The sequence below is a fragment of the Micromonospora sp. NPDC049081 genome (assembly GCF_040648835.1).
GTDB lineage: Bacteria > Actinomycetota > Actinomycetes > Mycobacteriales > Micromonosporaceae > Micromonospora > Micromonospora antibiotica.
In genome coordinates this window covers 1-199,966 of record NZ_JBEZEK010000012.1, presented here as the reverse complement: position 1 = coordinate 199,966, position 199,966 = coordinate 1, and the positions used below count along the sequence as shown (strand labels likewise).

199 protein-coding genes, 4 pseudogenes and 1 riboswitch are annotated in these 199,966 nt (G+C 72.5%); of the genes and pseudogenes, 101 read left to right on the top strand and 102 right to left on the bottom strand.

Annotation, left to right across the window (positions count from 1 at the left end; translation table 11 throughout):
* Positions 1-189: 189 nt before the first annotated feature.
* The 4 genes from dapF to AB0B63_RS19405 all read right to left on the bottom strand — a co-directional run bounded on the left by dapF (position 190) and on the right by AB0B63_RS19405 (position 3,416).
* Positions 190-1,023 carry a diaminopimelate epimerase gene (dapF, locus tag AB0B63_RS19420; RefSeq protein ID WP_357020428.1) on the bottom strand — a complete coding sequence of 278 codons (834 nt, stop codon included), beginning with the start codon at positions 1,021-1,023 and terminating at the stop codon, positions 190-192.
* 7 nt (positions 1,024-1,030) lie between these two features.
* Entirely contained in the window at positions 1,031-1,942 is a 912-nt protein-coding gene (miaA, locus tag AB0B63_RS19415) for a tRNA (adenosine(37)-N6)-dimethylallyltransferase MiaA (RefSeq protein WP_357020425.1), read from the bottom strand.
* Positions 1,939-2,712, bottom strand: a complete 774-nt coding sequence (locus tag AB0B63_RS19410; protein WP_357020422.1) for a class III extradiol dioxygenase subunit B-like domain-containing protein — start codon at positions 2,710-2,712, stop codon at positions 1,939-1,941. Before AB0B63_RS19410 ends, miaA begins: the two co-directional genes overlap by 4 nt.
* A 254-nt stretch (positions 2,713-2,966) precedes the next feature.
* Positions 2,967-3,416, bottom strand: a complete 450-nt coding sequence (locus tag AB0B63_RS19405) for a hypothetical protein (RefSeq protein WP_357020419.1) — start codon at positions 3,414-3,416, stop codon at positions 2,967-2,969.
* Positions 3,417-3,669: 253 nt separating this feature from the next.
* Between AB0B63_RS19405 and AB0B63_RS19400 the strand changes: the two genes are divergently transcribed.
* The 3 genes from AB0B63_RS19400 (at position 3,670) to AB0B63_RS19390 (ending at position 8,879) form a co-directional block, all read left to right on the top strand.
* A complete protein-coding gene (locus AB0B63_RS19400; RefSeq protein ID WP_219468615.1) occupies positions 3,670-4,878 on the top strand; it encodes a DUF349 domain-containing protein in 1,209 nt (402 codons plus the stop codon).
* A gap of 672 nt (positions 4,879-5,550) precedes the next feature.
* Positions 5,551-7,224 (top strand): cellulase family glycosylhydrolase, encoded by a 1,674-nt coding sequence (locus tag AB0B63_RS19395; protein ID WP_357020416.1) that lies wholly within the window; start codon positions 5,551-5,553, stop codon positions 7,222-7,224.
* 293 nt (positions 7,225-7,517) lie between these two features.
* Positions 7,518-8,879 (top strand): cellulose binding domain-containing protein, encoded by a 1,362-nt coding sequence (locus AB0B63_RS19390; protein WP_357020413.1) that lies wholly within the window; start codon positions 7,518-7,520, stop codon positions 8,877-8,879.
* A 46-nt stretch (positions 8,880-8,925) separates the two neighbouring features.
* On the opposite strand, the gene miaB is transcribed toward AB0B63_RS19390, so the two are convergent.
* Entirely contained in the window at positions 8,926-10,440 is a 1,515-nt protein-coding gene (gene miaB, locus AB0B63_RS19385; protein WP_208569571.1) for a tRNA (N6-isopentenyl adenosine(37)-C2)-methylthiotransferase MiaB, read from the bottom strand.
* 66 nt (positions 10,441-10,506) lie between these two features.
* On the opposite strand from miaB, the gene AB0B63_RS19380 reads away from it, so the two are divergent.
* Positions 10,507-10,734, top strand: coding sequence for a DUF2277 family protein (locus tag AB0B63_RS19380; protein ID WP_208569572.1), 228 nt, complete (start codon positions 10,507-10,509; stop codon positions 10,732-10,734).
* 164 nt (positions 10,735-10,898) lie between these two features.
* Here the strand turns inward: AB0B63_RS19380 and AB0B63_RS19375 are convergent, their stop codons facing one another.
* Together AB0B63_RS19375 and selD are read right to left on the bottom strand one after the other, a co-directional pair.
* Positions 10,899-11,378 (bottom strand): hypothetical protein, encoded by a 480-nt coding sequence (locus AB0B63_RS19375; protein ID WP_145918479.1) that lies wholly within the window; start codon positions 11,376-11,378, stop codon positions 10,899-10,901.
* Positions 11,379-11,695: 317 nt separating this feature from the next.
* Positions 11,696-12,685, bottom strand: coding sequence for a selenide, water dikinase SelD (gene selD, locus AB0B63_RS19370; protein ID WP_357020408.1), 990 nt, complete (start codon positions 12,683-12,685; stop codon positions 11,696-11,698).
* 197 nt (positions 12,686-12,882) lie between these two features.
* Between selD and AB0B63_RS19365 the strand changes: the two genes are divergently transcribed.
* Genes AB0B63_RS19365 through AB0B63_RS19350 form a run of 4 tightly spaced genes read left to right on the top strand, consistent with a single transcriptional unit; the run spans position 12,883 to position 16,298 of the window.
* Positions 12,883-13,638: an amino acid ABC transporter ATP-binding protein gene (locus AB0B63_RS19365; RefSeq protein WP_281899615.1), complete on the top strand. Its 756-nt coding sequence runs from the start codon at positions 12,883-12,885 to the stop codon at positions 13,636-13,638.
* Positions 13,639-13,695: 57 nt separating this feature from the next.
* Positions 13,696-14,574, top strand: coding sequence for a glutamate ABC transporter substrate-binding protein (locus AB0B63_RS19360; RefSeq protein WP_357020403.1), 879 nt, complete (start codon positions 13,696-13,698; stop codon positions 14,572-14,574).
* 39 nt (positions 14,575-14,613) lie between these two features.
* Entirely contained in the window at positions 14,614-15,321 is a 708-nt protein-coding gene (locus AB0B63_RS19355) for an amino acid ABC transporter permease (protein ID WP_208569575.1), read from the top strand.
* Complete coding sequence (locus AB0B63_RS19350; RefSeq protein ID WP_357020400.1) at positions 15,318-16,298, top strand: amino acid ABC transporter permease; 981 nt, start codon at positions 15,318-15,320, stop codon at positions 16,296-16,298. Before AB0B63_RS19355 ends, AB0B63_RS19350 begins: the two co-directional genes overlap by 4 nt.
* Positions 16,299-16,401: 103 nt before the next feature.
* On the opposite strand, the gene rny is transcribed toward AB0B63_RS19350, so the two are convergent.
* From rny to AB0B63_RS19310, 8 genes are all read right to left on the bottom strand, one after another.
* Positions 16,402-18,168, bottom strand: coding sequence for a ribonuclease Y (gene rny / locus AB0B63_RS19345; protein WP_357020397.1), 1,767 nt, complete (start codon positions 18,166-18,168; stop codon positions 16,402-16,404).
* 1,010 nt (positions 18,169-19,178) lie between these two features.
* Positions 19,179-19,856 carry a regulatory protein RecX gene (locus AB0B63_RS19340; protein ID WP_357020394.1) on the bottom strand — a complete coding sequence of 226 codons (678 nt, stop codon included), beginning with the start codon at positions 19,854-19,856 and terminating at the stop codon, positions 19,179-19,181.
* 14 nt (positions 19,857-19,870) lie between these two features.
* Positions 19,871-20,917 carry a recombinase RecA gene (gene recA, locus AB0B63_RS19335; RefSeq protein ID WP_208569362.1) on the bottom strand — a complete coding sequence of 349 codons (1,047 nt, stop codon included), beginning with the start codon at positions 20,915-20,917 and terminating at the stop codon, positions 19,871-19,873.
* 184 nt (positions 20,918-21,101) lie between these two features.
* Positions 21,102-21,302, bottom strand: a complete 201-nt coding sequence (locus AB0B63_RS19330) for a DUF3046 domain-containing protein (RefSeq protein WP_091249479.1) — start codon at positions 21,300-21,302, stop codon at positions 21,102-21,104.
* 4 nt (positions 21,303-21,306) lie between these two features.
* Positions 21,307-22,623 (bottom strand): MFS transporter, encoded by a 1,317-nt coding sequence (locus AB0B63_RS19325; RefSeq protein ID WP_208569361.1) that lies wholly within the window; start codon positions 22,621-22,623, stop codon positions 21,307-21,309.
* 60 nt (positions 22,624-22,683) lie between these two features.
* Positions 22,684-23,214: a hypothetical protein gene (locus AB0B63_RS19320; protein ID WP_357020389.1), complete on the bottom strand. Its 531-nt coding sequence runs from the start codon at positions 23,212-23,214 to the stop codon at positions 22,684-22,686.
* Between the two features lie 38 nt (positions 23,215-23,252).
* The gene (locus AB0B63_RS19315) at positions 23,253-23,960 is read right to left on the bottom strand and encodes a UdgX family uracil-DNA binding protein (protein ID WP_357020386.1); all 708 of its coding nucleotides are present in this window, start codon (positions 23,958-23,960) and stop codon (positions 23,253-23,255) included.
* A gap of 84 nt (positions 23,961-24,044) precedes the next feature.
* Entirely contained in the window at positions 24,045-24,266 is a 222-nt protein-coding gene (locus tag AB0B63_RS19310) for a DNA-binding protein (RefSeq protein ID WP_208569358.1), read from the bottom strand.
* A gap of 317 nt (positions 24,267-24,583) precedes the next feature.
* On the opposite strand from AB0B63_RS19310, the gene AB0B63_RS19305 reads away from it, so the two are divergent.
* Together AB0B63_RS19305 and AB0B63_RS19300 are read left to right on the top strand one after the other, a co-directional pair.
* Positions 24,584-24,787, top strand: a complete 204-nt coding sequence (locus AB0B63_RS19305) for a hypothetical protein (RefSeq protein ID WP_357020382.1) — start codon at positions 24,584-24,586, stop codon at positions 24,785-24,787.
* A pseudogene (locus tag AB0B63_RS19300) lies at positions 24,784-24,963 on the top strand (hypothetical protein); the annotation flags it as partial. The gene AB0B63_RS19305 and the pseudogene AB0B63_RS19300, both read left to right, overlap by 4 nt.
* A gap of 81 nt (positions 24,964-25,044) precedes the next feature.
* On the opposite strand, the gene AB0B63_RS19295 reads toward AB0B63_RS19300, so the two are convergent.
* Positions 25,045-26,385 (bottom strand): aminotransferase class I/II-fold pyridoxal phosphate-dependent enzyme, encoded by a 1,341-nt coding sequence (locus tag AB0B63_RS19295; protein WP_357020379.1) that lies wholly within the window; start codon positions 26,383-26,385, stop codon positions 25,045-25,047.
* A gap of 38 nt (positions 26,386-26,423) precedes the next feature.
* On the opposite strand from AB0B63_RS19295, the gene AB0B63_RS19290 reads away from it, so the two are divergent.
* Both AB0B63_RS19290 and leuE read left to right on the top strand, forming a co-directional pair.
* Positions 26,424-27,743: a GNAT family N-acetyltransferase gene (locus AB0B63_RS19290; protein WP_357020376.1), complete on the top strand. Its 1,320-nt coding sequence runs from the start codon at positions 26,424-26,426 to the stop codon at positions 27,741-27,743.
* On the top strand, positions 27,740-28,405 hold the full coding sequence (leuE, locus tag AB0B63_RS19285) for a leucine efflux protein LeuE (RefSeq protein ID WP_357020373.1): 666 nt from the start codon (positions 27,740-27,742) through the stop codon (positions 28,403-28,405). Before AB0B63_RS19290 ends, leuE begins: the two co-directional genes overlap by 4 nt.
* 174 nt (positions 28,406-28,579) lie before the next feature.
* Here leuE and AB0B63_RS19280 read toward each other — a convergent pair whose 3' ends face one another.
* From AB0B63_RS19280 to AB0B63_RS19235, 10 genes and pseudogenes are all read right to left on the bottom strand, one after another.
* Entirely contained in the window at positions 28,580-29,509 is a 930-nt protein-coding gene (locus tag AB0B63_RS19280; protein WP_208569379.1) for a sporulation protein, read from the bottom strand.
* 304 nt (positions 29,510-29,813) lie between these two features.
* Positions 29,814-30,878 (bottom strand): hemolysin family protein, encoded by a 1,065-nt coding sequence (locus tag AB0B63_RS19275; protein ID WP_208569352.1) that lies wholly within the window; start codon positions 30,876-30,878, stop codon positions 29,814-29,816.
* Positions 30,879-31,054: 176 nt separating this feature from the next.
* Positions 31,055-32,377: pseudogene (locus tag AB0B63_RS19270) on the bottom strand (hemolysin family protein); the annotation flags it as partial.
* Between the two features lie 174 nt (positions 32,378-32,551).
* The gene (gene mnhG / locus AB0B63_RS19265; protein ID WP_357020369.1) at positions 32,552-33,019 is read right to left on the bottom strand and encodes a monovalent cation/H(+) antiporter subunit G; all 468 of its coding nucleotides are present in this window, start codon (positions 33,017-33,019) and stop codon (positions 32,552-32,554) included.
* Entirely contained in the window at positions 33,016-33,279 is a 264-nt protein-coding gene (locus AB0B63_RS19260; protein WP_208569351.1) for a monovalent cation/H+ antiporter complex subunit F, read from the bottom strand. Before AB0B63_RS19260 ends, mnhG begins: the two co-directional genes overlap by 4 nt.
* The gene (locus AB0B63_RS19255) at positions 33,276-33,839 is read right to left on the bottom strand and encodes a Na+/H+ antiporter subunit E (protein WP_208569350.1); all 564 of its coding nucleotides are present in this window, start codon (positions 33,837-33,839) and stop codon (positions 33,276-33,278) included. Before AB0B63_RS19255 ends, AB0B63_RS19260 begins: the two co-directional genes overlap by 4 nt.
* On the bottom strand, positions 33,836-35,341 hold the full coding sequence (locus tag AB0B63_RS19250; protein ID WP_208569349.1) for a Na+/H+ antiporter subunit D: 1,506 nt from the start codon (positions 35,339-35,341) through the stop codon (positions 33,836-33,838). Before AB0B63_RS19250 ends, AB0B63_RS19255 begins: the two co-directional genes overlap by 4 nt.
* Complete coding sequence (locus AB0B63_RS19245; protein ID WP_244253076.1) at positions 35,338-35,787, bottom strand: Na(+)/H(+) antiporter subunit C; 450 nt, start codon at positions 35,785-35,787, stop codon at positions 35,338-35,340. Before AB0B63_RS19245 ends, AB0B63_RS19250 begins: the two co-directional genes overlap by 4 nt.
* Before the next feature lie 29 nt (positions 35,788-35,816).
* A complete protein-coding gene (locus tag AB0B63_RS19240) occupies positions 35,817-38,651 on the bottom strand; it encodes a Na+/H+ antiporter subunit A (protein ID WP_357020364.1) in 2,835 nt (944 codons plus the stop codon).
* A 105-nt stretch (positions 38,652-38,756) separates the two neighbouring features.
* Positions 38,757-39,134 (bottom strand): hypothetical protein, encoded by a 378-nt coding sequence (locus AB0B63_RS19235; RefSeq protein WP_208569346.1) that lies wholly within the window; start codon positions 39,132-39,134, stop codon positions 38,757-38,759.
* A 291-nt stretch (positions 39,135-39,425) separates the two neighbouring features.
* Here AB0B63_RS19235 and AB0B63_RS19230 point away from each other — a divergent pair, with 291 nt between their 5' ends.
* The gene (locus tag AB0B63_RS19230; protein ID WP_357020451.1) at positions 39,426-43,994 is read left to right on the top strand and encodes an ATP-dependent helicase; all 4,569 of its coding nucleotides are present in this window, start codon (positions 39,426-39,428) and stop codon (positions 43,992-43,994) included.
* Positions 43,995-44,091: 97 nt separating this feature from the next.
* Here the strand turns inward: AB0B63_RS19230 and AB0B63_RS19225 are convergent, their stop codons facing one another.
* A complete protein-coding gene (locus AB0B63_RS19225; RefSeq protein ID WP_357020361.1) occupies positions 44,092-44,637 on the bottom strand; it encodes a hypothetical protein in 546 nt (181 codons plus the stop codon).
* 101 nt (positions 44,638-44,738) lie between these two features.
* Between AB0B63_RS19225 and AB0B63_RS19220 the strand changes: the two genes are divergently transcribed.
* Positions 44,739-45,533 (top strand): SAM-dependent chlorinase/fluorinase, encoded by a 795-nt coding sequence (locus tag AB0B63_RS19220; protein ID WP_208569344.1) that lies wholly within the window; start codon positions 44,739-44,741, stop codon positions 45,531-45,533.
* Positions 45,534-45,557: 24 nt separating this feature from the next.
* Positions 45,558-45,818, top strand: a complete 261-nt coding sequence (locus tag AB0B63_RS19215) for a CPCC family cysteine-rich protein (RefSeq protein WP_307799628.1) — start codon at positions 45,558-45,560, stop codon at positions 45,816-45,818.
* A gap of 56 nt (positions 45,819-45,874) precedes the next feature.
* Here the strand turns inward: AB0B63_RS19215 and AB0B63_RS19210 are convergent, their stop codons facing one another.
* Entirely contained in the window at positions 45,875-47,233 is a 1,359-nt protein-coding gene (locus AB0B63_RS19210; protein ID WP_357020356.1) for a hypothetical protein, read from the bottom strand.
* A 109-nt stretch (positions 47,234-47,342) separates the two neighbouring features.
* On the opposite strand from AB0B63_RS19210, the gene AB0B63_RS19205 reads away from it, so the two are divergent.
* Both AB0B63_RS19205 and AB0B63_RS19200 read left to right on the top strand, forming a co-directional pair.
* A complete protein-coding gene (locus AB0B63_RS19205) occupies positions 47,343-48,164 on the top strand; it encodes a zinc finger domain-containing protein (protein ID WP_357020353.1) in 822 nt (273 codons plus the stop codon).
* A gap of 189 nt (positions 48,165-48,353) precedes the next feature.
* On the top strand, positions 48,354-51,950 hold the full coding sequence (locus AB0B63_RS19200) for a hypothetical protein (RefSeq protein ID WP_357020349.1): 3,597 nt from the start codon (positions 48,354-48,356) through the stop codon (positions 51,948-51,950).
* A 231-nt stretch (positions 51,951-52,181) separates the two neighbouring features.
* On the opposite strand, the gene AB0B63_RS19195 is transcribed toward AB0B63_RS19200, so the two are convergent.
* From AB0B63_RS19195 to AB0B63_RS19180, 4 genes are all read right to left on the bottom strand, one after another.
* Complete coding sequence (locus tag AB0B63_RS19195; protein WP_357020346.1) at positions 52,182-52,970, bottom strand: hypothetical protein; 789 nt, start codon at positions 52,968-52,970, stop codon at positions 52,182-52,184.
* 23 nt (positions 52,971-52,993) lie between these two features.
* On the bottom strand, positions 52,994-53,866 hold the full coding sequence (locus AB0B63_RS19190; protein ID WP_208569340.1) for a PspA/IM30 family protein: 873 nt from the start codon (positions 53,864-53,866) through the stop codon (positions 52,994-52,996).
* Positions 53,867-54,050: 184 nt separating this feature from the next.
* Entirely contained in the window at positions 54,051-54,485 is a 435-nt protein-coding gene (locus AB0B63_RS19185) for a helix-turn-helix transcriptional regulator (protein ID WP_208569339.1), read from the bottom strand.
* Positions 54,486-54,650: 165 nt separating this feature from the next.
* The gene (locus tag AB0B63_RS19180) at positions 54,651-55,226 is read right to left on the bottom strand and encodes a CinA family protein (protein WP_208569338.1); all 576 of its coding nucleotides are present in this window, start codon (positions 55,224-55,226) and stop codon (positions 54,651-54,653) included.
* Here AB0B63_RS19180 and AB0B63_RS19175 point away from each other — a divergent pair.
* Positions 55,225-55,524 carry a hypothetical protein gene (locus AB0B63_RS19175; protein WP_357020340.1) on the top strand — a complete coding sequence of 100 codons (300 nt, stop codon included), beginning with the start codon at positions 55,225-55,227 and terminating at the stop codon, positions 55,522-55,524. The genes AB0B63_RS19180 and AB0B63_RS19175 overlap by 2 nt on opposite strands.
* A gap of 30 nt (positions 55,525-55,554) precedes the next feature.
* Here the strand turns inward: AB0B63_RS19175 and AB0B63_RS19170 are convergent, their stop codons facing one another.
* From AB0B63_RS19170 to AB0B63_RS19140, 7 genes are all read right to left on the bottom strand, one after another.
* Positions 55,555-56,220, bottom strand: a complete 666-nt coding sequence (locus AB0B63_RS19170) for a response regulator transcription factor (protein WP_208569336.1) — start codon at positions 56,218-56,220, stop codon at positions 55,555-55,557.
* A gap of 82 nt (positions 56,221-56,302) precedes the next feature.
* Positions 56,303-58,387, bottom strand: a complete 2,085-nt coding sequence (locus AB0B63_RS19165; protein ID WP_357020336.1) for a histidine kinase — start codon at positions 58,385-58,387, stop codon at positions 56,303-56,305.
* 45 nt (positions 58,388-58,432) lie between these two features.
* A complete protein-coding gene (locus tag AB0B63_RS19160) occupies positions 58,433-58,894 on the bottom strand; it encodes a hypothetical protein (RefSeq protein ID WP_219468526.1) in 462 nt (153 codons plus the stop codon).
* Positions 58,895-59,124: 230 nt separating this feature from the next.
* Positions 59,125-62,316 (bottom strand): hypothetical protein, encoded by a 3,192-nt coding sequence (locus AB0B63_RS19155; protein WP_357020332.1) that lies wholly within the window; start codon positions 62,314-62,316, stop codon positions 59,125-59,127.
* Positions 62,317-62,573: 257 nt separating this feature from the next.
* On the bottom strand, positions 62,574-63,161 hold the full coding sequence (gene pgsA / locus AB0B63_RS19150) for a CDP-diacylglycerol--glycerol-3-phosphate 3-phosphatidyltransferase (protein WP_208569374.1): 588 nt from the start codon (positions 63,159-63,161) through the stop codon (positions 62,574-62,576).
* 77 nt (positions 63,162-63,238) lie between these two features.
* Entirely contained in the window at positions 63,239-64,780 is a 1,542-nt protein-coding gene (gene rimO / locus AB0B63_RS19145) for a 30S ribosomal protein S12 methylthiotransferase RimO (RefSeq protein WP_244253048.1), read from the bottom strand.
* A gap of 182 nt (positions 64,781-64,962) precedes the next feature.
* Complete coding sequence (locus AB0B63_RS19140; protein WP_357020448.1) at positions 64,963-65,886, bottom strand: ornithine cyclodeaminase family protein; 924 nt, start codon at positions 65,884-65,886, stop codon at positions 64,963-64,965.
* 127 nt (positions 65,887-66,013) lie between these two features.
* A riboswitch (guanidine-III (ykkC-III) riboswitch) is annotated at positions 66,014-66,077 on the top strand.
* A gap of 54 nt (positions 66,078-66,131) precedes the next feature.
* On the opposite strand from AB0B63_RS19140, the gene AB0B63_RS19135 reads away from it, so the two are divergent.
* Positions 66,132-66,446 (top strand): SMR family transporter, encoded by a 315-nt coding sequence (locus AB0B63_RS19135; protein ID WP_357020328.1) that lies wholly within the window; start codon positions 66,132-66,134, stop codon positions 66,444-66,446.
* Positions 66,447-66,577: 131 nt separating this feature from the next.
* Here AB0B63_RS19135 and AB0B63_RS19130 read toward each other — a convergent pair whose 3' ends face one another.
* The gene (locus tag AB0B63_RS19130; protein ID WP_357020325.1) at positions 66,578-67,105 is read right to left on the bottom strand and encodes a DinB family protein; all 528 of its coding nucleotides are present in this window, start codon (positions 67,103-67,105) and stop codon (positions 66,578-66,580) included.
* A gap of 159 nt (positions 67,106-67,264) precedes the next feature.
* On the opposite strand from AB0B63_RS19130, the gene AB0B63_RS19125 reads away from it, so the two are divergent.
* Positions 67,265-67,510: a hypothetical protein gene (locus AB0B63_RS19125; protein WP_208569332.1), complete on the top strand. Its 246-nt coding sequence runs from the start codon at positions 67,265-67,267 to the stop codon at positions 67,508-67,510.
* A 208-nt stretch (positions 67,511-67,718) separates the two neighbouring features.
* Here the strand turns inward: AB0B63_RS19125 and AB0B63_RS19120 are convergent, their stop codons facing one another.
* On the bottom strand, positions 67,719-70,190 hold the full coding sequence (locus AB0B63_RS19120; RefSeq protein ID WP_357020321.1) for a DNA translocase FtsK 4TM domain-containing protein: 2,472 nt from the start codon (positions 70,188-70,190) through the stop codon (positions 67,719-67,721).
* Between the two features lie 113 nt (positions 70,191-70,303).
* Between AB0B63_RS19120 and AB0B63_RS19115 the strand changes: the two genes are divergently transcribed.
* Positions 70,304-70,780, top strand: a complete 477-nt coding sequence (locus AB0B63_RS19115; RefSeq protein ID WP_357020318.1) for a YbjN domain-containing protein — start codon at positions 70,304-70,306, stop codon at positions 70,778-70,780.
* Entirely contained in the window at positions 70,777-72,381 is a 1,605-nt protein-coding gene (locus tag AB0B63_RS19110) for a YbjN domain-containing protein (protein WP_357020315.1), read from the top strand. The genes AB0B63_RS19115 and AB0B63_RS19110 overlap by 4 nt, the downstream gene beginning before the upstream one ends.
* A 180-nt stretch (positions 72,382-72,561) precedes the next feature.
* On the opposite strand, the gene AB0B63_RS19105 is transcribed toward AB0B63_RS19110, so the two are convergent.
* Positions 72,562-73,797: a S1 family peptidase gene (locus AB0B63_RS19105; protein ID WP_357020312.1), complete on the bottom strand. Its 1,236-nt coding sequence runs from the start codon at positions 73,795-73,797 to the stop codon at positions 72,562-72,564.
* 185 nt (positions 73,798-73,982) lie between these two features.
* Between AB0B63_RS19105 and AB0B63_RS19100 the strand changes: the two genes are divergently transcribed.
* Both AB0B63_RS19100 and AB0B63_RS19095 read left to right on the top strand, forming a co-directional pair.
* Complete coding sequence (locus tag AB0B63_RS19100) at positions 73,983-74,867, top strand: helix-turn-helix transcriptional regulator (RefSeq protein WP_357020309.1); 885 nt, start codon at positions 73,983-73,985, stop codon at positions 74,865-74,867.
* 179 nt (positions 74,868-75,046) lie between these two features.
* Positions 75,047-76,027, top strand: coding sequence for a hypothetical protein (locus AB0B63_RS19095; RefSeq protein WP_357020306.1), 981 nt, complete (start codon positions 75,047-75,049; stop codon positions 76,025-76,027).
* Positions 76,028-76,101: 74 nt separating this feature from the next.
* Here AB0B63_RS19095 and AB0B63_RS19090 read toward each other — a convergent pair whose 3' ends face one another.
* From AB0B63_RS19090 to AB0B63_RS19070, 5 genes are all read right to left on the bottom strand, one after another.
* Entirely contained in the window at positions 76,102-77,790 is a 1,689-nt protein-coding gene (locus tag AB0B63_RS19090) for a ribonuclease J (protein WP_145918435.1), read from the bottom strand.
* Positions 77,791-77,842: 52 nt separating this feature from the next.
* Positions 77,843-78,769, bottom strand: coding sequence for a 4-hydroxy-tetrahydrodipicolinate synthase (gene dapA / locus AB0B63_RS19085; protein ID WP_208569325.1), 927 nt, complete (start codon positions 78,767-78,769; stop codon positions 77,843-77,845).
* A 46-nt stretch (positions 78,770-78,815) separates the two neighbouring features.
* Positions 78,816-79,559, bottom strand: coding sequence for an FAD-dependent thymidylate synthase (thyX, locus tag AB0B63_RS19080; protein WP_357020445.1), 744 nt, complete (start codon positions 79,557-79,559; stop codon positions 78,816-78,818).
* Positions 79,560-79,774: 215 nt separating this feature from the next.
* Positions 79,775-80,488 carry a DUF2752 domain-containing protein gene (locus AB0B63_RS19075; protein ID WP_357020302.1) on the bottom strand — a complete coding sequence of 238 codons (714 nt, stop codon included), beginning with the start codon at positions 80,486-80,488 and terminating at the stop codon, positions 79,775-79,777.
* A gap of 4 nt (positions 80,489-80,492) precedes the next feature.
* Positions 80,493-81,722, bottom strand: a complete 1,230-nt coding sequence (locus tag AB0B63_RS19070; RefSeq protein WP_357020299.1) for a crosslink repair DNA glycosylase YcaQ family protein — start codon at positions 81,720-81,722, stop codon at positions 80,493-80,495.
* A gap of 78 nt (positions 81,723-81,800) precedes the next feature.
* On the opposite strand from AB0B63_RS19070, the gene AB0B63_RS19065 reads away from it, so the two are divergent.
* Positions 81,801-82,352: a GNAT family N-acetyltransferase gene (locus tag AB0B63_RS19065; RefSeq protein ID WP_219468488.1), complete on the top strand. Its 552-nt coding sequence runs from the start codon at positions 81,801-81,803 to the stop codon at positions 82,350-82,352.
* On the opposite strand, the gene AB0B63_RS19060 is transcribed toward AB0B63_RS19065, so the two are convergent.
* Positions 82,251-83,618, bottom strand: coding sequence for a glycosyltransferase 87 family protein (locus AB0B63_RS19060; RefSeq protein ID WP_357020295.1), 1,368 nt, complete (start codon positions 83,616-83,618; stop codon positions 82,251-82,253). The two genes, AB0B63_RS19065 and AB0B63_RS19060, sit on opposite strands and share 102 nt — an antisense overlap.
* A gap of 36 nt (positions 83,619-83,654) precedes the next feature.
* Between AB0B63_RS19060 and AB0B63_RS19055 the strand changes: the two genes are divergently transcribed.
* Complete coding sequence (locus tag AB0B63_RS19055; RefSeq protein ID WP_208569320.1) at positions 83,655-84,260, top strand: GNAT family N-acetyltransferase; 606 nt, start codon at positions 83,655-83,657, stop codon at positions 84,258-84,260.
* A gap of 73 nt (positions 84,261-84,333) precedes the next feature.
* Positions 84,334-84,714 (top strand): VOC family protein, encoded by a 381-nt coding sequence (locus tag AB0B63_RS19050; RefSeq protein WP_219468478.1) that lies wholly within the window; start codon positions 84,334-84,336, stop codon positions 84,712-84,714.
* A gap of 11 nt (positions 84,715-84,725) precedes the next feature.
* Here AB0B63_RS19050 and AB0B63_RS19045 read toward each other — a convergent pair whose 3' ends face one another.
* From AB0B63_RS19045 to rimP, 17 genes are all read right to left on the bottom strand, one after another.
* A complete protein-coding gene (locus AB0B63_RS19045; protein ID WP_357020291.1) occupies positions 84,726-85,196 on the bottom strand; it encodes a GNAT family N-acetyltransferase in 471 nt (156 codons plus the stop codon).
* 222 nt (positions 85,197-85,418) lie between these two features.
* Positions 85,419-86,186: a 4-hydroxy-tetrahydrodipicolinate reductase gene (gene dapB / locus AB0B63_RS19040; RefSeq protein WP_208569317.1), complete on the bottom strand. Its 768-nt coding sequence runs from the start codon at positions 86,184-86,186 to the stop codon at positions 85,419-85,421.
* Between the two features lie 183 nt (positions 86,187-86,369).
* The gene (locus AB0B63_RS19035; RefSeq protein ID WP_357020443.1) at positions 86,370-87,656 is read right to left on the bottom strand and encodes a pitrilysin family protein; all 1,287 of its coding nucleotides are present in this window, start codon (positions 87,654-87,656) and stop codon (positions 86,370-86,372) included.
* Between the two features lie 206 nt (positions 87,657-87,862).
* The gene (locus tag AB0B63_RS19030; protein ID WP_357020287.1) at positions 87,863-90,247 is read right to left on the bottom strand and encodes a polyribonucleotide nucleotidyltransferase; all 2,385 of its coding nucleotides are present in this window, start codon (positions 90,245-90,247) and stop codon (positions 87,863-87,865) included.
* A 221-nt stretch (positions 90,248-90,468) separates the two neighbouring features.
* Positions 90,469-90,738 (bottom strand): 30S ribosomal protein S15, encoded by a 270-nt coding sequence (gene rpsO, locus AB0B63_RS19025; protein ID WP_208569315.1) that lies wholly within the window; start codon positions 90,736-90,738, stop codon positions 90,469-90,471.
* 217 nt (positions 90,739-90,955) lie between these two features.
* Positions 90,956-91,882 (bottom strand): bifunctional riboflavin kinase/FAD synthetase, encoded by a 927-nt coding sequence (locus AB0B63_RS19020; RefSeq protein WP_357020283.1) that lies wholly within the window; start codon positions 91,880-91,882, stop codon positions 90,956-90,958.
* A gap of 122 nt (positions 91,883-92,004) precedes the next feature.
* A complete protein-coding gene (truB, locus tag AB0B63_RS19015; protein ID WP_357020280.1) occupies positions 92,005-92,889 on the bottom strand; it encodes a tRNA pseudouridine(55) synthase TruB in 885 nt (294 codons plus the stop codon).
* Positions 92,890-92,969: 80 nt separating this feature from the next.
* Positions 92,970-94,295, bottom strand: a complete 1,326-nt coding sequence (locus tag AB0B63_RS19010) for an MATE family efflux transporter (RefSeq protein ID WP_208569312.1) — start codon at positions 94,293-94,295, stop codon at positions 92,970-92,972.
* 726 nt (positions 94,296-95,021) lie between these two features.
* Positions 95,022-95,231 carry a DUF6186 family protein gene (locus AB0B63_RS19005; RefSeq protein ID WP_208569311.1) on the bottom strand — a complete coding sequence of 70 codons (210 nt, stop codon included), beginning with the start codon at positions 95,229-95,231 and terminating at the stop codon, positions 95,022-95,024.
* Positions 95,231-95,638 (bottom strand): hypothetical protein, encoded by a 408-nt coding sequence (locus AB0B63_RS19000; RefSeq protein WP_219468461.1) that lies wholly within the window; start codon positions 95,636-95,638, stop codon positions 95,231-95,233. The genes AB0B63_RS19005 and AB0B63_RS19000 overlap by 1 nt, the downstream gene beginning before the upstream one ends.
* Before the next feature lie 19 nt (positions 95,639-95,657).
* On the bottom strand, positions 95,658-96,758 hold the full coding sequence (locus tag AB0B63_RS18995; RefSeq protein WP_357020275.1) for a bifunctional oligoribonuclease/PAP phosphatase NrnA: 1,101 nt from the start codon (positions 96,756-96,758) through the stop codon (positions 95,658-95,660).
* Entirely contained in the window at positions 96,755-97,234 is a 480-nt protein-coding gene (rbfA, locus tag AB0B63_RS18990; RefSeq protein ID WP_208569308.1) for a 30S ribosome-binding factor RbfA, read from the bottom strand. Before rbfA ends, AB0B63_RS18995 begins: the two co-directional genes overlap by 4 nt.
* Before the next feature lie 313 nt (positions 97,235-97,547).
* On the bottom strand, positions 97,548-97,841 hold the full coding sequence (locus AB0B63_RS18985) for a DUF503 domain-containing protein (protein WP_208569307.1): 294 nt from the start codon (positions 97,839-97,841) through the stop codon (positions 97,548-97,550).
* A 90-nt stretch (positions 97,842-97,931) separates the two neighbouring features.
* Entirely contained in the window at positions 97,932-100,934 is a 3,003-nt protein-coding gene (gene infB, locus AB0B63_RS18980) for a translation initiation factor IF-2 (protein WP_208569306.1), read from the bottom strand.
* 93 nt (positions 100,935-101,027) lie between these two features.
* Positions 101,028-101,360, bottom strand: coding sequence for a YlxR family protein (locus AB0B63_RS18975; RefSeq protein ID WP_208569305.1), 333 nt, complete (start codon positions 101,358-101,360; stop codon positions 101,028-101,030).
* Positions 101,361-101,376: 16 nt separating this feature from the next.
* Positions 101,377-102,420, bottom strand: coding sequence for a transcription termination factor NusA (gene nusA, locus AB0B63_RS18970; RefSeq protein ID WP_208569304.1), 1,044 nt, complete (start codon positions 102,418-102,420; stop codon positions 101,377-101,379).
* Positions 102,417-103,127, bottom strand: a complete 711-nt coding sequence (rimP, locus tag AB0B63_RS18965; protein WP_208569303.1) for a ribosome maturation factor RimP — start codon at positions 103,125-103,127, stop codon at positions 102,417-102,419. The genes nusA and rimP overlap by 4 nt, the downstream gene beginning before the upstream one ends.
* 229 nt (positions 103,128-103,356) lie before the next feature.
* Here rimP and AB0B63_RS18960 point away from each other — a divergent pair, with 229 nt between their 5' ends.
* The 7 genes from AB0B63_RS18960 to AB0B63_RS18930 all read left to right on the top strand — a co-directional run bounded on the left by AB0B63_RS18960 (position 103,357) and on the right by AB0B63_RS18930 (position 109,868).
* Positions 103,357-103,806 (top strand): hypothetical protein, encoded by a 450-nt coding sequence (locus AB0B63_RS18960; RefSeq protein WP_208569302.1) that lies wholly within the window; start codon positions 103,357-103,359, stop codon positions 103,804-103,806.
* Positions 103,803-104,252: a ferritin-like domain-containing protein gene (locus tag AB0B63_RS18955; RefSeq protein WP_208569301.1), complete on the top strand. Its 450-nt coding sequence runs from the start codon at positions 103,803-103,805 to the stop codon at positions 104,250-104,252. Before AB0B63_RS18960 ends, AB0B63_RS18955 begins: the two co-directional genes overlap by 4 nt.
* Positions 104,253-104,309: 57 nt before the next feature.
* Positions 104,310-104,897, top strand: a complete 588-nt coding sequence (locus AB0B63_RS18950; protein WP_357020268.1) for a PadR family transcriptional regulator — start codon at positions 104,310-104,312, stop codon at positions 104,895-104,897.
* On the top strand, positions 104,894-105,631 hold the full coding sequence (locus AB0B63_RS18945) for an ABC transporter ATP-binding protein (RefSeq protein WP_208569300.1): 738 nt from the start codon (positions 104,894-104,896) through the stop codon (positions 105,629-105,631). The genes AB0B63_RS18950 and AB0B63_RS18945 overlap by 4 nt, the downstream gene beginning before the upstream one ends.
* On the top strand, positions 105,628-108,591 hold the full coding sequence (locus AB0B63_RS18940; RefSeq protein WP_357020265.1) for an FtsX-like permease family protein: 2,964 nt from the start codon (positions 105,628-105,630) through the stop codon (positions 108,589-108,591). The genes AB0B63_RS18945 and AB0B63_RS18940 overlap by 4 nt, the downstream gene beginning before the upstream one ends.
* 69 nt (positions 108,592-108,660) lie before the next feature.
* Complete coding sequence (locus tag AB0B63_RS18935; protein ID WP_208569299.1) at positions 108,661-109,140, top strand: nitroreductase family deazaflavin-dependent oxidoreductase; 480 nt, start codon at positions 108,661-108,663, stop codon at positions 109,138-109,140.
* Positions 109,137-109,868: a nucleotidyltransferase domain-containing protein gene (locus AB0B63_RS18930; protein WP_357020261.1), complete on the top strand. Its 732-nt coding sequence runs from the start codon at positions 109,137-109,139 to the stop codon at positions 109,866-109,868. The genes AB0B63_RS18935 and AB0B63_RS18930 overlap by 4 nt, the downstream gene beginning before the upstream one ends.
* Positions 109,869-109,968: 100 nt before the next feature.
* Here the strand turns inward: AB0B63_RS18930 and AB0B63_RS18925 are convergent, their stop codons facing one another.
* Together AB0B63_RS18925 and map are read right to left on the bottom strand one after the other, a co-directional pair.
* Positions 109,969-110,685, bottom strand: a complete 717-nt coding sequence (locus tag AB0B63_RS18925) for a VIT1/CCC1 transporter family protein (RefSeq protein WP_357020258.1) — start codon at positions 110,683-110,685, stop codon at positions 109,969-109,971.
* On the bottom strand, positions 110,682-111,539 hold the full coding sequence (map, locus tag AB0B63_RS18920) for a type I methionyl aminopeptidase (protein WP_208569297.1): 858 nt from the start codon (positions 111,537-111,539) through the stop codon (positions 110,682-110,684). Before map ends, AB0B63_RS18925 begins: the two co-directional genes overlap by 4 nt.
* A 92-nt stretch (positions 111,540-111,631) precedes the next feature.
* On the opposite strand from map, the gene AB0B63_RS18915 reads away from it, so the two are divergent.
* A complete protein-coding gene (locus tag AB0B63_RS18915) occupies positions 111,632-111,946 on the top strand; it encodes an STAS domain-containing protein (RefSeq protein WP_357020255.1) in 315 nt (104 codons plus the stop codon).
* Between the two features lie 22 nt (positions 111,947-111,968).
* On the opposite strand, the gene AB0B63_RS18910 is transcribed toward AB0B63_RS18915, so the two are convergent.
* The 6 genes from AB0B63_RS18910 to AB0B63_RS18885 all read right to left on the bottom strand — a co-directional run bounded on the left by AB0B63_RS18910 (position 111,969) and on the right by AB0B63_RS18885 (position 120,809).
* A complete protein-coding gene (locus AB0B63_RS18910) occupies positions 111,969-115,643 on the bottom strand; it encodes a SpoIIE family protein phosphatase (protein ID WP_357020252.1) in 3,675 nt (1,224 codons plus the stop codon).
* Between the two features lie 174 nt (positions 115,644-115,817).
* Complete coding sequence (locus AB0B63_RS18905; RefSeq protein WP_357020249.1) at positions 115,818-116,369, bottom strand: pyridoxamine 5'-phosphate oxidase family protein; 552 nt, start codon at positions 116,367-116,369, stop codon at positions 115,818-115,820.
* A 60-nt stretch (positions 116,370-116,429) separates the two neighbouring features.
* Complete coding sequence (locus tag AB0B63_RS18900; RefSeq protein WP_357020440.1) at positions 116,430-117,110, bottom strand: gamma-glutamyl-gamma-aminobutyrate hydrolase family protein; 681 nt, start codon at positions 117,108-117,110, stop codon at positions 116,430-116,432.
* A gap of 95 nt (positions 117,111-117,205) precedes the next feature.
* On the bottom strand, positions 117,206-117,973 hold the full coding sequence (locus AB0B63_RS18895; protein ID WP_204923873.1) for a 3-oxoacyl-ACP reductase: 768 nt from the start codon (positions 117,971-117,973) through the stop codon (positions 117,206-117,208).
* Positions 117,974-117,978: 5 nt separating this feature from the next.
* On the bottom strand, positions 117,979-119,325 hold the full coding sequence (locus tag AB0B63_RS18890) for an aldehyde dehydrogenase family protein (RefSeq protein WP_357020437.1): 1,347 nt from the start codon (positions 119,323-119,325) through the stop codon (positions 117,979-117,981).
* Between the two features lie 119 nt (positions 119,326-119,444).
* On the bottom strand, positions 119,445-120,809 hold the full coding sequence (locus AB0B63_RS18885) for a glutamine synthetase family protein (RefSeq protein ID WP_208569292.1): 1,365 nt from the start codon (positions 120,807-120,809) through the stop codon (positions 119,445-119,447).
* Between the two features lie 568 nt (positions 120,810-121,377).
* Between AB0B63_RS18885 and AB0B63_RS18880 the strand changes: the two genes are divergently transcribed.
* Complete coding sequence (locus AB0B63_RS18880; protein ID WP_357020244.1) at positions 121,378-121,926, top strand: hypothetical protein; 549 nt, start codon at positions 121,378-121,380, stop codon at positions 121,924-121,926.
* A 112-nt stretch (positions 121,927-122,038) separates the two neighbouring features.
* On the opposite strand, the gene AB0B63_RS18875 is transcribed toward AB0B63_RS18880, so the two are convergent.
* Both AB0B63_RS18875 and AB0B63_RS18870 read right to left on the bottom strand, forming a co-directional pair.
* Positions 122,039-123,682, bottom strand: coding sequence for an amino acid permease (locus tag AB0B63_RS18875; protein WP_357020241.1), 1,644 nt, complete (start codon positions 123,680-123,682; stop codon positions 122,039-122,041).
* Between the two features lie 452 nt (positions 123,683-124,134).
* Entirely contained in the window at positions 124,135-124,392 is a 258-nt protein-coding gene (locus AB0B63_RS18870) for a flavin reductase (protein ID WP_357020238.1), read from the bottom strand.
* A 325-nt stretch (positions 124,393-124,717) separates the two neighbouring features.
* On the opposite strand from AB0B63_RS18870, the gene AB0B63_RS18865 reads away from it, so the two are divergent.
* Complete coding sequence (locus tag AB0B63_RS18865) at positions 124,718-125,485, top strand: DUF5753 domain-containing protein (protein ID WP_357020235.1); 768 nt, start codon at positions 124,718-124,720, stop codon at positions 125,483-125,485.
* Entirely contained in the window at positions 125,476-125,676 is a 201-nt protein-coding gene (locus tag AB0B63_RS18860) for a DUF397 domain-containing protein (protein WP_357020232.1), read from the top strand. Before AB0B63_RS18865 ends, AB0B63_RS18860 begins: the two co-directional genes overlap by 10 nt.
* Before the next feature lie 168 nt (positions 125,677-125,844).
* On the opposite strand, the gene AB0B63_RS18855 is transcribed toward AB0B63_RS18860, so the two are convergent.
* From AB0B63_RS18855 to pcaF, 4 genes are all read right to left on the bottom strand, one after another.
* A complete protein-coding gene (locus AB0B63_RS18855; protein WP_357020230.1) occupies positions 125,845-126,345 on the bottom strand; it encodes a DUF456 domain-containing protein in 501 nt (166 codons plus the stop codon).
* A 201-nt stretch (positions 126,346-126,546) separates the two neighbouring features.
* Positions 126,547-128,706 carry an EAL domain-containing protein gene (locus AB0B63_RS18850; RefSeq protein WP_357020227.1) on the bottom strand — a complete coding sequence of 720 codons (2,160 nt, stop codon included), beginning with the start codon at positions 128,704-128,706 and terminating at the stop codon, positions 126,547-126,549.
* A 7-nt stretch (positions 128,707-128,713) separates the two neighbouring features.
* On the bottom strand, positions 128,714-129,532 hold the full coding sequence (locus tag AB0B63_RS18845) for an SAM-dependent methyltransferase (protein ID WP_208569286.1): 819 nt from the start codon (positions 129,530-129,532) through the stop codon (positions 128,714-128,716).
* Between the two features lie 423 nt (positions 129,533-129,955).
* Positions 129,956-131,161 carry a 3-oxoadipyl-CoA thiolase gene (gene pcaF, locus AB0B63_RS18840; RefSeq protein ID WP_357020222.1) on the bottom strand — a complete coding sequence of 402 codons (1,206 nt, stop codon included), beginning with the start codon at positions 131,159-131,161 and terminating at the stop codon, positions 129,956-129,958.
* A 198-nt stretch (positions 131,162-131,359) separates the two neighbouring features.
* On the opposite strand from pcaF, the gene AB0B63_RS18835 reads away from it, so the two are divergent.
* The 4 genes from AB0B63_RS18835 to AB0B63_RS18820 all read left to right on the top strand — a co-directional run bounded on the left by AB0B63_RS18835 (position 131,360) and on the right by AB0B63_RS18820 (position 135,674).
* Positions 131,360-132,325 (top strand): glutathione S-transferase C-terminal domain-containing protein, encoded by a 966-nt coding sequence (locus tag AB0B63_RS18835; RefSeq protein ID WP_357020219.1) that lies wholly within the window; start codon positions 131,360-131,362, stop codon positions 132,323-132,325.
* Positions 132,318-133,019 carry a DUF998 domain-containing protein gene (locus AB0B63_RS18830; protein WP_357020216.1) on the top strand — a complete coding sequence of 234 codons (702 nt, stop codon included), beginning with the start codon at positions 132,318-132,320 and terminating at the stop codon, positions 133,017-133,019. The genes AB0B63_RS18835 and AB0B63_RS18830 overlap by 8 nt, the downstream gene beginning before the upstream one ends.
* A 205-nt stretch (positions 133,020-133,224) precedes the next feature.
* Entirely contained in the window at positions 133,225-134,541 is a 1,317-nt protein-coding gene (locus tag AB0B63_RS18825; RefSeq protein ID WP_357020434.1) for a dicarboxylate/amino acid:cation symporter, read from the top strand.
* A gap of 65 nt (positions 134,542-134,606) precedes the next feature.
* Positions 134,607-135,674, top strand: a complete 1,068-nt coding sequence (locus AB0B63_RS18820; protein ID WP_357020213.1) for an NADH:flavin oxidoreductase/NADH oxidase — start codon at positions 134,607-134,609, stop codon at positions 135,672-135,674.
* A 126-nt stretch (positions 135,675-135,800) separates the two neighbouring features.
* Here AB0B63_RS18820 and AB0B63_RS18815 read toward each other — a convergent pair whose 3' ends face one another.
* Both AB0B63_RS18815 and AB0B63_RS18810 read right to left on the bottom strand, forming a co-directional pair.
* On the bottom strand, positions 135,801-139,580 hold the full coding sequence (locus tag AB0B63_RS18815; protein WP_357020210.1) for an ATP-binding cassette domain-containing protein: 3,780 nt from the start codon (positions 139,578-139,580) through the stop codon (positions 135,801-135,803).
* Positions 139,581-139,910: 330 nt separating this feature from the next.
* Positions 139,911-140,750 carry a GNAT family N-acetyltransferase gene (locus tag AB0B63_RS18810; protein WP_357020207.1) on the bottom strand — a complete coding sequence of 280 codons (840 nt, stop codon included), beginning with the start codon at positions 140,748-140,750 and terminating at the stop codon, positions 139,911-139,913.
* Between the two features lie 159 nt (positions 140,751-140,909).
* On the opposite strand from AB0B63_RS18810, the gene AB0B63_RS18805 reads away from it, so the two are divergent.
* Complete coding sequence (locus tag AB0B63_RS18805; RefSeq protein WP_208569280.1) at positions 140,910-141,488, top strand: helix-turn-helix transcriptional regulator; 579 nt, start codon at positions 140,910-140,912, stop codon at positions 141,486-141,488.
* Between the two features lie 428 nt (positions 141,489-141,916).
* Here the strand turns inward: AB0B63_RS18805 and ispG are convergent, their stop codons facing one another.
* The 6 genes from ispG to AB0B63_RS18775 all read right to left on the bottom strand — a co-directional run bounded on the left by ispG (position 141,917) and on the right by AB0B63_RS18775 (position 149,776).
* The gene (gene ispG / locus AB0B63_RS18800) at positions 141,917-143,089 is read right to left on the bottom strand and encodes a flavodoxin-dependent (E)-4-hydroxy-3-methylbut-2-enyl-diphosphate synthase (RefSeq protein ID WP_208569279.1); all 1,173 of its coding nucleotides are present in this window, start codon (positions 143,087-143,089) and stop codon (positions 141,917-141,919) included.
* An 8-nt stretch (positions 143,090-143,097) separates the two neighbouring features.
* The gene (locus tag AB0B63_RS18795) at positions 143,098-144,339 is read right to left on the bottom strand and encodes a site-2 protease family protein (RefSeq protein ID WP_357020203.1); all 1,242 of its coding nucleotides are present in this window, start codon (positions 144,337-144,339) and stop codon (positions 143,098-143,100) included.
* Complete coding sequence (gene dxr, locus AB0B63_RS18790) at positions 144,339-145,550, bottom strand: 1-deoxy-D-xylulose-5-phosphate reductoisomerase (RefSeq protein ID WP_208569277.1); 1,212 nt, start codon at positions 145,548-145,550, stop codon at positions 144,339-144,341. The genes AB0B63_RS18795 and dxr overlap by 1 nt, the downstream gene beginning before the upstream one ends.
* Before the next feature lie 43 nt (positions 145,551-145,593).
* On the bottom strand, positions 145,594-146,319 hold the full coding sequence (locus AB0B63_RS18785; RefSeq protein ID WP_357020198.1) for a Uma2 family endonuclease: 726 nt from the start codon (positions 146,317-146,319) through the stop codon (positions 145,594-145,596).
* 947 nt (positions 146,320-147,266) lie between these two features.
* Positions 147,267-148,841, bottom strand: coding sequence for a pectate lyase (locus AB0B63_RS18780; protein WP_357020195.1), 1,575 nt, complete (start codon positions 148,839-148,841; stop codon positions 147,267-147,269).
* A 368-nt stretch (positions 148,842-149,209) separates the two neighbouring features.
* Positions 149,210-149,776 (bottom strand): GNAT family N-acetyltransferase, encoded by a 567-nt coding sequence (locus AB0B63_RS18775; RefSeq protein WP_208569274.1) that lies wholly within the window; start codon positions 149,774-149,776, stop codon positions 149,210-149,212.
* A 51-nt stretch (positions 149,777-149,827) separates the two neighbouring features.
* Here AB0B63_RS18775 and AB0B63_RS18770 point away from each other — a divergent pair.
* A pseudogene (locus tag AB0B63_RS18770) lies at positions 149,828-150,643 on the top strand (YhjD/YihY/BrkB family envelope integrity protein); the annotation flags it as partial.
* Here the strand turns inward: AB0B63_RS18770 and AB0B63_RS18765 are convergent.
* Entirely contained in the window at positions 150,610-153,027 is a 2,418-nt protein-coding gene (locus tag AB0B63_RS18765; protein ID WP_357020192.1) for an MMPL family transporter, read from the bottom strand. The pseudogene AB0B63_RS18770 and the gene AB0B63_RS18765 overlap by 34 nt on opposite strands.
* A 492-nt stretch (positions 153,028-153,519) precedes the next feature.
* Between AB0B63_RS18765 and AB0B63_RS18760 the strand changes: the two genes are divergently transcribed.
* Positions 153,520-155,121 (top strand): NAD(P)/FAD-dependent oxidoreductase, encoded by a 1,602-nt coding sequence (locus AB0B63_RS18760; protein WP_357020189.1) that lies wholly within the window; start codon positions 153,520-153,522, stop codon positions 155,119-155,121.
* A 77-nt stretch (positions 155,122-155,198) separates the two neighbouring features.
* On the opposite strand, the gene AB0B63_RS18755 is transcribed toward AB0B63_RS18760, so the two are convergent.
* Positions 155,199-155,870: a TMEM175 family protein gene (locus AB0B63_RS18755; RefSeq protein WP_208567170.1), complete on the bottom strand. Its 672-nt coding sequence runs from the start codon at positions 155,868-155,870 to the stop codon at positions 155,199-155,201.
* A gap of 208 nt (positions 155,871-156,078) precedes the next feature.
* Complete coding sequence (locus tag AB0B63_RS18750) at positions 156,079-157,659, bottom strand: Rieske 2Fe-2S domain-containing protein (RefSeq protein WP_357020185.1); 1,581 nt, start codon at positions 157,657-157,659, stop codon at positions 156,079-156,081.
* A gap of 341 nt (positions 157,660-158,000) precedes the next feature.
* Here AB0B63_RS18750 and AB0B63_RS18745 point away from each other — a divergent pair, with 341 nt between their 5' ends.
* A complete protein-coding gene (locus AB0B63_RS18745) occupies positions 158,001-158,222 on the top strand; it encodes a DUF2631 domain-containing protein (protein ID WP_208567172.1) in 222 nt (73 codons plus the stop codon).
* A 67-nt stretch (positions 158,223-158,289) separates the two neighbouring features.
* Here AB0B63_RS18745 and AB0B63_RS18740 read toward each other — a convergent pair whose 3' ends face one another.
* The 8 genes from AB0B63_RS18740 to AB0B63_RS18705 form a co-directional block, all read right to left on the bottom strand.
* Positions 158,290-159,534, bottom strand: coding sequence for a DivIVA domain-containing protein (locus tag AB0B63_RS18740; protein WP_357020180.1), 1,245 nt, complete (start codon positions 159,532-159,534; stop codon positions 158,290-158,292).
* A gap of 22 nt (positions 159,535-159,556) precedes the next feature.
* Positions 159,557-160,708: a 23S rRNA (adenine(2503)-C(2))-methyltransferase RlmN gene (gene rlmN, locus AB0B63_RS18735; RefSeq protein WP_208567174.1), complete on the bottom strand. Its 1,152-nt coding sequence runs from the start codon at positions 160,706-160,708 to the stop codon at positions 159,557-159,559.
* A 104-nt stretch (positions 160,709-160,812) separates the two neighbouring features.
* On the bottom strand, positions 160,813-162,126 hold the full coding sequence (locus tag AB0B63_RS18730) for a phosphatidate cytidylyltransferase (protein WP_357020177.1): 1,314 nt from the start codon (positions 162,124-162,126) through the stop codon (positions 160,813-160,815).
* 276 nt (positions 162,127-162,402) lie between these two features.
* Positions 162,403-162,960, bottom strand: coding sequence for a ribosome recycling factor (gene frr, locus AB0B63_RS18725; protein ID WP_208567176.1), 558 nt, complete (start codon positions 162,958-162,960; stop codon positions 162,403-162,405).
* Between the two features lie 84 nt (positions 162,961-163,044).
* On the bottom strand, positions 163,045-163,812 hold the full coding sequence (gene pyrH, locus AB0B63_RS18720) for a UMP kinase (protein WP_219468356.1): 768 nt from the start codon (positions 163,810-163,812) through the stop codon (positions 163,045-163,047).
* 170 nt (positions 163,813-163,982) lie between these two features.
* Positions 163,983-164,810, bottom strand: a complete 828-nt coding sequence (gene tsf, locus AB0B63_RS18715) for a translation elongation factor Ts (protein WP_208567177.1) — start codon at positions 164,808-164,810, stop codon at positions 163,983-163,985.
* A gap of 132 nt (positions 164,811-164,942) precedes the next feature.
* The gene (gene rpsB / locus AB0B63_RS18710; protein ID WP_357020171.1) at positions 164,943-165,845 is read right to left on the bottom strand and encodes a 30S ribosomal protein S2; all 903 of its coding nucleotides are present in this window, start codon (positions 165,843-165,845) and stop codon (positions 164,943-164,945) included.
* 457 nt (positions 165,846-166,302) lie between these two features.
* Positions 166,303-167,463, bottom strand: a complete 1,161-nt coding sequence (locus tag AB0B63_RS18705; RefSeq protein ID WP_357020168.1) for a hypothetical protein — start codon at positions 167,461-167,463, stop codon at positions 166,303-166,305.
* Positions 167,464-167,696: 233 nt separating this feature from the next.
* Between AB0B63_RS18705 and AB0B63_RS18700 the strand changes: the two genes are divergently transcribed.
* The 3 genes and pseudogenes from AB0B63_RS18700 to AB0B63_RS18690 all read left to right on the top strand — a co-directional run bounded on the left by AB0B63_RS18700 (position 167,697) and on the right by AB0B63_RS18690 (position 169,982).
* Positions 167,697-168,056 carry a YraN family protein gene (locus AB0B63_RS18700; protein ID WP_357020165.1) on the top strand — a complete coding sequence of 120 codons (360 nt, stop codon included), beginning with the start codon at positions 167,697-167,699 and terminating at the stop codon, positions 168,054-168,056.
* Positions 168,057-168,210: 154 nt separating this feature from the next.
* Positions 168,211-168,462 (top strand): annotated as a pseudogene (locus tag AB0B63_RS18695) (magnesium chelatase domain-containing protein); the annotation flags it as partial.
* Positions 168,463-168,494: 32 nt separating this feature from the next.
* Positions 168,495-169,982: a recombinase family protein gene (locus tag AB0B63_RS18690; RefSeq protein WP_357020162.1), complete on the top strand. Its 1,488-nt coding sequence runs from the start codon at positions 168,495-168,497 to the stop codon at positions 169,980-169,982.
* On the opposite strand, the gene AB0B63_RS18685 is transcribed toward AB0B63_RS18690, so the two are convergent.
* Positions 169,979-170,395, bottom strand: coding sequence for a helix-turn-helix transcriptional regulator (locus AB0B63_RS18685; RefSeq protein ID WP_357020160.1), 417 nt, complete (start codon positions 170,393-170,395; stop codon positions 169,979-169,981). The two genes, AB0B63_RS18690 and AB0B63_RS18685, sit on opposite strands and share 4 nt — an antisense overlap.
* Positions 170,396-170,600: 205 nt before the next feature.
* Between AB0B63_RS18685 and AB0B63_RS18680 the strand changes: the two genes are divergently transcribed.
* From AB0B63_RS18680 to AB0B63_RS18605, 16 genes are all read left to right on the top strand, one after another.
* Entirely contained in the window at positions 170,601-170,891 is a 291-nt protein-coding gene (locus AB0B63_RS18680; protein WP_357020157.1) for a helix-turn-helix transcriptional regulator, read from the top strand.
* A complete protein-coding gene (locus AB0B63_RS18675; protein WP_357020154.1) occupies positions 170,888-171,091 on the top strand; it encodes a hypothetical protein in 204 nt (67 codons plus the stop codon). Before AB0B63_RS18680 ends, AB0B63_RS18675 begins: the two co-directional genes overlap by 4 nt.
* Entirely contained in the window at positions 171,088-171,249 is a 162-nt protein-coding gene (locus tag AB0B63_RS18670) for a hypothetical protein (RefSeq protein ID WP_357020151.1), read from the top strand. The genes AB0B63_RS18675 and AB0B63_RS18670 overlap by 4 nt, the downstream gene beginning before the upstream one ends.
* On the top strand, positions 171,246-172,064 hold the full coding sequence (locus AB0B63_RS18665) for a phage antirepressor KilAC domain-containing protein (RefSeq protein WP_357020148.1): 819 nt from the start codon (positions 171,246-171,248) through the stop codon (positions 172,062-172,064). The genes AB0B63_RS18670 and AB0B63_RS18665 overlap by 4 nt, the downstream gene beginning before the upstream one ends.
* Positions 172,065-172,146: 82 nt before the next feature.
* Positions 172,147-172,410 (top strand): hypothetical protein, encoded by a 264-nt coding sequence (locus AB0B63_RS18660; protein ID WP_357020145.1) that lies wholly within the window; start codon positions 172,147-172,149, stop codon positions 172,408-172,410.
* On the top strand, positions 172,407-172,586 hold the full coding sequence (locus AB0B63_RS18655; protein ID WP_357020142.1) for a hypothetical protein: 180 nt from the start codon (positions 172,407-172,409) through the stop codon (positions 172,584-172,586). Before AB0B63_RS18660 ends, AB0B63_RS18655 begins: the two co-directional genes overlap by 4 nt.
* Positions 172,583-173,416, top strand: a complete 834-nt coding sequence (locus tag AB0B63_RS18650; RefSeq protein WP_357020139.1) for a DNA adenine methylase — start codon at positions 172,583-172,585, stop codon at positions 173,414-173,416. The genes AB0B63_RS18655 and AB0B63_RS18650 overlap by 4 nt, the downstream gene beginning before the upstream one ends.
* Positions 173,413-173,604 carry a hypothetical protein gene (locus AB0B63_RS18645; RefSeq protein WP_357020136.1) on the top strand — a complete coding sequence of 64 codons (192 nt, stop codon included), beginning with the start codon at positions 173,413-173,415 and terminating at the stop codon, positions 173,602-173,604. Before AB0B63_RS18650 ends, AB0B63_RS18645 begins: the two co-directional genes overlap by 4 nt.
* Positions 173,601-173,954 (top strand): hypothetical protein, encoded by a 354-nt coding sequence (locus AB0B63_RS18640; RefSeq protein WP_357020133.1) that lies wholly within the window; start codon positions 173,601-173,603, stop codon positions 173,952-173,954. The genes AB0B63_RS18645 and AB0B63_RS18640 overlap by 4 nt, the downstream gene beginning before the upstream one ends.
* 130 nt (positions 173,955-174,084) lie before the next feature.
* Positions 174,085-174,249, top strand: coding sequence for a hypothetical protein (locus AB0B63_RS18635; protein WP_357020130.1), 165 nt, complete (start codon positions 174,085-174,087; stop codon positions 174,247-174,249).
* Positions 174,249-174,548 (top strand): hypothetical protein, encoded by a 300-nt coding sequence (locus AB0B63_RS18630; protein ID WP_357020127.1) that lies wholly within the window; start codon positions 174,249-174,251, stop codon positions 174,546-174,548. Before AB0B63_RS18635 ends, AB0B63_RS18630 begins: the two co-directional genes overlap by 1 nt.
* A complete protein-coding gene (locus AB0B63_RS18625; protein ID WP_357020124.1) occupies positions 174,545-175,000 on the top strand; it encodes a hypothetical protein in 456 nt (151 codons plus the stop codon). Before AB0B63_RS18630 ends, AB0B63_RS18625 begins: the two co-directional genes overlap by 4 nt.
* Positions 174,997-175,371 carry a hypothetical protein gene (locus tag AB0B63_RS18620; protein ID WP_357020121.1) on the top strand — a complete coding sequence of 125 codons (375 nt, stop codon included), beginning with the start codon at positions 174,997-174,999 and terminating at the stop codon, positions 175,369-175,371. Before AB0B63_RS18625 ends, AB0B63_RS18620 begins: the two co-directional genes overlap by 4 nt.
* The gene (locus tag AB0B63_RS18615; protein ID WP_357020118.1) at positions 175,361-175,642 is read left to right on the top strand and encodes a hypothetical protein; all 282 of its coding nucleotides are present in this window, start codon (positions 175,361-175,363) and stop codon (positions 175,640-175,642) included. Before AB0B63_RS18620 ends, AB0B63_RS18615 begins: the two co-directional genes overlap by 11 nt.
* Positions 175,639-175,905 carry a hypothetical protein gene (locus tag AB0B63_RS18610; RefSeq protein ID WP_357020115.1) on the top strand — a complete coding sequence of 89 codons (267 nt, stop codon included), beginning with the start codon at positions 175,639-175,641 and terminating at the stop codon, positions 175,903-175,905. Before AB0B63_RS18615 ends, AB0B63_RS18610 begins: the two co-directional genes overlap by 4 nt.
* Complete coding sequence (locus tag AB0B63_RS18605) at positions 175,898-176,095, top strand: hypothetical protein (protein ID WP_357020111.1); 198 nt, start codon at positions 175,898-175,900, stop codon at positions 176,093-176,095. The genes AB0B63_RS18610 and AB0B63_RS18605 overlap by 8 nt, the downstream gene beginning before the upstream one ends.
* A 56-nt stretch (positions 176,096-176,151) precedes the next feature.
* Here the strand turns inward: AB0B63_RS18605 and AB0B63_RS18600 are convergent, their stop codons facing one another.
* Entirely contained in the window at positions 176,152-176,379 is a 228-nt protein-coding gene (locus AB0B63_RS18600) for a hypothetical protein (RefSeq protein ID WP_357020108.1), read from the bottom strand.
* 94 nt (positions 176,380-176,473) lie between these two features.
* Between AB0B63_RS18600 and AB0B63_RS18595 the strand changes: the two genes are divergently transcribed.
* From AB0B63_RS18595 to dnaN, 23 genes are all read left to right on the top strand, one after another.
* Positions 176,474-176,659, top strand: coding sequence for a hypothetical protein (locus AB0B63_RS18595; protein WP_357020105.1), 186 nt, complete (start codon positions 176,474-176,476; stop codon positions 176,657-176,659).
* Complete coding sequence (locus AB0B63_RS18590; protein WP_357020102.1) at positions 176,656-177,030, top strand: hypothetical protein; 375 nt, start codon at positions 176,656-176,658, stop codon at positions 177,028-177,030. Before AB0B63_RS18595 ends, AB0B63_RS18590 begins: the two co-directional genes overlap by 4 nt.
* A complete protein-coding gene (locus tag AB0B63_RS18585) occupies positions 177,027-177,260 on the top strand; it encodes a hypothetical protein (RefSeq protein WP_357020099.1) in 234 nt (77 codons plus the stop codon). The genes AB0B63_RS18590 and AB0B63_RS18585 overlap by 4 nt, the downstream gene beginning before the upstream one ends.
* A 123-nt stretch (positions 177,261-177,383) precedes the next feature.
* A complete protein-coding gene (locus tag AB0B63_RS18580; RefSeq protein WP_357020096.1) occupies positions 177,384-178,169 on the top strand; it encodes a hypothetical protein in 786 nt (261 codons plus the stop codon).
* Positions 178,169-178,528, top strand: a complete 360-nt coding sequence (locus tag AB0B63_RS18575) for a hypothetical protein (protein WP_357020092.1) — start codon at positions 178,169-178,171, stop codon at positions 178,526-178,528. Before AB0B63_RS18580 ends, AB0B63_RS18575 begins: the two co-directional genes overlap by 1 nt.
* Positions 178,525-178,779 carry a hypothetical protein gene (locus AB0B63_RS18570; protein WP_357020089.1) on the top strand — a complete coding sequence of 85 codons (255 nt, stop codon included), beginning with the start codon at positions 178,525-178,527 and terminating at the stop codon, positions 178,777-178,779. Before AB0B63_RS18575 ends, AB0B63_RS18570 begins: the two co-directional genes overlap by 4 nt.
* A 236-nt stretch (positions 178,780-179,015) precedes the next feature.
* Positions 179,016-179,282 (top strand): hypothetical protein, encoded by a 267-nt coding sequence (locus tag AB0B63_RS18565; RefSeq protein WP_357020086.1) that lies wholly within the window; start codon positions 179,016-179,018, stop codon positions 179,280-179,282.
* Complete coding sequence (locus AB0B63_RS18560) at positions 179,279-179,806, top strand: SLOG family protein (protein ID WP_357020083.1); 528 nt, start codon at positions 179,279-179,281, stop codon at positions 179,804-179,806. Before AB0B63_RS18565 ends, AB0B63_RS18560 begins: the two co-directional genes overlap by 4 nt.
* Positions 179,803-180,156 (top strand): hypothetical protein, encoded by a 354-nt coding sequence (locus AB0B63_RS18555; protein ID WP_357020080.1) that lies wholly within the window; start codon positions 179,803-179,805, stop codon positions 180,154-180,156. Before AB0B63_RS18560 ends, AB0B63_RS18555 begins: the two co-directional genes overlap by 4 nt.
* A complete protein-coding gene (locus tag AB0B63_RS18550) occupies positions 180,153-180,581 on the top strand; it encodes a hypothetical protein (protein ID WP_357020077.1) in 429 nt (142 codons plus the stop codon). The genes AB0B63_RS18555 and AB0B63_RS18550 overlap by 4 nt, the downstream gene beginning before the upstream one ends.
* Positions 180,578-180,976: a hypothetical protein gene (locus AB0B63_RS18545; protein WP_357020074.1), complete on the top strand. Its 399-nt coding sequence runs from the start codon at positions 180,578-180,580 to the stop codon at positions 180,974-180,976. The genes AB0B63_RS18550 and AB0B63_RS18545 overlap by 4 nt, the downstream gene beginning before the upstream one ends.
* A complete protein-coding gene (locus AB0B63_RS18540) occupies positions 180,973-181,347 on the top strand; it encodes a hypothetical protein (RefSeq protein ID WP_357020071.1) in 375 nt (124 codons plus the stop codon). The genes AB0B63_RS18545 and AB0B63_RS18540 overlap by 4 nt, the downstream gene beginning before the upstream one ends.
* On the top strand, positions 181,344-181,517 hold the full coding sequence (locus tag AB0B63_RS18535; protein WP_357020068.1) for a hypothetical protein: 174 nt from the start codon (positions 181,344-181,346) through the stop codon (positions 181,515-181,517). Before AB0B63_RS18540 ends, AB0B63_RS18535 begins: the two co-directional genes overlap by 4 nt.
* A gap of 8 nt (positions 181,518-181,525) precedes the next feature.
* Positions 181,526-182,014, top strand: coding sequence for a hypothetical protein (locus tag AB0B63_RS18530; RefSeq protein WP_357020065.1), 489 nt, complete (start codon positions 181,526-181,528; stop codon positions 182,012-182,014).
* Positions 182,011-182,508 carry a RusA family crossover junction endodeoxyribonuclease gene (locus AB0B63_RS18525; RefSeq protein WP_357020062.1) on the top strand — a complete coding sequence of 166 codons (498 nt, stop codon included), beginning with the start codon at positions 182,011-182,013 and terminating at the stop codon, positions 182,506-182,508. The genes AB0B63_RS18530 and AB0B63_RS18525 overlap by 4 nt, the downstream gene beginning before the upstream one ends.
* Positions 182,501-182,692, top strand: a complete 192-nt coding sequence (locus tag AB0B63_RS18520; protein WP_357020059.1) for a hypothetical protein — start codon at positions 182,501-182,503, stop codon at positions 182,690-182,692. The genes AB0B63_RS18525 and AB0B63_RS18520 overlap by 8 nt, the downstream gene beginning before the upstream one ends.
* A gap of 2 nt (positions 182,693-182,694) precedes the next feature.
* On the top strand, positions 182,695-183,426 hold the full coding sequence (locus AB0B63_RS18515) for a hypothetical protein (protein ID WP_357020057.1): 732 nt from the start codon (positions 182,695-182,697) through the stop codon (positions 183,424-183,426).
* Positions 183,423-183,734: a WhiB family transcriptional regulator gene (locus AB0B63_RS18510; protein ID WP_357020054.1), complete on the top strand. Its 312-nt coding sequence runs from the start codon at positions 183,423-183,425 to the stop codon at positions 183,732-183,734. The genes AB0B63_RS18515 and AB0B63_RS18510 overlap by 4 nt, the downstream gene beginning before the upstream one ends.
* Positions 183,731-184,267 (top strand): hypothetical protein, encoded by a 537-nt coding sequence (locus AB0B63_RS18505; RefSeq protein WP_357020051.1) that lies wholly within the window; start codon positions 183,731-183,733, stop codon positions 184,265-184,267. The genes AB0B63_RS18510 and AB0B63_RS18505 overlap by 4 nt, the downstream gene beginning before the upstream one ends.
* Entirely contained in the window at positions 184,264-184,983 is a 720-nt protein-coding gene (thyX, locus tag AB0B63_RS18500) for an FAD-dependent thymidylate synthase (protein ID WP_357020048.1), read from the top strand. Before AB0B63_RS18505 ends, thyX (AB0B63_RS18500) begins: the two co-directional genes overlap by 4 nt.
* On the top strand, positions 184,983-185,576 hold the full coding sequence (gene dcd / locus AB0B63_RS18495) for a dCTP deaminase (RefSeq protein WP_357020431.1): 594 nt from the start codon (positions 184,983-184,985) through the stop codon (positions 185,574-185,576). Before thyX (AB0B63_RS18500) ends, dcd begins: the two co-directional genes overlap by 1 nt.
* Complete coding sequence (locus AB0B63_RS18490) at positions 185,573-185,719, top strand: hypothetical protein (RefSeq protein ID WP_357020045.1); 147 nt, start codon at positions 185,573-185,575, stop codon at positions 185,717-185,719. The genes dcd and AB0B63_RS18490 overlap by 4 nt, the downstream gene beginning before the upstream one ends.
* Complete coding sequence (dnaN, locus tag AB0B63_RS18485) at positions 185,716-186,849, top strand: DNA polymerase III subunit beta (RefSeq protein WP_357020042.1); 1,134 nt, start codon at positions 185,716-185,718, stop codon at positions 186,847-186,849. Before AB0B63_RS18490 ends, dnaN begins: the two co-directional genes overlap by 4 nt.
* A 60-nt stretch (positions 186,850-186,909) precedes the next feature.
* Here dnaN and AB0B63_RS18480 read toward each other — a convergent pair whose 3' ends face one another.
* A complete protein-coding gene (locus AB0B63_RS18480; RefSeq protein WP_357020039.1) occupies positions 186,910-187,077 on the bottom strand; it encodes a hypothetical protein in 168 nt (55 codons plus the stop codon).
* 36 nt (positions 187,078-187,113) lie between these two features.
* Here AB0B63_RS18480 and AB0B63_RS18475 point away from each other — a divergent pair, with 36 nt between their 5' ends.
* From AB0B63_RS18475 to AB0B63_RS18450, 6 genes are all read left to right on the top strand, one after another.
* On the top strand, positions 187,114-188,403 hold the full coding sequence (locus tag AB0B63_RS18475; RefSeq protein WP_357020036.1) for an RNA-guided endonuclease TnpB family protein: 1,290 nt from the start codon (positions 187,114-187,116) through the stop codon (positions 188,401-188,403).
* Entirely contained in the window at positions 188,400-189,119 is a 720-nt protein-coding gene (locus AB0B63_RS18470) for a hypothetical protein (protein ID WP_357020033.1), read from the top strand. The genes AB0B63_RS18475 and AB0B63_RS18470 overlap by 4 nt, the downstream gene beginning before the upstream one ends.
* Position 189,120: 1 nt before the next feature.
* Positions 189,121-189,600 (top strand): single-stranded DNA-binding protein, encoded by a 480-nt coding sequence (locus AB0B63_RS18465; protein WP_357020030.1) that lies wholly within the window; start codon positions 189,121-189,123, stop codon positions 189,598-189,600.
* A gap of 97 nt (positions 189,601-189,697) precedes the next feature.
* Positions 189,698-190,162: a hypothetical protein gene (locus AB0B63_RS18460; RefSeq protein WP_357020027.1), complete on the top strand. Its 465-nt coding sequence runs from the start codon at positions 189,698-189,700 to the stop codon at positions 190,160-190,162.
* Positions 190,162-193,110, top strand: coding sequence for a Helicase associated domain protein (locus AB0B63_RS18455; RefSeq protein ID WP_357020024.1), 2,949 nt, complete (start codon positions 190,162-190,164; stop codon positions 193,108-193,110). The genes AB0B63_RS18460 and AB0B63_RS18455 overlap by 1 nt, the downstream gene beginning before the upstream one ends.
* The gene (locus AB0B63_RS18450) at positions 193,107-193,457 is read left to right on the top strand and encodes a hypothetical protein (RefSeq protein WP_357020021.1); all 351 of its coding nucleotides are present in this window, start codon (positions 193,107-193,109) and stop codon (positions 193,455-193,457) included. Before AB0B63_RS18455 ends, AB0B63_RS18450 begins: the two co-directional genes overlap by 4 nt.
* A gap of 226 nt (positions 193,458-193,683) precedes the next feature.
* On the opposite strand, the gene AB0B63_RS18445 is transcribed toward AB0B63_RS18450, so the two are convergent.
* Positions 193,684-193,935, bottom strand: coding sequence for a hypothetical protein (locus AB0B63_RS18445; RefSeq protein ID WP_357020018.1), 252 nt, complete (start codon positions 193,933-193,935; stop codon positions 193,684-193,686).
* 178 nt (positions 193,936-194,113) lie between these two features.
* Between AB0B63_RS18445 and AB0B63_RS18440 the strand changes: the two genes are divergently transcribed.
* The 7 genes from AB0B63_RS18440 to AB0B63_RS18410 all read left to right on the top strand — a co-directional run bounded on the left by AB0B63_RS18440 (position 194,114) and on the right by AB0B63_RS18410 (position 199,888).
* On the top strand, positions 194,114-194,749 hold the full coding sequence (locus AB0B63_RS18440) for a hypothetical protein (RefSeq protein ID WP_357020014.1): 636 nt from the start codon (positions 194,114-194,116) through the stop codon (positions 194,747-194,749).
* The gene (locus tag AB0B63_RS18435) at positions 194,746-195,114 is read left to right on the top strand and encodes a hypothetical protein (RefSeq protein ID WP_357020010.1); all 369 of its coding nucleotides are present in this window, start codon (positions 194,746-194,748) and stop codon (positions 195,112-195,114) included. The genes AB0B63_RS18440 and AB0B63_RS18435 overlap by 4 nt, the downstream gene beginning before the upstream one ends.
* Before the next feature lie 122 nt (positions 195,115-195,236).
* A complete protein-coding gene (locus AB0B63_RS18430; RefSeq protein ID WP_357020007.1) occupies positions 195,237-196,322 on the top strand; it encodes a hypothetical protein in 1,086 nt (361 codons plus the stop codon).
* A complete protein-coding gene (locus AB0B63_RS18425) occupies positions 196,319-196,774 on the top strand; it encodes a hypothetical protein (RefSeq protein WP_357020004.1) in 456 nt (151 codons plus the stop codon). Before AB0B63_RS18430 ends, AB0B63_RS18425 begins: the two co-directional genes overlap by 4 nt.
* Positions 196,771-199,389, top strand: a complete 2,619-nt coding sequence (gene dnaB, locus AB0B63_RS18420; RefSeq protein ID WP_357020001.1) for a replicative DNA helicase — start codon at positions 196,771-196,773, stop codon at positions 199,387-199,389. The genes AB0B63_RS18425 and dnaB overlap by 4 nt, the downstream gene beginning before the upstream one ends.
* A gap of 11 nt (positions 199,390-199,400) precedes the next feature.
* Positions 199,401-199,640: a hypothetical protein gene (locus AB0B63_RS18415; protein WP_357019998.1), complete on the top strand. Its 240-nt coding sequence runs from the start codon at positions 199,401-199,403 to the stop codon at positions 199,638-199,640.
* The gene (locus AB0B63_RS18410) at positions 199,637-199,888 is read left to right on the top strand and encodes a hypothetical protein (RefSeq protein ID WP_357019995.1); all 252 of its coding nucleotides are present in this window, start codon (positions 199,637-199,639) and stop codon (positions 199,886-199,888) included. The genes AB0B63_RS18415 and AB0B63_RS18410 overlap by 4 nt, the downstream gene beginning before the upstream one ends.
* Positions 199,889-199,966 lie beyond the last annotated feature (78 nt).

Here is a 199,966-nt window from a genome sequence, read left to right as displayed (position 1 = left end):
CCCGACCCCGCGAAACACTCGACTGGAACACACCAGCCCAACGCCTCGCACAACTCATCGTCCCCTAACGATTGCACTCACCCCTTGACCCCGCCACGCCGGTTCTGACGCAAACCTCTTGATCAACGAGACGAGACGGGGTGAGGCGAGGCAGAGCGGGGTGGGGTGGGGTGGGCGGTGGGGGTGGGGTCAGGGGAGGGTGAGGGTGCCGGTGGCCACGAGGATGGCGGGGCCGGCGAGCCAGCACGAGTCGGTGGTCACCGTGACCGTGAGGCGGCCACCGGGGACGTCGACCGCCACGACGCCGGTGTCCCGGGCGGCGTCGCGTAGCGCCACGGCGGCGACCGCGCAGGCGCCGGTGCCGCAGGAGAGGGTTTCCGCCGAACCACGTTCGTAGACCCGCATCAGCACGTGGTCGTCGGTGCCGTCCAGCGGGGCACCGGGGGTGGTGAACTCGACGTTCACCCCGTGCGGGAAGACCCGGGGGTCGAATTCGGGCGCGCGGGTCAGGTCCAGGCCGGTCAGGTCGATGCCGGCCGGCAGGGCACAGACCAGGTGCGGGTTGCCGACGTCCACCGCCGTGCCGGGCAGGGTGAGCCCGCTCAGGGCGGCATGCGACGCGTCGTACAACCGGGGGCGGCGCATCTCGACGGCGATGGTGTCGCCGTCGACCCGGGCCCGCACGAGGCCGGCGCGGGTGGCCACCGGCAGGGTTCCGCCGGTGGGGGCGGCCAGGCCGGTCGCGAGCAGGTAGCGGACGAAGACCCGGGCCCCGTTGCCGCACATTTCGGCGAACGAGCCGTCGGCGTTCCAGTAGTCCATGAACCACTCGGCCTCATCGGCGAGGGCCACCCCGTCGGGGTGTTTCGCGGCGCGTACCACCCGTAACACGCCGTCGCCGCCGAGGCCGCGCCGTCGGTCGCAGAGCGCGGCGACCCGGTCGGGGGTCAGGTCGAGGGCGCCGTCCGGGTCGGGCAGGATGACGAAGTCGTTGCCGGTGCCGTGCCCCTTGGTGAACTCCACGCCCCCATCATGGCCGATGCCCGGCGACGACCCGCAGCGCAGTGTCGACAAACGTCGGCGCGGTCGGGTCCAGCCAGTGGATGCGCTGGTCACGGCGGAACCAGGAGCGTTGCCGTCGGACGAACCGCCGGGTGGCCCGGACCGTCTCGTCGCGGGCCTGCGCCTCGTCGGTCTCCCCGGCCAGGAACCGCAGCACCTGCTGGTAGCCGAGGGCCCGGCTGGCCGTCCGGCCGTCGGCCAGGCCGTGCCCGCACAGCGTACGGACCTCGGCGACCAGCCCGTCGGCCCACATCCGGTCGACCCGCGCCGCGATCCGCTCGTCGAGCAGCGCGGTGTCGAGGTCGACGCCGAGCTGCACCGCCGGGTAGTACGGGGTCGGGTCGGGCAGCGAGGCGGTGAACGGCGCCCCGGTCAGCTCGATCACCTCCAGGGCCCGGACGATGCGTCGGCCGTTGCCGGGCAGGATGCCGGCCGCCGCGACCGGGTCCGCCCCGGCCAGCCGGGCGTGCAGCGGGGCCGGGCCGAGCTGCGCCAGTTCCGCCTCCAGCCGTCCGCGTACCGCCGGGTCGGTGCCGGGGAACTCGAACTGTTCGAGCACCGCCCGCACGTACAGGCCGGAGCCGCCGACGAGCAGCGGCACCCGCCCCCGGGCCAGGATGTCGTCGACCGCCGCGCGGGCCAGCCGCTGGTACTCGGCGACGCTGGCCGGTTCGGTGACCGGCCAGATGTCCAGCAGGTGGTGCGGCACCCCGTCCCGCTCCGCCGGGGTGAGCTTGGCGGTGCCGATGTCCATCCCCCGGTAGAGCTGCATCGAGTCGGCGTTGACCACCTCCCCGCCGAGGGCGTGCGCGAGGGCGATGCTCAGCGCCGACTTGCCCGCCGCGGTCGGCCCGACCACGGCGACGACCGTGCCGCTCACCGCGTCGCCCCGCCCGTGCCCGCCCCGCCCGTCCCGGCCGGCGGGGACCACGAGGCCACCAGGTAGCCCACTCCGTAGGGATGCGAGTGGTGGCGCAGCTCGCCGCGCCAGTCGCCGCCGGCCTCCCTCACCGCGCCGGCCAGCACCTGCCAGGCGGGCCGGCCGGCGGCCCCCAGCTGCGCCGAGACCACCGGGTCCAGGTCGAGCAGCGCGTCGGTGTCCGCGTCGGCCAGGGCCCGGGCAACCCCTTCGTCGTACGCCCCGGCGCGCGGGTCGTCGTAGCCGGGTGCCTTCGGCCCGTGGCAGGACGAGCCGTCGCCCAGCACCAGCAGGGCCCACGGCCCGTCCACCCGTAGGCCGGCCCCGAGGGCGGCACACCGGTCGACCGGTTCGTCGGACCCGATGCTCACCATCCGCCAGGCCACCGATGCCGGGGAGGCGACCCGGTCGACCAGCCAGGCCCCGACCAGCAGACTCAGCGGCAGCCGATCGTCGCCGCTGCCGGGGTCGGCGGGGGCCGGTCCCCCGCCGAGGCGTACCGCCAGGGGCAGGCCCCAGGGGGCGAAGCTGCCCTGGTGGGGCAGGTCCAGTTCGACCGTGAGCTCTCCGGCGCCGACCAGCACGACGGTGCCCGCCCCGGCGGTGTGGAGGGCGGTGACGGCGGCGGTACAGGCGGCGCGCAGCTCCGCCAGCTCGGGCGCGGCGGCCCCGGCCAGCTCGGGCACGATCAGCGGCGGGTGCGGGCAGACGGCGGCGGCGACCAGAGGCACCAGGCAACGTTAGCGGCCCGGCACCGCCCACCCCGCCTGCCCCACCACTGCAGCAGCCCGACGGCCGAATCGAGTCGGTCAGCAGCCCGACCTCAGCGCCCCGGCACCGCCCACCCCGCCTGCCCCAGCAGGCTGACCGCCGAACCGAGTCGGTCGGCAGCCTGGGGACGACCCGGCCGACGGCCCGACACCGGGAGCGACCCGCCCGGCGTCCGACGCCGGAACCAGCCGGTTCGGCAGGCCGCGGGGCGGGATCAGGCCGGTGGGCCGCCCCAGCCGCCCTGGACCATGGTCTGGAACCGCCACCGCCCGCCGGTGCGGACCATCAGGTCGGCGTAGCGCACCCGTTGGCGTTCGCCGTCGAGGGTGAACTCGGCCTCGGTGAGCACCACGGCCAGGCTCCGGGTGAGGAAGTAGGGCGTGCGGCGGCTCTCCATCCGCAGGTCGCCACCGCTGCCGAGCACGCCGCCCATCATCTCCAGGTAGGCCGCCCGGTCGAGCTGGCGGGCGGAGCCCTCCCCCGAGGCGTCGTCGGTGACGGTGTTCAGCGGGAACATCGCCAGCTCGGCGGTGCCGGCGACGTCACCCGCCTCGGCCAGGGCGTCGTAGTGGCGGAACCACGCGTCCAGCTCGGCGAGATCGGCCTCGTCGGGCACGAAACCGGGGTCGGCCGGGGGCGTCATCCGGGTGTGGGACTGGGTCATCCTGCTCCTCCTCGTCCGCCCGTCGATAGGGCGGCAGCATCTCGTACGGCCTACCGTACAGCGTACGGCGGAATGCGACACTCCCCCCACGGAGTCTGTGTGTGGGTGCTAGGACACCGTATGGTCACGGTCAGAGACAGGCGCTCGACGCGGACGGGGGCGGACCTGTGACAATGCCGGGAGCAAGTTGGCTGCGCCGTGGCGGCGATCGTGCGGGGTTTCCCGTCGACGCCGGGAGAACGAGGATGTGCACATGAGCGACTGGACTGCCTTCGGACGGGTGGACGCGGACGGCACCGTGTACGTGAAGACCAGCGAGGGCGAGCGGGTGGTCGGATCCTGGCAGGCGGGCGCCCCCGAGGAGGGGTTGGCCCACTTCGCCCGTCGCTTCGCCGACCTGGTCACCGAGGTGGACCTGACCGAGGCCCGGCTCAACTCGGGTGCCGCCGACGCGGGTGGTTCGCTGAGCACGGTCCGGCGGATCCGTGGCTCGCTGGCCGAGGCGCACGTCGTCGGGGACATCGACGCCCTCGCCGCGCGCCTGGACAAGCTCGCCGTCGTGGCCGAGGAGAAGGCCGCCGAGGCGCGTGCCGCCCGGGAGGCCGCCCGGGGTGAGGCGCTCGCCCGCAAGACCGCCCTGGTCGAGGAGGCCGAACAGCTGGCCGCCGAGTCGACCGGCTGGAAGACCGCGGGTGACCGGCTCAAGGAGATCCTCGACGAGTGGAAGACCATCCGGGGGGTCGACAAGAAGGCCGACGGTGAGCTGTGGAAGCGGTTCGCCGCCGCCCGGGACGGCTTCACCCGGCGTCGGGGCGCCCACTTCGCCTCCCTCGACCAGCAGCGCAAGCAGGCGCACACGGCCAAGGAGGAGCTGGTCGCCGAGGCTGAGAAGCTCTCCGACTCCACCGACTGGGCGGCCACCGCCAACCAGCTCAAGGAGCTGATGAACCAGTGGAAGGCCGCCCCGCGCGCCTCCAAGGAGTCGGAGCAGAAGCTCTGGGAACGGTTCCGCGCCGCCCAGGACGCCTTCTTCAGCCGGCGCAGTGAGGTCTTCTCGGCCCGGGACAACGAGCAGCGGGCCAACCTGGAGCGCAAGCAGGCGCTGCTGGTCGAGGCCGAGGCGCTGGACGTCGACGGCGACCCGAAGGGCGCCCAGGCCAAGCTGCGGGAGATCCAGGCCCAGTGGCACGAGGCCGGCCGGGTGCCCCGGGAGGCGGCTGCCGGCCTGGAGCGGCGGCTGCGGGCCATCGACGACAAGGTCCGCGAGGTGATGGATTCGGCCTGGCGGCGGACCACCAAGGAGGACAACCCGCTGCTCGCGCAGATGCGGGCGCAGGTCGCCGAGGCCGAGGAGCGGCTCGCCCGCGCCCAGGCCGCCGGGGACGCCCGTCGGGTCAAGGAGGCCGAGCAGGCGCTCGCCTCCAAGCGGCAGTTCCTTCAGCTCGCCGAGCAGGCCGGCTGACCCCGAACGCCCCGGAAGCCCCCGCTCCCCCTCGGGACCGGGGGCTTCCCCATGTCCCACCCCGGAAACCCACCCCACCCGAGCCCACCCCGCCCACCCCGCCGGGCACGCCCCGCCCTTCCGGGCACGGCCCACCCCGCCGGGCACGGCCCACCCCGCCGGGCACGGCTCACCCCGCCGGGCACGGCTCACCCCGCCGGGCACGGCCCACCCCGCCGGGCACGCCCGCCGGGCGGCCCCCGCCGGGCGGCCCCCGCCGAACCCGACGGGCAAGATCGTGCTCGATCGTGGTTGTAGTGGTATCCCGACGATGCGATGCCACTACAACCAGGATCAGGCCCACCAGCACAACCAGGATCAGCCCCACCAGGTCGGGTACCGGCACGCCCGCCCGGTGGTGAGCGCAGGGGCTGCGGTTGACGCATCGAGGCCGGCTGATCAGAATGGGCGGCAGAGCCAGGTCGATCCCGCCGGCGCGAGGGCACCGACGACGGACACCGTCGTCGGGAGTCGCCGGTGCACCGCAGCGAGTGGCCGCGTCCACGTGACCCGGCGTGCCGCGCACTGTCCGCGTACCCCCGCAGGAGCGGGACGGGCGGGCGGCGGCCGGTGAATCCCTGGTTTTCCGCCCGCGTCGCCGTCGCGACGCCGGGCATTCGAAGTGGAGCCCGTATGTACCGACCCCGCATCATCGGCGCCGCGCTCACCGCGCTCGCCACCGCCGCGGCCGGCGTGCTCGTCGCCACGGCCGTCAGCACCACGCCGGCCGCCGCCGCAGTCGGCGGCACCGGCACCGGTTACCTGCACACGAACGGCAGCAAGATCGTCGACGCGACCGGCGCGACGGTCCGGCTGACCGGCATCAACTGGTTCGGCATGGAGACCGACAACCGGACGTTCCACGGCCTGTGGTCGAACAACCCGTGGCGCGGGCAGCTCGACAAGATGGCCAGCCTGGGCTACAACACGCTGCGCGTCCCGTACTCGAACGACTCGGTGAAGCCGGGCGCGACGGCCAGCGGGATCAACGACTTCGTCAACCCGGACCTGGTCGGGCTCTCGCCGCTGCAGATCCTCGACAAGGTGATCGCCTACGCCGGCAGCAAGGGCATGCGGGTCATCCTGGACCGGCACCGGCCGACGGCGGCCGGGCAGTCGCCGCTCTGGTACACCCCGACGGTCTCCGAGGCGACCTGGCTCGCCGACTGGAAGATGCTGGCCCAGCGGTACGCCGGCAACACCACGGTGATCGGCGCGGACCTGCACAACGAGCCGCACGCCGAGGGCACCAACCCGGCCGCGACCGGCGCCTGCTGGGGTTGCGGCGACACCACCCGGGACTGGCGGCTGGCCGCCGAGCGGGCCGGTAACGCCATCCTCGGGGTGCAGCCGAACTGGCTGATCTTCGTGGAGGGGGTGAGCTGCCCCAGCGGCGGCCTGTCGAACGTCTGGGACAACGACACCAGCAACGACGAGGACTGCGGCTGGTGGGGTGGCAACCTGTCCAAGGCCGGGCAGTTCCCGGTCCGGCTGAACGTGGCCAACCGGCTGGTCTACTCGCCACACGAGTACGCCACCAGCGTCTACGAGCAGAACTGGTTCAAGGCCGCCGACTTCCCGGCGAACCTGCCGGCGATCTGGGACAAGTACTGGGGTTACCTCTACAAGCAGAACATCGCCCCGATCATGATGGGCGAGTTCGGCAGCACCCTGGCCGACCCCCGGGACAAGGTGTGGCTGGAGAAGTTGATGGCCTACACCGGCACCGGGGTCAACGGGATGTCCTTCACCTACTGGTCGTGGAACCCGAACTCGGGTGACACGGGAGGCATCGCGCTGGACGACTGGACCAACGTCAACACCGCCAAGCAGGCGATCCTCCAGCCGTACCTGATCCCGCCGGTGGGTGGCGGGACCGACCCGACCGGCACCCCGACGCCGACGCCGACCACCACCGGCCCGACGACGCCGCCGCCGACCACCACTCCGCCGCCGCCGACCACCACGCCCCCGCCGACCACCACCCCGCCGCCGCCGACCGGTGGCTGCACCGCCACCTACAAGCAGGTCAGCGCGTGGCAGGGTGGTTTCCAGGGTGAGCTGACGGTGAAGAACACCAGTTCGTCGGCGGTCAACCCGTGGTCGGTGACCTGGGCCTGGCCAGCCGGGGTCACCCTGGTCAGCGGTTGGAACGCCACCGTCACCCAGTCCGGCACGACGGTGACTGCCGCCGGGCCGGCCTACGCGCCGTCGCTGGCGGCGGGCGCGTCGGTCACCGTGGGCTTCACCGCCAACGGTACGGCCGCCGCCCCGGCCACGGTGAAGCTCAAGGGCACCGCCTGCTGAGCGGGGACCGTCCGTAGTGGCCACCGGCGGGTCGCCGGTCGACGTTGCCCGTCGACCGGCGACCCGCCTGCCGGATCACCGCCGCCGCGCGTCCGGCACGCCGATTTACATCTGCCACTGTCTATGCTTTGCTCGGGAAAGCGCTTGTCCGGGCTGCGGGCGCACCACACGGGATCCACCTCGTACCGACCTGACCCCCTCGGCAGGGGCCGATCGGCGACGTCCCGGGTCACCGGCATCCACCGGTGGCTCTCCCGTCGACGGCAGCCTGTCCCACCCGAAAGGGACGCAGCATGCGCACACCCCGGCGTCGTACGACGCTGATCGCCGCCACCACCGTCGCCCTGCTCGCCACCGGTACGCTCACCGCCGTCGCCGCCCACGCCGCCCCCGGCTGCGCGGTCAGCTACACCGTCGGCGGGCAGTGGCAGGGCGGATTCACCGGCAACATCACCATCAGCAACCTCGGCGACCCGATGTCGGGCTGGAGCCTGCGCTGGTCGTACTCGGCCGGCCAGACGGTCAGTGACGCCTGGAACGCCACCGTGGCCCAGAGCGGCAGCACGGTGACCGCCACCAACGTGGGCTACAACGGGAGCGTGCCGACCGGCGGCAGCGTCTCGTTCGGCTTCAACGGCACCTGGAACAACTCCAGCAACCCGGTCCCGACCAGCTTCACCGTCAACGGGGTGACCTGCACCGGGAGCACCGCCCCCACCGGTGCGCCGACCACCCCGCCGCTGCCGAGCACGCCCCCACCGACGCCCCCGGCGACCACCCCGCCGCCCAGCGTGCCGCAGACCGGCCTGGTCGGCTGGGCCACCCAGAACGGCGGCACCACCGGCGGCGGCAGCGCGGGCGCGACGACCGTCTCCACCGCCTCGGCGCTGACCAGCGCGTTGAACGCCACCGGCGCGGCGGTGATCCGGGTCTCCGGCACCATCAACTGCTCGGGCATGCTGCGGGTCCGCTCCAACAAGACCGTGCTCGGCAACGCCGGGGCGACGATCGTCGGCTGCGGGTTCACCGTCAACGGCGACCGCAACGTGATCATCCGGAACCTGACGTTCCGCAACTGGAGCGACGACGCGATCAACGTGGAGAGTTCCGCCACCAACATCTGGATCGACCACAACACCTTCAGCAACGGCTACGACGGCACCGTCGACATCAAGCGCGGCTCGGACTTCGTCACCGTCTCCTGGAACCGGGTCTACAGCCACGACAAGACGATGCTGCTCGGGCACAGCGACGACAACGGCAGCCAGGACATCGGGCACCTGCGGGTGACCTACCACCACAACTGGTACGACGGCAGCAAGCAGCGCAACCCCCGGGTCCGCTTCGGCAACCCGGTGCACGTCTACAACAACTACTACTACAACAACGCCGGCTACGGTGTGGCGTCCACGATGAGCGCCGGGGTGCTCGTCGAGGGCAACTACTTCGAGAACGTCAAGGACACCTACCACCTCGGCGAGGCCGACTCCGGGCCGGGCAGCCTGGTGGCCCGTAACAACCACTTCGTCAACTCGCCCGCAGGGCAGACCGGCGGCAGCGTCGCCGGCATCCCGTACCAGTACACCCTGGACAGCGCGAGCAGCGTGAAGTCCATCGTGACGGCGGGTGCCGGCGCGGGCCGGATCTCGGTCTGACCGCGCACCGGTCGGGGTCCGCCGGTGGCGGGCCCCGACCGGGAGGTCAGTGCGCGGCGCAGCCGGTCGTCGGCGCGGGCGTCGCGGCCGGCGCACCGACCGTGGGCAATCCGAGCAGCACCCCGGGGGTACGCGGGGCGCGGCCGGCCTCGGCGGCGTCACCGGCCCGGGTGCGGCGGTGTGCCAGCGGGGCACCGTCGGCGTTGAGGTGGTGCGGGGCGGCGTAGGTGATGGTGGTGTGCACGATGTCGCCCGGTCGGATGGTGCCGGCCGCGCCCGGCTCACCGGCCGCCCCGGTGGCGAAGTGCACCAGTCGGCCGTCGCGGGCCCGGCCGGAGAGCCGGCCGGTGCGGTCGTCCTTGCGGCCCTCACCGACGGCGACCAGCACCTCGACGGTCTCGCCGACCAGACGCTTGTTCTCCGCCCAGGTGATCTCCTCGACGCAGGCGACCAGCCGTTCGTAGCGTTCCTGCACGACCTGCTTGGGCAGCTGGTCGGGCATGGTCGCGGCCGGGGTGCCGGGGCGCTTGGAGTACTGGAAGGTGAACGCCGACGAGAAGCGGGCCGCGCGGACCACGTCGAGGGTCTGCTCGAAGTCGGCCTCGGTCTCGCCGGGGAAGCCGACGATGATGTCGGTGGTGATCGCCGCGTCGGGCATCGCCGCCCGGACCTTCTCGATGATGCCGAGGTAGCGCTCCGACCGGTACGACCGGCGCATCGCCTTCAGCACGTCGTCCGAGCCGGACTGCAACGGCATGTGCAGCGAGTGGCAGACGTTGGGGGTCTCGGCCATTGCGGCGATCACGTCGTCGGTGAAGTCCTTCGGGTGCGGGCTGGTGAACCGGACCCGTTCCAACCCGTCGATCTCACCGGTCGCGCGCAGCAGCTTGCCGAAGGCGTACCGGTCACCGAACTCGACGCCGTAGGAGTTGACGTTCTGCCCGAGCAGGGTCACCTCCAGCACGCCCTCGGCGACCAGGGCGCGCACCTCGGCGAGGACGTCGCCGGGGCGGCGGTCCTTCTCCTTGCCGCGCAGGGCGGGCACGATGCAGAACGTGCAGGTGTTGTTGCAGCCCACCGAGATCGACACCCAGCCGGCGTACGTCGACTCGCGCCGGGTCGGCAGGGTGGACGGGAAGACGTCGAGGGATTCGAGGATCTCCACCTCGGCGGCGGTGTTGTGCCGGGCCCGTTCCAGCAGCACCGGCAGCGAGCCGATGTTGTGGGTGCCGAACACCACGTCCACCCAGGGTGCCTTGCGGACGATGTCGCCCCGGTCCTTCTGGGCCAGGCAGCCGCCGACGGCGATCTGCATCCCCGGGTGCCGGGCCTTGACGGGGCGCAGGTGACCGAGGTTGCCGTAGAGCCGGTTGTCGGCGTTCTCCCGGACGGCGCAGGTGTTGAACACCACCACGTCCGGGTTGTCGTCGGCGTCGGCGACCCGCACGTAACCGGCCTGTTCGAGCAGGCCGGAGATGCGCTCGGAGTCGTGCACGTTCATCTGGCAGCCGTACGTGCGCACCTGGTAGGTGCGCGGGCTGCCCACGGCTGCGGTAGTCATGACACGCACAGCGTATCCGGGCCGCCCGACCGGGGCCGACCGGGAAGACCCCGACGAGGAGGAACCATGTGCCGGAGCATCAAGACCCTGCGTGAGCCGTACGTCCCGACGGTCACGCCGGCCGACATCGAGGCGGCGGCGTTGCAGTACGTGCGGAAGGTGTCCGGTTTCCGGGCCCCGGCCGCGCACAACGCCGCGGCGTTCGAGGCGGCGGTGAGCGCGGTGACCGCCGCCACCGCGACCCTGCTGGACCAGTTGCAGGTCCGGGGCACCCGCCCCACCGTCGCCCCCTGACCCGCCGGGCCCCGGGCCGTCGCCGCCTGACCCGCCGCGCCTCGGGCCGTCGCCCCCTGACCCGCCGCGCCCCGGGCCGTCGCCGTCTGACCCGCCGGGCCCCGGCCGCACCGCCACGGACCGGGCGGTGGCCCTGGGTGCACGGGCCGTCGGGCGGGGGTCGGTCAGGCGGCGGCCAGGGCCGGGTTGACCGAGTCGGGTGCCCAGCGCGAACGGCAGCACCGCGACCAGCCCCGACAGCCCGGGTGCGCCAGGGTGCAGAGCCGGCGCGCGGAGAGCACCTCACCGTCGTCGGTCTCGGTGACCTCGAAGTGCACCGGGCGGATCGTGCCTCCCGGGGCGACCAGCAGGTGCCGGCCGGCGTCGAGGGTGTCGTCGGCCAGCAGGCAGTCCCGGTCGAGCAGCCGGGCCAGCGCGGCGACCGCGCTCAGCTCGTGCAGCGACTCGGGTACGCCGTAGCAGTCGACGATCGTCCCGAACTCCCCCGGGGCCTCCCACACGTCGCAGATCACCGCGTACGTGGGCAGTCGGGCCGGGTCGGCCACGGCCAGGGGCATCACCACCCGTCCGAGCGCCTCGGCCAGGGCCGGGTACACCTCCACGGGTGCGGCCCGGTCGATTCTCCAGTTCCACAGCTCGGTCATGCCGCCTCCTCGCTGCGTTAGTCCCACCGGCCTCCGGATCGGGCCTTACTCACGATGGTGGGGGGCATTTGCCCACGGCCGGGGGCAAGTTACCGGTCTGTGACCATTCCGGGCAAAATTTCCTAGCGCCGCGTTGCCCGGAGTAGCGGGAAGATGACAGTTTATCGGGTACGGTGCCCCGCCGAACCGGCCGACCGACGGCCCAGCCCACCCGGCGCGGCGTCGGAAGCCCGGGCCCGCCACCGGCGCCAGGGGGCGGCGGTCAGCTGTCAGCTGTCAGCGGTCAGCGGTCAGCTGTCAGGCATCAACGGCACGCGTCAGCGGATGACGACCATCGACTCGCCCCGGGGCAGCAGCTCGCCGATCACCGTGCCGCCGGGCACCTCGCCGGCCAGCAGCAGCCCCCCGGAGGTCTGCGCGTCGGCCAGCAGCAGCCGGTCCGCCTCCCCGGTCGACCCGAACCCGGTCCACGGGCCCACCCAGTCCAGGTTGCGGCGGGTGCCGCCGCTGACGTGCCCGTCGCGCACCGCCTGGCGGGCACCGGGCAGGTAGGGCACCCGGGCGGCGTCGATGGCCACCGTCAGGCCGCTCGCCCGGGCCAGCTTCGAGGCGTGCCCGAGCAGCCCGAAACCGGTCACGTCGGTGCCGCAGCGGATACCCGCCGCGACGGCGGCGCGGGCCGCGTCCCGGTTGAGGGTGGTCATCGACGCCACCGCCTCGGCGGACACCTCACCGGTGGCCTTGTGCCGGGTGTTCAGCACCCCGACGCCGAGTGGCTTGGTCAGCGACAGCGGCAGCCCGGCCCGCCCGGCGTCCAGGGTGATCAGCTCCTCGGGGCGGACCAGCCCGGTCACGGCCAGCCCGTACTTGGGGCCGTCGTCGTCGACGCTGTGCCCGCCGGCCAGGTGGCAGCCGGCCTCCCGGGCCACGTCCTGACCGCCGCGCAGCACCTCCCGGGCCAGCTCCAGCGGGAGAGTGTCCCGGGGCCAGCAGAGCAGGTTGATGGCGACCAGCGGGGTGCCGCCCATTGCGTACACGTCGGAGAGGGCGTTCGCGGCGGCGATCCGCCCCCAGTCGTAGGCGTCGTCGACGACCGGGGTGAAGAAGTCGGCGGTGGTGACCAGGCCGGTCCGCTCGTCCAGCCGGACCACCGCGGCGTCGTCGCCGTGGTCGAGACCGACCAGCAGTTCGGCGGTGCCGGTGGCCGGCCCGAGGCCGGCGACCATCGCCTCCAGTTCCCCCGGTGGGATCTTGCAGGCGCAGCCGCCACCACGCGCGTACTCGGTCAGCCGGATCCGCTCGGTCATCGCCCCATGATCTCCGTCACCCGGTCCACCCGCCACCCGACCGGCCCGTCGGGTGCCGAAATTCGGACGCCGGAGCACACCCGACACCGGTGTTACCTCTCCGTGACCCGTTGGGTTGCGATCCGCCACGTCGCCCCGCCTACAGTGGCCCAACCGGGGGTCGACCGACCCCGCTTTCCGGTACGACGACAGGGACGGTGGACGACGTGGCGACCGGCGAACCGCTGATCGTGCTGGACAAGGTCAACAAGTGGTTCGGCCCACTGCACGTGCTCGACGACGTGTCACTCTCGGTGGGCAAGGGCGAGGTCGTGGTGGTGATCGGGCCGTCCGGCTCCGGCAAGTCGACACTCTGCCGGACGATCAACCGGCTGGAGCCGATCAACGACGGGACGATCACCTTCGACGGCCAGCCGCTGCCGGCCGAGGGGCGGGCGCTGGCGAAGCTGCGCAGCGAGGTCGGCATGGTCTTCCAGTCGTTCAACCTCTTCGCCCACAAGACCATCCTGGAGAACGTCACCCTCGGGCCGGTCAAGGTCCGCAAGGAGAAGCCGGCCGCCGCCCGCGAGCGCGGCCTGGCCCTGCTCGACCGGGTCGGCATCGCCAACCAGGCCGACAAGTACCCGGCCCAGCTCTCCGGCGGCCAGCAGCAGCGGGCGGCGATCGCCCGCGCGCTGGCCATGCAGCCCAAGGCGATGCTCTTCGACGAGCCGACCAGCGCCCTCGACCCGGAGATGGTCGGCGAGGTGCTCGACGTGATGACCTCACTGGCGAGCGAGGGCATGACCATGGTGGTGGTGACCCACGAGATGGGCTTCGCCCGGCACGCCGCCAACCGGGTGATCTTCATGGCCGACGGGCAGCTCGTCGAGGACGCCCCGCCGACGGAGTTCTTCGCCAACCCGCGCAGCGAGCGGGCCCGGGACTTCCTCTCCAAGATCCTCACGCACTAGGCGTCCGTAGTGGAGCGTGCCGGTCACCGGTGCATTCCGACGAAGAAGGAGATCAGTATGCGTATGAAGCGCGTGGCGGCAGTCGCCGCGGCGGCTACTCTGGCGCTCGGCCTGGCCGCCTGCGGCGGCGACGACGCCGACGAGGGCACCGGTTCCGGCAGCAAGTCCTTCGCCGCCGGCAGCACCATGGAGAAGCTCAACAAGGCGCAGAAGATCAAGATCGGCACCAAGTTCGACCAGCCCGGCTTCGGCCAGAAGGGCCTGTCGGGCAAGCCGGAGGGCTTCGACGTCGAGGTGGCCAAGCTCATCGTCAAGGAGCTGGGCATCCCCGCCGACAAGATCGAGTACGTCGAGACGCCGTCGAAGGTCCGCGAGGACGTCATCGTCAACGGCACCGTCGACCTGGTCGCGGCGACCTACACGATCAACGACAAGCGCAAGGAGCGGATCGCCTTCGCGGGGCCGTACTACGAGGCCGGCCAGAACATCCTGGTCAAGAAGGACGACGCCACCATCACCGGGCCGGACTCCTTCAAGGACGGCACCAAGAAGGTCTGCTCGGTGACCGGGTCCACCCCGGCCGAGGAGATCAAGAAGTACGTCAAGGACGTCGGCACCCAGCTCGTGCTCTTCGACACGTACGACAAGTGCCGCGACGCCCTCAAGGGCGGCCAGGTCGACGCCGTCACCACCGACAACGTGATCCTGCTCGGCTACATCGCCAAGGACGAGTCGTCGTTCAAGCTGGCCGGCGAGAACTTCACCAAGGAGCCGTACGGCATCGGGGTGAAGAAGGAGGACAACGACTTCCGCAACTTCGTCAACGACACGCTGGAGAAGGCGTTCAACGACGGCAGCTGGAAGAAGGCGTGGGACGACACCGCCGGCAAGTTCGGCGCGGAGCTGGGCACCGCGCCCACCATCAACCGTTACTGATCTGACCTCGATCTGGAGGGTGGGGAGGAACACCGGCCCGTGAGTGTGCTCATCGACAAGTTCGACGTCTTCGCGGGTGGTTTCTGGCTCACCCTCCAGATCTGCGTCCTCGCCGCGGTCGGCGCCCTGATCCTGGGTGCCGTCCTGGCGGTGCTGCGCATCTCGCCGGTGCCGCCGCTACGCGCCGTCGGCACCGCGTACGTGAACATCTTCCGGAACATGCCGCTGACCGTGGTGATGTTCTTCGCCGCATTCGGCCTGCCGGCGCTCGGCTCCAACGCCGACTTCCTGCGCATCCCCGTGCTGGATTCGCTGTTCACCCGGCTCGGCACCGACCTGCCGTACTTCCGGTTCGCGCTGATCGCCCTCGTGCTCTACACCGCCGCGTTCGTCTGTGAGGCGCTGCGCTCCGGGGTCAACGCGGTGCCCCCCGGTCAGGCCGAGGCGGCCCGGTCGCTCGGCCTGACCTTCGGCCAGAACCTGCGGCACGTGGTGCTGCCGCAGTCCTGGAAGGCGTCGGTGGTGCCGCTCGGCTCGGTGATCATCGCGATGATCAAGAACTCGGCGCTGGTCGGCTTCTTCGGCGTGGTCGGCGACCTCTCCCAGAGCGCCGACCAGCTCACCTCCGCCGAGGGCTACGCCTTCATCCCGGTCGCCATCGGCATCTCGATCGGCTACCTGATCATGACCGTGCCGCTCGGCGCACTGCTCGACCGGCTGGAGAAGCGACAGGCGGTGGCCCGATGAGTCAGCAGACCAGCGTCCTGTACGACGTCCCCGGCCCGCGCCAACGCCGGATCACCCTGATCAGCAGCATCGTCGCCACCGTGCTGCTGGCCGTCGGCGCGTACTTCCTGATCTACCGCCCGCTGGACGACAAGGGTCAGTTCTCGATGGAGCTGTGGGGTCCGCTGGTCGACCCCTCCCACGAGAACTTCTCCCAGGTGTGGGACCGGATCGGCTTCGGGCTGAAGAACACCCTGACCGCCGCCGTGCTGGCCATCGTCGCGTCGCTGGTGGTCGGCACCCTGCTCGCGATCCTCCGCATCCAGCTCAAGAGCCTCACCCGGCGACGCTTCACCGGGATGGCCACCCCGGTGGCCTACCTGCTGCGCGGGCTCAGCGCCACCCTCTCGGCGATCACCCGGGTCTGCGTCGAGGTGTTCCGGGGCCTGCCGGTGGTGCTCACCATCTTCTTCGTGGCCCGGGGCTTCCCCGAGTTCGGCATCTCCTTCGACTCGCTGTGGTACCTGGTCATCGGCCTGACCGTCTACAACTCCGTGGTCATCGCCGAGATCCTGCGCTCCGGCATGGAGGGGCTGCCCGGCGGGCAGGCCGAGGCCGCCGCCGCGATCGGCCTCTCCCCCGCCCAGACCACCCGGATGATCCTGCTGCCCCAGGCATTCCGGATCATGCTGCCGGCGCTGATCAGCCAGCTCGTCGTGGTACTCAAGGACACCTCGCTGGGCTTCATCATCAGCTACGAGGAAACCCTCAACATCGGCAAGCAGCTCATCGGCGTGCTGGACAACCCGATCCAGGTCTACGTGGTGATCGCCGCGCTGTTCATCCTGGCCAACTACTCGCTGTCGAAGCTTGCCCAGTTCGTCCAGCGGCGGCTGTCCCGGGGCCGCAAGTCCGTCGGCACGCCGGCCCCGCAGGCCCCGGCCACCGCGCTCGTCTCCCAGGCGGAGGGCGGCGGAGGCGGCGCGGCCACCACCTGATCCGCACCCCGCACGGCACGAGGGCCGGTCCGGAGATCCGGACCGGCCCTCGCCGCGTCGTACGGTGGTCAGCGCCCGTGGTGTCCCCGGCACTCCGGGCCGGTCACCGGGCGATCTCGGTGACCCGGGACTCCCGGACCACGGTCACCCGGATCTGCCCCGGGTAGGTCAGCTCCTCCTCGATCTGCTTGGCCACGTCCCGGGCGAGGACCGCCGCGCCGATGTCGTCGACGTCGTCCGGCTTGACCATCACCCGGATCTCCCGGCCCGCCTGCATCGCGAAGACCTTCTCCACGCCGAGCTTGCCGGCGGCGATCTCCTCGATCCGTTCCAGCCGCTTGACGTACGCCTCCAGGCTCTCCCGCCGGGCCCCGGGCCGCCCGCCCGAGCAGGCGTCGGACGCCTGGGTGAGGACCGCCTCGATGGTCTGCGGCGGCACCTCGTTGTGGTGCGCCTCGATGGCGTGCACCACGTCCTCGCTCTCGCCGTACTTGCGGGCCAGGTCCGCGCCGATGATGGCGTGGCTGCCCTCCACCTCGTGGGTGAGCGCCTTGCCGATGTCGTGCAGGAACGCCGACCGTTTGATCGTCGGCACGTCCAACCGCAGCTCGGCGGCCATGATCCCGGCGATGTGCGCGGTCTCCACCAGGTGCTTGAGCACGTTCTGCCCGTACGACGTGCGGTAGCGCAGCCGGCCGAGCAGGGTGACCAGCTCGGGGTGGATCTCGGTGATGCCCACCTCCACCAGGGCGTCCTCGGCGGCCCGGTGGCACAGCTCCTCCACCTCCTGCCGGGCGAGGTCGTGCACCTCCTCGATCCGGTGCGGGTGGATCCGCCCGTCGAGGATCAGCTTCTCCAGGGTGAGCCGACCGACCTCCCGGCGTACCGGGTCGAAGCAGGACAGCAGCACCGCCTCGGGGGTGTCGTCGATGATCAGGTTGACTCCGGTCACCGACTCGAAGGCGCGGATGTTGCGCCCCTCCCGGCCGATGATCCGCCCCTTCATCTCGTCCCCCGGCAGGTGCAGGACGCTGACCACGCTCTCGGCGGTCTGCTCGCTGGCCACCCGCTGGATGGCGTCCACCACGATGTGCCGGGCACGTTGCTCGGCGGTGTTGCGGGCGTCGGACTCGATGTCCCGCACCAGCAGCGCCGCCTCCCGCTTCGCCTGGGTCTCGATCACCTCGATCAGCTCCGTGCGGGCCGACTCGGCGGTCAGCCCGGCGACGCGTTCCAGCTCCCGCCGGCGCTGCTCCTCGGCCACGGTCAGCGCGGCCTCCCGGGCACTGATCGTCGCCTCCCGCTCGGCCAGCGCGGCGCTGGCGGCGGTGAGCTGCCGCTCGCGTTCGGCCAGCCGCTCCACCTCCTCGGTGTGCAGCCGCTCCCGCTCGTCCATCCGGGCGGCCCGGCGTTCCACCTCGGCCGCCTGCTCCCGTGTCGTCGCGGCGAGCACCGCCACCTCACGCTCACCGCTGCGCCGGGCGCTGGCCCGCAGCTGCTCCGCGTCCGCCTCGGCCTGTTTGTGGGCGCGTTCCAGGACGGTGTCCGCCTCGGCACGGGCGTCGTCGAGGACCCGGCGGGCCTCCGCCCGGGCCGACTTCGCCTCCGCCTTGGCCCCGGCCGCCTCGGCACGGGCTGCGGAGGCGGCGGACTTCGCCACGTCGATGGTGCTGTTCACCTCGTCGGCGGCGGTCCGCAGGGCGGCCAGGGACTGTTCCTGGCGGTCCTTCTCGGCGATGAAGGCGGGGTCCTCCGGGGCGGGGGCGGCACCGATGCGACGCAGCGCCCGTACGCCGATCAGGACGGCGCCGACCACGACCAGGGCGAGGACCCCGACGACGATCAGGAGCACCACGTCGAAGGTGTTCATGCCGGTGTCCCGTCACCGGGGCCGGTGGGCCGCCACACCGCGTCGGCGCACCCGCTCTCGCCACCGCCTGCTGGGGACCCCCGGTCCCTGTGCCGACCCGCCATGGTCGTGCCTCCCCAAACGTCTACGCCGCAGGGGAACCGTGCCGACGGGCACGCACCTCTGCGGCTCTGGACGCCCGACCGAGCGGCTGGCCGTGGGGATAGCTCTCCGTCGGCGGTGCCCATGCGGCATCGCCGACAGCCGGGTGCAGTTGTCGGGTCGGCTCCGGACCGGCTGTCCGGAACGACCGTCAAGGCCGGTGGAGCTGGCCAAAGTGATGCTGTTCTGTTACGAGATCTATGTTGTGCGCTTAGCCTGCGCTGGTCGGGCAAAGTGAGCCTGTATGGCGAGGCTAGGTCTCGGAAGGCCGATCGGTCAAGAACTCATGATCAAACCCCCCGAACGGAGAGAGTTGGCAACGTCACCCACTGGTGATCCAAATCCGGACACCAAGCCATAAAACTCGTGTTTTGGCCGCTCGTCGGCCGCCTTCCGGCCACTATTCACCTTCGGCACCTGGCGGCTCACCGCGCCCCGGCGTCTCTCCACTCCGCTTGCCGTCCGGACCGGGGCCGCCCTCCGGCCCAGCGCCCACACCCCGCGCCGCAAGATCGCACTGTTTCCTGGTTGTAGTGGCCTCCGAAACGACGGATACCACTACAACCAGGTTCGAGCACGATCTTGCGGGGGGTGGGAGTGGCGGAAGCGGTGGCACCGGCCAGGGAGGCTACGCGGGTGAGGATGCGCGCGGGGTCAGTCAGGTGACGCCCAGGGCGCAGGTCCAGACGGGTGGCGGTACGCAGGGGTCAGGTGACGCCCAGGGCACGGGCGTATGACGCCAGGGTGGCAGTGTCGGACGGCGGGCGCACCGTCCGGGAGGTATCGACCAGCACGTCGGCGTCGATCTGCACCGGTCAGCCCCGCTCGCCCCCGACATCAGCCAGCACGTCGGCGTCGATCTGCACCGGTCAGCCCCGCTCGCCCTCGACATCGGCCAGGGCGTCGGCGTCGATCTGGTCGGCGAACTCGGCGGCCTCGGCGCTCTGGGCGGCGAGGGCGTCCTTCACCGCCCGGATCGCCACCCCGGGTGGGTAGCCCTTGCGGGCGAGCATGCCGACCAGCCGCCGGAACACCGCGTCGGGCTCACCCCGGGCGGTACGCAGCTTGCGGTCGACCAGGGCCCGGGCGGTCTCCGCCTCGGTCTCCTCGTCCAGCTCACCGAGGGCCTCGCTGGCCACCTCGCCGTCCACGCCACGCTGACGCAGCTCGTTGGCGAGTGCCCGGCGGGCCAACCCACGACCGTTGTGCCGGCTGGAGACCCAGGCCCGCGCGAACGCCGCGTCGTCGATGATGCCGACCTCGTCGTAGCGGTCGAGGACCTGAGCGGACACCTCGTCGGAGATGCCCTTCTTCGCCAGTGCCCCGGCCAGCTCGGCCCGGGTACGTGGCCGCACCGCGAGCTGCCGCAGGCAGATCTCCCGGGCCACCTCGGCCTCGTCGCGGGCCGTCGACTCACCGGGGGTCGGCTCGGTCCCGTCGGCCGCCCCCCGGCGACCCCGCCGGGGGCGGGGCGTCGCGTCGTCGGCTCCTGCACGGGGAGGGGCGGCATCCCAGCCCCGCCCCGTGCGGGCGCGTCGTCCTGCCATTCGACCGCGACCGGTCAGAAGTCGACAGGCGGCAGCTCAGGGCCACCGGCGGCGTCACCCGCGCCGACCCCGACGCCGAGCTTCTCCAGGATCTTCTTCTCGATCTCGGCCGCCACGTCCGGGTTCTCCTTGAGGAACTCCCGGGCCTTTTCCTTGCCCTGCCCGAGCTGGTCGCCGTCGTAGGTGTACCAGGCACCGGACTTACGGATGATCGCCTGCTCCACGCCGACGTCGATCAGCGAGCCCTCGCGGGAGATGCCCTTGCCGTACATGATGTCGAACTCGGCCTGCTTGAACGGCGCGGCGACCTTGTTCTTGACGACCTTGACCCGGGTGCGGTTGCCGACCACGTCGGTGCCGTCCTTGAGGCTCTCGATGCGGCGCACGTCGAGCCGGACCGAGGCGTAGAACTTCAGCGCCCGGCCACCGGTGGTCGTCTCGGGCGAGCCGAACATGACGCCGATCTTCTCGCGGAGCTGGTTGATGAAGATCGCCGTGGTGCCGGTGTTGTTGAGCACGCCGGTGATCTTCCGGAGCGCCTGGCTCATCAGCCGGGCCTGGAGACCGACGTGGCTGTCGCCCATCTCGCCCTCGATCTCGGCGCGCGGCACCAGGGCCGCCACCGAGTCGATCACGATGATGTCGATCGCGCCGGAGCGCACCAGCATGTCGACGATCTCCAGCGCCTGCTCGCCGGTGTCCGGCTGGGAGACCAGCAGGGCGTCGGTGTCGACGCCGAGCGCCTTGGCGTAGTCGGGGTCGAGCGCGTGCTCGGCGTCGACGAACGCGGCGATGCCGCCGGCCCGCTGGGCGTTGGCCACCGCGTGCAGGGCGACCGTGGTCTTGCCGCTGGACTCGGGACCGTAGACCTCGACGACCCGGCCCCGGGGCAGGCCACCGACGCCGAGCGCCACGTCGAGCGCGATGGAGCCGGTCGGGATGACCGAGGTCTGGACGACCGGGCGCTCGCCCAGCCGCATCACCGACCCCTTACCGAACTGCTTGTCGATCTGAGCGAGAGCAAGGTCGAGTGCCTTCTCCCGGTCGGGCCCTGCGGCCATGTTTGCCACTCCTGCCTTCGCCGGCGTCTTTCCTGAGCTTCGCGTCACGCGGACACGCTAGGCGCTAGGTCCGACAGAAAACCAGCCGACGGGCCGTGAGCTGTGGACGAGCACCCCGCTGTGGACAATAGCCGAACAGGTGTACGAGCCGGCAAGTGACACGCGGAAGTGGCGGAACGGCAGCTCAACGTAGCCGTGCGGGCACCCGGTCGGGGTATGCGGCGACCACCGCCCGCCACACGACGTGGGTCTGCTCACCAGCGGCGAGGGCCTGGGTGATGGTCCGCCCGTCGAGCTGGGAGAGCACCTGGTCGCTGGCGATGCTGGCCGCGTAACCCGGCCCGAAGGCCTCGTCCAGCCGGGTCCAGAAGTCGGTCAGCCGCACGTGATCACTCCTCCTCGTCGGGTGCCGTCGGCGGCACCCGACGCAACGCTAGCGCCACCAACGGCACCACCGCGATCGCCGCCAGCAGGGTCAGGGTCGGATAACCCGCCACCCGCATGACAAACCCGCTGGCCGCCGCCGCGCCCGCCCCGGCCAGCCCCATCGTCAGGTCGGACAGCCCCTGCACGCTGGGGCGTACCCCGGACGGCACCGCCTCGGACAGCAGCGTCGAACCGGCCACCATCGTCGCCGACCAGCCCAGCCCGAGCAGGGCCAGGCCGACCGAGAGGCGCGGCGTGTGGTGCCCGGCGGTGCCGGCCACCGCGCACGCGGCCAGCAGCGTGCCGACCCCACCGAGGATCACCGCACGCCGGCCCAACCGGTCGGTGAGCCAGCCCACCACCGGGGAGAGGGCGTACATGCCGGCGATGTGCACGCTCAGCACGATGCCGACGACGCGCAGCACGTCCGCGTCGGAGTGCGACTCGCCGAGGCGTACCGGCGTCATCGCCATCACCGCGACCATCACCAGGTGGCCGATGGCGACGGCGGCGATGCCCAGCCGGGCCGCCGGCCGGCCGCGCACCACCCGCCAGGCCACCCGCATACCGGCCCGCCGCGCGCCCGGCGCGGTGGTCGCCGCCGGTGGGGCGGCCCCGGCCGTTGTCCCGGCGTCGGCCGCCGCGAGCCGCCGCGCGGTCAACAGCGGATCGGGCCGCAACAGCAGCAGCAGTACGACCGCAGCCACGCCGAACGCGACGGCGCTGAACGCGAACGGGCCGGACAGCGACGGCAGGCCCCACCCCCGGGTGACCCCGTCGGCGAGCGCGGCGAAGTTGGGTGCCGCCACCGAGCCGATGGTGGTGGCCCAGACGACCAGGGAGAGTTGCCGGCCCCGGCGGGCCGGCTCGGCGAGGTCCACGGCCGTGTAGCGGGCCTGGAGGTTGGCCGCCGTGCCCCCGCCGAACAGCAGCATCCCCAGGAAGAGCAGCGGTACCGCGCCGGTGGCCGTGGCGAGCACCACCAGCAGCGCCCCGACCGCCCCCACCAGGTACGCCACCACCAGTCCCGGGCGACGCCCGTGACCGTTCATGATCCGGGTGACCGGTACGGCGAGCAGCGCCGCGCCGACCACCCCGCAGCTCTGCGCCAGCCCGGCCACGGCGGTGCCGGCGACCCGGGCCGCCAGCAGCGCCCCGACCGAGATCCCGATGGCCACCCCGACCCCACCGATGATCTGCGTGACGAAGAGCAGCCGCAGCGTGCGCCGCTGGATCGGGGCGACGTCGGGCCGGGTGGGTGCGCGCAGGTCGGCGGTCATCACACGCTCCTGGTTCGGGGAGCCCATCGTCGCGCAGCCGGCCAGCCGCCCGCACCGGGGTTACCGGGTGTCGGCCAGCCGGCGGTCGAGCCGGCGGACCCGGCCGAGGGTGACCCCCGCGAGGGCGAGCACGATCGTCAGGACCACGACGTAGAACACCCCGGAGGCGGTCCGGTCGACGGTCGGGGCGAGCACGGCCAACCCGCCGAAGAGCAGGACTCCGCCCACCACGGCGATCAGCGCGCCCCGACGGACCGTCGGGAGTTGGCCGATCACGGCGGCCCGGTCCGCCTCGTCCGCCGGCACCTCACCTCGACGCAGCGCGGCCCGGAGCCGGTTCCACGCCCGGACCTGGCCCGAGTCCGCCCGGGCCCGGACCCCGGGCAGGAAGGCCATCAAGATCGGGATGAGGCCCCATCCCACCCCGTACAGGCCGGCCCGCACCAGGGCCAGCGGGACGGACCGGTCCGGGTCCTCGACCAGCCGGACGGGAAACCAGAGCACGGTGGACAGGAGCGCGAACAGGACGTACGGGCCGGGGGCGCCGAGTCGGACCAGCGGGGTACGGCGTCGCGGCTTACCTTCGGCCATGCCCGGCCGGTTACCCGGCCCGGGCCGCCGGTACTCCCCTATGGAGTCGTCGAGCCGGTCAGGGCCCGGGCGGCCACGGTCAGGTCGTCGACCAGCCCCCGGTAGGCGATCTCCTGGTTGTCGGCGCGCAGCACCGCCGACGGGTGGATGGTGGCCAGCAGACGGGCGGCGGGCGCATCCGTACCGGTGTCGTCCACCGGCGCCCGGGTGAAGTCCTGCGGGTGCTCGGCGGCGGCCGGCCAGGGCAGCAGCGCGCCGCGCTGCCGGGTGACCCGGAACGCCGGGCCGAGCAGGGCCTTCGCCGCCGTCGCGCCGAGCACCACCACCAGTTCGGGGCGGAGCCGGGCGAACTCGGCGACCAGCCACGGCCGGCAGGCGACGATGTGCACCTGGTCCGGGGTCTGGTGGATGCGCCGCCGGCCACGAAGCTCGTGTCGGAAGTGCTTCACCGCGTTGGTGATGTAGAGGTGGGCCGGGTCGAGACCGGCGTCGTCGACCGCCCGGCGCAGCAGCCGGCCGGCGGGACCGACGAAGGGCAGCCCGTGCTGGTCCTCCAGGTCGCCGGGCTGCTCCCCGACGAAGACCACCCGGGCGCTCTCGTCGCCCCGGCCGAAGACGGTCTGGGTGGCGTCCCGGTGCAGCTCGCAGCCCCGGCAGCCGGCGGCGGCGGTACGCAGTTCGGCCAGTGTGCCGGCCTGCGGCGGGATGAACTGTCGGGCACCGGGTGGGGCGGTCTGCTCGGCCATGGCGACTGTTCTACCCGGTCGCACGGAAGGTCCACGAAGGACCCGCCGGGCTCCTCGGAGGCAACCCGTCAGGCGAGGACTCGCCTAAGCTTCCTCGTCGCTTTCGAGCAGGTGAGGGCGTTTCTCGGCGATCCACGCCTCCACATCGGACTTCAACCAGATCTGACCCATCTTGAGGACAGCTGCCGGAGCCGGGAAATCCCGACGGCTGATCAGGATGTAGGTGCGCTGCCGTGAGATCCCCAGACGTTCCTGGATCTCGGCAGCTCCCCACACCTCCAGCCGCGTGCCTTTGAGCAGTGCCATAGCGGTGAGCGTAGGTCCGATTTGCATTGTTATGAGTAATACTCTATTACTTAGACAAGCTCAATAGACTCTGGTTATAGTTGGACAACTGTCAACCCTCAGCCCCGGTCAAGGAGCGTCCGGCATGACTCGTTGCAAGTGGTTCCACCGCCCTGCCGAACCTGTCGATGTCGTACAGCAGGCCAGGCTGCTGCCCCCGGCGGCGACATCCGAGCGGGACGCCACCGCCGACCATCGAGCCGCGCCTCGACGACCAGATCCCGAGGCCAGGTGGGGCACGCGCCACCCACGCAGGCTCAACCGGGGGGCCTGGCCACATGTATGAGCAGCGACCCGCCGAGCCGCCGTTCGTCGTGATCATGGCCGGCTACGTCGTCGACTTCCACCATCGCAACGCCTGCTCCCGCTGCCAGCCGGACGGCTCCTGCGACCGCCTGGCCGACGCGGGCGAGACGCTGCGCGTCTGGCGCGAGCGACGCGTGCAGCGGGCGTTGCGCGCGCGGGACCAGGAGCGCCGATGAAGGCCGGTGACCTGGTGTACGTCACCAGGGACGCCAGCGTGCAGTTTCTCCGCCCCATCCGGTTCCGGGTCATCCGGGTGCTCGACTGGCCGACGTACGACGGCTGGGTCTGGCTGGAGGGATACCAGCTGGACGCGGCCGGGGACGCGGTCTCCCGGCGGCGGATCTTCGTCCAGCCGGCGGGGCTGACCGCGCCACCCGCCCCGTCCCCGTCCCCGTCCCCGCGCAGCCCCGTAGGAGCAGACCGACGACACGGGTCAGGCGGTGAAGCCGATCGGGTCGGCGGGGCGGACCGCCGCCGCGACCGCGTCGGCCAGCGGCGTGAGGTCGGCGTCGTCGAGCGAACTGACCGTGATCCGCACGGCGGGCGGGGCACCGAGCCGGGAGAGGCCACCGGGCGCGACCGACCAGCCGGCGTCCCGCAGGGCGGTGACCGTGATGGTCTCGTCGGGCACCGGCAGCCAGATGTTGATGCCGCTGCGGCCGTGCGCCACCACGCCCCGGTCGGCGAGCGCGGCGAGCAGGCCGGACCGGCGGCGTTCGTAGGCGTCGGCGGCCTGGTGGATCAGGGTGGTGGTGGCCGGGTCGCGCCAGAGCGACAGGACGAGTCGTTGCAGGACGGTGGAGACCCATCCCGCGCCCACCCGGGCCCGGCCGGCCACCCGGGACACCGTCACCTCGTCACCGGCCAGCACCGCCAGCCGCAGGTCGGGCCCGTAGGGCTTGCTGACCGAACGGACGAAAGCCCAGGTCGCCGTGGCCCCGGCCAGCGGGTGCAGCGGCAGCCGGGACAGCTCGGCGGCGTGGTCGTCCTCGATCAGCAGCAGGTCGGCCCGGCCGGCGAGCAGCGCCCGCAGGGCCTCGGCCCGGCCGGCGGAGACGGCGGCACCGGTCGGGTTCTGCGCCCGGCTGGTGACCACCAGCGCCCGCGCCCCGAGGGTCAACGCGTCGCGCACTCCGGTGACGGTGGGCCCCTCGTCGTCGACCGGCACGCCGACCGGCCGCAGGCCGAGGGCGGCGACCAGGTCGAGCAGGTTGGCCCAGCCGGGGTCCTCCACCGCGACCGCGTCACCCGGGCGCAGGTGGGAGGCGAGCAGCCGCTCGATGCCGTCGAGCGCTCCCCCGGTGACGGTCAGCTCGTCGGCGGGCACCCCGTCGGCGGCGAGCCGGGAGCGGGCGGCCTCGGCCAGGGCGGGGTGCACGCCGGTCGTGGCGTACCCCACGGGGGGACCGATCCCGGTGGCGAGCGCGGCCAGGTGCGGGCCGAGCGGCGGCAGCAGCCGGGGGTCGGGCTGACCCAGGGACAGGTCGCGGGTGCCGGGGGCGGGGGCCGGGTGCCGGGCGGCCCGACGGGGGGCGACCGGCGGCCGGGGCCGGACCCGGGTGCCGTGCCGGCCTGCGGTGACGACCAGACCCCGCTGGCGTAGCTCCTGGTAGGCGCGGGCGACGGTGGCCGGGCTGACCGCCAGCGTCGTGGCCAGGGAGCGGACCGGCGGCAACGCGTCGCCCGCCGCGAGCACCCCGGTGCGGATGCCCGTTTCCACACTCGCCGAAATCGCGGCGGACGTGGACCCGAGGATCTGATAATGTGCTGCCACAGTTTCAGGATCGTACTAGAACAAAGTCTGGATGTCACATGTATCCGCCGACCGCACGCACCACCGCCAGCCGCACCCGGGACAGGATGAGCTACGACCGGGCCGCCGCCCACGCCGTGCTCGACGAGGCCTACCACTGCGTGCTGGGGTTCGTGGTCGACGGTGAGCCGCGTCTGCTGCCCACCCTGCACGTCCGGGTCGGTGACACCCTCTATCTGCACGGGTCCACCGGCAGCCGGCCGCTGCTCGCCGCCCGGGGCGAGGCCGGGCTGCCCGTCTGCGTCACGGTGACCCTGCTCGACGGGCTGATCTACGCCCGCTCGCAGTTCCACCACAGCGCCAACTACCGGTCGGTCGTCACACACGGCACCGCCCACCTGGTCACCAGCGAAGACGACAAGCGTGCCGCGATGACCGCCCTGGTGGAAAAGGTCGGGGCGGGGCGGGCCGCCGACAGCCGTCCACCGACCCGTCGGGAGTTGGCCGAGACGGCGGTCCTGGCGCTGCCGCTGCGCGAGGTGTCGGTGCGGGCCCGCACCGGCGGGGTCCGCGACGAACCGGCCGATCTCGACCTGCCGCACTGGGCCGGGGTGGTGCCGCTCCGGCTGACCGCCGGCCCGCCCGAGCCGGACGCCGGGGTGGTCGCGCCGGTCCCGGGCTACCTGCCCGCCACCGGCTCGCCGGGGCCGGGCTCCACCGGGTCACCGGCACCTGTCGTCAGCCTGCCGGGGCCGGATTCCGGCGCTGCACCATGGTGGGAGCCGGTGCCGCTGCACGGCGCGCACGTGCTGCTGGAGCCGTTGACCCCCGCGCACGCTGACGAGTTGTTCGCCGCCACCGCCGAGCCGGAGGTCTGGGCCCACCTGGGCCACCCGCTGCCCGCCGACCCGGCCGCGATGCGGGCGGTCGTCGCCGCCGCGTTGGCCGCCCGACAGGACGGCGAGCGGGTGCCCTGGGTGCAGCGCTGCGCCCGGACGGGAGCGGTCGTGGGCACCACCTCCTTCTACGAGATCGACCCGCAGCGGCGCAGCGTCGCGATCGGTTACACCTGGCTCGGCCGCCCCTGGTGGCGCAGCGGCATCAACACCGAGGCCAAGCTCCTGCTGCTCGGGCGGGCGTTCGACACGCTGGGGGCGGTGCGCGTGGTCTGGCACACCGACATCCGCAACACCAGGTCGCAGGCGGCGATCGCCCGGCTCGGCGCGACCCGGGAGGGCGTGCTGCGCATGCACCGGCAGCGTCCGGACGGCTCCTGGCGGGACACCGTCCAGTACGCGATGACCGTCGATGAGTGGCCGAACGCACAGGCCATGCTGCGGGAAAGACTTCGCGGCACCACCCCGGTGGGTCGAGGATGACGGGCGTGCTGGGCATCACCGACATCTGGACTTACGTGTTGGGCACCGTGGCGATCGTCCTGCTGCCGGGGCCCAACTCCCTCTTCGTGCTCTCCACCGCCGCCAAGCGGGGCGTGGCCGTCGGCTACCGGGCGGCGGGTGGGGTGTTCCTCGGCGACGCGGTGCTGATGTTCCTGTCGGCCGCCGGGGTGGCGTCGCTGCTCAAGGCGTACCCGCCGCTCTTCCTCGTGATCAAGTACGCCGGCGCGGCCTACCTCGGGTACGTGGGGCTGACCATGCTGCGCGCGGCCTGGCAGCGGTGGCGCGCTCGCCACGACCCGGCGGTGCCCCGGCTGATCGACGCGGCCGAGCCGGCGGCGCTGCGCAGCCCGTTCCGCAAGGCACTGGTGATCAGCCTGCTCAATCCCAAGGCCATCCTCTTCTTCATCTCGTTCTTCATCCAGTTCGTCGACCCCGGCTATGCCTGGCCGGCACTGTCGTTCCTGCTGCTCGGGCTGATCGCCCAGGTCACCAGCGTGCTCTACCTGACCGCGCTGATCTTCGCGGGCACCTTCCTGGCCGCCCAGTTCCGGCAGCGCCGCCGGCTGGCCGCCGGGGCAACGACCGGTGTCGCGATGCTCTTCCTGGGCTTCGGTATCAAGCTCGCCACCGCCTCGGTCTGACCCTCCCCCGGACGCACGACCGGGCGGCGACCCCCGACGGATCCAGCCACCACCACCGGGGGGCGATGCGGTGGGTGCGGGCGGATTCAGGTGCCACCACCACCGGGGGACGGTGGCGAGGGCGGATTCAGGTGCCACCACCACCACCGCCGGGGGACGGGGGCGAGGGCGGATTCAGGTGCCGTCGCCGCCGCCCCCGCCACCGCCGATACCGCCACCGCCGCCGGTGCCGCCCAGTCCGTAACCCGGTCGCACCGGGGCGTCCGGCGGGCGGCTGACGTGCGCCGACTCGGTGATCCGGGCCGACCAGTGCGCGTTCGAGGCCGCTGCCGCGTGCCGGTTGATCGCCGCCCGCAACCAGCCGTCCACGACGGAGATCCAGTCGCGTTGATCGGCACCGGTGTGCCAGGTCCGGAACCGGCTGATGCTCTGATGGCTGATTCCGGTCAGCGAGAGCCGCCGGTCCATCCAGAGCAGCACCTCCAGGCCTGCGGAATTGGTCACGAAGATCAGCTCCAGTTCGGTGATCGGCCCGGCGTACAGCGGGGCGACCCAGTAGCCGAGGCGTTCGTGCACCGGCAGGCTCTGCTCGACCCCCGGCAGTCGGCTCGACACCAGGCCCGCCTGCCGCAGGACGAAGCCGAGCGTGTCCAGGGCCGCCAGCACGTGCTGCTGGGTGGGCAACGGGTGGACGAAGATCGGCACCATCGCGCCCTGCTCCAGCTCCGGGTCCACCGACACCTCGGTACGCAGCCCGGTGCGTAGGCTCATCAACGGCACCCCGCCGAAGATCGTCACCGGCGTCTCCCACGGCAGGGGTACGGCGAAGTCGATGGCCCGCCGCCGCCCGGCCGGTACGACGAACCGACCCCCCACCGTCACCTGGTGGTACTGCACGAGGTGGCGGGGTGAGCGGGGGTCGTCCGGTTCGGCAGTCGCCACCAACCCGAGCCGTACGTGCCGCACCGGCACGTCCTGCGCCCCGGCGCTGAGCATCACCTGTCCCGGCAGCCGCAGCCCCGGGCGGGTGCTCGGGTTGGTCAGGGTGGTGCTCACCGCCAACCCGGTCGCACCGGACTCGTGGGACACCCCGGTCAACCGCATCCCCGCCACTCCCCCGTCCTCCGCCCGCCGCCCCCGACCCGGCAGGCGAGGTGTCCCTCGACCGACCAGGCAGGAGCCGGCCCCTGACCGACCCGGCGGGTGGCGGTTTCCCCCTGATCGGCCGGGCACTCCTCGACCACCCCGACGGAACGACCCCGCCCCGGGGCGGGGCGGGGTCGTCGATCGACTCCGTTGGGCCGAGATAGCGGGTCCACCGCCCCTCGATGCCGCTACCTCGGGGGCAGCCGGTGCACCACCACTGCTCGCCGGAGCCTCAACCGCGTCGGCCCTGCCGGGACGAGGGTCAGCGCAGGCGGCGGCCCCGGGGGATCGGGTCGGTCTCGTCGTCGAACTCGCCGATGACCTCTTCGAGCAGGTCCTCCAAGGCCACGAAACCGATCGGCCGGGTCGGCCCGCCGCCGTTGCGGACCAGCGCCAACTGGGCCTGGTCGGCGCGCATCGCAGCGACCGCCTCGGTGACCGAGGAGGTGGCCGGCAGGGTGAACGAGCGGCTCATCAGCTCGGCGGCGGTGGCCGCCCGGCCGGTGGTGACCGCCCGGACCGCCTCCCGGACGTGCACCAGCCCGCACACCTCGCCGCCGCCGTCGAGGACGGCGAGCCGGGACCGGCCGCTGTCCCGGCTGACCTGTTCGATCCGCTCGGCGGTGTCGTCCCGGTGGACCGTGACGATCTGGTCGAAGGGTTCCATCACCTGGGCGACGGTGGTGCCCTGCAATTCCAGCATGCTGGTCAGCATCTGGTGCTGCTCGGCACCGAGCAGCCCGTGCTCGCGGGACTGCTCCAGCAGGATGCGCAGCTCGTCCGGGCCGTGGACCTGGGCGAGCTGGTCCTGCTGCTGCACCCCGACCAGTCGCAGCATCGCGTTGGCCAGGGCGTTGAGCAGGGACAGCACCGGCCGGGCGACCCGGGCGAAGGCCCGGAACGGCAGCGCCAGCAGGGTCGCCGAGCGCTCCGCGTCGGTGATCGCCCACGACTTCGGGGCCATCTCGCCGACCACCAGGTGCAGGAACGTCACCAGCCCCAGCGCGAAGATCAACGCGATGATGTGGCTGGCTGCCGCCGGTAGCCCGACGGCGTTCAGCAACGGGCTGAGCAGGTGCTCGATCGCCGGCTCGGCCAACGCGCCCAGGCCCAGCGTGCACAGCGTGATGCCGAGCTGCGCGCCGGCCAGCATCAGGGACAGCTCACGTACCCCGTCCAGGGCGGCGCGGGCCGCCCGGCCGCCACCGGCGGCGGTCTGTTCCAGCCGGTAGCGTTTGGCCGCCACCAGGGCGAACTCGGCGGCCACGAAGAAGCCGTTGAGGGCGAGCAGCAGCACCGAGACCAGCAGTGCGACAACGGGGCTCATGAGCGCTCCTCCCGACCCCGGGCGACGTGCACGTCCGGGCCGTTGCCGGTGGCGCGGGCATTCGTGCCCCCGGCACGGTCGCCACCGCCGCCGGTGGCGCGGACGTTCGCACCACGGCGTCGGTCGCTTCCGCTGCGGGCGGTCCGGGGCTGCGTGCCCGTACCCGGGTCGGCGGCCATCGTGAGCCGCACCGAGTCGGCCACGTGCCGGTCCACCGCGAGCACCTCGATCAGGGCTTTCGGGCGTTCCGTGGGCTCGTCGCCGTCGGCCGGCAGGACGACCTCCAGCCGGTCACCGACCTCGGGCACCCGGCCCAGCTCCCGCATGACCAGCCCGGAGAGGGTGTCGTACTCGGGGGCCTCGGGCAGCGAGATGCCGGTGCTGTCGGCGACCTCGTCGATGCGCCAGCGGGCCGGCACCACCCAGGAACCGTCCTCCTGCCGGGCCGGGGCCCGCTCGGGCGGGTCGTCCTCGTCGCGGATCGGCCCGACCAGTTCCTCGGCGATGTCCTCCAGGGTGATCACGCCGGCGAAACCGCCGTACTCGTCGACCACGCAGGCGAGCTGCCGGTGCCCGGACCGCAGCCGGTCCAGCACCGTGGGCAGCGGCAACGTCTCCGGCACCAGCAGCGGCGGTACGGCCACCGCGCTGACCGGGGTGGTGGCGCGCTCGGCCGGCGGCACCCCGAGCACGTCGGCGATGCCGACCACGCCCACCAGGTCGTCGACGCCCTCGGCACCGCGTACCGGGAAACGGGAGTGACCGGTGTCGAGCAGTTCGACCACCCGGCTGACCGGCTCGTGTGCCCGGATGGTGTGCACGTCGACCCGGGGGACCATGGCTTCCCCGGCGGTCAGCTCCCGGAAGTCGAGGCCCCGGTCGAGCAGGTCGGACATCTCGGCGTCGAGGTGCCCCTCCTCCCGGGACTCGGCGATGATCTGCTCCAGGTCGGCCGGGGTGGCGCCGCTGGGCAGCTCCTCGATCGGCTCGATGCCGAGGCGGCGCAGCAACCGGACGGCGGCCCGGTCGAAGAGCGTGATCAGCGGCCCGGCGATCTTCAGATAGATCAGGGTGGACCGGCTCAGCGCCCGCGCCAGCGTCTCGGGCCGGGCGATGGCCAGGTTCTTCGGGGCCAGCTCGCCCAGGACCATCTGCACGACGGTGGCGATGACCAGCGCCAACGCCACCGACAGCGGCAGGCTGACCCCGGTGGAGACGCCGACGCCGCCGAGCAGTTCGGCCAGCCCGGCACCGAGGTAGGGCTCGGCGGCGTAACCGACCAGCAGGGCGGTCACGGTGATGCCGAGCTGTGCCCCGGAGAGCATGAACGACAGCCGCCCGGTGACCTCCAGGGCGCGGGCGGCCTTGGCGTCGCCGTCGTCGGCGAGTTGCTTGAGTTTGCCCCGGTCCACGGCGACGTAGCCGAACTCCTGGGCCACGAAGTAGCCGGTGGCGGCGGTGAGAACGATGATGAGTGCGAGGCCGACGACGATCAACACGGGTCGCTCAGGGCTCCCGTGGACGTCGGGGCGGGGGATTGCCGGGCACGACCCGGCTGGCTACTGCTGCCCTCCTGGGCAGAAGAGTCGATCATCCGGCAATTCTATCGGCGCTCGCTGCAAGCCCGCTGAGGGTGGGCACAAAGTGCCTGCTCCTCCCCGTTGTCCGCCGCGTCACTCCCGCTGTCCACCGTCCCCGGGCCGGGGGTCACCGCCTTCGGCCTGGGAGCCACCGTCCCCGGACCGGGAACCACCGTCCCCGGAACGGGAGTCGGCACGCTGCGGCCGGGGTCCAGCCGGGTCGGGCTGGTGTCCGGCCAGTTCGTCGACGTCGAGCAGGCTGCGGTCGACCCGACCCGACCGGTAGGCGGCCCGGCCGATCATCTGGGCGGCGACCGGGGCGGTCGCCAGCTGGAAGACCCCGACCAGCATGATCATGCCCAGGTCGGCGGCGGTACGCAGCCGCAGCGCCAGCCCGACCAGCAACAGCAGCACCCCGAGCACCTGGGGTTTGGTGGCGGCGTGCATCCGGTCCAGCACGTCCGGGAAGCGCAGCACACCGATCCCGGCGGCGAGGCTGAGCAGTGCCCCGGACACCAGGGCGACGGCGGCCAACCAGTCGACCACCGTACCCACGCTCACGACTCCTCCCGGGCGGCGAAGCGGACCAGGGCGACCGAGCCGACGAAACCGAGCAGGGAGAGCACCACCAGCACCGGCAACGTGGTGGCGTGCCGGTTCACCGCCGCCTCCGCGCCGACCGCGCTGAGCATCGCGGCGAGCAGCAGGTCCGCGGCGATGACCCGGTCCAGCAGCGACGGCCCCCGGTAGATCCGGGCCAACGCCAGCAGCGCGGTGGTCGACAGCAGCACGGTCAGGACGACGGCGAGGACGACGGTCACGGTGCCTCCGTGGGTTCGGTGAGGAGCTGCCGCAACTCCGCCTCGGAGCCGACGGCGCGGACGATGCGTTCCTCGACGGCGAGGATCCGCTCCCGGCTGCCGCTGATGTCGGCCGGTGAGCGCACGTCGAGCACGTGCACGTAGAGGACGCCGGCCTCCCGGTCCACCTCGACGATCAGGGTGCCCGGCACCAGCGAGAGCAGTTCGGCGGTGAGCGCCAGGTTCAGGTCGGTGCGTACCCGCAGCGGCACCCCGATGATCGCGCCGCGCGGGCGGAAGCGGGGACGCACGGCGATGGCGGCGACGTGGATGCTGGCGCTGACCAGTTCCACGACGAAGGTGCCGGCCAGCACCAGCAGCGCCCGGGGTCGCAACCGGCCGCCGAAGGAGACCGGCGGGAGCGGGAAGAACAGCAGCACCGATCCGCCGACCAGCAGACCGGTGAGGACGTTCGCCGGGGAGAAGTGGCCCCAGAGCAGGTTCCAGACCACCACCAGCCAACCGAGGGCGATGAGCTGGTCCCGACGCCGTCCGGTGGGTCGTGACGACGCGCCGCTCACGGTGGACCGCCGGGCAGGACGGCCCGCACGTACGGGGTGCGCAGCCGCAGGTCGACGGCGGCGTCGGCGGTGACCTGGAACAGCGGGCCGGCGGCGACGGTCAGGGCCAGCCCCAGCACCACCAGGGCGGTGGTGGCTCCGACCATCAGCCCGGGGAGCCGGACGACCGGCTCGGCGGTGGCCAGTTGCGGGGCCCGCCAGAACGCGATGTTCCACACCCGGGAGGTGGCGTAGAGGGTGAGCAGGCTGGTCACCGTGCCGGCGACGACCAGCACCCAGGGCAGTGGGCCGCCCTGGGCCACCCCGGCCTGGAGCAGACCGACCTTGCCGAGGAAACCGGAGAACGGTGGGATGCCGGCCAGGTTCATCGCGGGGACGAAGAAGAGCACCGCCAGCAGCGGGGTGACCCGGGCCAGGCCGCCGAGCCGGCGCAGGTCGGTGCTGCCGGCCCGCTCCTCGACCAGGCCGGCGACCAGGAACAGGGTGGTCTGGATGGTGATGTGGTGCACCACGTAGAAGATCGCGCCGGAGAGCGCGGCGGTGGTGCTCAGCGCCACCCCGAAGATCATGTAGCCGATGTGGCTGACCAGCGTGAACGAGAAGAGCCGCTTCATGTCCGACTGGGCCACCGCGCCGAGCACGCCGACCACCATGGTCAGCCCGGCCCCCACCATCAGCAGGTTGGCCACCTGGCCGCCGGGGAAGAGCAGCGTCTCGGTCCGGATGATCGCATAGACGCCGACCTTGGTGAGCAGGCCGGCGAAGACGGCGGTGACCGGTGCCGGGGCGGTCGGGTAGCTGTCCGGCAACCACGCGGAGAGCGGGAACATCGCCGCCTTGATGCCGAACGCGAGCAGCAGCATCAACTGCAACGCCAGCCGTACGCCGTCGGGCAGCGCGTCGAGTCGACCGGCGAGCTGCGCCAGGTTGAGGGTGCCGGTGGCCGCGTACACCAGGCCCACCGCCGCCAGGAAGATCATCGAGGAGAGGATGCTGACCACCACGTACGTCGAGCCGGTGCGGATCCGGGCCTCGGTGCCGCCCAGGGTGATCAGCACGAAGCTCGCCGCGAGCAGGATCTCGAACCCGACGAAGAGGTTGAACAGGTCACCGGCGAGGAACGCGTTGGTGATCCCGGCGGTCAGCACCAGGTACGTCGGGTGGTAGATGCTCACCGGCGCCGACTCGCTGGTCTCGGCACGGCCCTGGCCGATGGAGTAGAGCAGCACGCAGAGCGTGACCGCCGAGGAGACCACCAGCATCAGCGCGGCGAGCTGGTCGGCGACCAACACGATCCCGACCGGGGCGGGCCAGCCCCCCACCTCGGTCACCACCGGCCCGTCCCGGTGGGCCCGCACCAGCAGCAGCACCGCCACGACCAGGTTGGTGCCGAGCGCGACCACGCTGACGGTGCGCTGCAACCGGGGCCGGTTGACCAGGATCAGGGTGAGGGCGGCACCGAGCAGCGGCACCACCACCGGCAGCGGGAGGAGCGCGGTCATCGCGTACCCCCGGGTCGGCGTGGCCCCCGCTGGGGCGGCTCGGGGTCGACCTGTTCCGGGTCGTCGCCGGGTCCCTCGCCCCCGAGGTCGGCGTTGGCCACCTCGTTGCGGGCGGCGAGCGCGACGATCTGCTGGTCCTCCACGTCGTCCTGCACCTCGTCGTTGCCGCCGAGATACCAGCTGCGGTACGCCACGGCGGCGAGGAAGGCGGTCAGCCCGAAGGTGATCACGATGGCGGTGAGCACCATCGCCTGCGGCAGCGGGTCGCTCATCTCGTCCTCCGGGCCGGCGCCGACCACCGGAGCCACCCCGGAACGGCCACCGACCAGGATGAGCAGGTTCACCCCGTTGCCGAACAGGATCACCCCGAGCAGAATCCGGGTCAGGCTGCGCTCCAGCAGCAGCGTCACCCCGGTGGCGGTGAGCAGACCCACGGCGATCACCAGCACCAGCGTGGGTCCCGCCCCGCCGCCCCTCACCGTCGGTCCCCCTCGTGGTCGACGACGAGCCCCCGGTCGGACTTGCCGGCCGCCTCGACGTGCCGGTCGATCTCCGCTCCGAGGCTGCGCAGGATGTCCAGCATCAGCCCCACCACGATCAGATAGACGCCGATGTCGAAGAAGAGCGAGGTGACCAGGTACGGCCCACCGAGGCCGGGCAGCGGCAGGTCCACCTTGACGCTCTCCAGCACGGTCCCGGTGGTCAGCAGGGACAGCACGCCACCACCGACGGAGATCGCCAGGCCGGCCCCGAGCACCGTGCCCGCCCCGATCGGGGCGGCCTCGGCCAGTTCGTACCGGCCGCCGGCCAGGTAGCGCACGGCCAGCGCCAGGCTCGCCACCAGGCCACCGGCGAAGCCGCCGCCGGGCGCGTTGTGGCCGGAGAAGAGCAGGAACAGCGAGAAGAGCACGATCGTGTGGAACAGCAGCCGGGTCACCACCTCGAAGACGATGGACCGGCGTCGCGCGTGCAGGGTCGCCCCGCCACGTAACCAGACCGGCCGGTCGTCGTGTCGGGGCGAGGCGGGTTCGACCCGGCGGGGGCGCGGTCCGGTGCGGGACCGCTCGAAGATCAGGCTGGCCACCCCGGTGGCGGTCACCACCAGCACCGAGATCTCACCCATGGTGTCCCAGGCCCGGATGTCCACCAGGGTCACGTTGACCACGTTGCGCCCGTACCCCTCGGCGACGGAGAGCGCCGGGAACGCGGTGGAGACGGGCACCGCGGTGCGGGCCCCGGAGGCGACCAGCGCCAGCCCGGCCAGCACCACGCCCACCGCGACGCCGAGCACCCGGCGGGCCCACCGGCTGCGGCGCAGCGGCCGGGCGGAGAACCGCTCCGGCAGCCGCCGCAGCACCAGCACGAAGACGGCGATGGTGGAGGTCTCCACCAGGAACTGGGTCAGCGCCAGGTCGGGTGCCCCGTGCAGCACGAACAGCATCGCGGTGCCGTAGCCGGTCACCCCGACCAGCAGCATCGCGGTCAACCGTCGGCGGGCGTTCACCGCGAAGACCGCCGCGACCCCGATCACCAGCCCGACCACCAGTTGCAGCGGGCTGTCCCAGAACGCGATCCGGGTCTGCCACGGGCTCGTGCTGACCAGAGCGGTGCCGGGCACCAGCACCAGGGCCAGCAGGACGGTGCCGAGATACAGCGGCAGTGAGCCGCGCTGGGTGGCGCCGGTGACCTCGATGGCCAGCCGGTCGAAGTGGTGGGTGGCCCATTCGTACCCCTGGTTGCCGGTGAACGGCAGCTTCCAGCGGGCCAGCGCCGGGGCGAGCGGGCCGCGTACCGCGTGCAGCACGGCCCCGCCGGCCAGCGCCAGCGCGGACAGGCCGAGGGCGGGGGTCAGGCCGTGCCAGAGGGCGAGCGTGTCGTGCGGCGGGCCGAAGAGTTCCGCGTACGGGCCGAGCAGGCCGTCGAGCCCGGCGGCGGTCGGGCCGGCGACCAGCCCGGCGACCGCGAGCAGGGCGGGTGGGACGAGCATCGGCAGCGGGATCGGTTCCGGTGCGGCCTCGGCGGTGCCGGGGCGGGTGGCGAAGGCACCCCAGAGGAAGCGGATGCTGTAGGCGACGGTGAGCACGGTGCCCAGGACCAGCCCGGCGAGCACCACCGGGCTGGTGGCCAGCGCGGTGAAGACCGCCTCCTTGGCGACGAATCCGAGCAGCGGCGGCACGCCCGCCATCGAGGCGGCGGCGAGCGTGGCGACCACCGCCAGCCCCGGGGCCCGACGGCCGAGGCCGGAGAGTTCCCGCAGGTCGCGGGTGCCGACATCGTGGTCGATGATGCCGACGACGAGGAACAGGGCGGCCTTGAACAGGGCGTGGGCGAGCAGCATCGCCACCCCGGCCAGCGCGGCGTCCGCGCTGCCCGTGCCGATCGTCACGGTCAGCAGGCCGAGCTGGCTGACCGTGCCGTAGGCCAGCAGCAGTTTCAGGTCGCACTGGCGCAGCGCCGCCCAGCCGCCGGCGAGCATGGTGACCAGGCCGAGGGTGAGCAGCACCGGCCGCCACGGGCCGGTGTCGGCGAGCACGGGGGCGAGCAGGCCGATCAGGTAGACGCCGGCTTTGACCATCGCCGCCGCGTGCAGGTATGCGCTGACCGGGGTGGGCGCGGCCATCGCCACCGGCAGCCAGCCGTTGAACGGCACGATCGCCGATTTGGCCAGCGCGCCGGTCAGGATCAGCAGCACGGCGGCGACCAGCGTCGCACCGCCGGGCAGCGGTGCGGCGGCGATCTCCGACCAGCGGTAGGTGCCGGCGTGCCCGCCGAGGATCAGGAAGCCGAGCAGCATGGCCAACCCGCCCAGCGTGGTGACGGTCAGCGCCTGGGCCGCCGCCCAGCGGCTGGAGCGTCGCTCGGTGCTGTGCCCGATGAGCAGGTAGGAGAAGACGGTGGTGAGTTCCCAGAAGACGTAGAGCAGCAGCAGGTCGTCGGCGAGGACCAGGCCGAGCATCGCGCCGGCGAAGGCGACCAGCACCGCGACGAACCGGGGCAGGCCCACCGCGCCGGGCGCGAAGTACCGGCCGCAGTAGACCAGCACCAGCGCGCCGATCGCGCCGACCAGCAGGGTCATCAGCCAGGACAGCGTCGTCATCCGCAACGCCACGTCGAGGTCCAGCTGCCCGATCCACTGGTACGTCTCGACGACCGCGTCCCCGTCGCGGACCGTCGGGGTGCGGGTCAGCGCCCAGCCGAACGCGGCGGCGGGCACCAGCGCGAGCGGATAGCAGGCGCGCGGACCCCACCACCGGACCAGCAGTGGCGCGAGGAGCGCCGCCACCAGGTGCAGGAGCAGCAGTACGAGCACGCGTCCTCCCGTCGAACTGGCGGCGCATACCGGGCGAATTGTCCCGTTCCGCACCGATCACACGCCAGTTCAGCCCCCGGTGGGGGCTTTTCGGGAAATCGCCCGTCAGCCGGGCGGAGTCTCGCCGCCGGGGAGCGCGGGCGTCAGCGCCCGCCGTGGCTCGACCAGCAGGTCGGGGCGACCGAGCTGGAGGGCGACCTTGTCGACCACCCGCTGGGCGACGGCGAGCGAACGCACCGGGAGCAGCTTGCCGCGGCTCTCCCGGCGGAGCACGAAGTAGTGCACGGCGACGCGCACCTGACCCCGGTCGGCCGCGCTGGCCTGGGCGGTGGAGACGACCAGCTCCCGCAGGCTGTCGGCAAGGCGCTCGGCCAGCTCCAGCTCGGGGCCGCGCAGGCTGGTCCGCAGGGCGGTGAGATGCCCTTCGACCTTGCGGATGAGCACGTCGGTGCCGGGCGTCGGGCCACGCTCCTCGACGAACATCCGATTCCTCTCACCCGTTGCGGCAGTCCGAGTGAAGTTACTTTATGTTGTGGGTCGCAAGCAAGCAGTTAAGTAAGACTTAACGTACTAATCGGCTAATTCGCTATTCTCTCGCGGCGTCGGACAGACCAGCATCCGCTCCGGCGGGATGTCACACCGCCGAGGCAGGATGGGGACGTGACGAGGCGGGGCAGGGAGGGCAGGGCGGACCCGGAGGGCAGGGCGGACCCGGAGAGCACGGCGAACCCGGAGGGCACGGCGGACCCGGCCGGCGCGGGCGACGGCCGGGAAGTGCCGGCCGGCTTCGCCCCGGCCACCCGGGAGTGGTTCAGCGCCGCCTTCGCCGCCCCCACCGCCGCCCAGCTCGGTGCCTGGGCCTCGGTGGCCGCCGGCCGCAACGCCCTGGTGGTGGCACCCACCGGCTCGGGTAAGACGCTCGCGGCGTTCCTCTGGTCGCTCGACCGGCTGGCCGACGCACCGCCGCCGGCCGACGCCCGGCGACGCTGCCGGGTGCTCTACGTCAGCCCGCTCAAGGCGCTCGCCGTCGACGTCGAGCGCAATCTGCGCGCCCCGCTCGCCGGCATCCGGCAGGCGGCCACCCGGCTCGGTGTGACCCCGCCGGACATCACCGTCGGGATGCGCACCGGCGACACCCCCGCCGACGAACGCCGGGCCTTCGCCCGCACCCCGCCGGACATCCTCATCACCACCCCCGAGTCGCTGTTCCTGCTGCTCACCTCGGCGGCCCGGGATTCGTTGCGCGGCGTCGAGACCGTCATCCTCGACGAGGTGCACGCCGTCGCCGGCACCAAACGCGGTGCCCACCTGGCGCTCTCCCTGGAGCGTCTCGACGGGTTGCTGGAAAGACCCGCCCAGCGGATCGGCCTGTCCGCCACCGTCCGGCCGATCGACGGGTGCGCCCGGTTCCTCGGCGGTGCCCACCCGGTGGACGTGGTGCAGCCGGCCACCCCCAAGACGATCGAGGTGAGCGTCCAGGTCCCGGTGGAGGACATGACCCGGCTCGACGAGACCGAGCAACCCCTCCAGGACGACCTGGGTGGGCCCGGCCCACGCCGGGCGTCGATCTGGCCCGCCGTGGAGGAACGGGTCCTCACGTTGATCCGGGCACACCGCTCGACCATCGTGTTCACCAACTCCCGGCGCAGCGCCGAACGGCTCTGCGCCCGACTCAACGAGCTGGCCGCCGAGGAACAGACCGTCGGAGCGCCGGCCGCCGATGACCGGGCCGCCCGGAAGCCGGCCGACGCCGCCGGACCGCCGGCCGAGGTGATGGCCCAGTCGGGCACGGCGGCCGGGGCCGATGCGGTGATCGCCCGGGCCCACCACGGCAGCGTCTCCCGGGAGGAACGCAAGCAGATCGAGGAGGCCCTCAAGTCCGGCCGGCTGCCCGCCGTGGTGGCCACCTCCAGCCTGGAACTGGGCATCGACATGGGCGCGGTCGACCTGGTGGTGCAGATCGAGGCCCCACCGAGCGTCGCGGCCGGCCTGCAACGGGTCGGCCGGGCCGGACACCAGGTGGGGGCGGTGTCCCGGGGGGTGGTCTTCCCCAAACACCGGGGCGACCTGCTCTCGTGCACGGTGGTCGCGGAGCGGATGGCGACCGGCGCCATCGAGGAGCTGCACTACCCGCGCAACCCGCTCGACGTGCTCGCCCAGCAGATCGTGGCCATGGTCGCCCTCGAACCCTGGTCGCTCGGCGACCTGGCGGTGCTGGTCCGCCGGGCCGCACCCTTCGCCGAGCTGCCCGACTCGGCGCTGCACGCGGTGCTCGACATGCTCTCCGGCCGCTACCCGTCGACCGCCTTCGCGGAGCTGCGGCCCCGACTGGTCTGGGACCGGGCCACCGACGTGCTCACCGGCCGGCCGGGGGCCCAGCGCCTCGCCGTCACCAGTGGCGGCACCATCCCCGACCGGGGCCTGTTCGGGGTGTTCCTGGCCGGGGCGCAGCGCGCCGCCCGGGTCGGTGAGCTGGACGAGGAGATGGTCTACGAGTCCCGGGTCGGCGACGTCTTCCTGCTCGGCTCCTCGTCCTGGCGGATCGAGGAGATCACCCCCGACCGGGTGCTCGTCTCCCCCGCACCCGGCCAGGCGGCCCGGATGCCGTTCTGGAAGGGCGACCAGCTGGGCCGGCCGGTCGAGCTGGGCCGGGCCATCGGCAGCCGGATCCGGGCGTTGCTGCGCCAGGACGACGCCACCGCCCTGACCGCCCTGAGGGCCGGTGGCCTCGACGACTGGGCGGCCGGCAACCTGATGGCCTACCTGCGTGAGCAGCAGGCCGCCACCCGCTCGCTGCCCGACGACCGCACGGTGCTGGTCGAACGGTTCCGCGACGAGCTGGGTGACTGGCGACTCGCCGTGCACAGCGTGCTCGGGGCCCGGGTCAACGGGCCGTGGGCGCTGGCGATCGGCCGCCGGCTCGCCGAACGCTACGGCGTGGACGCCCAGGCGATGCCCTCCGACGACGGGATCGTGGTGCGGCTGCCGGACACCGCCGACGAGCCGCCCGGCGCCGACGTGGTGGTGTTCGAGCCCGACGAGATCGCCCAACTGGTCGAGGAGTCGGTGGGCACCTCCGCGCTGTTCGCCGCCCGGTTCCGCGAGTGCGCCGCCCGGTCGCTGCTGCTGCCCCGGCGTGACCCGCGCCGCCGGCAGCCGCTGTGGCAGCAACGCCAGCGCGCGGCGCAACTGCTCGACGTGGCCCGCGAGTACGCCGACTTCCCGGTCACCCTGGAGGCCGCCCGGGAGTGCCTCCAGGACGTCTTCGACCAGCCCGCCCTGGCCGGGTTGATGCGCGACCTGGCCAGCCGCAAGGTCCGCCTGGTCGAGGTGGAGAGCGAACGCCCCTCGCCGTTCGCCCGGTCGCTGCTCTTCGGCTATGTCGGCGCGTTCCTCTATGAGGGGGACGCGCCGCTGGCCGAGCGGCGGGCCGCCGCGTTGGCGCTGGACTCGGCCCTGCTCGGGGAGCTGCTCGGCCGGGTGGACCTGCGCGAGCTGCTCGACCCGGCGGTGCTCGCCGAGACCGAACGGCAGTTGCGCTGGCGCACCGACCAGCGCCGACCCCGCGACGCCGAGGACGTCGCCGAGCTGCTGCGGGTCCTCGGCGACCTGACCGAGGCGGAGCTGGCCGAGCGGGGCGTGCCGGTGGAGTGGCCGGTGGAGTTGGCGGCGGCCCGCCGGGCGCTGCGGGTCCGGATCGCCGGCGAGGACCGCTGGGTGGGCATCGAGGACGCGGCCCGGCTGCGCGACGCGCTCGGGGTGGCACTGCCGGTGGGGGTGGCCGAGGCGTACCTGACGCCGGTGGCCGACCCGCTCGGCGACCTGGTCGCCCGGTACGCCCGCACCCACGGGCCGTTCGCCGCCGCGACCTGCGCCGCCCGCTTCGGGCTCGGGGTGTTCGTGGTGGAGCAGACGTTGCGTCGGCTCGCCGCGACCGGGCGGGTGGTCTCCGGCGAGTTCGCCCCGGACAGCGTGGGCACCCAGTGGTGCGACGCCGAGGTGCTGCGGCTGCTGCGCCGCCGGTCGCTCGCCGCGCTGCGCCGGGAGATCGAACCGGTGCCGCCCCGGGTACTGGCCGGCTTCCTGCCCCGCTGGCAGCAGATCGGCTCGTCGGCGCGCGGGGTGGAGGCGGTGGCCGCCACGATCGAGCAGTTGCAGGGCACGGCGGTGCCGGCGTCGGCGTGGGAGCGGCTGGTGCTGCCCGCCCGGGTCGCCGACTACTCCCCCGCCCAGCTCGACGAGCTGTGCGCCGGGGGTGAGGTGGTCTGGGCCGGCTCGGGGGCGATCTCCGGCGGCGACGGCTGGATCACCCTGGCGTACGCGGACGTCGCACCGCTGCTGCTCCCCCCGCCGGACGACACGTTCGCCGGCACCCCGTTGCACGCCGCCGTGCTGGACGCGCTCGCCGACGGGCAGGCGCTGTTCTTCCGCCCGCTGTCCGACCGGGTGGGCTCCGACGACGACACCGCCCTGACCGCGGTGATCTGGGATCTGGTCTGGGCGGGGCAGCTCACCAACGACACTCTCGCCCCGCTGCGGGCGGCGCTCGGCGCGGGCGGCGCGCACCGGTCCCGGCCGGCCGCCCCGCGTACCCGCTACCGTCGCCCGGGTCGGGTGGCGCTGCCCAGCCGGGGTGGCCCGCCCACGGTGGCCGGGCGCTGGTCGCGACTGCCGGAGCGGGACACCGATCCGACCCGACGGGCCGCAGCCCTGGCCGAGCTGCTGCTCGACCGGCACGGGGTGGTGACCCGGGGCGCGGTGGTGGCCGAGCAGGTCGTCGGCGGGTTCGCCGCCGTCTATCCGGTGCTCGCCGCGTTGGAGGAGCGCGGCGCGGCCCGACGGGGCTACTTCGTCGAGGGGCTGGGTGCGGCGCAGTTCGCGGTGCCCGGTGCGGTGGACCGGCTGCGGGCGCTCGCCGAGCCGACCGACCGGGGCCGGGGGCGCGGCGACGGGCCGACCGTGGTGCTCGCCGCCACCGACCCGGCCAACCCGTACGGCGCGGCACTGCCCTGGCCGGAACGGGCCGTCGACTCGGGCGACGACGCCGCACCGGGCACCGGGCACCGGGCCGGCCGCAAGGCCGGGTCGGTGGTGGTGCTGGTCGGCGGTGACCTGGCCCTCTATGTCGAACGGGGTGGGCGGACCATCCTCTCGTTCACCGCCGAGCCCGACGCGTTGGCCGCCGCCGGCAAGGCGCTCGCCGACGCGGTGCACTCCGGGGCGTTGGGGGCGATGTCGGTGGAGCGGGCCGACGGTGGGGCGGTGCACTCGTCCCCGCTGCGCGACGCGCTCGCCGCAGCCGGTTTCCGGGCCACCCCCCGTGGCCTGCGCCTGCGTGGCTGACCGGGCAGGTCACCCCGCGCCCGCGCCGCAGTCGTCCGGGCCGGGCGACACCGGTCGGGGTGACCCCACCGGCGTCGACCGGCCCGGGCTGCGGCAGTCAGCCGAGTTTGGCCAGTACGTCGTTGTAGCGCTTCTGCTCGGCGGCGCTGGTCCGGGTGCCCAGGTAGTTGAGCACCACCGCACCCGACCGGTACGCCTTGGTCCCCCACACGTCGGTCTGGTTGGTGGCGCTCGCCTCGTCGGGGAAGACGTAGACGGAAACGGCGTCGGTGACGAGCAGTTGGGCGCAGCCGACCCCCGCACCGTTGGGTCCGCAGTCCTTGGACCGGTCGCGCGGGTCGGGCGCCTTCAGGCCGGCGGCCGTGAACGCGTCGACCACCTTGCGGGCGGCAGGGGCGCTGGTCTTCTTCGTCGGCAGCACGAACGGCGGGGTGGAGGGGCTCTCCCGGGGGGTGGTGCCCGGCTTCGCGGCCTTCGGCGGCCCGTCCGCCGGGGCGGCCTCGGTGGTGGCCGGGGCTTTCGACCGGCCGTCGGCCCACGCCCCGCCGTCCCGCTCGTCGGCGGGGTCGTCGCCGCAGCCGGCCAGGGCCAGGGCGACGAGGACGGTGGCGGTCGTGGACAGGATACGAAGGCGTTTCGTCACCCCGGCAGTCTGCCGAACCCGCTGCGGGGACGGCACCGGCCGGTCGGCCGATCGGGGTGTCCGGTCAGTGATAGTCGGCCCGCCGCACTAGCCTGCCGGGCATGGCCCCGTCCCCCTGGATCTCGCTGACCACCGACTACGGGCTCACCGACGGGTTCGTGGCCGTCTGCCACGGGGTGATCGGCCGGATCGCCCCGACCGCCCGGGTGATCGACGTGACCCACCTGGTGCCGCCGGGGGACGTCCGGCGGGGTGCCGCGGTGCTCGCCCAGGCCGTGCCGCACCTGCCGTACGGGGTGCACGTGGCGGTGGTGGACCCGGGGGTCGGGACGTCCCGGCGGGCGGTGACCCTGGTCACACCGGGCGGGTTGCTGGTCGGGCCGGACAACGGGGTGCTGCCGGCGGCGGCGCAGGCGTTGGGTGGGATCACCTCGGCGGTGCAGTTGACCGCGCCGGGGTGGCTGGCGGCGGAGGTGTCGGACACCTTCCACGGCCGGGACGTCTTCGCCCCGGTGGCGGCCCGGTTGGCTCTCGGTGACCCGCCGGCCGACGCCGGGCCGCAGGTCGACCCGGCGTCCCTGGTGATCCTGCCCCCGCCGGTGCTGCGCCGGGAGGCCGACGGGTTCACCGCCGAGGTGCTCAGCGTGGACCACTTCGGCAACGTGCAGCTCGCCGCCGGGGCGGACCTGCTGGCGTCGTTGCCCGCGGCGGTGCAGGTCGACGGTCGACCGGCGGTCCGGGGGCGGACGTTCGGGGATGTGGCACCCGGTTCGCTGGTCGTGCTCGTCGACTCCGCCGGCCTGGTGGCGGTGGCCCGCAACGGGGGTCGGGCGGTGGACCTGCTCGGGGTGGCCCCGGGGGCCACGGTCACGGTGCGGGGGCGTATCAGGGGGTGAGCTGCGCTCCCTGGCCGACGTCCGGTGTGGAATGCTGCTGCGGTGGGTGAAGTGTGGGTTCCGGTGGGCTGTCCCTGTTGTGCGTCCCGGACGGGTGGGGGCACCTGTCCGGTCTGTTTCTGGACCGATGACGGCCAGGGTGACGCCGATGCCGACGTGGTGCGGGGCGGGGCGAACGGTGAGCTGAGTCTCACCCACGCCCGGCTGAACTTCGCGGTGTACGGCGCGAGTCACCCCCGCTACCAGGACATGGTCCGCCCGCCCCGCCCGGACGAGCGGCCCTGAGCCGATCCGCCCCCTGACCCGCCGGGTCGGGGAGGGTCCCGTCAGCGGTGCACCGGTCAGCAGGGTGACACGGTGCCGCCGTACACGGTGGACACGTAGGCGTGACTGACGTACTGGCCGCCGGCCAGCCGGTTCCACCGGTTGGTGGTCCGGTACGTCCCGGCGACCGTCTGCCCCTTGACGTAGCACTGGATCGGCACGTTGGCGTGCGTGGCGGCCAGCCCCCGGGTCGGGTACGAGGTGCCGGGGCCGGTGCGGACGTTCAGCGGCCCGGAGCCGATCACGCCGCGCGGGCCGGAGCCGGTCCACAGGTAGGTGACGTCCACCCAGGCGTTGTCGGTGAGCAGCAGGCCGTCCCAGAAGGTGCCGTCGGCGAGGTCGATGCCGGCCGGGTTGAGCACGGTACGGCCGAACTGGTCCTTGCCGCCGTTGTAGCCGTACTGGTAGGCGGCCTGCGCCTCGGGGCGGCCCTGCGGCAGGTCCTTCCAGTTCTCCCGGACGGCGGCGGGGTTCCAGTAGTCGTCGCGGGTGTTCCACGGGCCGACGTCCCACACCGGCGCGTACTCGCAGCGGCTGCCGCTGGTGGTGCAGACCCGCACGGTGTAGTCGCCGGTGTCGAGCGGGGAGAGCCCGCGCCGGGACGGCAGGGCGACGAAGTGGTCCCGGGGTTGGATGGTGCGACCGTTGGCGGTCACCCCGCCGACCTCGCCCTCCCGGGTGGCGAAGACCCGGTAGCTGCGTACGGCGGTGGGGGCGGGTTTCTGGACGGCGGCGGTGTCGGCGGTGAGCTGGACCGCGCGTACCGTGGCGGCGGCCTTCGCGTCGCGGGTGGTGAGCAGCACCCGGGCCTGGACCCGGCTGACCGGCCGGTCGAAGGTGGCGGGGGCGGTGCCGGCCTCCCGCCACTCGGTCCAGCCGGTGGGCAGCCAGCCACGCACCTGGACACCGACGGCGGTGCCGGTGGGGGCCTCGGCGGTGAGCGCGGCGCGGACCCGGTTGGCCGGGCCGGCGAGGGTGTACGCGGGGGCGAGCAGCACTCCCTCGGCGACCGGCGCACCGAGGGCGGCGGGCCGGTTGTGTCGGGTCGGGCGGGGGTCGGCCAGGCGCAGCCGGCCGGCACCGAACCGGACGTTCACGTCGTCGCCGCCGACGACGGTGAGGTCGACGGACCAGTGTTCACCGGTGGTCGTCGTGCCGCTCTGCCGCCCGGACCGCGACGGATCGGGGGCGGACCGGTCCAGGCCCGACCGCTCGGGGGCGGAGCGCTGCACTGTGGGACCCGACCGGTCGGGCGTGGAGCGGCCGGGGGCGTGTGGTGCGGCGTACGCGGTGGCCGGGGCGAGCGCGCCGACCAGGGTCACGGTCAGCAGACCGACCAACAGGGACGATGAGGCACCACGAGGGCCGAAAGCCATAATATTCTCCTCAGAACTCCCTAATAGTGCATTTTTTCGTAGATCGACAGGAAGCGCGCTACAAATAGCGATACATGCGAATTCTGCTCGGACGAGGGAGAATGCTGGGGTGCCCGAAGGAGACACCGTCTGGAACACCGCCCGCGTCCTGCACCGGGCGCTCGCCGACACCCGGCTCACCGGCAGCGACTTCCGGGTGCCGACGCTCGCCACCACCGACCTGTCCGGCTGGACGGTGCGCGAGTCGGCCAGCCGGGGCAAACACCTGCTGCTCCGGCTGACCGCACCCCCGCAGGCAGCCCCGACCACCGCCTGGACGCTCCACTCCCACCTGCGGATGGACGGCGCCTGGCGGGCGTACGCCCCGGGGGAACGGTGGACGGGCCGGCCGGCCCACCTGATCCGGGTGGTGCTGCGCAGCCCGGAGGCGGTGGCGGTCGGTTACCACCTGCACGAGCTGGCCCTGCTGCCCACCGCCGACGAGGAGCGCCTGCTCGGGCACCTCGGCCCCGACCTGCTCGGCGACGACTGGGACCCGGCCGAGGCGGCCCGTCGGCTCGCCGCCGCGCCGGAGGTGACCATCGGGGAGGCGCTGCTGGACCAGCGCAACCTGGCCGGGGTGGGCAACCTCTACAAGTGTGAGCTGCTGTTCCTGCGCGGGCTCTCCCCCTGGACGCCGGTCGGCGCGGTGCCCGACCTGGCCGGCACGGTGACCCTGGCCCAGCGGCTGCTCGCCGCCAACCGGGGCCGGTGGACCCAGAGCACCACCGGCTCGCTGCGCCGGGGGCAGACCAGCTACGTGTACGGCCGGCGGGCCCAGCCGTGCCGCCGCTGCGGCACCGCCATCGCCAAGGAGGAGCTGGGCGAACGGGTCACCTACTGGTGCCCGACCTGCCAGCCGCCACCCGCCCCGACCCCGGCGGCCGGCTGAGCGGGCGCGACCGACGCCGGGTCACCTCCCGCCTGGCGGGACGACCCGCAGACACGGACGAATGGGTAATTCCTATCCGGCCGCCGACGTCGCATGCTGCGGTGGAGTGCTCACCGTTCGTGACCATCGGACGCGACCGCCCACCACGCCGGGGTGTGGGGCGGCGGGTCCCCGTGCCCGGGGAGAGCCATGGCCCTGTTCCGCAGACTGCGACCACACTGGACGACCCGGGTCGTCCACACCGAACGGCCCACCGTGCCGGCGGCCCGCACCGGCGCAGCCGGTCCCACCCCGGCGAGCCTCGACCCGGCCGCCGTGCCGCACTGCTTCGGGCCGGTGCCGAACTTCGCCGGCAGCCCGCTGCCGGTACCCGACCCGCAGGGCCGGGCGGTCACCGGCACCGGGCTGCGCAAGTTCGTCGACGCACTCCCCCAGCCCGGCCCCGCCGGACGCACCGAGCTGGGTGGTCACCTGCCCGTCGCCACCCCGGACACGGTCAGCTGGCCGGGCTGCGACTACTACGAGATCGGGCTGTCCGAGTACACCCAACGGTTGCACCGGGACCTGCCCACCACCCGGCTGCGCGGCTACCGGCAACTCAACCTGGGCACCGACCCGGACGGGCACAACACCGTCGCCCCGCCGGAGCGGCCCTACCACCTCGGGCCGTTGGTCATGGCGCGGCGGGACCGCCCGGTACGGATCAAGTTCATCAACCAACTCCCCACCGGCCCGGCCGGGGACCTGTTCCTGCCGGTGGACACCAGCCTCCCGGGCGCCGGGGCGGGGCCGCTGGAGGGGCCGGCGCCCTACCCGCAGAACCGGGCCGTGTTGCAGTTGTCCGGCGCGCACACCGGCTGGATCAGCGCCGGCAACCCGTGGCAGTGGGTGACCCCGGCCGGGGAGATCACCCCGTACCCGACCGGGCCGGGCCTGACCCACGTGCCGGACATGCCGCCCCCCGGGGCGGGGGCCACCACGCTCTACTACCCGAACGCGCAGAGCGGCCGGCTGATGTGCCTGCAGGACAACACCCTCGGGTTGTCCCGGTTGACCGTCCTGTCCGGCCAGTTCGCCCTCTATCTGCTCACCGACCCGGTCGAGGACGGGCTGGTCGCCGACGGGGTGCTCCCCGCCGAGCAGCTCCCCCTGGTGATCCAGGACCGCACCTTCGTCCCCGACGACGCCCAGCTCGCCGCCGAGGACCCCACCTGGGACCGGGACCGCTGGGGTGCCCGGGGCAACCTGTGGCACCCGCACGTCTACCAGCCCCGGCAGGACCCGTACCGGGACTGCGGGCGCAACCCCACCGGGCGCTGGGACTACGGCCCGTGGCTGCCCGGCGCCGACGACCGGGACGCGCCCCGGGTCGGCCCGGTGGACAACCCGCACCACGATCCGGTGGCCGCCCCGCAGGAACCCCCGCAGGCCCCCGGGGTGCCGCACCCCAGCGCCGTGCCCGCGGCCTACGGGGACACCATGCTGGTCAACGGCGTCGCCTACCCCTACCTGCGGGTACGGCCGACGGCGTACCGGTTCCGGATCGTCAACGGCTGCGCCGACCGGGCCCTCAACCTCCAGCTCTACCGGGCCCGTTCCGACGGGCCGATGTGGCGGGCCGACGGGAGCCTCGCCGACGCCGACGCCGGTGAGGTGCCGATGGTGGACGCCGTGCGTACCCCCGGCCGGCCGGCGGACTGGCCCACCGACGGCCGCGACGGCGGGGTGCCCGACCCGGCCGCCGCCGGCCCGCCGATGATCCAGATCGGCAACGAATGCGGGCTGCTCCCCGCCCCGGTGGTGGTGCCCAACCGCCCGGTCGGCTACCGCTACGACCGCCGCGACCCGACGGTGCTCAACGTGGACTCGGCCGCGCTGCTGCTCGCCCCCGGCGAACGGGCCGACGTGATCGTCGACTTCTCCACCCTGCCGCCCGGGGCTACGGTGCTGCTCTACAACGACTGCCCGGCCCCGCTACCCGACGCCGACCCCCGCTACGACCGGCACACCGCCGCCGGGGACCACCGCGCCGAGGGCGGCGGCCCCACCACCCTGCCCGGGTACGGCCCGAACACCCGTACCGTGCTCCAGTTCCGGGTGACCGGCACCCCGACCCGCCGGTACGACCTGGACCGGCTCGCCGCCCGGCTGCCCGCCGCGTACGCGGCCAGCCAACGCCCCCCGATCGTGCCGCAACGGGAGTACGACCGGGCGTTCGGCACCACCACCACCCCAGGGGTCGTCGCCCCCGCACACGCCACCTCGGCCACCTTCACCCCACCCGGCGCCGCCGCAGCGGTCACCCTGCCGGTCCAGGTGAAGACCGTCGGGACGGTCTTCGAGTCGGAGTACGGCCGACGCGCCGGCCGGCTCGGGGTGCCCCACCCGAAAGCCAGCCCGATCGGCCCGGTGACCCTGCCGCTCGGCCCGACCGAACCGGCCACCGAGATCCTCGTCGCGGCCGACCCGACGGCCGGCGCGGACGAACCCGCCGACGGCATCCAGCTGTGGCGGATCAGCGGCACCGGCCGGCAGACCCATCCGGTCCGCTTCGACGGCTGCGACGTGCAGGTGGTCCACCGCATCGGCGGCGACGGCACGGTCCGCGCCCCGGACGGCGGTGAGCTGGGCTGGAAACAGATCGTCCGGATCAACCCGGCCGAGGACCTGGTGGTGGCCCTCCGGCCCGAGGTGCCGCCGCTGCCGTTCAAGGTCGCCGACAGCCGGCGGCTGCTCGACCCGACCCGACCGACCGGGGTACGCCTCGACGCCGTCGGTGTCAGCCCGCTCGACGGTCGTCCGGCGACGGTGGTCAACCATCCGGTGGACCTGGGGTGGGAGTTCCGCTGGTCCAGCGCCGCAGCGGGGTTGCGGGACCTGGGCATGAGCCGACCCCTGGTGCTGCGGGTCTCGCCCCGTGCACCGACCGGGTTGACCGCGACGCCGTTGCCCGGTTCGGCGACTGCGCTCCCGGCGATCGCGCTGGCCTGGACGGGCAACGGCAGCCGGCCGGCAGCCACCAGCCACCTGCTGCAACGGGCCACCGACGCCACCTTCGGCACCGGGCTGACCACCATCACCGTGGCGGGTACGGCGACCCGCTACACCGACGCCACCATCACCCCGGGGGTCACGTACCACTACCGGATCCGGACCGAGAACGCCGCCGGCTGCTCGGCCTGGTCGAACAGCAGCCCCGCGTCGGTACGCCTGCCCGCCCCGAGCGGACTGGCCGCGACGGTGCCGCCGGCCGCGCCCCTGCGGGTGGCGCTGCGGTGGGTGAACCGTTCCTTCGCCACCGGCCTCGACGTGCAGCGGGCCACCAACCCGACCTTCACCAGCGGTCCGGGCACCACCGCCGTGCCGGTGACCGACCGCCACCTCGATCCGGCGGTCGCCCCGGACACCACCTACTACTACCGGGTCCGGACCACCTACCTCGGTGCGGCGTCACCGTGGTCGACGGTGGCGGCGGTGACCACCCCGGCGGTGCCGGAGACCCCGACCAGGGTCGCCGCGACGGTCGGCGTCCCCGCGCCGGACACGGCGACGGTGTCGTTGACCTGGTCGGCGAGCCTGCCGACGGGGCCGGGGGCGGGGTTCGTGGTGCAGCGCGCGGTGGATCCGCAGTTCGCCCGGGAGGTGGCCAGCTTCACCGTCACCGGCCGGAGCTTCACCAACACCGGTCTGGCCCGGGGCGTCACCTACCACTACCGGGTCCGCTCGTTCACCGTGGTGGGCAACTCCCCGTGGACCGGCCCGGTGTCCGTCCACACCCCCCGCTGAGATCGACCGCCGACTCCGGCGGGCCACCCGAGGGACCGGCCGGGTGGGCGGGGCGACCCGGCCGGTCGCCGGTCGGTCGGACGCTGCGGTCGGCTGCCCGCCCGGGCGGGCACTCGGCCCCAGCCGGTGGTCGGCCAGCGGACGCCCCGGCCCAGCGGGTGGTCGGCCGGCCGGACGCCCCGGCCAGCGGGTGGTCGGCCAGCGGGCGCTCCGGCCCAGCGGGTGGTCGGTTCAGCGGGTGGGGGTGCGCAGGGGTTCGCCGACGGTGCGTAGTTCGGCCAGGGCGGCGGCGACGCCGTGCAGCAGGTCGGTCGCCTCCATCAGCCGGGCGGCGGCCGGGTCGGCGACGACCTCCGGTTGGGCGTCCTCGGCGACGTAGCCGGCGGCGGCGGCGACCAGCCCCTCGTAGGCGGTCACCCCGTCGACCAACTGGTCCCGCAGGGCCCGGTGGGCCTCGGCGAGCCGGGGTCGGGCCTCGGGCGGGGCCAGCCGCAGGGCGCGTTCCACGCCGGCCGTCCGGTCGGCCAGGTCCCGCAGCGACCGGTCGGCGGCTGCCGCCTCCAACACCGCCGGCTCGGCCAGGCCGGTGAGCCGGGGCGCGATCCCGGCCAGGGCGAGCGCGGCCCGGTCCAGCCGCGCCCAGGACTCGGCGGCGGAGGTGCCGCGCAACGCGAACCGGGAGCGGAACCGGCGGGCCTCGGCCAGCACACCGGGGCCGACCGGGAGGCGTTCGACGGCGGCGACCAGTCGGGCCCGGGACCGGGCGGCGACCTCGGCCGGGTCGAGGGCGGGTGGGACCGGGCGGGCGGCGAACGCCCGCAGGTCGATCCAGCGCCAGGCGGCCAGCGCGACGGCGCTACCCGCGGCACCGGCCCAGGCCGCGTCGGGCAACCCCAGTCCGGCGTACGGGGTCAGCACCGCCGCCGTGCCGGTGAGCCCACCGGCCAGGACGCTCCACCGGCGGGCGGAGCGCCGCAGCCGGCCCAGTCGACGGAAGTGTCGCGTTCGCTCGTCGGCCACCCGTACCTCCTCGTGCCGGCCGCTCAGCCGGCGGTGGTGTCCCCCACGCCGCGGTCGCGGCCCATGCTGGCCCTGATCTCGTCCAGCCGGGCGGCGGCGGCCGGGTCGGCCGTCGGGGCGGCCGGCTGGGCCTGCTGCTGCACCGCCGGCTGCTCCTGCCGGCCACCGAGCTGGTCACCGGCCATGCTGGCCCGGATCTGCTCCAGCCGGGACGAACCGGCGCTGTCCAGGGTCGACTTCTGGATCTCCAACATCCGCCCCTCGACGGAGTTGCCGGCCAGCTCGGCACGGCCCATCGCGTTGGCGTAGCGGCGCTCGATGCGGTCGCGTACCTCGTCCAGCGAGGGGGTGTTGGTCGGCGCGGTCATCGAGGACATCGACTCCAGCGAACGGGCCACGCTCTCCTGCATCTTGGCCTGTTCGAGCTGGCTGAGCAGCTTGGTCCGCTCGGCGAGCTTCTGCTGGAGGATCATGGAGTTGTTCTCGACCGCGCGCCGGGCCTGGGCGGCGGCACCGAGCGCCTGGTCGTGCAGGGTCTTGAGGTCCTCGGTGGCCTGCTCGGCCGAGACCAGCTGGGTGGCGAGCACCTGGGCGGACTGCTCGTAGCGACCGGCCTCGACCTCGTCGCCCTTGGCCCGGGACTGGTCGGCGAGGACCAGTGCCTGCCGGGCGTTGCCCTGGAGCCGCTCGACCTCGGTCATCTGCCGGGAGAGCTTCATCTCCAGCTGCCGCTGGTTGCCGATCACCGCCGCCGCCTGCTGGACCAGCGCCTGGTGTTGACGCTGCGCGTCCTCGATGGCCTGCTGGATCTGCACCTTGGGATCGGCGTGCTCGTCGATCTTGGCACCGAAGAGCGCCATCAGGTACTTCCAGCCCTTGACGAACGGGTTCGCCATCTCCGCGGTATCCCCTCAGTAGCGTCGCTGCGCCTCGGCCACGCCGGGGCCGGACGGGCCGGACGGAGCGCCCCATCGTCGCAGCCCGACGCCAACAGGGTCGTTCGGGCTGCGGGAGTGCTCCGGCGACCTGCGATCAACACTACGCGGCGTCGGCCACCCCGGCCACGGGACCGGACGGGGGTCAGGCGGCGCAGACCACGTCACGGTCGCTGGGACGGACCCGGGAGCTACGCAGGGTGGCCTTCAGCGGGGAGTCCTGGCGGACCGAGACGGCGACCGCGCCGTCGGTGGTCACCTGACGCACGCCCCGGCCGGTGGCCTTGCGCACACTTCCGGCGGCGGCCGGGTCGTCCTGCACCGGCATGAGCACGCCCGGCAACTGCTCGGCGAGCGCGACGGTGTCGCTCACCTCGCGCAACAACTCGGACAGGCGGGCACCGAGCGCGTCACAGATGGCGGCGAGCAGCTCGCTTGAGGGTTCCTTCTGGCCGCGCTCGATCTCGGACAGGTAACCGAGGCTGACGTTGGCGGCGGTGGAGACCTCGCGCAGGGTGCGGTGCTGACCCTGGCGGCGCGCCCGAAGTGCGTCACCGATCACCCGGCGTAGCAGGACCATCGCACCTCCCCCTGACGGGATTCACTCTCCGGGCGGATGGTCGCCCGCGCCGGACGCGGTGGACCGCGCCGCCGCCGACGCCGTACGCCGGAGCCTTCCCGCAACCGTACCCGTTGGTGGGCCCGGCGACATCCCACCCCGGCTGTCGGATCTGGACAAGGCTGGTCAGCGACGGCCCGCACCGGCCGGGGGGACGGTGGCCGTCGGCCCGGTGCGCGGGCCCGGCCCGGTTTCCGGGAAGGCCCGGTGGATCCGCGCCGCCACCAGGCGTAACGCCTCGATCACCGTGGCCGCCCGGATGTGCTCCCGCCCCCCGTCGAGGTCCAGCCGACGGACCACCGGGCCACCCGGGCCGGCCACCGCGACATAGACCAGGCCGACCGGTCTGCCGTCCTGCGGCTCGGGACCGGCCACCCCGGTGGTGGCCAACCCCCAGTCGGTGGCGCAGCGCCGCCGACCCCCCTCGGCCAGGGCGATGGCCACGTCCGGATCGACCGGCCCGCGTTCGGCCAGCAACTCCTCGGGTACGTCGGCCAGCTCCGCCTTCAACTGCGTGGCGTACGTCACCAGTCCACCCCGGTAGACGGCGCTGGCTCCGGCGACGTCCACGATCGCGGCGGCCAGCAGCCCGCCGGTCAGGGACTCGACGGTGGCCAGGGTCTGCTGCCGCTCACGCAGGCTGTGCACCACCCCCGCCGCGGGGCTGCCCACCGGTTGCTCGTACTTCGCATCGGTCCCCATGCCGTCCTCCTTCCCCGAGTCCATCCCGCTACTCATGCTCTCCCACCTGATCATCGCTGCCGGTGCCGGTGCCGGGGCCGACGGCCCGCCGGGGTGGGCGAGTCCGTCAGGGCTGGTCATGCTGTCCCACCTGATCATCGGTGCCGGTGCCGGTGCCGACGGCCCGCCTGGGTGGGCGGGTCCGTCAGGGCTGGCGGGGCTGCCGGCCGGGCGGGTCCGCCGGGGCCGGCGGGTCCGCCGGGGTGGGCAGGTCCGCCGGGACGGGCCGGCCAGCCGGGGCCGGCGGTTCAGCCGGTGAGGCCGGGCGGGTCAGCCGGGACCGGGCGGGTCAGCCGGTGAGGCCGGCGTCCCGGGCCAGCAGGGCGGCCTGGACCCGGTCGGCGACGCCGAGCTTGGCGAAGACCGCCGAGAGCTGGTTGCGGACCGTCTTCTCGCTCAGCCCGAAGTGCCGGGCGATCCGGGCGTTGGTGTCACCGGCGGCCAGCCTGCGCAGGATGTCCCGCTCCCGGGGGGTGAGCCGGTCGAACGGGGGCGGCAGCTCGACCGGCTGGCGGCGCAGGCTGGTCAGCACCTGTGGGCCGATCCGGGGGCCGAGGACGAGCCCGCCGCCCGCCACCGTACGCAGCGCATCGACGATCACGTCCGGGTCGGTGTCCTTGAGCACGTAACCCCGGGCACCGGCCCGCAGCGACCGGCCGACCACGTCCTCGTCGTCGGACATGGTCACCATCAGCACCCGGGTCTCCGGTCGGGCCTGCACGATCCGGCGGGTCGCCTCCACGCCGTCGCCGTCGGGCAGCGCCACGTCCATCGCGACCACCCCCACCGGCTCGGTCAGCGCGATGCCGACCGCCTCGGCACAGGTGGCCGCCTCCACGACGCCGTCGACCCAGGTCTCGCCCTCCAGCATGGTGCGCAGGCCACGGCGGACCACCGGGTGGTCGTCCACGACCAGCACCCGCACCGCCCCGCCACGAGCCCCGTCTCCCGTCACTGCCCTCCCCCTCCCGCCGAGCCTTCCTCCCCCCGACCCCCACCCGCCCCGCCCCGCTCCGGATCCGGCCCGCTCGCGGTGATCAAGAGGTTCGCGTCATCCTCCGGGCGAATTCTGACGCAAACCTCTTGATCACCGGGGGCAGGCGGGGTGGGGGCGGGGGCAGGCTGGGTGGGGGTGGGGGTGGGAGGGGTGGGGGTGGGGGTGGGAGGGGGAGGCGGACCCGGACCAGGGTGCCGTGCGGGGACCGGTCGACGAACTCGCAGTCGCCGCCCAGTTCGGCGGCCCGTTCCCGGATCGAGTCCAGGCCCACCCCGCCGGGGCGGCGGGCGACGATGCCGGTGCCGTCGTCGGACACCTCGACGACCAGCGCCCGGCCCCGGCGCACCACCACGTCGCAGCAGGCCGCCCCGGCGTGCCGGGCCGTGTTGGCCAGCGCCTCACCGACGATCCGGTACGCCGCCACCTCGACGGCGGCCGGCAACCGGTGCAGGGCGTCCGCGACACTCAACCGGACCGTCAGCGTCGGACCGTCGAAGCGCTGGCACTCGGCCCGCAGCGCCGACTCCAACCCCCGGTCCAGGGCGGCCGGACGGAGCTGGTCGACCAGTTGGCGTACCTCGCTGGTGCAGGTGAGCAGGTCGTCGGCGAGCCCGTCGAGGATGCGGGTCAGCCGGTCCTGGTCGGCGGTGGCGAGTTTGCGGGCCGCGCGTACCTGCATGGACATGCCGGCGAAGGTCGGACCGAGGCCGTCGTGCAGGTCCCGACGCAGCCGACGACGTTCCTCCTCCCGGGCCGTCACCAGGCGCTCCCGGGAGTCCCGCAGGTCACGGATGAGCCGGGCGGTCGCGGCGGCCACCGAGGCGTGCATCGCGACGTCACTGAGCAGCCGCCGCTCGACCGGGGTGAACCGGGTACCGGCTGCCCGGCGGGCCACCACCAGCCGCCCCACCCACTCCCCGTGGGTCACCATGTCGAAGCGTTCCAGGGCGGTGGTGGCCTGGCCGTGCGCGGCGTGCACCCGGCCGGGCCGCCCGTCGTCGGCGTGCTCCCCGCCGAGTTCCACCGCCACGTACGGCACCTGGAGCGAACGGGCGATGGTGCCGGTCAGCAGCGGCAGCACCGCCTCCGGCTGGACCGTCCGCTCCAGCAGGTCACCGAGGCGGGCCAGCACCGCGTACGGCTCGTCACGGTCGCCGTAGAGCAGCCGGTTCACCCCACGCTGCACCCGGTGCCGCAGCGGCTCGAAGGTCACCGCGATCAGGCCGGTGGCCACCAGAGACGCGTTCGACGTGTCCCCGCGCAGCACGAGGTCCCGCAGCAGCGCGACGACCCCGACGAAGGCGGCGATCACCAGCAGGCTCATCACCAGCCAGACCAGGGTCCGGTTGATCACCTGTTCCAGCCCGTAGAGCCGGTGACGCAGCACCGCCAGGGTCATCGCGCCCGGGATCGCGATCACCATCAGCACCCACGCGCCGGAGAGGTTGAGCCAGTCCAACAGGAAGCCGAGCAGGAACAGCGCACCGGCGGCCAGCAGGCAGGCCAGCTGCTGACGGGCCTCGCCGACGGCCCGCCGCCAGCGCCGGGCGAGCCCCACCAGCACGGCGGCCACCAGCAGCAACTCGACCGCGACGGTCAGCAGGGCGACCCGGACCAGCAGCCGCGCGGTCGGGTCGGCGGCCGTCGTGGCGGACAGCAGCAGGCCCCGGGGGTCGCTGGTGGCGGCCACCGCCAGCGCCACGGCCACCACCACCGTGGTGACCACCAGCCCGACCGCGACCGGCCGGAATCCCCGGCCCGGCAGCCGGCCGTCCGGGAAGACCAGCAGGGCCAGGAAGATCAGGCCGTACGGCGGCCACCAGAGCCACTGCCCCAGCCAGGCCAGCGGGGTGACCGCGGGCCAGCTCAACGCCAGCACCGCCGCCCCGGCGACGAGTCCGGCGGCCAGCATCAGCCGGCCCACCGGGTGACCGGGCAGCCCGGCGAGCACCAACCCGCCGAGCGCGGTGAACGCGACCGCGATCGTGCCGGTCAGCGCTGCCGGCCCGAGCGCCGCCGGCTGCGGGTACCACCACTGCCCGGCCAGGACGAGCCCGGCGACGACCAGGCCCGCCCCGGCCAGGACCCGGCGGGACGGGGACAGCGCGGCGATCGGCGACGGCACGGCAGGCCCTCCGGGGGTTGGTCGTCGGTGGTGGGATCGGGTGGGTCAGTCGGCCCAACCGGCGGCGTGCATGGCGTTGTGCAGCCAGTTGCCGGAGTCGTGTTCGAGGTGTTCCGGCAGGGCCCCGATGATCTCGGACAGGTCCGGGTCGTCGAGGCGGGGCAGCTCGGACAGCGCCCTCTCCAGCGAGATCCGGGAGCGGACGAGCACGTCCGGGTGGTCGTGGACGTACTGCGTCACGTGCGCGACCACCGTGGCCAACCGGTTCCGGACGGCCTCCGGCTCCGCCGGGCCGGTGCCGGCCTGCAACTCCTCCAGCCGCCAGTCGGCGGAGAAGACGGGGTGCAGCCGTCGGCCGGTGACGTCGAAGAACTCGACCGCCCCGGCGAGCTTCTCGCCGAGGTCGGCGGTCGACAGCAGGTCGGCCAGGTTCTGGTAGACGTGGCAGAACGTGTCGTTGGTGGCGATCAACAGGATCCGTCGGTCGTCGCCAGCGCTCAGCGTCATGATCACTCCTTGGATGCCGGTGCGTGGACGGCGGGGCGGGTCTCCCGGCACCCGCTCCGCCGCAGCGTAGGTGGTCGACCGTCCACAGTGGCACCGCCGGGTGGACCGGCGGTCGTCGGTGAACGGTCGAACCATCGTCATCCAGGGGTCGTCCCGCCGACCCGGGACATTCGTCCCGGGTCGGCGGGACCGATCGGCGTCACCCGACCACGTCGGGCGTCCGTGGGCGGTCAGCCCGCCGGATGCATGCTCACCGTGGTCGCCCGGGTCATGTCGGTCGCCGCGGTCACCTCCGGCAGCCCCTCGGTGTGCCCGCCGGAACGCACCCGGGACGACCAGTGGTCGTACCGCTGGCCGAGCTGGCCGACCCGGACGAACGCCGCGCTGGCCAGGCAGGCGCTCAGCGGGTCACGCGGCTTGTCCGGCACGCTGGCCTGGACGCAGCCGGCACCGTACTGGCCCTGGTCACGCAGCGGGTCGAAGCCCGACCGCTCCCCCTCGCACGGATTCCAGTCGAACGTCTGGACGCAGTCGGCGTAGTTGTCCACCGCCTGCGCCATCGCGTTACGCAGGTGCTGGTGGCCCGACTGGTCGGCGTCACTACGCGGACGGCTGTAGTCGGCGGGCAACCCGTTGCCCCCGAAGAGCAGGCCGGCGAGGCTGTCGTCGAGTTCCAGCGCGGTGCCCCAGCCCAGCTCGGTGTACGCCTGCAACAGCCGCAGCGCGTCCGCGACCGCCTTGCCCTTCTGCCAGAGCACCCGGGACACCTCCCAGGTGTCGCTGCTCGGCGGGTTCGGCCCGGTGCCGGCCCGCATCACCCGGTAGAAGTACTTCTGCCGGCCGGACAGCATCGCGGCGGCCTTGCTGCGGGCCGACGTCGCCTGGGTGGCGACGACGGGGATCGCCGCCGACTCGAACGCCGGCTTGTACGTGCCCGCCCACCGGTCGGTGAGGTACTTGTTCTCGTCGTAGCAGTAGCCCTGCGGGATCGGGGACCGGACGTCCCACGAGCAGAACGTGCCGATGGGGAACACGCGGGTGGCGGTCTGCACCTCCTGCCAGTCCCCGCCGGCCCACTTCACCCGCGACCGCAGGGTGATCTGGAGGTCGCCGGTGGTGGTCTGGAACCGGGGCCCCTCGTGCTCCTCCACGTTGACGAAGTTCGCGTCGTAGCAGGTGGAGAACTCCGGGGCGTGCCCCGGCGGCATGGCGTGGCGGGCCAGGTGGAACGCGTTGGGCAGGTTGCTGCGGCGTACCGTCGACGGGATCGGCCGGCTGACCCGGCTCGCGCTGCACCCGCCGATCGACTCGGCCTCGGGAATCCGGTTCGCGGCCGGGATCTCCTGGTCCGGGCTGCCCCACATGTCGTGCACCGGCAGGGTGTCGCTGCCGTTCCAGACCACCGCCTTGCGCACGTTCTCCACCTGGGCGTTCCAGCCGGCGGCCGCGGTGCGGTAGTCGGCCATCAGCGCGGTGAACAACGGGTTGGTGCTGCCGTCGGCGGCCGGCTGGCTGAACTGCCGCACCCGCTCGTTGATGGTCCGGCCGGTCTCGGCGACGGCGTCGCCCCGCCCGGCGGCCACCTGGGCGGCGAACTGCGGGTTCTCCAGTTGCAGGATGTTGTAGATCCGGGCGGCGGTGGTCCAGGCGGCGGCGTTGGCGACCGGGCCGACGGTCCAGGTGCCACCGACCCGGTTACGCGCCCACTGGCCGAGGTAGTTGATCGAGCCGGCGGGCAGGTGGGTGTCGAGCACGCTGACCGGGTCGGCGAGGCTGGTCCCGGCCGGCGCGGTGAAGGTGCCCTCGTCGGAGGCGTTGACGGTGGCGAAGGTGAAGGTCGGCGACTCGGCCTTCGGGTAGTAGGTGCCCAGGTAGTCCGGGATCGGCTGCCCGGTGATCTCCTTGTGGTGCACGTACGTGGTGATCACCTGGTTGAGCTGGCTCTTGGCGATGTTCTCCAGGGCCACGTGGGTGGCGAGCGCCATCGAGTCGACCTTGCGTTCGATGGTCTGCAACTGGGTGGCGATCCGGCCCAGGTTGGCGCGTACCTCGTCGAGGCCCTTGGTGAGCGCGTCGAGCTGGGCGACCAGCCCGGCGTACATCTCCTTGAGCGCCGACTCGATCCGGTCGAACCGCTTGTCGATGCCCTTGGCGAGCCGGTCGATCTGCTGGCGCAGTTTGCCGATCTCCGCCTGGATCGCGGCGTTCGGGTCACCGCCCCCGGCGAACAGGCCGATCAGGCTCACCGCCGCGCCGAGCAGGTTGCCGGTCAGCACCGCCGTGCCCATCGCCGTCGCGGCCATGGTCAGCCCCTGCCCGAGCACCGTCGTCACGTACGTGTTGATCGCGGTCACCGAGGTCACCACGGCCTTGCCGATGGTCTCCAGCTGCTTACCGAACTTCTTGTCGACGAAGCCGACCAGGGTGGACAGCACCGTGACGGTGGACCCGAGCCCTTCGAAGATCTTGCGGTTCGACTCGGTCTTCGCCTTCTCCGCGTCGACCACCGCCTGGCTCGGCTTCGGGTCCTGGTTGAGCGGGTACGTGTTGGCGTAGCCGACCACCTCGGTGATCCGGTTGTTGCCGTCGGTGTCGAGCACCTTCAGCGTCGCGTACGCCCGCTCCTGCACCAGCGCCTTGAAGGCGGTCGGGTCACCACGGACGTCGCGGATCGCGGACAGCGGCACGTAGTAGCCGAGGGTGCCGGTGTTGCCGTCGGCGCGCGGCTCGTGGATCCGCGCGGCCAGCAACCCGTCGACCGGGGTACGCACCCCGGTGCCGGTCCGTCCCGCGAAGGCGCTGTCCCAGCCGGTGGCCAGCGCGTCGTCGGTGGCGGCCCGCCGGTGCAGCTCCCGCCAGGTGTCCTGGACCAGGTCCCGGGAGCGGGCGTTCCACGCCGCGTCCTGGTAACCGCCCCGGACCAGGTTCAACGCGTCCGGCACCACGTTCGCGCCCTCCGCGCCGACCGTGCTGGCCAGGAAGGCCCGCACCGCCGGGCCGGTGGTCACCGCGCCGGTGGACTCGCCGAGCCGGGCCAGCACCGCCATCGCCACCGCGAACCGGGACCGGTCCTCGGCCCGCGCGTCGCTGACCGCCGCGTCGGCGACCGCCCGGGTGGTGGTCACGTGCCCGGCCACCTGCGTCGCGTCGGCACCCGGCTGGCCGGTACGCCAGTCGAGTAGCTCAGCGGTGAGCAGCGCGTCCTTCAGCCCGACGGCCCCGGCGTCGCGTAGTTGCACGACGGCCCCGAACAGCGCCCCGTGCACCGCCTGCTCGTCGAACGGCACCGGGTCGGCGGCGCGGGCCGGACTCTGGTGCATGGTGACCGCCAGCACCGCCGTCAGGCCGGCCGCCCACAGCCGGCGGCTGCGCCACCCGCCGCCCGGGGACCGTCCCCGGGCATGTCTCGTCGCTGTCCGCACCGCTGCTCCTCCCGCCACCGGGCGCAACCCCGCCCGCCGTCGCCGGGCGTCGACCCGGTCGGGCCGACGCCGCACCGGGCCACTGGGGCCGGTGCGGTGCCGACTCTGCTGGGCGGGGCGTCCCGGGCGGCAGGGACAGCCGTCCCGCCGCCCCGGGATTGCGGCGGGGGGCCGGGAGCCGACGGGGGCGGCGGCCGGGATCGACGCCGGCTACGCGCGGGCCGCGCGGTGCGGGCTGCGGGGCCGGGAAGTCCCGGTCAGGGGCGGGGCCGGCGCAGGCGCAGGGCCTGGGCGACGTAGTCGAAGCCGGTGACCACGGTGACCAGCACGGCGGCGGCCATGATCCAGGGGCCGACGGCGACCAGGGCGGCCGGCATCGGCCACAGGTACCAGGCGATGGCCAGGATCTGCAGCGCCGTCTTGAGCTTGCCGCCCCGGCTGGCGGCGATCACGCCGTGCCGGATCACCCAGAACCGCAGCCCGGTGATGCCCAACTCACGGACGAGGATCAGCACCGTCACCCACCAGGGCAACCGGTCGTAGACGGACAGCAGCACCAGGGCCGCGCCGGTGAGCGCCTTGTCGGCGATCGGATCGGCCACCTTGCCGACCGAGGTGACCAGACCGAACCGGCGGGCGATCCAGCCGTCCACCAGGTCGGTCATCGAGGCGAACGCGAAGATCAGGCAGGCGGCGATCCGCCACCCGGTGTGGGTCATCCCGGAGGCGACCACCGACGCGGCGAAGACGGGCACCAGCACCAACCGCAGCAGGGTCAGCCCGTTGGCCGCGTTGAGCACCGGCACCCGGGCCACCGGCGGCGCGGACTCCGCCGCCCCGGTCACCGCCGCGCCCCGCTCCGGTCGTCGAGGCCCACCTGGCACCGCCCCACCTGGCTCCCCCGCTCCGTCCGGGCCCACCGTCACCGTTCCGCGCCGGGCGCCGCCGAGATCATCTCATCCGGCACGGCCACCAGGTCGACGCCCTCGGTCGCGGTGACCGTGGCCCGCACCAGGTCACCGGGGCGCAACGCGGCCAGGTCGACCCCGCCGCCGACCGGGGCGACCAGGGTGGTCGAGCCGTCGACCTCGGGGGCCTGGTGCGCCGCCCGCCCCTCCACCACGCCGTCGTCGACGGTGTCGACGAGCACCTCGACCGTGCTGCCGAGCCGCTCCTCGGCCCGCTGCGAGCACAGCTCGTCGGCGAGCGCGGCGAGCCGGTCGTAGCGGCGCTTGACGGTGGCGGCGGAGAGCTTGCCGGGCAGCCCGGCGGCCTCGGTGCCGTCCTCGTCGCTGTAGTCGAACACGCCGATCGCGTCGAGCCGCGCGTCGGTCAGGAACCGGACCAGCTCGGCCACGTCCTGCTTGGTCTCGCCGGGGAACCCGACGATGAAGTTGCTCCGCGCACCCGCCTCGGGGGCGAGGGCACGGGCGCTGGCCAGCAACTCCAGGAACCGGTCGGTGGAGCCGAACCGGCGCATCCGGCGCAGCACCGGCTCGCTGGAGTGCTGGAACGACAGGTCGAAGTAGGGGGCCACGCCGGGGGTGGTGGCGATCGCCTCGACCAGGCCGGGACGGGTCTCGGCGGGCTGGAGGTAGCTGGCCCGCACCCGGACGATGCCGTCGATCGCGGCGAGCTGCGGCAGCAGCTTCTCCAGCGCCCGCGGGTCACCCAGGTCCTTGCCGTACGACGTCGAGTTCTCGCTGACCAGCACCAGCTCGCGGACGCCGGTCTTGGCCAGCCACTCCGCCTCGGCGAGCAGCTCGTCGGGGGTACGCGAGACGAACGCGCCCCGGAACGCGGGGATCGCGCAGAACGCGCACCGCCGGTCGCAGCCGCTGGCCAGCTTCAGCGAGGCCACCGGGCCGGTGTCGAGCCGACGGCGCAGCACCTGCCGCAGGTGCGCCGGGGTGTGCGCGTCGGTCTCCGGCGCGACCCGGGTGGGGGTGCCGTGGCCGGGCAGCGACACCGCCGACTCCCGCCGGGCGACCGGGGTGAGCGGCAGCAGTTCGCGCCGGTCCCGGGGGGTGTGCGCGCCGATCGCCTCGCCGGCGAGCACCGAGTCGAGCCGGGCGGCGATGTCCGGGTAGTCGTCGAAGCTGAGCACCGCCTGCGCCTCGGGGAGGCTGTCGGCCAACTCCCGGCCGTACCGCTCGGCCATGCAGCCGGCGGCGACCACCTTGGCCCCGGTGTCGGCGGCGGCGAGCAGGGTCTGGATCGAGTCCTGCTTGGCCTTCTCCACGAACCCACAGGTGTTGACGACCACCACGTCGGCACCCTCGCCGTCGGTGGTGACCTGCCAGCCGTCGGCGTGCAGCCGGGCGGCCAACTCCTCCGAGTCGACCTCGTTGCGGGCGCAGCCCAGGGTCAGCAGGGCGACCCGTCGGCCGTCGGCGGACGGCGGCGCCAGGTCGCGGCGGGGCGTCGGGCCGGCGTTGTCAGGCGTGGGGGTGGCAGACACCATCCGAGGGTACCGGGCGCGGGAGCGGGCCCGACCGACGGCGGCGTGCGGTGTAGGCCGGTTCACCCCGCCGCCCGGCCCATCGTTGATCAAATGACGAAAATGCGCACGACACGCCGGGAACACTCGCCGGAACTGCAATCCGATCATGGTGCACCCGCCCGCCGCAGCCGACGTACCGCCGGTCAGACCGTCGTCGCGCCCACCCGGACCAGGCGGTCCAGCAGGGCGACCTCGGTGCCGGCCAGGCCGGTGGAGCAGAACACCGACACCTGGTCCGCGCCGGTCCGGCCGGGGACCGCCCCGGCCAGCACCGCCCCCAGGTCACGCAACCGTCCCGGGTACGGCCCGACGGCGGTCAACATCGGCGGGTCGTACGCCGCCGCCTGGGCCGGCGAGTCGGTGACCAGCACGTCGGCGGCGTCGAGCAGGTCGGTGCCGAACTCGTGCCGGTGCACCTGCTTGAAGCCGACGGTGTTGACGTGGGTGCCCGGGGCGAGGTCGGTGGCCGCCAGCACCGGGGTGACGCTGGTGGTGGCGAGGACCACCACGTCCCGGTCGCGGACCGCCTCGGCGGCCGAGCCGACGGCGCGGGCGGGGATCCCCAGTTCGGCGCGGACCCGGGCGGCGAACGCCTCGCGGCGGGCCGCCGAGCGGCTGTGCACGGTCACCTCGCGCAGGGGCCGGACGGCGGCGGTCGCCCACACCTGCGTCCACGCCTGCCCGCCGGAGCCGATCACGCCCAGGGTGGTGGCGTCCGGGCGGGCCAGGGCGTCGACCGCCACCGCGCCCAGCCCGCCGGTACGCCGGGAGCCGAGTTCCGCGCCGACGGCGATGGCCCGGACCGCCCCCGTCCGGGCGTCGTGCAGCACCACCAGCTGCTCGCCGGCCGGGTGGCCGAGGGTGTCGTAGGAGCGGAAGCCGTACCACTCGTCGGTGAGCTGCCCGGCGGTGAGCACCATCCGCCCGCCGGCCAGCGGTGCGGACGCCCGGGGCGGGGCGACGAGCCGGCCGGCGTGGGCGGCCAGCAGGGCGTCCCGCATCGCCGCGACGGTGGTCGGCGCGTCCAGGGTGGCGGCGACCTGCCGGTCGTCGAAGAGCAGCGTCATGTTCCCCATGCTGCAACCTCAAGCTGACTTCAGCTCAAGGTGTGGTGGGGAGGATCACCCCACCCCGCCGGCCGGCGGTGCTAGCGTCGGTCGTGGTGGCCGCGTGGGCAGGTCGGTGCCGCGGCTCCTACCGGCCCGCAGCCACCCCGGACGAGTCGTGGGCGTACCCGGTCAGGCCAAGACGCCCCGTGACCAACCGACTCGTCCCGGCCGGTCCGGGACCCGCACCCCCGAGGTGATGCCCGATGGCCTGGATCGTGCTGGTGCTCTCCGGACTCCTGGAGACCGCGTGGGCGGTCTCCCTCGACCGCAGCGCCGGATTCACCCGACCGCTCCCCTCGGCCGTCTTCGCGGTCACCCTGGTCGCCAGCATGGCCGGCCTGGCGTACGCGCTGCGCGACATCCCCGTCGGCACCGGCTACGCGGTCTGGGTCGGCATCGGGGCCGTCGGCACCGCCGTGGTCGGCATGGTGACCCTCGGCGAGTCGACGAGCCTGCCCCGACTGCTCAGCCTGCTGCTGGTGGTGGCCGGTGTGGTCGGCCTCAAGCTCTTCCACTGAGCCGCCCCACGCCCGCGGCCGGGCCGGCTGCCGGCGGACGGCCGGTCCCGGCTGCCAGTGGACGGCCGGGCCGGCTGCCCGTGGACGGCCGGGCCGGCTGCCGGGCCGGCTCCCCGGGACCGGCCGACGGGTCAGGGCCGGCTCGCGTGCCGCAGCAACCGGAGTTGGCCGATCTCGGCGACGTTCTTCATCAGCTCGGCGTTCACCCAGGCGATCATGTGGGCGACGGTGTACGCGGGGTCGTCCCGCCACGGGAACGACGCGGTCGCATCGAGGTCGGCGTCGCCGAGCTGGTCGAACACCGCCAACCAGGTGGTACGCAGGTCACCCAGCCACGCCACCGTCCGGTCCCGGTCACCCGGCCAGCCGATCTCGGTACGCTCCCGGGGCCTGTGCCCCCGCGCGTGGTCGGCCGCGACCGTCCACCACCAACCGATGTGCCAGGTGATCCAGCCGACCGTCGGGACGGGGACCGGGTCGGGCTCGACCTCCGCCCAGTCCGGCACCCACCCGCCGTCGGCGGCCGGACGCATCGTCCAGCAGTGCGACGCGGGTTCCCAGAGCAGGTCCGCCGGCTCCAGGCGCTCCAGGTGGTACTCGAACAGGGACCAGGTCAGCTCGAACTGCGACCGCAACAGGTCACGACGGGATGCCGGCACCGGGTGACCCTGCCACACCGGCGGGCCCCGATCGACCGGAATTCGGTGTCGGCGCGGAAGTGGGTCGGGTGGGATGTCGCCGCCGGGTGCGTAGTTTCCGTCCGGTGTGGGTAGTGATCGATCACCACAGCACTCATGTTCCCGACCACGGAGGACGTCATGGCCGACACCCACGCACCCGCCCGCCCGCGCACCAACGCCGCCCGCATCTGCACCATCCTGGCGTTCGTCTTCGCCGTCGTCGCGTTGCTGATCGCCCCGGTCATCTTCGGTGTCATCGGCCTGGTGCTCGGCATCGTCGGCGCGGTGCTCGGCGACAAGCCGCTGGGCTGGTACGCCGCCGCCGCGAACGTGGTGGCCATCATCCTCAGCCTGGTGATCGTCAGCGCCATGATGAACAGCTGACTGACGCCTTCCCGCGAACGGGCCCGCCGGCATCCCGGCGGGCCCGTCGCACGTCCACGGTCCATCGCACGTCCACGGTCCATCGCACGTCCACGGTCCATCGCACGGCGACGGTCCATCGCACGTCCACGAACCGTCGCACGCTCACGCTCACGGTCCGTTGCGGACCCGACCGGTGGGACCGTCGCACCGACCGGCCCCGCCCGGGTCAGTCCACGTCGCCGCGCAGGCCGTCGAGGACCTCTTCCAGCTCGTCCGGCTTGACCAGCACGTCGCGGGCCTTGGAGCCCTCGGACGGGCCGACCACTCCCCGGGTCTCCATCAGGTCCATCAACCGGCCCGCCTTGGCGAACCCGACCCGCAGCTTGCGCTGGAGCATCGAGGTCGAGCCGAACTGCGAGGTCACCACCAGCTCCACCGCCTGCACCAGCAGGTCAAGGTCGTCGCCGATGTCCTCGTCGATCTTCTTCTTGTTGTCCTGCGCCGGGGCCAGCACGTCGGAGCGGAACTCCGGCTCCCGCTGGTCCTTGCAGAACTTCACCACGTCGGCGATCTCACGCTCGGTCACCCAGGCGCCCTGGATGCGGACCGGCTTCGACGCGCCCATCGGCAGGAACAGCCCGTCACCCCGGCCGAGCAGCTTCTCCGCGCCCGGCTGGTCGAGGATGACCCGGGAGTCGGCGAGCGACGAGGTGGCGAACGCCAACCGGGACGGCACGTTCGCCTTGATCAGGCCGGTCACCACGTCGACGCTCGGCCGCTGGGTGGCCAGCACCAGGTGGATGCCGGCGGCGCGGGCGAGCTGGGTGATCCGGACGACCGAGTCCTCCACGTCGCGCGGGGCGACCATCATCAGGTCGGCCAACTCGTCCACGATCACCAGCAGGTACGGGTACGGCCGCATCTCCCGCTCGCTGCCCGGCGGGGCCTTGATCTCGCCGTTGCGCACCTTGCGGTTGAAGTCGTCGATGTGCCGGACCCCGTTGGCGGCGAGGTCGTCGTAACGCATGTCCATCTCGCGGACGACCCAGTCCAGCGAGTCGGCGGCCTTCTTGGCGTTGGTCACGATCGGGGTGACCAGGTGCGGGATGCCCTCGTACCCGGTCATCTCGACCCGCTTCGGGTCGATCAGCAGCAGCCGCACCTCGTCCGGCGTGGCCCGGGTCAGGATGGACACCAGCAGGGTGTTGAGGCAGCTCGACTTGCCCGCGCCGGTGGCCCCGGCGATCAGGATGTGCGGCATCTTCGCGAGGTTGGCCACCACGAAGCCGCCCTCGATGTCCTTGCCGAGGGCCACCACCATCGGATGGTGGTCGCTGGTGGCGGCCCGGGACCGCAGCACGTCACCGAGGGCCACGTTCTCCGGGTCGGTGTTGGGGATCTCCACCCCGACCGCGCTCTTGCCCGGGATGGGGCTGAGGATCCGCACGTCGGGCGACTTCACCGCGTACGCGATGTTGCGGGAAAGCTGGGTGATCCGCTCGACCTTGACCCCGTGGCCCAGCTCGACCTCGTAACGGGTGACGGTCGGGCCCCGGGTGAAGCCGGTGACCTCGGCGTCCACCCCGAACTGGTCGAAGACGCCGGTCAGCGCGGCGATCACCTCGTCGTTGGCCTTGCTGCGGGTCTTCGGGGCCGCGCCACCGGTGAGCATGTTGGCCGGCGGCAGCACGTAGTCGCCGGCCAACCCGGTCAGCGCGAGCTGCTCGGCCCGGGTGGGCGGGGCGGAGTGCTCCGGCGGCTCCACCGGCTTGCGACTGGCCGGCACCCGGCTCGCCGGCCGGCGGGGCAGCACGATCGTCTCCTGGAGGTCCACCTCCGGGCCGACGTCGGCGAAGTCGTCCGGGTCGACCGGCGGTGGGGCGGCCTTGCGGGCCGGCCGGCGGCGGGCCGGCTTCGGGGCGACCGCCACCTCCTGTTCCTCGTCCTCCGCCGGGGCGTCGGGCGGGGCGACCAGCGTGCCGGCGAGCAGACCGAGCCGCTCCGGGATCTTGTTGATCGGGGTGGCGGTGACCACCAGCAGGCCGAAGACGAGCAGCAGGATCAGCAGCGGCATGGCCACCCACGCGGTGACCCCCCGCTCCAGCAGGTCCCCGATCCCGGCGCCGACCAGGCCACCGGCGTAGTCGCGCTGCACCGGGTCCACCGGATTCTGTCCGATGTGCAGCATCGCCGCCGTGGCCACCAGCATGGAACCCCAGCCGATCAGGCCACGCCCCCGGTGCTCCGGGTCCACCGGGGTCCGCATCAGCCGCCACGCGCCGATCATCAGCAGCACCGGCACCACCACCGCGATCGCGCCCAGGAACAGGCGCACGGTGTCGGCCAGGCGCGCACCGAACGGGCCGGCACCGGAGAACCAGATCGCCACCGCGCTGAGGATGGCCAGGCCGAACAGCAGCAGCCCGGCACCGTCACGGCGGTGCTCCGGGTCCAACTCCCGGGCCGAGGCCGCCTGCCGACCGGCGGCCCGGAACCCCCACCCGACCCCGTGCGCCAGACCCATCCACAGTGCCCCGACGGCACGACCCACGTAGGCCGCCGGAGCGGGCCGGGGGGCCGGGCGCCGTCGCGCCGTCGCCCGGGTGGTCTTCTTCGCCGGCTGACGGGCACGACTGTTCGTGGTACCGCGCGGCGACGCGCCGCGTCGCCGGCTCGCCTGAGAGGTACGGCCCGCCATAGAGTCACCGTAACGGCGTTACCCGGCAGACCGCCGCTTTTCCGGGTCGTGTCCGCGCGTCGCAGCGCGTACCACGCCCGCAGACGTGTTATTCGCCTCAGAAGGGATGCCCGATGGCGTCGCCTGCTTTCGCGGACCGTCCGGACCCGCTGGCGGGTCACCCGCAGGCCCTGCGTCCGCTGACCGCCGACCTGGTCGCCGCCGTGCTGGCCCACCGGGGGTACGCCGTGGTCACCGACGACGACGGGGAGCTGGTGGGCCGCTGGGACGACAGCCTGATCTGGTTCCTGCGCCGGGGCACCCTCGACGAGCTGCTCCAGATCCGCACCGTGACGGCACCCACGTTCGGCATCGACCACGTGCCGGCGCTCTACGCGTTCTGCAACACGTGGAACCACGACCAGCTCTGGCCCAAGGCGTTCGTGCACGTCGGCGACGACGGCCGGGCCCAGGTCTGCGGTGAGGTGGTCACCGACCTGGAACGGGGGGTCACCCCGCACCAGCTCGACCAGTTGCTCGACTGCGGCATCACCGCCGGCTGCCGGCTCGCCGCCGCCGTCGGCCTGCTGCCCGGGGGGACGCCCGGATGACCGCCGGGTTCCGCCCCGGGGCGGGCCGGCCACCCGCCCGCCGCGATCCCGCCCTGGCGTCCGCGCTCGCCGGGGCCGCGGATCTGCCCGACGGCGAGGCCCGGCTGGCCGAACTCGACCGGATCGCCGCCCGCGCCGACGCGCTCGGCGACCCGCACTCCGCCCTGGACGCCCGGTTCGCGCTGGTGGCGGCGTACCTGCGGTACGGCGGGCGGTGGCGGATCATCGAGCCGGTACGCCGCCTGCTGGCCGCCGTCGACGGCTCCCCCGACCTGCTCGACGGCCGGCCCGGCGACGCGGAGCTGCTGCGGCGGCACCTGCGGCAGGCGGTGGAAGCGGCGATCGGCACCCCCCGGATCGGGCTGGACCTGGCGCAGTCGTTCCTCGACGCGCTGGCCCGGCGGGTCGGCGAGGACGCGGGTGTGGTCGCCCAGCTGCGCTGCCGGCTCGCCGACCACCGCGGCGACGAGCCGACCGCCCGCCAGTGGTACGAGCGGTGGACGGCCGCCGAGGCGGACCCGGAGGCCGGCTGCCCCGGCTGCCTGCTGGTACGCCGCGCCGACCTGCTCGCCGGTTGGGGCGACGACCGGGCCGCACTGGACACGCTGCGCCCCGCGCTCGACGGTGGGGTCGACTGCACCGACCAGCCGGAACGGGCCCTCGCGGTGGGGCTGCTGCCGTGGCTGCGCACCGGGGCGACCGCACGGGCCGCGACGGCGCACCTGCGGGCGTACCGGCGGCACCGGCGGGAGCGGGCGGCGTTGCCGTACCTGGCCGCGCAGTTGCGGTTCTGCGCGTTGGCCGGGCACCCGGACCGGGCCCTGGACATCCTCGCCGAGCAGCTGCCCCGGCTGGACCACCCCTACGACGACCTGTCGGCGATGGAGTTCGCCGCCGCCGGGGCGCTGGTCTGCGCGCTCGCCGTCGAGGCCGGCCGGGACGGTCGACGGGTACGCCGTCCCGGCCACGGCGACCGGCCCGCCGCCGAGCTGGACGTGGCGACCCTCGGCACCGACCTGTCCGCCGAGGCGACCCGGTTGGCGGGCAGCTTCGACGCGCGCAACGGCACCGGCCACCACGCCGGCCGGATCGCCGCCTGGCTGGCCGGACGACCGACCGGTGACCCGGTGCCCCTGCCCGAGCCGGACGGCGTCGACGAGCCCGACGACGAACCGTTCCTGCCCTCGGCCGAGGAGCCCGCCCCGCTGAGCCTGACGCAGCTCACCGCCGTGCTCGACGTCCGGGGCGACGTGTACGCGGTGGACGCCGCAGGCGTGGTGGTGGGTCGCTGGGACGAGGCGGTCGTGCAGTTCCGCCTGTTGGGCGGGCACGGGGAGATCCTGCACGCCCGGGTGGTGGCGGCCCGGCGGCTGGCGGCGGGACGGCTCGCCGAGGCGTACGAGTTCTGCAACGCCTGGAACCACGACCGGCTGCTGCCGAAGGCGTACGTGCACGAGCTGCCCGGCGGTGAGCTGGTGCTGGCCGGCGACGTCACCACCGACCTGGCGCACGGGGTGGCCCCGACACAGCTCGGCATCCTGGTCGACGCGGCGGTGAGCACCGGCGTCGCGTACGCCAGGGCCGTCGCCGCCCTGCCCTGACCCGCCCGGCGCCGAACAGCCCAGCCCCCGAACAGCCCAGCGCCGTGCCGCCGCCCCGGGCGGCCCGGACGCGGCGCGACCCCCGACCACCGGGCGGTGGGGGTCGGGGGTCGCGGTACCGGAGGCCCCGGCGCAGCCTGCCGACAGCGGCAGGGGGGCGGGGCGCGGCGGGTGGTGCGGTCAGCGCACCGACCCGGCGGTCCGCGCCCGCATCCGGGTGGTGGTCTGCGGCTGCGCGTCCTGCCGGCCGTCGGCGGTCACCAGGGTCAGGTTGTTGCGTTCCAGGATCTCGTTGACCGGCTGGAAGAAGGTGACCCCGCCGACGGTGCAGTCACCGGAACCGCCGGAGGTGACACCCTGCGCCTGGTCGCCGGAGATCCACGAACCGCCGGAGTCACCCGGTTCGGCGCACACGTCGGTGCGGGTCAGCCCGGTGACCGTCCCCTCCGGATAGTTCACGGTGGCGTTACGGGCCTGGACGACACCGCAGCGGGCCCCCGTGGTGGAGCCGGAACGGCAGATCGACGCCCCCACCGGCATCTCGGTGGAACCGTTGACCGGCACCACGCCGCCGTTGAAGTCGTTCACCACCCCCTGCGGGGTCCACTGGCCGTTCGTGCGCACGACCGCCCAGTCGTCCCCGGGGAACGACGACGCCGCGAAGACGCCCTGCTGGGTCTGGTTGAAGCCGGTCGTCCGGTCGCCGACCCGCCCACAGTGCCCGGCGGTGACGAACCCGCCCACCACCGAGAAGCCGATCGAGCATCGGCCCACGTCGTTGATGAAGAACGGGTCCCCGCCGACCAGGTCGAACAGTGGACGCGGCTGCTCCCGTGAGGTGGTGATCCGGACCGCCCCGGCCGGGGCCCCGCTGCCCGCCGCCCACCGGCGGGCCCGCGACTCGGCACCCGGCTGGGCGAGCACCACCACGGAGTTGGTGGCGACGTCGACGTACCAGCCGGTGATCGCCGGGGACGCCTGCCGACCCACCGAGTCGAGCCGGCTCTTGGCCGCGTCCAGCTCGGTGACCGCGCGGTCCACCGGCTTGGGCACCGCACCGGCGGCCCGGACCCGCTGCGCCTGCGCCGGGTCGGCGACCGCCACGTTGAGGGTGGAGCCGTCGTCGCTGAGCCACGCCCCGCCGTAGTCGTTGCCGAGGGCGGCCCGCAGCCGGGCCAACCGCCCGGTGGCCTGCTTCTCGGCGGTCAACCGCCGAACCGCCTGGTCCCGGCTGATCCGCAGGTCACGGCTGAGCGCGTCCACCACCTCCGGAGCCACCCCGCCGGTGGCCTTCGGGCCGGTCCCACCGGCGTTCGGCGTGCCCTGGTCCCCGGCGAACGACGGCAGGGTGACCGCCGCCGTCAGTCCCGCTGCCGCCAGCACGACGCCGATCGCTGTCATCCGTCTGCGGTCCATCCGTCATGCTCCTCCCGGCCGACGCGGGGTACGCCCGCCGCGGTGGGGTACGGAAACGGGTACCGCCCGGATGAGCCGATCCACACTTATCGACGGAACGTGTCCATCCCGTCACGCAGCCGGGCGTCCTGGCTACCCCTGACAGGGTGTGGTTGGCCGGGTGGCCGCCACCAATACTGGGAGTCATGCAGGCATCAGGACAGCTCGGCGAGTTCCTCCGCTCGCGCCGCTCCCGGCTCAGCCCCGGGGAAGCCGGGGTGGTCACCTACGGCGGACGGCGACGGGTGCCGGGGCTGCGTCGGGAGGAGCTCGCCCTGCTGGCCGGGGTCAGCGCCTCCTACTACGCCCGGTTGGAGCAGGGCCTGGCCACCAACGCCTCCCCCGAGGTGCTGGACGCGCTCAGCCGGGCCCTGCGCCTCGACGACGCCGAACGCCGCCACCTGTCCGGGCTGGCCGCCGGTGGTCGCCGCCCGGTCACCCGCCGGCCGCCGCCGGAGCGGGTCGATCCGACCGTGCGGCAACTGGTCGCCGCACTCGGCGACGTACCCGTGCTGGTGCTCGGCCGTCGCCTCGACGTGCTGGCCTGGAACGTCGCCGGGCACGCCCTCTTCGCCGGGCACCTGGAGCCGGCGGCGGTGGACCGACCGGACCGGCGGCCGAACATGGCGCGGCTGATCTTCCTCGACGCGCACACCCGTGACCTGTACGTCGACTGGCCGGCCAAGGCACGAGCCGTGGTGGCGACCCTGCGGGCGACCTCCGGGCAGCACCCGGCGGACCCGTTGCTCGCCGCGCTGGTCGGCGAACTGGCGGTACGCAGCCCCGAGTTCGCCGCCGCGTGGGCCGACCACCGGGTCAAGGCCGGCGGCCACGCCGGCTACGAGATGCGACACCCGGTGGTCGGGGTGCTGGCCGTCACCCAGCAGACCCTGCGGACCGAGGACGACCAGGTGCTGGTCGTCGCCACCACCGCGCCGGGTTCCCCGTCCCAGGCGGCGATGACGCTGCTCGTGCACACGGCGGTCACCGGCCGGGCCGCCGACCGGCAGCCGTTGCCCGCATCCGGCTGACCCCGCGCCCCACCCGGGCAGCAGAGCGGCTCTGCTGCCCCACCCGCACCGGCGGGCCGGCGTGAGCCGGCCGGTCGACGCTGCGCCGACACCGCGAGACGAGGGCACCTGACCGGGTGCCGGACCGTCCGCGCCCGAAACCGGGCCCACTCCCGGGCCCCTCACCAGAAGGACGAACCATGCGCAGAAGAATCCTCACCCTCGCGGTGGCCGCTGCGGCGGCCGGCGCCCTGGCCGTACCGTCGGCGGTCCCGGCGTCGGCGGGCGTCCCGGCCTCCGCCGTCGCCCCGGCCCGGTCGGCCCCGGCGGCACGGATCGCGGTCCACTTCGACCTGACGCGGGGGCAACTGCCGGAGAACATCACCCTGGGCCCCGACGGCACGGCCTACCTCACGTTCGCGGCGGCCCGGCAGGTCGCCGCCGTCGACCCGGCCGGCCGGACCCGGGTGCTGGCCACCCTGGCCGCGCCGGCCGACGGCGGCGTCGCCACCCCCGTGCTCGGTTTCGCCCTGACCAGCGGCATCGTCCGCACCGACGACGGCACGATCTATGTCCTGTACGCCAGCGGCGACGCCGCCAGCACGGGTCTGTACCGGATTTCGCCGGGTCAGAAGCCCCGGCGGATCGCCGCGCTACCGGCCGACGGGCTGCCGAACGGGCTGGCGCTCGACCCGACGAGCCGGACGTTCTACGTCACCGACTCGGTGCGCGGCACCATCTCGACCGTCCCGCTGGCCGGTGGTCCCGCCCGGGTCTGGTCGTCGGTGTCCGCGCTCGCCCCGACCGGTTTCCTCGGCGTCAACGGCGTCAAGGTCCGGGGTGGCGCGGTCTGGGCGACCAACCTGGACCAGGGCACCCTGCTGCGGATTCCGCTGCGGGCGGGCCGGCCGGGTGCCATCGAGGTCAGGGCGACCGGGCTGGTCGGCATCGACGACTTCGCCTTCGCCCCCGACGGCCGGGTCGTCGCCGCCCTCAACGGGCCCAACACGGTGGTCGACATCGACCCCGACGGGCGGACCCGGACCCTGCTGACCGGTGCCGACGGGCTCCAGAACCCGACCTCGGTGGCCGTACGCGGGCACACGGTCCTGGTGGCCAGCGCCGCCTACGTCACCGCGACCGACCCCAACCTGATCGTGGCCACCCTGCACCACCGCTGAGCCGACCACACAACGGGCCGGCCACCGTCGTCACGACGGTGGCCGGCCCACGGTGTCCGGGTGGGAGGACCCGCTCAGACCTCGACCACGGTCGGGACGATCATCGGACGGCGGCGGTACGCGTCGTTGACCCAGCGCCCCACGGTGCGTCGGACGATCTGCTGGAGCTGGTGCGGATCGGTGATGCCGTCCGCGGCGGCCCGGTTCAGCGCCTCGGTGACCAGCGGGATCACCGGGTTGAACGCGGCCGGGTCCTCGGAGAAGCCCTTCGCCGACAGGGTCGGGCCGGCGACCACCTTGCCGGTGACCGAGTCGACCACCACCGTGGTGGCGATGAAACCGCCGTCGCCGAGGATCCGCCGCTCGGTGAGCAGCGACTCGCTGACGTCGCCCACGGCCAGACCGTCGACGTAGACGTAACGGCTCTTCACGTGCCCGACCACACTGGCCCGACCCTCGACCAGGTCGACGACGTCGCCGTCCTCGCAGATCACCACCCGGTCCGGGGCGACGCCGGACTCGATGCCGAGCCGCGCGTGCGCCCGCAGGTGCCGCCACTCGCCGTGCACCGGCATCAGGTTGCTCGGCCGCACCACGTTGAGCAGGTAGAGCAGTTCACCGGCGGGGGCGTGCCCGGAGACGTGCACCTTGGCGACGTCCTTGTGCACCACCACCGCGCCGGCCCGGGCCAGCCGGTTGATCACCCGGTAGACCGAGGTCTCGTTGCCGGGGACCAGCGACGAGGCGAGCACGACGGTGTCGCCGGGGGCGATGGTGATGTGCCGGTGGTCGCCGCTGGCCATCCGGCCCAGGGCGCTCATCGGCTCACCCTGCGAACCGGTGGACATCAGCACGATCTGGTCGGGCGGCAGCGTGGTGGCCTCCTCGATCCCGATCACCAGGCCGGCCGGGATGTTGAGCAGGCCGAGGTCGCGGGCGATGCCCATGTTGCGGACCATCGACCGGCCGATCAGCGCCACCTTGCGGCCGTGCTCCAGCGCCGAGTCGAAGACCTGCTGCACCCGGTGCACGTGCGAGGCGAACGAGGCGACGATGATCCGCCCCTTCGCCTTCGCGAAGATCGAGTCGAGCACCGGCCCGATCTCCCGTTCCGGGGTGACGAAACCGGGGATCTCGGCGTTGGTGGAGTCCGACAGGAGCAGGTCGACACCCTCCGCACCGAGCCGGGCGAAGCCGGCCAGGTCGGTGATCCGGCCGTCCAGCGGGAGCTGGTCCATCTTGAAGTCACCGGTGTGCAGCACCAGGCCCGCCGGGGTACGCACGGCCACCGCGAGCGCGTCCGGGATCGAGTGGTTGACCGCGAAGAATTCGCACTCGAACGGGCCCAGCCGCTCCCGGCCGCCCTCCCGGACGGTGAGCGTGTAGGGCTGGATCCGCCGCTCGGCCAGCTTCGCCTCGACCAGGGCGAGGGTGAACTGGGAGCCGACCAGGGGGATGTCCGGCTTGTGGGCGAGCAGGTACGGCACCGCGCCGATGTGGTCCTCGTGGCCATGGGTCAGCACGATCGCCTGCACGTCGGCCAGCCGGTCCAGGATCGGCCCGAAGTCGGGCAGGATCAGGTCCACGCCGGGCTGCTCGACGTCGGGGAAGAGCACCCCACAGTCGACGATGAGCAGCTTGCCGTCGTACTCGAAGACGGTCATGTTCCGACCGATGGCACCGAGTCCGCCGAGCGGGATGATCCGCAGCCCGCCCTCGGGCAGCGGCGGGGGCAGTTCACCCTCGAATTGCGCCTCGGTCACGCGTCCACCTCATTCTGCGACGCCGTAACCCGGCGTCCGTCGTGTCGTTCGGTCATTCGGGCAGGTCCAGGCCCGCCGCCGCGCAGTCCGCGCGCAGCAGGGCCAGTTCGTCGTCGGTGGCGTCCGCCAGCGGCGGACGCACCGGCCCGGCGGGCAGGCCCGACACGTTCAGGCCCGCCTTCACCAGGATGGTGCCCGGGCTGCGGAAGATCCCGGTGAGCAGCGGCATCAGCCGCCGGTGCAGGGTCAGTGCCGTGCCGGAGTCGCCCGCGTCGTACGCCTCGATCATCTGCTTGACGAGCGCGCCGGTGAAGTGGGTCGAGGTGCCGACCAGGCCGACCCCGCCGATCGCCAGGGTAGGCAGGGTGAGCGAGTCCTCGCCGCTGTAGAAGGCGAGGTCGGTGCGGCTGGTCACCCAACTGGTGGCGGTCAGGTCACCCTTGGCGTCCTTGACCGCGACGATCCGTTCGTGTTCGGCCAGCCGCACCAGCGTCTCGGTCTCGACGGCCAACCCGGTGCGGTGTGGCACGTCGTAGAGCATGATCGGCAGGCTGGTGCCGTCGGCGACCGCGGTGAAGTGCCGCAGCAGGCCCCGCTGCGGCGGCTTGTTGTAGTACGGCGTCACCACCAGCAGGCCGTGCGCGCCGGCCTTCTCCGCCGCGGCGGCCAGCTCCATGGTGTGCCGGGTGTCGTTGGTGCCGACGCCGGCCACCACCTGGGCCCGGTCGCCGACCGCCTCCACCACCGCCCGGAGCAGGGCGTCCTTCTCCGCGTCCGTGGTGGTCGGTGACTCGCCGGTGGTGCCGTTGATCACCAGCGCGTCGTTGCCCTGCTCGTCGACGAGGTACGTCGCCAGCTGGACGGCGCCGTCGAGATGCAGGGAGCCATCGGCGGTGAACGGGGTCACCATCGCGGTGAGCAGTCGCCCGAACGGGCGCGACAGCCCCCGGTCGGGGGTGGCAGGGTGGTCGTGCGTCATGCTCACAACCTAGCGGACGAGCACCGGACGTCCGGTGGGGAAGGGCTCAGGACAGCTGTGCGTGCGGGCTCGTCGCCACCTCGGTGCCGTCGGGCAGGGTGGTGACGGCGAAGTCGGCGAACACGTTCGGGGCCACCCGCTGGAGCTGCCGCAGGCACTCCACGGCCAGCTCACGGATCTCCACGTCGGCGTGTTCGGTGGCCCGCATCCCGATGAAGTGCCGCCAGGCGCGGTAGTTGCCGGTGACCACGATCCGGGTCTCGGTGGCGTTGGGCAGCACCGCCCGGGCCGCCTGCCGGGCCTGCTTGCGGCGCAGCGTCGGGTTGGGTTCGTCGGCGAACCGCTGCTCCAGCCCCTCCAGCAGCTCGGTGTACGCCCGGACGCTCGCCTCGGCGGCCTCGACGAACCGCTTGTGCAGCTCCGGGTCGTCGGCGATCACCGCCGGCTCGACCATCGCCGCGTCCCGCTCCGGGACGTAGCGCTGGGAGAGCTGGGAGTAGGAGAAGTGCCGGTGCCGGATCAGCTCATGGGTGAACGAGCGGGACACCCCGGTGAAGTAGAAGGTCACGCTGCCGTGCTCCAGCACCGACAGGTGCCCGACCTCCAGGATGTGCGCCAGGTAGCCGGCGTTGGTGGCGGTCGCCGGGTTCGGCTTCTTCCAGCTCTGGTAGCAGGCCCGGCCGGCGAACTCGGCGAGCGCCTGGCCGCCCTCGGCCTCGGTCGACCACGGCACGTCGTCGGGGGCCTGGAACTGGGTCCACGCGATCAGCTGCACCTGGGGCTGCACCATCTCCGGCATTCCTGCGACTGTAGCGGCCGGGTGGGCTGCGGGGAAACCCGGGCCGCCGCCCCTGACCAGCGCGATCACCGACGGTGCGGGTTCCGGGCGGCCGGCGGGTGGCCAAGGTCTCGCACCGGGGCCACCGGGTGACGTCGTCGCAGCCGACCGCCCGTCCCGGTGGGTCACGGTCGGGCCGGCGACGGGGGCTGCCCGGCGCGGCCGGGTCAGACGTAGAGGGCGGTGAACGGGGGCCAGGGCAGGTTGCGCAGCACCGAGAAGGCCAGCCAGACGGCGAGGAACCCGCCGATCACCGGGGAGCTGAGCCGCAGCTCGGGCAGCCGCCACCCGAACGCCTGCTTACCGGCCCAGGCGACGAAGAGGTAGGCCAGGAAGGGCACCGCGAAGACGAAGACGACGTGGTGCCGGGCGGCGGCGGGCAGGTCGGCGTGCAGGAGGTACCACAGCGCGCGGGTGCCCCCGCAACCCGGACAGTCCAGCCCGGTGGTCAGCTTGAGCAGGCAGCTCGGCGGGGCGTCCGGGTCACTGGTGGTCGGGTCACTGACCAGCGCGTACGCCATCCCTGCGCCGACGCAGCCGAGGGCGGCCAGCGGGGCCGCCCAGCGCGGCGAACGGGCGTGCAGCCGGAGCACGAAGCGGGTGAACCGGTCCGGCTCGGGCTGCTGCCACGCCACCGGCGGCCCCGCCGACCAGGAGCCGGGGGGCAGCCCTTCGGCGTTCCCGCCCACCCCCGGGTGCGGGTGCCCGTGGACGGCGGCCGGGTCGGTCGGCGTGCCGACGGGGTACGGACCGGTCGGCGTGCCCACGGGGTACGGGTCGCTCAGCGTGTGGGTGGTGCCGGCCGGCGCGGAACCGGTCGACGTCGGATCGGTGCCCTGCCCCGACCGGCTCGGCCCGGTCGGCCCGTCAACGCTCGTCACGGCCTCACGGTACACCGGTGAGGCTGCGCAACGCGGCGGCCAGCGGGGCGGCCAGGTCACCCGCCGCAGGTGGGGCGACCGCGTCCAGGCCGAGCCAACCGGCGAGCCGACGCAGCTCGGCGGCGAGCGCGACGGCGGTCTCCCCCGGGTCGACGCCGGGCTCCTGCCAGGCCGCCGGCACCAGCAGCACCCCGGCCTTGCGGTCGGCCTTGAGGTCGACCCGGGCGGTGAACCGCTCCCCCTGCAGGAACGGCAGCACGTAGTAGCCGTGCACCCGCTGCGCGGCCGGCACGTAGATCTCGATCCGGTAGGCGAAGCCGAACAGCCGTTCGGTGCGGGCCCGCTCCCAGACCAGCGGGTCGAACGGGCTGACCAGGGTGTTGCCCCGGACCCAGCGGGGCAGCCGGGCGTCGACGTGCCGCCAGGCCGGCTGCCGCCACCCCTGTACCGTCACCGGCACCAGCTCACCGGCCTCGACCAGCTCGGCGACGGCCTGCCGGGCACCGGCCAGTGGGAGCCGGAAGTAGTCCCGCAGCTCCGGCTCGGCGGCCACCCCCAGCGACCGGGCGGCCACCGCGACCAGGGTCCGGTACGCCTCGGCGTCGGTCGGCGTGGGCGCGTCGAGCACGGCCGCCGGCAGCACCCGTTCGGGCAGGTCGTAGCGGCGGGCGAAGGAGGGCGTCCGGTCGGCGGCGGTGACCTCGCCGGCCCAGAAGAGGAACTCCAACGCCCGCTTCACCGCCGACCAGTTCCAGCCCCAGTGGCCGGTCTCCCGGGGCGCGTCGTGCTCGATCTCGGCGGCGGTCAGCGGCCCCCGCGCGGCGACCTCGTCACGGACCCAGGCGACCAGGTCGGGCTGCTCCTCGGCGATCCGCCGCATCCCGCCCCAGGCGTCGTCGCGGGCCTTGGCCATCCGCCAGCGCAACACGGGGTGCAACCCCACCGGCACCAGGGACGCCTCGTGCCCCCAGTATTCGAACAGCTCCCGGGGGCGGCGGTAGGCGGCGGTGTCGAGCAGGGCGGTCGGATAGGGCCCGAGCCGGCTGTAGAGCGGCAGGTAGTGCGCGCGTTGCAGCACGTTGACCGAATCCATCTGGATCAACCCGACCCGGTCGAGCACCCGGCGCAGGTGCCGGCGGGTGGGTGCCCCGGTGGGCGTCGGGTCGGCGAACCCCTGGGCGGCGAGCGTCAGCCGCCGGGCCTGGGCGAGCGAGAGCGATTCCGGTGCGACCATCGCCGACGACCCTAGACCAACCGTACGACACCGGAGCGGACGCTGGACCGACCGCCCGTCGAGGCATAGAACGGACACATGCTCACCATCCGTCGCGAGGAGCCGGACGACGCCGAGGCGATCGCCCGGGTGCACATCCACGGCTGGCAGGCCGGTTACGCCGGCATCATGCCGGCCGAGGTGCTGGTCCGGCTCAACCCGGTGGCCTGGGCGCAGCGCCGACGGGACGTGGGCACCGCCGACCCGGAGCACCCGTTCACCACCCTGCTCGCCGAGGTCGACGGGGTGCCGTCCGGGTTCACCACCTTCGGCCCGTACCGCAACAACCAGGACCGGGGCGACCTGGACCCGACGTACGGCGAGGTGCTGGCGATCTACGTGGAGCCGGCGCGCTGGGGTGACGGCACCGCGCAGGCGCTGTTCGCCGCCGCCCGGGACGGGCTGGCGGCCAACGGCTGGCGGGAGTACCGGGTGTGGGTGCTGGCCGACAACGTCCGCGCCCGCCGGTTCTACGAGCGGGCCGGCCTGTCAGCCGACGGTGAGCGGTCCCGCTACCGGGTGCCGCTGGCCGGCGGCGGACCCCCGGTCCACCTCGACGAACTGCGTTACACCGGCCGGCTCCCCGGCTGACCCGGCCGGCCGGGGAGCCGCACCGGGCGGGCCGGCGGGCCGGGTCGTCCCGTCCCGGCCGGTGGGCCCCGACGGGCCGCCCGGCCGGCCGCCGACCGGGGCGGCCCAGGTGCGGATCGGCAGCAGCGCCAGCAGCGCGAGGCTGATCCAGACGTAGGTGTTGCTGCCCAGGAAGCCGGTGACCCCGGTGAAGTCCTTCTCCCAGGCCCAGACGATCCGGCTGCACAGCAGCACGTAGCAGACCACCGCGAGGGCCAGCAGCGCCCGCCGTCGCAGGCCGCCGGCAGGCGCGGCGACGGCGTTGTCGACCAGCAGGATCAGCGCGGGGATCAACCAGACCAGGTGGTGCACCCAGGTGACCGGGCTGACCAGGCACATCAGCGCGCCGGTCAACGCCAGCCCGGTGGCCTCGTCGCCGACGGCCACGGCGGCCCGGCAGCGCCAGGCCCAGACGGCCAGGGTGACCAGCACCAGCGCCAGCCAGGCCAGGGTGCTCGGATGCTCCGGGTTCAGCCGGGCCACCACCCCGCGCAGCGACTGGTTGGACACGAACGCCAACTCGCCCACCCGGTCGGTGTTCCACAGCGCCGACGTCCAGAACTCCCGGGTGGCGTCGGGGAACAGGGCGGCAGCGAGCAGCGTGGCGGCGGCCGAGGCGGCGACGGCGGTGGCGGCGGCCCGGAAGCGCCTGGTGACCAGCAGGTAGACGATGAAGACGCCCGGGGTCAGCTTGATCGCGGTGGCCAGCCCGATGCCCACCCCGGCCCACCGGTTGCCGGCCGGCAGCAGCCGCAGCAGGTCCACCGCCACCAGGAACAGCAGCAGCATGTTGACCTGGCCGAAGTTGATCGTCTCGCGCATCGGCTCGAACGCGGCGGCCAGACAGAGCGCCACCGCCAGGACGAACCAGCGGGTCCAGCCGGCCCGCCTGGCGACCGGGTCGAGCAGCCACCAGACCAGCACCGCGCTGACCACCACCGTGGCGGCCACGCTGACGGTGATCGCCGCCGGCCACGGCAGGTACGCCATCGGCAGCATCACCAGCGCGGCGAACGGCGGGTAGGTGAAGCCGTACTGGGTGCCGGGCTTGAGGTAGTCGTAGATCTCGCCGTGGTCGTGCACCCAGAAGGTCAGCGCGCCGTAGTAGACCTTCAGGTCGAAGAATCCGTGCCGGACGGCCGCCACGGAGAGGAAGGCGGCCACCGCGACGGCGAGCACCACCACCGCGACGACCTGCCCGGTCGTCCGCCTGGCCCCCTGCGCCACCGTCGTCTCCCTCGCTGTGGCCTAGGCTTTCGTGCCATGGCTCTGGGGTTCGTCCGCCCGGCGCGTCCGGAGGACGCCGCCGAGATCGCCCGTGTGCAGCTCGCGACCTGGCGGGTCGCGTACCGTCGGCTGCTGCCCCGGCACGTGCTCGACAACCTGGACGAGGCGTGGCTCGCCCGGCGGTGGAGCGCGGCGGTGCAGGAGCCGCCCTCGGCCGCGCACCGGGTGCTCGTCGCCGTGGAACAGGCCGAGCAATCCTATCTGGTGGGGTTCGCGGCTTCCGGGCCGGCGGACGCCGAAGCGCTCGCCCCGGGCGAGCCGGCCACGGCGCTGGGCGCCGGGGTGGTCGCGGTGACCGACCTGCTGGTCGAGCCGCGCTGGGGGCGGCGTGGGCACGGCAGCAGGCTGCTCTCCGCCGCCGTGGACGGCTGGCGGGCCGACGGGTTCACCCACGCGGTGGCCTGGGCGTTCGACGGCGACGAGGCGACCCGTAAGTTCCTCACCAGCACCGGGTGGGAGCCGGACGGCGCCGCCCGCGCGCTGGACGTCGACGACATGCTCGTCCCCCAGGTACGGCTGCACGTCGCGGTCCCCACCGAACCGGACGACACACCCGCGCCGGAGCCGACCGACACGCCCTGAACCGGCCGAAACTGTCGGCCCGCCCTGGTAGACCGGAGGCGGCGGGGTGCCACCGACGGTGAGGGAGACGGGCATGTTCCGGGACACGAAGGCGTTCAGCGGGTTCTCGGCCGACGACACCGACCGGGCCCGGGAGTTCTACGCCGGCACCCTCGACCTGCGGGTGTCGCAGCTCGGCGGCCCCGGTGGGCTGCTGATGCTGCACCTGGCCGGGGACCGGGACGTGGTGGTATATCCCAAGGCCGACCACGTGCCGGCGACGTTCACGGTGCTCAACTTCCCGGTGGCCGACGTCGACCGGGCGGTTGACGAGCTGACCGCCCGGGGGGTGCGGTTCGCGCGCTACCCGGGGTTGCCGCAGGACGACCGGGGGATCATGCGGGACAACGGGCCGACGATCGCCTGGTTCACCGACCCGGCCGGCAACATCCTGTCGGTGATCGAGCAGGAGTGACGCCGCCGGGGTCAGCGGCTCAGCTCGGCGACCAGTTCGTCGTCCTCCATCACGCCGGTGGGGGCGAAACCCAGCGAGGTGTAGAGCCCGGCGGCAGCCGTGTTGTCCGGGTGGTACGACAACCGGACGGGGTGGGTGGCGTCCGGCCCGGCCAGCCAGTCGGCAAGGGTGCGCACGGCGGCCCGGCCCACCCCCCGGCCCTGCTCGGCGGCGTCGACCACCATCCCACCGATCCACCGCGACCCGTCGTCGTCCACGCCCCACATGACGTGACCGGCCACGGCGTCGTCGGCGTACACGGCCAACGACGTCCAGACGTCGGAACGCATGGTCAGCAGCAGGTACCGGGCCGCCAGCGCCGGCACCCAGTCGCGTTGGTCGTCACGGGGGGCCAGGTCGGCCACCGCCCGCCAGTTGTCGTCGTCCACCGGGCGCAGGGTGACCCGCCGCCCGGTCCGATCGGTGAATCCGGAATCCAGCACCGGGGCAGCCTAGGGCCGGCCCGGCGCACCACCAAACGAATTGGCCGACACCACCCACGGCACCCGGCTCCGCCCGCGGTCCGTGTCCCCACCCGGCGTGCCCCGCCGCGCCACGTCAGGCCCGGACACGCCGGCCGAGACGCGGGCTGAGCTACGCGGCGCGCGGCTGAGCTACGCGGGCTGGGCTGGGCTGAGCTGGGCTGGGCAGTGAGTGAGGTGAGGCTAGTCGAGCAGGGCGTCCAGGCCGACGGTCAGCCCCGGCCGCTGCCGGACCGCCCGCACGGCCAGCAGCACCCCGGGCATGAACGACACCCGGTCGTACGAGTCGTGCCGGATGGTCAGCGTCTCGCCGAGGGTGCCGAACAGCACCTCCTGGTGGGCGAGCAGGCCGGTGGCGCGGACCGCGTGCACACGTACCCCGTCTATGTCGGCGCCCCGCGCCCCCGGCACCTCGTCCTTGGTGGCGTCCGGCATCGGGCCGAGACCGGCCTCGGCGCGGGCCTGCGCGACCAGCCGGGCGGTGTGGGTGGCGGTGCCGCTCGGCGCGTCGAGCTTGCGCGGATGGTGCTGCTCGATGATCTCCACGGACTCGAAGTGCCGGGCCGCGCGGGCGGCGAACTGCATCATCAGGACCGCGCCGATGCCGAAGTTGGGGGCGATCACCACCCCGACGTCGGGCCGGTCGGCCAGCCAGCCGCGCACCTGCTCCAGCCGCGCCCGGGTGAAGCCGGTGGTGCCGACCACCGCGTGCACACCCCGGTCGACGCACCAGCGCAGGTTGTCCATGACCACGTCCGGGGTGGTGAAGTCGACGACCACCTCGGCGGCCTCGGCCCCGGCCAACTCGTCGCCTTGGTCGACCGCCGCCACCAGCGTCAGGTCGTCGGCCCCGTCGACCGCCCGGCACACCTCGGCGCCCATCCGGCCCCGGGCACCCAGCACACCGACCCGGATCGACCCGTCGCGGCCCTGCTCCTGCTCGTCAGTCACGCGGCACAACCTATCCCAATCGGGACGTGGGCCACCGTCGGACCACCACCGTCCCACCGGCCGGTCCGGGCCCGGACTCCGGATCCGACCGCGAGCCGACGCCCACCGGGACGCCGGCCGGTCGGGCCGACGCCGGGACGGCAGTGCGCGGCCGGGAACGGCACCACCGACCGTGCGGCGGGCTCAGCCGGCGAAGTCGTGCTCCCCGAACGGGCCGACCACGGCCAGCGACATCGGCCGGCTCAGCAGCTCGGCGGCCAGGGTGTTCACGTCGGCCACGGTCACCGCGTCGACCCGGGCCAGCAGCTCGTCCACCGGCATCAGGTCGCCGTAGAGCAGCTCGCCCTTGGCCAGCCGGCTCATCCGGGAACCGGTGTCCTCCAGGCCCAGCACGAACGAGCCCTTGCTCATCCCCTTGCCCCGGGCCACCTCCGCCTCGGTGAGCCCGTCGGCGGCCACCCGGGCCAGCTCGGCGCGGGTCAGCTGGAGCACCTCGTCGACCTTGCCCGGCGCGCAGCCGGCGTAGACGGCGAACAGGCCGCTGTCGGCGTACTGGCTGGCGTAGGAGTAGACCGAGTAGGCCAGGCCACGGCGTTCGCGGATCTCCTGGAACAGCCGGCTGGACATCCCACCGCCGAGGACGTTGTTGAGCACCCCGAGGGCGAACCGCCGCTCGTCGACCCGGTCGATGCCGGGGCAGCCGAGGATGACGTGCGCCTGCTCGGTCTCCTTCGGCTCGACCAGGACGGCGGCCGGCTTCGTGCGTACCGTCGGGGTGGTCGGCCGGGGGGTGCCCGGCGCGGCCGGGTCGGTGTCCAGCGGGGTGCCGTGCAGCGCCTGGCGGACCAGCCGGACCACGGCGGCGTGGTCGAGGTTGCCGGCGGCGGCGATCACGATCTGCGGCGCGGTGTAGCGGCGGCGGTAGAAGCTCTGGATCTGCCTGCGGGTCATCGGGGTGACCGTCTCCTCGGTGCCGGAGATCAACCGGCCGAGGGGGTGGTCGCCGTAGACGGCGCGGGCGAACAGGTCGTGCACCTCGTCGCCGGGCTCGTCATCGTGCATGGCGATCTCTTCGAGGATGACCCCGCGTTCGGTCTCCACGTCGGCCGGTTCCAGCAGCGAGTCGGCGACCGCGTCGCACATCACGTCGATGGCCAGCGGCAGGTCCTCGTCGAGGACCCGCGCGTAGTAGCAGGTGTATTCCTTGGTGGTGAAGGCGTTGGTCTCGCCACCCACCGCCTCGATCTCGGAGGAGATCTCCAGGGCGGTGCGCTTGTGGGTGCCCTTGAACAGCAGGTGCTCCAGGAAGTGCGCCGCGCCGGCCTGTGGACCGGTCTCGTCCCGCGAACCGACGGTGACCCAGATGCCGAACGAGACGCTGCGCATCGTCGGGATCGCCTCGGTGAGCACCCGCAGCCCGCTCGGTAGGACGGTCCGCCGCACCGTGCCACCCAACGGGTCGTCACTGATCGTGCGGGTGACCGCCCGGGACGCCGTACCGGCGCGGCCGGGCTGGCCGGTGGTGGCGTGCCGGCGGACGTCGGGCGGGGCCACCGGCCGTCGAGCCGGGGGGAACGGCGAACGGCTCACGCAAACCTGCTCTCCGTGCGACGAGGGGTGGAGGGAGACACACCGGCCGGGTGACGACATCGCGTCGTCACCCGGCCGGTCACTGCTCAGCTGTGCCGGGTACGCCGACGCGGACGCTCGCCGCCGTCGCCACCCTCGCCGCCACCCGGGCCGCGCTCGCCACGCTCCGGGGCACGACCGCCCCGGTCGCCACCACGGTCACCACGGTCACGCGGACCCCGGTCACCGCCCCGACCGGCCGGCCGGTCGCCACCGGCGGCCTCGCCGGCCTCACCGGCGGCCGGCGCCTCGGCGCCCTCCGGCCGGACCTTGTCCAGGTAGATCTTGCCGCGGGCGTCGATGTCCGCGATCTCCACCTCGACCTTGTCACCGACGTTGAGGAAGTCCTCGACCCGCTCGACCCGCTTGCCGTCGCCCACCTTGGAGATGTGCAGCAGGCCGTCGCGGCCGGGCAGCAGCGAGATGAACGCGCCGAACGCGGCGGTCTTGACCACCGTGCCGAGGAACCGCTCGCCGGCCTTGGGCAGGGTCGGGTTGGCGATCCCGTTGATCCGGTCCACGGCGGCCTGCGCCGACGGGCCGTTGGTCGCGCCGACGTAGATCGTGCCGTCGTCCTCGATGGAGATCTCGGCGCCGGTCTCGTCCTGGATGGCGTTGATGGTCTGCCCCTTCGGGCCGATCACCATGCCGATCTTGTCCACCGGGATCTTGACGGTGGTGACCCGCGGCGCGTAGTCCGACATCTCGGCCGGGGCCTCGATCGCCGCCTGCATCACGCCGAGGATGGTCTGCCGGGCCTCGTTCGCCTGCTGGAGCGCGGCGGCGAGCACGTCCGACGGGATGCCGTTGAGCTTGGTGTCGAGCTGGAGCGCGGTGACGAACTCCGGCGTGCCGGCGACCTTGAAGTCCATGTCACCGAACGCGTCCTCGGCACCGAGGATGTCGGTCAGCGTCACGTACTGGGTCTTGCCGTCGACCTCGTCGGAGATGAGGCCCATCGCGATGCCGGCCACCGGCGCCTTGAGCGGCACACCGGCCGACAGCAGCGCCAGCGTCGAGGCGCAGACCGAACCCATCGACGTCGAGCCGTTGGAGCCGAGGGCCTCGGACACCTGCCGGATCGCGTACGGGAACTCCTCGCGCGACGGCAGCACCGGCAGCAGGGCCCGCTCGGCCAGCGCGCCGTGGCCGATCTCCCGCCGCTTCGGCGAGCCGACCCGGCCGGTCTCCCCGGTCGAGTACGGCGGGAAGTTGTAGTTGTGCATGTAACGCTTGCGGTTCTCCGGGGAGAGGGTGTCCACCATCTGCTCCATGCGGAGCATGTTCAGCGTGGTGACCCCGAGGATCTGGGTCTCGCCCCGCTCGAACAGCGCGGAGCCGTGCACCCGGGGCAGCACGCCGACCTCGGCGGTGAGCGCCCGGATGTCACGCGGACCCCGGCCGTCGATGCGGACCTGCTCGCGCAGCACCCGGTTGCGGACCTCGGACTTGGTCAGCGACCGGAACGCCGCGGACAGCTCCTTCTCCCGGCCCTCGAACCGGCTGCCCAGCTCCTCGGCGACCTTGGCCTTGATCCGGTCCAGGGCCTCCTCGCGGTCGGCCTTGCCGGCGATCTGGAGCGCCTCGGCCACCTCGGCGCGGACCAGCTCGGCCACCGCCTGGTAGATGTCGTCCTGGTAGTCCAGGAAGACCGGGAACTCGGTGACCGGCTTGGCGGCGACCTCGGCCAGCTCGCTCTGCGCCCGGCACAGCTCGCGGATCGCCGGCTTGGCGGCCTCCAGGCCGCTGGCGACGATCTCCTCGGTCGGGGCGGTCGCGCCGCCCGCGATGAGGGCGACGGCGTTCGGCGTCGCCTCGGCCTCGACCATCATGATCGCGACGTCGCCGTCGTCGAGCGTGCGGCCGGCCACCACCATGTCGAACGTGGCGCGGGCCAGCTCCTCCAGGGTCGGGAAGGCCACCCACTGGCCGTCGACGTGCGCGACCCGGGTCGCCCCGATCGGGCCGGAGAACGGCAGGCCGGACAGCTTCGTCGACATCGAGGCCGCGTTGATGGCCACCACGTCGTACGGGTGCTGCGGGTCGAGCGCGAGGACGGTCTCGACGACCTGGACCTCGTTGCGCAGGCCCTTGACGAACGACGGGCGCAGCGGCCGGTCGATCAGCCGGCAGGTGAGGATCGCGTCCTCGCTGGGCCGACCCTCACGGCGGAAGAACGAGCCGGGGATGCGGCCCGCGGCGTACATCCGCTCCTCGACGTCGACGGTCAGCGGGAAGAAGTCGAACTGCTCCTTCGGGTGCTTACCGGCGGTGGTGGCGGAGAGGACGACCGTCTCGCCCAGCTGGGCGATGACGGAACCGGCGGCCTGGCGGGCCAGCCGACCGGTGGAGAAAGTGATCTCGCGGGTACCGAAGGACCCGTTGTCGATCACGGCGGTGCGGGATTCGGTGCCGAGGTTGGTCTCGGTCATGTGCGGCGGTACTCCTTCGCGTCGTGGGCGCACGACACCGGAGCTGCTCAGACGGCCGGTCTTCGATCGAAGCGCCCGGGTGGCCGGCATGATGCCGGGATGCCCGGGGGCCACTACCGGAGACCGGTACGCTGACCGGCTCCCTCTCGGGTGGTCGCGCGGCCCTCTTCTTCTGGTGGTGCCGAGCGGGGGAGCGGCCCGGTGGCCACTCCCCCGTCACGTCATCGGCGCAGGCCGAGCCGCTCGATCAGCGACCGGTAGCGACCGATGTCCTTCTTCTGGACGTAGTTGAGCAGCCGACGGCGCCGACCGACCAGCAGCAGCAGCCCCCGGCGGCTGTGGTGGTCGTGCTTGTGCACCTTCAGGTGCTCGGTCAGCTCCGCGATCCGCTTGGTGAGGACCGCGACCTGGACCTCCGGCGAACCGGTGTCGCCCTCGGCGGTCGCGTACTCCGTGCGGATCTTGGCCTTGGCTTCCTGGTCGAGCGCCATGTTCTCCCTGTTTCGGTGGGTTGACAACTGATGTCCGTCGTTCGGGTCCGAACGGACCGGGACGGACGAACCTCGCACCCGCGGCGTCGTGCAGGCACGCGAGGCCCCGCGTCGGTCATCCGACGTCACCGCCACACTACCAGCCCGTCGGGGAAGCGCCCGGTCAAGGCCCACGCGGCGGGAGTCGGCGGCCCGCCCACCCCGCCCGCCGGGCCGGTCAGGCGACCGCCAGCCGGGTCCGCGCGACGTCCTCGGCCATCTGCACGAGCAGCGGTTCGATCGCGTCGTACCGGATCTGGCCGCGCAGGTGGGCGGCGAAGTCGAGGGCGACCCGCTCGCCGTACAGGTCGCCTGCGAAGTCCAGCACGTGCGCCTCGACCCGGCGCTCCCGGCCGGCGAACGTCGGGTTGGTACCGATCGAGATGGCCGCCGGCAGCCGTTCGGTCCCCCGGCGCACCAGCCAGCCGGCGTAGACCCCGTCGGCGGGCACCGCCGTGTTCGGTGGGCAGAGCAGGTTGGCGGTGGGGAAGCCCAGCTCCCGGCCACGCTGGTCACCCAGCACCACGACCCCTTCGAGCCGGTGCGGCCGGCCGAGCACGGCCGCCGCCGCCGCCACGTCCCCGGCCTCGATCCGGGCCCGGATGTACGTCGAGGAGAAGACCGTGCCGTCGGCGGTGACCAGCGGGGCGTTCTCCACCCCGAAGCCGAAGGTCCCGCCGAGCTGTTCGAGCAGCGCCACGTTCCCGGCGGCCCGGTGCCCGAAGCGGAAGTTGTCCCCCACCACGACCAGCATGGCGTGCAGGTGTTCGACCAGGATGTCGTGCACGAACGCCTCGGCGGGCAGCCGGGACAGCTCGGCGGTGAACGGCACCACACAGAGCACGTCGACCCCGAGCGCCTCGATCAGCTCCGCCTTGCGGGTGGGCTCGGTGAGCACGGCCGGATGCGACCCGGGTCGGACCACCTCGGCCGGGTGCGGGTCGAAGGTCACCACCACCGACCGCACGCCCAGCTCCCGGGCCCGCGCCACGGCGTGTCCGATGGTCGCCTGGTGTCCCTGGTGCACGCCGTCGAAGACGCCGATGGTGACGACCGACCGCCCCCAGTCACCGGGTGCCGCCTCGTACCCCCGCCACCGCTGCATGCCGCTCCTTCCCTGCTCCGCCACTGACCGGCTCCCACCCGTACCCACCCGCCGGTCGTCCCGGCCGTCGTTGTCGCGCCCGCTCCCGCCGCACCGTCCGACCGGACCGGCCGGCGGCCCGGTCAGGCCGGGGCGAGCACGATCTCCGCGCGGGCCCGGCCGTCCCGCTCGCTGACGATAGCGATCAGGCCACCGTCCGGTCCGAAGACGGCGTACGGTCCGGCGATGCCGACCGGGTCGAGCGGCCCACCGTGGGAGAGCACCTTCGCCTCGTCGGCGGTGGCCTCCCGACGGGAGAAGTACCTGTCGGCGGCGGTGTCGAGGGGCAGGTTGACCACCTCGGGCGCGCGCTGTTCCAGGGTCTCGAGGGTGGCCGACTCGGCGAGGGTGAAACTGCCCACAGCGGTGCGCCGCAGCGCGGTGAGGTGCCCGCCGACGCCGAGTGACCGGCCGGCGTCGCGGGCCAGCGCCCGGATGTACGTCCCGGACGAGCAGTCGACGTCGACGTCGACGTCGACCACGTCCGGGGTGTCCCGCCGGATCGCCGACACGTCCAGCCGGGAGACGGTGACCCGGCGGGCGGGCAGTTCGACGCTCTCGCCGTCCCGGACCCGCTTGTACGCCCGCTCCCCGTTGATCTTAATGGCGCTGACCGCGCTGGGCACCTGGTCGATCTCACCGGTCAACGGCCCGAACACGGCCCGGATCGCGGCGTCGGTCAGCTCCCCGGCGGGCGTGGCGGTGAGCACGTCGCCCTCGGCGTCGTCGGTGACGGTGGCCTGGCCGAGCCGGACCGTCGCGGTGTAGCTCTTGCCCGCCCCGATCACGTACGTCAGCAGCCGGGTGGCCCGACCCACCCCGATCACCAGCACCCCGGTGGCCATCGGGTCGAGGGTGCCGCCGTGCCCGACCCGGCGGGTGCGGGCCAACCGGCGGATGCGTGCCACCACGTCGTGCGACGTCATGCCGCCGGGCTTGTCGACCACGATCAGACCGTCACCGTTCACGACCGCCAAGCCTGCCAGACGGGTCCACCCCGCCCGCCACCGCACGGCACAATGCCGGACGGCCAGCCGGCCGTGGCGGCTCAGCGCACCGCGCCGACCACCGCCCACCGGCCGGAACGCAGCCGCAGCAGGACCCCGACGAGCCGGATGATCACGAACAGGGTGAGGCCGGCCCAGATGCCCCCCAACCCGAGGTCGAACGCGAAGGAGAACCAGATCGACGGCAGGAAACCGCCGAGCGCCGCGACGACGGTCAGGTCGCGCAGGTAGCGGACGTCGCCGGCACCGATCAGCACGCCGTCGAGGGCGAACACCACCCCGGCGAACGGCTGCATCGCCGCGAACCACGGCCAGGCCACCATCGCCTGGCCGCGTACCTGGGGATCGGAACTGAACAGCGACGGCACGACGCCGGCCCCGGCCGCGATGAGCACCGCGAAGCCCACCCCGCACACCCCGCCGAGCAGCGCGAACCGCCGGGCCAGGGCGCGCGCCCCGGCGGCGTCGCCCGCGCCCAGGGCGGCACCGATCAACGCCTGCGCGGCGATCGCCAACGCGTCGAGCAGCAGGGCGGTGAAGAACCACAGTTGCAGGGCGATCTGGTGGGCACCCACGGCGGCGGCGCCGAACCTGGCGGCGACCGCGGTGGCGGACAGGAAGCTGGCCTGGAAGGCGACCCCCCGGATGAGCAGGTCCCGGCTGAGCACCAGCTGCTGGCGGATCAGGGCCGGGCGGGGCCGCAGGTCGGCCCGCTCCCGCAGCAGCGCGCCGACGAAGAGGCCACCCGAGACGGTCTGGGCGATCACGTTGGCCACCGCCGAACCGGGCAGGCCCAGCCCGGCGGGGTAGACCAGCAGCGGGCAGAGCAGCGCCGAGAGCAGGTTGGGCCCGAGCACGAACAGCAGCGGCCGCCGGATGTCCTGGATGCCGCGCAGCCAGCCGTTGCCGGCGGCGGCCAGCAGCAGGCCGGGTGCGCCGAGGGCCGCGATCCGCAGCCACTGCCCGGCGGCGTCGGCCACCTCGCCACCACCACCGGCGAGGGTACGCGCCAGCGCGTCCCCGCCGAATTGCATGCCGACGGCCAGTAGGACGCCCACCCCGAGCGCCAGCCAGGAAGCCTGGACGCCCTCGGCAAGCGCCGCGGCCCGGTCACCGGAACCGAACCGTCGGGCCACCCGCCCGGTGATGCCGTACGCCAGCACGGTGCCGAGCCAGGCGGTGAGGGTCAGCACCGTGCCGCCGACGGCGAGCGCGGCCAGCGGAACCCGACCCAGGTGCCCCACCACGGCGGTGTCGACCAGCACGTAGAGCGGCTCGGCCGCGAGCACCACCAGGGCGGGCAGGGCGAGGGTGGCGATCCGGCGCGGTGAGGCGAGCGCGGTGGCGGTAGGAGTGGACTGGCTCATCGCCGCCGATCCTGACACGCCACCGGTAAGGAACGCAATCCCCGCCAACACTTACCGAAGGCTGGCCGGCGGAGGTGGTCCGGCACCCGTCCGCTCGGACCCGCCCGGCGGACACCCCGGGCACCGCGCCGGGCGGGCCCGGGCAACGGACGGCGGTGCCACTCGACCGGGCGGACCCGGGCGGGCGAAGAGTCCGCCCGGCGGTGGGGTCACCGCCGGGGCGGCAGCGTCACTGACGGGTGTCCATCGAGGTCTGCAGCGCGCGGCGCATCTGCTCGCGGGCCTCGTCGGTGGTCTCGGTCTTGGGCTTGGTCGCCATGGCGGTGTCCTTCCAGGGTGCGGACCACCGGAACAGGTGGCCCTACGGGCGGTCCTGCTGAGCGCCGGGAAGGCGGCCCGGGATCACCGGAGCGGCTCGCCTGGCAGCGTTGAGCCCGGGTCGGTCAGACCCTGGAGGGAGGCGGCACCGGGTGTGGCACCACCGCCCACGACCTGCGTCGCGACGCGACGTCGGCCTTTCCCAAGTTAACGTTTACTTTCCACATGGTGTCCACTCTTCCCGTCATCTGGACGCCACGGCAGCCACCCCGGGCGGCCGGAAACGGACGGCCACCGCGCGCGGACAGGAACGCACGTCGCGGGCGCAGGGGCGCGCGACATGCCGGTGCCCGGCGGGAGACCCATCGACAGATGTGCGGACGGCGGGCGGGTGGCGGACGGTGGTGCTCAGCGGGCCAGGAAGTGCCAGCCCAGCCACCACCAGAATCCGAACAACCCGATCCGGCCGACCGGCACCGGGCCCACCTCGTACCGCATCACGTAGGCGCAGACGTCGCCCAGGGACGGAATCCGGGAGCCCTCCCGGCGGGAGGCCCACTCGACCACCGCGAAGAGCACCAGGGAGGTCAGGAAGCCACTGATGGCGAGGGTACGCATCACCGGCGCACCAGCCCCCAGAAGGCGGCCAGCCAGGCGAACCAGGCCGCCGAGCGGACCAGTTCGTCCTCCAACAGCGGGTCGGCCAGCCGGGACAGGGTGGGGAACTCGTCCCCGACCGCCATGACGAAGGTGGCGCCTTCCAGCACCCCGAACAGCGCCGCCGGGAGCAGCCACCAGGCGGTGCCCCGACCCAACCGGCGTGGTGCCGGCCGGCGCTGCACCCGGTTGCCGAGGCCGAGCCAGATCAGCGCGCCGCCGGTGCCCAACGTCCAGAGGTTGGCCTGGGCGGAGAACGACGGGAACTGCCCGCCGACCAGGGAGAGGCAGGCCAGCACCGGCACGGTGACCACCGGCCGGTCCCAGGTGCGGGAGACGTCCACGGCGATCTCGTGCGGCTGCTCCATCGTCCGATTCTCCCCGGGCTCACCCTGTGCGGGAAGACCGACACCCGTCGGCGTCGCCGTGACCTGCGGTCAACGCCCCGCCCAACTCCGCCCTGATCAGGGCGATGACCTGGTCGACGTCGCCCTTCCCGGTGAATCCGGCGGCGAACCGGTGACCTCCGCCACCCAGCGCCACCGCCACCGCGCTGACGTCGACCGCACCCTTGCTGCGCATCGACACCGCCCACGCGTGCGGCCCGACCTGCTTGAGCACACACGCGACGTCCGCCTCGGCGGTGCAGCGCACCGAGTCGATCAGCGACTCCAGCACGTACGGCCGCTGGTCGTGGCGGTCCAGGTCGTCGAGGGTGGCGTGGGCCCAGACCAGACCGTGCCCGGCGGCGGCCTCCGGTTCGAGCCGGGACCGGCCCAGCACCTCACCGAAGAGCCGCACCGCGCCGAACGGCCGGGTGTCGAAGACCTCGCGGGAGATGTCACCGGGGCGCAGGCCGGTGGCGAGCAGCCGGGCGGCGAGCCGGTGCACCTCCGGCGTCGTCGCCGCGTACCGGAACGAGCCGGTGTCGGTGGTCAACGCGACGTAGAGGCCGGCCGCGATCTCCGCGTCCAACGGCACGTCGAGCCGGGTGAGCAACTGCTCGGCCACGACCGAGGTGGCCGCAGCCGTCGGGTCCACCAGGTGCACCGCACCGAAGCCGGTGTTCGAGGCGTGATGGTCGAGGACCACCGAGGTGCCGGCGGTGTCGAGCCGGTCCACCAGGTCACCGAGCCGCGACTCACTCGCGGCGTCGAAACAGACCACCAGATCCGGATCCGGGTACGCCTCGGCGGCCGGCACCAGCAGGTCGATCCCGGGCAGCCAGCGGAACGGCTCCGGCACCTCGGGCGGCCCCGGGAAGGTGGCCTGCAACCGGTGTACGCCGAGCCGGCGCAGACCCAGCCCGAAGCCGAGCATGCTGCCCAGCGCGTCGCCGTCCGGGTTGACGTGACAGATCAGCAGCACCCGGGCGTCGGCCGGCAGGCCGCGTACCGCAGCGACGGCGGCAGCCCAGTCGTCCTCGCCGGGGCCGGCGGACGGCGACCCGACGCGGAGCTCACCGGCCGTGTCCGGGGCGGCCGTCACCGCCGGTCCGTCGTCGAGGCGTCGGCGTCGGCGGCTTCGTCGTCGACGTCATCGTCCTCGTCGTCGACCCGGTAGGGCTGGGCGTCACCGGCATACTTCGCCTGGGCGGCCAACCGCTGCACCTCGGCGTCGGCGTGCCGGGCCTGGGCGAGCAGGTCGTCGATCTGCTTGACCTGGTCCTGCACGTCGTCGAGGACGAAGGTCAGCGAGGGCGAGTGACGCAGCCCCAGGGCCTTCCCGACGGTGCTGCGCAACATCCCCTTCGCGCTCTCCAGCGCGGCGGCGGTGCTGGCCTGGGCCGTCGCGTCACCGAGCACGGTGTAGAAGACGGTGGCGTCGCGCAGGTCCGCGGTGATCCGGGCGTCGGTGATGGTGATCATCCCGAGCCGGGGGTCCTTGATCTGGCTCCGCACCACCGAAGCGACCAGCTCGCGAATCCGCTCGGCGTGCCGGCGAACCTTGGCCGGATCAGACATGTCCCCCACCTCCAGGGCGTTCCCACCGCAGCCGGAACGGCGACGCCGAAGCCCACCGAACCCAACCACCCCAACATCTCGAACACTACCCGCGCCCCACCCCCACCCGCCCGCCCCACCCCGCCCGCCCCCTCTCCCCACCCCGTCCCCGCCCCACCCCCACCCGTCCCCGCCCCGGTGATCAAGAGGTTTGCGTCAGCTTTGATCTCCAGGCTGACGCAAACCTCTTGATCACCGGGGGCAGGCGGAGCTGGAGGGAGCCCGGGCGGGGGTGGGGAGCCCGGGCGGGGGTGGGGCGGGAGGGAGGGGTGGGTCAGTCTTCGGGGGTGTGGAGGGTGCGGCGGACGGAGAGGAGGTCCAGTTCGGGGCGGGCGGCGACGAGGCGTTCACAGGAATCGAGCACCTCGCGGACGTGGGCCGCCTCGGCAGCCACCACGGCCACCCCGATCTCGGCCCGACCGTGCAGGTCGAGCGCGCCCACCTCGGCCGCCGACACGTCGAAGCGGCGCAGCGCGGCCACGATGGGCCGGACGTAGGAGCGCTTGGCCTTGAGCGAACGGGAGTCGCCGGGCAGGAGCAGGTCGAAGAGTGCGGTTCCGGTATACATCGCCCAGGACGTTACGGAAGCCCCCTGGACATGCTCAAGGGGTTTACGCCGGGTGGCGTAAACCCCTTGAGCACTGTTGTCAGCCTCGGATCAGGCGCGCGGCTTCTCCCGCATCTCGAAGGTTTCGATGGTGTCGCCGACCTGGACGTTGTTGAAACCGGCCAGCGTCAGACCACACTCGAAGCCCTCGCGGACCTCCGTCGCGTCGTCCTTGAACCGCTTGAGCGAGCTGATCGTGAGGTTGTCCGCCACGACCGCCCCGTCCCGCAGCAGCCGCGCCTTGGCGTTGCGGCGGATGATGCCGGACCGGACGATACAACCGGAGATGTTGCCGATCTTGGACGAACGGAAGACGTCGCGGATCTCCGCGCTGCCCAGCTCGACCTCTTCGTACTCCGGCTTGAGCAGCCCCTTGAGCGCGGCGTCGATCTCCTCGATGGCCTGGTAGATGACCGTGTAGTACCGGATCTCCACGCCTTCGCGGTCGGCGATCTCACGGACCTTGTTGGCGGCCCGCACGTTGAAGCCGATGATCGTGACCGCCTCGGACGAGGCGCTCGCGAGCATGACGTCGCTCTCGGTGATCGCACCCACACCCCGGTGGATGATCCTGAGCTGGACCTCCTCGGGGATGTCGAGGTTGAACAGCGCGTCCTCGAGGGCCTCCACGGAACCGGAGACGTCGCCCTTGAGCACCAGGTTGAGCGAGGTCTTCTCGCCCTCCTTGAGCTGCTCCATGAGCGTCTCGAGGGTGGCCCGGCCGCGGGAGTTGGCGAAGGACGCCGCCCGCCGTCGTGCCTGCCGCTGCTCGGCGATCTGCCGCACCGTGCGGTCGTCCTCGGCGGCCAGGAAGGTGTCACCCGCACCCGGCACCGCGGTCAGACCGAGCACCAGGACCGGACGGGCCGGACCGGCCTCGGCGACCTGGTTGCCGTTCTCGTCGAGCATGGCGCGGACCCGGCCGTGGGCCCCACCGGCGACGATCGAGTCGCCCGCCCGCAGGGTGCCCTTCTGCACCAGCACCGTCGCCACCGCACCGCGACCCTTGTCCAGGTGCGCCTCGATGGCCACACCCTGCGCCGGTCCGTCGATCGGAGCGGTCAGCTCCAGCGACGCGTCGGCGGTCAGCAGGACCGCCTCCAGCAGCTCGTCGATGCCGATGCCCGGCTTGGCCGCCACGTTGACGAACATGGTGTCGCCGCCGTATTCCTCGGCGACGAGACCGTATTCGGTCAGCTGCTGGCGGACCTTGTCCGGGTTGGCCTCCGGCTTGTCGACCTTGTTGACCGCGACCACGATCGGCACGTCGGCCGCCTTGGCGTGGTTGAGCGCCTCGATCGTCTGCGGCATGACGCCGTCGTCGGCCGCCACCACCAGCACCACGATGTCGGTGACCTGGGCACCACGGGCACGCATGGCGGTGAACGCCTCGTGGCCCGGGGTGTCGATGAAGGTCACCGCGCGGTCGATGCCCTCGTGCGGAACGTGGACCTGGTATGCGCCGATGTGCTGGGTGATGCCACCCGCCTCGCCGGCCACCACGTTCGCCTTGCGGATCGCGTCGAGCAGCTTGGTCTTACCGTGGTCGACGTGACCCATGACGGTCACCACCGGCGCACGGCTGACCAGCCGGTCCTCCGCGACCTCGGCGTCGAGGTCGATGTTGAACTGCGCGAGCAGCTCGCGGTCCTCGTCCTCCGGGCTGACGATCTGCACGTCGAAGCCGAGGTGCTCACCGATCAGCAACAGGGTCTCGTCCGAGCAGGACTGGGTCGCGGTGACCATCTCGCCCAGGTTGAACATCTCCTGGACCAGCGAACCCGGGTTGGCGTTGATCTTGTCGGCGAAGTCCGACAGCGAGGCGCCACGGGAGAGCCGGACGACCTGACCCTGACCCCGGGGGGCACCCGAGCTCATGGTCGGAGCCGACAGGTTGTCGAACTCCTGTCTGCGCTGCTTCTTGGACTTGCGACCACGGGTCGGCCGACCACCGGGACGCCCGAAGGCACCCGCGGCGCCGCCGCCACGGCCACGACCGCCACCACCGGGACGACCACCGCCACCGGCCGGGGCACCCGGGCGGAAACCGCCACCGGGAGCACCACCGCCGCCACCGGGGCCACCACGGTAGCCACCGCCGCCGGCACCAGCGCCGCCACCGGGACCGCCACGGAAGCCGCCACCGCCGCCACCGCCACCGGGGCGGAAGCCACCGCCACCGCCACCGGGACGACCGGCGCCGCCGCCGGGGCCACCACGACCGCCACCGGGGCCGCCGGGGCGACCCGTGGTGGGCCGCTGGCTCGGCATCGAGGCCGGGCTGGGACGCGGCGGCATCGAGGCCGGGCTCGGACGCGGCGGCATGCCGGCCGGACTCGGCCGGGGACCGCCACCACCGGCGGCCGGGGGCCGCTGCTGCTGGCCACCCTGGATGCCGAACGGGTTGTTACCGGCACCGCGCGCCGGCGGACGACCGCCGGGACGGGCACCCGGGCCGGCCGGAGGGCCACCCGGACGACCGGCGGCCGGGGTACCCGGACGCGGCGGTACGGCGTTCGGACCGGGACGCGGACCCGGACGGGGACCACCCTCGGTCGGGGGCTCCCGTCGGACGTTGTCCCGCTGCTGCTGCCGGGCGGCCTGGGCGGCCTTGACCGCCGCCTCCTGCTCGGCCTTCAGCGCGGCGGCGCGCGCTTCGGCGGCCGCCACCTCGATGTCGTGTGCGCTCGCCGGCTTGGCGACCGGAGTCACCGGCTGCGGCGGGCCGGGGACCGGGCCCTTGGGCTTCGGTCCAGGGGTCGGCGCGGTCGGCCGCCGGGGCGGCATCGGCCGGGCCGAGACCCGGGGGGCGCCCGGGGTCGGGGACGGCGTCGGGGTCGGTGCCGGGCTCGGGGCCGCCGCCGGAGCGGACGGTGCCGACGAACCACCGGCGGACGCGACGAATGCGCCACGCAGACGTCGGGCGACGGGCGCCTCGACGGTGCTGGACGCGGACTTCACGAACTCGCCCATTTCCTTCAGCTTGGCGAGCACTGTCTTGCTTTCGACCCCGAGCTCCTTAGCAAGCTCGTGTACGCGGGCCTTACCTGCCACTGCACTCCTCACTCCGAGGTCGTGCGGGCAGCACCCGCAGCGACCTCACTCGTGCACTTGAAGCCTGGTCATTTCAGGGACTTCATCGTGTGCTCATGTCGGTCGTCCTACCTTGCTAGCGACCCTCGCCCGGTCGGGTTGACCGGACGTAGTGGTTGACGCATCGACGTGCTCCGCGACGGCACCGTGGTCAGGGACCTCGGTGAGTCGCAGCGCCCGCCCGAAGACGCGACGCCGCACCGCCAGCGCGAAGCAGGCCGGATCCGGGTGCATGTTCGCTCCCCGACCCGGCAGACTGCGGCTCGGATCAGGTCGGAGACTGTGACCATCCTCGTCACCGACCGCGACGATCCGCAGCAGTTCGCTGGCCGGCGCACGTTTCCGGCAACCCACACAGGTGCGTTCCGGATGCGCGCGTCGTACCACTGGTAGAAGTCTACCCCTAGCCGCCCGAGATCGCTCCGCCCGGCTCCGAGACGGACTCGGCACCGCCCCGGCCGCCGGGCCCCGCCTGCTCCGCGTCCGACCGGATGTCGATCCGCCAACCGGTCAAACGCGCAGCAAGCCGGGCGTTCTGCCCCTCCCGCCCGATGGCGAGGGAGAGCTGGAAGTCCGGGACGGTCACCCGGGCCGTCCGGGTGGCCAGGTCGACCACCTCGACCCGCAGCGCCTTGGCCGGCGAGAGCGCGTTGCCGACGAACGCCGCCGGGTCGTCCGACCAGTCGATGATGTCGATCTTTTCGCCGTGCAGCTCGCTCATCACGGCGCGGACCCGCTGGCCCATCGGGCCGATGCAGGCGCCCTTGGCGTTCACGCCCTGCACGGTGGAGCGCACGGCGATCTTGGTGCGGTGACCTGCCTCACGGGCGATCGCCCCGATCTCCACCGTGCCGTCGGCGATCTCCGGCACCTCCAGCGCGAAGAGCTTCTTCACCAGCGCCGGATGGGACCGCGACAGGGTGATCTGCGGCCCACGCATCCCCTTGGTCACGTGCACCACCACGCAGCGGATCCGCTCGCCGTGGTGGTAACGCTCGCCGGGCACCTGCTCGGACTGCGGCAGCACACCCTCCAGCTTGCCGAGGTCGACGCTGACGATGCCCTTCTCGCTGCGCGCCTCGTGCGCCTGCACCACGCCGGTGACCAGGTCACCGTCGCGGCCGACGTACTCACCGAAGTGCACCTCGTCGGTGGCCTCCCGCAACCGCTGGAGGATCACCTGCTTGGCGGTCATCGCCGCGATCCGGCCGAAGTCGTGCGGGGTGTCGTCCCACTCCCGCACCACACTGCCGTCGTCGTCCAGCTCCTGGGCGTAGACCTGGGCGGCCCCGTTCTTACGGTCGATCTCCACCCGGGCGTGCGACTCGGCGCCGTCGGTGTGCCGGTAGGCGGTCAGCAACGCGGTCTCGATCGCCGCGAGGATCGTGTCGAACGGGATCTCCCGCTCGCGCTCCAGTGCGCGCAGCGCCGCGAGGTCGATGTTCACCTCTCCTCGTCCTCCACATCATCGTCGTCATCGTCGGCGGCGTGTTCGTCGTCGCCGATCTCGTCGTCTTCGTCGGCGCCGTCGAACTCGTCCGCCTCGTCGATCTCGTCGAGGCGGTTGAACTCGACCTGCACCCGGCCGGGGCCGAGCTCGGCGTAGCGGTGTTCCACCCGGCCGGCTTCGGTCTCCAGCACCACACGCTCGTCGTCGGCCGCCACCACCCGGCCGGTGACCTGACGGTCCACCGTGGGCTGCGCGTCGGGCCGCTCGACCCGGACGGTCACCTTCACCAGCCGGCCGGCGTTGCGTCGCCAGTGCCGGGGCAGGGTCAACGGGCGGTCCACCCCGGGGGAGCTGACCTCCAGCTGGTACTCCCCCGCCACGATGTCCCCGCCGGACTCCTCGGCCGCGTCCAGCGCCGCCGAGACCACCCGGGAGACGTCCGCGACGGCGTCCAGGTTGATCCCGCCGTCGGCGTCCACGATCACCCGGACCACGTGCCGCCGGCCGGCCCGGGACACGGAGACGTCCTCCAGGTCGTAGCCCGCCTCCGTGACCACCGGGGCGATCACGTCGCGCAATCTGGTACGCCGGGCGGCCAGGTCGCCCCGGGATGCGCCCGCACGGTCCCCGCCCCGGGCGCCGTCGGTGCGACGGGATCGTCCCGCCGGCGCCGTCGGCCGGGTGGCACGGCCACGCTGCGTCATCTGGGCACCCTCCTGCTGGTCGGCTGCGGTCGTCGGACCGGCACGCCGGGACGCCACCGGGGCGGCAGCGCCGGTGGCTGCGCAGAGCGTAACGCGCCGCCGGGACGGCGGCCCCGGCGGCGCACCGACGGCGGTCGCCCGGCGGTCGGCGCGGATGGTGTTGACTTGTCCGGTGGCCACGGGCAGAACGACGACACACCCCGACGGAACGGGGCAATCCCGACGTACGGTGCTGCGCTCCGGCGCACTTCTGGCGGTCGGTGCCGCCACGGTGCCGCTGACCGGTTGTGCGCTGTTCGACCGGGACGAGCCCAGCCCGCCGCCCGACCCGCTGGAACCCCTGGCGGACGAGGCCCGGGCACTGGCCGCCCGGCACCGGGCCGCGATCGCCGCCGACCCGGGGCTCGCCGACCGGCTCACCCCGATCGCCGAGGCGCACACGGCGCACGCCGACGAGCTGCGCCGGCTGATCGGCCGCCCCGGGCCGTCCGGTCCGGCGACACCGGCTCCGAGCGCCGGGGAAGGCACCCGCAGCGCCCTCCTGGCCGGGTTGCGGACCGCCGAGCAGAGCGGCCGGGACAACGCGGCCAAGGCGTGCGCCGCCGCGCCGGGTGACCGGGCCGCACTGCTCGGTTCGATCGCCGCCGCCCGGGCCACCCACCTGGAGGCACTGAAGTGAACCGCCGCACCGCCCCCGCCACCCCCGGCGACGCGCTCGCCGGGGCGTTGGCCGCCGAGTACGCCGCGATCTACGCCTACGGTCCGATCGGGGTACGACTCACCGACGCCGACCGGCGGGCGGCCCGCACCGCCGAGGCGGCCCACCGGTCCCGACGCGACGCGCTGGTGCTCCAGCTCAGCGCCACCGGCGGCACCGTCCCCCCCGACCAGGCCGGCTACGCCCTGCCGTTCCCGGTCACCGACCGGGCCGCCGCGTTGCGGCTGGCGGTGCAGGTGGAGGAGCGCACCGCGGCGTTCTGGCGGGCGGCGCTGCCGGTCACCACCGGCGCGGACCGCACCCGGGCGCTCAACGCGCTGACCGACTGCGCGGTACGGGCCACCCGCTGGCGGCGCAGCGCGGGCCTCACCCCACTGACCGTCCCGTTCCCCGGCAGTCCCACCTGACCCACCGCCCGTACCCTGCGGTTGCGGTCCGCATACGGGGTATGCATACTCCGTCGCATGTCCATCCGTCACGGCCTGCTCGCCCTGCTGGAGCGCGGCCAGATGTACGGCTACCAGCTCCGGGCCGCGTTCGAGGAGTCGACCGGCTCGACCTGGCCGCTGAACATCGGTCAGGTCTACACCACCCTCAACCGGCTGGAACGCGACGGCCTGGTCCGCTCGCTGCCCGAGCACGAGGGCGGGCAGCGGCCGTACGAGATCACCGACGCCGGGCGGGCGGACCTGGCGCTGTGGTTCGTCACCCCGATCAGCCGCAACGACCGCCCCCGCGACGAGCTGTCCATCAAGCTGGCCCTGGCGTTGACCACCCCCGGGGTGGACGTGCGGGCGGTGGTGCAGACCCAGCGTGGCGCGACCATGCGCACGTTGCAGGAGCTGACCCGGCTCAAGTACACCAGCGACCGGCCGGAGGACCTGCCCTGGCGACTGGTGCTGGACGCGATGATGTTCCAGGCCGAGGCGGAGATCCGCTGGCTCGACCACTGCGAGACCAGCCTGGTCCGGCACCAGCCGGCGGCCCCCACAGCCCGCAGCGGGTCACCGCCGGAGGTGGTGGAGCGGGCCGACGAGGAGGCACACCGGTGACCGGCCCGGACGACGGCGCGGTGCTCGAACTGCGCGACGTCCACCGCACCCACGGGGGCGGGGAGGCCGCCGTGCACGCGCTGCGCGGGGTGAGCCTCACGGTACGACCGGGCGAGCTGGTGGCCGTGATGGGTCCCTCCGGCTCGGGCAAGTCGACCCTGCTCACCCTGGCCGGTGGGCTCGACCGGCCGACCGGCGGGGAGGTACTGGTCGAGGGGGAGGCCCTCGGCACGCTCGACGGGCGGGGGCTGGCCCGGTTGCGCCGTCGTCGGATCGGCTACGTCTTCCAGGATCTGAACCTGCTCGGCAGCCTCACCGCCGCGGAGAACGTGGCCCTCCCGTTGGAACTCGACGGGGTCGGCGTACGGCAGGCCCGGCGGGCGGCCCTGGCGGCGCTGGAGGAGGTCGGCCTGGGCGGGCTCGGTGCGCGCTTCCCCGACCAGATGTCCGGGGGGCAGCAGCAGCGGGTGGCGATCGCGCGGGCGCTGGTCGGTGAGCGGCGGTTGGTGCTGGCCGACGAGCCGACCGGGGCGCTGGACTCGCAGACCGGGGAGGCCGTGCTGCACCTGCTGCGCCGCCGGGTCGACGCGGGGGCGGCCGGGGTGTTGGTGACCCACGAGGCTCGGCACGCGGGCTGGGCCGACCGGGTGGTCTTCCTCCGCGACGGTGTCATGGTCGACTCCACCGCGCCGTTGGCCGGGGTCGAGCACCTGCTCTCCGGAATCGGCCGGTGAGCGCCCCGCCCCACCCGGAGGGACCCTCCGGCCCCGACGGTCTGTCCGCCCGCACCCCACCGGCCCGCCCCGACGACCCGGCCCGCCCCACTCACCCGACCCGGCCCGACAACCCGGCCGGCCCCACTCACCCGGCCGGGCCCGACAACCCGGCCGGGCCCGCTCACCCCGAGAACCCGGCCCGACCGGCACGAGCCGGCAGCGCGACCCGGCCGGCCCGCCCCGACGCGGGGGGCCCGGTGGGACTGCCCGGTCGGCTCGCCGGGACGCTCGGGTCCTGGCGGGCCGCGCTGCGGATCGCCCGGCGGGAGGCCTGGCGGGCGCGGGGGCGCACCGCGCTGGTGCTGACGATGATCGCGCTGCCGGTACTGGTGCTGAGCTTCGTCGCGGTCACCTACGACATGGCCGACCTCACCCCGGAGGAGAGTTTCGTCCAGCGGGTCGGTGCCGCCGACGTCGAGCTGCACTGGGTGGCGGAGAACCCACTCCACCAGGACTCCCGGGGGGACACGAACTGGGCCCGCACGGGTGAGCTGGTGACCCGGGAACGGCCGGTGGGTCGGGCGGAGGTCGAGGCGCTCCTGCCGGCCGGCAGCCGGACCAGCCGGGTCACCTGGTGGGTGCCGTTCGAGGTGCGGATCGGCGACCGGACCAGGACCATCGACGGTCGGGCGTTGGACCTGACGGACCCGCTGGCCCGCTCGATGGTGCGCCTGCGGTCCGGGCGGGTCCCCACCGCACCCGACGAGGTCGCGGTCAGCGCGCAGGCCGCCGCCCGGATGGGCGTACGGGTGGGCGGGTCGGTCGACGCGGCCGACGGCACCCGCCGGTGGCGGGTGGTCGGTGTGGTGGAGTTCCCCGACCAGCTCGGGGAGATCGCCGCCCTGACGCCGACCGGGTCGTCCCGGGACGGGCGGAGCTACGACGAGAGCTGGCTGGTCGACCTTCCCGGCCCGTTGGACGCCGCGCTGGTGGACCGGCTCAATGCGCACGGCATCCTGGTCAGCGCCCGGGACCCGGTGCCGGGTGCCCGGTCCCCCGACGGGTCGGCGCTCAACCTGCCCGATCCGGTGCTGGCGAGCAACACGGTGCTGGTCGGCGGTCTCGGTCTGCTGGAGGTCGTCCTGCTTGTCGGCCCGGCCTTCGCGGTGGGGGTCCGGCGGCGGCGGCGGGACCTGGCGCTGGTCGCGGTGGCCGGCGGTGATCCGGTGCACCTACGGCGGATCGTGCTCGCCGACGGGGTGGTCCTCGGTGGGCTCGGGGCGGCGTGCGGGCTGCTGCTCGGGGTAACCGCCGCGCTCGCCGGTCGGTCGCTGGTCGAGGAGCACCTGCTGGGGGCGCGCAGCGGGGGCTACCGGGTCTTCCCGGCGGCACTCGTCGCGATCGCGGCGGTCGCGGTGCTGGCCGGGGTGTTGGCCGCGCTCGCCCCGGCGCTGGCCGCGGCCCGACAGGACGTGGCGGCCGGGTTGGCCGGTCGCCGGACCGCACCCCCGCACCGCCGCCGCTGGCTGCTCCTCGGGGTGGCGCTGACCGCGCTGGGCAGCGGGGCCGCCGCCCTGGGTGCCACGAGGGGCGACACCCCGGTGATCCTCGCCGGGTTGGTCCTGGGTGAGCTGGGCCTGGTCTTCTGCACGCCCACCCTGATCGGTCTGCTGGCCCGGCTCGGTCCGCTGCTGCCGCCCGCGCCCCGTATCGCGCTGCGCGACGCCAGCCGCAACCGCTCGTCGGCCGCCCCGGCCATCTCCGCGGTGATGGCCGCCGTCGCCGGCAGCGTCGCCCTGGGCGTATACGTGGCCAGCAACGACGCCCGCGACCGGGCCGACTGGCAACCGGGGATGCCGCCGGGCCAGGTGCTGCTGCTGCGCGCCGACCGGGACGGCACCGGCCCGCTGCCCCCGTTACCGCTGATCACCGAGCGGGTCCGGGCCGAGTTGGGCACCGACGCGGTGCTGCCGGTGGCGGTGCCCAGCTGCGTCGAGCCGCAGCGCCCGGAGGACTACTGCACGGTCACGCCGGTGCTGCCCGAGGACCGGGCCTGCCCGTACGACGCGGAGTCCTACGGTACGGCCGAGGTCCGCCGTGCGGCGCTGGCCGACCCGCGCTGCGTCCCGCCGGTCCGCATCGTCAGCGGCTTCTACCTGCCCGCCATGGTGGACGACGGCGCCGTCCTGGGGGTGCTCAGCGGTGCGCCGGCGGCCGAGGTGGCGGCGGCGGCCGTCGTGCTGCGCGCCGGTGGCGTGGTGGTGACCGATCCCCGTTACCTGGTCGACGGTCAGGTGACGATCCGGGTCGAACGGTGGGTCGGCGGCTCCCGCCCGTCGGTGGCGACCAGCGTCACCCTCCCCGGTCACCTGCTGCGCGACGGGCTGCCGGTCGACCGGATGGTGCTCTCCCCCGCCGCCGCCGCCCGGGTCGGCCTGCGCACGGAGCCGGCCGGTTTCGCCGTCGACACCCGGACCACGCCGACCACCGCACAGCTCGACCGGGTGGTCACCGCCCTGCGGCCGTTGCTGCCGGTGTCGGTGCAGATCGAACAGGGTCCGCCCCGCTCGCAGCAGCGGCCGGTGCTGCTGTTGCTGGCCGCCGGCGCCGGGCTGATCACCCTGGGCGCGGCCGGGGTGGCAACCGGTCTCGCCGCGGCGGAGGGCCGCCGGGACCTGTCCACGCTCGCCGCGGTGGGGGCCAGTCCCCGGGTACGCCGGGTGCTGTCGCTCTGCCAGGCCGGGGTGATCGCCGTGGTCGGCTCGGTGCTCGGCATCGCGGCCGGGCTCGGCTCCGCCCTGATCATCCTGACCTCGATGAACCGCCAGTATGCGCAGACCTGGCCGGCCCAGTCGCCGTACCCGGTGGTGGTGCCCTGGCAGACCCTCGGTGTGCTGGTGGTGGTGCCGCTGGTGGCGATGCTCGGTGCCGGTCTGTTCACCCGGTCCCGCCTCGCGGTCGAACGCCGCTTGGACTGAGCGGCCCGCCGGGAGCCGGTGGCCGGGTCGGTGGGTGCGGACACCGCGTCGACCAGGCAGACTGTCCGGGTGCCCGTCATCGGAACCCTCACCCGCCGGCTCGGTCACCACGAGTGGTTCGGTGCCACCATGCGCCTCCTGGTCCCCGTCGACCGGATGGTCGGGCGGCTCACCCGGGGTCGGGTGGTCGCGCTGGGCCTGGTCCCTTCGCTGATCATCACGACCACCGGGCACCGCTCCGGCCTGCCGCGCAGCAACCCCCTGCTGTACGTGCCGGACGGCGAGGGTTTCGTGGTGATCGGTTCCAACTGGGGCCAGCCGCGCCAGCCGGGCTGGGTGCTCAACCTGCGTGCCCGGCCCCGGGCGGAGGTGGCCGTCAAGGGCCGTCGGCTCACCGTGCGGGCCGATCTGGCCACCGGGGCCGAGCGGGAGCGGCTCTGGCAGTTGCTGGTCACCGAGTGGCCGGCGTACCGCACGTACGTGCAGCGGGCCGGTGGCCGGGAGATCCACATCTTCCGGCTGGTCCCGACCGGTGCCGACCTGCCGTGACCGGGCCGGAGCCGGCGGCCGGGGTGGACCTGGACGATCCGCGCTGGCAGGTCGCCGGGCGGACGGCCGACGCGGCGCGGCGACGCTTCCCGGCGGACGTCCTCGCGGTGGCCGTACACGGGCCGTTGGCGCACGGCGACGACGACGGTGGTGGGGACGCCGAGGTCGGGCTGCTGCTGGTCACCTACCGGGTGGGCGGTGGGCCGCCGACGTCGACCCGACGGATCGACGGGGTGCTTGTCGAGTTGACCGTCACCGACGCCGACGAGCACCTGCGGCGGGCCCGGACGCTGACCCCGGCCTGGCCGCTGACCGCCGACCGCTACGTCACCACCGTCGCGCTGTACGACCCGACCGGCTGGCTGCGCACCCTGCGCGACGAGCACCTGGGCCGGTTGGCGCGGGCCCGGCCGGCGGAGTTCAGCACCGCCGCCCGGGACGCCTGGTTCCGGGGTTGGGCGGCGCACGCCCGGGCGGCCCGGCTCGCCGAGTGGTACGAGACCGATCAGGCGCTGGTGATGCTGGGCGAGGCCCGGTTGGCGGCGGCCACGGTCAGCGGCCTGCTCAGCCGCACCTACTTCCGGGACCCGGGTGACGCGGTGCGGCGTACCGGGTTGGCCGGCGCGGACATGACCGAGGTGGGTCGGGTGCTCACCGGGCAGGCCGAGGAGTTGGCCGCCCGGGGCCGTCCGGTCGACGGCACGGTGGACGACCTGCTCACCCGCTGAGCCGGGCACCAGGCACCAGGCCGGGCACCGGGCACCGGGCACCGGGCACCGGCGGATCAACGGGCCGGCCGCGACGAACGACCCTGCCGGCGGCGACGGTCTAGCCGAGACCGCCCTGGACCCCGATGAGCATCCCGATCAGGTAGGTCGCGCCGGCCGCCGCCACGCCCAGCAGCAGCTGCCGCAGCCCACCCGCCCACCACGGGCGGTGGGTGAACCGGGCCACGACCGCACCGGCCACGAAGAGCCCCACCCCGCCGACGGCGAGCGCCAACGCCAGGCTGGTGGAGCCGAGCAGGTAGCTCAGCAGCGGGATCAGCGCACCGACGGAGAAGCAGAGGAACGACGAGATCGCCGCCGCCCAGGGGCTGGGTTGTTCGTCGGGGTCGACGCCCAACTCCTCCCGGACGTGCACCCGCAGCGCCTCCTCCGGGTTGCGGCGTACCGCCTCGGCGACCTGGTTGGCCAGGTCGCGGGGCAGGCCCCGGGCCACCCAGGCGTCGGACAGCTCGCGGGCCTCCGCCTCCGGGTGGCGTTCCAGCTCGCGGCGCTCCTTGGCCACCTCGGCGGCGACCTGCTCGTTGGCCGAGCGGACACTGGTGTATTCGCCCAGGCCCATCGAGATGGCACCGGCGACCAGGCCGGCGGTGCCGGTGAGCACGATGCTGTGCGCGGACACCCCGCCGCCGCCGACGCCGGCGATCAGCGCGATGTTGGTGACCAGCCCGTCCATCGCGCCGAAGACGGCAGGCCGCAGCCAACCGCCGGACACGTCCGCGTGGTGGGCCTCCCGCAGGGCGGCCGGGGTGTCGGTCACGGCAGGGTGAGGATCTCGTGACCGTCGTCGGTGACGACGATGGTGTGTTCGAACTGGGCCGTCCACTTCCGGTCCTTGGTGACGACCGTCCACCCGTCGTCCCACATGTCGTACTGGTAGGTGCCGAGGGTGATCATCGGCTCGACGGTGAAGGTCATCCCCGGCTCCATGATGTCGGTGGGCCGGGGGCTGTCGTAGTGCGGCACGTAGAGGCCGCTGTGGAATGCCTCGCCGATGCCGTGGCCGGTGAAGTCGCGCACCACCCCGTAACCGAACCGCTTGGCGTACGACTCGATGACCCGGCCGATCACGTTGATCTGCCGGCCGGGGCGGACCGCCCGGATGCCCCGCATCATCGCCTCGTGGGTGCGTTCGACAAGCAGCCGGGCCTCCTCGCTGACCTCGCCGACGCAGAAGGTGGCGTCGGTGTCGCCGTGCACCCCGTCGAGGTAGGCGGTGACGTCGACGTTGACGATGTCGCCGTCGGCGAGCACGGTGGAGTCGGGGATGCCGTGGCAGATGACCTCGTTGACGCTGGTGCAGCAGGACTTGGGGAAGCCCTTGTAGCCCAGCGTCGAGGGGTAGGCGTCGTGGTCGACGAGGAACTCGTGCACCACCCGGTCGATCTCGTCGGTGGTCACCCCCGGCTTGCAGTGTTCACCGGCGAGCTGGGTGGCCTGCGCCGCCAACCGGCCGGCGACCCGCATCTTCTCGATGGTCTGCGGGGTCTGCACGTGCGAGCCGCGCCACTGCTGGGGTTGCTTCTTGCCCACGTACTCCGGTCGGGCGATGTGGCCAGGCACCGCTCGCCAGGGGGAGAGCGTGCCTGGGGTGAGCGGGGCACGAACGGTCATGACGACAGCCTATCTCCGGGCGGTCGGCGGGCCGTGGCGTGGCCGACCCGTCGGTTGTTGCCGTGCCCACCGGGCTGTGCCATTGTGGCTTCGTGGATCTAGGGGGCGTACCTCCCGTTTTCTCCGCGAGCGCGGAGCTGGCAGGTGACCACGTCCACGTCACGGTGACCGGTGAGGTCGACATGGCCACCGCCGACACCATGGTGCAGACCGCACTGCGGGAGCCGGCCCGGCAGGTCACCCTGGATCTGCGCGCGGTGACCTTCTTCGACTCCGCCGCCATCCACGCGGTGGTCCAGCTCGCCCGCCGGTTTCCCGGCGCCCTGACGGTGTTCCCGTCCCGGCAGGTCAACCGGGTGTTGGAGATCTCCGGCCTCGGCCACCAGGAGTGGCTGCGCCCGGTCTGACCCGGGGCCGCGCCGGGCCGGCTCAGTCGGCCAGCCGGCGGCGCAGCGACACCTCGGTCCCCTCCGCGGTACGACGTACCGTCAGCTCGCCCAGCGCCTCGATCAACGCGAGGCCCCGGCCCCGGAACCCGGCCCCGGTCGACTCGCGCCAGCGACCGCTGTCCCGCACCGTCGCCACCACCGTGTGGTCGACGATCGACACCTCGACCCCGATCGTCGGCTCCACCGGCGCGACCGGGTGCTCGATGGCGTTGGCGGCGGCCTCGGAGACGGCGACGATCAGGTCGAACAGGTCGTTCTCCCCCACCCCGTGCGCCACCAGGAAGTCCTCCAGCCGCTTGCGCAGCACGCTGAGCCGGGTCGGGTCGGCGGGCAGCCGCAGGGTGAAGCGGTTCAGCTCGGCGGCTTCCAGCGCCAGCACCGCCACGTCGTCGTGCCGGTTGCGCCCGTCGACCCGTTGCACCACCGCGTCCACCAGGTCGGTGACGTGCTCACCGCCGGTGCCGGCGTCCGCCCGCAGCTGGGCCAGCGCCGCGTCGATGCCGGCATGCCGGTCCTCGATCAGCCCGTCGGTGTAGAGCAACAGCCGACCGCCGGGGGCGAGTTCACCCTCGACGGTACGGAAGTCGGTGCCGGCGATCGCACCGATCGGCGGCCCCAGGGCCCGCTCGTGCAGAAATGCCACGTCGTCTCCTCGGATCAGCAGGGGGGACGGATGACCGGCGCTGGCGTACCGCAGCCGGCCGGTGCGGGGAGAGAAGGAGAGGCAGAACACGGTGGCGAACGACTGCCGTTCGGTCGAGCCGACCAGCCGGTTGAGCCGGGTCAACGACTGCCCCGGGTCGTAACCCTCCAGCAGGTACGCCCGCAGGCCGTTGCGCAGCTGACCCATCGCCGCGGCGGCCCCGACCCCCTTGCCGACCACGTCGCCGATGACCAGCACCACCTCGTCGTCGCCGATGCCGATCACGTCGTACCAGTCGCCGCCGACCTCGACGTCGGTGCTGCCGGGCAGGTAGCGGCTGGCCACCACCGCTCCGGGCAGTTGGGGCAGCGACCGGGGCAGCAGGCTGTGCTGCAGGGTGGTGGCGATCCGGTGTTCGGCCTCGTAGAGCTGGGCGTTCTCCAGTCGTACCCCGACCAGCCGGGCCAGTTCCGCGACGGCCGCCTGGTCGGTGCCGTCGCCCTCGCGACGCCAGACCCGCAGCTCGCCGAGCTGCCCACCGGTGGTGCCGGTCAACGGCAGTACCTGGGACGGCTGGTCGGGCGCCCTGCCGCCGCCGTCGGCCTCGTGCCGCGCGCCGGTGACCGTGGTGACCGACACCCGGGCCGCCTCCGCCAGGCGCAGGGCGTGCCGGGCGGCGACCTGGACCACCTCGGCGGTCGACTTCGCGGTGTTGACCGCCACGGCGGCGTCGGCGAGCGCCCGCAGCCGGCGGATGATCTGCCCCCGCAGCTGACCCAGCTGGACGTTGGCCCGGACCCGGGCGATCAGCTCCGCCCCGGAGAACGGCTTGGTGAGGTAGTCGTCGGCCCCGACCGACAGGCCGGCGACCGCTTCGGCGGACCCGGCCCGCGCGGAGAGCAGCACGATCGGCACGTGCCGGGTGCGCGGGTCGGCCCGCAACGCGGTGACCAGGCCGAAACCGTCCAGCCGGGGCATCATCACGTCGGTGAGCACCAGGTCGAACGGGCTCCCGGTGGCCTCCTGGAGGGCCACCACGCCGTCCGGTACGGCCACCACCTCGTACTCGGGGCTGAGCAGCCGGGTGACGTGTTCGCGCAGGTCGGCGTTGTCGTCGGCGAGCAGGACCCGGCCCGCCCGGCCCGGGTCGCCGGTGACCGGAGCGGACCGCCCGTCGCCGGCCGGGTCGGACCCGTCGGTCCACAGGGCGGTCTCCGCGACGTAGAGCGACGCCTGTGACGACTCGGTGGTGGGTAGCGGCGCGGCGGAGGCGACCCGGTCGGGCGGCAGGTGCGCCGAACCGAACGGGACGGTCACGGTGAAGGTGGTGCCGTGGTCGACCCGGCTGGTGGCGGCCACCGCGCCGCCGTGCATGTCGACCAGTTCACGCACCAGGGCCAGGCCGATCCCGGTGCCCTCGTGGGTACGCGAGCGCACCCCCGGCACCCGGTGGAACCGCTCGAAGACGTGCGGGACCTCCCCGGCGGCGATGCCGACCCCGGTGTCGGTCACCTCCAGCCGCGCCGCGCCGGCGACGGCGACCACCCGGACCCGGATCTCGCCGTCGAAGGTGAACTTCAGCGCGTTGGAGAGCAGGTTGAAGACGATCTTTTCCCACATGTCCCGGTCCAGGAAGACCGGCGCGGGCAGCGGCGGGCAGTCGACCACGAGCCGCAGCCCGGCCCGCTGGGTCGCGGAGCGGAAGGTGCTGGCCAGCCGGGAGGTGTATTCGGCGAGGTCGGTGGGCTGGTAGTGGGCGGCCAGCCGGCCGGACTCCAGCCGGGAGAAGTCGAGCACCGTGTTGACCAGCTTGAGCAGGCGCAGCGCGTTGCGGTGCATGACGGTCAGCCGGTCGAGGTGCGCCGTGGGCAGCGTCGGATCGGCCAGCATGTCCTCCAGCGGGCCGAGGACCAGGGTCAGCGGGGTACGGAACTCGTGGCTGACGTTGGCGAAGAAGTTGGTCTTGGCACGGTCCAGCGCGGCCAGTTCGGCGGCGCGCGCCCGCTCCTGCTCGTACGCCCGCTGCTGGCCGACCACCCGGGACACCTGCGCGGCGATCAGGCCGACGAAGTCGCGGTACTCGTCGTTACACGGCAGGCGGGAGCAACGGCCGACGACCAGTGCCCCGGCGGGCTCGCTGGTGGCCGTCAGCGGCAGCACCAGGGCCCGCTCGGCGACGCCGTCCGGTACCGCACCGAACAGGTCGGCCACCTCGATCTCGGTGCCGGCCCCACCGGCGGCGACCCGGGACAGCACCGCCGGCAACTCGGCCGGCACCTGGTCCGGGTCGACGCCGCTGACCCCGGCCGGCACCGGCCGACCGGTCTCGTCGGTGAGATAGATCAGGGCGAACGGAACGTCGGCCCGGTGCCCGTCGAGCACGGCGGCGGTGGCCTGCCCCAGCTCGGTCATGCTGCGCGCCGCGCCGAGCCGGGAGCCGAGTTCGGCCAGGGCCCGCAGCCGGCGTTCCCCGATGACCCGCCCGGTGGTCTCGTTGACGAAGCAGAAGACACCGTTGACGCTGCCGTCGTCGTCCCGGATCGGGTCGTAGGAGATGTCGAAGTAGACCTGCTCGACGAAGCCGTGCCGGTCGAGCAGGAACGGGTGGTTCTCCCCCCGGTAGGACTCGCCGGTACGGCGTACCCCGTCGAGCAGGGGGCCGAGCACGTCCCAGGTCTCCGCCCAGTGCTCCCGGGCCGGCCGGCCGAGCGCCTGCGGGTGCTTGTCGCCGATGGTGGGCCGGTAGGTGTCGTTGTAGAAGGCCAGCTGGTCGGGGCCCCAGAACAGCACGATCTGGGCCCGCGAGGAGAGCATCATGCCGATGGCGTGGCTCAGCGCCGCCGGCCAGGTGTCCGGGGGGCCGAGCGGGTTGTCCGACCAGTCGTGCCCGCGCAGCCGGCGACCCATCTCGCCGCCCGCCGTGAACGCCCCGGCCAGCCAGGGCGGGAGTGTGCGATCGGCGGACAGGGCGGACAGCCCTCGTCCGTCCTCGCCCCCACGGGCCGAGCTCATCCGCGCCCCCTGCTTCGGCCGGTCGTGCCCCCCAGAACGCCTCGGCTGACGCCGGTCGCGTCCGTCTTCTACCCCGACGGATCAGGAACGTAACGCACGGGTTCGGACGGACGCTGGTAACTCGTGCCTCATCCTGCCGTCATCTGCCCGACAGCGCACGGTGAGGGGGTGGGCTCAGAAGACCGGGAGTCCGTCGATGCTGGCTGCGTTCTTGGTCGCGCGGTAGGTGACCAGATCCTCGGCGGTCCGTCGGGAGTGTGACGTGAGCAACAGGTCGCGGTCGCCGCGATAGTCCATCAGGGGCACCGCGTAGCCGCAGGAGTCGCTGACCCGTTGCACCGTGACCCCGATCACCGCGCGGACGGCGTGCACGTCGGGCGGCTCGGGGAAGTCGGCCAGCAGGGCCGCGAAGCCGGGGTCGGTGACCGGGGTGGCGACGCCCCGCCCGTGCAGTCGGACGATCTTCGGTGGGCCGTCGAAGGCGCAGAACATCAGCGTGATCCGGCCGTTGTCCCGCAGGTGAGCGATCGTCTCCGCGCCGCTGCCGTGGTAGTCGAGCCAGGCCACCCGGTGCGGGCCGAGCACGACGAAGGTGCCCCGCATGCCCTTGGGGGAGAGGTTGACGTGCCCGTCGCCGCCGGTGGGCGCGGTGGCGACGAAGAACATCGGCTGCGCCTCGACGAACTCCCGCAGTCGCCCGTCCAGCGCCGGATACACGGTCCCCATGCGGCCATCCTCCCGCTGCCGACCGCATTTCGAGACAGCTTTCCCACCTGGCAGGAAGCGTCAGCGGTCCCGGGCCACCCTCACCAGGGCGGTCACCGGGCGCGGGTCGTCGTCGTTCTCCGGATGCCACTGCACCCCGAGCAGGAACCGTCGCGCCGGGTCCTCCACCGCCTCCACCACCTCGTCGTCGGCCCAGCCGGTGACCGTGAGCCGCCCCGGATCGGCCACCGCCTGGTGGTGGTACGAGTTGACCCGGTCCACCCCGGCCAGCACCGACGCCGTCCGGGTCCCCGACGCGAACCGCACCGGATGCGCCCCGTACACCCCCGGGGCGGGGCGGTGCCGGTCGTGACCCACCACGTCCGGCAGGTGCTGGTGCAACGACCCGCCGTACGCGACGGCCAGCAACTGCATCCCCCGGCACACCCCCAGCACCGGCAGGTCCACGGCGAGGGCGGCAGCCAGCAGGGCCGACTCCCCGGCGTCCCGGTCGGGGCGGGGCTCGGTACGCGGGTCCACCGGCTGGCCGTAGCGCTGCGGGCCGACGTCCGCGCCGCCGGCCAGCAGCAACCCGTCGAGCACGTCCACCACGTCGGCGTCCAGGTCGTCCGGGGGCAGCACCACGGCCCGGCCCCCGGCGGCGGTCACCGAGCGGACGTACGCCTGCGGGATCAGCGACGCCGGCACGTCCCGCCAGACCGCCCAGCTCGCCGGCTCGACGTACCCGGTGATGCCGATCAGCGGACGCGCCCGCCGGCCGGTCCCCGCAGGCCGGAGTGCGCGGGCCGGCGGGTGGCCGGGGTGGTCGCCGACCGGGCCGGGCCGGGCGGAACCGGTCACAGCGGGGTGACGTACGCGCCGGTGATGCCGCCGTCGACCACGAACTGCGCGGCGGTCATGAACGACGCGTCGTCGCTGGCCAGGAACGCCACCGCGGCGGCGATCTCCTCCGGTGCGCCGAACCGGCCCATCGGCACGTGCACCAGCCGACGGGCGGCCCGCTCCGGGTCGGCGGCGAACAACTCCATCAGCAGCGGGGTCGCGACCGGGCCGGGGCAGAGCGCGTTGACCCGGATGCCCTCCCGGGCGAACTGCACGCCCAGCTCCCGGGTCATCGCCAGCACCCCGCCCTTGCTCGCGGTGTACGCGATCTGCGAGGTGGCCGCCCCCATCAGCGCCACGAACGAGGCGGTGTTGATGATCGAACCCTTGCCCTGCCGGCGCATGTGCGGAATCGCGTACTTGCAGCACAGGTAGACGCTGGTGGTGTTGACCCGCAGCACCCGTTCCCAGGCGTCCAGCCCGGTGTCGAGGATCGAGTCGTCGTCGGGTGGGGAGATGCCGGCGTTGTTGAACGCCACGTCGACCCGGCCGTGCCGCTGCACGACCCCGTCGAAGAGGTCCCGCACGGCCGCCTCGTCGGCGACGTCGGTGTGCACGTACTCGCCGCCGACCTCCTCGGCGGCCCGTCCACCGGCCTCGTCGTCGATGTCGACGCAGACCACCCGGGCCCCCTCGGCGGCGAACCGCCGCACGGTGGCCAACCCGATCCCGCTGCCCGCCCCGGTCACCACGGCGACCCGGTCCTGTAGCCGACCCTGCACGCGCCTCACTCCTCTGTGCTGATGAAGACGTTCTTGACGTCGGTGAAGGCGTGCAGCGCGTCCGGTCCCAGCTCACGGCCGAGCCCGGAACGCTTCATCCCACCGAACGGGGTCCAGTAGCGCACCGAGGAGTGCGAGTTGACGCTCAGGTTGCCGGCCTGCACCGCGCGGGCCAGCCGCAGCGCCCGCCCGACGTCCCGGGTCCAGATCGAGCCGGACAGGCCGTACTCGGTGTCGTTGGCGAGCCGGACCGCGTCGGCCTCGTCGTCGAAGGGGAGCACCGAGACGACCGGCCCGAAGATCTCCTCCCGCCAGTGCCGGTCGGCCGGGGAGTCGGCGAGCAGCACCGTCGGGGCGTGCCAGAAGCCGGGGCCGTCGGGGCGGGTGCCGGTAAACGCGACAGTCGCGCCGTCGACGTAGCCGGCGACCCGGTCCCGGTGGGCTGCGGAGATCAGCGGGCCCATCTCGGCGGTCTCGGCGGCCGGGTCCTCCACCCGCAGCGCCTGCACCGCCGGTTCGAGCAACTCCAGGAACCGGTCGTAGACCGGGCGCTGGACCAGGATCCGGGAGCGGGCGCAGCAGTCCTGCCCGGCGTTGTCGAACACGGCGTACGGCGCGGTGGCCGCCGCCTTCTCCAGGTCGGCGTCGGCGAAGACCAGGTTGGCGCTCTTGCCGCCCAACTCCAGGGTGACCCGCTTCACCTGGGCGGCACAGCCGGCCATGATCCGGGTGCCCACCTCGGTCGAGCCGGTGAAGCAGACCTTCCGCACGGCCGGGTGGGTGACGAACCGTTCGCCGACCACGTCGCCCCGGCCGGGCAGCACGGTGAACACCCCCTCCGGCAGGCCGGCTTCGCGCCCCAACTCCGCCAGGCGCAGCGCGGTCAGCGGGGTCAACTCGGCCGGTTTGAGCACGACCGTGTTGCCAGCGGCCAGCGCCGGGGCGAAACCCCAGGCGGCGATCGGCATCGGGAAGTTCCACGGCACGATCACCCCGACCACGCCGAGCGGTTCGTGGAAGGTGACGTCCCACCCGCCCGGCACCGGGATCTGCTGCCCGGTCAGCCGCTCCGGCGCCCCCGCGTAGTAGTCGAGCACGTCACGGACGTTGCCCGCCTCCCACCGCGCATTACCGATGGTGTGCCCCGCGTTACGCACCTCCAGCTGGGCCAACTCCTCCAGGTGCGCGTCCACCAGCCCGGCGAACCGCCGCAGAACCCGCCCCCGCTCCCCCGGCGCAACCTGACACCACCCCTCGAACGCACCAGCCGCCCGAGAGATAGCCGCATCCACCTCCCCCGCCCCGGTGGCCCCCACCTCCGCCACCACATCCCCGCTGGCCGGATCGACCACCCGCGTCACGCCCCACCCCTTTCCCCGTCGATCATGGAGTTGTGGTGGCCCGCATAGACCACATACCGCCACACATCGTCCACCACAACTCCAAGATCGACGCAGACGGGGGGTGGGGGTCAGAGGCGTTCGAAGCCACGGGTCAGTTCCCAGTCGGTTACCGCGGCGTCGAAGGCGGCCAGCTCGACCTTTGCCTGGTTGGCGTAGTGGGCGTGGACCTCTTCGCCGAAGGCCGACCGGGCGATGTCGGAGTTCTGCCAGAGGGTCAGGGCGTCGCGGAGGGTGGGTGGGACGCGCTCGGCGGCCGGGTCGTCGTAGGCGTTGCCGGTGCACTCGTCGGCCAGCTCCAGCTCCTGCTCGATGCCGTGCACCGCCCCGGCGACCAGGGCGGCGATGGCCAGGTACGGGTTGACGTCCGCGCCGGGCACCCGGTTCTCCACCCGCATCCCCTGCCCGTGGCCGACCAGCCGCAGCGCGCAGGTGCGGTTGTCGGTGCCCCAGCGTAGCGCGGTCGGCGCGAACGAGCCGGGCTGGTAGCGCTTGTAGGAGTTGATGTTCGGGGCGAACAACACGCTCATCTCGCGCATGGTGGCGAGCAGCCCGGCCAGCACCCGCTGCCCGGTGACGCTGAGCTGCGCCGGCCCGTCGCCGAGCATCGCCGAGCGGCCGTCGACGTCCCGCAGCGAGAAGTGGATGTGGCAGGAGTTGCCCTCCCGCGCGTTGGGCTTGGCCATGAACGTGATCGACACGCCCTCCTGGGCGGCGATCTCCTTCGCCCCGTTCTTGTAGATCACGTGGTGGTCGGCGCAGGCCACCGCCTCGTCGTAACGGAACGCGATCTCGTGCTGGCCGAGGTTGCACTCGCCCTTGGCGCTCTCCGGGGTCAGCCCCGCGCCGGCCATCTCGGTGCGGATCCGCCGCAACAGCGGCTCCACCCGGGCGGTGCCCAGCAGCGAGTAGTCCACGTTGTACTGGTTGGCCGGGGTGAGGTCGCGGTAACCGCGCCGCCACGCCTCCTCGTACGAGTCGCGGTAGAGGACGAACTCCAGCTCGGTGCCGGCGTACGCGGTCAGCCCGTGGTCGGCCAGCCGGTCGAGCTGCCGGCGCAGGATCTGCCGGGGCGAGGCGACCACCGGGCCGGAACCGTCGAGCCACTCCAGGTCGGCCAGGAGCAGCACGCTGCCCGGCTGCCACGGCATCCGGCGCAGGGTGGACAGGTCGGGGCGCATGGCGAAGTCGCCGTAGCCGCGTTCCCAGCTCGACATGGCGTACCCGTCGACGGTGTTCATGTCGACGTCCACCGCGAGCAGATAGTTGCAGCCCTCGCTGCCGTTGGCGACCACCTGGTCGAGGAAGAACGGGGCGTGGAACCGTTTGCCCTGCAGGCGGCCCTGCATGTCGGTCAGGGCGAGCACCACCGTGTCGATCTCGCCATCGGCGACGGCGACCCGGAGCTGTTCCAGCGTGAGCGGGGCTTTCCTCATCCGTGCGCCTCCATCACCAAGGTCTACCGGGCCTAGCGGATCACCGTCAATGCCCCGTTCGGGCGGCCCGGCAAACCCCGCCCCGGGGTCCGCCGACCGGTCCGGGCCCGGTCGTCGGCCACACCCGGCGGGTGGCGGGGGCGCACCCGGACGCGCCGGTCCGGCGAGGGCGTTCCTGCCGGCCCTCGTGCTCCCCGCCGCATCCCGACGCCAGGCGACCCGGACGGGAATTGCAGCAGCACGCCACCCCGGAAACAGTTCTTGCACGCGCGGGAAAGAACTGCGGCGACACGCCGTTCATCCGTTCGGACAAACCATCGACACAACTATCCGTAATCACACAGTGACCTTGCGGGAGAGTCGCCGCGTTGCCAGAATCTGACCAATCGGGTGCGACGCTCGACACTTTCCCGAATGGCCAGCCCGTCTTTTCCGTCGACCACCTGCGCGGGTGCGCGCGATGCGCAGGTGCGTTCGTCGGGAAAACGGCTGGTCGGCGCACCGGTGACACCCGACGGTATTTCCGCACCGCCCGAACTGCTCCATCACGACGCACAAAGGACGCGTAATGACGAGAGTACGTCTGCGTGGCACGCCCCGCTCCTTCGCCGCCCTGGTGGCGATCGCCCTGTCCACCGTAGTGCTCGCGGTGGCCGCCCCGGCCCAGGCAGCACCCGCCTCCGGTGCCGAGTCGACCGGACACCTGATTCCCCTTTCCAGCGGAGCCGCCGGCCGGTCGGCGAATTCCTACGGCACGCTCGCCTCGACCTCGATAACGGGAACCGTCGGTTCCATAACTGTCACCTGCACGCTGACGCCGAGCACCCCGTTCATCTACTACGGCGGCCTGTACGGTGGCGGCGAGGAGGGCCTCGCGACGGTCCGGTGCACCTACCCCGTCTACGCGGCCCAGGTCGAGGTCGCCCTGTTCCGCTACGGCACCCAGATCACGTACGGCACCCACACGAACTACAGCACCACCACCACGACCGCCGACACCGAATACCCTCGGTCCAGCGGCGAGTACAAGACGGGCGCGGACGCCTACATCACCTGGACCTACGGCGGGCCGACCAGCTTCATTCCGCTCACCTTCAGCAACAGCATCAACCTCTGACCTGCCCCGCACCGGCGGAAACGCCCGCAGGCGACCGGGCAGCCCCGGGCCGGACCCTCCTTCCGGAGGTCCCCGCCCGGGGCTGCCCACCGTGAGACCCGGACAGTCGCGGTCAGGCCGGCCCGTCGACCCGCGCGGCGTCCACCGCCGCAGGCGACCCCGGCCCGGGTACGTCGACGGTGCGGCGCGGGCCGGTGAACCACGTGCGGGCCGAGGCGTACCACCAGATGCCGACCCCGAGCAGCACCCCGCCGACGGCCAGCGGCGCGTAGTTCACCGCCGACCAGCTGAACTCCGGGTTGCCGGGCACCCCGGCCGGCACGATCGGCAGCACGAAGTAGACCGAGATGATCACGATCTCGACCACCGCGATCCAGCCGAACACCTTGTACTTGCGCCCGAGCGTCCACGGCCCCGGCTCGAACCGGTCGCCGAGGCGCAGCCGCAGCGCGATCGGGATGACGAAGGACAGGTAGAGGCCGATCACCGCCACCGACACCACCGCGTAGAAGGCGACCGGGACGCCGTCGCGCTGGTAGAGCGCCGGCAGGGTGAGCACCAGGCCGGCCAGCGTCGCCCCGATGATCGCGTTGGCCGGGGTGCCGTTGCGGTCGACCTTCGACCACAGCCGCCAGCCGGGCACCGCGCGGTCGCGGCTGAAGGCGTACGTCATCCGGCTCATCGAGGTCACACAGCTCATCCCGCAGAAGAACTGCCCGATGGTGGAGATGATGATGACCGTCTTGAAGAAGAACGGGGTCAACGCGGATTCGAAGATCGCCCCGGAGAACCCGTTGGCCGCGTTGATCGCGTCCACGTCGGTGGCGGCGAACAGGAACGCCAGCAGCAGGATCCACCCGCCCACCGCCGAATAGAAGATCGACCGCCACAGCCCCTTGGCGGCGGCCTGCGACGCGCCCCGGGTCTCCTCGGACACGTGCGCGCAGGCGTCGAATCCGGTGATCGTGTACTGGGTGAGCAGGAATCCCAGCGGCAGCACATAGAACCAGAACGTCAACCCGCCGGTGTCGCCGTCACCGAACCCGGAGTTGTTGAACCGCTCGGTGAAGACGAACTGGAAGCTCTGGTGCCGGTCGGGCACCAGCAGCAGGATGGCCACCACGGCGGCGGCGCCGGCCACGTGCCACCAGACCGACACGTTCTGGAGTACGTCGATGATCCGGTGCCCGAAGATGTTGATCAGCGCGTGCAGGGCCAGGATGATCACGAACAGGACGAACGCCTGCCGCAGCGTCCCCGCCCACCCGTCGAAGAGCGCCGACAGGGTCAGGTTGAGGAAGGTGGCGCAGCCGTAGTCCACCGACGCGGTGACCGCGACCAGGCCGATCAGGTTGAGCCAGCCGGTGAACCAGCCGTGCACCGGCTTGCCCATCTTCGCCGCCCACCAGTAGATCCCCCCGGCGGTCGGGTACGCCGACACCAGCTCGGCCAGGCAGAACCCGATGATCAGGATGAACAGCGAGATCAGTGGCCAGCCCCAGGAGATGGCGACCGGCCCGCCGTTGTTCCACGCCTGCCCGAAGGTGGTGAAACAGCCGGCCAGGATCGAGATGATCGAGAACGAGATGGCGAAGTTGGAGAAGCCGCTCCACGTGCGGTGCAACTCCTGCTGGTAGCCGAGTTCGGCGAGTCGTCGGGCGTCGTCGTCCGGCGCGTGCGGTTGCCCGACGGTCGGCGGTTGCCCGTTCCCGGCGGTCGGCGGTTGCCCGGTGGTCGGCGGGGGCGTTGTGGCCACAGCACACCTCCCTGAGGTGGTACCCGGTACTGCCCGGGTGATCCCGGTGCGAGTGCGCCCGAGTCTCGTCCCGCCGATCACGACGGTCAATCCGTTCCCGGTACCGAACCCGTTACATCATGTCACCCCGGGCGGCGGTGGTCGGGTCCCCGGCGGGCGGTAATCGGGTTGCCCCGGGGCCGGCACCGACGGATGCTTGAGCCCGTGACCAGGCCCGATCGCGACGGGCCGACGCCGGGCGCTCGGCAGGAGCCCGGCACCACGGCGGCGCGGGGCGTCCACCTCTCTCTCACGTACGGCGTCGTGCCGTACCCGACGGGCGTCCCGCTCCGCCACCCACTCCCGCCCCGATCCACCCGCCTGGGTCGATGTTGCGGAATCCGCCGGGCACGGACAGCACCACTTCGGCCCAGGCGAGTCGCTCTTGCCGCCGACCGCCCCTGGTAAATCCCTCAGCCCCGGGCCCTGGCCCAGGACAGGAAGCGTTCGGTCATGCCGGTGGGCGGGTGGGCCGGGTGGAGTTGGGTGAGCTGGTTGGTGGCCTCGTGCATCAGGGTGCCGAGATAGATCAGCAGGGACATCCGGTCGTGCCGGTACTCGGTGAGCAGCGCGAGCTTGGCCGGCTGGCAGGGCCACTGCCGGCCGCAGTTGCGGCAGCGCCACAGCGGACGCATCGCGACGTGCGGGACGGGCGTACGGACCACCACCATCACCGCCCCCACAGCGCAGCGGCCTGCGCCTCATCGCCGATCAGGTCAGGCGACCGCAGGAACCGCTTGACGCTCCCGAGCACCCGGCGGGGCTGCGTCCTCATGATCCTCCACCACATGACCGAACCCTTCATGTCGACCTCCTCGCGTGCCTGGGAAGGGGCCGCTCCCACTGGCCAGAAAGGGAGCGGCCCCCGCGAAGTCGGCCCCGACACCGTCCCGTCAGAGCCGACCCACCTGAGGAAACCTTGCCCAGAGCGACGGGATCAGTACACGACGTTAATCTATGCTCAGGGACGTTCGTGACATCCACTATGGAGGCGGGATGAACCACGCGCTTCAGGAGGCCATGGCCGAGGCCGGCGAGACAGCAGAGAGTCTTGCCGCTCAAACAGGGGTCGACCCCAAGACGGCAGCGCGGTGGATATCACCGGGACGTGTGCCGCAACCGCGCCGACGGGTGACCGTGGCCGCGATCCTCGGCCGGGACGTTGGTGACCTATGGCCCGATGTCCTCAAGCGCCGCGAGCCACAGTGGCTGAGAAAATGGGTCGACTGGGAGCGCGAAGCCTTGGCCCTGCGCTGGTTCGAACACTGCTGGATACCGGGCCTACTCCAAACCGAGGCGTACGCGCGAGCCACTCTGGCACACAACCTGCTGCCTGCGGATGAGATCGAGGAACGCGTGGCGTCCCGGCTTGAGCGCGGCTCCATTCTCACCAGCGGCAGACCCCCGCAACTCGTCGCCGTCATCGACATGGCGGCGTTACGTCGCCCGATGAAGAGTCACCCCGCCGCAATGAAGGAACAGCTCACCCACCTGGCCGATGTGGCTGAGCTACCGCACATACAGATCCTCGTGGTGAGTGAGGACACTGGGCTCTACCCTGGACTACAGGGCGGCTTCATTCTTGCCACCCTTGGTGACGGCTCAGTAGTGGCACATCTCGATCATCAAGTGCGAGCGCAGGTGGTGAATGAGGGCGATGACCTTGTTACCCTCCAGCAGACCTGGGAGATGATCAGAGGCGAAGCCTTCTCCCGCAGGCAGTCACTCAACCTCCTCAAGGAAGCGGCGAGCACATGGACCTGACCGGCGCACAATGGCGCAAGAGCACCAGGAGCGGCAGCAACGGCGGCTCGTGTGTCGAAGTGGCCGACAACCTGCCCGGCGTCGTCCTGGTGCGGGACACCAAGGACCGCGACGGCGGGACCCTGACCTTCGCGCCGGACACCTGGCGGGCGTTCGTCGACCTGGCCAAGCAGATCGACCCTGCTGCCTGACCCTCCCGCCTGGCCATCGCCGGCCCAACCCGTCTTGATCCACTCGCCTGGGCCGATGTTGTGCCGTCCCTGCGGCTGGACACTGCAACATCGGCCCAGGCGAGTCAATCTTGTCGGCCGTCCGTCGCCCCCATTGAGTCGATCATGGCGAGCGCCCCGGTGCGGCGGTCAGGTGAACAGGAGTCCGGCCACCCAGAGGGCGGCGACCACCAGGCCGGCCAGGAACTCCACCATCATCGACAGGCCGGCCGCTTTCAACGCCTGCACCGTGGCCGGCCAGGCGAGCTGGTTGCTGCCCAACCGCAGCCGCTCGGCCCCCCACACCCCGCCGACGAAGCCGATCACCAGGCCGATCACCGGGATGACGAAGAACCCGACCAGCCCGAGCAGGCCCCCGACGAGCAGCGACGACGTCGGCACCCCGGTGCGCTTGAGGTTGCGCCCCGGCCAGGCGTACTTGATCACGGCACCGGCGGCGGCGACCACGGTGGCCGCGCCGAGCACCGCCCAGCGGCCCGGCCCGGCGTCGCCGAAGATCGCCCAGAGCAGCACCCCGCCCCAGCACAGCGGCAGCGCCGGCAGACCGGGCACCACCACCCCGGCCAGTCCGGCCACGATCGCGATCGCCGCGACCACCGAGACCGCCGCCCCACCATCGGTCAGGCTCACCCCGCCACCTCTCCCCCGCCCGGTCCCGCCCCGGTCACCTCGTCACCATGCCAGAGCACCCGGCTCCCCGCCGGCCACCCGTATCCGACCGGCCGCTTCCGGCCGCCCCACCCCGAACGACCACGCCCCACCCCGGACGACCACGCTCCGCCGGGCACCACCGCGCCGCCGACGACGCCCCCGAACCGGCCGGGGAGCAGGTCACTCCGTCGTCGCCCCGCGCAGGCGGGCGGTGATCTGGTCCGCCGGGGCGGGTGGGCCGAACCAGCGGCCCTGCCCGGTGTCGCAGCGCAACGCCCGCAACCGTTCGGCCTGCTCCCCGGTCTCCACCGCCTCGGCGGTCACCCACAGCTCCAGCGCGTGCGCCAACCGGACCAGGGCGTCGACGATCCGTTCGTCGCGGTGGTCGGGCGGGGAGTCGTCGCCGCCCCGGATGCCCTCGACGAACGGGCCGGCCAGCTTCAGGCAGTGGATCGGCAGCCGCCGCAGGTAGACCAGGTTGGAGTAGCCGGTGCCGAAGTCGTCGATGGCCAGCCGTACGCCCAGGTCCGCCAGCCGGTGCAGCGACCGTAACGGCTCCCCGGCGGTGCCCATCACGGCGCTCTCCGTCAGCTCCAGCTGCAACAGCTCCGCCGGCAGGCCCGTGCGGCTCAGCGCGCTGGCGACGGTGTCCACGATGGCCGGGTCGTCGGCCTGCCGGGCGGCCAGGTTGACGCTGACCACCAGTTTCGCCTCGGGGAACTCGCGGTGCCAGGCGCGGGCGTCGCGGCACGCCTGGCGCAGCACCCACTCGCCGAGCCGGACGATCAGCCCGGTCTCCTCGGCCAGCCCGATAAAGCGGTCCGGGCCGACCAGGCCCAGCTCCGGATGGGCCCACCGGACCAGGGCCTCCACCGCGATCATCGAGCCGTCCAGCAGGGAGACGATCGGCTGGTAGTGGACCACGAACTCGCCCCGGTCCAGGGCCGCCGGCAGGCCGGCGGCCAGCGCGGACCGGGCGATGTCGGCGGCGCTGCGCTCCGGGTCGTACACCGCCCAGCGGCCCCGGCCCTCGGCCTTGGCCCAGTACAGCGTGGTGTCGGCGGCCTTCATCAGCTCGGAGACGCTGGTCTCGCTGGCCGGGCACTCGACCACCCCGATGCTGGCCGAGACGGCGAGCTGGTGGTCGCCGACGAGCACCGGGGCGGCCACCGCGGCCAGCGCCAACTCGGCGACGCCGACCGCGTCGTCGATGCCCTCGCCCTCGTTGACCAGGATGACGAACTCGTCGCCGCCCATCCGGGCCACCAGGTGCCCCTGACCGATGACACAGTCGGAGAGCCGCCGGGCGATGGTGATCAGCAGCCGGTCACCGAGGTCGTGGCCGAGGCTGTCGTTGACCGCCTTGAAGCCGTCGAGGTCGAGGAAACACACGCCGATCCGCTGCTCCGGCCCGGCGTCGGCGAAGACCTGACCGAGGGTCTCGAAGAACAACGTCCGGTTGGGCAGGCCGGTCAGCGGGTCGTGCAGCGCCTGGAAACGCAGCCGCTGCTGGAGTTCGTACCGCTGGGTGATGTCCTCGATCATCGCGACCGTGAACCGGGGGCGGCCGTCGTCGTGCCGGATCAGCGAGACGGCCAGGTCCGTCCACACGACGGTGCCGTCCTTGCGGTAGTAGCGCTTCTCCACCCGGACGGTGTCGTGCTTGCCCTCGATCAGCTCCTGGTACAGCTCCCACATGCCGGCCGCGTCCTCGGCGTGGAACAGCGACGACACGTTGGTCTGCCGCAGCTCCTCCCGGCTGTAACCGAGCATGTCGGCGAACGACTGGTTGACGTCGATGATCTGGCCGTCGATGCCGGCGATGCCGATGCCGATGGCCGCGCCGGTGAAGACCGCCCGGAACCGGGCCTCGCTGTCACGGAGCGCCCGCTCCACCGCGTCCCGGGCCTGCCAGGCCGACCGGGCGATCCGCTCCTGCTGACTGAAGGTACGGTCGCGCAGCGCCCGACCGAATCCGGCGGCCAACCCACCCTGCACCGCCGCCACCCGGGCAGGCAGATCGGGCGGCAGGTCCACCGGGGGCAGCACCCGCTGCGGCAGCTCGCCGAGCGCCCGCACCGACCAGTCGAGGATGCGCGGCTCGGTCAGGTGCGCCTCCACCAGCGCCCGGCCCACCTCCTCCGCCGGGGTGGCGGAGAACTCCTCGGCGAGCAGGGCCTGCGCCAGCCGTACGGTGTGCACGAGCAGCAGCCGCTCGGTCTCGTCCGCGCTCATCGGCACGAACCCGAGCCGGCGTACCGCCCGGGCCCAGTCGGCGGCGTAGCCCTGGGCACCCGGACGGGCCGCGTCGGTGCCGCCGGGGTCCGGAACGGCGGACATGGTCGACTCAGCCGGCTGTGCGGTCGTACCGGGCGACGCCGCCGAACGCCCCGAACCGCTCGGGGTGCTCGTCCACGTCGGACGGAGAGTCGGGCCGCCACAGCGGCATGTGCACCACGCCGGGCTCGAGCAGCGTCCAGTCCCCGAAGAAGCCGGTGATCTCGGCGCGGGACCGCAGCGTGATCTCGGTGTCGGTACGCGCCGAGAGGCGCTGCGCGTCGAGCATCTCCTGGGGCTGGTCCTCGAAGGTGGAGTGCGAGACGACCAGGAAGCTGCCAGGTGCGGCGGCGGCCCGGAGGGTGGCGAGAATGTCGGCCGGCCGGTCGGCGTCGGGGACGAAGTGCACGACCCCGGCGAGCAGGATGCCCAGGGGACGGTCGAAGTCGATCAGGCCGCTGGCGCGGGCCTCGTCCAGGATCAGCTTCGGTTCCCGCAGGTCGGCGTGCACGGCGACGGCCCGGTCGTTGCCGGCGAGCAGTTCCCGGCTGTGCGCCACGGCGACCGGGTCGATGTCGACGTAGACGATCCGGGCCTGCGGGTCGGCGGCCTGGGCGACCTCGTGGACGTTGCCCACGGTGGGGATGCCCGAGCCGATGTCGAGGAACTGGTCGATGCCGGCGTCGAGCAGCACCCGGACCGCGCGGCGCAGGAACTCCCGACCGGACCGCATGGTGTCGGCGAGGTTCGGGGTCATGCTGGCGATCTGCTCGGCGAGCCGCCGGTCGATCTCGAAGTTGTGCGCGCCGCCGAGGAAGTAGTCGTAGACCCGGGCGGCGCTGGGCCGGCTCAGGTCGATCTCGGCGGGAAGTCCGTCGGGCGTCTGCATCGCTGTCTGGCCCCCAGTTCGTCGCCGCGGTGCGGGAGGGCACCGGTGTCGACGGCGTGCGCGGGCACGCGGAGCCGCACCGGCCGACCCGCGGATCGTGTGGTGCTGACCACTCTAGGCCCGTCCGCCCAGGTACGGGAGATCAGCTGACCCCGATCTGTGGCCGGCCGGGCGGCGCGAACAACCCGGACGCCCCGCCGTCACCCTGGGCTGCCACCCGCACACCCGACGGTGACACCTCCATCTCGCGGCTCGACCGGCCGGGCACCCGGCGTCGCCCGGTCGGCCGGCCGGTCGGTCCCCGGGCATTCCCCACCGGCCGGTGGCCCGCTCGACGGGCGAGCCGACGCCGGTCGACCCGCCGGGCCCAGCCGACGCCGGTCGACCCGCCGGGCCCACTCGACGCCGGTCGACCCGCCGGGCTCAGTCCACGGATTCCAGCAGCAGCGAGATGCCCTGGCCGACCCCGACGCACATGGTCGCCAGGGCCCGCCGGCCACCCCGGCGACGCAGCTCCAGAGCGGCGGTCAACGCCAGTCGGGCCCCGCTGGCCCCCAGTGGATGCCCCAGGGCGATCGCGCCGCCGTTCGGGTTGACGTGCTCGGCGTCCTCCGGCAGGCCCAACTCGCGCAGCACCGCGATCCCCTGCGCGGCGAACGCCTCGTTCAGCTCGACCACGTCCACGTCGGCCAGGGCGACGCCGAGCCGGCCGAGCAGCCGACGGGTGGCCGGCACCGGACCGATCCCCATGATCCGGGGTGGTACGCCGGCCACCGCCGCGCCGCTGATCCGGGCGAGCGGGGTGAGGTCGTACCGGGCCACCGCCGCCTCGGACGCGACCAGCAGGGCCACCGCGCCATCGTTGAGGCCCGAGGAGTTGCCGGCGGTGACGGTGCCGCCGGACCGGAACGGGGTGGGCAGCGCGGCCAGCTTCGCAAGCGAGGTCTCCCGGGGGTGTTCGTCGACCTCGACCAGCTTCGTCTCCCGCCGGCCGGCGGGCACGGTCACCGGCACGATCTCCTCGGCGAACCGGCCGTCGGCCTGCGCCTTCGCGGCCCGCTGCTGGGAGCGCAGGGCGAACTCGTCCTGGGCCCGCCGGTCGACGCCGAACTCGGCGGCCACGTTCTCGGCGGTCTCCGGCATCGAGTCGGTGCCCCAGCCGGCCGCCATCAGCGGGTTGACCAGCCGCCAGCCGAGGGTGGTGTCGTACACCTCGGCGGCGCGGGAGTAGGGGGTGGTCGCTTTCGGCATGACGAACGGGGCCCGGCTCATGCTCTCCACGCCACCGGCGAGCACCAGGTCGGCCTCGCCGGCCACCACGGCGCGGGCGGCGATGGCCAGCGCGTCCAGGCCGGAGCCGCAGAGCCGGTTGACGGTGCTGCCCGGCACCTCCTGTGGCAGGCCGGCCAGCAGCGCCGCCATCCGGGCCACGTTGCGGTTGTCCTCACCGGCCTGGTTGGCGCAGCCCAACACCACGTCGTCGACCCGGGACCAGTCCACCGCCGGGTGCCGGGCGACCAGTTCGCGCAGCACGTGGGCGGCCAGGTCGTCGGGGCGTACCCCGGCGAGGGCGCCGGCGTACCGGCCGATCGGGGTACGGACTCCGGACACGAGGTAGGCCACGGTCATCGACGCACGTCCTTCGGGGGTGGGAAGGGGCTGGCGGTGCCGGCGTCGCCCGGATCACAGGGACACCGGCCGTCAGGATATCCACGCCCGTGCCGGACGGCCCCCGGCCGGGGGTTGCGCCGACCCTCCCGGGCCGGATGGCGGCCGGGGCGGCCCGTGACGCCGGCCCGGCGGGCGGACGCCGGATAGGTTGGCGTCATGACCCGGGCCCAGTTCAGTGCAGAGACCTCCGGTGGTGGGGCGTTCGTCCGCCAGCCCAACCGGTTCACCGGCCGGGTCACCCCGCACTCCACCTCGCCCGAGGGCGGTGGGCCGGACGACCAGGGGCGCTGGCCGTTGGAGGCCGGCCGGTACCGGCTGATCTGGTGCCGGGCCTGCCCCTGGGCGCACCGGGCCATGATCGTGCGCGGTCTGCTCGGCCTGGACGGGGTGATCTCGCTGGGCACGGTCGACCCGATCCGCGACGAGCGCGGCTGGCGGTTCACCCTCGACCCGGACGGCTTCGACCCGGCGTTGGGCATCGGCTTCCTGTCCGAGGCCTACCTCGCCACCGACCCGGACTACACGGGCCGGGTGACCGTGCCGGCACTGGTGGACACGCTCACCGGCCGGGTGGTCACCAACGACTATCCGCAGCTCACCCTCGACCTTTCCACCGAGTGGCGACGCCTGCACGCCCCGGACGCCCCCGACCTGTACCCGGTGACGCTGCGTCCCGAGCTGGACGCCCTGATGGCCGAGATCCACACCGACGTCAACAACGGCGTGTACCGGTGCGGCTTCGCCACCTCCCAGCAGGCGTACGACGAGGCGTACGCGGCGCTGTTCGCCCGGTTGGACGTGCTGTCGCGGCGGTTGGCCGACCGGCGTTACCTGATGGGTGACGCGGTCACCGAGGCGGACGTGCGGCTGTTCACCACCCTGGTCCGCTTCGACGTGGCCTACCACGGGCACTTCAAGTGCAACCGGCAGAAGCTGACCGAGATGCCGGTGCTCTGGGCGTACGCCCGGGATCTGTTCCAGACCCCGGGTTTCGGCGGGACGGTCGACTTCGACCACATCAAGCGGCACTACTACGCCACCCACCGCGAGATCAATCCCACCGGGGTGGTGCCGGCGGGCCCGGACACCTCCGGCTGGCTCAGCCCGCACGGCCGTGCCTGACGCCGCCCGCGCCGTCGCCGGCCGGCTCGCCGCCGGCTGCGTGCTGCTCGGCGCGGTCGCGGTGACCGTCGCCGTCGGAGCCGGCCCGGGTGGCCCGTGGCGCGGGTACGTCAGCGAGGCCGGTGTCAGCGACAGCGCCTTCGCCTCGACGTACCGGATGGGGGTGTTCGCCCTGGCGGCGGCGCTGTTGTCGCTGGCCGCGGCGCTGCCGGTGACGTTGCGGCTCGCGGCCGGCCTGCTGCTGGCCGGCGCGGCCGGCACGGTGGTCTCCGGCGCGGTGACGTGCAGCGCCGGGTGTCCGCTGCCGCCGTTCGAGGCGGCGACGCCGGCCGACCTGGTGCACGCCGGGGCGAGCATCGTGGCGGCCGGGGTGACGGTGCTCGCCATGCTGGTGGTCGGGTTCCTCCGGCCGGCGACGCCGGGGCTGCGCCGGGTGGCCCGGATCGCCGGGGTGGTGGCGTTGCCGGTGGCCGGGGTGGTCGCGCTGGGCCTGCTGACGGTGGGCCGGGGTGACCTGGTGGCCGGGCTGGAACGGGTGCTGCTGGTGGTCTGTGCCGGCTGGGGCCTGTGCACCGCTCTGCTGCTGGCCCGGCACCGGCCGGCCGCCCCCGGACCGGACGACCGGGCTGTGCCCGGCGCGCGGGAGCACGCCGTACGTGACGAACGGATCACCAGGTCGAGAACCTCCGTGTAAGGAGCCTCACGGGGATCGCTCCTTCCACCTGTCGGCCGGCCGGGAGTAGCGTCGACAGGCGATGACCAATGTCTGGCACCTCACCGTGCGCCTGTACGTCGACCTCCGACGCCAGGCCAGTGGAGTCTGTCCGGCGCAGCCGCGCTCCTGACGCGCCCGCCGACCGACCCCTACCGACCTTGGACTCATCCTGATGGCTTCCACCCTGCGCAAATTCCCCTTCTCCGCCCAGATCCTGCTCGGCCTCGTGCTCGGCGCGGCGCTGGGCTTCCTCGCCCGCGAGGGCGACCTGGCCTGGCTGGCCGGCACCCTCGACACCGTCGGCGGGCTCTTCGTCCAGTTGCTCAAGCTGGCCGTCCCACCGCTGGTCTTCACCGCGATCGTGGTCAGCGTGGTCAGCCTGCGCGGGGTGGCCAACGCCGCCCGGCTGGCGCTGAGGACGCTGCTCTGGTTCGGCGTCACCGCACTGATCGCGGTGAGCCTCGGCATCGGCATCGGTCTGCTCACCAACCCGGGCCGGGGGGTGAGCCTGGACGTCGGCGGCGCGACCGCCCCGAAGACCACCGGCTCGTGGACCGACTTCCTCACCGGCATCGTGCCGACCAACCCGGTGGGCGCGTTCGTCGAGGGCAACGTCCTCCAGATCGTCTTCCTCGCCCTGGTCGTCGGTGCCGCCGCGCTGCTGGTCGGTGCGGCTGCCGAACCGTTCGTCGAGCTCAACCGCGCGGTGCTGGCCATCGTGCAGAAGGCGCTGTGGTGGGTGATCCGGCTCGCCCCGATCGGCACCCTCGGGCTGATCGGCCACGCCGTCGCCGCGTACGGCTGGGACCTGCTGGCCCCACTGGCGAAGTTCACCACCGCCGTCTACGTCGGCTGCGCCATCGTCCTGTTCGTGGTCTACCCGTTGCTGCTGGTCACCGCCGGCCGGCTCAACCCGCTGCGGTTCTTCGCCGGTGCCTGGCCGGCGATCGAGTTGGCCTTCGTGTCCCGGTCCTCGGTGGGCACCATGCCGGTGACCCAGCGTTCCGTCGAGCGCCTCGGCGTCCCCCGCGAGTACGCCTCCTTCGCGGTGCCGTTCGGTGCCACCACCAAGATGGACGGCTGCGCCGCGATCTACCCGGCGCTCGCCGCGATCTTCGTGGCCCAGGTCTTCGGAGTGGACCTCGGCGTCGGCGACTACCTGCTGATCGCCTTCGTCTCGGTGGTCGGTTCGGCCGCCACCGCCGGCCTGACCGGTGCCATCGTCATGCTCACCCTGACCCTGAGCACGTTGGGCCTGCCGCTGGCCGGAGCCGGTCTGCTGCTGGCCATCGACCCGATCCTGGACATGATCCGCACCGCCACCAACGTGGCCGGGCAGGCGGTCGTGCCGACCATCGTGGCCGCCCGCGAGGGCATCCTGGACCGCGACGCCTACGCCAACGCCGGCCGGCGCGACCTGACCGACGCCGACCTGACCGACGCCGACGGGACCGCCGACCGGCCGGCCCGCCGCGACGACCTGACGCCGGCACCCGCCTGACCACGACGGCTGCGATCCCTCCCCCGTCCTGCACCGCCATCAGCCCCTACCGGAGGATCACTCGCATGAGTGCCCTGTTCACCCCGCTCGCCCTGCGCGGCGTCACCCTGCCCAACCGGATCGCCCTGGCCCCGATGTGCCAGTACAGCGCCGGCCCGGACGGCCTGCCCACCGACTGGCACCTGGTGCACCTCGGCTCCCGGGCCGTCGGCGGTGCCGGACTGATCGTCACCGAGGCCACCGCGGTCGTCCCCGAGGGGCGGATCAGCCCCCAGGACACCGGCATCTGGTCCGACGCGCACGTCGACGCGTGGCGTCCGGTCACCGCGTTCGTCGCCGGCCAGGGGGCGGTGCCCGCCGTGCAGCTCGCCCACGCCGGGTTCAAGGCCAGCACCTGGCGGCCGTGGGCGGCCGAACGCGGCGGGGTGCCCGACGCCGAGGGCGGTTGGACGCCGGTCGGGCCCGGGACCGAACCGTTCCTGCCCGACTACCGGCAGCCGACGGCGCTCGACGAGGCCGGGATCGCCGGGGTGGTGTCGGCCTTCGCCACCGCCGCCGGCCGGGCCGTCGACGCCGGCTTCGCCGTCGTGGAGATCCACGCCGCGCACGGCTACCTGCTGCACGAGTTCCTGTCCCCGCTGACCAACCACCGCACCGACGGGTACGGCGGCGACCGGGCCGCCCGGATGCGGCTCACCCTGGAGGTGGCCCGCGCGGTCCGCGCCACCGTCGGCGAACAGGTGCCGGTGCTCACCCGGATCTCCGCCACCGACTGGGTCGACGGCGGTTGGACGGCGGACGACAGCGTCGCGCTCGCCGCCGAGCTGGCCGCGACCGGGGTGGACCTGGTGGACGTCTCCTCCGGCGGGGCGTCGGCCCGGGCGGCCATCCCGGTCGGTCCCGGCTACCAGGTGCCGCTGGCCGCCCAGATCCGCCGCGAGGCGGGCGTGCCGACGGGGGCGGTCGGCCTCATCGTCGAGCCGGAGCAGGCCGAGGAGGTCGTCGCAGCCGGTGAGGCCGATCTGGTGCTGCTCGGTCGGGAACTGCTGCGCGACCCGTACTGGCCGCGCCGCGCCGCCGCGAAGCTCGGCGTCACCCCCGACTGGCCCGACCCGTACGCCCGCGCCTTCTGACCGGCTGCCGACCGGCCTGCGTCGACCGCTGCGGGGAGAGTTGTTGTCGCTCCAGCGACAACAACTCTCCCCGATCCCGGGTGGCGCGAGCGGGCGGGCGCGGGACGCAGGACGCGGGTGACCTGGTCAGCCGGCCAGGTGGCCCCAGTCGTCCTCCAGGTCACGCCACGGACCCTGGGCGACGGCCGTGCCGTCGATGAGCACCACCACGTGGTCGGCGCGGACCAGCGCCGCCCGTTTCGAGGTGGAGCCGACCACCGTCACCCCGTGCTCGCGCAGCGCCGCCCACAGGGCCAGCTCGGTGGTGACGTCCAGGGCGGACGACACGTCGTCGGCGACCAGCAGTTCGGTACGCGGGGCGAGCGCCCGGGCCAGCGCCAGCCGCTGCAACTGCCCGCCGGACAGCCGGGTGCCCTTGTGCCCGATGAGCAGCCCCAACCCACCCCCACCCGCCAGGTCGTGCTCCAGTTGGGCGGTGCTCACCGCCCCGGCCGCGTCCACATCGTGCCCGAGGGCGATGTTGTCGGCGACGGTGCCGGAGAGCACCCGGGGCAGCTGCCCGACGTAACCGACCTGCTGGGGGCGCAGGAACAGCTCCGGTTCGGTCACCGGGTCGCCGTTCCAACGCAGTTCACCGACGTGGTGCACGATCCCGGCCAGCGCCCGCAGCAGCGACGACTTGCCGGACCCGACCGGTCCGACCACCAGCACCAGCTGGCCCCGGTCGACGGTCAGGTCGACGTCCCGCACGGCGAGGGTGCCGTCGGAGTGCAGTGCCCCGTAGCCGGTCAGCTCCAGCCGGCGCAGTGGCCGGCGCGGCGGCGGCTCCGGCGCGGGGGCGGTGCCGGCGGCGATGTCCACCCCGGGCACCTCCGCCGAGTACGCTCCGATCCCGGTCATCGCCACCGTCCGCCGGGTCCACACCCGCGCCGACGGGTACTGCGAGACCAGGGACGCCGTGGTCCAGGCGAACCAGCGGGCCGCCCCGAGGGTGGAGACGGCGACCAGGGTGGCACCGGCGGAGAGCCCGCCGGTCAGGTAGAGCGCCCAGGCGGCGATCGGCAGCAGGCCACTGGCCACCGACGGGGTGGAGCGGGCCCACACCTGCGCGGCGATCTCCCGCCGCTGCCGGTCGCTGCGGACCAGGTCCAGGGCGGAGAGGTGGTCGAGCACCGGGCGGGTCGCACCGGCCAGTTTGACCGTACGGGCCGCCGACAGCGAGGAGACCAGCGCGGTGGCGAAGGCGGCACGGGCGGCCACGGTGTCCCGGGCGGAACGCTCCAACCGGGGGCCGAACAGGGTGGCGGCCAGCCCCGATACGGCCATCGTGCCGACGAAGAACAACGCCGGCACCAGGCTGCCCGTGACCAACGTCATGGTCACCAGGGTCACCAGGGCGATGAGCTGGTCCATCAGGTTGTCGGCGAGCTGCACGACCCGTTCGGTGTCGCCGCTCTGGGCCACCACCTCGGCCGGGGTGTGCCGGCTGGACCGGCGCGGGCCGGTCTGCCCGTGCACCAGCCGCAGGCTCATCCGCAGCATCTGCCGTACCCACCACTGGGGGAACCGCAGGTTGGTCCAGTAGGGCAGCGGCAGCACGATCACCAGCGCGGCGGCGATGCCGATCGCCGGCAGCCAGGGGTCGCCGCCGTCGACGACGTCCGCCCAGAGCCAGGGCAGCACGGTGCCGTCCAGGCCGAGCACGGTGATCACCATGAACAGCGCGACCGAGAGCAGGCCGAAGCGCGGGTCGTTCAGGCCGAGCCGCAGGATCTCCCGCATCGTCCGGGTGGGCGGCAGGGGTGGCAGCGGCGGCGGGTCCCCCTTGGGTACGGCCACCGCCGCCCGCCCGGACACCCCGGCCCCCTCGACACCGGCCCGCCCCGGCCCGTCGCCACCCGTCCCGGTGCCGTCCGCCGTGATGCCGCCATCCGGCCCGGTGGCCTCCGGCCCGGTGGCCTCCGTCGTGATGCCGTCCGGCCTGGTGGCGTCCGGCCTGGTGGCGTCCGCCGTGATGCCGTCCGTCTCGGCCCGGTTCGGCGCGGCCCGGTTCGGCGCGGCGGCGTCCGCCCAGGGGGTGTCGGGCCCGTCCGGGTACAGGTCGCCCGCCCGGCCGGCCTGCGGCCAGGCTGGGCCGGAGGCGTCGGCCTGCGGCCAGGCGGGGCCCGGGCCGTCGAGCAGGTCCACCCCGCCCCGGGCGGTGCCCGTCGGGGCCGCCCCCACCGGGGTGTACGCGGCGGCGCGGCTGCTGGCGAGCAGCTCGGCGAAGCGGGCCGAGGAGTGCAGCGGCCCCGCCTCCAGGACCGCCCCGTCGGCCATCACCACCACCTCGTCGCAGCGCCGCACGGAGGAGAGCCGGTGCGCGATGATGATGCCGATCCGGTCGGTGAGCAGGCGTTCGGTGGCCTCGCGTACCCGGATCTCGGTGACCGGGTCGAGTCGCGCGGTGGCCTCGTCGAGGACCACCACGTGCGGATCGCGGACCAGGATCCGGGCGAACGCCACCAACTGCTCCTGGCCGGCGGAGAGCACGTACCCGCCCTCACCCAGCCGGGTGCGGATGCCGTCGGGCAGCTCCGCTACCCAGCCGGTGAGCCCCAGCTCGGCCAGCGCCCGGGGGGCGGCGTCGAGCAGGTCCGGGTCGAACAGGGCGACGTTCTCGGCGAGGGTGCCGGCGAGGATCTCGGTACGCTGCGGCACCACCGCGATCCACCGACGCAGTTCCTCGACGTCCAGGTCACACAGATCGGTGTCGCCGAGCAGTACCGTGCCGCGCGGCACCTCGACCGCCCGGGTGAGTACCTTGGTCAGGGTCGACTTGCCCGAACCGGTCCGCCCGACCAGCGCGTACGACCGTCCCCGGACGAAGCTGAGCCGGACGTCGCGCAGCGCGGGTGCCCGCTCGTCCTCGCCGGTGGCCGGGTAGCGGAAGGTGAGCCCGCGCAGGGTCAGGTCGCCGTCGGTGGGGGTGACCCCGCCGGAGGGTTCCTGCGGGGCGTCGGAGAGCAGCAGCACCCGGGCCCAGGCGCCGAGGGCGTACTGCAGGTGCGGCACCCAGCGGGCGAGATGTTCGACGGTCGCGCCGAAGCTCAACGCGAGCAGCCAGATCGCGGTCAACCGGGCCCCGTCGACCCGGCCGGTGGTCAACGCCCACGCCCCGGCGAGCACCACCCCGGCGATCCCGACCCGGATGGCACCGGCGGCGACGGCGGTGACCCGCGCCGACATCAGGAAGACCCGGCGGCAGCGGTTCAGCACCTCGGCCGCCCGCCGGGCGTACAACCGCAGCACGTACGGCTGGGCGAGGCTGGTACGGACGTCGTCCTGGCCGTGCACCGCCTCCTCCATCACGGCGGCCAGGTCGGACCAGGCTTCCTCCTCGAACATCCGGGCCGGGGCGATGGCGGCGGTGGGACGGCGCAACAGCACGATGAGCAGCACGGTGAGCAGCAGCATCGCCACCCCGGCCGGCCACCAGACGAACAGCGCGCTGAGCGTGGCGAGCAGGCAGAGCACCAGACCCTGCACCAGCCGTACGCCGGTGTTGCGCAGCTCGGAGGCGACCTGGTAGACGTCGTTGTCGATCCGGTCGAGCAGCTCGCCGACCGGGGTGCCCTCCAGGGTCGGCAGGTCCTGCCCGAGGGCGACCCGGCAGAGCCGGCGACGCACGTCGGCGGACCAGTCGGCGGTGATGCCCGCCATCAGCAGCGCGATCACCAACTCGCCGAAGACTGCCACGACCAAAGCGACGACCAACGCGACGAACCAGCCGGCCGAGCGGTGCACCAGCACCGGGCCGGCGACCGCCGAGGCGGCGGCCTGACCGGCCGCCCCCAACACGACGAGCACGATCACGACCGTCATCCGACGTGGCGCGGACGCCCAGAGATCACGGAGCAGGCGCATGGAGATTCCCTCCGGAACTCGGGGTGGCGGTACCCCCCAGCCTGACCCCCCGCCCTCATCCCCTCAACGCATTTACCACCCACCCTCCCCTCCCGCCCCCTCCCGCCCCCTCCCGCCCTCTCCCCGCCCCACCCCGCCCCGCCCCACCCCGGCGATCAAGAGGTTTACGTCAAAGTTGATCTTCAAAATGACGTAAACCTCTTGATCAACTGACCTAAAGCTCTTGATCACCGGGACGAGCCGGTGAGCGGCGGGGGCGAGGGCGGAGCGGGCGCAGGGGGCTAGAGGGTTGGGGGTGGGGTGTTCGGGGAGGTGGGAGGGGTGGGGCGGTCAGAAGAGGATGGTGGCGAGGGTGCCTACGGGGCGGAAGCCGCAGTGTTGGTAGACCCGGCGCGCGGGGAGGTTGAAGTCGTTGACGTAGAGGCTGACCGTCGGGGCGACCCGGAGCAGCGCGTCGCGTACCACGGCGGCCATCGCGGCGGTGGCGATGCCACGGCCCCGCCACTGCGGTGCCACCCAGACCCCCTGGATCTGGGCGGTCCGGCGGGTCACCACCGCCAGCTCGGCCTTGAACACGACCTCCCCGTCGATCATGCGGGCGTACGCCCGACCGGCTCGGACCAGGTCCTCGACCCGCCGGCGGTAGGCCCGGCCGCCGTCGTCGGCCAGCGGTGACACGCCGACCTCCTCGGCGTACATGGCGACCGCCGCCGGGAAGAGGCGGGGCACCTCGTCGGGCCGGACCCGGCGCACCTCGGGGTCGGCCGGGATGCGGGGCGCGGTGTCGGTGGCCAGTAACGGCTGGTTGGGGCGTACGTCACGGGCGGGCCCCCAGTGGTCGGCGAGCCGGTCCCAGAGTCCGAGCACCGCGTCGGCCCGCCCGACGATGGACGAGCAGAGCCGCTCCTCGCCGGAGAGCTGCTCGGCGAAGGCGGCGACCGCCGACTCGGTGGCGAGGATCGGGGTGAGGTTGCCGCCGAGCCAGCAGATCGACTCCAGGTTGCGACGGGTGCCGTAGCCGAGGATGCGCCCCTCGGCCCGCCACCAGGCCAGCCCTCGGGCGGAGACCCGCTCGGCGACCTGCGCGCCCGCGAACGGGTCGAGGTCGAGCAACCGCTCGACCGCGCGGCGCTCCGATTCTCCCAGTTGGCGTACGGGCACCGTCAGCACGGTTCCAGCCTGCCAGATGCGGGTGGTGGTCCGCCGGGCGACCGGCGCAGCCGCACGACAGTCGACCGGAACCGGGCCTCATCGTGAACACTCTTGCCGACGACACGTTGGCGATATATCGTTGATGCATCAGCGACACTCCACGGAAGGAACGACACGATGGGATTCCACCGACGGATGCAGGCCCTGCAAGAGGCACGGCAACGCGGCTTCGGCTTCCCGCCCATGCCACCCGGCCCGCACGGGCACGGGGGTTGGGGCGGCGTCCGGGGTGGTCGCGGGCGCGGCCGGGGACGCCGGCCCAACGTCCGGGCCGCCGTCCTGGCCCTGCTCACCGAGCGGCCGATGCACGGCTACGAGATGATCCAGGAGATCGACTCCCGCACCGGCGGGGCCTGGCGGCCCAGCCCCGGGTCGATCTACCCGACCCTGCAACTGCTGGAGGACGAGGGCGTCATCGCCGCCAGCACCGACCCGGCCGGCGGCGGGCGTAAGCGGTTCGGCCTGACCGACGCCGGCCGGGACGAGGCCACCACGGCCGCGCAGACCCCGCCCTGGGCCGAGTTCGCCGAGGACACCGTCAACAGCTGGCACGACATCCGCGACGCGGGCGCGCAGGCCATGCACGCGCTGCGCCAGGTGATGATGACCGGCACCGACGACCAGCGGGAACGCGCCGCCCAGGTGCTCGACGAGACCCGACGCAAGCTGTACGCGATCCTCGCCGAATCCGAGTGACCGCCGGGCACGACCCGGCGACCCGGCCACCGGCCAAGAGCCACCGCCAACGGCCGACGGCCACCGGTCACCGGTCACCCGCGACGTCCGGGCCCGGCACGGCGAACCTCGCCGGCCGGCCCGGACCGCCACCATCACCCGGACCGCTACCACCAAGCCCGGCCCGGGTCACCACAACCCCGGGTCGGACCACCACAAAACAACCAGCCCGGACCGCCACAAACAACAGGCCCGGGTCACCACAGCCCAGCCCGGGTCACCACAACCCGGTGGCCGGACCATCCACAAAACAATCGGCCCAGCTCACCACGACCTCAGGCCGGACCACCACGACCCCAGGCCAGGTCACCGGGCATCCCGACGACGCTCGACCCCGTACCCGAAAAAGGCGGCCCTCCCGGTGGGAGGGCCGCCTTTTCGACGGTGGATCAGTGCACGGTGACGGTGGCGCCGGGGACGAGGTCGCGCAGCTCCTCGGGGATCTCCGCGCCCATCTCGTCGGCGATCCGCAGCGCCTCCTCGATCAGCGTCTCGACGATCTGCCCCTCGGGGACGGTCTTGACGACCTGCCCCTTGACGAAGATCTGCCCCTTGCCGTTGCCGGAGGCGACACCCAGGTCGGCCTCGCGTGCCTCGCCGGGCCCGTTCACCACACAGCCCATCACGGCGACCCGCAGCGGGACGGGCAGCCCCTCCAGGCCGGCGGTGACCTCCTCGGCGAGCTTGTAGACGTCCACCTGGGCCCGGCCGCAGGACGGGCAGGAGACGATCTCCAGGCCGCGTTCGCGCAGGCCCAGCGACTCCAGGATCTGGTTGCCGACCTTGATCTCCTCGACCGGCGGGGCGGACAACGACACCCGGATCGTGTCGCCGATGCCCTCGGCGAGCAGCGCGCCGAAGGCGACGGCCGACTTGATGGTGCCCTGGAACGCCGGGCCCGCCTCGGTCACCCCCAGGTGCAGCGGGTAGTCGCACTGCTCGGCGAGCTGCCGGTACGCCCGGATCATCACCACCGGGTCGTTGTGCTTGACCGAGATCTTGATGTCCCGGAAACCGTGCTCCTCGAACAGCGAACACTCCCACAGCGCCGACTCGACGAGCGCCTCGGCGGTGGCCTTGCCGTACTTCGCGAGCAGCCGCTTGTCGAGCGAGCCGGCGTTGACGCCGATCCGGATCGGCGTACCGGCGGCGGAGGCCGCTGCGGCGATCTCCTTGACCTTGTCGTCGAACTGGCGGATGTTGCCCGGGTTGACCCGGACGGCCGCGCAACCGGCGTCGATCGCGGCGAACACGTACTTCGGCTGGAAGTGGATGTCGGCGATCACCGGGATCTGCGACTTGCGGGCGATCGCCGGCAACGCCTCCACGTCATCCTGACTGGGTACGGCCACCCGGACGATCTGACAACCGGACGCGGTCAACTCCGCGATCTGCTGGAGCGTGGCGTTGACGTCGGAGGTGAGGGTCGTCGTCATCGACTGCACCGAGACGGGGGCACCCCCACCGACCGGCACCGAACCGACCATGATCTGGCGACTGACCCGGCGCGGGGCGAGCGGCGGGGGCGGTACGGCGGGCATACCGAGACTGACAGCGGTCACTTGGGCACTCACCTCGTGAAGAGCGTGATCGGGTTGACGATGTCCGCGGTGGCGGTGAGCAGCGTGAACGCCCCACCGATGAGGATCACCGCGTACGTGATGGGCATCAGCTTGAGGTAGTCGACCCGGCCCGGGTCGCGCCGGCCGATCCGGGCGTAGAGCCAGGAGCGGGCCCGTTCGAACCAGGCGATGGCGATGTGGCCGCCGTCCAGGGGCAGCAGCGGCAGCAGGTTGAACACGCCGACGAAGAAGTTCAGCGAGATGAACAGCAGGACCAGCAGTTGCCAGACGCCGTTCTCCAGCGCTTCGCCGCCGAGCCGGCTGGCCCCGACGACGCTGATCGGGGTGTCCTTGTCGCGTTCACCGCCGGTGACGGCGGTCCACAGGGCGGGGATCTTGTCGGGGATCCGCTTGAGCGCCTCGTAGGTGCCGACGGCCAGGTCCTTGGTGTAGCCGGCGGTGGCCGGGATGGCCTCGACCGGGCCGTAGGTGACGTTCGCCGGGACGCCGGGCGGGAGCATCGGGCCGGCGACGCCGAGGGCGGAGACGGTGACCGGGGCGCCGTTGGGGTCGTCGAGCGGCTTGCGTTGCACGGCGGCGAGATCGGCGCGGACCTCACCGGCCACGCCGTCGCGCTCGTACCTGATGGTCGCGGGCTGGCCCGGCGGGAGGTCGCGGACGGTCTTGACCAGCGCGGTGTAGTCGGCGACGGCGACCCCGTTCACCGCGACGATCTTGTCGTCGTCGCGCAGCCCGGCCAGTTTGGCGGGGCTGACCGGGTCACCGGGGGCGCACTCGCGGGCGGCGTCGGTGGTGATGACGCAGTCGACGACCTTGACGTGCGCCGGCAGCGGGTTGGGCAGGTCCTTGTTGGGCAGGCCCATGAACATGGCGGCCAGCCAGATCGCGATGATCGCCAGCGCGAAGTGGGTGACCGAGCCGGCGGACATCACGATCGTCCGCTTCCAGACCGGGTAACGCCACATGGCCCGCTTCTCGTCACCGGGTTCGACGTCGTCGTCCTGCGGCGTCATACCGACGATCTTGCAGAAGCCGCCGAGCGGGATGGCCTTGAGGCCGTACTCCGTCTCACCCCGGCGGAACGACCAGATGGTCGGCCCGAAGCCGACGAAGTAGCGGGTGACCTTCATGCCGAACGCCTTGGCGGTCAGCATGTGACCGGCCTCGTGCAGGCTCACCGAGATGAGGATCGCCAGGGCGATCACCACCACCCCGAGCAGATATAGCATCAGGCTTCCTTCCCCGACCCCGCGATGATCTCCTGCGCGTGCGCGCGCGCCCACGATTCGGCGGCGAGTACGTCCTCGACCGTACCCGGTTCACCGAAATCGGGGGCCTCCTCCAGCACCCGTTCCAGGGTGTCGACGATGCCGAGGAACGGTAACCGGCCGGCGACGAACGCCGCCACGCACTCCTCGTTGGCCGCGTTGTAGACCGCCGGTCGGCTGCGACCCGCCTCGCCGGCCGCCTTGGCCAGCGCCACCGCCGGGAACGCCTCGTCGTCGAGGGGGGCGAACTCCCAGGTGTGGGCGGTGGTCCAGTCCACTGCGGCGGTGGCGTCGGGCACCCGGTCGGGCCAGCCGATGCCGAGCGCGATGGGCAGCCGCATGTCCGGCGGGCTCGCCTGGGCCAGGGTGGAACCGTCGACGAACTCGACCATCGAGTGGATCACCGACTGCGGGTGCACCATCACGGTGATGTCGGCGTAGGGCACGTCGAACAGCTCGTGCGCCTCGATCACCTCCAGCGCCTTGTTGACCATGGTGGCCGAGTTGATCGTGACGACCGGGCCCATGTTCCACGTCGGGTGGGCGAGCGCCTGCTCCGGGGTGACAGCGGTCAGCTCGTCGCGCCGCCGCCCCCGGAACGGTCCGCCGCTGGCCGTGACGACCAGCCGCCGTACCTCGCCGCGGGTGCCGCCGCGCAGGCACTGGGCCAGCGCCGAATGCTCCGAGTCGACCGGCACGATCTGCCCCGGCCGGGTCACCGCGGCCTTCACCAGCGGGCCGCCGGCCACCAACGACTCCTTGTTGGCCAACGCGAGGGTACGACCACAGCGCAGCGCGGCCAGCGTCGGCGCGAGCCCGAGCGACCCGACCACCCCGTTGAGGACCACGTCGCCGGGCCACTGCGCCAGCTCGGTCATGGCGTCCGGACCGGCAATGATCTTCGGCAGCCTGAAGTCCCCGGTGGCCCAGCCGCGCCGACTCGCCTCGGCATAGAAGGCGAGCTGGAGATCCTGCGCGGCGGACGCCTTGGCCACCCCGACCGCGTCCACGCCCAACTCGAGGGCCTGGGTGGCGAGCAACTCGACGTTGCCGCCGCCGGCACCGAGCGCCACCACCCGGAACCGGTCCGGGTTGCGCCTGACGATGTCGATCGCCTGGGTGCCGATCGAGCCGGTGGAGCCGAGCAGTACGAGATCCCGGGGAGTTGTCACGCGGCCATTCTGCCCCGGCCCCGCTGTACTCCCGCTGGGAGCCTCACCGCTCGACGTCCCCCTCCCCGGCCGCCTCATCCCCGCCGATCGGCCCCACCTCCCCGCCGAGAGGTGCCGCTTCGTCCAGCAGCTCGGCCGGATCGAGAGAAAACGCGAATGGCCGTGTCATGACAAAAGTCGTCCCCGCTGCGGCTGCGGCCGTCGGTCGGTACTCCCCGTCGGCCAGCTCGTAGAGCGCCAGGGTGGGGACGCGGTTGCGCAGGTCGACCCGGAGGAAGAAGGGAACCCCGGCGGCGGCGTACTCCCGGGGTCGGTCGATCACGTCCTTGCGCCGGTTGCCGGGTGACACGATCTCCCCCAGCAGCACCGCCTGCCGAATGTCGATCGCCGCGCGCCCACCACCGGAGGAGCGCAGCACGGCGATATCCGGGATGTAAAGGTCCTTGCCCGAGATCAGATTGATCTCGGGGTACACCCAGTAGCCGGCTCGGCGTGCCGCACGGTGCAACAGATAAGGCAGTTCTCGCTCGACCGACTGGTGGTCGATTCCGGCATGTGGGGTCACGATCACGCTTCCGCTCAGGACTTCGACCTTGGGACCGTTGGTCTCCGGCAACAGGTCGAGGGCGAGCTGGGCGGTCCACGGCTCGTCGTGCCAGCGCAGCACATCGAACGACGGCCCGGTCGGCCGGTCGACCGACCCGGGCGACGGGGACGTCGGGTCGGGTGCCTGCGGTGCCGGCTCGGGCGCGAATGCGGCCTGGGCCATCCGGGCTCACCCCCTCAGCGGAACATCCTGCTGGTTCCAGCCTAATCGCCGCAGCCCTGCCACCGGGCCGTCGCACCACCGGTGCGTCTCGGTCAGCCCGTCCCCCACCCGGTCCCGCGCCCTGGTCGACACAACGGGGCCGACATGGGGGTGTCCGCGCCAGTCGACTACCCCCACATCGACCCCACTGAGTCATCGACCGTACTGAGTCGATCACCACGCCGGGAGCCAGCACGGCGGACAGGCTTGTCCCGATGACGCCGTGTCATGTTGAACGGCATCTCCGTGGTCAGCGGCGGGTGACCGCGACAAGCCCGCCCACGACACCACCACCCCGCGCCCGCGCTCCTGCGCCCACGCGCCTGCGCCTGCGCCCGCGCCACGCCACGCCACGCCACGCCACGATCGTGCTCGATCCATGTTGTAGTGGCCTCGTAGCGCAGGGATGCCACTACAACATGGAAGTAGCACGACCTTGGCAGGGGGCGCGGGCGCAGGGGCACGGGCGCAGGAGCGCGGGCACGACGCGATCACCGATGCGCTGCGGGTCGGCGCCGGCACGGTCGACCCCGGCCGCCTACTTCACCCGGTTTCTCGCGTGGACCCGCCACGACCGGCCATCGACCGGCTCCTCGGCCGCATCCGCCGACGCGGGTTGATCAACACAACGGGGCCGAGGTAGCGGTGTCCACGCCGACCGGACACCGCCACCTCGGCCCTACTGATCACCCTCCGGGCACGGCGATCACCACCAGGACGGCGATCACCCCCGGGACGGCGACCACCCTCCCGGAACAGCGACCACCCTCCGGGCACAGCGATCACCCTCCGGGGACGGCGATCAGCCCCCGGGACGGCGACCACCCCCGGGCACAGCGACCACCCTCCCGGGACAGCGACCACCCCCGGGGCGGCGATCACCGCCCCGGGCGGCGCGGGGGAACTGGTCAGGCGTAGGTCTCGAATTCGGCGACCTTCGGGGTGGCAGCAGAGCTGTTGATCCGGAAGGTGACCTTCTTGAGCGAGGTCCGAGCGAAGGTGATCACGCCGGCCCGGCTGCCGGAGGCCAGCACCGCGCCGGTGTCGCCGTTGAGGACCTGCCAGGAGGTGATGCTGCCGGCCGAGCCCGACGCCTCCCGGATGTTGATCGAGGAGATGCCGGTCGCCGAGCCCCACTTGATTGAGATGTCACCGGTCGACCCGGCCGGCGACCAGAAGGTGCCCATGTTGCCGTCGCGGACGTCGCCGTAGCTCGTACCGCTGGCCTTGCTGGAGCCGTCGGAGCCGGCGCCGATGCTGAGGTTGGTCCCGCCGGGGTTGCTGGTGGGCGGCGGGGTGGTCGGGGCGGGGGTGGTGGGGGCCGGCGTGGTCGGCGCGGGCGTGGTCGGTCCCGGGGTGGTCGGGGTCGGCGTGGTCGGCGAGCAGCTTCCGTTGGACTCCTTGAGGCCGGTGTTCGCGCCGGCCGTCTGCCGGACGATGTCCGGCACGCAGCTCGCCCCGTCCAGCCGGTAGGAGTACGGGATGCTGACGCTGGTGTTGGACGGCATACCCGGGCCGGCGGGGTTGGTCTCGCTGCCGGCGCTGGACCAGGTCACGCTGTCCAGGATGTTGCCGCTGGCCTGCCAGTAGCCGGCCTCGCTGGTGTAGAAGGTGCCCAGCACGTCCCGGGAGTTCTTGAAGTAGTTGTTCTCCACCTTGGCCCGCGCACCGGCCCGGGAGTTGATCCCCGATTCGTTGAGCTGCACGTACGAGTTGTTGTAGATGTGCGCGATCCCGCCCCGCAGCAGGGGCGTACGGGAGTCGATGTTCTGGTAGAGGTTGTGGTGGAAGGTGACGAAGCCGTTGCCCCGGTCGCTCTCGCTGGAGCCGATGAGGCCGCCCCGGCCGGAGTTGCGCAGGATGCTGTACGACAACGTCACGTACTGGACGTCGTCCTTCATGTCGAACAGCCCGTCGTAACCGGCCGACTCGCCGCCCGACGCCTCCAGCGTGGTGTGGTCGACCCAGACGTTGCGCACGCTGCTCTCCATGCCGATGGCGTCACCGCCGTTGGAGATGGGCGAGCCCGACTTCTTGACGTTCCGCACCGTCACGTTCTGGATGATGATGTTGCGGGAGTCGCGGATGTGGATGCCGAGCTGGTCGAAGACCGCCCCGTTGCCGACCCCGACGATGGTGACGTTGCTGATCTCCTTCAGCTCGATCTTGTCGGCTGCGGTGTTGCAGCTGTTGCCGGAGACCTTCGTGGTGTTGCCGTGGTTGATCGTGCCCTGCACCTCGATGACGATCGGGGTGCTGCTGCTGGCCCGGTTGCACAGGGCCGCGTGGATCGCGGTGCCCGTGCTGGCCCGGACGGTCTGGCCGCCCGCGCCGCCGGTGGTGCCGCCGTTCTGGGTGGCGTAGCCGCTGGCGCTGCCGGCCGCCGCCGACGCCTGGTGCACCGGCAGGGCCACGCAGATCGCGGCACCGACGGCGGCCGTGGCCAGCCCCGCCTGGACTCGTCGTGCAACTGGTCGTCTCATCCTCGCGTCACCTTTCTCAGTACCTGGTGGTGGTGCCGCTGCCGGGGGGTGTGGTGCCTGGTGTGGTGCCCGGCCGGGCGGCGGTGATGGTGGTGGTCCTGCGAACCTCTGCGCGCCGGGGACGGGCCGGGCCTTCGCGGCCGTCGGGCGGAGTCGCCGGTCGGCCAGGGTGGTTGCGCCGGGGTACCGGATCGACCCGCTCACCGTGCTGCCGCGCACGGCGAACTGGTGCCTCCGGCGGCAGCAGAACTCGCCGGGACACCCGCACTGAGCATCTGGAAAGCGCTTTCCACAAGCGAGAATAGGACGACGTCAATCAATACCGCAAGATGTCGTCCGGATTGCGGGCTAATGACCGCCTGAGGTGGCTATCGGCCACCTGGGGAGCCCGGGAGCGCCCGGCGCACGAAGGTCTCCAGTTCCTCACCGCCGTACCAGTCGGTGCGCCGACCCAGGTGGGTCATCCCGAGCCGGCGGGCCACCGCCATCGACGCCCCGTTGCCGGGGGCCACCACCGCGTACACCCGCCCGGTGCCGGTGGCGAGTTCCCGGTCGACCAGGACGCGGGCCGCCTCGGTGGCGTAGCCGTGGCCCCACGAGTCGGGGTGCAGGTGCCAACCCACCTCGATGTCGGCGGTGGGCACCTGCTCGTCCCGGCCGGGCAACGGCTTGAGCAGGATCGTGCCGACCACCAGGCCGGTGTCGCGCACCTGCACCGCCCAGGTGCCGTACCGGTCGCCATGGTCGGCGTGCCGGGCCCGCCAGAGCGCCAGCCGGTCGGCCGCCTGCGCCGGGTCGGTCAACGGCAGACCGGGGGCCGCGCCCAGCCAGCGCACCACCTCGTTGCGGGAGTAGATGTCGAAGATCCGGGCCAGGTCGGCCGGCGAGTCGGTCCAGTTCCGCAGGATCAGCCGGTCGGTGGTGAGCACGGTCATGTCGCGGGATCGTAATGCGTGCCGACGGACGTGAGGGGGAAGAACACCACGATGGGCGACGCATGGCAGCGTACGAAGCGGATCACCAGTGCCGCGTTCCGGCCGGTACGCGGGCGGGACCTCTCCCTGCACGCCGCCGCGATCACCTTCTACGGGGCGATCGCCGTGGTGCCGGTGGCCCTGCTGGCGATCTGGCTGACCTCGCTGCTGGCCGGCGCGGACCGGGTACGCCGGCTCACCGCGTACGCCGTGGAGACGCTGCCGGACGCGATCGGTGCGCCCGAGGCGGTGGACGCGCTGGTCAACGCCGGGGTGCAGTTGACCCCGCTGCTGGCGCTGGCCTCCCTGCTGCCGGCCTCGCTCTACGGTGAGGGGCTGCGCCGGGCGTTCGTCTCGGTGGCCGTCGCCCCCAACCCGGACGAGTCGCTGGTCGGCTGGCGGGGGCGGTTGCTGCTGCTGCCGCTGCTCGCCCCCGCCCCCGCCCTGCTGCTGTCGATCCTCATCGCGCTGCCCACCACCACCCGGCTGATCCGGCAGGGCGGCTGGGTCGCCGCCCTCGGCATCGTGCTGTCGTTCCTGGCGGTGTGGCTGGTGCTCACCCCGGTGCTGATGTGGGTGTTCCGGGTGGTCGGGCCGGCCTCACCGGACTGGTTGTCGACGCTGGCGGTCGGCTCGTTCACCGCCGCCAACCTCTCCGGCTTCCTGCACGGCTTCGTGCTGTTCTGTTCGCTCCCGCTGGACCTCGGTGTCCCGTTCGGCGGCTTCGACCCGGTGGGGGCCGGTGTCGCGGTGCTGCTGTGGCTCTACCTGTTCCACGTGATCGTGCTGGCCGGCTACTCGGCCACCCTCGCGTTGTCCCGCTGGCGGGTCCGCCGCGCCGCCGCCTCCGGGTCGACGTCCGCCTCCGGGTCGACCGCCGGCTCGGGGTCGACGTCCGGCTCCGGGGGCGCGTCCGCAGGCGTCGATGCCGCGTCGGCCACGGTGAACCAGCCCGAGGCATCCGCCGACCCACCCCGGGTGCCCGCCGCCGGGGCGGGCGGCAACGCCGACGCGGGTGGCGACGACACGGGCGACGCCGACGCGGACGTGTCCGGGGTCGTCGGCGGGTCCGCCGGGTCGTCGGTCTCGCGCAGGCCGTAACGGGCCCAGAGCCGGGCCAGGGGTGCCGGGGCCCACCAGTTCCACCGGCCCAGCAGCCGCATGGTCGCCGGCACGAGCAGCGCCCGGACCAGGGTCGCGTCCACCACGATCGCCACGATCATGCCGACACCGATCAGCTTGATGTAGGCCATCCCGCCGGTGGTGAAGCCGGCCACCACGATGATCAGCAGCAGCGCGGCGGCGGTGATGATCCGGCCGGTGCGTTGCAGACCGGTGGCGACCGAGGCGGTGTTGTCGCCGGTGCGGTCCCACTCCTCGCGTACCCGGCTCAGCAGGAACACCTCGTAGTCGGTCGCCAGCCCGAACAGCACCGCGAGCATGAGGATGAGGTTGCTCGGCTCGATGAACCCGGTGGAGGTGAAACCGAGCAGACCGGCCAGGTGGCCGTCCTGGAAGATCCAGACCACCACGCCGAACGACGCGCCGATCGACAGCAGGTTCATCAGCACCGCCTTGACCGGCAGCACCACCGAGCCGAAGGCGAGGAACAGCAGCAGCAGGGTCGCGCCGGCCATCAGCAGGGCCATCCACGGCAACCGGTCGCCGAGGCTGTCCAGCAGGTCCACGTCGGCGGCGGGCCGCCCGCCGACCAGCACCTGCGCCCCGGCCGGGCCGGGCAGGTCGCGCAGCGTCCGGACCAGGTCGCGGGCGTCGTCGCCGGTCGGCTCCCCCGGGTAGCTCACCGACAGCAGGGTCGACTCCCCCTTCGCTGCCGTGACCTGGACCCCGGTCACCCCGGGCAGCGCCGCGATCCGGTCGGCGAACGGTCGCACCGCGTCGGCCGCAGCCCCGGAGACCAGCACCTCGATCGGGGCGATCGTGCCGCCGGGGAACTCGGCGGCGATCCGCTCGGAGACCACCCGGGGTGCGGCGTCGGCCGGCAGCACCCGCTCGTCGACCCCGCCGAAGGTGATCCGCGCGAACGGGGTGGCCAGCACGGCGAGCAGCACCGCGACCCCCACCAGGTAGAGCGCCGGCCGGCGCATCACGCTACGCGCGATCCGGGCCCAGGCACCACCCTCGTCACCCAGGGCCCGCCGCGCGCCCCGCGTCCCCCGCCGCCACGGCAGCGGTACGCGCACCGCGTCCACCCGGTGGCCGAGCACCACCAGCAGGGCCGGCAGCACGGTGAGCGCCGCCAGCATGGCGATCAGGACGGCGGCCATCCCGCCGAAGCCCATCGACCGCAGGAACGGTTGCGGGAAGATCAACAGGCTGGCCATGGCGAGCGCGACGGTCAGCCCGGAGACGAACACGGTACGGCCGGCGGTGAGGATGGTGCGCCGGATCGCCTCGGCGGTGCCGTGCCCGGCGGCCAGCTCCTCCCGGAACCGGCTGACGATGAACAGCGCGTAGTCGACCGCCATCCCGAGCCCGATCAGGGTGATCACGTTGATCGCGAAGATCGACACGTCGGTGACCAGGTTGACCAGGCGGACCGCCACGAATGCGCCGAGGATGGCCAGGCCGCCGACGAGCAGCGGGGTGCCGGCGGCGACCAACCCGCCGAAGATCAGCACGAGCAGCACCAGTAGCACCGGCATGGACAGCAACTCGGCCCGGGTGATGTCCTCGGTGCTCTGGGTGGTGGCCTCCGCCTGGAACGCCACCAGCCCGCCGACGTCGGTCCGCAGCCCGGGTGCGTCCAGCGCGGGGCGCAGCGCCGTGAACTGCGCCGAGCGGGCGTCCTCGTCACCGCCGGTCAGCTTGACCAGCGCGTAGGTGGCCCGCCGGTCCTCGGCGACGAACGCGGGCGCGGGCGTGTCGTACCAGGTGGTCACCTCGGCCACCTCGGCGCGCTGGCGCAGCCCGGCCACGGTGGAGGTGACCGGGTCGCGGAACTCCGGGTCGTCGACGGACGCGGTGCCGCTGGACCAGAGCACGATCACGTCGGCACCCTGCCGGCCGAGTTCGGCGGTGACCCGCTGCACGGTACGGCTCGACTCGCTCGACGGGTCGTCGAACCCACCCCCGGTCAGCCCCCCGAACACTCCGGCGCCCCAGGTGGCCCCGACGGCCACCAGCACCCCGGCGGTGGCCAGCACCACCCACCGGGCACGCACCACCACCCGCCCCCACCAGGCGAACATCGACCTCTCCCCTCGTCGACCCACCGAACCATCGACCCGCCGCCCACCGCCCCGTGGACCCACCGACCCGCCGCCCTACCGAGCCGTCGACCCGTCAAGCCGCCGCCCACACCCGGGCCACCCACCGACGGGGGCCGGCGTCGACCCCACAGCGATCGCCGTCAACTATCGCAACAACCGTTCACGTTCGACGGGCCGGCCCGGCCTTCCCCGGCTGCCGGAGCGGGGGAGCACGCTTCCCGTAGTGACCGGTATGCCTGTGAGGCATATTTATGCCTCACAGGCATACCGCTTCTTGCCGCACCGACATACCGCGTTCCGCGCCTGATGGTGCCGACACCCTTACGGCCACGGACCAGCCAGTCGAGCCGGACCGCCAGCGTCGAGCCGGCCGACCCCGACCAGCCAGTCGAGCCGGACCAACCGGGCAGGTCGGATCACCCGCGTCGAGCCGGCAGACGGACGCCGCCCGCCGCACTAGGCTGCCCAGGCATGAGCGATGCGAGTGAGCTGCCGTCCCGCGCCGACGTCGTGATCATCGGATCGGGGCACAACGGGCTGGTCTCCGCCGTCCTGCTGGCCCGCGCCGGGCTGGACGTGCTGGTGCTGGAGGCGGCGGAGGTCATCGGCGGGGCCACCCGCACCGAGAACCCGTTCCCGAAGGTGCCCGCGCTGCGCCACTCCACCGGGTCGTACCTGCTGGGGCTGATGCCGCCGGAGCTGCTCGCCACCCTCGACGTGCGCATCCCGGTGCTGCGCCGCGACCCGCACTACTTCCTGCCCACCCCGGGCGGGCCCGGAGCGCCTTACCTGCTGTTCGGCAGCGACACCGCCGCGACCCGGCGGCAGCTCACCGAGTTCTTCTCCCCCGCCGACGTGGCCGCCGACGACGCGCTCCAGGCCGAGCTGGCGCAGCTGCGCGCCGACCTGGCCCCGGCGTGGCTGGCCGAGCCGCTGCCGGTGGAGCAGACCGCCGAACGCTACGTCCGCCCCGGGCTGCGGCAGGTCTTCGTCGACCTGGTCCGCGGTTCCGTCGCCGACTACCTGGCCCGCTTCGACTTCCGCTCCGAGCTGCTGGTCAGCATGTACGCGGTCACCGACGGGCTGTCCGGCCTCAACGCCGGCCCCGACGACCCCGGCACCGGCCACAACTTCCTGGTGCACAACATGTGCCGGCTGCCCGGCGCGGACGGCACCTGGATGATCGCCGAGGGCGGCATGGGCACCGTCTCGCGCACCTTCGCCGAGGCCGCCCGCGCCGCCGGGGCGACCGTCCTGACCGGTGCCCGGGTCGACGCCGTCACCCTGACCGGGGGCGCGGCGTCGGGCGTCCGGCTCGCCGACGGGCGGGAGGTCGCCGCCGAGGTGGTGCTCGGCGCGTGTGACCCGTACCGGCTGATGGAGCTGGTGCCCGACGGCGCGCTGCCGGCGGAGCTGGGCACGCGGATGGCGGCGGTCCGCCGGCCCGGCACCACCCTGAAGCTCAACCTGGCGCTGACCGGGCTGCCCCGGTTCTCCTGCCTGCCGGCCGACGCGCCCAGCCCGTTCGGGTCCACCATCCACCTGCTGCCCGGGTCGGCGTCGCTGGTCGGGGCCGGCGGTGAGTCACCGATGGCGGCGCTGCGGGCGATGTGGGCCGACGTGCAGGCCGGGCGGCTGCCCGACGAGCCGACCATCGAGTGGTACCTGCACACCACCGTCGACCCGTCGCTGTCCGACCCGGCCGGGCACCACTCGTCGGCGCTGTTCGTCCAGTCGGTGCCCTACACGCTGGCCGGCACCGACTGGGACACCGCGCTGCCCGGCTACGTCACCCGACTGGTGGAGATCTGCGAACGGTACGCCCCGGGCACCGGTGACCTGATCGCCGACGCGGTGCCGCTGCCCCCGCCCGGCATCGAGGCGCACTTCGGCATCACCGGCGGGCACATCCACCACGTCGACAACACCGTCTCGTTCACCGACCGGATGCCGTACGCCACCGGCATCGACGGGGTGTACGCGGGCAGCGCCGGCTGCCATCCGGCGGGCAGCGTGATCGGCGCGGCCGGCCACAACGCCGCCCGACGCATCCTCGCCGACCTGGGCCGCTGACGCCCACCGGCCCGTCCCGCCGGGCGGGCCGGGTGACACCGTCGCCGTCCGGGCGGGCGGTGACGGGCCTGCCCGGCTCAGGCGGGGGCCGGGCGGGAGGACGGCAGGTCGCCGGGGCCCCGGATCAGGTAGAGCCCGGTGAGCAGGAAGTACGCCGCGAGGCTGAGCACCGGGTCGACGAAGGAGATGCCGAACGCCACCACGTAGAGCACCGGGCCGAGCAGGAAGCGGCGGGCCACGGCACGGGCCAGCCGGGGGTCCAACCCCGGGTCGAGCAACCGTCGACGGCGGGCCCACCACCAGCTCAGGTTGAAGAACAGCGCCTCACCGAGCACCGTGCCGACATAGAGGGCGGCGGTCAACCGCTGGTCGGCGACGGTGCCCCGGAGGTTGTCGGCGAGCAGGCTGGCCGCGAACGGAATGGCCGCCACGAACAGCAGCAACAGCAGGTTGAGGACGAGCAGCAACTGGTCGACCTTGACGACGTACCGCCACATGTTGTGGTGGGTCAACCAGACCTGACCGACGATCACGAACGTGATCACGTACGCCAGGTAGGCGGGCCACTCGTGGAACAACGCCCCGGGCAGATCCTGCCCCTCGGGCCGCTGCGGGCTGAGTTGGAGCAGCTCCACCGCCATCAGGGTGAGCACGATGGCGATCACCGCGTCGCTGAACGCCTCCACCCGGGAGGCGTCCCGCTCCTTCTCCCGCCGGTGCCCGAACTCGTACTCCTCCTCGTCCACCACCCCGCCCCACCCGCCCTGTCGGTCCTGACGTCACCGTGCCCGGAGTGCACCGGTTCGCCGGCCTCTGCGGCGTGGCACCACGTCATGGTCGCCGGAAACGGGGGGTGGCGGGGTGGGAACGGGTCAGCCGCGTCGACGGCCTGGCCGGTTCGCCCCCGCCTGCCGCCCCACAGGACGGCCGGCGGTCAGGGCGGACCCGGTGAGCCGGTCAGTTGACCGGTCCGCCGGCCGGGGCGGGCGTCTCCGCGTCCACCCGGGCGGCGCGGATCTTGTGGCCGACGCTGGTCAGGCAGCGGCCCGACGGCAGGTCGAACTTCCAGCCGTGCAGCTGGCAGGTGAGCTGGTCGCCGTCGACGATGCCGAACCGGGTCAGGTCCGCCTTGAGGTGGGGGCAGCGGCGCTGCACCACCCAGTCACCCAGGGTGACGTCCTCGGCGTCGACGGCCCGCTCGTGCTCGTCGTACCAGCCCTCGGCGTACTGGAGGCGCTCGGTGGACAGGCACTTGAAGAAGGCGTAGACGAACTCGTTGTACTGGCCGATCCGGGCCGCCGAGAAACGGCAGGACAGGAAGAGCGAGTTGACCCAGTCGACCTCGTCGATATGGAGCAGGTGCTCGATCAGCGCCCGCTCGGTACGGAACCGGTACCGGACCTTCTCGTCCGCGTACGGCCGGACCTCCTTGCCGGGGAAGTCCACCACGATCGACTCGACGCTCTCCCCGTCGTAGCCGACCAGGTCGAAGCGGACCGGGCCACCGACGCCCTTGGCCAGGTAGATCGACTCGTCGAGCAGCGGCTCGATCCGGCGCTTCATCCCGGCCAGCACGTCGATCTCGGGGTGCCGCCAGGACGCCTTCTCGGCCTCGATGACGCCGCGCTTACGCTCCCGCATCTCCTCCAGATGGGCGGTCTTGTTCGCGAAGAACTCCTCGACCGGCTGCGGGTGGGTGGTGGTCGCGCCGGAGGTGGTCACCTCGGCGACGCTGCCCGGCAGCAGCACGATGCCGTTGGTGCCGCCGACCTTCGCGTACTCCGACAGAAACACCGACTGGTCCGGGAAGATGTTGCCCTCGTCGCCGTGGATGTCGTTGAACTGCCACAACGCGTCGTCGAGGAAGCACGGCGGGCCGGCGATCGGGAAGACGTGGTCGGCCTTCAGGTCGTCGATGTAGCGCCAGGTCCGGTCGAACTGCCGCTCCCGCTTCTGCTTGCCGAACGCGGTCTTCGCCGACTGCGGCAGCTCGTAGACCATCGGGTACCAGATCGCGCCGGAGAACTGGAGCAGGTGCGCGTGCACGTGGCCCAGCTCGGCGAAGACGGTCAGGTCGGTGGGGCGGGCGTCGTTCTGGTTGAGCAGCCGGACCCCGTCGTACTCCACCCAGAGCGACGAGTCGCCGATCGGGCCGTCGGTCGGGCTGGTCAGCGCCTGGATCATGATCTTCAGGCCGCCGGGCAGCTCCACCACCTGCTCGTTGGGGGCCCGCAGGAACTTCGTGAAGCCCAGCGCCCGCAGCTCGTCGGCCATCTCCGAGGTGGGGAACTCGGGCAGCAGGACGGTGGCGTCCTTCGAGACGAACTCCCGCAGGTGCTTGGCGTCGAAGTGGTCCCGGTGCAGGTGCGACACGTACAGGTAGTCGACCTGACCCAGGGTCTCCCAGTCGAGCAGGGAGTTGTCGGGGAACGGGAACCAGGAGGCGAAGTAGGCCGGATTGACCCACGGGTCGCACAGGATGCTGCCCGCAGCCGTGTCGATCCGCATGCTGGCATGTCCCGTACCGGTCACTCGCACCGCAGTCCCCCTCAAACAGACAATCAAGGTGTACGCCCGAACGCTACCGGAGGCAGTGTGGTCGACGGCCCGCGACGCCGGTAGAGCCGACCCGCCCCACCGGGCCGGGGTCTTTCGGCCCGGTCCCCGGCCGGCCCTGCCCACTCCTGCCCGGCCCGGCCACCCCGGCACGCCGATCCTGCCGACCCGGCCCCCGGCGACCCGGGCGCTGCTGGTCAACAGCCGGCCGCGCGCCACGAGTTTCCCGGTCCACCGGGCTTCGGCAGGGCGGACCCCGCACCGGGGCCGGGGCAGGGCGTGCCAGACTAGCCGGAGATCCGATCGCGAGGGAAGGACCGACAGTGGCAGGAAGCGAGCCGGTAACCGCGCCAGATCAGCACAGGCCCGGGCACCGCAAGGCCGGACGGATCGGCGCGGTGCTCTCCGCGTTGGCGCTGCTGGCGATGCTGTGCGGCAACCACGAGGGCAAGGTCGAGGAAATCTGGCTGGTCGGCCTGGCCGTGCTGTTGCTGGCGATCGTCATCGGCGACGCCGTGCTGCGCCGCAGCGGGCTGCGCTCCTGACGCACCGCCCCACAGACGTACGAGGGCCCACCCCGGTCGGGGATGGGCCCTCGTCACATCTGCCGGATCAACGGCCGAAGAGGATGTCCTGGACGTCCTTGAGCGCGGCGTCGACCTCCGCCTCGAAGTAACCACCGGGCACCAGCCCGAACCGCAGCGTATCCAGGTCCTTGGGGTTCACCGGCATCTGGTTACGGCCCTGCATCCCACCGAGCAGGCTCTCGAAGAACCGGTCCACCTGGTCGGGGTCGTACCCGCTGCCGAAGCGGCGCACCTGGAAGCTGCGCCGGATCTGGTCGACCCGGTACAGCTCGCTGCCGGGCGGGCCGGCCATCGGCGGACCCACCATCGGCGGGCCACCGGCCGGCGGACCCATCGGCGCGGGCCCGCCCATCGACGGGCCACCCATCGGCGGTGGGCCTCCCGGACCACGACCACGCATCTCCCGCGGGTCGCGCTCGGGCATCCGGTCGCGTTCCGGCATCCGGTCGCGCTCGGGCATCCGGATCTCGGCAGTCATGTCGGTACGACCGTGCCGGCCCGCCTCGAAACCGTCGAAGCGCTGCTCGTCCGGGGGGCCGTAGCCACTACCCGGGCCGGCCGGCAGACCCCGCGGCGGTGGGCCACCGTGCCCCATCGGCCCACTCGGACCGGGGCCCATCGGCCCGCCGGGCCCGGGGCCCATCGGCCCGCCGGGCCCGGGGCCCAACTGGCCGCGCGGCGCGTCGTACCCACCACGAGGCGGGTCGTACCCACCGCGCGGCGCGTCGTGTCCGACGGCGAAGGCACCGCTCGGCTCGTCGTACCCACCGCGCGGCGCGTCACGTCCGACGGCGAAGGTGCCACTCGGCTCGTCGTACCCACCGCGCGGCGCGTCACGTCCGACGGCGAAGGCGCCACTCGGCTCGTCGTAGCGGCTGCCGTAACGGTCCGGCGGACCAGGCTGGGCCGGCATCGCGCGGGGCGGCATCGGCTGCGGCACCGGCGACATACCCCGGTGGTCGTCGCGCATCGGCGGGGCGAGCCGGTCCGCGCCACGCGGGTCGGCGACCCGGCCACCGGGGGCGGCGCGCTCCTCCAGCTCGGCCAACTGCCGCTCCACCCGATCCAGGTGCAGGTCGACCTGCCACTCGTCATAGCCGTTGAAGCGGACCCGGAAGACGACGTCGTGGACCTCCTGGGAGGCCACGGGGGCACCGACCGGCTGACCGGCGAGGGTGGCCTCCACCCGGTCCAGGAAGGCGTCGACCTCGTCGACCTTGTAGCCCCGGCGGAGCGCCTTACGCCGGAAACGCTGACCCTGACTCGCCACTATGTCTCCTGGTCTCGTACCGCTACGCCCGGTCGCGCCCGCGCGGCGCTTCGATGTCACTGTCCACCGCGGCAGCCAACTGCCCGCACGCACCGTCGATCTCACGCCCCCGGGTGTCACGCACCGTGGTGGAGACGCCGGACTCCCGCAACCGTCGGACGAACTCCCGCTCCACCGGCTTGGCGCTGGCGTCCCACCGGCTACCCGGTGTCGGATTGAGCGGGATGAGGTTGACGTGCGCCGACCTACCGGCCAGCAACCGCCCGAGCAGGTCGGCCCGCCACGGCTGATCGTTCACGTCTTTGATCATCGCGTACTCGATCGACACCCGGCGCCCCGTCGTCGCCGCGTAGTCCCACGCTGCGTCCAGCACCTCGGCTACCTTCCAGCGCTGGTTGACCGGCACGAGTTCGTCGCGCAGCTCATCATCGGGCGCATGCAGCGACAACGCAAGGGTCACCGCGAGGTCTTCGCTGGCCAGTCGGCGGATGGCCGGCACCAGACCGACCGTGGAGACGGTGATGTGCCGCTGCGACAGACCCAACCCCTCCGGGGCCGGCGCGACCAGCCGCCGGATCGCCGTGACGACCCGGGAGTAGTTGGCCAGCGGCTCGCCCATGCCCATGAACACGACGTGCGACAACCGGGGCGGCGACCCGGCCACCGCGCCCGAGGCGGCGACCCCGGCGAGATAGACCGCCTGGTCGACGATCTCGGCGGCGGACAGGTTACGGGTCAGCCCGGCCTGGCCGGTGGCGCAGAACGGGCAGGCCATGCCGCAACCCGCCTGGCTGGAGATACAGACGGTCACCCGGTCCGGGTAACCCATCAGCACGCTCTCCACCAGCGACCCGTCGTGCAACCGCCACAGCGCCTTACGGGTGGCCCCGTCGTCGCAGGCCAGCTCGCGGACCGGGGTGAGCAGCCGGGGCAGCAGCGCCCCGGCCAACCGGTCCCGGGTGGCCGCCGGCAGGTCGGTCATCTCGGCCGGGTCGCGCACCAGTCGCCCGAAGTAGTGGTGGGAGACCTGCTGGGCCCGGAAGGCTGGTTCACCCAGCTCGGTGACGAGCGCCCGCCGGCCCGGCAGGTCCAGGTCGGCGAGGTGTCGGGGTGGCATCGCCGGGCGGCGGCCGGGGGCGTCCGGGTCAACGGGGATCACAGGCAGGCTCGTCATGGCTGGTCCAGTCTGTCACGCCGGTCGCCGGACCCACCCGTCCGGAGGTGCCGAATCGGCCCCCACCAGGGGGACCACCCGGGTGGCGCGGCGTGATTCATCCCTCAGCCCACCACCGGCACGAGGACCGCCAGCAGCAGGTAGGCGGTGGGTACGGCGAACAGGATCGAGTCCAACCGGTCCATCAGGCCACCGTGCCCCGGCAGCAGGGTGCTCATGTCCTTCACGCCGAGGTCCCGTTTGATCATCGACTCGGCGAGGTCGCCCAGCACCGCCGCGCCGGAGACCGCCATCCCGAACACCGCACCCCACCAGGGCGCCACGTCGAAGAGCAGCCAGATCAGCAGGGCACTGCCGAGCGCTGCGGCGGCGACCGAGCCGGCGAACCCCTCCCAGGATTTCTTCGGGCTGATCCTGGGTGCCATCGGGTGCCTACCGAAGGACACCCCGGCGGCGTACCCGCCGGTGTCGGAGAGCACCACGCCGACCACGGTGACCAGCACCCGCAGGTGGCCGTCGCCCGGAGCCGCCGCGAGCATCGCCGCGAAACCACCCAGGAACGGCACGTAGACCGCGATCAGGGTGGCCGCGGTGATGTCCCGTTGGAAGCCGGCCGGGCCGTCACCCAGCCGCCAGACCATCGCGCCCAGCACGGTGACCAGCAGCCCCAGGCTCAGCGCGTCCGGCCCGGCGAACCAGGCCAACCCGATGGTGAGCACGCCACCGGCGAGCAGCGGCACCAGCGGCGGGTGGGCGCCGCTGCGCCGGACCGCGCGGGTCATCTCCCAGATGCCCACCCCGATCGCGCCGGCCAGCACGGCCAGAAAGCCGGGCAGGAAGAAGAAGAGCGGCACCAGGACCAACGCGCCGAGCCCCAGCCCGACACCGATGGCGGCCGGCAGGTTACGGCCGGCCCGCCCGGTCGCCGGCAGTGGGGTGGCCGGCCGGTCGGCACTGGCCCGCCGCCGGCCCCGGAACCGTCGACCGGCCGGTGGCTCCGGATCCGCCTCGGCATCGGGCGACGGCAGGCGCGACCCGGTGCCGCCGTCGTCACCGACCGGGACGAACTGGGGGGTCGGCAGGTCGCCGTCGCGCACCGGCGTCAGGTGCGCGGTCGGGGCGTCGTCGTCGCGCACCACGGCGAACTGCGCGGTCGAGGCGTCGTCGGCGAGCGGCCCGCCCGGGTGATCGGCACCGAAGAGGTCACCGACCGGTTCGTCGTACGGCCCGCCGTTCGGCTCGTCGTGGCCACGCACCGGTGGCCGGAGCGGGGCCTGCGGCCCGGCCGACAATCCGGGGCCGGACTGCCGGGGCGACCACGGTTCGACCTCCCGTTCCGGCCAGGGCAGAGCCGGGGGACGGTCGGACCGCTCCCAGCCACGGGGCTCGGTGCCGCTGTAGGGGTCGAGGGGGGACATCACGCACCGGACGAGGGTGCGAGTGCCACCACATGACGCAAGACCACAACCATCCCCTACCCGCGTGACTACTTCCGGTTGACCGGCCCGACGACCGATCGATCCCCGCCGTTCACCGCCCGGTGGCCAGGAATCCTGCCGAGCCTACTGCACCGGCCAGCCGGGCACGGTGGACGTCGGCACGGTGGACGTCAGCACGGCGGTCCGGCCGACGGACGACGACGGCACCGGCGCTGCCTCCGCAGAGCGGTGACGCGCCGGTGCCGTGGGCCGGGCTCAGACTTCGAGCAACTCCGACTCCTTGTGCTTGACCAGCTCGTCGACCATGGCGACGTAACGCTGGGTCATGTCGTCGAGTTCCTTCTCGGCGCGGCGGCCGTCGTCCTCGCCGACCTCACCGTCCTTGACCAGGCGGTCCAGCTCTTCCTTGCCCTTGCGGCGGACGTTGCGGACCGCCACCTTGGCCTCCTCGCCCTTGTGCCGAGCCACCTTGATCATCTCGCGGCGACGTTCCTCGGTCATCTGCGGGAGCAGGATGCGCAGCTGGTTGCCCTCGTTGTTCGGGTTCAACCCCAGGTCGGAGTCGCGGATCGCCTTCTCCATGGCGTTGATCTGCGAGTTGTCGTACGGCTTGATGATGGCCATGCGCGGCTCCGGCACCCCGATGGACGCCATCTGGGGCAGCGGGGTCGGCGTGCCGTAGTAGTCGATGATGACCTTGGAGAACATGGCGGCGTTGGCGCGACCGGTACGGATGGCGCCGAACTCCTCCTTGGCGTGCTCGACCGCACGCTCCATCTTCTCCTCGGCCTCGAGGAGGGTGTCGTCGATCACCGGTCTCCTCGCCTCCTTCTGTTGCTCGTCGTGGGCTGAAGCTGCTGCTCTGGTGCGGAGGACCGCTCTGGTCGCCGGGACCGGTCAGGCGGTGATCAGCGTACCGATCGTGTCGCCGCCGACGGCCCGGATGATCGTGTCCTCGCCCTGGGCGCCGAAGACCAGCATCGGCAGCCCGTTCTCCATGCAGAGGCTGAACGCCGCCGCGTCGGCCACCCGCAGGTTGCGTTGCAACACCTCGGAAAAGGTGATCGAGTCGAACTTGCTGGCGGCCGGGTCGATCCGCGGGTCGGCGCTGTAGACGCCGTCCACGCCGTTCTTGCTCATCAGCACCACGTCGGCGCGGATCTCCAGCGCCCGCTGGGCGGCCACGGTGTCGGTGGAGAAGTACGGCATCCCGGCACCCGCACCGAAGATCACCACGCGTCCCTTCTCCAGGTGCCGGATCGCCCGCAGCGGAATGTACGGCTCGGCGACCTGGGCCATCGTGATCGCGCTCTGCACCCGCGTCTCGATGCCCTCCTTCTCCAGGAAGTCCTGCAACGCCAGGCAGTTCATCACCGTGCCCAGCATGCCCATGTAGTCGGCGCGGGCCCGGTCCATGCCGCGCTTCTGCAACTCCGCCCCACGGAAGAAGTTGCCGCCGCCGACCACCACGGAGACCTGCACACCACGGCGGACCACGGTGGCGATCTGCCGGGCGATGGCCTGCACGACGTCCGGGTCGACACCGATCGCCCCACCGCCGAAGACCTCACCCGAGAGCTTCAGCACCACCCGGCGGGCTCGGCCGGCCGGCGGCGCCGTCGGGTCGTCCGCCTCCAGGCTCCGGTCGTTCACAACCTGTGTCATCCGCCCCGCCCCTCCCGCGTGCGCGTCGACCGCGCCGCGTCACCGCGTACCTGCCCGTTGCCGACCCTATGCGACGAGGAGGCCGCGGTGCCTGTCGCGTACACCTGCGGCCTCCTCGTCGGCGTTGCGTGCCCGTCCGGGTGCGGCACGCGCGCCCGGACGGTGGCGGCTCAGGCCTGGCCGACCTCGAACCGGACGAAGCGGGTCACCTCGATGCCGGCCTCGGCCAGCACCTGCTTGACGGTCTTCTTGTTGTCGGAGACCGACGCCTGCTCGATCAGGACGTAGTCCTTGAAGAAGGCGTTCACCCGACCCTCGACGATCTTCGGCAGGGCCGCTTCGGGCTTGTTCTCCTCGCGGGCGGTCTGCTCGGCGATGCGCCGCTCGGACTCGACGACCTCGGCCGGCACCTCGTCACGGGTGACGTACTTCGGCCGCATCGCGGCGATCTGCATGGCGGTGCCCCGGGCGTCGGCGTCGCCGGCCTCGTCGGTCTTGCCGCTGTACTCCACCAGCACACCGACGGCCGGCGGCAGGTCCTGGCTCTTGCGGTGCAGATAGACCGCGACGGTGCCGTCGAGCTTGGCGAAGCGGTTGAGCACCAGCTTTTCGCCGATCTTGGCGGACTGCTCCTGGATCAGGTCGGCGACGGTCTTGCCGTCCAGCTCGGTGGCGAGCAGCTCCTCGGCGGTGCCGACGCCGCTGCGCTCACCGTGCTCGACCAGCTGCTGGGCCAGCGCGACGAACGCGTCGGTCTTGGCCACGAAGTCGGTCTCGCAGTTGAGCTCCAGCAGCGCCTTGCCGGAGTGCGCGACGAGGCCGTTGGCGGCGGTCCGGCCGGCCCGCTTGCCGACGTCCTTGGCGCCCTTGACGCGCAGGATCTCGACGGCCTTGTCGAAGTCGCCCTCAGCCTCGGTGAGCGCCTTCTTGCAGTCCATCATGCCGGCGCCGGTGAGGTCGCGGAGCTTCTTGACGTCCGCGGCGGTGAAGTTGGACATGACTCTCTCTTCGGGTGTTGAGTCTGCGGTGGGTGGTCTGGGATGCCGGCTACCCGGAACAGGCCGGATGCGCCCGGCGGTGACCGCCGGACCCCGCCGCCCGGACGGACGGCGGGGATCCGGCGGTACGGGTCACTCGGCGGCGGCGGCCGCCGGCTGCTCGGCCGACTTCTGCTCGGCGGCGGGCTGCTCGGCGGCGGCAGGCTCGGCGGCCGGCTGCTCGGCGGCGGCGGGCTGCTCGTCGGCCTTCTTCGGCTCCAGCAGCTCACGCTCCCACTCGGTCAGCGGCTCGTCGCTGCCGACCTGACCCGCCTCCGGCTTCTCGTCGCCACCACGACGACGGCCGGACCGGGCGATCAGACCGTCGGCGACGGCGGCGGCCACCACCCGGGTCAGCAGCTCGGCGGAGCGGATCGCGTCGTCGTTGCCCGGGATCGGGAAGTCGACCTCGTCCGGGTCGCAGTTGGTGTCCAGCACCGCGATCACCGGGATGCCCAGCTTGCGGGCCTCGTCGACGGCGATGTGCTCCTTCTTGGTGTCGACGATCCAGACCGCGGCCGGGAGCTTCTGCATGTCCCGCAGGCCACCAAGGGTCTTGGTGAGCTTGGTCTTCTCGCGGAACAGCTGCAGGGTCTCCTTCTTGGTGTAGCCGGCGGCGGTGCCGGTCAGGTCACCGAGCGCCTCCAGCTCCTTCATCCGCTGGAGCCGCTTGTACACCGTCTGGAAGTTGGTCAGCATGCCACCGAGCCAGCGGTGGTTGACGTACGGCTGGCCGACCCGGGTGGCCTGCTCGGAGATGGCCTCCTGAGCCTGCTTCTTGGTGCCGACGAACAGGATGCTGCCGCCCTCGGCCACCGTGTTGCGCACGAAGTCGTACGCCTTCTCGATGTAGTCGAGGGTCTGGCGCAGGTCGATGATGTAGATGCCGTTGCGCTCGGTCATGATGAAGCGCTTCATCTTCGGGTTCCAGCGCCGGGTCTGGTGCCCGAAGTGGACACCGCTCTCCAGCAGCTGACGCATGGTCACGACGGCCATGGTGGGGTACTCCTCAAGATCCCTGGTTGTCACGCCCGGCCGGTGGCCGGGCGTCCTGGTGCCTGGTCGCCGGCCCATGGTGGGCCCGAAGGAGATCGGGACCAGGGAGGCCGTCGCCCCACGACGAGACGTGGAGAGGGCACGCGAGGTCGACCGCCGAGGCGGTCGCCAAGAGGCCAGTGTACGCCCCCGCCCTGCCACCCGACCCCCGCCCCACCATCTAGCCGCGCATCCGGTTCCCGCTCCCGGCTCCCGGCTCTCGGGTCCCAGCTCCCGGTCTCGGGTCTCGGGGCTCAGCTCCCGGGTCCCGGGTTGGATCGGGCGGGTGCCGAGGTGTCGGCAGGCGACGGGGGTCCAGCGGGTCGGCGCGGGTGACGGTTCTCCGCAGACCGCCGTTCGACGGGCGGTCCGGGGGGCGCGGTTCAGGGGGGTGGTTCAGGGACCGTCCGGGGGCGGTTCAGCGGGCGGCGAGGGCGGCGGCGAGGAAGAGGACCAGCCCGACGGTGAGGTAGGCGGTCGGCGGGCGCAGCCAGCCCCGGGCCCCGTCGGTCATCGCCAGGCCACCGGTGCGCAGCCCGTACAGGCCGCCGGCGAAGACCGGCAACCCGATCACCAGGAAGATGCCCACGACGACGTGCGACGCCGAGACCGGGTCACCGGTGAGTCCGTGCAGCAGCACCCGCAGCGCGGGAACCTCGAAGACCAGGGCCGACAACCCCAGCAGCACCGCCAGGGCCGGCCGCCGGGTGCGGTACACGCCCTCCGAGGTCGGGCCACCCGTGCGGTACGCCCCGTCCGGGCTGGCCAGGTCGTCCACCCGCGGCGTGACCGGCGCCATCGGGCCGGTCGGCACCTCCAGGGGGGAGGGCTCCGCCGGTCGGGTGGGTTCGACGATCGGGTAGTTGCCCAGCGCCGCCGGCCGGACCGGATCGGTCCCCGCCAGCGGGCCGACCCCGCTGACCCCCAACAGGCCGGAATCGGCGGTGAACCGGCCGGTGCCACTGTCACCGCTGCCGAGTCGACCACCCCCGGTACCACCCAACCGGCCCGTACCGGTATCGCCGACACGCCGCCCGATGCCGGTGTCGGACAGCCGGCCGGTACCCGTATCGGACAAGCGGTCGGTGCCGGTGTCGGACAGCCGGCCGGTACCGGTGTCGCCAACGCCCCGGCCAATACCGGTGTCGGACAGGCGGCCGGTGCCGGTGTCGCCCACGCCCCGCACCGGGATGCCGCCGAGCGGGCCCGCACCGGTGTCCCCGAGCGGGCCGACGCCACTGACTGCGGCCTCGCGGGCGGCGCGTCGACCCACCCGGTCACCGGGCAGTTCGCCGGAGACATCCGGGTCGTCCCGGCGGGACCGGGTCGGCCGGTATCCGGTGCTCTCGCCCCCGGCGGCACCCAACGGATCAGCCGTGTCGAGGCGTCCCGAGTCGAAACGGCTGGCGTCCCCGTACCGGCCTTCCTCGGCAGCTCGTTGGTCGGGGGTGCGGGCCTCGTCGTCGCGCCGGCGCACCCCGCTCGCCGTCCGCCAGTCGGAGTCGTCGTACGCGCGTTCCCGGCCGGCCGGGTACCAGCGTGACTCCTGATCTTCGGGGTAGCTCCGTCGTGCGTCCACGTCCGGCACCGTATGCGACCGACCCGCCCGGCGCCATTCGCAGGTCGTACCGGCCGACGGGACCGATCGGACGGGTCGACGGACGATCGCCGGCACCCCCGGGAGCAGGGCATCAGCAGATCACATAGCAGGTCTGGGCCTTGATCGTCCGCTCGTCCACAGGGCGTCGAGTTGTCCACAGGTGCGGCCTCGGATGTCGCGCCCACCCCCGCCCCACCCGCAGCCTGACGGGCATGACGAAGCGGAACCAGGCGATCGGCGCGTACGGCGAGAGGTGCGCCGTACGGCATCTGATCGGGGCCGGGCTGCGCCCGGTGGCCCGTAACTGGCGCTGCCGCGAAGGTGAGATCGACGTCATCGCGTGGGACGGCCCGGTCCTCGCCTTCTGCGAGGTGAAGACCCGACGCGGCGACGCCTACGGCAGCCCCGCCGAGGCGGTCGTCCCGGCCAAGGCCCGACGGCTGCGGGGGCTCGCCGCCCGCTGGCTGGCCGAGACCGGGACGGCCACCGACGAGGTGCGTTTCGACGTCCTGTCGGTCCGGTTGCCGCCGGCCGGTCCGGCGCAGGTCGAGCACCTCAAGGGGGCCTTCTGATGATCCCGACCCGCCACCGCGCCCGGCCGGCCCTGGCCCGCCACCGCGCCCGGACGGCCCCGACTGGCCACCGCGCCCGGCCAGCCCTGGCCCGTCACCGCGCCCGTCGGGTCATCCGGCACCACGCCGGGCGGCCGGGGGCAGGGGTGGCACGGTGAGCTACGCCAAGGTGCACGCGGTCGGCCTGGTGGGGGTCACCGGCCACCTGGTCGAGGTGGAGGCGGACCTCTCCCCCGGGCTACCGGCCGTGGTCATCTCGGGGCTGCCGGACACCGCCCTGCACGAGGCCCGGGACCGGGTCCGCGCCGCCGTGGTCAACTCCGGCCAGCGCTGGCCCAACCGCCGGATCACCCTCAACCTGCTTCCCGCCACGCTCCCCAAGTACGGCTCGGCGTTCGACCTGGCTAACTCTGATCTAGGCCGTGTATAAGAAAGGTCATGAGACGGGCCGCGATCTACTGCCGCATCTCCTCCGACCGTGAAGGACTCGCCCTCGGCGTCACCCGACAAGAAGAGGACTGCCGGGAGTTGGCCAGACGGCACGGCTACACCATCGTGCGCGTCTTCAAGGACAACGACACGTCGGCCAGCCGGCACTCCAAGAAGCCGCGCCCCGAGTTCACCGAGATGATGCAGCTCGCCGAAGCAGGCCAGTTTGATGCGATCATCTCCTGGTCGACGTCGCGGCTTACTCGCCGACCCCTCGAACATGAGCGGCTAATCCCTCTGTTCGAAGAACACAAGATCCTCATCCACACGGTCAAGGCAGGCGACCACGACTACACCACTGCCCGGGGTCGACGCCGCGCCCGGGAAGACGCGGCCCGGGACGCCGAGGAGGTGGAGGAAGCCGCCGAGCGTAGCCGCCGACAGAAAATCCAGGCGGCGATGGCCGGCGAATGGCGGGGCGGCCGTCGCCCGTACGGCTACGGACCGGTCGTCGGGACAGACGCAAAATCCGGTGCCCCCATCATCGACTGCGACCGGCTTGAACCTGCGGAGGCCGCCGAGATTAGGCAGGCCACTGCTGCCGTCATCGCTGGGGCATCCCTGCGGAGTCTCGCCGCCGACATGAACGCGCGAGGTTGTCTCACCTCCACGGGCAAGAAGTGGACGGGGGCCGAGCTGCGTAGGGTGCTGCTTCGGGCGCGCAACGCTGGCCTGATCGAGATCAAGGATGACAACGGGGCGATGAAGGTTGTCGCCAAGGCGAAATGGCCGAAGATCGTGAACGAGGAGGAGTGGCAGGCCGCTGTGGCGGTCCTGTCCGATCCGACACGGCGCACCAACCACACCAACAGTGCCCAACGGTGGCTTGGTTCTGGCCTGTACCGGTGCGCGGTGTGCGGTGACACCGTCCGCGCCACCCAGGTTAGGGGTCGGCGTGGTGAGCCGCGCAGCGGGCTGACCGTCTACCGGTGCCGGAAAACGACCATGCGCGACCGGGAGCATGTCACCAAACGGGTCGACCAGGTAGACGACTTGGTATCCAGGGTGGTGGTGGGGTGGATGACGCAGCCGGAAGCGTTGGCGGCCCTGCGCCCGTCGTCGGATGTGGACGTGCCGCTGCTGAGGGCGGAGGCGACGTCTTTGCGGCGTCGCCTCGACGAGGCCGACCACATGTTCGCTGCGGGTGAGCTGGATCGGCGCAGACTGGCGAAGATTTCTTCCGAGGTGCGGGAGAAGTTGAAGCAGGTGGAGTTGCGGCTGACCGAAGCCGCGTCGACCGGGCCGCTGGCGGGGGTGGCGGACGCCGCCGATGTGGGGGCAGCGTGGTCTGCACTCGATGTGTCCCGCCAGCAGGCGATCATCGAGGCGATCTGCGATGTGGAGTTGCACCCGAGCAGGAAGGGACGGCCGCCCGGCTGGCAGCCGGGACAGCCGTACTTCGATCCGGAGACGGTGGTGTTTCGGTGGCGGCGTTAGCCGGCGCGACGGTCGGAGGTGTTTCCACCGGTTCGGGTGCGCAGTTCCCTCAGGTAGCCGAGTAGGGCTTCCTTCGCCACCGAGGGCACGCGCGGGTCGCGGAGGATTTCGACGACCTCCTCCAGGTCTTCGGGGAGGCGTTCGCGTAGTTCGGTGGAGGGGTGGAGTTCTTCGGCGGTGATGTAGCCGAGGGCTACGGCCGCTTCCCGTGGGTCGATGCCGAGAACCAGGCAGACCGCCCGGACTTGTTCGGGTTCCGGTCGGCTGGCGTCGCCGCTTTCCCAGCGGAGCAGGGTGGAGCGACTGACGGGTGACCGTTCGACGAGCTGGTCTTGGGTCCAGCCGAGGCGGGTTCGGGCGTCGCGGATGAGGGCGGCGAAGGCTTTTCCGCGCTCGTTGGATGGGCTGGTCACTGCCAGAAGGTAAGGCCCGTTTTGGGCTGGTGTCTGCGCCGTCCATGGCACGTCCTGCGTCTGATACATGAGACCTTGCTCCCCAGCTTGGCAGCTCACCGTAGTTGACTGGCCACAATCCTCCCACTATCCATCGATAAAGACTGCGCTTCGGGTTACGTGTCATCCCTTGCGCCTCATGTATGACACGTGAAACGATAGTGTCATGTACGAAACCCCACCTCCGCGCACCCGCTCCGGTCGTGGTGCCCAGCGCGGACAAGCGTTCGCCGCTCTCATCGTCGCCGCCCGCCGCCGGCACGGCCTCACCCAGGACGACGTCATCGTCCGGTCGAAGGTCAGCCGCTCCACCCTCCTCCGTTGGGAGGCTGGAGACGCCACCCGCCCAAACCCCGACCATGTTCGCGCCGTGTGCAACGCCGTCGGTGTCGACCAGCGGGACGCCCTCATGGCGTTGGGTTACCTGACCACCGACGAGATCGCCCCGGCCGCATGACCATGGCCGAACCGACGCCCATCCGGCCGCCCCTGTCGGCGGTCGACGCCTATGTGGCGCGGATTGTTGCCGACGCCCCAGCGTTGACGCAGGAGCAGAAGGTCACGATCGCGGCTCTCCTCGGCCCGCAGTTGGCGAAGGCTGCTGCCGGCGCGGCACCGAAGCTCACCACGCGGCGATCCCGGCGGCGTGCCGCATGACCGCCGCCACGATCATCCACTCGGCCGGCACCGCCCGCCCGCTGTTGTCCGGTGGTTGGGCTGACTGCGGCGGCACGTTCCCGACGATCGTCACCGACCGGGATGCGTCCTGCCGGGTGCTGGACGCCCTCGCTCAGGCGAAGGTGGCACGCCGGTGACCGACCTCGACATCCGCGCCACCAGCGCCCCCTTCGACGCCATCAAGCGGGTCGACCCGGACGGCACCGAATGGTGGTCCGCCCGGGATCTTATGCCGCTGCTCGGCTACGACCAGTGGCGACGCTTCGAGGACGCCATCGAGCGGGCAGAACTTGCCGCCCGCAACACGGGCCACCACACCGAGCAGGCTTTTTGCCGGCTCCGGCAAGAAGGAACCGGTGGTGCGCCCCGCGCCGACTTCCGGCTCACCCGCTACGCCGCCTACTTGGTGGCTCTCAACGGTGACCCCCGCAAGGCCGAGGTTGCTGCCGCGCAGTCCTACTTCGTGGTGAAGACCCGGCAGGCGGAGGTTCGTGAGGAACTGGACGAGCTTGAGGTTGCCCGCCGGTATGTGAAGGCGATCGAGGACAAGCGTGCTGCCATTGCCCGCGCCGAGGTTGCAGAGCAGCGGCTTGCGGTCGCCGCCCCGAAGGCGGAGCACTGGGATGTTCTCGCCTCCGCTGACGGTGACTACTCGGTCGCCGACGCGGCGAAGATCCTGTCCCGCGACCCGAGCATCAAGCTCGGGCAGGGCCGCCTGTTCACCGTCCTGTTTCAGATGGGCTGGCTGTACCGGCAGCGCGGAGACAGTCGGTGGCGGGTGTATCAGCGGCACATCGACGCCGAGCGCATGTCTGAGCTGCCGTCTTCCCACTACCACCCGCGCACCGGCGAGCTGGTGTTGGACGCCCCGCAGGTGCGGGTGACGGCCCGGGGTGTCGCCGAACTGCACCGGCATCTGGGCGGTACTGCCGCGCCCCGCATCGATCCCTGAACGAGCAGACGCTCACCGGCCGGAATCCGGTGAGCGCCCGACTGCTCCGCCCCCACAACCGACCCAGCACAGGAGAACGGTTATGACGACGACGCAAGTACAGCACAGCATCCCCCGAACGGCTGACGCCACCCCTCGCATGCTGCCCGGCCCTTCCGACGACAACGCGTGGACCGCCGCCCTGGTGGTGGACATCGCCGACGTGCCGCCGTGCCGGAGTGTCGCCGAACTGGTGGACACCTACGGCACCGCCGACCCGGACGTACTGCGTGCCGGGTTCGCCCTCGCCGATGACGTTGCCGCTGCTGAGCGGTTCGCCAGCCAGGCGCGGCAGGTAGCGGCGTGACCGGCCCGGCACTGGTGCTGACGCGGGGTGCCGGCCGTCCCCCGGTGGTGGTGCCGATCGCCCCCGGCGACATGGCGGAGGCCCGGCAGCGTCAGCTCGCATGGCTGCGGTTGGAGTCGGTGCGGGCCGGTCATCGCACGGTCAGCATCGTGCCGGCTGAGGACGGCGACCGGTGAAGCCGCCCATCCCGTACTTCGGCGGGAAGATCACCACCGGCCCCGCCATCGCCGCGCTCCTGCCCACGTACGACCACTACGTGGAGCCCTACTGCGGCAGCCTCGCCGTGCTGCTCGCCAAGGCACCCAGCCGCCACGAAACCGTCAACGACCTCGACGGCGACCTCATGACGTTCTGGCGGGTCCTCCGCGACCAGCCCGACGACCTCGCCCGGGTGTGCGCCCTCACCCCACACAGCCGCGCCGAGTACGCCGCCGCCTACGAGCCCGCCGACGCCGACCTCGAACGGGCCCGCCGCATCTGGGTCCAGCTCAGCCAGAGCCGCGCCGGACAGCGCACCCGCACCGGCTGGCGGCACTTCGTCAACCCACTCGGCTCCAACTCGGGCATGCCCCGCTACCTCGCCGGCTACGTCGACCGCATCGGCCCCGCCGCCGAACGGCTCCGCGACGTGTCGTTGGAGTGCCTGCCGGCCCTGGACCTGATCGCCAAGTACGGGGCCGACGAGCGGGTGTTGCTCTACGTCGACCCGCCGTACCTCGCCAGCACTCGGCAGGCCGGAGGTGGCGGCTACGTCCACGAGATGAAGACCGAGGCCGACCACCGCGACCTGGCCGACGCTCTCCACGCCTGCAAGGCCGCCGTGGTGCTCTCCGGCTACGCCAGCGACCTCTACGACCGGGAGCTGTACCCCGGCTGGGCCCGCCACACCATCGCCGCCAGCACCGGACAGGGCGGCACCTGGGCCAACCGGACCGAAGTCCTGTGGTCCAACCGGCCACTCGGTGTTCAGCCGTCGCTGCTGGACGGATGGGAGGTGGACTCGTGAAGCGGCCGATCTTCGCGTTCGACGTGCGTGTGTGCGTCCACTGCGGCCAGCCGATCCTGCGCCCGAAGACCCGCAGTGGCCGCCGTCTGCGCTGGCTGCACACCGATCTGCGGGCCGGCTGCCTCGACGCCCTGACACGGGAGTTCACCGGTGAGGTCGCGGAGCCGCGTCGGGCGGTGGCCGCATGAGCGCCCGTCTCGGCCTTTTCTGCGGTGCCGCCCTGTTCGCCGTGTCGGTGGTGCTGGCGTTCGCCGACCTGTGGCTGCTGGCGGTGGCCGTGCTGTCAGGCCCGGCCTATCTGGCTGGCCGGTGGGACCGGCACCGTGACCGTCTGGCCGCGTTCGTGCTGCTGCGTGCGGAGCGGGATCGGGCGGTCGCTGAGGCTGCCGGTCTGTGTGACGAGCTGACCTATCAGTACGGGGTGGCGCATCCGGATCGGGTCGCCGCCGCAACTGTCGTCCGCCGGGATTGGCCGGCGATGAACCGCAACACGAACACCCGCGACGCCTCACCGTCGCACACCACCACCCCTGCTTGACCGTCCCCGGAAGGGAGCCATCCCCATGTCTCGACTCGGCCGCCTGTTCCGCAAATTGCACCCCGCAACCGCGCATGCCGTCCCGAATGCTGGCCCCACCCGCACCGCCCCCGCTATGGGGCGCGCCCGGGTGCCCCTCAACCTGATGCCCCGCCTCGGCGAGGTCGACGGACCCACCGTCGCCTTCCCCACCACCGGTGCCGCCGCCATCAACCGGGGTTCCGGCTACCGGTCCCGCCGGCCGGTGGATGGCAACCGGGTGCCGGAGCGGCTGTCACGGCAGCAGGTGGCGTGATGCCCGACCTGACTGTCCTGTACCAGGACGCGGACGTCATCACCCTGTCGATCATCGCCGGCCTGCTCGTCGGGATCTGGGCGGTGCTGCTCGTCGACTGGCAGCGCGTCGCCACCTGGTGGTGCCGTCCGCCAGCCCCGCCGTTACTCCCCCGCATCCCGCAGGGCCGGATCGCCTACCCGTCCCGGCGGGTCATGCGCCACGAGCAGGCCGTCTTCGCGGCCATCGCCGACCAGGCATTCAACGTCACCTACGCCTGCCACCAGATCATCCGCGATCACGAGGAGACAAGCCGATGAGCACCATCCTGGCAATCCTGCTCGTCGCCTTCGGTCTCGTCGTGGCGGGCATCGGGGGTGCCCTCCTCCGCGACCTCGTCGTTGAATCCCGTGCCGACGCCGCGCAAGGCCGCCACGAACTGACCGAACACGCCCGCCGGCCGCAGCCCACCGGCGACGGGGCAACCACCGCAGCCTGGCAGACCCGCCAACACCGGCCAGCCAAACACGCAGCACCCCCCGTGCAGGCCGCTGTTGAGCCCCCGCCGGAGGCGAACGTCCAGGCACCGCCGCCTGTCTACCAGCCGCCGTATCGGACCGCCGCCGGCTCTGCCGCTGTCACCCAGGATTTTGGGGGCTGGCTTGCCGCCCGCAACACGGTTCTGGCAGGTGACCCTCTGCCTGCTGCCGCCAATGACGAGGTAACCACCCAACTGCCGCCGGTTGCCTCTGCCCGGGATGGTGTGCGGTGAGGTGGTGGACGTGGCTTCGGGCATGGCTGTCCAGCCGGGCCACGCTGGCAGCCCGGCTGGTCAAGGTGGAGGCGGAGCGGGATCGGCTGGCCGCGCAGGTGCGCCGCCTCACCGCCCGCCGCGAGGTGGAGGCGGAGACGCACCGCCGGGAGATGCAGGCCGCCCGGCGCGAGCTGGAGGCGTTGGACGCGGCCAACCGGGCGGTTGATGACCGGCTGCGACGTGAAGTCATCCACGGCACCCGACAGGCGCAACGCCTCAACCAGGCGCATCAGTTCGCCGCCCAGTTGCCCGACGACCTTGCCGCCGAGCTGCGTGCCCTGGTCACCCCGCAGATCGCCGCCGTTGAGGGAGCACCCCATGCCCGTTGAGTTGTATGTCGTGACGCCCCGCGATCTGTTGGTGGCGTGGATCGCGTGGGTGGTGATCACTCTCGCGGCGGTCGGTTTCGCGGTGTTGGTGCTTCGTCAGCCGCCGGCCTGCCCTGTCTGCGGTGGGGTTGACTCACCGGAGTCGGCGCGGACGGTGGAGCTGCCGCGCAACCGGGTGCGCGGCCCACGTACGGGCAGTCTGCACGGCCCGGTGCACCGCCCTGATCTGGCGGACGCACCCACCACGGTCATCGAGCGGGTGCACCGGTGATGGGCGTCGACTGGGTTGACCCCGGCCCGGCCGGGTTCGTGGTCGGCGGTGCGCTGATCGCGGCGGGTGCCGGCTGGTTGCGGTGGTCGCGTCGCCGTCTGCGGGCCGAGGTGACGGCAGAGGTTGGCGCGTCGTTCACGCCGGGCCGAGTGCGGGTGCCTGCCATGCCGGTGCGCCGTGCGGAGCCGGTGACCATGCTGATGGCGCGGGTGTCGGATGCCCCGGACGCCACACAGGTCATGCCGGCGGTGCGCCGTGGCTGACCAGGAGCCGCTGTTCAACGACGCCGACCGGGTCACTATCGGCGTCACGTTGACGATCCTGGGATCTGGTGCTGCCGCTCTGGGCTGGCCGCTGGCGTCCGCTGTCATCGGCTGGGGCGTCTGCATGCTGATCACCGCCTGGATTCGGGTTCGCCCCCGGCAGCAGCGGAGCGGGGCGCGCCGTGGCTGACCCAGGCAGGTCGGAGCGGCAGCAGGCGGCGGGTGCCCGGTGAACACGGCCCTCGGTTACTCGTCTGGGAGCTTCGGAATCGGCTTGGCCGGTCGCGCCGGTGGTTCGTCCTGGTCATGCACGAGCCACCGCAGAAAGGCGATCACGTGTGCGTTGAGGTCTGATCCGACCTCGGCGACGGCGATCTTCGCGCGTTCGCGCAGCTCGACTGGCGGTCGCGGCGTGATGGCCGGATGGCGGTGGACGTTCGGCATGTCGGTCAGTTTCTCATTGGGGCTAGCCACCGGTCGAACCTACCCTGTAAAGTCTGAGGTGGCTAGCCACCCTGATCAGGGGGCGAGCAGCCAAGAAGCCTCCTACCTCTGGAGTCGATGACGCATGTCTTACCAACAGCCCAAGCCTGGCCAGTACCGCCGGATCAGGGACAACGCTGAGGTGTTGGTCTTCGGCAGCACCGGCGATTCCGACATCGACACCGTGGCCCTCAAGGCGACGTCCAAGGGTTCCCGCCTCACCCACGTCCGGCTGGAGAACGTCTGGAAGAAGTACGAGGTGGCGAAGTGACCGCCCCCGTCTTCGACCTGACCGCCGCCCGCCGGGACACCGCCCACTGGCCGCCCCTCGACGGCGACATCTGGACCGACCGCGACGGCCGCGAATGGCTCGCCGGCATCGTCGACCTCCCCGGCGACAACGCAATCATCGGATTCAGCCACGACAAAACCCGCTGCGTCCCCCGGTACGCGCTGGAGAAGTACGGCCCGCTGACCCTCAAGTTCGGTGGTCACGCCCGGCAGCAGTACGACCAGCTACCCGCCGAGGTTCGTGAGCGGGAGACCGCCTATCTGGCTGGCAGGTGCCCGTGGTGCGGGCCGGAGGGTGCCACCGGACCGGAGTGCCGTGACTGCCTCGAAGGTGCGGAGGCGGCGGCATGACCCAGGCGTCGCTCGCTTACATCGAAGCCCTTGACGACTGGGCCGAGGCGGACTGCCAGATGCGCCTTCGCCACAACGATCCACATTGCGGGCACCCGGCGGTGGTGCACCGGCCGAACAGGCTGGTCATCCGCTTTGTGTGCGCGTGTCATGCCGACCCGGATGAGCTGGACCGGGCGGCGGTCCGTTCTGGCCAGCCGGTGACGCCGTGCTCGGCGGTGGCAGCGTGACCGCCCCCGTCGCGGTTGCCCCGCCTCCGCCCCTGTCCGACCCGCCCACGGCCTCCACCGCGCAGACGTACATCTGCCCCACACCGAACAACCACTGAACCCGCAACGAACGGGAGCACACCCATGAGCGTCACCATGAACGCCGACGTGGCGAAAGCCCTCCGCGAGCCGTTCCCCGCCGAACTGATCGGCAAGCTCCCCCGCATCTGGTGCAAGGGATGCCGCGACAACCAACGCAGCGGACGCACCTGCGAACAGCACACCAAGGTCAAGTGCCGGGACTGCAACAACAACATCACCCAGGCGCACCTGCACCTGGACTACGTCGGACACGCCGAAACCACCGACCGTTTCCTGAGCGTCGACCCCGAGTGGAACTGGGAGCCGATGGCGTTCGGCACCGACGGTCTGCCCCTCATCGACCGTGCCGGTGGCCTGTGGATTCGCCTGACCATCGCCGGTGTTACCCGACCCGGGTACGGGCATGCGAACGGCAAGGAAGGCCCCGACGCCGTCAAGGAAGCCATCGGCGACGCGCTCCGTAACGCCGGCATGCGCTTCGGGGTGGCCCTCGACCTGTGGGGTGCCAAGTTCAAGGACGACCCGTCCGACAGCGGCACCGACAGTCAGCAGCAGCCCACCGCCGACGAGTGGGAGAACGCCCGGCCTGTCGGACGTGGACAGGAACTCACCGCCGAGCAGCGCGTCGAGCAGGGCCGCCGGGCAATCGCCACCGCCACCACGAAGGAAGCCCTCGACAACCTCGCTGCCCTGGTCGCCAAGTACGAGACGGAAGGGTCCATGTCTGCGGACCAGGCGAAGACCCTCAAGTCGGCGATCGTCGCCCGGGAGAGCGAGCTGCGCACCCAGCAGCCGCGCCGGTCCGCCCCGGTTGAGGCGACCGCCTGATGTCCGCCCCGGCGAACGCCACCGACGTGGCACGGCAGCTAGCGAAGCTGTCACTCGACCTGGACGCCACCGTCGAACAACTTGAGGTGGCCGACCGTGATGCGACGGAGAAGCGGGCCGCATCCGAGCTGGCGTTCTCCCGGGCGTTCATGTCCGCCGAGGGTTCCGTCGAAACCCGCAAGCACCTTGCGGTCATCGCCACCCACGACATTCGGCTTGAGACGGAGGTGGCGGACGCCCTGGTCCGCCACCTCCGCCGCCGGGTGGACGCCATCAAAACCCGCATCGAAGTGGGCCGCAGCTACGGGGCCGCGATCCGCGCAGAGGTCGCCTTGGCCGGTTCGGGGATGACCCCGTGACCGGAAGCCTGGACAACGAACGGTTGCGCTGCCCCCGCGACTCGAAGCTACTCACCGCCGACCTGACCGAACGCGGCTACCGCTGCGAGCACTGCGGCTACACCGAGCAGTTCGGTGTACGGCGAACCCCGCTGGTGACTGCTCGGTCGGCGCGGTCGCTGGTCGCCCAGTACCGACAGATGCGGGCCGCAGGGAAGCCGCTGCCAACCCGCCGATTCGCTGGCCGTCTGATCGCCGAGGAGGCATCGTGAAGCGTTCCACCCCTCTGCCGCGCCGCACCCCCTTGCCGCCGGCCCGGAAGCCGCTCGCCCGCACGTCCGGTCTAGCTCCTGTCAGTGCGCGGAAGTCCGCAATCCCCGACGGCAAGCCGGTTCGGTCCACCTTCAGGCGGACCCGTTGGACGCCTGCCGTTCCCGCCGCTGTGGCTGCCGCCCTCACCGCCCGATCGGGGGGTGTCTGTGAGATCGCCCTGCACGGTTGCACCACCGTGGCGACGGACCCCTGCCACCGCGTGAAGCAGGGCATGGGCGGCCGGCACGGTGACGCGAAGGCCGCCAACAACACCCTGTCGAACCTGATGCACGGCTGCCGCACCTGCCACCAGTGGACGCACTCCCGGTCCGTCGAGGCATACGAGATGGGTATCCGGCTGCGGGAGGGATTCGATCCGGCGTCGGAGCCCGCCCTGTACCGGGGTGCGTTGGCCTTCCTGACCGACTCGGGTGCTGTCGTCACCGTGGACGTGCCGGCGTGAGCGGCACCTTCCGGCTGCTGGTCACCGGATCACGTGGATGGGACGCCGACACTCTCACACCTGACGGGCACACCATCGCCGATGTTCTCGACGGCATCGCCGCATCGACTGCCCGCGCCGGGTTCGACTCGCTGACCGTCGTCCACGGTGCCTGCCCGAAAGGCGCGGACGCGGTTGCCGACGCCTGGTGCCGGAACAGGTCCCGGCGCGGTTGGCCGGTGCTGGTGGATCGGCACCCGGCCGACTGGAAGCGCAACGGGCGCGGGGCCGGCATGGTCCGCAACCTGCGGATGGTGAACCTGGGTGCAGACATGTGCGCCGCGTTCATCTTGAACGGGTCGGCGGGTGCAACCCACTGCGCTGACGCTGCCGAGGGTGCGGGCATGTACGTGCAGCGGTTCCACGTGTCGACGGCCCAGCCGCTTCCCGATTTCGATGGCACCGATGTGTCGGCTGCCGCGTTGCGCGCCGACACGATCTCTCACTCCCCCAACCAGACGACCGCACAGGAGGCACACGCATGACCGAGAACGCGAAGTCGCACACCGAAAGCTGCGCCCACGGCGTTTACTGCCAGTTTCACCCGGACGCGCTCGGCGCGAACGACCAAGAGCGCGACCGGCTGCACGCCGAACTGGCCGCCCTCCGCGCCCAGGTGGCCTACTACGAGGGTCCGCAGAAGCAGCCTGGCCGGATCACCCTCGTCCCGGCGGAGCAGCGAGCGCCGCTCTACGCGGCGTACAAGGCGGCCCGGGAGTGGGCCGACCGAAACGGCGAGTCGTACAGCGACGACGGGATTATCCAGGCTGCGGTGAAGGCATACCGGGCTGAGTTGGTTACCCAGGCGAAGCAGGCGTCGGGGGTGTCGGCGTGACCGCGACTCTCGGGCAGGCCGCCATCACCATCACCGACCGCGACAAGGCCACCCTCACCGTGGAGCGCAACGCCGACGGGCGGGTGTCCGCGTGGATTGCTGCGCCCGGGTTCAACGACGGGCACTCGATCCTGCTCGACGAAGCCGACGCGGTGAGCGTGGCCGCGTTCCTCACCGGCCGCGTTGTCGACCTGCTGCCGCATCTGGTTGCTGCCCGCCGGCAGGCCGCCGTGTACGCCAACGAGATCGGCCGGTTGAAGGCCGACATGAGGCGGATGCAGGCCGACAACACGGCACGGGATGCGGTGGTGGAGGCGGCAACGGTGTGGCGGGCGCAGTTCACCCGGCCGCCCGCGATCAAGCTGCCGCGTCAGGCCGCCCTGATCGACGCCGTGGATGCCCTGCCGACGGCGGTAAACGCATGAGCACCGGCCTTCTTCAGACCAACATCCGCCCGCTAGTCGGCGATGAGGTTCTGATCCGTGGCATCGTCAAGCAGTTCACGCCGGGCGTGGGTGTGCTCGTCGAACTGCTGTCGAAGACCGACCAGCACGAGGCGTGGGTGCGCCTCGACGACGTCGCCGACGTGGTGCTGCCGAACCTGCCTGTGGAGCCCACCGACGGCACGTGGCTGGCCGGTGTGGAGCCCGGCGGCGCAAACGCGCGGGTGTTCATTCGCGACGACAGCGAGGGGCATAACGACCCGGAGCGTCGCTACCACCGCCGCTGGTGGGATGTGGCCGCCGAGCAGTGGGTGGACTGGCCGACTGCGGTGAAGCGCGGCGCGAACCCGTCTCGGCCGCTGGGGGTGTCCCGGTGACCGCTGCGATGCCTGAGCCGCCGGATCGCGCCATCGTCGGCCTGTTCGACCCCACCGGCCGTGCCCTGCCCATCGTTCTCGAACGCGACGACACCGAGGACGCCAAACTTGGCGAGGTTGACCACTGGTTCTCGGTGGACGGCAATCTCATCTACACCTGGCGGCAGGTGTTGGGACTGGCCGCACGCGATGGTCTGCGGGTGGTGCGCCTATACCGGGCCGACGACCCGGCCGTCACCGGCGCGTTCAACGCGGGCGTGGAGGCCGCCGTGGCTTTGCTCGAACAGTTCGCCGAGTCGTGCAAGGGCGTCGAGTACGACGGCATGTGGGCCGACGTCATCGGGGAAGCCCGCAGGGCGGTGCGGTCGTGACCGAGACGCTGATCAAGTTGCTGCTCGCCGCCGTACTAACCCTGCTCATCAAGGGCGGTGTCGCGCTCACCGGCCACTGGATTGCTTGGTGGCTTGCCGCCCTCATCTCCCTGGCTGTCGTGTTCGGCGGCTGGCTGATCATCACCGACACGGATGGGGCGTGGGACTGATGACTCCCGTGAAGGCCATCACCATCCGCGAACCGTACGCATCCTGCATCGCTGCTGGAGCCAAGTTGATCGAGAATCGCGCCTCCGGCACCACCTATCGGGGACCACTCCTCATCCACACCAGCCAACAGATCGACCGCCCCGCCTGCAACAACAACCTGATCCGCCGCACCCTGTGGGGTCGCACCGACTACACCGACACCGCCACCGGCTACATGATCGGCGACTTCAACTTCGGTCAGGTCATCGCCGTCGCCGACCTGGTGGATGTGCACGACGCCGAGACGATTCCTGTGCTGACCGGTGAGCCGGGCACCTGCTGTGAGCCGTGGGGGCAGCGTCTGCACGGGTCGCGGACCGCGAAGCATCTGGTGTTGGCGAACGTGCGGAGGCTGCGGCAGCCGGTGCACGCCCGGGGAGCCCTCGGCCTGTGGACCCCGACGGATGACGTGATCGCCTGCGTCGATCTGGAAACGACGCGGGCAGGTGCACGATGACCGTCGCCACCGACACGCTCATTCGCATCGTCGCCTACGGCACCCCCGGCCCCCAGGGATCGAAGTCGTTCAAGGGACGCAGCCGCACCGGCAAAGCCATCATGGTCGAGTCGTCGAAGAAGGTGAAGCCGTGGCGGGAAGCCGTTGAGGCCGCCGCCCTGCAAGCCGTCAACGCGCTCCCCCGCCATCTGCGCGACGGGTTCCCCCTCGACGGGCCGCTCGCCGGCCGGTTCGTGTTCACCCTCCGCAAGCCGCTGTCCGCACCCAAGCGGCGGCGCACCTGGCCCACCACCTACCCCGACACGTCGAAGCTGCTGCGGTCCACCGAAGACGCCCTCACCAAGGCGGGCGTGTGGGTAGACGACGCACGGATCGTCGACTTCGACCGGCTCGCCAAGGTGTTCCCCGGGGAAGATCCGGAGGCCCTAGACCAACCCGGTGTGGTCATCGAGCTGCGCCGCATCACCGACCTGTCGGCGGTGCAGCGTGGTTGAGCAAACCCTGACCCGCGCCCGCCTGCCGTTTGTCGGCCGACGCGGGGACACCGTCGAGATCACCGCCGACGGACGCATCCGCTTCAACACGCGAATCCTCGGCGCGGTCGACGCCCTCGAACTGTCGGCTGCCCTCGCACGCGCCGTCAACGACACCAACCACACGCCAACCAAAGGAGCCTGACCATGGACACCAACACCCTCGCCTACCAGGAACGGTTCGTCCTCACCGACGACGAGAACACCTACCCCGACGGCACCGTCTTCGCCTGCAACGTGTGCGACACCCCGGTCGACGACAGACCATGCCCCCAGCACGCGCCAACGGAAGTGCCCGGACTGCGATTGGTCGACTGTAAGGCTGAGCCCCGCCACCTGCTGTGGGTACACGACCGCGACGACTACGGCACCCCCTGCTACCTGTGCGCCTACATCGAGCAGGCCGAGCAGGAGCGGCAGGCCCGGCAGTGCCGCCACTGGGGATGGCGGTCATGGAAGGCCATCTGGTGGCTGTCACTCAAGCTGTACGCCCTCGGCGTGTCCAAGGGCGGCAGCATCACCCGTGGCGACGGGCACGACGGGTGCGTCACCTTCGGCCGCCTCACCGGTAACCGCTCCTACATCCTCGGAGTGTCCCGCGACGTGTGGCGATGCTGGCTGTCCGGGCATCGCAGGGGTGAGCCGGTCGGGTTCGGGTTCTGCGGCAAGTGCGTGCCGTGGCCGTGCTGCGGGTCCAGCCGTGAGGAGCACAACACCGGCTGCCCGGAGGGTGACCTGGCGGTGGTGTTCGATCCGTCGGTTCCGCCGGGCGGGTTCGTGTGCGCCGTCCCGGACGGCACGCGGCCGGATGGTATCTGCGGGATGCCGGTGGAGTCGGAGCCGTGCAGCGAGCACTCGCCGAAGCGGGGTGCGCTGTGAGCCGCCAGTCTTTCAGGTTCACCACCAACCGCCTCAACACCACCGGCGGCGGCGACTGGCGGCACAACGCCGTCTGTCGTGACGAAGACCCAGAGTTGTACTACCCGATCGGTACGTCCGGCCCCGCGCTCGACCAGATCGAGCAGGCCAAGGCCACCTGCCGCCGATGCCCTGTGGCTGACGCCTGCCTGAACTTCGCCCTCGAATCGGGCATCGACACGGGCGTCTGGGGCGGCATGTCCGAGGAGGAGCGCCGCGCGGTGAAGCGCCGTGGCGGGCTTCGCGTGCTGCGGGCCGACGCCGCATGACCACCCGTACGACGGCCCGCCCCACCACCGGGGCGGGCCCCACCCCCAAGGACCACAACCCTGTGACCGACAACCGCACCTACGAACGACTCCTCATCGGCGTCCGCAACGGCACCATCCGCCTCACCCCCGACTACCGCTACCAGGCAGCCAACGGCACCGACATGGACCACGCCGTATATGAGGCCGCAGCCGACGACAAACGGTGGATCACCCTCACCCCCGGCATGCCCCCACAGATCACCGACGCCGGCCGGGCATGGCTCGCCGCACGATACGAGCAGTACGGGCCGTCCCCCACCCGGCCGGTGTTCCTGGCCCCCGATCCGGAAGCCGCCGCCCAACAGCAGCGCACCGGCCCATACCGGGGTGAGCGGATCAACACCGCCCGACTGACCGACGCCCAGGTGCGGGACATCAAGGCACGCGCGACTACCGGCACCACCGACCGCGAACTGGCCGCCGAGTTCGGGGTGGGCGAGTCGACGATCCGCCGGATTCGCACCGGCACCAACTGGAGGCACGTCGCATGACCAACTTCGTGGAACCCGCCGTCCACCTGCTCGCCTGGACCCGCTTCGACGCGGCCAAAGCGTTCAACCTGACCGGCTGGACGGTCGACGACGACACCGACCCGACCGGCGGTCAGGCGCTCGCCGAGTTCGCGGGCCGGTCCTGTTTTCAGAGCTGGAAGAAGCCGCGCCCGGAGACGTCCACGAACGCCGGCTACCTCGCCAACATTCTCCGCCAGAACCACGAGTCCGTCGTCGAGCACGCCACCGCCACGTTCTACGTCACCGGCGTATCCCGGTCGCTGCTCACCGAACTGACCCGGCACCGTCACCTGTCACTCAGCGTCGTCTCGCAGCGGTATGTGGACGAGTCCGACGCCCGCATGGTGAGGCCGCCGGCTGCCGACAGCAACGCCCTCATTGGCGGCCTGCTCGACGACGTGGATAGCGCGGCGAACATCGCCTACGTCGGCATCGTCACGCGACTCACCGAGCAGGGCATGAACCGTAAGCAGGCCCGGGAGGCGGCCCGCGCGGTGCTCCCGAACATGACCGAAACCCGGTTCGTGGTCACCGGCAACCTGCGCGCTTGGCGCGATGTGCTGCGCCGCCGCTGGCATGTCGCCGCCGACGCGGAGATCCGCCGCTTCGCCGGGCTGATCCTCGCCGAACTGCGCGAGCTGGCACCGAACGTGTTCCAGGACTTCCCCGCCGAGCCGTTCGGGACTGGTGAGTGATGCTGCTCTGCGACGAGGACATCGCCCGAGCCACGGGCTCGCGTCGGCTGATCATCGAGCCTTTCGAGCCGCGTCTACTCCAGTCGTCCAGCATCGACGTGCGCCTCGACCGGCACCTGCTCGTGTGGCCCGAGCAGGGCGGGTATATCGACCCGGCCGTCGACAACCCGATGCTGCCCGTCGACATGTTCAGCATGGGCGGCACGTACCCGCTCCAGCCCGGCCAGATGGTGCTCGCCTCCACGGTTGAGCACGTCACCCTCGACGCCACCCTCGCCGGCCGGGTGGAAGGCAAGAGCAGCCTCGGTCGCCTCGGCCTTGCAACCCACGTGACCGCTGGCTTCATCGACCCCGGGTTCTCCGGGCACATCACCTTGGAGCTGGTCAACCATGCTCCCAGCCCGTTCCTGCTGCACGTGGGGATGCGTATCGGGCAGCTGTGTCTGTTCCAACTGTCCGGCCCGGCCCGCTGGCCGTACGGGTCGGCCGCGCTGTCATCCCACTACCAGCAGCAGCCGCGTGGCCCTGTCGCCTCACGCAGCCACATCGGCTGGCGCACCTGGCCCACCACCCGGCAGGAGGCCAGCGCATGAACATCACCGACTACCTCGCCCTGCAACGCCTCACCCGACGGTTCGACATCCGCCCCTGGACGGACCAACCGGACCTGCCCGCCGTGATCCCCAACCGCGCCGACCGTCGCCGCGCCGACCGAGCCAGAGGAGCCCGCCGATGAAGTTGACCGTGGAGCGTGACGCGCTCGCCGACGCCGCCGCTGCCGTCGCCAAGTCGCTGTCCGCCAAGCCTCACATTCCGGTGCTGGCCGGGGTGCTGCTCACCGCCACCAACGGCAACCTCACCGTGCAGGGCTTCGACTACGAGGTGGCGCAGGAACTGCACCTGACGGCGGACGTCACCGACCCGGGCAAGGTGCTTGCGTCCGCCCGCCTGTTCGCCGAGATCACCAAGCACCTGCCCAACAAGCCCGTCGAGATGTCCACCACCGGAGCGCACCTGGAACTGGTGTGCGGGTCCGCCCGGTTCACCCTGCCGACCATGCCGGTGGAGGACTACCCGGCCCTACCGGACATGCCGGAGAGCGCCGGCACCGTCGAGGCCGCCGCGTTCGCTGCCGCTGTCGCCCAGGTGGCGGTTGCTGCTGGACGCGACGAAACCCTGCCCATGATGACCGGCGTCCGCATGGAGCTGACCGGCGGCACGATGGCGTTGCTGGCAACCGACCGATACCGGCTGGCCGTCCGCGAACTCGACTGGCAGCCCGCCGACCCGGACGTGAACATCAACGCCCTGGTGCCGGCCCGCACCCTGAACGACACCGCCAAGGCGCTCGGCCCGTTGGGTGGGCACATCACCCTAGCCCTGTCCCAGCAGGCCGCAGGGGAAGGAATGATCGGGTTCGCGCGGGACGGACGGCGCACCACCTCCCGGCTGCTCGACGGGGCCAACTACCCGCCGGTCCGCAGCCTGTTCCCGGCCACCAGCAACGCCACCGCCGTGGTGCCGGTCGCCGCCCTCATCGAGGTCGTCAAGCGGGTGGCCCTCGTCGCCGACCGGACCACCCCCGTGCTGCTCACGTTCAGCGACGACGGGCTGGTCGTCGAGGCCGGCGGCACCGAAGAGGCGCGGGCCAGCGAGGCAATGCAGGCCACCCACACCGGCGAACCCCTGACCATCGGGTTCAACCCTGCCTACCTGGTCGACGGGTTGACCCACCTCGGCAGCGGCAACGTGCGGTTCGACTTCGTCGATGCGTTCAAGCCGGCCGTCCTCACCCCCGCCGACAGCGACGGCGGGACCATCCCCGGCTACCGGTATTTGATCATGCCGATTCGGGTTTCTCGCTAAGCAGAAGGGCTGCCTGAGATGACACACGAAAGCGGAGCGGGCACCCACCCATCGGGAAAATCACTGCCCCGACGGGCGGGTGCCCGCCCGCTTTCCCCTGGCCTGGAGGGCTTCGGCCACGAGCACGCTGAGCGCCGCATTGAAGCTGATCCCCATCTCAGCCGCGAAGTCTCGGATGGATCTGTTGATCTCGGGCGCGAGGCGCACCGTTGTGGGTTTCTCTGCCATACGGGAGATGGTACAGCGCATACAAATGATGGTAGAGTGACTACTGTGTTGCTCCGCTTCAAGTACCGGATCTACCCGACCGTGGCCCAACAGCGGTCGATCGCACGGATCTTCGGGTGCGCCCGCGTCGTTTTCAACGACGGCTTGCGCCTGCGCCAGGACGCGCACGAGAGAGGTCTGCCATACATCTCAGATGGCGATCTGTCGAAAATGGTCATCACTGAAGCAAAAAAGGGGGCGGACAGGTCGTGGCTTTCAGCGGCTCCGGCCGCAGTGCTCCAGCAAGCCTTGGCCGACCTGAACGCCGCCTACCGAAATTACTTCCAATCGATTTCTGGGCAGCGCCGTGGCCCCCGGATGGGGCTGCCACGCTTCCGCTCCCGGAAGGACAAGCGCCAGTCGGTCCGCTTCACCTCGAACACTAGGTTCAAGGTGCTCTGCAATGGCAAACTGCGCCTCCCGAAGGTCGGCGAACTGAAGGTGAGGTGGTCGCGACCGCTTCCCGGCACGCCATCGTCAGTCACGGTGATCCGGGACTCTGCGGGGCGACACTTTGCATCCTTCGTCGTTTTGGTTGATCGGGAGCCACTGCCAGGCAATGATCGGGAAGTTGGAATAGACCTCGGGCTCTCCGATTTCGCGGTGCTGTCTGATGGAACCAAGTTCGCTGCGCCCCAATTCCTCAGGAGGGCTGAGCGTAAGATCCGTCGGCTCCAGCGGGACCTTGCCCGGAAGCAGAGAGGAAGTAGCAACCGCGCAAAGGCCCGCCAGAAGGTCGCCCGTGCACACGCCCGGGTGGCGGACACGCGCCGGGACTGGCTGCACAAACTGTCGACCACGATCGTCCGCGAGAGCCAAGCGGTATACGTGGAAGATCTTGCAGTTTCCGGCCTGGCACGTACTCATCTCGCCTACTCGGTACACGACGCCGGTTGGGCGCAGTTCACGGCCATGTTGGAGTACAAGGCTGCCCGGTATGGCCGCACCTTCAGCAAGGTGGGTCGCTGGTTCCCTTCGACCCGGACCTGCTCAGAGTGCGGCCTAGTTGGCGGGAAGCGCGCACTACATGTGCGTAGATGGACCTGCCCTTGTGGCGTCACTCACGACAGGGATGTTAACGCCGCGAAGAACATCAGGGCCGCCGGACGGGCGGACCTCAACGACCGTGGAGCGCAGGTAAGACCGGGACTCGTTCCGGCGCAGCGCCGCGAAGCGGTAACCCGCCGGAAGTCGGTCCCCAGCGGGGACGCCGACAGGCCGGGATCGCGCACATCGCGAGGACGTCAACTAATCATGCCATTCGGGGCCGATGGAGTACGCCAATGAATCAGACCTCCCCTATTCCGCCGATGATCGCCGCCACCAACTGTCTCGCCCCCGGCGGGCCAAGCCTCACCGGATACAAATACCACCACTGCCCCTGCGAGGGATGCCTCGCCGCCAACCGCGCCTACAACAACAGGCGGTACCGCCTACGGGCCTACGGGCAGTGGCAGGCCCTCGTTGAGGCGCAACCCGTCCGCGAGCACGTCCAATCCCTCCGCGACCACTACGGCATCGAACGCATCGCCGAACTCTCAGGGGTCGCCTACGCCACCGTCAACAGCCTCATCCACCCCATCCGAGGGGTAACCCGCACCCACGTGCGCAAGCAGAACGCCGACGCACTGCTCGCCGTACAGCCCTCCCTCTCGGAGATGCACGGCGGCCGACCGGTCGACGCGACTGGCACCCACCGTCGGATCCAAGCACTCGTGTCGATCGGCCATCCGCTGATCCGGCAGTCACAGATGCTCGGCCGCGACCGGCACTTCGCCACTGCCATCCTGGCCCGCCAGCAAGTCACCGTTGCCACTGCCCGACTGGTGAGCGACCTGTACGCCCGGCTGTCCAACCAGCCTCGATCCGATGCGACCGGGCAGCGTGCTCGACGTTTCGCGGCATCCCGTGGCTGGGCTCCCCCTGCTGCGTGGGACGACATCGACAACCCCGACGAGCAGCCGCAGGGCGTGCTCAACCACAACCAGCGAAAGGTGGCCTGACATGGTCAACGACACCACGATCACGGTTATTGGACAGCTCACGGATGATCCGGAACTCAGGTTCACCCCGTCCGGTGCGGCGGTCGCCAAGTTCCGGATCGCCTCCACCCCGCGTGCGCTCGACAAGGCATCCGGGGAGTGGAAGGACGGGGAGCCGCTGTTCCTGGCTTGCAACATCTGGCGGCAGGCAGCCGAGCATGTCGCCGAGTCGTTGCAGCGTGGCGCGCGGGTGATCGTGACGGGCCGGCTCAAGCAGCGGTCGTACGAGACGCGTGAGGGTGAGAAGCGGACTGTCATCGAGCTGGACGTGGACGAGATCGGCCCGTCGCTCAAGTACGCGACGGCGAAGGTGCAGAAGATGCAGCGGTCCGGCGGGGGCGGAGGCGGTCAGGCGTCGGGTGGCGGGCAGAACGACCCGTGGGCCACGTCGGGGCCGACCCGCAGCGGTGGTGGCGGGTTCGACGAGGAACCTCCGTTCTGATCTTGCACCACTTCTGGCCTGCGGATGCGGGGCGCGGTTCTGCCGGTTGGCGGGCCGCGCCCACCCCATTCCACCCCACCCATAGACGGAGGTCACCATGGCCGGTCGTACCGCCGCACCCGACACCACCAACTACCGGCAACGCACCCTCGACTACCTCGACATGATGGTGCCCTTCGAGATCATCGCCCAGTCCCGCCTGCACCCCGAGCAGCGCGCCCAGCAAGCACGGACCGGGTACCTGACCGTTCTCGACTGCGGGCCAACCGGCCGAGGCAAAGAGCAGTACAGCGGGTTCGCGGCCCTCATGTACGGGGGCAGCACCTACGAGTCGGAACGCCGCGCCTTCACCACCGCCCTCGCCGCCATGGCCTACCAGCCGGGCGGGGTGACGTGGATGGGCCGCCACTGGTGTGTCGACCACGCCGAGTGTGTGGACGCCGACCGGCGTGCCGCCGAACTACCCCCGCTCCACGAACGTGACCCGGAGCCGGAACCGTCCTCCGGCCCTACCTACCGGGGGCGAACGATTCTCGACGTGCACCTGCCCGAGGTGTCGTGATGCGCCTCGCCGACGACACCACCCCCACCGAAGCGTCGCACCACTACCCGCAACGTCGACCCCACCAGACCCGTGCCCTGTCGCACCTCGCCGCCATCTACCAGCGCACCGACCGCGCCCAGGTGTACTGGGCGTGCGGCACCGGCAAAACCCTCCTCGGCCGGTGGCTCCACGACGACAGCCAATCCCGCCTCACCCTCGTCCTGGTGCCGTCGCTGGCCCTCACCGCCCAAGCCCTCACCGAATGGCAAACCGGCAGCCCCCACCAGTTCGCCGGACTCGTCGTCTGCTCCGACCAGACAGCCGGCGACCCGTGGCGCATCGACCGTGGATGGTGGTCCAACCACGGCATCAAGGTCACCACCGACCACTACGACGTCGCCGCGTTCCTCCGCGCCCCCGCCAGCCAGCCGAAAGTGGTGTTCTCCACCTACCACTCGGCGCAGGTCGTTGCCGACGCCGCCCGACGGGCCGGGGTCCGCTTTGACCTAGCCGTATGTGATGAGGCGCACCGGCTCGCCGGCCACCCCGACGACCGATTCCGGGTCGCCCTCGACGGACATCAACTGCCGGCCCGACGGCGGCTGTTCGTCACCGCAACGCCCGTACACACCAGCACCCGCCACGCCGACGACACCCACGTGTCGATGTCCGACAAGGCCCTGTTCGGTCCTGTCGCCGACACCATCAACCTCGCTGACGCCATCGCCGCCGGACTGCTCGTCGACTACCGGGTGCTCGTCATCGACGGGCAGGCCGGCGGCGGACGTCTCGAAGGCGGCACCGCCGCAGCAGCCGCGTTGGTAGCCGCAGCCCAGGAAGGCCTGTCCCGGGTGATCAGCTACCACTCTCGGGTAGCACGGGCACACCGGTTCGCCGCCACCATCCACGGCCTGCCGCTGCCCGACGGACGAACCGTCCACGCCTGCGCTGTCGCCGGAGTCGACTCCACCGCGTCACGGCGTGCCGCCCTCACCACCCTCACCACCCCCGACCCGGGCACAGTCGCGGTGGTTACCAACGCCCGCTGCCTTGCCGAAGGCGTCAACGTGCCCGCAGTCGACGGTGTCATCTTCGCCGAACCCCGCACCTCCGATGTCGACATCGTGCAAGCCGTCGGCCGCGCCCTCCGCCCCTCGCCGGGCAAAACCCGGGGGCTGATCATCCTGCCCGTCACGGTCCCCGTCGGGGCATCCGACCATGACGAACTTCTCGACAGCGAATTCGCCACCGTGTGGGCGGTGCTGCGGGCACTACGGTCCCTCGACCCGCGTATGGCCGCCGAACTCGACCAGCTCCGCACCTGGAACACCCCCGCCGTCGGGCACCCCTACAGCGGCAGTCACACGCCCCGGCTGCTGCGCTGCGACCTCACCGGTGTCGACCTGTCCACCCTCGCCGCCCGCGTCGCCGACGACACCACCGAAGACGAGTCGTGGACGGTGATGCTCCCGCAGCTCACCGCATGGGCTGCCACCCACGGGCACACCGTGGTTCCCTGGGCGGCTCGGGCGCGGGGGCAAAACCTCGGCCGGTGGGTGCACATCCAACGCCGCGCCTACGCCACCGGCCTACTGTCCACCACCCAAGCCGCCCGCCTCGAAGCCATCCCGGGCTGGGCGTGGACAGTCGACGGCGCGTGGTGGATCTCCGACCACACCGCCGTCACCGCTGCCGCCCGGCAGCAACATCTCGACCTCAACAACCCGGCCATCGCCGGCATGCTGCTGCCGCACCGCAGCCAAAAACATGCACTGACTGTCGGCCGGTGGTGCGCCCAGCAGCGCCGCGCCCACCGCGACGGGGACCTGCCCGAATGGCACACCAGCATGTGCGAGCAGATTCCCGGCTGGACGTGGAACGCCGGGGTGCCCGAGCGGGAGCAGCGAATGGTCGACGCCCTCGCCGAATGGGTGGAGGCACACGCCGACGCCAACGTTCCGGCAGACGGGATGTGGGGGCGACTGCCCCTCGGCCAGTTCATCACCGCCGTACGCCGCCGCAACGCCGTCGACCGCCTCACGCTGCCGCTGCGAGACGACATTCTGCTTGTCACCCCCGGCCGCGCCTCGCCCGGAAGCCTCGACTGGCAGGTCGCCGACACCCGATTCGCGTTGCATGTGGATGCCCTGCGCCAGTATGCGGCCCGCACCGGAGGCTGCGACATCCCCGAGAACGGCACCGAAAACCTGTCCGGGTGGACGGCGAACATCGGCGACTGGGCGGCCCGGCAACGGCACCTGCACCGCCGCCGCAAGCTCACCCGCGACCGGGTGGCCCTGCTGGAAAGCGTGCCCGGCTGGATGTGGGAGCGGCCCCGCACCGTACAAGTCGACGCCAGCAAAGGTGTCCGCCAGCACGGCACCCGCCTCGGCTACGCCGCCGGCTGCACGTGTGGGCCGTGCGTGGCCGTCGCCGGAACCCGCATCAACATGGTTGATGCCAGCCCCGCACGCGGGCACCTGCGGCTGCTGGAAGGGCGGATCGGGTTCCGTGCCCGCACCGCCGTCCAAGCCCTCACCGGGCTCAACAAGAAAACCATCGACGAGATCAGCAACGAGCAGCGGACCCGGGTCACCAGCGACGTGGACCAGGCGGTGCGTGCGCTCACCGTGCAGGCGGTGCGGGATCACATCGCGGCGCACCCGTCCGGGCGGGACATGCTGCCGTCCGCACCTACCATCGCCCTCATCGACGACCTGGCGGGGCGGGGCTGGCCAAGAGCGTGGATCGCCCGGGAACTCGGCAAGAACACGGCCGGGTTGCAGATCGCCCGCCCAGGTAAGCCGGTGCGCCGGGAAACCGCCGAGCAGGTTGCCGCCCTCCACGCGGCTGTAGGCGGTCGGGTTCCACCACCGCGCCGGCAGCGCACCAGCCTGCCGACGCTCGCCGAGATCATCGCCGACGAGGTGGGCTCCGGTAAGACCTTGCGGGCGGTGGCGGCGTGACGCCGGGCGGGTGGACGTCAACCGGGTGGGGTGCCCAACACCTGGTCGTCTCCACCGACGCGTCGTGGACGGTGCTCGCCTGCCACCGGCCCGGCCAGCGCACCCCCACCGACCTCATCAACCCGAACGCGGACGAGACACGCCGCTGCTCCCGGTGCCCTCTCGGACCGGTGCCGGACCCGGTGGTGGGTCAGGTGCGCCGCCGTGCCGACGGGGTGACGGCCGTGTGCGAGGAGACGTGGGATGGGCGTATCCCCCTCAGTCCTGTTGACCGGGTGTGGCGGGACAGCTCGACGGGGCTGCTGTTGGACGGCTACGGGGTGGCCGGCTGGCAGGTGGTGTTGTGAACGCCCCGAGGGTGTGCCCTACCCCCCGGAAGATCCGCTACCGGGACCGCATCGCCGCCGCGTTGGCCGCAGGGAAGGTCGGCAACCGCAGGCACGGGTTTGACCGGTTGGAGCCGTACCCGTGCGCAGGGAATTGGCACAACCAGTGTGCGGTGAAGCGGCGTGGGGGTGCCCGGTGACGGGCGGCACGAAAACCCGACGCGACGGGGACTGCGAACCTGATGCGCTAGCCGTCGGCCTTGGCGCGCGTCCTGCGAGGCGGTGGCGGCTCTCGCCCCGTCGTGTCCTCGATTCCGTGGGCGCGAGCGATCCGGCGCACATGCTCGGGCGTGTAGCGCGCTTTCGCCCCGACGTGGGACAGCTTCTCGCCGCGCCGGACCGCTTCGGCGACCTCAGCCGCCAGTTCGTCGCGACGCCGCTTGACGGTCGCCTCAGCCCTGTCCAGGGCGGCGCGGGCTCGCAGTACGGGGTCGTCCACGCCCCAAGTGTCGCAGATGAGTGTGTCGCGATCCTCGCCTCTCACCTTGATGGCACCCGTCGGTCGCAACGCTTGTGTTGGAACATGCATGTGCCATACTGTACCCGAGTGATGGCGACGACGCACGCTGCCGCCCGCTTCACCAACTTCGAGCCCATCCCGACAGCAGGGAGGCACCATGACCACTGACATCGACCTGGACGCCATCGAAACCCGCACCAGCGCCGCCGATCCCGGACCGTGGACCGCCCACCCAGACGGGCTCGTCTGGTCGACCCTCATCGGCGACCCGGTATCCGGATCGGTCGAGCAGCCGAACGCCGAGTTCATCGCCCACGCCCGCACCGACGTGCCGGCCCTGCTCGCCATCGCCAAGGCCGCCCGCTACGAGGAAGGCGCTGGCCCCTGCATGGACGGGGAGTGCGAGCACGCCGCCGAGGACGACGAGAACGCACCCGAGGACGCGACGTGCCCGCTGATCGTGACCCGGTACGCAACCGCCGACGACGCCATCGAGCGAGACAACCTCCTCGCTGAACTACAGCAGGAGGAAGTCGCACACCAGGCGACCCTGCGGAACCAGTCGGCGCTTTCGGCGAAGGTCCAGGAACAGAAGGTGGCCATCGAGCGGCTGATCGGTTTCCGCAACGCGACCGTCGCCGAGCGGCAGGAACTCGCCGACCGAGTCAAGGCCGTGCGCGAGTTCGCCGAGAAGACGAACAACACGGATCTGCTGGCGGTGCTGGGTGACCCGCACCCGTCGGAGTCCCGCCCGCCGGTTGTGTTCGACCGCCCCGAGGCGGTGGCCCGGTGAAGCAGAGACTGTTCGGCTTCACCTCCGGCACCAGCGGCGCGCAGGTCACCTGCACGCACTGCGGATGGACCAGCCGGGGACGCGGCAACACGCAGCAGGTGTTCGACCGCTCCAACGGCCACGAATGCGCGGGCGTGGAAAGCCACCAGGACATGCTGGCCCGCCACGCCGCTGCTGCCGCCAACCCCTGCGAACGCTGCACCAACACCGCCGCCACCGGCACCTGCTGCTCCAGCCACGGCAAAAAGCTCTGCCACCTCTGCTACCGGCGCACCCACTTCGTGGAGCTGTGCGTCGCCGAATGCCGGAAGTGCGCCGCCGAAGGACTGCCCGTGAACCTGCGGGACCTGGCGGCAGCCCGGTGAGAAATGGCCAGGAATCGATGTAACCGCACGGTCACACACTCCGGTGCCGGGGCGGCCACGCTCAACACCCTCGCACGCAATCCCCCAACGAGCCATCGGCGTGAACTGGAGCAACCAGCCTGATGTCCCGCAACTACGCGCAGATCTTCACCGCCATCTGGCGTGACCCCGACTTCATCGCCTTGAGTCGGCCGCGCCAGCAGGCGTACTTCCTGCTGGTCACCCAGCCGAACGTCTCGGCTGCCGGTGTCCTGCCGTTGACGGTGCGCCGGTGGGCGAAGCTGTCCACCGACACCACCACCGCCGACCTGCTGGCCGACATCGCGCACCTTCACCAGGTCGGCATGGTCGTGGTCGACGAGGACACCGAAGAGTTGCTGGTGCGCTCGTTCGTGCGGCACGACAACGGCTACCGCAACCCCCGGCGGCAGCCGTCGATCCGGGATGCGGCGGCCGACATCGAGTCGCCCCGTCTGCGGCGGGCGTTGGGGCGCGAGCTGGTGAGGCTGGAATGCCCGGCCTGGATGCCGGAGATGGCCGACGTGGACCTGTCGTTGAAGGAGGTCCCGCCGACACCCATCGGTGGGGCGTTTCCGCAGGTAAATAGCCATTCCGATAGCCATTCCGATAGCCAAACTCGTATCGATGGAATGGCTAATCGATTCCAGACGGCGCGTACCACAACCCCCAACCCACAACCCGCTGACCACAACCCACAACCCGTTCCGCCTCCGGCGGCACCGGCGGTACCCGCCGACGCTGAAGCGCTGTTCGCTTCCCCTGCCGCTCCACCCGCCCCCAAAAACCCCGCTGGCGAGGCAAGGAACCGTGCCTTCGGTCTCGCCCGCTGGTGGACCGACCTCCGCAAGGCGGCCGGCACGCCGGTCGTTGCTGGCGGGCAGAACGGCCCCATGCACCCGGTGCGCTCCCTGGTCGAGCAGTTCACCCCCCACTACGGGGATGAAGAGATCCGCGAAGCGTTGACGCAGCTCGACACGGGCTTCCCGTCGAAACCGGCGCTGGAGAAGGCGCTGGTGAGGTTGCGGCGCGAACAGCAGGGACGGACGGCCGCGCTTCCCGCCCGCTACGAGCCACGCGGCACGGTCGCCCACGCCGACCGGCAGGTGCCGCCCAGGGAAAACGCCAACGTCCGTAACGCCAGGGGCTGGCTGGACATCGAAGTGACGACGGGAGGTGATCTGCGGTGACGTTGGACGAGACGAGACGGGTCATGGCTGCCATCGCCCTCTACGAGTACCGGTTCGGAGCCGCGAACGAGAACGTGTTGAAGGGCTGGTGGGATCTGCTGTCTGACCTGGATGTGGATGATGCGGTGTTGGCGGTGCGCCGCTACTACCAGGTGCACACGGATCGGATCATGCCCGGCCATATCAGGGCCGGGGTGAAGGAGATCCGGGCGGAGCGGCGGCAGCGGACGCCGGTGCCGGAGCGGGCGTTGCCGTCCCGGTTTGAGGACGACATCAACCGGCGGGTGCGCATGAAGCGTGGTGCTGCTTCGACGCGGGACGTGTTGGAGGCGCTGCTGGGTGAGGTTGCCGGGTCGCGTCCGGAGTTGCCGTCGGCGATGGATGAGTTGCGGGCGTTGACTGCTGGCCCGTCGGTGGCTGATGACGTGATCGATGCGGAGGTGGTGGAGTGAGCGCCCAGGTGGTGGAGTTGCCGCAGCAGCGGCAGCCGGAGCCGGACGGTGTGGGCGGTCAGTTTGATCGGACCCCGCCGCAGGATGTGCCGGCCGAGCAGGCGGTGTTGGGCGGCATGCTGCTGTCGAAGGATGCGTGCGCTGAGGTGTGCGAGATCCTGACGGGCGAAGACTTCTACCGTCCGGTGCACGGCACCATCTTCAACACGCTTGTGCGCCTATACGGGGCGGGTGCCCCGGTGGACATGGTGTCGGTGGGGTCGGCGCTGCTGGAGTCGGGCGACCTGTTGAAGGTGGGTGGTGGCCCGTATCTGCACACGTTGACGGAGCGGGTGCCTACGGCGGCGTCGGCGGCTTGGTATGCGCGGTCGGTGTATGACCGGGCGGTGGAGCGGCGGCTGATTGAGGCCGGTACTCGGCTGGTGCAGTTGGGTCATTCGGGGGCGCGGGGCACGGGCCGGTCGGCGGCGGATTTGGCGACGTTGGCGCAGCAGGCCGTGTATGAGGTGACGGCCCGGTCCGCGTCGGATGAGTACGCGATGCTCGCTGATCTGCTTCAGCCGACGTTGGATGAGATTGAGGCGATCGGGAACCGTAAGGGTGAGATGTCGGGGGTGCCGACGGGGTTCACGGATTTGGACCGGCTGTTGAACGGGTTGAGTCCGGGCCAGTTGGTGATCATCGCGGGACGCCCGGGAATGGGCAAGGCGCTTGCGCTGGACACCCCGCTACCGACCCCCGATGGGTGGACCACCATGGGCGAGGTTCACGCGGGCGATTGGCTGCTCGACGCCGACGGCAACCCGACCCGAGTCACCGGCGCGTTCGAGGTCCGCCATGATCGCCCCTGCTACGAGGTGGTGTTCTCTGACGGATCGACCATCGTTGCCGACGCCGAGCACCTGTGGTCTACCTCCACCCGCGCGTCTCGCCGGTCTGTGTCGTTGCCCCGCGAGAGCGTCGTCACCACGGCGCAGATCGCTGAAACGCTTCGCACCCCCACGGCAGACCAGCGCGCCAACCATGCGGTCCACGTGGCTGCGGCGCTGACGCTGCCTGAGCGGGATCTGTCGATTCCCCCCTACACGCTTGGCGTCTGGCTCGGTGATGGCCATTCAGATGCTGCACGGTTCACCACCGTCGACCAGGCGATCATTCAGGGGGTTGAGGCGGACGGGTTCCGCGTTCGCCTCAGTGGTCCGATCGTCTACGCGATCCTTCCCCCGGCCCTTCCGCCGCTCAGTGTCCGTGAGTGCCTGGTCTGTGGGGTGCCCTTTCAGCCGAAGTCGTCTGCCGTGTACACCTGCGGACGTTCATGTGGCGGTCGGTCCAAGGGGCTGCCTCGCCCGGCAATCGGCTGCGCAACATGCGGCAGGGAGACCGGCAGCAGCCGTAGTAGGTCGGCGGCGCGTAGGTGCACTGACTGCCACCAGCGGTTCGGTTCGCTGGTTGGTGCGCTGCGGGAGTGCGGAGTCCTCGGCAACAAGCACATTCCGTTGGCATACCTTCGGGCTTCCGAGGCTCAGCGGCGGGAACTGCTCGCTGGTTTGCTGGACACTGACGGAACTGTGGGCGTGAGCGGCAACGTCCAGTACACGACCACCTCGGAGCGGCTTGCCGATGGCGTCTACGAACTGATCGTCAGCCTCGGCTACCGGTGCACGATCAGCCGCAAGAGGGTTCGCGGACGGACGGAGAGTTCGTCCACCGCCTACAACCTGAACTTCACCACGACCGACGACGTGTTCCGGCTTCCCCGGAAGCGGGCCACCCATCGATCCCGGCTGCGGACTACCAGCGACGCTCGCACCAGCCTGCGGTACATCGTTGACGTCCGGCCGGTTCCCAGCGTCCCGGTGCGATGCGTGGCTGTTGACAACCCGGATCACCTGTACCTGGCGGGGAAGGCGATGATTCCTACCCACAACACCACCATCGCAACCGACATCATCCGCAATGCCGCTATTCGGGCAAAGATGACTGCGGCGATGTTCTCCCTGGAGATGAGCAAAGTCGAGTTGGTCATGCGGATTCTGTCCGCAGAGTCCCGGGTGCCCCTACACCTGCTGCGCTCCGGGAACCTGTCCGACGACGACTGGACGAAGCTGGCCCGCTGCATGGGCGAGATCGCCGACGCGCCTCTGGTGGTGGATGACACCCCGTCGATGAACCTCATGCAGATCCGGTCGAAGGCGCAACGGCTGAAGCAGCGCCACGACCTGAAGATCCTGGCCGTGGACTACCTCCAGTTGATGTCGTCGCCGAAGGGGTCGGGACGCAGCCGCGAGCAGGAGGTTGCGGAACTGTCGCGTGGCTTGAAGCTGCTCGGCAAGGAGCTTGAGGTCCCGGTGATCGCGGTGTCCCAGTTGAACCGTGGACCCGAGCAACGGTCCGACAAACGCCCCCAGCTCAGTGATCTTCGTGAGAGCGGCAGCCTCGAACAGGATGCGGACATCGTGATCCTGATGCACCGCGACGACTACTACGACCCCGAGTCGTCTCGCGCCGGGGAGGGCGACGCGATCGTCGCCAAGCACCGCAACGGGCCAACGGACACGATCACCGTTGCCGCCCAACTGCACCTGTCCCGGTTCGTCGACATGGCGATCGGCTGAGGAGGTCACCTGTGGATTGCGACTACTGCGGTTTGGCTACCGGCGTTGCCGCCTCGTGGGAGGTGTCGGCTGGGGTGTGGCCTGGCGATGGCATGACCCGCTATGTGTGTGATGTGCATTTGGCGTCGGCGGTGCGGCATGTGTCGGCGCGGGGTGAGGTGCGGTTGTGGCCGGCGAACAGCGCGTACCGGGAGGGGCTGTCTGCGGTGCTGCCGCTGCCGCTCGCGGTGGAGCGGAGGGCAGCCGCGTGACGAGATCCCGCATCACCGTCTGGCACTGCGACGCCCACCTGTGCAGGCAGAGCGCACCGGAAGATGCCGACGGCTGGGCCGACGCCATCTACACCCACGGCTGCCCGCAGCACGGCGACATCATCACCGCCCACAAGGCCAGCCTCACCTATCAGACGAGCGGCCGAGGCAGCCGCGAGGCCACCACCTGGTATTTGCGGTGCGTGTGTGGTTGGACGCCGCGACCGCACTTGTCGACGACGCGCTGAGACTGACCCTCTAGCGGCGGATTGGGACTGACCCCTCCGAGGCTGGAGGGGTGATCGCATTGGAAGACTGGGCTGAGA

Excerpts from the sequence above, each read along its gene's own strand:
- AB0B63_RS19405 (WP_357020419.1), bottom strand. The coding sequence starts at position 3,416 with ATGACCCAGTCCCACACCCGGATGACGCCCCCGGCCGACCCCGGTTTC.
- AB0B63_RS19400 (WP_219468615.1), top strand. The coding sequence starts at position 3,670 with ATGAGCGACTGGACTGCCTTCGGACGGGTGGACGCGGACGGCACCGTG.
- AB0B63_RS19395 (WP_357020416.1), top strand. The coding sequence starts at position 5,551 with ATGTACCGACCCCGCATCATCGGCGCCGCGCTCACCGCGCTCGCCACC.
- AB0B63_RS19390 (WP_357020413.1), top strand. The coding sequence starts at position 7,518 with ATGCGCACACCCCGGCGTCGTACGACGCTGATCGCCGCCACCACCGTC.
- miaB (WP_208569571.1), bottom strand. The coding sequence starts at position 10,440 with ATGACTACCGCAGCCGTGGGCAGCCCGCGCACCTACCAGGTGCGCACG.
- AB0B63_RS19380 (WP_208569572.1), top strand. The coding sequence starts at position 10,507 with ATGTGCCGGAGCATCAAGACCCTGCGTGAGCCGTACGTCCCGACGGTC.
- AB0B63_RS19375 (WP_145918479.1), bottom strand. The coding sequence starts at position 11,378 with ATGACCGAGCTGTGGAACTGGAGAATCGACCGGGCCGCACCCGTGGAG.
- selD (WP_357020408.1), bottom strand. The coding sequence starts at position 12,685 with ATGACCGAGCGGATCCGGCTGACCGAGTACGCGCGTGGTGGCGGCTGC.
- AB0B63_RS19360 (WP_357020403.1), top strand. The coding sequence starts at position 13,696 with ATGCGTATGAAGCGCGTGGCGGCAGTCGCCGCGGCGGCTACTCTGGCG.
- AB0B63_RS19350 (WP_357020400.1), top strand. The coding sequence starts at position 15,318 with ATGAGTCAGCAGACCAGCGTCCTGTACGACGTCCCCGGCCCGCGCCAA.
- rny (WP_357020397.1), bottom strand. The coding sequence starts at position 18,168 with ATGAACACCTTCGACGTGGTGCTCCTGATCGTCGTCGGGGTCCTCGCC.
- AB0B63_RS19340 (WP_357020394.1), bottom strand. The coding sequence starts at position 19,856 with ATGGCAGGACGACGCGCCCGCACGGGGCGGGGCTGGGATGCCGCCCCT.
- recA (WP_208569362.1), bottom strand. The coding sequence starts at position 20,917 with ATGGCCGCAGGGCCCGACCGGGAGAAGGCACTCGACCTTGCTCTCGCT.
- AB0B63_RS19325 (WP_208569361.1), bottom strand. The coding sequence starts at position 22,623 with ATGACCGCCGACCTGCGCGCACCCACCCGGCCCGACGTCGCCCCGATC.
- AB0B63_RS19320 (WP_357020389.1), bottom strand. The coding sequence starts at position 23,214 with ATGGCCGAAGGTAAGCCGCGACGCCGTACCCCGCTGGTCCGACTCGGC.
- AB0B63_RS19315 (WP_357020386.1), bottom strand. The coding sequence starts at position 23,960 with ATGGCCGAGCAGACCGCCCCACCCGGTGCCCGACAGTTCATCCCGCCG.
- AB0B63_RS19310 (WP_208569358.1), bottom strand. The coding sequence starts at position 24,266 with ATGGCACTGCTCAAAGGCACGCGGCTGGAGGTGTGGGGAGCTGCCGAG.
- AB0B63_RS19305 (WP_357020382.1), top strand. The coding sequence starts at position 24,584 with ATGTATGAGCAGCGACCCGCCGAGCCGCCGTTCGTCGTGATCATGGCC.
- AB0B63_RS19290 (WP_357020376.1), top strand. The coding sequence starts at position 26,424 with ATGTATCCGCCGACCGCACGCACCACCGCCAGCCGCACCCGGGACAGG.
- leuE (WP_357020373.1), top strand. The coding sequence starts at position 27,740 with ATGACGGGCGTGCTGGGCATCACCGACATCTGGACTTACGTGTTGGGC.
- AB0B63_RS19280 (WP_208569379.1), bottom strand. The coding sequence starts at position 29,509 with ATGCGGTTGACCGGGGTGTCCCACGAGTCCGGTGCGACCGGGTTGGCG.
- AB0B63_RS19275 (WP_208569352.1), bottom strand. The coding sequence starts at position 30,878 with ATGAGCCCCGTTGTCGCACTGCTGGTCTCGGTGCTGCTGCTCGCCCTC.
- AB0B63_RS19250 (WP_208569349.1), bottom strand. The coding sequence starts at position 35,341 with ATGACCGCGCTCCTCCCGCTGCCGGTGGTGGTGCCGCTGCTCGGTGCC.
- AB0B63_RS19235 (WP_208569346.1), bottom strand. The coding sequence starts at position 39,134 with ATGTTCGTCGAGGAGCGTGGCCCGACGCCCGGCACCGACGTGCTCATC.
- AB0B63_RS19220 (WP_208569344.1), top strand. The coding sequence starts at position 44,739 with ATGGCCCCGTCCCCCTGGATCTCGCTGACCACCGACTACGGGCTCACC.
- AB0B63_RS19210 (WP_357020356.1), bottom strand. The coding sequence starts at position 47,233 with ATGGCTTTCGGCCCTCGTGGTGCCTCATCGTCCCTGTTGGTCGGTCTG.
- AB0B63_RS19200 (WP_357020349.1), top strand. The coding sequence starts at position 48,354 with ATGGCCCTGTTCCGCAGACTGCGACCACACTGGACGACCCGGGTCGTC.
- AB0B63_RS19190 (WP_208569340.1), bottom strand. The coding sequence starts at position 53,866 with ATGGCGAACCCGTTCGTCAAGGGCTGGAAGTACCTGATGGCGCTCTTC.
- AB0B63_RS19185 (WP_208569339.1), bottom strand. The coding sequence starts at position 54,485 with ATGGTCCTGCTACGCCGGGTGATCGGTGACGCACTTCGGGCGCGCCGC.
- AB0B63_RS19175 (WP_357020340.1), top strand. The coding sequence starts at position 55,225 with ATGCCGTCCTCCTTCCCCGAGTCCATCCCGCTACTCATGCTCTCCCAC.
- AB0B63_RS19180 (WP_208569338.1), bottom strand. The coding sequence starts at position 55,226 with ATGGGGACCGATGCGAAGTACGAGCAACCGGTGGGCAGCCCCGCGGCG.
- AB0B63_RS19160 (WP_219468526.1), bottom strand. The coding sequence starts at position 58,894 with ATGACGCTGAGCGCTGGCGACGACCGACGGATCCTGTTGATCGCCACC.
- rimO (WP_244253048.1), bottom strand. The coding sequence starts at position 64,780 with ATGGTGTCTGCCACCCCCACGCCTGACAACGCCGGCCCGACGCCCCGC.
- AB0B63_RS19140 (WP_357020448.1), bottom strand. The coding sequence starts at position 65,886 with ATGACGCTGCTCTTCGACGACCGGCAGGTCGCCGCCACCCTGGACGCG.
- AB0B63_RS19135 (WP_357020328.1), top strand. The coding sequence starts at position 66,132 with ATGGCCTGGATCGTGCTGGTGCTCTCCGGACTCCTGGAGACCGCGTGG.
- AB0B63_RS19125 (WP_208569332.1), top strand. The coding sequence starts at position 67,265 with ATGGCCGACACCCACGCACCCGCCCGCCCGCGCACCAACGCCGCCCGC.
- AB0B63_RS19120 (WP_357020321.1), bottom strand. The coding sequence starts at position 70,190 with ATGGCGGGCCGTACCTCTCAGGCGAGCCGGCGACGCGGCGCGTCGCCG.
- AB0B63_RS19115 (WP_357020318.1), top strand. The coding sequence starts at position 70,304 with ATGGCGTCGCCTGCTTTCGCGGACCGTCCGGACCCGCTGGCGGGTCAC.
- AB0B63_RS19110 (WP_357020315.1), top strand. The coding sequence starts at position 70,777 with ATGACCGCCGGGTTCCGCCCCGGGGCGGGCCGGCCACCCGCCCGCCGC.
- AB0B63_RS19105 (WP_357020312.1), bottom strand. The coding sequence starts at position 73,797 with ATGGACCGCAGACGGATGACAGCGATCGGCGTCGTGCTGGCGGCAGCG.
- AB0B63_RS19100 (WP_357020309.1), top strand. The coding sequence starts at position 73,983 with ATGCAGGCATCAGGACAGCTCGGCGAGTTCCTCCGCTCGCGCCGCTCC.
- AB0B63_RS19095 (WP_357020306.1), top strand. The coding sequence starts at position 75,047 with ATGCGCAGAAGAATCCTCACCCTCGCGGTGGCCGCTGCGGCGGCCGGC.
- dapA (WP_208569325.1), bottom strand. The coding sequence starts at position 78,769 with ATGACGCACGACCACCCTGCCACCCCCGACCGGGGGCTGTCGCGCCCG.
- thyX (WP_357020445.1), bottom strand. The coding sequence starts at position 79,559 with ATGGTGCAGCCCCAGGTGCAGCTGATCGCGTGGACCCAGTTCCAGGCC.
- AB0B63_RS19070 (WP_357020299.1), bottom strand. The coding sequence starts at position 81,722 with ATGGTCGCACCGGAATCGCTCTCGCTCGCCCAGGCCCGGCGGCTGACG.
- AB0B63_RS19065 (WP_219468488.1), top strand. The coding sequence starts at position 81,801 with ATGCTCACCATCCGTCGCGAGGAGCCGGACGACGCCGAGGCGATCGCC.
- AB0B63_RS19055 (WP_208569320.1), top strand. The coding sequence starts at position 83,655 with ATGGCTCTGGGGTTCGTCCGCCCGGCGCGTCCGGAGGACGCCGCCGAG.
- AB0B63_RS19050 (WP_219468478.1), top strand. The coding sequence starts at position 84,334 with ATGTTCCGGGACACGAAGGCGTTCAGCGGGTTCTCGGCCGACGACACC.
- AB0B63_RS19030 (WP_357020287.1), bottom strand. The coding sequence starts at position 90,247 with ATGACCGAGACCAACCTCGGCACCGAATCCCGCACCGCCGTGATCGAC.
- rpsO (WP_208569315.1), bottom strand. The coding sequence starts at position 90,738 with ATGGCGCTCGACCAGGAAGCCAAGGCCAAGATCCGCACGGAGTACGCG.
- AB0B63_RS19020 (WP_357020283.1), bottom strand. The coding sequence starts at position 91,882 with ATGCAGCGGTGGCGGGGGTACGAGGCGGCACCCGGTGACTGGGGGCGG.
- AB0B63_RS19010 (WP_208569312.1), bottom strand. The coding sequence starts at position 94,295 with ATGAGCCAGTCCACTCCTACCGCCACCGCGCTCGCCTCACCGCGCCGG.
- AB0B63_RS19005 (WP_208569311.1), bottom strand. The coding sequence starts at position 95,231 with ATGCGTACCCTCGCCATCAGTGGCTTCCTGACCTCCCTGGTGCTCTTC.
- AB0B63_RS19000 (WP_219468461.1), bottom strand. The coding sequence starts at position 95,638 with ATGGAGCAGCCGCACGAGATCGCCGTGGACGTCTCCCGCACCTGGGAC.
- rbfA (WP_208569308.1), bottom strand. The coding sequence starts at position 97,234 with ATGTCTGATCCGGCCAAGGTTCGCCGGCACGCCGAGCGGATTCGCGAG.
- AB0B63_RS18985 (WP_208569307.1), bottom strand. The coding sequence starts at position 97,841 with ATGTATACCGGAACCGCACTCTTCGACCTGCTCCTGCCCGGCGACTCC.
- rimP (WP_208569303.1), bottom strand. The coding sequence starts at position 103,127 with ATGACGCAGCGTGGCCGTGCCACCCGGCCGACGGCGCCGGCGGGACGA.
- AB0B63_RS18950 (WP_357020268.1), top strand. The coding sequence starts at position 104,310 with ATGTCCATCCGTCACGGCCTGCTCGCCCTGCTGGAGCGCGGCCAGATG.
- map (WP_208569297.1), bottom strand. The coding sequence starts at position 111,539 with ATGACCGTTCGTGCCCCGCTCACCCCAGGCACGCTCTCCCCCTGGCGA.
- AB0B63_RS18910 (WP_357020252.1), bottom strand. The coding sequence starts at position 115,643 with ATGAGCTCGGCCCGTGGGGGCGAGGACGGACGAGGGCTGTCCGCCCTG.
- AB0B63_RS18905 (WP_357020249.1), bottom strand. The coding sequence starts at position 116,369 with ATGGGGACCGTGTATCCGGCGCTGGACGGGCGACTGCGGGAGTTCGTC.
- AB0B63_RS18885 (WP_208569292.1), bottom strand. The coding sequence starts at position 120,809 with ATGAGGAAAGCCCCGCTCACGCTGGAACAGCTCCGGGTCGCCGTCGCC.
- AB0B63_RS18880 (WP_357020244.1), top strand. The coding sequence starts at position 121,378 with ATGACGAGAGTACGTCTGCGTGGCACGCCCCGCTCCTTCGCCGCCCTG.
- AB0B63_RS18870 (WP_357020238.1), bottom strand. The coding sequence starts at position 124,392 with ATGGTGGTGGTCCGTACGCCCGTCCCGCACGTCGCGATGCGTCCGCTG.
- AB0B63_RS18865 (WP_357020235.1), top strand. The coding sequence starts at position 124,718 with ATGAACCACGCGCTTCAGGAGGCCATGGCCGAGGCCGGCGAGACAGCA.
- AB0B63_RS18860 (WP_357020232.1), top strand. The coding sequence starts at position 125,476 with ATGGACCTGACCGGCGCACAATGGCGCAAGAGCACCAGGAGCGGCAGC.
- AB0B63_RS18850 (WP_357020227.1), bottom strand. The coding sequence starts at position 128,706 with ATGTCCGCCGTTCCGGACCCCGGCGGCACCGACGCGGCCCGTCCGGGT.
- AB0B63_RS18845 (WP_208569286.1), bottom strand. The coding sequence starts at position 129,532 with ATGCAGACGCCCGACGGACTTCCCGCCGAGATCGACCTGAGCCGGCCC.
- pcaF (WP_357020222.1), bottom strand. The coding sequence starts at position 131,161 with ATGACCGTGGCCTACCTCGTGTCCGGAGTCCGTACCCCGATCGGCCGG.
- AB0B63_RS18835 (WP_357020219.1), top strand. The coding sequence starts at position 131,360 with ATGACCCGGGCCCAGTTCAGTGCAGAGACCTCCGGTGGTGGGGCGTTC.
- AB0B63_RS18820 (WP_357020213.1), top strand. The coding sequence starts at position 134,607 with ATGAGTGCCCTGTTCACCCCGCTCGCCCTGCGCGGCGTCACCCTGCCC.
- AB0B63_RS18815 (WP_357020210.1), bottom strand. The coding sequence starts at position 139,580 with ATGCGCCTGCTCCGTGATCTCTGGGCGTCCGCGCCACGTCGGATGACG.
- AB0B63_RS18805 (WP_208569280.1), top strand. The coding sequence starts at position 140,910 with ATGGGATTCCACCGACGGATGCAGGCCCTGCAAGAGGCACGGCAACGC.
- AB0B63_RS18795 (WP_357020203.1), bottom strand. The coding sequence starts at position 144,339 with ATGCTATATCTGCTCGGGGTGGTGGTGATCGCCCTGGCGATCCTCATC.
- AB0B63_RS18785 (WP_357020198.1), bottom strand. The coding sequence starts at position 146,319 with ATGGCCCAGGCCGCATTCGCGCCCGAGCCGGCACCGCAGGCACCCGAC.
- AB0B63_RS18780 (WP_357020195.1), bottom strand. The coding sequence starts at position 148,841 with ATGAGACGACCAGTTGCACGACGAGTCCAGGCGGGGCTGGCCACGGCC.
- AB0B63_RS18775 (WP_208569274.1), bottom strand. The coding sequence starts at position 149,776 with ATGACCGTGCTCACCACCGACCGGCTGATCCTGCGGAACTGGACCGAC.
- AB0B63_RS18765 (WP_357020192.1), bottom strand. The coding sequence starts at position 153,027 with ATGTTCGCCTGGTGGGGGCGGGTGGTGGTGCGTGCCCGGTGGGTGGTG.
- AB0B63_RS18760 (WP_357020189.1), top strand. The coding sequence starts at position 153,520 with ATGAGCGATGCGAGTGAGCTGCCGTCCCGCGCCGACGTCGTGATCATC.
- rlmN (WP_208567174.1), bottom strand. The coding sequence starts at position 160,708 with ATGACGAGCCTGCCTGTGATCCCCGTTGACCCGGACGCCCCCGGCCGC.
- AB0B63_RS18730 (WP_357020177.1), bottom strand. The coding sequence starts at position 162,126 with ATGTCCCCCCTCGACCCCTACAGCGGCACCGAGCCCCGTGGCTGGGAG.
- pyrH (WP_219468356.1), bottom strand. The coding sequence starts at position 163,812 with ATGACACAGGTTGTGAACGACCGGAGCCTGGAGGCGGACGACCCGACG.
- tsf (WP_208567177.1), bottom strand. The coding sequence starts at position 164,810 with ATGTCCAACTTCACCGCCGCGGACGTCAAGAAGCTCCGCGACCTCACC.
- rpsB (WP_357020171.1), bottom strand. The coding sequence starts at position 165,845 with ATGGCCGTCGTGACCATGCGTCAGCTGCTGGAGAGCGGTGTCCACTTC.
- AB0B63_RS18700 (WP_357020165.1), top strand. The coding sequence starts at position 167,697 with ATGACGAAGCGGAACCAGGCGATCGGCGCGTACGGCGAGAGGTGCGCC.
- AB0B63_RS18690 (WP_357020162.1), top strand. The coding sequence starts at position 168,495 with ATGAGACGGGCCGCGATCTACTGCCGCATCTCCTCCGACCGTGAAGGA.
- AB0B63_RS18680 (WP_357020157.1), top strand. The coding sequence starts at position 170,601 with ATGTACGAAACCCCACCTCCGCGCACCCGCTCCGGTCGTGGTGCCCAG.
- AB0B63_RS18675 (WP_357020154.1), top strand. The coding sequence starts at position 170,888 with ATGACCATGGCCGAACCGACGCCCATCCGGCCGCCCCTGTCGGCGGTC.
- AB0B63_RS18670 (WP_357020151.1), top strand. The coding sequence starts at position 171,088 with ATGACCGCCGCCACGATCATCCACTCGGCCGGCACCGCCCGCCCGCTG.
- AB0B63_RS18660 (WP_357020145.1), top strand. The coding sequence starts at position 172,147 with ATGACGACGACGCAAGTACAGCACAGCATCCCCCGAACGGCTGACGCC.
- AB0B63_RS18640 (WP_357020133.1), top strand. The coding sequence starts at position 173,601 with ATGAGCGCCCGTCTCGGCCTTTTCTGCGGTGCCGCCCTGTTCGCCGTG.
- AB0B63_RS18630 (WP_357020127.1), top strand. The coding sequence starts at position 174,249 with ATGCCCGACCTGACTGTCCTGTACCAGGACGCGGACGTCATCACCCTG.
- AB0B63_RS18625 (WP_357020124.1), top strand. The coding sequence starts at position 174,545 with ATGAGCACCATCCTGGCAATCCTGCTCGTCGCCTTCGGTCTCGTCGTG.
- AB0B63_RS18615 (WP_357020118.1), top strand. The coding sequence starts at position 175,361 with ATGCCCGTTGAGTTGTATGTCGTGACGCCCCGCGATCTGTTGGTGGCG.
- AB0B63_RS18595 (WP_357020105.1), top strand. The coding sequence starts at position 176,474 with ATGTCTTACCAACAGCCCAAGCCTGGCCAGTACCGCCGGATCAGGGAC.
- AB0B63_RS18585 (WP_357020099.1), top strand. The coding sequence starts at position 177,027 with ATGACCCAGGCGTCGCTCGCTTACATCGAAGCCCTTGACGACTGGGCC.
- AB0B63_RS18580 (WP_357020096.1), top strand. The coding sequence starts at position 177,384 with ATGAGCGTCACCATGAACGCCGACGTGGCGAAAGCCCTCCGCGAGCCG.
- AB0B63_RS18575 (WP_357020092.1), top strand. The coding sequence starts at position 178,169 with ATGTCCGCCCCGGCGAACGCCACCGACGTGGCACGGCAGCTAGCGAAG.
- AB0B63_RS18555 (WP_357020080.1), top strand. The coding sequence starts at position 179,803 with ATGACCGAGAACGCGAAGTCGCACACCGAAAGCTGCGCCCACGGCGTT.
- AB0B63_RS18545 (WP_357020074.1), top strand. The coding sequence starts at position 180,578 with ATGAGCACCGGCCTTCTTCAGACCAACATCCGCCCGCTAGTCGGCGAT.
- AB0B63_RS18525 (WP_357020062.1), top strand. The coding sequence starts at position 182,011 with ATGACCGTCGCCACCGACACGCTCATTCGCATCGTCGCCTACGGCACC.
- AB0B63_RS18515 (WP_357020057.1), top strand. The coding sequence starts at position 182,695 with ATGGACACCAACACCCTCGCCTACCAGGAACGGTTCGTCCTCACCGAC.
- AB0B63_RS18505 (WP_357020051.1), top strand. The coding sequence starts at position 183,731 with ATGACCACCCGTACGACGGCCCGCCCCACCACCGGGGCGGGCCCCACC.
- thyX (WP_357020048.1), top strand. The coding sequence starts at position 184,264 with ATGACCAACTTCGTGGAACCCGCCGTCCACCTGCTCGCCTGGACCCGC.
- dcd (WP_357020431.1), top strand. The coding sequence starts at position 184,983 with ATGCTGCTCTGCGACGAGGACATCGCCCGAGCCACGGGCTCGCGTCGG.
- AB0B63_RS18490 (WP_357020045.1), top strand. The coding sequence starts at position 185,573 with ATGAACATCACCGACTACCTCGCCCTGCAACGCCTCACCCGACGGTTC.
- dnaN (WP_357020042.1), top strand. The coding sequence starts at position 185,716 with ATGAAGTTGACCGTGGAGCGTGACGCGCTCGCCGACGCCGCCGCTGCC.
- AB0B63_RS18480 (WP_357020039.1), bottom strand. The coding sequence starts at position 187,077 with ATGGCAGAGAAACCCACAACGGTGCGCCTCGCGCCCGAGATCAACAGA.
- AB0B63_RS18470 (WP_357020033.1), top strand. The coding sequence starts at position 188,400 with ATGAATCAGACCTCCCCTATTCCGCCGATGATCGCCGCCACCAACTGT.
- AB0B63_RS18465 (WP_357020030.1), top strand. The coding sequence starts at position 189,121 with ATGGTCAACGACACCACGATCACGGTTATTGGACAGCTCACGGATGAT.
- AB0B63_RS18460 (WP_357020027.1), top strand. The coding sequence starts at position 189,698 with ATGGCCGGTCGTACCGCCGCACCCGACACCACCAACTACCGGCAACGC.
- AB0B63_RS18455 (WP_357020024.1), top strand. The coding sequence starts at position 190,162 with ATGCGCCTCGCCGACGACACCACCCCCACCGAAGCGTCGCACCACTAC.
- AB0B63_RS18440 (WP_357020014.1), top strand. The coding sequence starts at position 194,114 with ATGACCACTGACATCGACCTGGACGCCATCGAAACCCGCACCAGCGCC.
- AB0B63_RS18430 (WP_357020007.1), top strand. The coding sequence starts at position 195,237 with ATGTCCCGCAACTACGCGCAGATCTTCACCGCCATCTGGCGTGACCCC.